This window comes from Aquabacter albus (assembly GCF_040049275.1).
Lineage (GTDB): Bacteria > Pseudomonadota > Alphaproteobacteria > Rhizobiales > Xanthobacteraceae > Aquabacter.
Genome location: NZ_JBDZDT010000002.1, coordinates 1 through 222209 on the forward strand (window position 1 = coordinate 1; position 222209 = coordinate 222209).

The 222209-nt window shown below is 68.0% G+C and carries 206 protein-coding genes, 1 tRNA gene, 1 other RNA gene, 2 pseudogenes and 1 riboswitch; of the genes and pseudogenes, 78 read left to right on the plus strand and 132 right to left on the minus strand.

What is annotated here, in order from left to right:
- The 5 genes and pseudogenes from ABLE91_RS03070 to ABLE91_RS03090 form a co-directional block, all read right to left on the minus strand.
- Positions 1-154, minus strand: a pseudogene (locus ABLE91_RS03070) (branched-chain amino acid ABC transporter permease); the annotation flags it as partial.
- A gap of 75 nt (positions 155-229) precedes the next feature.
- Positions 230-1441, minus strand: coding sequence for an ABC transporter substrate-binding protein (locus ABLE91_RS03075; protein WP_348928323.1), 1212 nt, complete (start codon positions 1439-1441; stop codon positions 230-232).
- 51 nt (positions 1442-1492) lie between these two features.
- Entirely contained in the window at positions 1493-2197 is a 705-nt protein-coding gene (locus ABLE91_RS03080) for an ABC transporter ATP-binding protein (protein WP_348928325.1), read from the minus strand.
- Positions 2190-2963, minus strand: coding sequence for an ABC transporter ATP-binding protein (locus tag ABLE91_RS03085; protein WP_348928327.1), 774 nt, complete (start codon positions 2961-2963; stop codon positions 2190-2192). The genes ABLE91_RS03080 and ABLE91_RS03085 overlap by 8 nt, the downstream gene beginning before the upstream one ends.
- A 203-nt stretch (positions 2964-3166) precedes the next feature.
- Positions 3167-3772: a peroxidase-related enzyme gene (locus ABLE91_RS03090; RefSeq protein ID WP_348928329.1), complete on the minus strand. Its 606-nt coding sequence runs from the start codon at positions 3770-3772 to the stop codon at positions 3167-3169.
- 215 nt (positions 3773-3987) lie between these two features.
- Between ABLE91_RS03090 and ABLE91_RS03095 the strand changes: the two genes are divergently transcribed.
- Together ABLE91_RS03095 and ABLE91_RS03100 are read left to right on the plus strand one after the other, a co-directional pair.
- Positions 3988-8808, plus strand: a complete 4821-nt coding sequence (locus tag ABLE91_RS03095; RefSeq protein WP_348928331.1) for an NAD-glutamate dehydrogenase — start codon at positions 3988-3990, stop codon at positions 8806-8808.
- A 409-nt stretch (positions 8809-9217) separates the two neighbouring features.
- Positions 9218-9472 carry a hypothetical protein gene (locus ABLE91_RS03100; RefSeq protein ID WP_348928333.1) on the plus strand — a complete coding sequence of 85 codons (255 nt, stop codon included), beginning with the start codon at positions 9218-9220 and terminating at the stop codon, positions 9470-9472.
- A 3-nt stretch (positions 9473-9475) separates the two neighbouring features.
- Here ABLE91_RS03100 and ABLE91_RS03105 read toward each other — a convergent pair whose 3' ends face one another.
- A complete protein-coding gene (locus ABLE91_RS03105) occupies positions 9476-9904 on the minus strand; it encodes a cupin domain-containing protein (protein WP_348928335.1) in 429 nt (142 codons plus the stop codon).
- 3 nt (positions 9905-9907) lie between these two features.
- Complete coding sequence (gloB, locus tag ABLE91_RS03110) at positions 9908-10681, minus strand: hydroxyacylglutathione hydrolase (protein ID WP_348928336.1); 774 nt, start codon at positions 10679-10681, stop codon at positions 9908-9910.
- Positions 10682-10795: 114 nt separating this feature from the next.
- Between gloB and ABLE91_RS03115 the strand changes: the two genes are divergently transcribed.
- Positions 10796-11524 (plus strand): class I SAM-dependent methyltransferase, encoded by a 729-nt coding sequence (locus tag ABLE91_RS03115; RefSeq protein ID WP_348928337.1) that lies wholly within the window; start codon positions 10796-10798, stop codon positions 11522-11524.
- Between the two features lie 99 nt (positions 11525-11623).
- Here the strand turns inward: ABLE91_RS03115 and metW are convergent, their stop codons facing one another.
- The 3 genes from metW to ABLE91_RS03130 are packed head-to-tail and all read right to left on the minus strand — an operon-like array spanning position 11624 to position 13856.
- A complete protein-coding gene (gene metW / locus ABLE91_RS03120; RefSeq protein WP_348928339.1) occupies positions 11624-12289 on the minus strand; it encodes a methionine biosynthesis protein MetW in 666 nt (221 codons plus the stop codon).
- Complete coding sequence (metX, locus tag ABLE91_RS03125; RefSeq protein WP_348928341.1) at positions 12286-13497, minus strand: homoserine O-acetyltransferase MetX; 1212 nt, start codon at positions 13495-13497, stop codon at positions 12286-12288. Before metX ends, metW begins: the two co-directional genes overlap by 4 nt.
- 56 nt (positions 13498-13553) lie before the next feature.
- Entirely contained in the window at positions 13554-13856 is a 303-nt protein-coding gene (locus tag ABLE91_RS03130; RefSeq protein WP_348928343.1) for a hypothetical protein, read from the minus strand.
- A 311-nt stretch (positions 13857-14167) separates the two neighbouring features.
- On the opposite strand from ABLE91_RS03130, the gene ABLE91_RS03135 reads away from it, so the two are divergent.
- The 3 genes from ABLE91_RS03135 (at position 14168) to fdxA (ending at position 18245) form a co-directional block, all read left to right on the plus strand.
- A complete protein-coding gene (locus ABLE91_RS03135) occupies positions 14168-17554 on the plus strand; it encodes a helicase-related protein (protein ID WP_348928344.1) in 3387 nt (1128 codons plus the stop codon).
- Positions 17555-17833, plus strand: coding sequence for a S4 domain-containing protein (locus tag ABLE91_RS03140; RefSeq protein WP_348928346.1), 279 nt, complete (start codon positions 17555-17557; stop codon positions 17831-17833).
- A 76-nt stretch (positions 17834-17909) separates the two neighbouring features.
- On the plus strand, positions 17910-18245 hold the full coding sequence (fdxA, locus tag ABLE91_RS03145; RefSeq protein ID WP_348928348.1) for a ferredoxin FdxA: 336 nt from the start codon (positions 17910-17912) through the stop codon (positions 18243-18245).
- Positions 18246-18953: 708 nt separating this feature from the next.
- On the opposite strand, the gene ABLE91_RS03150 is transcribed toward fdxA, so the two are convergent.
- A complete protein-coding gene (locus ABLE91_RS03150; protein ID WP_348928350.1) occupies positions 18954-19355 on the minus strand; it encodes a hypothetical protein in 402 nt (133 codons plus the stop codon).
- Positions 19356-19424: 69 nt separating this feature from the next.
- Here ABLE91_RS03150 and ABLE91_RS03155 point away from each other — a divergent pair, with 69 nt between their 5' ends.
- The 3 genes from ABLE91_RS03155 to ABLE91_RS03165 all read left to right on the plus strand — a co-directional run bounded on the left by ABLE91_RS03155 (position 19425) and on the right by ABLE91_RS03165 (position 22205).
- Complete coding sequence (locus ABLE91_RS03155) at positions 19425-21035, plus strand: peptide chain release factor 3 (RefSeq protein ID WP_348928351.1); 1611 nt, start codon at positions 19425-19427, stop codon at positions 21033-21035.
- Positions 21036-21101: 66 nt separating this feature from the next.
- Complete coding sequence (gene dapD, locus ABLE91_RS03160) at positions 21102-21965, plus strand: 2,3,4,5-tetrahydropyridine-2,6-dicarboxylate N-succinyltransferase (protein WP_348928353.1); 864 nt, start codon at positions 21102-21104, stop codon at positions 21963-21965.
- Positions 21966-22115: 150 nt separating this feature from the next.
- Positions 22116-22205 (plus strand) — tRNA-Ser (locus ABLE91_RS03165).
- Between the two features lie 109 nt (positions 22206-22314).
- On the opposite strand, the gene ABLE91_RS03170 is transcribed toward ABLE91_RS03165, so the two are convergent.
- The 3 genes from ABLE91_RS03170 to ABLE91_RS03180 all read right to left on the minus strand — a co-directional run bounded on the left by ABLE91_RS03170 (position 22315) and on the right by ABLE91_RS03180 (position 23888).
- The gene (locus ABLE91_RS03170) at positions 22315-22587 is read right to left on the minus strand and encodes an Atu4866 domain-containing protein (protein ID WP_348929570.1); all 273 of its coding nucleotides are present in this window, start codon (positions 22585-22587) and stop codon (positions 22315-22317) included.
- Positions 22588-22678: 91 nt separating this feature from the next.
- Positions 22679-23155 carry a carboxymuconolactone decarboxylase family protein gene (locus tag ABLE91_RS03175; protein WP_348928355.1) on the minus strand — a complete coding sequence of 159 codons (477 nt, stop codon included), beginning with the start codon at positions 23153-23155 and terminating at the stop codon, positions 22679-22681.
- 10 nt (positions 23156-23165) lie between these two features.
- On the minus strand, positions 23166-23888 hold the full coding sequence (locus ABLE91_RS03180; protein WP_348928357.1) for an SDR family oxidoreductase: 723 nt from the start codon (positions 23886-23888) through the stop codon (positions 23166-23168).
- 117 nt (positions 23889-24005) lie between these two features.
- On the opposite strand from ABLE91_RS03180, the gene ABLE91_RS03185 reads away from it, so the two are divergent.
- Positions 24006-24905, plus strand: a complete 900-nt coding sequence (locus ABLE91_RS03185; RefSeq protein ID WP_348928359.1) for a LysR substrate-binding domain-containing protein — start codon at positions 24006-24008, stop codon at positions 24903-24905.
- Between the two features lie 90 nt (positions 24906-24995).
- On the opposite strand, the gene ABLE91_RS03190 is transcribed toward ABLE91_RS03185, so the two are convergent.
- Positions 24996-26162 carry an ABC transporter substrate-binding protein gene (locus tag ABLE91_RS03190; RefSeq protein WP_348928360.1) on the minus strand — a complete coding sequence of 389 codons (1167 nt, stop codon included), beginning with the start codon at positions 26160-26162 and terminating at the stop codon, positions 24996-24998.
- A gap of 182 nt (positions 26163-26344) precedes the next feature.
- Here ABLE91_RS03190 and ABLE91_RS03195 point away from each other — a divergent pair, with 182 nt between their 5' ends.
- From ABLE91_RS03195 to ABLE91_RS03220, 6 genes are all read left to right on the plus strand, one after another.
- Positions 26345-27499, plus strand: a complete 1155-nt coding sequence (locus tag ABLE91_RS03195; protein ID WP_348928362.1) for an ABC transporter substrate-binding protein — start codon at positions 26345-26347, stop codon at positions 27497-27499.
- Positions 27500-27570: 71 nt separating this feature from the next.
- Positions 27571-28446 carry a branched-chain amino acid ABC transporter permease gene (locus tag ABLE91_RS03200; RefSeq protein WP_348928364.1) on the plus strand — a complete coding sequence of 292 codons (876 nt, stop codon included), beginning with the start codon at positions 27571-27573 and terminating at the stop codon, positions 28444-28446.
- Complete coding sequence (locus tag ABLE91_RS03205) at positions 28446-29438, plus strand: branched-chain amino acid ABC transporter permease (protein WP_348928365.1); 993 nt, start codon at positions 28446-28448, stop codon at positions 29436-29438. Before ABLE91_RS03200 ends, ABLE91_RS03205 begins: the two co-directional genes overlap by 1 nt.
- Positions 29435-30196 (plus strand): ABC transporter ATP-binding protein, encoded by a 762-nt coding sequence (locus ABLE91_RS03210; protein WP_348928367.1) that lies wholly within the window; start codon positions 29435-29437, stop codon positions 30194-30196. The genes ABLE91_RS03205 and ABLE91_RS03210 overlap by 4 nt, the downstream gene beginning before the upstream one ends.
- Positions 30189-30896: an ABC transporter ATP-binding protein gene (locus tag ABLE91_RS03215; protein WP_510181898.1), complete on the plus strand. Its 708-nt coding sequence runs from the start codon at positions 30189-30191 to the stop codon at positions 30894-30896. The genes ABLE91_RS03210 and ABLE91_RS03215 overlap by 8 nt, the downstream gene beginning before the upstream one ends.
- A 39-nt stretch (positions 30897-30935) precedes the next feature.
- Entirely contained in the window at positions 30936-31823 is an 888-nt protein-coding gene (locus tag ABLE91_RS03220; protein WP_348928370.1) for an NAD(P)-dependent oxidoreductase, read from the plus strand.
- Between the two features lie 66 nt (positions 31824-31889).
- Here the strand turns inward: ABLE91_RS03220 and ABLE91_RS03225 are convergent, their stop codons facing one another.
- From ABLE91_RS03225 to ABLE91_RS03250, 6 genes are all read right to left on the minus strand, one after another.
- Positions 31890-32684 carry an SDR family NAD(P)-dependent oxidoreductase gene (locus tag ABLE91_RS03225; RefSeq protein ID WP_348928371.1) on the minus strand — a complete coding sequence of 265 codons (795 nt, stop codon included), beginning with the start codon at positions 32682-32684 and terminating at the stop codon, positions 31890-31892.
- Between the two features lie 28 nt (positions 32685-32712).
- Positions 32713-33513, minus strand: a complete 801-nt coding sequence (locus ABLE91_RS03230) for an N-acyl homoserine lactonase family protein (RefSeq protein ID WP_348928373.1) — start codon at positions 33511-33513, stop codon at positions 32713-32715.
- Positions 33514-33523: 10 nt separating this feature from the next.
- The gene (locus ABLE91_RS03235) at positions 33524-34480 is read right to left on the minus strand and encodes a Bug family tripartite tricarboxylate transporter substrate binding protein (RefSeq protein ID WP_348928374.1); all 957 of its coding nucleotides are present in this window, start codon (positions 34478-34480) and stop codon (positions 33524-33526) included.
- A 315-nt stretch (positions 34481-34795) separates the two neighbouring features.
- Positions 34796-35707: a dihydrodipicolinate synthase family protein gene (locus ABLE91_RS03240; protein ID WP_348928376.1), complete on the minus strand. Its 912-nt coding sequence runs from the start codon at positions 35705-35707 to the stop codon at positions 34796-34798.
- 21 nt (positions 35708-35728) lie between these two features.
- The gene (gene pdxA, locus ABLE91_RS03245; RefSeq protein ID WP_348928378.1) at positions 35729-36724 is read right to left on the minus strand and encodes a 4-hydroxythreonine-4-phosphate dehydrogenase PdxA; all 996 of its coding nucleotides are present in this window, start codon (positions 36722-36724) and stop codon (positions 35729-35731) included.
- Entirely contained in the window at positions 36721-37491 is a 771-nt protein-coding gene (locus tag ABLE91_RS03250; protein WP_348928380.1) for an SDR family NAD(P)-dependent oxidoreductase, read from the minus strand. The genes pdxA and ABLE91_RS03250 overlap by 4 nt, the downstream gene beginning before the upstream one ends.
- A gap of 246 nt (positions 37492-37737) precedes the next feature.
- On the opposite strand from ABLE91_RS03250, the gene ABLE91_RS03255 reads away from it, so the two are divergent.
- From ABLE91_RS03255 to ABLE91_RS03280, 6 genes are all read left to right on the plus strand, one after another.
- The gene (locus ABLE91_RS03255; RefSeq protein ID WP_348928382.1) at positions 37738-38856 is read left to right on the plus strand and encodes a four-carbon acid sugar kinase family protein; all 1119 of its coding nucleotides are present in this window, start codon (positions 37738-37740) and stop codon (positions 38854-38856) included.
- Positions 38843-39616, plus strand: coding sequence for a FadR/GntR family transcriptional regulator (locus ABLE91_RS03260; RefSeq protein ID WP_348928384.1), 774 nt, complete (start codon positions 38843-38845; stop codon positions 39614-39616). The genes ABLE91_RS03255 and ABLE91_RS03260 overlap by 14 nt, the downstream gene beginning before the upstream one ends.
- On the plus strand, positions 39613-41079 hold the full coding sequence (locus tag ABLE91_RS03265; RefSeq protein WP_348928386.1) for an FAD-binding oxidoreductase: 1467 nt from the start codon (positions 39613-39615) through the stop codon (positions 41077-41079). Before ABLE91_RS03260 ends, ABLE91_RS03265 begins: the two co-directional genes overlap by 4 nt.
- A 33-nt stretch (positions 41080-41112) precedes the next feature.
- Positions 41113-42084, plus strand: coding sequence for a Bug family tripartite tricarboxylate transporter substrate binding protein (locus tag ABLE91_RS03270; protein WP_348928388.1), 972 nt, complete (start codon positions 41113-41115; stop codon positions 42082-42084).
- A gap of 201 nt (positions 42085-42285) precedes the next feature.
- Complete coding sequence (locus ABLE91_RS03275) at positions 42286-44643, plus strand: Orn/Lys/Arg family decarboxylase (RefSeq protein WP_348928390.1); 2358 nt, start codon at positions 42286-42288, stop codon at positions 44641-44643.
- Between the two features lie 28 nt (positions 44644-44671).
- Positions 44672-45232: a GNAT family N-acetyltransferase gene (locus tag ABLE91_RS03280; protein ID WP_348928391.1), complete on the plus strand. Its 561-nt coding sequence runs from the start codon at positions 44672-44674 to the stop codon at positions 45230-45232.
- Between the two features lie 6 nt (positions 45233-45238).
- Here ABLE91_RS03280 and ABLE91_RS03285 read toward each other — a convergent pair whose 3' ends face one another.
- From ABLE91_RS03285 to ABLE91_RS03365, 17 genes are all read right to left on the minus strand, one after another.
- Positions 45239-45958: a GntR family transcriptional regulator gene (locus tag ABLE91_RS03285; RefSeq protein ID WP_348928393.1), complete on the minus strand. Its 720-nt coding sequence runs from the start codon at positions 45956-45958 to the stop codon at positions 45239-45241.
- Positions 45951-48104, minus strand: a complete 2154-nt coding sequence (locus ABLE91_RS03290) for an acetate--CoA ligase family protein (protein ID WP_348928394.1) — start codon at positions 48102-48104, stop codon at positions 45951-45953. The genes ABLE91_RS03285 and ABLE91_RS03290 overlap by 8 nt, the downstream gene beginning before the upstream one ends.
- On the minus strand, positions 48104-48889 hold the full coding sequence (locus ABLE91_RS03295) for an enoyl-CoA hydratase/isomerase family protein (protein ID WP_348928396.1): 786 nt from the start codon (positions 48887-48889) through the stop codon (positions 48104-48106). The genes ABLE91_RS03290 and ABLE91_RS03295 overlap by 1 nt, the downstream gene beginning before the upstream one ends.
- A gap of 35 nt (positions 48890-48924) precedes the next feature.
- Positions 48925-49719: an ABC transporter permease gene (locus ABLE91_RS03300; RefSeq protein ID WP_348928398.1), complete on the minus strand. Its 795-nt coding sequence runs from the start codon at positions 49717-49719 to the stop codon at positions 48925-48927.
- A gap of 26 nt (positions 49720-49745) precedes the next feature.
- Positions 49746-50525, minus strand: coding sequence for an ABC transporter ATP-binding protein (locus ABLE91_RS03305; RefSeq protein ID WP_348928400.1), 780 nt, complete (start codon positions 50523-50525; stop codon positions 49746-49748).
- A complete protein-coding gene (locus tag ABLE91_RS03310; protein ID WP_348928402.1) occupies positions 50522-51583 on the minus strand; it encodes an ABC transporter substrate-binding protein in 1062 nt (353 codons plus the stop codon). The genes ABLE91_RS03305 and ABLE91_RS03310 overlap by 4 nt, the downstream gene beginning before the upstream one ends.
- Before the next feature lie 365 nt (positions 51584-51948).
- Entirely contained in the window at positions 51949-53769 is a 1821-nt protein-coding gene (locus tag ABLE91_RS03315; protein WP_348928404.1) for a BatD family protein, read from the minus strand.
- The gene (locus ABLE91_RS03320; RefSeq protein WP_348928406.1) at positions 53766-55772 is read right to left on the minus strand and encodes a VWA domain-containing protein; all 2007 of its coding nucleotides are present in this window, start codon (positions 55770-55772) and stop codon (positions 53766-53768) included. The genes ABLE91_RS03315 and ABLE91_RS03320 overlap by 4 nt, the downstream gene beginning before the upstream one ends.
- Positions 55769-56803, minus strand: coding sequence for a vWA domain-containing protein (locus ABLE91_RS03325; protein WP_348928408.1), 1035 nt, complete (start codon positions 56801-56803; stop codon positions 55769-55771). Before ABLE91_RS03325 ends, ABLE91_RS03320 begins: the two co-directional genes overlap by 4 nt.
- Positions 56800-57318: a DUF4381 domain-containing protein gene (locus ABLE91_RS03330; protein WP_348928410.1), complete on the minus strand. Its 519-nt coding sequence runs from the start codon at positions 57316-57318 to the stop codon at positions 56800-56802. The genes ABLE91_RS03325 and ABLE91_RS03330 overlap by 4 nt, the downstream gene beginning before the upstream one ends.
- Positions 57319-57320: 2 nt before the next feature.
- Positions 57321-58268 carry a DUF58 domain-containing protein gene (locus ABLE91_RS03335; protein ID WP_348928412.1) on the minus strand — a complete coding sequence of 316 codons (948 nt, stop codon included), beginning with the start codon at positions 58266-58268 and terminating at the stop codon, positions 57321-57323.
- A gap of 25 nt (positions 58269-58293) precedes the next feature.
- On the minus strand, positions 58294-59271 hold the full coding sequence (locus ABLE91_RS03340; RefSeq protein ID WP_348929573.1) for an AAA family ATPase: 978 nt from the start codon (positions 59269-59271) through the stop codon (positions 58294-58296).
- Positions 59272-59431: 160 nt separating this feature from the next.
- The gene (locus ABLE91_RS03345) at positions 59432-60454 is read right to left on the minus strand and encodes a diguanylate cyclase domain-containing protein (RefSeq protein WP_348928414.1); all 1023 of its coding nucleotides are present in this window, start codon (positions 60452-60454) and stop codon (positions 59432-59434) included.
- Positions 60451-61011: a chemotaxis protein CheB gene (locus ABLE91_RS03350; protein WP_348929575.1), complete on the minus strand. Its 561-nt coding sequence runs from the start codon at positions 61009-61011 to the stop codon at positions 60451-60453. Before ABLE91_RS03350 ends, ABLE91_RS03345 begins: the two co-directional genes overlap by 4 nt.
- Before the next feature lie 7 nt (positions 61012-61018).
- The gene (locus ABLE91_RS03355; RefSeq protein WP_348928416.1) at positions 61019-61861 is read right to left on the minus strand and encodes a CheR family methyltransferase; all 843 of its coding nucleotides are present in this window, start codon (positions 61859-61861) and stop codon (positions 61019-61021) included.
- On the minus strand, positions 61858-65424 hold the full coding sequence (locus ABLE91_RS03360; RefSeq protein WP_348928418.1) for a response regulator: 3567 nt from the start codon (positions 65422-65424) through the stop codon (positions 61858-61860). Before ABLE91_RS03360 ends, ABLE91_RS03355 begins: the two co-directional genes overlap by 4 nt.
- Positions 65425-65549: 125 nt before the next feature.
- Positions 65550-66251: a ribonuclease activity regulator RraA gene (locus ABLE91_RS03365; protein WP_348928420.1), complete on the minus strand. Its 702-nt coding sequence runs from the start codon at positions 66249-66251 to the stop codon at positions 65550-65552.
- 257 nt (positions 66252-66508) lie between these two features.
- On the opposite strand from ABLE91_RS03365, the gene ABLE91_RS03370 reads away from it, so the two are divergent.
- The 5 genes from ABLE91_RS03370 (at position 66509) to ABLE91_RS03390 (ending at position 71917) form a co-directional block, all read left to right on the plus strand.
- Positions 66509-67684, plus strand: a complete 1176-nt coding sequence (locus ABLE91_RS03370; protein ID WP_348928421.1) for an ABC transporter substrate-binding protein — start codon at positions 66509-66511, stop codon at positions 67682-67684.
- Between the two features lie 72 nt (positions 67685-67756).
- Entirely contained in the window at positions 67757-68716 is a 960-nt protein-coding gene (locus tag ABLE91_RS03375) for a branched-chain amino acid ABC transporter permease (RefSeq protein WP_348928423.1), read from the plus strand.
- The gene (locus ABLE91_RS03380) at positions 68716-70476 is read left to right on the plus strand and encodes a branched-chain amino acid ABC transporter ATP-binding protein/permease (protein WP_348928425.1); all 1761 of its coding nucleotides are present in this window, start codon (positions 68716-68718) and stop codon (positions 70474-70476) included. Before ABLE91_RS03375 ends, ABLE91_RS03380 begins: the two co-directional genes overlap by 1 nt.
- Positions 70460-71167, plus strand: a complete 708-nt coding sequence (locus ABLE91_RS03385) for an ABC transporter ATP-binding protein (protein WP_348928426.1) — start codon at positions 70460-70462, stop codon at positions 71165-71167. Before ABLE91_RS03380 ends, ABLE91_RS03385 begins: the two co-directional genes overlap by 17 nt.
- Before the next feature lie 12 nt (positions 71168-71179).
- Positions 71180-71917 (plus strand): cyclase family protein, encoded by a 738-nt coding sequence (locus ABLE91_RS03390; protein WP_348928428.1) that lies wholly within the window; start codon positions 71180-71182, stop codon positions 71915-71917.
- 153 nt (positions 71918-72070) lie between these two features.
- Here ABLE91_RS03390 and ABLE91_RS03395 read toward each other — a convergent pair whose 3' ends face one another.
- The 8 genes from ABLE91_RS03395 to ABLE91_RS03430 form a co-directional block, all read right to left on the minus strand.
- Entirely contained in the window at positions 72071-73141 is a 1071-nt protein-coding gene (locus ABLE91_RS03395) for an ABC transporter ATP-binding protein (protein ID WP_348928430.1), read from the minus strand.
- Entirely contained in the window at positions 73138-73968 is an 831-nt protein-coding gene (gene ugpE / locus ABLE91_RS03400; protein ID WP_348928432.1) for a sn-glycerol-3-phosphate ABC transporter permease UgpE, read from the minus strand. Before ugpE ends, ABLE91_RS03395 begins: the two co-directional genes overlap by 4 nt.
- Entirely contained in the window at positions 73965-74852 is an 888-nt protein-coding gene (ugpA, locus tag ABLE91_RS03405) for a sn-glycerol-3-phosphate ABC transporter permease UgpA (protein ID WP_348928434.1), read from the minus strand. Before ugpA ends, ugpE begins: the two co-directional genes overlap by 4 nt.
- A 20-nt stretch (positions 74853-74872) precedes the next feature.
- A complete protein-coding gene (ugpB, locus tag ABLE91_RS03410; RefSeq protein WP_348928436.1) occupies positions 74873-76213 on the minus strand; it encodes a sn-glycerol-3-phosphate ABC transporter substrate-binding protein UgpB in 1341 nt (446 codons plus the stop codon).
- 119 nt (positions 76214-76332) lie between these two features.
- On the minus strand, positions 76333-78036 hold the full coding sequence (locus tag ABLE91_RS03415; protein WP_348928438.1) for a diguanylate cyclase: 1704 nt from the start codon (positions 78034-78036) through the stop codon (positions 76333-76335).
- A 148-nt stretch (positions 78037-78184) separates the two neighbouring features.
- Positions 78185-78913 (minus strand): GntR family transcriptional regulator, encoded by a 729-nt coding sequence (locus ABLE91_RS03420; RefSeq protein WP_348928440.1) that lies wholly within the window; start codon positions 78911-78913, stop codon positions 78185-78187.
- Positions 78914-79240: 327 nt separating this feature from the next.
- Positions 79241-80245, minus strand: a complete 1005-nt coding sequence (locus ABLE91_RS03425) for a KpsF/GutQ family sugar-phosphate isomerase (protein WP_348928442.1) — start codon at positions 80243-80245, stop codon at positions 79241-79243.
- 51 nt (positions 80246-80296) lie between these two features.
- Positions 80297-81949 carry a sensor domain-containing diguanylate cyclase gene (locus ABLE91_RS03430; RefSeq protein ID WP_348928443.1) on the minus strand — a complete coding sequence of 551 codons (1653 nt, stop codon included), beginning with the start codon at positions 81947-81949 and terminating at the stop codon, positions 80297-80299.
- A 209-nt stretch (positions 81950-82158) separates the two neighbouring features.
- Here ABLE91_RS03430 and ABLE91_RS03435 point away from each other — a divergent pair, with 209 nt between their 5' ends.
- Positions 82159-82602: a MarR family winged helix-turn-helix transcriptional regulator gene (locus ABLE91_RS03435; protein WP_348928445.1), complete on the plus strand. Its 444-nt coding sequence runs from the start codon at positions 82159-82161 to the stop codon at positions 82600-82602.
- An 8-nt stretch (positions 82603-82610) separates the two neighbouring features.
- The gene (locus ABLE91_RS03440; protein WP_348928447.1) at positions 82611-83897 is read left to right on the plus strand and encodes a multidrug effflux MFS transporter; all 1287 of its coding nucleotides are present in this window, start codon (positions 82611-82613) and stop codon (positions 83895-83897) included.
- Positions 83898-83955: 58 nt separating this feature from the next.
- Here ABLE91_RS03440 and ABLE91_RS03445 read toward each other — a convergent pair whose 3' ends face one another.
- Both ABLE91_RS03445 and ABLE91_RS03450 read right to left on the minus strand, forming a co-directional pair.
- Positions 83956-85185, minus strand: a complete 1230-nt coding sequence (locus tag ABLE91_RS03445; RefSeq protein WP_348928448.1) for an argininosuccinate synthase — start codon at positions 85183-85185, stop codon at positions 83956-83958.
- A 33-nt stretch (positions 85186-85218) separates the two neighbouring features.
- A complete protein-coding gene (locus ABLE91_RS03450; RefSeq protein WP_348928450.1) occupies positions 85219-86022 on the minus strand; it encodes a phosphatase PAP2 family protein in 804 nt (267 codons plus the stop codon).
- A 103-nt stretch (positions 86023-86125) separates the two neighbouring features.
- On the opposite strand from ABLE91_RS03450, the gene ABLE91_RS03455 reads away from it, so the two are divergent.
- Entirely contained in the window at positions 86126-86743 is a 618-nt protein-coding gene (locus ABLE91_RS03455) for a 2-hydroxychromene-2-carboxylate isomerase (protein WP_348928452.1), read from the plus strand.
- 206 nt (positions 86744-86949) lie between these two features.
- Here the strand turns inward: ABLE91_RS03455 and ABLE91_RS03460 are convergent, their stop codons facing one another.
- The 4 genes from ABLE91_RS03460 to ABLE91_RS03475 all read right to left on the minus strand — a co-directional run bounded on the left by ABLE91_RS03460 (position 86950) and on the right by ABLE91_RS03475 (position 89781).
- Complete coding sequence (locus ABLE91_RS03460) at positions 86950-87438, minus strand: hypothetical protein (protein ID WP_348928454.1); 489 nt, start codon at positions 87436-87438, stop codon at positions 86950-86952.
- A gap of 3 nt (positions 87439-87441) precedes the next feature.
- Positions 87442-87825 (minus strand): VOC family protein, encoded by a 384-nt coding sequence (locus tag ABLE91_RS03465; protein ID WP_348928456.1) that lies wholly within the window; start codon positions 87823-87825, stop codon positions 87442-87444.
- 11 nt (positions 87826-87836) lie between these two features.
- Complete coding sequence (gene rlmN, locus ABLE91_RS03470) at positions 87837-89048, minus strand: dual-specificity RNA methyltransferase RlmN (protein ID WP_348928458.1); 1212 nt, start codon at positions 89046-89048, stop codon at positions 87837-87839.
- 208 nt (positions 89049-89256) lie between these two features.
- Positions 89257-89781 (minus strand): invasion associated locus B family protein, encoded by a 525-nt coding sequence (locus ABLE91_RS03475; RefSeq protein ID WP_348928460.1) that lies wholly within the window; start codon positions 89779-89781, stop codon positions 89257-89259.
- Positions 89782-89957: 176 nt separating this feature from the next.
- On the opposite strand from ABLE91_RS03475, the gene ABLE91_RS03480 reads away from it, so the two are divergent.
- On the plus strand, positions 89958-90938 hold the full coding sequence (locus ABLE91_RS03480; protein WP_348928462.1) for an NADPH:quinone oxidoreductase family protein: 981 nt from the start codon (positions 89958-89960) through the stop codon (positions 90936-90938).
- Positions 90939-91144: 206 nt separating this feature from the next.
- Here ABLE91_RS03480 and ABLE91_RS03485 read toward each other — a convergent pair whose 3' ends face one another.
- Together ABLE91_RS03485 and ABLE91_RS03490 are read right to left on the minus strand one after the other, a co-directional pair.
- Complete coding sequence (locus tag ABLE91_RS03485) at positions 91145-91543, minus strand: YkvA family protein (RefSeq protein ID WP_348928464.1); 399 nt, start codon at positions 91541-91543, stop codon at positions 91145-91147.
- Between the two features lie 45 nt (positions 91544-91588).
- Entirely contained in the window at positions 91589-92230 is a 642-nt protein-coding gene (locus ABLE91_RS03490) for an MBL fold metallo-hydrolase (protein ID WP_348928466.1), read from the minus strand.
- A 179-nt stretch (positions 92231-92409) separates the two neighbouring features.
- Here ABLE91_RS03490 and gmd point away from each other — a divergent pair, with 179 nt between their 5' ends.
- Together gmd and fcl are read left to right on the plus strand one after the other, a co-directional pair.
- On the plus strand, positions 92410-93486 hold the full coding sequence (gene gmd, locus ABLE91_RS03495; RefSeq protein ID WP_348928468.1) for a GDP-mannose 4,6-dehydratase: 1077 nt from the start codon (positions 92410-92412) through the stop codon (positions 93484-93486).
- Positions 93476-94495: a GDP-L-fucose synthase gene (gene fcl / locus ABLE91_RS03500; protein ID WP_348928470.1), complete on the plus strand. Its 1020-nt coding sequence runs from the start codon at positions 93476-93478 to the stop codon at positions 94493-94495. The genes gmd and fcl overlap by 11 nt, the downstream gene beginning before the upstream one ends.
- Before the next feature lie 13 nt (positions 94496-94508).
- On the opposite strand, the gene ABLE91_RS03505 is transcribed toward fcl, so the two are convergent.
- From ABLE91_RS03505 to ABLE91_RS03530, 6 genes are all read right to left on the minus strand, one after another.
- Positions 94509-95345 carry an alpha/beta hydrolase gene (locus tag ABLE91_RS03505; protein WP_348928472.1) on the minus strand — a complete coding sequence of 279 codons (837 nt, stop codon included), beginning with the start codon at positions 95343-95345 and terminating at the stop codon, positions 94509-94511.
- A 71-nt stretch (positions 95346-95416) separates the two neighbouring features.
- The gene (locus ABLE91_RS03510) at positions 95417-96757 is read right to left on the minus strand and encodes a DUF3422 family protein (RefSeq protein ID WP_348928474.1); all 1341 of its coding nucleotides are present in this window, start codon (positions 96755-96757) and stop codon (positions 95417-95419) included.
- Positions 96758-96831: 74 nt separating this feature from the next.
- A complete protein-coding gene (locus ABLE91_RS03515) occupies positions 96832-97452 on the minus strand; it encodes a histidine phosphatase family protein (protein WP_348928476.1) in 621 nt (206 codons plus the stop codon).
- Positions 97453-97568: 116 nt separating this feature from the next.
- Entirely contained in the window at positions 97569-97910 is a 342-nt protein-coding gene (locus ABLE91_RS03520) for a hypothetical protein (RefSeq protein WP_348928478.1), read from the minus strand.
- Positions 97911-98044: 134 nt separating this feature from the next.
- The gene (locus ABLE91_RS03525; RefSeq protein ID WP_348928480.1) at positions 98045-98518 is read right to left on the minus strand and encodes a DUF2214 domain-containing protein; all 474 of its coding nucleotides are present in this window, start codon (positions 98516-98518) and stop codon (positions 98045-98047) included.
- A 6-nt stretch (positions 98519-98524) separates the two neighbouring features.
- A complete protein-coding gene (locus tag ABLE91_RS03530; protein ID WP_348928482.1) occupies positions 98525-98914 on the minus strand; it encodes a DUF6152 family protein in 390 nt (129 codons plus the stop codon).
- A 188-nt stretch (positions 98915-99102) separates the two neighbouring features.
- On the opposite strand from ABLE91_RS03530, the gene ABLE91_RS03535 reads away from it, so the two are divergent.
- From ABLE91_RS03535 to ABLE91_RS03545, 3 genes are read left to right on the plus strand one after another with little or no spacing between them, the layout of a single operon-like run.
- Positions 99103-99834 carry a heme ABC transporter permease gene (locus tag ABLE91_RS03535; protein WP_348928484.1) on the plus strand — a complete coding sequence of 244 codons (732 nt, stop codon included), beginning with the start codon at positions 99103-99105 and terminating at the stop codon, positions 99832-99834.
- Positions 99834-99995, plus strand: a complete 162-nt coding sequence (gene ccmD, locus ABLE91_RS03540; RefSeq protein ID WP_348928486.1) for a heme exporter protein CcmD — start codon at positions 99834-99836, stop codon at positions 99993-99995. Before ABLE91_RS03535 ends, ccmD begins: the two co-directional genes overlap by 1 nt.
- Entirely contained in the window at positions 99992-100588 is a 597-nt protein-coding gene (locus tag ABLE91_RS03545) for a DsbE family thiol:disulfide interchange protein (RefSeq protein ID WP_348928488.1), read from the plus strand. The genes ccmD and ABLE91_RS03545 overlap by 4 nt, the downstream gene beginning before the upstream one ends.
- Here the strand turns inward: ABLE91_RS03545 and ABLE91_RS03550 are convergent.
- Together ABLE91_RS03550 and ABLE91_RS03555 are read right to left on the minus strand one after the other, a co-directional pair.
- Positions 100563-101168 carry a septation protein A gene (locus ABLE91_RS03550; protein ID WP_348928490.1) on the minus strand — a complete coding sequence of 202 codons (606 nt, stop codon included), beginning with the start codon at positions 101166-101168 and terminating at the stop codon, positions 100563-100565. The two genes, ABLE91_RS03545 and ABLE91_RS03550, sit on opposite strands and share 26 nt — an antisense overlap.
- Before the next feature lie 53 nt (positions 101169-101221).
- Positions 101222-101902 (minus strand): transglycosylase domain-containing protein, encoded by a 681-nt coding sequence (locus ABLE91_RS03555; RefSeq protein ID WP_348928492.1) that lies wholly within the window; start codon positions 101900-101902, stop codon positions 101222-101224.
- Between the two features lie 151 nt (positions 101903-102053).
- Between ABLE91_RS03555 and ABLE91_RS03560 the strand changes: the two genes are divergently transcribed.
- Both ABLE91_RS03560 and ABLE91_RS03565 read left to right on the plus strand, forming a co-directional pair.
- Positions 102054-102983, plus strand: coding sequence for a polyprenyl synthetase family protein (locus ABLE91_RS03560; protein WP_348928494.1), 930 nt, complete (start codon positions 102054-102056; stop codon positions 102981-102983).
- A 165-nt stretch (positions 102984-103148) separates the two neighbouring features.
- Positions 103149-104522 carry a flavin monoamine oxidase family protein gene (locus ABLE91_RS03565; RefSeq protein ID WP_348928496.1) on the plus strand — a complete coding sequence of 458 codons (1374 nt, stop codon included), beginning with the start codon at positions 103149-103151 and terminating at the stop codon, positions 104520-104522.
- Positions 104523-104611: 89 nt separating this feature from the next.
- Here ABLE91_RS03565 and ABLE91_RS03570 read toward each other — a convergent pair whose 3' ends face one another.
- Positions 104612-105952, minus strand: coding sequence for a dihydroorotase (locus tag ABLE91_RS03570; protein ID WP_348928498.1), 1341 nt, complete (start codon positions 105950-105952; stop codon positions 104612-104614).
- A gap of 72 nt (positions 105953-106024) precedes the next feature.
- Here ABLE91_RS03570 and ygfZ point away from each other — a divergent pair, with 72 nt between their 5' ends.
- Together ygfZ and ABLE91_RS03580 are read left to right on the plus strand one after the other, a co-directional pair.
- Complete coding sequence (ygfZ, locus tag ABLE91_RS03575) at positions 106025-106873, plus strand: CAF17-like 4Fe-4S cluster assembly/insertion protein YgfZ (RefSeq protein ID WP_348928500.1); 849 nt, start codon at positions 106025-106027, stop codon at positions 106871-106873.
- On the plus strand, positions 106873-107478 hold the full coding sequence (locus ABLE91_RS03580; protein ID WP_348928502.1) for a DNA-3-methyladenine glycosylase I: 606 nt from the start codon (positions 106873-106875) through the stop codon (positions 107476-107478). The genes ygfZ and ABLE91_RS03580 overlap by 1 nt, the downstream gene beginning before the upstream one ends.
- A 10-nt stretch (positions 107479-107488) precedes the next feature.
- On the opposite strand, the gene ABLE91_RS03585 is transcribed toward ABLE91_RS03580, so the two are convergent.
- Both ABLE91_RS03585 and ABLE91_RS03590 read right to left on the minus strand, forming a co-directional pair.
- A complete protein-coding gene (locus ABLE91_RS03585; RefSeq protein ID WP_348928504.1) occupies positions 107489-107911 on the minus strand; it encodes a GNAT family acetyltransferase in 423 nt (140 codons plus the stop codon).
- Between the two features lies 1 nt (position 107912).
- Positions 107913-108932, minus strand: coding sequence for an L-threonylcarbamoyladenylate synthase (locus ABLE91_RS03590; protein WP_348928506.1), 1020 nt, complete (start codon positions 108930-108932; stop codon positions 107913-107915).
- Between the two features lie 139 nt (positions 108933-109071).
- Between ABLE91_RS03590 and ABLE91_RS03595 the strand changes: the two genes are divergently transcribed.
- A complete protein-coding gene (locus ABLE91_RS03595) occupies positions 109072-110868 on the plus strand; it encodes an acyl-CoA dehydrogenase family protein (protein WP_348928508.1) in 1797 nt (598 codons plus the stop codon).
- Positions 110869-111135: 267 nt separating this feature from the next.
- Here the strand turns inward: ABLE91_RS03595 and ABLE91_RS03600 are convergent, their stop codons facing one another.
- Positions 111136-112098: an NUDIX hydrolase gene (locus ABLE91_RS03600; protein ID WP_348928510.1), complete on the minus strand. Its 963-nt coding sequence runs from the start codon at positions 112096-112098 to the stop codon at positions 111136-111138.
- Between the two features lie 94 nt (positions 112099-112192).
- Here ABLE91_RS03600 and ABLE91_RS03605 point away from each other — a divergent pair, with 94 nt between their 5' ends.
- Positions 112193-113236: a phosphotransferase enzyme family protein gene (locus tag ABLE91_RS03605; RefSeq protein ID WP_348928512.1), complete on the plus strand. Its 1044-nt coding sequence runs from the start codon at positions 112193-112195 to the stop codon at positions 113234-113236.
- 6 nt (positions 113237-113242) lie between these two features.
- Here the strand turns inward: ABLE91_RS03605 and ABLE91_RS03610 are convergent, their stop codons facing one another.
- Positions 113243-113842 carry a HupE/UreJ family protein gene (locus tag ABLE91_RS03610; protein WP_348928513.1) on the minus strand — a complete coding sequence of 200 codons (600 nt, stop codon included), beginning with the start codon at positions 113840-113842 and terminating at the stop codon, positions 113243-113245.
- A gap of 150 nt (positions 113843-113992) precedes the next feature.
- On the opposite strand from ABLE91_RS03610, the gene ABLE91_RS03615 reads away from it, so the two are divergent.
- Both ABLE91_RS03615 and ABLE91_RS03620 read left to right on the plus strand, forming a co-directional pair.
- Entirely contained in the window at positions 113993-114649 is a 657-nt protein-coding gene (locus ABLE91_RS03615) for an invasion associated locus B family protein (protein WP_348928515.1), read from the plus strand.
- A gap of 240 nt (positions 114650-114889) precedes the next feature.
- Positions 114890-115504, plus strand: coding sequence for a GNAT family N-acetyltransferase (locus tag ABLE91_RS03620; protein ID WP_348928517.1), 615 nt, complete (start codon positions 114890-114892; stop codon positions 115502-115504).
- A gap of 208 nt (positions 115505-115712) precedes the next feature.
- Here the strand turns inward: ABLE91_RS03620 and ABLE91_RS03625 are convergent, their stop codons facing one another.
- The 4 genes from ABLE91_RS03625 to ABLE91_RS03640 all read right to left on the minus strand — a co-directional run bounded on the left by ABLE91_RS03625 (position 115713) and on the right by ABLE91_RS03640 (position 122132).
- Positions 115713-116042, minus strand: a complete 330-nt coding sequence (locus ABLE91_RS03625; RefSeq protein WP_348928519.1) for a DMT family transporter — start codon at positions 116040-116042, stop codon at positions 115713-115715.
- A gap of 159 nt (positions 116043-116201) precedes the next feature.
- Complete coding sequence (locus tag ABLE91_RS03630) at positions 116202-119795, minus strand: error-prone DNA polymerase (RefSeq protein WP_348928521.1); 3594 nt, start codon at positions 119793-119795, stop codon at positions 116202-116204.
- Positions 119792-121381 (minus strand): Y-family DNA polymerase, encoded by a 1590-nt coding sequence (locus tag ABLE91_RS03635; RefSeq protein ID WP_348928523.1) that lies wholly within the window; start codon positions 121379-121381, stop codon positions 119792-119794. Before ABLE91_RS03635 ends, ABLE91_RS03630 begins: the two co-directional genes overlap by 4 nt.
- Complete coding sequence (locus ABLE91_RS03640) at positions 121278-122132, minus strand: ImuA family protein (RefSeq protein ID WP_348928525.1); 855 nt, start codon at positions 122130-122132, stop codon at positions 121278-121280. Before ABLE91_RS03640 ends, ABLE91_RS03635 begins: the two co-directional genes overlap by 104 nt.
- Before the next feature lie 162 nt (positions 122133-122294).
- Here ABLE91_RS03640 and ABLE91_RS03645 point away from each other — a divergent pair, with 162 nt between their 5' ends.
- Together ABLE91_RS03645 and ABLE91_RS03650 are read left to right on the plus strand one after the other, a co-directional pair.
- Positions 122295-122453 carry a glycine zipper domain-containing protein gene (locus ABLE91_RS03645; RefSeq protein ID WP_348928526.1) on the plus strand — a complete coding sequence of 53 codons (159 nt, stop codon included), beginning with the start codon at positions 122295-122297 and terminating at the stop codon, positions 122451-122453.
- A 52-nt stretch (positions 122454-122505) separates the two neighbouring features.
- Positions 122506-123165 carry a glutathione S-transferase family protein gene (locus ABLE91_RS03650; RefSeq protein WP_348928528.1) on the plus strand — a complete coding sequence of 220 codons (660 nt, stop codon included), beginning with the start codon at positions 122506-122508 and terminating at the stop codon, positions 123163-123165.
- Positions 123166-123187: 22 nt separating this feature from the next.
- On the opposite strand, the gene ABLE91_RS03655 is transcribed toward ABLE91_RS03650, so the two are convergent.
- A complete protein-coding gene (locus tag ABLE91_RS03655; protein ID WP_348928529.1) occupies positions 123188-123850 on the minus strand; it encodes a L,D-transpeptidase in 663 nt (220 codons plus the stop codon).
- Between the two features lie 101 nt (positions 123851-123951).
- On the opposite strand from ABLE91_RS03655, the gene ABLE91_RS03660 reads away from it, so the two are divergent.
- Complete coding sequence (locus ABLE91_RS03660) at positions 123952-124914, plus strand: LysR family transcriptional regulator (RefSeq protein ID WP_348928531.1); 963 nt, start codon at positions 123952-123954, stop codon at positions 124912-124914.
- 10 nt (positions 124915-124924) lie between these two features.
- On the opposite strand, the gene ABLE91_RS03665 is transcribed toward ABLE91_RS03660, so the two are convergent.
- The 11 genes from ABLE91_RS03665 to ABLE91_RS03715 form a co-directional block, all read right to left on the minus strand.
- On the minus strand, positions 124925-126229 hold the full coding sequence (locus ABLE91_RS03665) for an MFS transporter (protein ID WP_348928533.1): 1305 nt from the start codon (positions 126227-126229) through the stop codon (positions 124925-124927).
- A gap of 150 nt (positions 126230-126379) precedes the next feature.
- A complete protein-coding gene (locus ABLE91_RS03670; protein WP_348928535.1) occupies positions 126380-127399 on the minus strand; it encodes a peptidoglycan -binding protein in 1020 nt (339 codons plus the stop codon).
- A 3-nt stretch (positions 127400-127402) separates the two neighbouring features.
- The gene (locus tag ABLE91_RS03675; RefSeq protein ID WP_348928536.1) at positions 127403-128500 is read right to left on the minus strand and encodes an OmpH family outer membrane protein; all 1098 of its coding nucleotides are present in this window, start codon (positions 128498-128500) and stop codon (positions 127403-127405) included.
- 207 nt (positions 128501-128707) lie between these two features.
- Entirely contained in the window at positions 128708-129496 is a 789-nt protein-coding gene (locus ABLE91_RS03680; RefSeq protein ID WP_348928538.1) for an inositol monophosphatase family protein, read from the minus strand.
- 140 nt (positions 129497-129636) lie between these two features.
- Positions 129637-130674 carry a tetratricopeptide repeat protein gene (locus ABLE91_RS03685; RefSeq protein ID WP_348928540.1) on the minus strand — a complete coding sequence of 346 codons (1038 nt, stop codon included), beginning with the start codon at positions 130672-130674 and terminating at the stop codon, positions 129637-129639.
- Positions 130671-131264 carry a thiamine phosphate synthase gene (locus ABLE91_RS03690; RefSeq protein WP_348928542.1) on the minus strand — a complete coding sequence of 198 codons (594 nt, stop codon included), beginning with the start codon at positions 131262-131264 and terminating at the stop codon, positions 130671-130673. The genes ABLE91_RS03685 and ABLE91_RS03690 overlap by 4 nt, the downstream gene beginning before the upstream one ends.
- Positions 131265-131577: 313 nt before the next feature.
- Positions 131578-132606, minus strand: a complete 1029-nt coding sequence (locus tag ABLE91_RS03695; RefSeq protein ID WP_348928544.1) for a class I fructose-bisphosphate aldolase — start codon at positions 132604-132606, stop codon at positions 131578-131580.
- 69 nt (positions 132607-132675) lie between these two features.
- The gene (locus ABLE91_RS03700; RefSeq protein WP_348928546.1) at positions 132676-133866 is read right to left on the minus strand and encodes a phosphoglycerate kinase; all 1191 of its coding nucleotides are present in this window, start codon (positions 133864-133866) and stop codon (positions 132676-132678) included.
- A 23-nt stretch (positions 133867-133889) separates the two neighbouring features.
- A complete protein-coding gene (gap, locus tag ABLE91_RS03705; protein ID WP_348928547.1) occupies positions 133890-134897 on the minus strand; it encodes a type I glyceraldehyde-3-phosphate dehydrogenase in 1008 nt (335 codons plus the stop codon).
- A gap of 95 nt (positions 134898-134992) precedes the next feature.
- Entirely contained in the window at positions 134993-136984 is a 1992-nt protein-coding gene (gene tkt / locus ABLE91_RS03710; RefSeq protein ID WP_348928549.1) for a transketolase, read from the minus strand.
- 181 nt (positions 136985-137165) lie between these two features.
- Positions 137166-137678 (minus strand): DUF3828 domain-containing protein, encoded by a 513-nt coding sequence (locus ABLE91_RS03715; RefSeq protein ID WP_348928551.1) that lies wholly within the window; start codon positions 137676-137678, stop codon positions 137166-137168.
- A 159-nt stretch (positions 137679-137837) separates the two neighbouring features.
- Between ABLE91_RS03715 and ABLE91_RS03720 the strand changes: the two genes are divergently transcribed.
- From ABLE91_RS03720 to ABLE91_RS03755, 8 genes are all read left to right on the plus strand, one after another.
- Positions 137838-138140 carry a DUF4164 domain-containing protein gene (locus tag ABLE91_RS03720; RefSeq protein ID WP_510181899.1) on the plus strand — a complete coding sequence of 101 codons (303 nt, stop codon included), beginning with the start codon at positions 137838-137840 and terminating at the stop codon, positions 138138-138140.
- 31 nt (positions 138141-138171) lie between these two features.
- Positions 138172-138555: a cell division protein ZapA gene (locus ABLE91_RS03725; RefSeq protein WP_348928554.1), complete on the plus strand. Its 384-nt coding sequence runs from the start codon at positions 138172-138174 to the stop codon at positions 138553-138555.
- 62 nt (positions 138556-138617) lie between these two features.
- Positions 138618-138772, plus strand: a non-coding RNA gene (gene ssrS / locus ABLE91_RS03730) — 6S RNA.
- A gap of 41 nt (positions 138773-138813) precedes the next feature.
- Positions 138814-139407, plus strand: coding sequence for a 5-formyltetrahydrofolate cyclo-ligase (locus ABLE91_RS03735; protein ID WP_348928556.1), 594 nt, complete (start codon positions 138814-138816; stop codon positions 139405-139407).
- Between the two features lie 2 nt (positions 139408-139409).
- Positions 139410-140234, plus strand: a complete 825-nt coding sequence (locus ABLE91_RS03740) for a TIGR00282 family metallophosphoesterase (RefSeq protein WP_348928558.1) — start codon at positions 139410-139412, stop codon at positions 140232-140234.
- Between the two features lie 121 nt (positions 140235-140355).
- Positions 140356-141102: a YebC/PmpR family DNA-binding transcriptional regulator gene (locus tag ABLE91_RS03745; protein WP_348928560.1), complete on the plus strand. Its 747-nt coding sequence runs from the start codon at positions 140356-140358 to the stop codon at positions 141100-141102.
- A gap of 270 nt (positions 141103-141372) precedes the next feature.
- Positions 141373-141492 (plus strand): BrnT family toxin, encoded by a 120-nt coding sequence (locus ABLE91_RS03750; protein WP_348929578.1) that lies wholly within the window; start codon positions 141373-141375, stop codon positions 141490-141492.
- The gene (locus ABLE91_RS03755; RefSeq protein WP_348928561.1) at positions 141452-141736 is read left to right on the plus strand and encodes a BrnA antitoxin family protein; all 285 of its coding nucleotides are present in this window, start codon (positions 141452-141454) and stop codon (positions 141734-141736) included. Before ABLE91_RS03750 ends, ABLE91_RS03755 begins: the two co-directional genes overlap by 41 nt.
- Before the next feature lie 4 nt (positions 141737-141740).
- On the opposite strand, the gene ABLE91_RS03760 is transcribed toward ABLE91_RS03755, so the two are convergent.
- Positions 141741-142100 carry a tRNA-binding protein gene (locus ABLE91_RS03760; RefSeq protein ID WP_348928563.1) on the minus strand — a complete coding sequence of 120 codons (360 nt, stop codon included), beginning with the start codon at positions 142098-142100 and terminating at the stop codon, positions 141741-141743.
- Positions 142101-142102: 2 nt separating this feature from the next.
- The gene (gene moaA / locus ABLE91_RS03765) at positions 142103-143089 is read right to left on the minus strand and encodes a GTP 3',8-cyclase MoaA (RefSeq protein WP_348929580.1); all 987 of its coding nucleotides are present in this window, start codon (positions 143087-143089) and stop codon (positions 142103-142105) included.
- A gap of 245 nt (positions 143090-143334) precedes the next feature.
- Here moaA and ABLE91_RS03770 point away from each other — a divergent pair, with 245 nt between their 5' ends.
- Positions 143335-143700, plus strand: a complete 366-nt coding sequence (locus ABLE91_RS03770) for a gamma-butyrobetaine hydroxylase family protein (protein WP_348928565.1) — start codon at positions 143335-143337, stop codon at positions 143698-143700.
- A 166-nt stretch (positions 143701-143866) separates the two neighbouring features.
- On the opposite strand, the gene ABLE91_RS03775 is transcribed toward ABLE91_RS03770, so the two are convergent.
- From ABLE91_RS03775 to ABLE91_RS03815, 9 genes are all read right to left on the minus strand, one after another.
- Entirely contained in the window at positions 143867-144940 is a 1074-nt protein-coding gene (locus ABLE91_RS03775; protein ID WP_348928567.1) for an NAD(P)H-dependent flavin oxidoreductase, read from the minus strand.
- A gap of 120 nt (positions 144941-145060) precedes the next feature.
- Entirely contained in the window at positions 145061-147739 is a 2679-nt protein-coding gene (locus tag ABLE91_RS03780; protein WP_348928569.1) for a nitrate reductase, read from the minus strand.
- Between the two features lie 231 nt (positions 147740-147970).
- A complete protein-coding gene (locus ABLE91_RS03785) occupies positions 147971-149572 on the minus strand; it encodes a sulfite reductase subunit alpha (RefSeq protein ID WP_348928571.1) in 1602 nt (533 codons plus the stop codon).
- On the minus strand, positions 149569-151347 hold the full coding sequence (locus tag ABLE91_RS03790; protein WP_348928573.1) for a NirA family protein: 1779 nt from the start codon (positions 151345-151347) through the stop codon (positions 149569-149571). The genes ABLE91_RS03785 and ABLE91_RS03790 overlap by 4 nt, the downstream gene beginning before the upstream one ends.
- Before the next feature lie 12 nt (positions 151348-151359).
- Positions 151360-152565: an NAD(P)/FAD-dependent oxidoreductase gene (locus tag ABLE91_RS03795; RefSeq protein WP_348928575.1), complete on the minus strand. Its 1206-nt coding sequence runs from the start codon at positions 152563-152565 to the stop codon at positions 151360-151362.
- A gap of 219 nt (positions 152566-152784) precedes the next feature.
- A complete protein-coding gene (locus tag ABLE91_RS03800; protein ID WP_348928577.1) occupies positions 152785-153213 on the minus strand; it encodes a globin family protein in 429 nt (142 codons plus the stop codon).
- 27 nt (positions 153214-153240) lie between these two features.
- Complete coding sequence (locus ABLE91_RS03805) at positions 153241-154041, minus strand: ABC transporter ATP-binding protein (RefSeq protein WP_348928578.1); 801 nt, start codon at positions 154039-154041, stop codon at positions 153241-153243.
- An 11-nt stretch (positions 154042-154052) separates the two neighbouring features.
- Positions 154053-154943, minus strand: coding sequence for a nitrate ABC transporter permease (gene ntrB / locus ABLE91_RS03810; protein WP_348928580.1), 891 nt, complete (start codon positions 154941-154943; stop codon positions 154053-154055).
- 26 nt (positions 154944-154969) lie between these two features.
- On the minus strand, positions 154970-156307 hold the full coding sequence (locus ABLE91_RS03815; protein ID WP_348928582.1) for a CmpA/NrtA family ABC transporter substrate-binding protein: 1338 nt from the start codon (positions 156305-156307) through the stop codon (positions 154970-154972).
- 471 nt (positions 156308-156778) lie between these two features.
- On the opposite strand from ABLE91_RS03815, the gene ABLE91_RS03820 reads away from it, so the two are divergent.
- Entirely contained in the window at positions 156779-158530 is a 1752-nt protein-coding gene (locus tag ABLE91_RS03820; protein ID WP_348928584.1) for an amidohydrolase, read from the plus strand.
- 167 nt (positions 158531-158697) lie between these two features.
- On the opposite strand, the gene ABLE91_RS03825 is transcribed toward ABLE91_RS03820, so the two are convergent.
- The 6 genes from ABLE91_RS03825 to ABLE91_RS03850 form a co-directional block, all read right to left on the minus strand.
- Entirely contained in the window at positions 158698-159525 is an 828-nt protein-coding gene (locus tag ABLE91_RS03825; protein WP_348928586.1) for an ABC transporter substrate-binding protein, read from the minus strand.
- Between the two features lie 92 nt (positions 159526-159617).
- Positions 159618-160154: a ribosome maturation factor RimM gene (rimM, locus tag ABLE91_RS03830; RefSeq protein WP_348928587.1), complete on the minus strand. Its 537-nt coding sequence runs from the start codon at positions 160152-160154 to the stop codon at positions 159618-159620.
- 91 nt (positions 160155-160245) lie between these two features.
- On the minus strand, positions 160246-160635 hold the full coding sequence (gene rpsP / locus ABLE91_RS03835) for a 30S ribosomal protein S16 (RefSeq protein WP_348928589.1): 390 nt from the start codon (positions 160633-160635) through the stop codon (positions 160246-160248).
- Between the two features lie 206 nt (positions 160636-160841).
- Entirely contained in the window at positions 160842-162377 is a 1536-nt protein-coding gene (gene ffh / locus ABLE91_RS03840; RefSeq protein ID WP_348928590.1) for a signal recognition particle protein, read from the minus strand.
- Between the two features lie 358 nt (positions 162378-162735).
- Positions 162736-163545, minus strand: coding sequence for an anti-sigma factor (locus ABLE91_RS03845; protein ID WP_348928592.1), 810 nt, complete (start codon positions 163543-163545; stop codon positions 162736-162738).
- A complete protein-coding gene (locus ABLE91_RS03850; RefSeq protein WP_348928594.1) occupies positions 163542-164108 on the minus strand; it encodes a sigma-70 family RNA polymerase sigma factor in 567 nt (188 codons plus the stop codon). Before ABLE91_RS03850 ends, ABLE91_RS03845 begins: the two co-directional genes overlap by 4 nt.
- A 187-nt stretch (positions 164109-164295) precedes the next feature.
- Here ABLE91_RS03850 and ABLE91_RS03855 point away from each other — a divergent pair, with 187 nt between their 5' ends.
- A complete protein-coding gene (locus ABLE91_RS03855) occupies positions 164296-165078 on the plus strand; it encodes a DUF4394 domain-containing protein (protein ID WP_348928596.1) in 783 nt (260 codons plus the stop codon).
- A 188-nt stretch (positions 165079-165266) separates the two neighbouring features.
- On the opposite strand, the gene ABLE91_RS03860 is transcribed toward ABLE91_RS03855, so the two are convergent.
- The 4 genes from ABLE91_RS03860 to ABLE91_RS03875 all read right to left on the minus strand — a co-directional run bounded on the left by ABLE91_RS03860 (position 165267) and on the right by ABLE91_RS03875 (position 169553).
- Positions 165267-166190: a hypothetical protein gene (locus tag ABLE91_RS03860; protein WP_348928598.1), complete on the minus strand. Its 924-nt coding sequence runs from the start codon at positions 166188-166190 to the stop codon at positions 165267-165269.
- 141 nt (positions 166191-166331) lie between these two features.
- On the minus strand, positions 166332-167807 hold the full coding sequence (locus tag ABLE91_RS03865; protein ID WP_348928600.1) for an NAD-dependent succinate-semialdehyde dehydrogenase: 1476 nt from the start codon (positions 167805-167807) through the stop codon (positions 166332-166334).
- Between the two features lie 70 nt (positions 167808-167877).
- The gene (locus ABLE91_RS03870) at positions 167878-168099 is read right to left on the minus strand and encodes a hypothetical protein (RefSeq protein WP_348928602.1); all 222 of its coding nucleotides are present in this window, start codon (positions 168097-168099) and stop codon (positions 167878-167880) included.
- A 146-nt stretch (positions 168100-168245) separates the two neighbouring features.
- A complete protein-coding gene (locus tag ABLE91_RS03875) occupies positions 168246-169553 on the minus strand; it encodes a cobyrinic acid a,c-diamide synthase CobB (RefSeq protein ID WP_348928604.1) in 1308 nt (435 codons plus the stop codon).
- Positions 169554-169891: 338 nt separating this feature from the next.
- Here ABLE91_RS03875 and ABLE91_RS03880 point away from each other — a divergent pair, with 338 nt between their 5' ends.
- Positions 169892-171007 carry a cobalt-precorrin-5B (C(1))-methyltransferase gene (locus ABLE91_RS03880; RefSeq protein WP_348928606.1) on the plus strand — a complete coding sequence of 372 codons (1116 nt, stop codon included), beginning with the start codon at positions 169892-169894 and terminating at the stop codon, positions 171005-171007.
- Between the two features lie 86 nt (positions 171008-171093).
- Here ABLE91_RS03880 and cobM read toward each other — a convergent pair whose 3' ends face one another.
- The 3 genes from cobM to cbiE are packed head-to-tail and all read right to left on the minus strand — an operon-like array spanning position 171094 to position 173487.
- Positions 171094-171855 carry a precorrin-4 C(11)-methyltransferase gene (gene cobM, locus ABLE91_RS03885; protein WP_348928608.1) on the minus strand — a complete coding sequence of 254 codons (762 nt, stop codon included), beginning with the start codon at positions 171853-171855 and terminating at the stop codon, positions 171094-171096.
- Positions 171856-171868: 13 nt separating this feature from the next.
- The gene (locus tag ABLE91_RS03890) at positions 171869-172252 is read right to left on the minus strand and encodes a cobalamin biosynthesis protein (protein ID WP_348928609.1); all 384 of its coding nucleotides are present in this window, start codon (positions 172250-172252) and stop codon (positions 171869-171871) included.
- On the minus strand, positions 172249-173487 hold the full coding sequence (gene cbiE / locus ABLE91_RS03895) for a precorrin-6y C5,15-methyltransferase (decarboxylating) subunit CbiE (protein ID WP_348929583.1): 1239 nt from the start codon (positions 173485-173487) through the stop codon (positions 172249-172251). The genes ABLE91_RS03890 and cbiE overlap by 4 nt, the downstream gene beginning before the upstream one ends.
- Positions 173488-173521: 34 nt before the next feature.
- Here cbiE and ABLE91_RS03900 point away from each other — a divergent pair, with 34 nt between their 5' ends.
- A complete protein-coding gene (locus ABLE91_RS03900; protein WP_348928611.1) occupies positions 173522-174271 on the plus strand; it encodes a cobalt-precorrin-6A reductase in 750 nt (249 codons plus the stop codon).
- Positions 174272-174360: 89 nt separating this feature from the next.
- Here the strand turns inward: ABLE91_RS03900 and ABLE91_RS03905 are convergent, their stop codons facing one another.
- The 8 genes from ABLE91_RS03905 to ABLE91_RS03940 all read right to left on the minus strand — a co-directional run bounded on the left by ABLE91_RS03905 (position 174361) and on the right by ABLE91_RS03940 (position 186391).
- The gene (locus tag ABLE91_RS03905; protein WP_348928613.1) at positions 174361-175113 is read right to left on the minus strand and encodes a precorrin-3B C(17)-methyltransferase; all 753 of its coding nucleotides are present in this window, start codon (positions 175111-175113) and stop codon (positions 174361-174363) included.
- Positions 175110-175835 (minus strand): precorrin-2 C(20)-methyltransferase, encoded by a 726-nt coding sequence (locus tag ABLE91_RS03910; protein WP_348928615.1) that lies wholly within the window; start codon positions 175833-175835, stop codon positions 175110-175112. The genes ABLE91_RS03905 and ABLE91_RS03910 overlap by 4 nt, the downstream gene beginning before the upstream one ends.
- A complete protein-coding gene (locus ABLE91_RS03915; RefSeq protein WP_348928616.1) occupies positions 175832-176467 on the minus strand; it encodes a precorrin-8X methylmutase in 636 nt (211 codons plus the stop codon). The genes ABLE91_RS03910 and ABLE91_RS03915 overlap by 4 nt, the downstream gene beginning before the upstream one ends.
- Positions 176467-177909 (minus strand): precorrin-3B synthase, encoded by a 1443-nt coding sequence (gene cobG / locus ABLE91_RS03920; protein WP_348928618.1) that lies wholly within the window; start codon positions 177907-177909, stop codon positions 176467-176469. The genes ABLE91_RS03915 and cobG overlap by 1 nt, the downstream gene beginning before the upstream one ends.
- A complete protein-coding gene (cobN, locus tag ABLE91_RS03925; protein WP_348928620.1) occupies positions 177906-181418 on the minus strand; it encodes a cobaltochelatase subunit CobN in 3513 nt (1170 codons plus the stop codon). Before cobN ends, cobG begins: the two co-directional genes overlap by 4 nt.
- A 17-nt stretch (positions 181419-181435) precedes the next feature.
- The gene (cobW, locus tag ABLE91_RS03930; protein ID WP_348928622.1) at positions 181436-182482 is read right to left on the minus strand and encodes a cobalamin biosynthesis protein CobW; all 1047 of its coding nucleotides are present in this window, start codon (positions 182480-182482) and stop codon (positions 181436-181438) included.
- The gene (locus ABLE91_RS03935) at positions 182479-182835 is read right to left on the minus strand and encodes a DUF1636 domain-containing protein (protein WP_510181906.1); all 357 of its coding nucleotides are present in this window, start codon (positions 182833-182835) and stop codon (positions 182479-182481) included. The genes cobW and ABLE91_RS03935 overlap by 4 nt, the downstream gene beginning before the upstream one ends.
- 161 nt (positions 182836-182996) lie before the next feature.
- A riboswitch (cobalamin riboswitch) is annotated at positions 182997-183218 on the minus strand.
- A 149-nt stretch (positions 183219-183367) separates the two neighbouring features.
- On the minus strand, positions 183368-186391 hold the full coding sequence (locus ABLE91_RS03940; RefSeq protein WP_348928625.1) for an Rne/Rng family ribonuclease: 3024 nt from the start codon (positions 186389-186391) through the stop codon (positions 183368-183370).
- A gap of 694 nt (positions 186392-187085) precedes the next feature.
- Between ABLE91_RS03940 and ABLE91_RS03945 the strand changes: the two genes are divergently transcribed.
- From ABLE91_RS03945 to ABLE91_RS03960, 4 genes are all read left to right on the plus strand, one after another.
- The gene (locus ABLE91_RS03945; RefSeq protein WP_348928627.1) at positions 187086-188453 is read left to right on the plus strand and encodes an N-acetylmuramoyl-L-alanine amidase; all 1368 of its coding nucleotides are present in this window, start codon (positions 187086-187088) and stop codon (positions 188451-188453) included.
- Positions 188454-188721: 268 nt separating this feature from the next.
- Positions 188722-191172 (plus strand): penicillin-binding protein 1A, encoded by a 2451-nt coding sequence (locus ABLE91_RS03950; protein ID WP_348928629.1) that lies wholly within the window; start codon positions 188722-188724, stop codon positions 191170-191172.
- A gap of 221 nt (positions 191173-191393) precedes the next feature.
- On the plus strand, positions 191394-192524 hold the full coding sequence (gene prfB, locus ABLE91_RS03955; protein ID WP_348928631.1) for a peptide chain release factor 2: 1131 nt from the start codon (positions 191394-191396) through the stop codon (positions 192522-192524).
- A 211-nt stretch (positions 192525-192735) separates the two neighbouring features.
- The gene (locus tag ABLE91_RS03960) at positions 192736-194175 is read left to right on the plus strand and encodes an FAD-binding oxidoreductase (RefSeq protein WP_348928633.1); all 1440 of its coding nucleotides are present in this window, start codon (positions 192736-192738) and stop codon (positions 194173-194175) included.
- Between the two features lie 79 nt (positions 194176-194254).
- Here the strand turns inward: ABLE91_RS03960 and ABLE91_RS03965 are convergent, their stop codons facing one another.
- Both ABLE91_RS03965 and ABLE91_RS03970 read right to left on the minus strand, forming a co-directional pair.
- Positions 194255-194947 carry a fumarylacetoacetate hydrolase family protein gene (locus ABLE91_RS03965; RefSeq protein ID WP_348928635.1) on the minus strand — a complete coding sequence of 231 codons (693 nt, stop codon included), beginning with the start codon at positions 194945-194947 and terminating at the stop codon, positions 194255-194257.
- Between the two features lie 154 nt (positions 194948-195101).
- Positions 195102-195416: a hypothetical protein gene (locus ABLE91_RS03970; protein ID WP_348928636.1), complete on the minus strand. Its 315-nt coding sequence runs from the start codon at positions 195414-195416 to the stop codon at positions 195102-195104.
- A 193-nt stretch (positions 195417-195609) separates the two neighbouring features.
- Between ABLE91_RS03970 and ABLE91_RS03975 the strand changes: the two genes are divergently transcribed.
- Both ABLE91_RS03975 and ppa read left to right on the plus strand, forming a co-directional pair.
- On the plus strand, positions 195610-196119 hold the full coding sequence (locus ABLE91_RS03975) for a GNAT family N-acetyltransferase (protein ID WP_348928638.1): 510 nt from the start codon (positions 195610-195612) through the stop codon (positions 196117-196119).
- Positions 196120-196170: 51 nt separating this feature from the next.
- Positions 196171-196704: an inorganic diphosphatase gene (gene ppa, locus ABLE91_RS03980; RefSeq protein WP_348928640.1), complete on the plus strand. Its 534-nt coding sequence runs from the start codon at positions 196171-196173 to the stop codon at positions 196702-196704.
- Positions 196705-196846: 142 nt separating this feature from the next.
- On the opposite strand, the gene ABLE91_RS03985 is transcribed toward ppa, so the two are convergent.
- Positions 196847-198016, minus strand: a complete 1170-nt coding sequence (locus ABLE91_RS03985) for an acetyl-CoA acetyltransferase (RefSeq protein ID WP_348928641.1) — start codon at positions 198014-198016, stop codon at positions 196847-196849.
- 79 nt (positions 198017-198095) lie between these two features.
- A complete protein-coding gene (locus ABLE91_RS03990) occupies positions 198096-198707 on the minus strand; it encodes a TetR/AcrR family transcriptional regulator (RefSeq protein ID WP_348928643.1) in 612 nt (203 codons plus the stop codon).
- Positions 198708-198775: 68 nt separating this feature from the next.
- Here ABLE91_RS03990 and ABLE91_RS03995 point away from each other — a divergent pair, with 68 nt between their 5' ends.
- The 3 genes from ABLE91_RS03995 to ABLE91_RS04005 all read left to right on the plus strand — a co-directional run bounded on the left by ABLE91_RS03995 (position 198776) and on the right by ABLE91_RS04005 (position 201601).
- Positions 198776-200056, plus strand: coding sequence for an MFS transporter (locus ABLE91_RS03995; protein WP_348928645.1), 1281 nt, complete (start codon positions 198776-198778; stop codon positions 200054-200056).
- A 316-nt stretch (positions 200057-200372) separates the two neighbouring features.
- Positions 200373-201101 carry a hypothetical protein gene (locus tag ABLE91_RS04000; RefSeq protein WP_348928647.1) on the plus strand — a complete coding sequence of 243 codons (729 nt, stop codon included), beginning with the start codon at positions 200373-200375 and terminating at the stop codon, positions 201099-201101.
- On the plus strand, positions 201098-201601 hold the full coding sequence (locus ABLE91_RS04005; RefSeq protein ID WP_348928649.1) for a hypothetical protein: 504 nt from the start codon (positions 201098-201100) through the stop codon (positions 201599-201601). The genes ABLE91_RS04000 and ABLE91_RS04005 overlap by 4 nt, the downstream gene beginning before the upstream one ends.
- A 100-nt stretch (positions 201602-201701) precedes the next feature.
- Here the strand turns inward: ABLE91_RS04005 and ABLE91_RS04010 are convergent, their stop codons facing one another.
- Positions 201702-202559, minus strand: coding sequence for a LysR family transcriptional regulator (locus tag ABLE91_RS04010; RefSeq protein ID WP_348928651.1), 858 nt, complete (start codon positions 202557-202559; stop codon positions 201702-201704).
- 99 nt (positions 202560-202658) lie between these two features.
- Here ABLE91_RS04010 and ABLE91_RS04015 point away from each other — a divergent pair, with 99 nt between their 5' ends.
- Positions 202659-203036 carry a tautomerase family protein gene (locus ABLE91_RS04015; protein ID WP_348928653.1) on the plus strand — a complete coding sequence of 126 codons (378 nt, stop codon included), beginning with the start codon at positions 202659-202661 and terminating at the stop codon, positions 203034-203036.
- Between the two features lie 29 nt (positions 203037-203065).
- Here ABLE91_RS04015 and ABLE91_RS04020 read toward each other — a convergent pair whose 3' ends face one another.
- The 3 genes from ABLE91_RS04020 to ABLE91_RS04030 form a co-directional block, all read right to left on the minus strand.
- Positions 203066-204040 carry a helix-turn-helix transcriptional regulator gene (locus ABLE91_RS04020; protein WP_348928655.1) on the minus strand — a complete coding sequence of 325 codons (975 nt, stop codon included), beginning with the start codon at positions 204038-204040 and terminating at the stop codon, positions 203066-203068.
- Positions 204041-204174: 134 nt separating this feature from the next.
- Complete coding sequence (locus ABLE91_RS04025) at positions 204175-204456, minus strand: hypothetical protein (protein ID WP_348928657.1); 282 nt, start codon at positions 204454-204456, stop codon at positions 204175-204177.
- Positions 204457-204626: 170 nt separating this feature from the next.
- On the minus strand, positions 204627-205241 hold the full coding sequence (locus ABLE91_RS04030; protein ID WP_348928659.1) for a LysR family transcriptional regulator: 615 nt from the start codon (positions 205239-205241) through the stop codon (positions 204627-204629).
- Between the two features lie 133 nt (positions 205242-205374).
- Here ABLE91_RS04030 and ABLE91_RS04035 point away from each other — a divergent pair, with 133 nt between their 5' ends.
- Positions 205375-206640 carry an MFS transporter gene (locus ABLE91_RS04035; RefSeq protein ID WP_348929586.1) on the plus strand — a complete coding sequence of 422 codons (1266 nt, stop codon included), beginning with the start codon at positions 205375-205377 and terminating at the stop codon, positions 206638-206640.
- A 34-nt stretch (positions 206641-206674) separates the two neighbouring features.
- On the opposite strand, the gene ABLE91_RS04040 is transcribed toward ABLE91_RS04035, so the two are convergent.
- From ABLE91_RS04040 to ABLE91_RS04060, 5 genes are all read right to left on the minus strand, one after another.
- A complete protein-coding gene (locus tag ABLE91_RS04040) occupies positions 206675-208051 on the minus strand; it encodes an FAD-containing oxidoreductase (RefSeq protein ID WP_348928661.1) in 1377 nt (458 codons plus the stop codon).
- Positions 208048-208749 (minus strand): VOC family protein, encoded by a 702-nt coding sequence (locus ABLE91_RS04045; RefSeq protein ID WP_348928663.1) that lies wholly within the window; start codon positions 208747-208749, stop codon positions 208048-208050. Before ABLE91_RS04045 ends, ABLE91_RS04040 begins: the two co-directional genes overlap by 4 nt.
- A 294-nt stretch (positions 208750-209043) precedes the next feature.
- Positions 209044-210741: a formate--tetrahydrofolate ligase gene (locus ABLE91_RS04050; protein ID WP_510181900.1), complete on the minus strand. Its 1698-nt coding sequence runs from the start codon at positions 210739-210741 to the stop codon at positions 209044-209046.
- 7 nt (positions 210742-210748) lie between these two features.
- Positions 210749-212434, minus strand: coding sequence for an NAD+ synthase (locus ABLE91_RS04055; protein ID WP_348928664.1), 1686 nt, complete (start codon positions 212432-212434; stop codon positions 210749-210751).
- A 245-nt stretch (positions 212435-212679) separates the two neighbouring features.
- Positions 212680-213036: a winged helix-turn-helix transcriptional regulator gene (locus ABLE91_RS04060; protein WP_348928666.1), complete on the minus strand. Its 357-nt coding sequence runs from the start codon at positions 213034-213036 to the stop codon at positions 212680-212682.
- Positions 213037-213174: 138 nt separating this feature from the next.
- Between ABLE91_RS04060 and ABLE91_RS04065 the strand changes: the two genes are divergently transcribed.
- From ABLE91_RS04065 to ABLE91_RS28925, 3 genes and pseudogenes are all read left to right on the plus strand, one after another.
- Entirely contained in the window at positions 213175-213885 is a 711-nt protein-coding gene (locus tag ABLE91_RS04065) for an alpha/beta hydrolase (protein ID WP_348928667.1), read from the plus strand.
- Between the two features lie 106 nt (positions 213886-213991).
- The gene (locus ABLE91_RS04070; RefSeq protein ID WP_348928669.1) at positions 213992-215005 is read left to right on the plus strand and encodes a zinc-binding alcohol dehydrogenase family protein; all 1014 of its coding nucleotides are present in this window, start codon (positions 213992-213994) and stop codon (positions 215003-215005) included.
- Positions 215006-215082: 77 nt separating this feature from the next.
- A pseudogene (locus tag ABLE91_RS28925) lies at positions 215083-215151 on the plus strand (hypothetical protein); the annotation flags it as partial.
- A gap of 88 nt (positions 215152-215239) precedes the next feature.
- Here the strand turns inward: ABLE91_RS28925 and ABLE91_RS04075 are convergent.
- Complete coding sequence (locus ABLE91_RS04075) at positions 215240-216466, minus strand: coiled-coil domain-containing protein (RefSeq protein ID WP_348928671.1); 1227 nt, start codon at positions 216464-216466, stop codon at positions 215240-215242.
- A 130-nt stretch (positions 216467-216596) separates the two neighbouring features.
- Positions 216597-217211 carry a DUF1134 domain-containing protein gene (locus ABLE91_RS04080; protein ID WP_348928673.1) on the minus strand — a complete coding sequence of 205 codons (615 nt, stop codon included), beginning with the start codon at positions 217209-217211 and terminating at the stop codon, positions 216597-216599.
- Positions 217212-217423: 212 nt separating this feature from the next.
- Between ABLE91_RS04080 and chpT the strand changes: the two genes are divergently transcribed.
- The 3 genes from chpT to ABLE91_RS04095 all read left to right on the plus strand — a co-directional run bounded on the left by chpT (position 217424) and on the right by ABLE91_RS04095 (position 219904).
- Positions 217424-218077 (plus strand): histidine phosphotransferase ChpT, encoded by a 654-nt coding sequence (gene chpT, locus ABLE91_RS04085; RefSeq protein ID WP_348928675.1) that lies wholly within the window; start codon positions 217424-217426, stop codon positions 218075-218077.
- Positions 218078-218180: 103 nt separating this feature from the next.
- Positions 218181-219188 (plus strand): LLM class flavin-dependent oxidoreductase, encoded by a 1008-nt coding sequence (locus tag ABLE91_RS04090; RefSeq protein WP_348928677.1) that lies wholly within the window; start codon positions 218181-218183, stop codon positions 219186-219188.
- A 32-nt stretch (positions 219189-219220) separates the two neighbouring features.
- A complete protein-coding gene (locus tag ABLE91_RS04095) occupies positions 219221-219904 on the plus strand; it encodes a sulfite oxidase-like oxidoreductase (protein WP_348928679.1) in 684 nt (227 codons plus the stop codon).
- A 233-nt stretch (positions 219905-220137) separates the two neighbouring features.
- Here the strand turns inward: ABLE91_RS04095 and ABLE91_RS04100 are convergent, their stop codons facing one another.
- Both ABLE91_RS04100 and ABLE91_RS04105 read right to left on the minus strand, forming a co-directional pair.
- Complete coding sequence (locus ABLE91_RS04100; RefSeq protein ID WP_348928681.1) at positions 220138-220731, minus strand: Dps family protein; 594 nt, start codon at positions 220729-220731, stop codon at positions 220138-220140.
- A 107-nt stretch (positions 220732-220838) separates the two neighbouring features.
- Positions 220839-221474 (minus strand): MarC family protein, encoded by a 636-nt coding sequence (locus ABLE91_RS04105; protein WP_348928682.1) that lies wholly within the window; start codon positions 221472-221474, stop codon positions 220839-220841.
- Positions 221475-221602: 128 nt separating this feature from the next.
- On the opposite strand from ABLE91_RS04105, the gene ABLE91_RS04110 reads away from it, so the two are divergent.
- The gene (locus tag ABLE91_RS04110; RefSeq protein ID WP_348928684.1) at positions 221603-222142 is read left to right on the plus strand and encodes an NADPH-dependent FMN reductase; all 540 of its coding nucleotides are present in this window, start codon (positions 221603-221605) and stop codon (positions 222140-222142) included.
- Positions 222143-222209 lie beyond the last annotated feature (67 nt).

The window sequence follows — 222209 nt, forward strand, 5'->3', positions numbered from 1 at the left end:
TGTACTGCGCGCCGTGGGTGAAGTTGATGACGTTGAGCAGCCCGAAGATCACCGCCAACCCGAGGCTCAGCATGGCATAGAACGAGCCGTTGATGAGGCCCAGCAGAAGCTGGCCGAACAATGCCTGAGGCGCGATGCCGAGAAGCTCGAACATGGTCGGGTATCTCTGTGAGAAAGGATGCAGGCCGGCCCCGGAGATGGTGTCCCCGGAGCCGGTCCGCGTTCCGCGTCAGGTCTTCTTGACCAGCGGGCAATCACCCTGGTCGAGCGGGCGGAACGCCTCATTCGCCGGGATGGTGGCCTTCAGGGTGTAGTAGTCGTACGGGCCCTTGGACTCCGACGGCTTCTTCACCTCGAACAGGTACATGGGATGGATCTGGCGTCCGTCCGCGCGCACTTCGCCCTTGCCGAACAGCTTGTCGTCGGTGGGGAGCTTCTTCATCTCGGCCACCACCGCCGCGCCGTCCTTGCCGGCCTTCAGGGCGGCCACGGCCTTCAGGTAGTGGGTGACGCCGGAATAGACGCCCGCATGCACCATGGTGGGATACTTGCCGCCGTTGCCGGCCGAGAAGTCCTTGGCGTAGGCGCGGTTGGCGTCCGTCATGTCCCAGTACCACGCTTCCGTCATGGTCAGGCCCTGCGCCGTCTTCAGGCCCAGCGAGTGGACGTCGGACAGGAAGACCAGCAGGCCGGCGAGCTTCTGGCCGCCGGAGACGATGCCGTACTCGGCCGCCTGCTTGATGGAGTTGATGGTGTCGCCGCCCGCATTGGCGAGGCCGATGACCTTGGCCTTGGAGCCCTGGGCCTGCAGCAGGAAGGACGAGAAGTCGGAATTGTTGATCGGCACGCGCACGCTGCCGAGCACCTTGCCGCCGTTCGCCTTCACCACTTCGGATGTGTCACGCTCCAGCGCGTGGCCGAAGGCGTAGTCGGCGGTGAGGAAGAACCAGGTGTCGCCGCCATTCTTGGTGATGGCCTTGCCGGTGCCGTTGGCCAGCGCCCAGGTGTCGTAGGTCCAGTGGACCGTGTTGGGCGAGCAGGCCTTGCCGGTCAGGTCGGAGGAGGCCGCGCCGGAATTGATGAACACCTTGTTCTTCTCGCGCGTCACCGTGTTGATGGCGAGCGCAACGCCGGAGTTCGGGGTGTCGACGATCATGTCGACGCCGTCCACGTCATACCACTGGCGGGCCACGGAGGTGCCGACGTCGGCCTTGTTCTGGTGGTCGGCGAAGATCACCTCCACCTGGACGTCCTTGTTGGTGGCGTTGAAGTCCTCGACCGCCTTCTTCGCCGACCACACCGAACCGGCGCCGGCGAGGTCGGAATAGAGGCTCGACATGTCGGTAAGGACGCCGATCTTCACCTTGACCGGGGTCTGGGCTTGGGCGGCGGAGACAGCGAAGACGCTGGCGGCCGCCATGAGCATGGCTGCGAAACGCATGTGTTTCCTCCTGCCGGCATGAGCCGGCCGCGATGTCACGAAAGCCTCGGTTCAGACGCCGAGGAGAGTTTCCAGACGCGCCGCGTTTTCCGCGATCTTGTCATTGGGCACCATGTCCACCACCCGTCCGTGCTCGACCACATAATGCCGGTCGGCCACGGTTGAGGCGAAGTGGAAGTTCTGCTCCACGAGCAGCACGGTGAAGTCTTTCTTCTTCAGGGTGCGGATGATCTCGCCGATATGCTGCACGATCACCGGCGCCAAGCCTTCGGTCGGCTCGTCCAGCAGCAGGAGCTTGGCCCCGGTGCGCAGGATGCGGGCGATGGCGAGCATCTGCTGCTCGCCGCCCGAGAGCTTGGTGCCCTGGCTGTTGCGGCGCTCTTCCAGCCGCGGGAACAGCGCGTGCACCTCGTCCACCGAAAGCCCGCCGGGCTTCACCACGGGGGGCAGCAGCAAATTCTCGCGCACGTTGAGGCTGGCGAAGATGCCGCGCTCCTCCGGGCAATAGGCGATGCCGAGGCGCGCGATCTGGTTGGGAGCGAGCCCCACCGTCTCCTTGCCTTCGTAGCGGATCGAGCCGGCGCGCTTGCGCAAAAGGCCCATGATCGCCCGCATGGTGGTGGTCTTGCCCGCCCCGTTGCGGCCGAGCAGGGTGACCACCTCGCCCTTGTTGATGTCGAAGCTCATGCCGTGCAGCACATGGCTCTCGCCATAATGCCCGTGCAGGTCCTCGACCTTCAGCAACGCCTCAGCCATGGCCGTGCCCCGTTCCCATATAGGCCTCGATCACCTGCGGGTTCTTCGACACCTCGGAATAGGGCCCCTCGGTGAGGATCTCGCCGCGCGCGAGCACCGTGATACGGTCGGAGAGGTTGGCGACCACGGAGAGATTGTGCTCCACCATCAGCACCGTGCGGTTGGCGGAGACGCGCTTGATGAGGTCGGCGGTGCGGGCGATGTCCTCGCGGCCCATGCCCGAGGTGGGCTCGTCCAGGAGCAGCATCTCCGGCTCCAGCGCCAGCGTGGTGGCGATCTCCAGGGCGCGCTTGCGGCCATAGGGCAGCTCCACCGCCAGATGGTTGGCATAGGCGGTGAGGCCGACCTCCTCGATCAGCTCCATGGCGCGGTCGTTGAGCGCGTCGAGCGAGGTCTCGTTCTCCCAGAAATGGAACGAGGTGCCGAGCGGGCGCTGCAGCGCCACGCGCACATTCTCAATCACGCTCATATTGCCGAAGGTGGCGGAGATCTGGAACGAGCGGACCATGCCGAGCCGCGCCACGTCCGCCGGCTTGGTGCGCGTGATGTCGCGCCCGTTGAGCCGGATGGTGCCGCGCGTGGGCTCCAGGAACTTGGTGATGAGATTGAAACAGGTGGTCTTGCCCGCGCCATTCGGCCCGATCAGGGCGTGAATGGTGTGCCGGCGAATCCTTAGGTCGACGTTCTTGACCGCCGCAAAACCCTTGAATTCCTTCGTCAGTCCACTTGCTTCAACGATAAAGGGCACGTCCGAGACAGTGTCCATGAGCGCGCTTGAAGCCCTCGCTGTTCCGGCCGAGGGTGGCGCAGACGCACCCCCCAGCACACTCCCCGATTGCATCTATGGCTGATGCTTTTGTTCGTTATCGGAACGGTATCACGGCAAGCGTGGCCGGCGTCAATATATCCGAAGGACAAATTTGAACGCTTGATTGATTCCGCTCCGGGGCTGTGGAGGGCGGCGTCCCGCTACCGTCCCTGCGTGTGATATTCAGGGTTCGGCCGCATGTCGGTGGCGGAGGCGATGCGGTTGGACATGTTGAAGAAGCCGGTCACCGCCGCCACGTCCCAGATGTCGCGATCGGAAAGGCCGACGCGGCGCAGCGCCTCGCGGTCCGGCTCTTCCACCTCGTGCGGGCGCTCGGTGAGCTTCACCGCGAAATCCAGGATGGCGCGCTGGCGCGCGTCGAGCCGGGCGGCGCGATAGTTCATGACCATCTGCTCGCCCAGAATGGGATCGCCCGAGATCTGGCGGACTGCAGCACCATGGGCCGTGAGGCAGTAATAGCAGCGGTTCACGCTCGACACGGCCACCGCGATCATCTCCCGCTCCAGCTTGGTGAGGGCGGACGGCGCCAGCATCAGGTCGTTGTACATGGTCGCGAACGCGCCGAGCTTGGCGAGGTCGAAGCCATAGGCCTGGAGTACGTTTGGCACGAAGCCGATCTTCTCCAGGCATTTGGCGAAATAGGCCTTGGTCGCGGCATCGAGCTGGGCGGGGGGGAGGGGCAAGGCGATGACGGGGTCGTCATCCCGTCGCACTTCCGGAGTGGGCGCAACCATTACATTCGCCATGGCTGCCTTCTTGCGGGGCACGCCTTTATTTTCGGCAGTCTTCTGGACGGCTTTCTTCGGCTTGTTTGTCTTCTTTTGCGACGTCATGGTGTTGCCCTTCGTTACGTTCCCGTCATCGTTTCATCGCGCCGGTGTGCGAGACCGGCGGAGGACAAGAAGACGATCTCGAGGCCGGGCCACACCTAATAAGGTGCCGGCCAATTGGGGGAAAAGCCATGAACATTCACGGAGTTCGAGGTTCCGAGGCGGATTTCGGCGCGGGCGACCGCATCGCGGCGGCCATCTCGCTGCTGGCCGGGTCCGGCGTTCCCGAGGCTTTCTCCCTGGCCCTCCTGAACGGCGCCGCGCCCGAGGACGTGGAGACGCTGCTGCCGGAGGCGCTTGCCCGCCTGACGCAGGATGCCTTCGCCCATCTGTCCGCCCGCAAGCCCGGGCAGCACGACGTGCGCGTCTACAATCCCGAATGGCCCGGCGCGCCTGCCGTCACCGTCATCGAGGCGGCCAATGACGACATGGCCTTCCTATTCGATTCGGTGGCCGGCGAGCTGGCCGACCGGGCGCTGGAGCTGAAGCTCACCTCCCACCCCATCCTCGCGGTGAAGCGCGGCCCCTCGGGCGCGGTGGAGGAGGTGGAGGCGGACCTGCGCTCCGCCGAGGCCCGCGGCCTGCACCATGAGAGCTTGATCCACCTCCACATCCAGCTCCTGGAGACCGAGGAGGCCCGCGCCGCGCTGAAGGACGCGCTGGACAAGACGCTGGCCGACGTGCGCGCCGCCAACGAGGACTTCATCGCCATGCGCGATCAGGTCCGCGACCTCTCAAAGACCTGCCGCGTCGAGACCCTGCCCTATTCCCAGGCGGACCGGAACGAGGCGGCGGATTTCGTGGAATGGCTCGCCGGCAACAACTTCATCTTCCTCGGCGTGCGCAAGTATGCCCTCGGCGCGGACGGGCAGCTTCAGGCCGAGCCCGGCCTCGGGATCCTGCGCAATCCCGCCATCCGGGAGCTGGGAGACGAGACGCTGGGGACCGAGAGGGGCTCGGTGCTCTCCGAGGCCATCCCGCTGCTCATCACCAAGTCCAGCCTGTGGTCGCGGGTGCACCGCCGGGCCTATATGGACTTCGTGGGCATGAAGCTGCACGGGGCCGACGGGAAGCAGGTCGGCGAGCTGCGCATCATCGGCCTGTTCACCTCCAACGCCTACACCCACTCCGTGCGGCACATCCCGTATCTGCGCCTCAAGACGGAGGTCGTGGCGCAGCGCGCGGGGTTCGAGGAGGACAGCCATTCCGGCAAGGCGCTCGCCACCGTGCTGGAGACCTATCCCCGCGACGACCTGTTCCAGATCGACGCCGACACGCTGCTGCCCTACGCCCTCGACATCCTCTCGCTCTACGACCGGCCGCGCGTGCGCGTCCTGCCGCGCCCGGACCCGTTCGGCCGCTTCGTCTCGGTGCTCGTCTTCGTACCGCGCGAGCGCTATGACGGCGCGCTGCGCAACCGCATCGCGGATCGCCTCGCGGCCGCCTTCGACGGCAAGATGGCCGGCTTCACCCCCACCTTCCTCGCCGACGTGCCGCTGACGCGCGTCCATTTCATGATCAGCCGCAAGGAAGGCCGCACGCCCACCGTCAACCGCGCGGAGCTGGAGCAGGCGGTGGCGGACGACGTGCTCTCCTGGAGCGACCGCCTGCGCGATGCGCTGCGCGCGGCCCATGGAGTGCATGATGCCCACATCCTGTTCGAGCGCTATGGGCAGGCGTTCGGCGCCGGCTATTCGGCATCCTATGACGTGCAGACGGCGCTCGCTGACATCGAGCGCATGGAGCGCATGTCCGCCGAGCGGCCCATCGCGCTCGATTTCTACCGCCGCGACGCCGACCCGGCGAGCCGCATCTCCCTGCGCCTCCTCTCCTTCGGCCGGCCGCTGCCGCTCTCCGAGCGCGTGCCCATGCTGGAGAATATGGGCCTGCGCGCCATCAACGAGCGCACCTTCCGCCTCACGCCCGCATCCGCCGACGGGCAGGAGCGGCTCTCCTGGCTGCACGAGATGACGCTGGAGCGCAGCGACGGCCGCACCATCGAGGTGTCCGGCTCCGCCGAGCGCCTGGAGGACCTGCTCACCGCCGTGCTGCGCGGCGAGGCGGAGAATGACGGCTTCAACGCCCTCGTGCTCGACACGGGCCTCGCCTGGCGGGACGTGGCGCTCGCCCGGGCGCTGGCGCGCTATCTCAGGCAGGCGGGCATCGCCTACAGCCAGGACTATCTCTGGACCACTCTGGTCGGCCATGCCGACGTGGCCGCCGCCATCGTCCAGCTGTTCCACACCCGCTTCGACCCCCGCCTCGACGTCGCGCCGGAGGCGCTGGCTCTGCGCGAGGAGCCGCTGCGCAAGGAGATCGAAGCCGCGCTCGCCGAGGTCTCGTCTCTGGACGAGGACACCATCCTGCGCCGCTTCGTGAACCTCGTGGATGCTGCCATCCGCACCACCTTCTACCAGGTGGAGGCGGACGGGCGGCCCAAGGGCGCCATCTCCATCAAGTATGAGAGCGCCAAGGTGGAGGGCCTGCCCCTGCCGCGTCCGCTCTATGAGGTGTTCGTCTATTCGCCCCGCGTGGAAGGCGTGCATCTGCGCTTCGGCCATGTGGCGCGCGGCGGCCTGCGCTGGTCCGACCGGCCCCAGGATTTCCGCACGGAAGTTTTGGGCCTCGTGAAGGCTCAGCAGGTGAAGAATGCGGTGATCGTGCCCGTGGGCGCGAAGGGCGGCTTCGTGCCCAAGCGCCTGCCCGCCGGCGGCTCGCGCGATGCGGTGCAGGCCGAGGGCATCGCCGCCTACAAGGTCTTCGTGTCGAGCCTTCTCGACATCACCGACAATCTGAAGGGTGGCGCGGTGGTCTATCCGCCCAACGTGGTGCGGATCGACGGCGACGATCCCTATCTCGTGGTCGCCGCCGACAAGGGCACGGCCACCTTCTCCGATATCGCCAACGGCATCTCCCAGTCGCACGGCTTCTGGCTGGACGATGCGTTCGCCTCGGGCGGCTCGGTGGGTTACGACCACAAGGCCATGGGCATCACCGCCCGCGGCGCGTGGGAGGCGGTGAAGCGCCATTTCCGCGAGATCGACGTGGACATCCAGACCACCTCCATCCAGGTGGTGGGCGTGGGCGACATGTCGGGCGATGTGTTCGGCAACGGCATGCTGCTCTCCACGGCGCTGAAGCTGGTGGCGGCGTTCGACCACCGCCACATCTTCCTCGATCCCAATCCCGATCCCGCCCGCAGCCATGCGGAGCGCCAGCGCCTGTTCAACCTCGCCCGCTCCTCCTGGGCGGACTACGACGCCTCGCTCATCTCGCAAGGCGGCGGCATCTTCCCGCGCACCGCAAAGAGCATCCCGCTCTCGCCCGAGGTGCGCGCGGTGCTCGGCCTCGAAAAGCTGGAGGCCACCCCCAACGAGGTGATGAACGCGATCCTCAAGGCCCAGGTGGACCTGCTCTGGTTCGGCGGCATCGGCACCTATGTGCGCGCCTCCACCGAGACCGACGCCCAGGCCGGCGACCGCGCCAACGACGCCATCCGCATCACCGGCGCCGACCTCAGGGTGAAGGTGGTGGGCGAGGGCGCGAACCTCGGCATGACCCAGCGCGGCCGCATCGAGGCGGCGCGGCGGGGGGTGCGCCTCAACACCGACGCCATCGACAATTCGGCGGGCGTGAACACCTCCGACGTCGAGGTGAACATCAAGATCGCCTTGTCCCTCCCCGTGGCGGAAGGCGTGCTCTCCGCCCCCGACCGCGCGGCGCTCCTGGGCGAGATGACCGAGGAGGTCGGCCACCTCGTCCTGCGCAACAATTATCTCCAGACGCTGGCGCTCTCGCTGGCCCAGCGCAGCGGCACCGGGGACACTGCCTTCCAGCAGCGCCTCATGCAGATGCTGGAACTGCGCGGCGAGCTGGACCGGCAGGTGGAATATCTGCCGAGCGACGCCGAGATCCAGGAGCGCCGCTCGCGCGGCGAGGCCCTGACCCGGCCCGAGCTGGCGGTGCTGCTCGCCTATGCCAAGCTCTCGCTCTATGCGGAGCTGCTCACCACGGACGTGCCCGACGACGCGTATCTGGCGGACGAGCTGGTCCATTACTTCCCGCACGCCCTGCAGAGCCGCTTCCCGAACGCCATCACGGCGCACCGGCTGCGGCGCGAGATCATCGCCACAGGCCTCTCCAACGCCATCATCAACCAGGGCGGCCCGGCCACCATCGCCCGCATCGCCGACCAGACGGGGACGGACGCGGCCTCCATCGTCCGGGCCTTCGCGGTGGTGCGCGACAGCTTCGGTCTGCCGGCGATCAATGCCGCCATCGATGCGCTGGACAACAGGATTTCCGGCGACGTGCAGCTGAAGCTCTATGCCGAGGTGCAGGAGCTGATGCTGGGCCGGGCCATCTGGTTCCTGCGCAATGTCAGCCTGAATGCCGGCATCGGCGCGGTGGTGACGCAGTATCGCGGCGGCATTACCGCGCTCGCCGCGGTGATGGATGCGAGCCTGCCGGAGAGCTGGCTGGCCTGGCGCGACACGCGGGCCGAGGAACTGGCGGCCGCCAATGTGCCGGCGGACCTCGCCCGTCAGGTGGCGAGCCTTCGGGCCCTGGCGGCGGGCACGGACATCGCGCTCCTGTCCCAGACCACGGGCCGCTCGGTGGCGGATGCCGCGTCCACCTTCTTCGCGGCGGGCCGCTATTTCGCGGTGGACGAGGTGGTCGGCGCGGCGGGCTCCATCATGGCGCCCGATTATTACGACCGCCTCGCCATGGACCGGGCGCTCTCCCAGGTGGAAAACTTCGTGCGCCAGGCGAGCGTCGAGATGCTCAACACCGGCAAGAGCGGCGTCGAGGCCGTGGAAGCCTGGGTGGAGAGCCGCCGCAAGGAAGTGGAGCGCACGCGGGCGACGGTGAAGGACATCGTCGCCTCGGGGCTCACGCTTTCGAAGCTCACGCTGGCGGCGAGCCTGCTGTCGGATCTGGCGCGGGTGTGAAGCGCGGACGCCTGTCTGAGCAATCGTCATGGCCGGGCTTGTCCCGGCCATTTCTTTAAGCGCACCAGGGTTCTCCCTTCGAAGGGAGCCCCTGCAATCCCCCAAAATCGTGATCGCTGAGTTTTTCACCTCTCCCCGAGGGGGAGAGGTCGGCTGCATAGCAGCCGGGTGAGGGGGCTCCGGCGGTTCAGGACTGGGGAGGGTGGTTCCCCCTTACCCCAACCCTCTCCCCCTCGGGGAGAGGGGGCGCGGCGGTCGCATTCGGGCCGTCCGACGAGTATCGCAACGGGCTCCACGCCCGAGGGTGCGCGGCGCATCCTTGATCACATTCTCGCGCCGGCGGTGTTTTGGGCAAGATCGGGCGCCGCCGAGGGCTTAAGCTCTCCCAAGGACATTCGGAGACATGCCGATGCGTTCGATCCCGTGCGCCCTCACCCTCGCGATGCTCCTCGCGCCCGCCGTCGCGCTGGCCGACCAATCCGGTGATGCCGGCGGCAAGGTCAAGCTTGCCAAGCCTGTGGCACCAAAGCCCTTGATCGGCGTCCAGGTGCCCGATCCGCAGCCGCCGGCAGGGTCGTTCACCCCGCGCTGGAACGTGCCGTCCGTCACCATTTCAGGCCTGACCGTCTGGACCTTCAAGCCCGGCCATTTCCAGGGGCAGTGAGCCTCACGCCGGCTCCCAGCCGGGCGGGGCAAGCTCGAAGCCGGAAAAGTCGAAGGCGGGCGCCACCGTGCAGCCCACCAGGGTCCATGCGCCCAGGCTCTCCGCCGCCTGCCACGCGTGAGGCGGCACAACGGCCTGGGGCCGCTCCCCCGCCGCAAGGTCCGCCCCGAGCACATGGTCGCTGCGCGTGCCGTCGGGCATGACCATGCCGAGCTTCAGCGGCGCACCGGCATACCAATGCCAGGCCTCGCTCGCATCCACCCGGTGCCAGTGGGACCGCTCGCCCGCCGCCAGCAGGAAATAGATGGCGGTGGAGGCGCCCCGCGCGCCGTTCGTCCCGGCCTCGCGGAACGTTTCGCGGAAATGCCCGCCCTCGGGATGGGGCGCAAGGCCGAGCAAAGCGATGATCTCCGCGGCGGAAAGCCCGGTCACCGCTCAGCCCTTGAAGACGTTCTTGCGGGCGCGCAGCTCGGTGAACACCGCCGCGCTGTCCGAGGTGCCGAGCCCCATGCGCTCGGCCATTCCGGGGTCGTCGGCGCGCAGGAAGGGGTTGGTGAGCTTCTCGTCGCCCAGCAGCACCGGAATGGTGGGCTTGCCGTCCCGCCGCGCCGCTTCTGCATCCCCCAGCCGGGCGCGCAACGCGCCGTTGTCGGGATCGACGCTGACCGCGAAGCGGCCGTTGGCGACGGTATATTCATGCCCCACGAAGACCGACAGGTCGTCCGGCAGGGTCCTGAGCCGCTGGAGCGATTTCCAGAGCACCGGCGGGTCGCACTCGATGGGCCGTCCGCAGCCCATGACGAACAGCGTGTCACCGGCGAACAGCAGGCGCTCGTCCTCGAACAGATAGACCACATGGCCGGCAGTGTGGCCGGGGGTCTCCATGACGCGGCCGATGAGCGAGCCCACGGCCACCGGGTCTCCGTCCACCACCTCTACGTCGATGCCGGGAATGGTGGCGGCCTCGGCCTTGGGGCCGACCACCGTCGCCCCGAACCGGGCTTTCAGCGCCGGCACGCCGTCCACATGGTCGGCATGATGGTGGGTGACGAGAATGTGCGTGAGGTTCCAGCCCTCCCGGTCCAGCGCCGCCAGCACGGGGCCGGCTTCGGGCACGTCCACCACCGCCGTGGCCTGGGCCACGGGGTCGTGCAGAAGGATGGCATAATTGTCGCTGAGGCAGGGGATGATCCGGATTTCGATGGCCATGAACCTATCTCCTCCTGAAGCGGATATACCGGCTTTGAGTAGCACGCCGGGCTCGCGGAGCAAGCCTCATGGCGCCGCACTGGCATGCTATAAGGCGCGAGGGAAAGGGAGGCCATGTTCCTCGACGTCGTCGACCTGCGCAGCTTCTATGCCCAGCCTTTGGGCGCGGTGACGCGCCGCGTGGTGGGGCGGGCGATCCGCGCGCGCTTTCAGGACGTGGGCGGCCTCTCCGTGCTGGGGATGGGCTATGCCACGCCCTATCTCGGCGCGTTCCGCGAGGAAGCGGAGCGCTGCATCGCCCTCATGCCCGCCGCGCAGGGGGTGGTGCGCTGGCCCTCCGCCGCGCCGACGCTCGCGGCCCTGGCCGATGAGGGCGCCTTGCCGCTGCCCAATTCCTGCATCGACCGGGTGGTGGCGGTGCATCTTCTGGAAATGACGCCTGACGCCGCGGGCATGCTGCGGGAAGTCTGGCGGGTGCTGGCGCCTGGCGGGCGGCTGCTTGCGGTGGTGCCCAACCGGCGCGGCGTCTGGGCTCGGCTCGATACCACCCCGTTCGGCAATGGCCGGCCCTTCTCGCGCGGGCAGGTGGTGCGGCTGTTGCGCGAAGCGCTGTTCACGCCGGTCGGCTGGGACGAGGCGCTCTATTTCCCACCAGTCTCGTCCCGCTGGATGCTGCGCACCGCTATTGCGTGGGAGCGTGTCGGCGGCGGGCTGTCCTTGCCGTTTGCGGGGGTTCACGTGGTGGAGGCGACCAAGCAGCTCTACCGCCCCGCGCCGGTCAAGCGCCCGGCCCTGGTGCCGGCCCTGGAGCCGGTGTTCGGCCAGGGCGTGCCGGCGGGGTAGGGGCTCCATGAGCGGCCATCCCCGGACTTGGTCCGGGGACCTCCGCCTCGGGGAAGATGCCCGGGTCAAGCCCGGGCATGACTGCAAAGTTGGGGGCGCTCAGCCCTTCCGCGTCAGCAGGAACACCGCCTGCTCGCCCAGAAGGTTCCACACCCACCAGGGCATGTTGAAGCGCACGCGGTGGCCGGAGGAATCCAGCGCCACCGCCTTCTCCATGCGCGCGCCCAGCACATCCACCAGCTCCACGAAGTCGCGGACCGTGCAGAAATGGATGTTGGGCGTCTCGTACCAGGGGATGGGCATGTTGTCGGTGAGCGGCATGCGCCCGTGCAGCACCAAATCGAGGCGGGAGCGCCAATGGCCGAAATTGGGGAAGGACACCACCGCATGCCGGCCGATGCGCAGCATCTGCTCCATCACCCAGCGTGGGCGGCGGGTGGCCTGCAGCGTCTGGGAGAGGATGACATAGTCGAAGGCGTCGTCGGGATAATGGGCGAGGTCCACGTCCGCATCGCCCTGCACCACGGCAAGGCCCCGCGCGACGCCGGCATTCACGCCCTCGCGGGAGAGTTCGATGCCGCGCGCATCGCAGCCGCGCGTGGTGGCGAGCAGCTCCAGGAGCTCGCCGTCGCCGGCGCCCACGTCCAGCACCCGCGAGCCGCGGGCCACCATCTCGGCCACAACCACAAGGTCGACGCGGCCGCCCGATGAGCGCACCGCGGTTTCGTCCAAGGGCTGGCTGCGTTCGGCTGTGATTGTGCTCATCGGTCCCGTGCGGCCGGAAGCCCGGCGACCTTGGCGGCGCTGTCGAGGAAGCCGCGGGTGATATCGAACAATTCGGGCTCCTCGAGGAGGAAGGCGTCGTGGCCCTTGTCGCTTTCGATCTCGGCGAAGGAGACGCTGGCGCCCGACGCGTTCAGAGCGTGGACGATGGAGCGGGAATCCTGCGTCGGGAACAGCCAGTCGCTGGTGAAGGAGACGAGGCAGAAACGTGTCTTGCTGCCGCGGAAGGCGTTGGCGAGCACGCCGTCATAGTCGGCGGCAAGGTCGAAATAGTCCATGGCCCGCGTGACATAGAGATAGGAATTGGGGTCGAAGCGCTGCACGAACGATTCGCCCTGGTGGCGCAGATAGCTCTCCACCTGGAAGTCCGCATCGAAGCCGAAGGTGGGCAGCACCCGGTCCTGCAGCTTGCGGCCGAATTTCCGGTGCAGCGCCTGGTCGGACATATAGGTGATGTGCGCGGCCATGCGCGCCACCGCGAGCCCGCGATGGGGCGTCACCCCATGCTGGAGGTAATGGCCGCCCTGCCATTCCGGGTCGGCCATCACCGCCTGGCGGCCCACTTCGTGGAAGGCGATGTTCTGCGCCGAATGCCGCGCCGCCGTGGCGATGGGCAAGGCCGAGAGCACCCGCTCGGGATAGCTCGCCGCCCATTGCAGCACCTGCATGCCGCCCATGGAGCCGCCGGCTACACACAAAAGCCGGTCGATGCCGAGATGGTCGAGGAGCATGGCCTGCGCATTCACCATGTCGCGGATGGTGACGAGCGGCATGTCGAGGCCGTAGGCCCGGCCGGTCTGCGGATTGATGGAGGCGGGCCCGGTGGTGCCCATGCATCCGCCGAGCACATTGGCGCAGATGACGAAGAAGCGCTCGGTGTCGATGGGCTTGCCCGGCCCCACCAGCGTCTCCCACCAGCCCGGCTTGCCGGTGACGGGGTTCACGTTGGCCACATGCTGGTCGCCGGTCAGCGCGTGGCAGACCAGAATGGCGTTGGTGCGCCCCGCATTGGGCTCGCCATAGGTCTGGTAGGCGATCTGGAGATCGGTCAGCGCCACGCCGGCATCGAGGCGCAACGGCTTGTTCCGCCCGAACCGCACCACGGGCGAATGCGGCTCGTCCGCTTCACGGCGCGCCCGCGCATCTTCAGCGTCGATGGCCGGGGCCTCGACTTCGACCAAAGGATCCATGGCGCCACCAAGCGACTCCCGCCTGTCCGTGTCAAGCGGGAGACGCGGTGGCTATGTCAGCGGCCGCCCTGGCAGAGCGGGTCGATCTGGCGGCAGCCGAAGGCGTTGCGGGCCTCCGGCGATTGCGGCAGGCCCGTCGTGTCCCGGGACCTGACGCTGCCGGTGACGGTGGGGTCGGTGTCGACGGGGCCTTGGACGCTGGTGCCGGTGCGCGCGGGAGGTATCGGCACCACCGCACCGTTGGGCTGGCGGACGGTCGGATTGGTGCCCGTGCCGGCTTCGACGCCGCTCTGGGCGAAGGCCGGGCCGGCGAAGATGGCCGCAACGGCCAGGACAGGAAGAAATGTGTTCATCCGCATGGGGCGTCTCCTCTTCGCGCCGAAACTGCGACGCTTGTGTGAGGAACCCATGGCAAGACGCTGTGTTCCCCACGGACAAAGAGGGACCGGAGCCAATTCAGCGATTCGGTCCGTGTTTGGACACGTCTGTTCCCCGGGGGAGAGGCGATTGTACCGCTTTGGGACAGGAGGGAACGAAGCCGGACCCAGGCACCATCAGCGATTCGCGCACCTTTCGTTCCCGCCTCGCCCCCTTCAGAGGGTGGCGCAATGGCGTTCGCGTCCCGATATGATACACGAGCCCCCCACCGCACCGGACCTGCCTCCCGCCCATGGATGATGTGACGAAACTTGCGGTCCTGCCCCGTTCCATCAGGGCGCGGGGCGTGACGGCGGTGCTTGGCCCCACCAATACCGGCAAGACCCATCTCGCCATCGAGCGCATGCTGGGCCACGAGAGCGGCATCATCGGCCTGCCGCTGCGGCTCCTCGCGCGCGAAGTCTATCAGCGCATCGTCGAGCGCGTCGGGCCCAAGCAGGTGGCGCTCATCACCGGCGAGGAGAAGATCAAGCCGCCCAATCCGCGCTATTGGGTGGCCACCGTCGAGGCCATGCCGCGCGACCTCGACGTTTCCTTTGTCGCCATCGACGAGATCCAGCTCGCCTGCGACTTTGATCGCGGCCACGTCTTCACCAACCGGCTCTTGAACCGGCGCGGGCGCCACGAGACGCTGGTGCTGGGCGCCGCCACCATGCGCCCGCTGCTGGAAAAGCTGATGCCGGGCATCAATGTGGTGGTGCGCCCGCGCCTCTCCACGCTCTCGTTTGCCGGCGAAAAGAAGATCACCCGCCTGCCGCCGCGCTCTGCCGTGGTCGCCTTCTCGGCCGAGGAGGTCTACGCCATCGCCGAACTGATCCGCCGCCAGCGGGGCGGGGCGGCGGTGGTGATGGGGGCGCTCTCGCCCCGCACCCGCAACGCCCAGGTGGAGCTCTACCAGAGCCGCGACGTGGACTATCTCGTCGCCACCGATGCCATCGGCATGGGCCTCAATCTCGACGTGGATCACGTCGCCTTCGCCGCCGACCGCAAGTTCGACGGCTGGCAGTTCCGCCGCCTCAATCCCTCCGAGATGGCCCAGATCGCCGGCCGCGCGGGCCGTGCGACGCGCGACGGCACCTTCGGCACGACCGGCCGCTGCCCGCCCTTCGAGCCCGAATTGGTGGAGCGGCTGGAGGGTCATTCGTTCGAGACTGCCAAGGTGTTGCAGTGGCGCAACGCCGTGCCCGACTTCTCCTCGCTGAAGGCGCTCCAGGACAGCCTCGCTCTGCCGCCGCGCGAGGAAGGTCTCACCCGCGCGCCCACCGCCGATGACGTGCAAGTGCTAGAAATCATGGGCCGCGAGCCTGCCGTGGCGGACCGCGCGACCTCCCCCGATGTCATGGAGCGGCTGTGGGATGTGTGCCAGGTCCCGGACTACCGGAAGATCTCTCCGGGGGCCCATGCGGAGCTCGTGCGCACCCTTTTCGACCATGTGGGGACCGGTGGCCGCATCCCCGATGAGTGGTTCGCGCGTCAAATCGCCTTGACCGATCGCGCGGAAGGGGACATCGACACGCTGTCGAGACGGATCGCGCAGGTGAGGACCCTCACCTACGTGGCCAACCGTCCCGATTGGCTCAAGGATCCGGAACACTGGCAAGGCGTCACGAGGGGGGTCGAGGACAAGCTGTCCGACGCACTGCACGAGCGGCTGGCACAACGCTTCGTGGACCGACGGACCAGCGTGCTCATGCGGCGCCTGCGAGAGAATACGATGCTCGAAACTGAGATCAGCAAAACCGGCGACGTCACCGTGGAGGGCCACATGATCGGCCATCTCCAGGGCTTTCAGTTCGCTCCCGACCCATCCGCGGGGGGCGAAGAGGCGAAGGCGCTGCGCGCCGCCGCCCAGAAGGCGCTCGCCGGCGAGATAGAGGCCCGCGCGACGCGGCTGTCCGCCGCCGTGGACGAGGCCTTTGTCCTCACGGCCGACGGCACCATCCGCTGGGTGGGCGAGCCGGTGGCGAAGCTCATTCCCGGCGAGGAGGTGCTCGCACCCCGCTTCAAGATCATCGCCGACGAGCATCTGACCGGCCCCGCCCGCGACCAGGTGGAAGCCCGCCTCGCGCTCTGGCTGAAGGCCCATGTGGAGAAGCTGCTCGGCCCGCTGACCAAGCTCTCCGGGGCCGAGGACATTACCGGCATCGCCCGCGGCATCGCCTTCCAGATCGTGGAAAGCCTCGGCGTGCTGGAGCGCACCAAGGTGGCCGAGGAGATGAAGACCCTCGACCAGCCTTCCCGCGCCACCCTGCGCGGCTATGGCGTGCGATTCGGCGCCCACCATATCTATCTGCCAGCCTTGCTGAAGCCCGCGCCGCGCGCGCTGGCCCTGGAGCTTCATGCCCTGAAGCATGGCGGCCTTTCCCAGAAGGGCCTCGACGAGCTGCCGAGCCTTGCCGCTTCCGGCCGCACCTCCATTCCCGTGGACCATGAGATCCAGAAGGGCCTCTACCGCGCCGCCGGCTTCCGGGTCTGCGGCGAGCGGGCGGTGCGCGTGGACATATTGGAGCGTCTCGCCGACCTGATTCGCCCGGCCTTGGCCTGGCGGCCCCAGTCTCCGGGCCCGAAGCCTGCGGGCGCGGTGGACGGGCGCGGCTTTACCGTCACCGTCGGCATGACCTCGCTGGCGGGCTGCTCGGGCGAGGACTTCGCCTCCATCCTGCGCTCGCTGGGCTACCGCATGGAGCGCCGCGCTGCCCCGCCGCCGGAGGCCGACGCCCCGCCCGCGCCGGTGGTCGAGGCGGAACTGGCTCCGGCGCCGGAAGGCGCCATCGAGGCGGACCTGCTGTTCGATCCCATCGAGGCACCGGCCGAGGCCGCAGCTGAGGATTCTTCGGCCGAGGCCGTCGAAGCCGTCGCCGAGGCGACGCTGGACGAGGCGGGAGCGCCCCCGGTCGCCGAAGAGGCGGCCGAGGAGGCTTCTGCCGAAGAGGGTCCCGACGCCCCCGAGGAAGAGGTGGCGGAAGCCTCTGAGACCGAAGAGGCCACGGAAGCCCTGGCCGATCCCACGGCCGCGGAGGTTCTTGCGGAAGTCAGCGCCCCGGATCAGGCCCCCACGGACGAGGCCGCCACAGACGAAGCCCCCACGGAGTTGGGCGCCGAGCCCGCCGCCGGTAGTGAGGTGCCCGCGGCCGAGACGGCCGAGGCCGGCGCTGTCGCGGCGGATTCCTCCGAGGCTGCCGAGGCTGCGCTCATCGAGGTGTGGCGCCCCGGCCGTCCGCCGGGCGCGCCGCGTCGCGAGCGGCCGCAGCGCGAAGGCCAGGGGGGGCACCGCGAAGGACAGGGCCACCGCCAGCAGCGCGAGGGTGAAGGCGGCGGCGAACGTCGTGACGGCCGCCCGCCGCAGCGCCATCAGCACCGGCCGAACCGTCCGCACGAGCAGCGCGAAGGTGCGCCGGGCGGGGAGGGGCAAGGCGAGCGGCAGAGCCGTCCGCCGCGCCAGGACCGCCCGCCGTTCCGCGGCCCCCGCGAGGGCGATGCCCAGCGCGGCCCGCGTCCGGAGCAGCGTGCGCCGGTCCACCAGGAACGCCGCCGCGAGAAGCCCGCCGATCCCGACAGCCCCTTTGCCGCCCTTGCTGCGCTGAAGGCGCGCATGGAGGCGGAAAAGAAGGGGAGCTGAGTGACGGAGCCAACTTCCCCGGCACGTCAGCGGCTCGATCTGTGGCTCTGGTATGCCCGTGTGGTGCGCGCCCGCGCCTCCGCCGCGGGGCTCGTGCGCCAGGGCCATGTGCGGGTGGACGGCGCGCGGGTAACCAGCGCCGGCTATACCGTGCGGGTAGGGCAGGTGGTGACGGTGAGCCTGGACCATTCGGTCCGCGTGCTCAGGGTTGTCGGCTTTTCGGAGCGGCGGGAGGATGCTACATCTGCCACCGAGACTTTTGAGGAAATAACAGACTGATTAAGTCAAATGACGCTGCGGCCGGCGCTTGCGCGCCGGAAATCGAAGTTGGCCGGCCGGGCGAGAGGAACGTGTCATGACCTATGTCGTCACCGAGAACTGCATCCGCTGCAAGTATATGGATTGCGTCTCTGTGTGCCCGGTGGACTGCTTCTACGAAGGCGAGAACATGCTCGTCATCCACCCGGATGAGTGCATCGATTGCGGCGTCTGCGAACCGGAGTGCCCTGCCGAGGCCATCAAGCCCGATACCGAGGGCGGCCTTGAGAAGTGGCTCGGGTTGAACGCCGAGTACGCCAAGGTGTGGCCCAACATCACCATCAAGCGCGATGCCCCGCCCGACGCCAAGGAGTGGGACGGCAAGCCCGACAAGGAAGGCCTGTTCTCGGCGGAGCCCGGCACGGGCGACTAATCCGGCGCCGCACGGCAGCCGCGTGGCACGAGAGCCGCGCTTCTTCCAAGACCCGCCGCCATCCCCGGATCCGATCCGGGGATCTTTTTTCGTGTCCCCTTCGCGAACGCCGCCGTCATGGCTCGGCTTGTCCTAGGGGGTTGTCTTGCGCGCCACCTCTCCCCCGGCACCACCGTCATGCCCGGGCTTGTCCCGGCCATCCACGCGGCTCCGCCGGGCGGGCTCTTAAGGGAGAGACGTGGATGCCCGGGACAAGCCCGGGCATGACGGGGTCATCGGGAGGAAAGGTTTCAAGAAAATAATCCTAGGGACTATATTCCTTTCTGCGTGAACCCCTGCTATGGTCCCCTTACCTTGCACCAAGGAGGGGCGCGTCCGGAGCGGCCTGACGGGTGGTGCAGGGCAGCGGGTGTCCGACCCGGTGGGGAGTAACGCACTCCGCCGGGCGAGAAAGGAGGCCGAAGGGGTCTGCGCACCGATCCGGCGCTGGTCCGGCCGGTGGTGATGGGGAGGACTGATCACCCACGCGGCGCAGCCGACACGCCATAAATCCCCGCGCGGGAGCGGACGGAGCACCGGCTCCGACGTCACCTGTACTCCCAAGGCATGCCTGCCGGCGTGCCGGCCGCTCCCGCATCCCTCCACCCCGCCGGAAACGGCGGGGATAGGGGCGCTGGAGCGGTCTCAAAGCTTAAATCCACGCTGGATCTAGGGCAGCGCTGCCAAGGGCTCATATTGCGAGAGCATGAGCGCGCCTGCCCCGTCCAGATAAGCCCGCCCGAACGGTGCTTTCCTCAGTGCCTCCGGCGCCCGGTAGATGGTGCCGCCGATGGGCGGCCGGGTGCCGGGCTTGCTGCACGGCACGGCAACGGTCACGCTCTGCCCCTGCTTGTAGGCCGCCCCCCGCTCCACCCGCCGCACGTCTCCCGCTACCGCGCAGTCGCCGTAATCTCCCGAAGGCGGCGTCACCGCCTTGACCGCGATGACGACCACATTCTGCGCCTCGCGCCGCGCCTGCTCGTAATATTGCGGTGCCAGCAGCGCCAGCGCCGCGCCCCCCGGCAGCAGGGCCGCCACGAGCGCCGCACCCAGAAGAGCCATCCTCGCCATCACACCATCCTCTGATCGTTTCTCGCCTTCGGCGTTTCTCGCAGCGGCATTTCGCATTATATAGCCGCCATGCTTGACCAGACCGCCATGTCCGCGGCGTCCTCCGTCGCCGATCCCGATTTCGCGCGCCGCCGGACCTTCGCCATCATCTCCCATCCCGACGCGGGCAAGACCACGCTGACGGAGAAGCTTCTGCTCGCCTCCGGCGCCATCCGGCAGGCGGGGCAGGTGAAGGCGCGCGGCGAGCGCCGCCGCACCCGCTCCGACTGGATGGAAATCGAGCAGCAGCGCGGCATCTCCGTCACTTCCTCCGTGATGACGTTCGAGCGCGACGGCATCGTCTACAACCTCCTCGACACGCCGGGCCATTCGGACTTCTCCGAGGACACCTACCGCACCCTCTCGGCGGTGGACGCGGCGGTGATGGTGATCGACGCCGCCAAGGGCATCGAGAGCCAGACCCGAAAGCTGTTCGAAGTCTGCCGCATGCGCGACATCCCGTTCTTCACCTTCATCAACAAGGTGGACCGGGAAGGCCTCGACCCTATCGGCCTGATGGACGACATCTCCGCCACCCTCGCCCTCGACCTCACGCCCTTCACATGGCCCATCGGCATGGGCACGGACTTCCGCGGCCTCATCGACGTGCGCAACAAGCGCGCTCTGCTGGCCGAGGAACGCGGCGGGCCGCTCACCCGCATCGTGCCGTTCGAGACGCCGGAAGACCTGCTGGGCATCGATGGGGTGGAAGAGCGCATCGTCCTGGAGAGCGTCGAGGGCCTGACGCTGGCGCTGGGCATCCTGCCGCCCTTCGATCTGGAGAGCTTCCGGGAGGGTCATCTCTCGCCGGTCTTCTTCGGCAGCGCCATCAAGGAGGCGGGCGTCTCCGAGCTTCTGGCCGGCCTCGGCGCGTTCGGTCCGAGCCCGCTGCCGCGCACCGCCAACGGCCGCCGGGTGGAGCCCTCCGAGGACAATGTCTCGGGCTTCGTGTTCAAGGTCCAGGCCAATATGGACCCGAACCACCGCGACCGCGTCGCCTTCGTGCGCCTGTGCTCCGGCACCTTCAAGCGCGGCATGAAGCTCTACAATGCCCGCGAGAAGCGCCACATGGCCATCGCCAACCCCATCTTCTTCTTCGCCCAGGAGCGCGAGACCGTGGACGAGGCGGTGGCCGGCGACATCATCGGCATCCCCAACCACGGCATGCTGCGGGTGGGCGACACGCTCTCGGAAGGCGAGGTCATCCGCTTCGAGGGCATCCCGGACTTCGCCCCGGAAATCCTGCGCCGCGTGCTCCTCGCCGACCCCATGAAGGCGAAGCAGCTCTCCAAGGCGCTCCAGGACATGGCGGAGGAGGGGGTGGTGCAGGTGCTGCGCCCGGTTGCCGACCCCGCGCCCATCGTCGGCGTGGTGGGCACGCTGCAGCTCGACGTGCTCTCCTCGCGGCTGGAGAAGGAATATGGCGTTCCCATCCGCTACGAGGCGGTGTCCTTCGTGACCGCCCGCTGGATCCTCGGCGAGCGCACCGAGATCGACCGTTTCATCGACACCACCCGCTCCTCCATCGCGCGCGACCGCGACGAGGCGCCGGTCTTCCTCGCCCGCAGCCAATGGGTGCTGGACCGCGCCATCGAGGAGTGGCCCAAGCTGAAATTCGTGGCGGTGAAGGAGCGGGGCTGACCCCCCGCTTTCATTGACAATGCCGGCGCGGGCTACCTTATTGGCCGCGCAAATCGAGGAAGCCCCATGTCCAAGCGTGACCGCCTGAACGATACCGACCTCGCGGAGATCATCGACGCCGCCTTCGAGAAGCGCGCCGAGATCGACGCTTCCACCCGCGGCAAGGTGCGCGAGGCCGTGGAAGAGGCCCTGAAGCTGCTGGACGCCGGCAAGGCGCGCGTGGCCGAGCCCGCGGAGGATGGCAGCTGGACCGTCAACCAGTGGCTCAAGAAGGCGGTCCTCCTCTCCTTCCGCCTCAACGACATGAACGTCATCACCGGCGGCCCCGGTGGCGCGGCCTGGTGGGACAAGGTGCCGTCCAAGTTCGAGAAGTGGAACAGCGCGGATTTCCGCAAGGCCGGCTTCCGGGCCGTGCCCGGCGCCATCGTGCGCCATTCCGCCTATATCGCGCCGAACGTGGTGCTGATGCCCTCCTTCGTGAATCTCGGCGCCCATGTGGGCGAGGGGACCATGGTCGACACCTGGGCCACGGTGGGGTCCTGCGCACAGATCGGCAAGCACGTGCATCTCTCCGGCGGCGTCGGCATCGGCGGCGTGCTGGAGCCGCTGCAGGCAGGCCCCGTGGTCATCGAGGACGAGTGCTTCATCGGCGCCCGCTCGGAAGTGGTGGAAGGCGTCGTGGTGCGCCGGGGATCGGTGCTCTCCATGGGCGTCTTCATTTCGGCTTCGACGAAGATCGTGGACCGCGAGACTGGCGAGATCTTCATCGGCGAGGTGCCGCCTTATTCCGTGGTGGTGCCCGGCGCGCTCCCCGGCAAGCCCCTGAAGGACGGCAGCCCCGGCCCCTCGCTCTCTTGCGCGGTGATCGTGAAGCGGGTGGACGAGCAGACCCGCGCCAAGACCTCCATCAACGACCTTCTGCGCGACTGAAGTTTTGGCGGGAAATGGTGTCCGGGCGGGCTTGCCACCGCCCGGCGAACCGTTATATTCCGCCGCCTTGCCCCGAGGCGACGCACCAACCGGCGCCGCCCTTTCTCTTTGGAAAATCCGGGGTCCGCGTGTGCCATGCGTGCGCGTCGCGGAGAGGTGGCCGAGTGGTTGAAGGCGCACGCCTGGAACGCGTGTATACGGGAAACCGTATCGAGGGTTCGAATCCCTCTCTCTCCGCCAGTCTCTTGATAGGATTTTGATTTTCTTTGTAATTCCCGGTGCGATCCGGGCGTTCCCGCATCTGCTTTCTCGCGCGTGAAGCAGATCTCGCACCGATCCTATTAACGCATCACTCTTCCCGGTACAGCACCATGCCCCCGTGGTGAAGGATGCCGTCGATGAACACGCCGTCGGCGGTGAAGCCGGTGTCGTCCCAATAGAGGATCTCGGTCCCACGCACCTCGTAGCGCCCCCGATAGGCGCTTTCGCGGGTGCCGCGGGCTTCGTCATATCGTCCATTCGGCAGCAGCCGGTGGCGGATCTGCCGATCGGCCGTCACCCACAGGCCCACATAGGGATGGCGGGTCGGCGACATGCTCGTGGCTTGCGGATCGGTGTTCATCTCGGCGTGGCCTTTCGGGATGGGCATGACAACCGCTCCGACGAGCAGGAATGCGGCGGCAGTGGTGGGCAATGGGGGCATGGCGCGCACCTCATGGCTGTCTGGGCACAGCAGCGCGGCGCGCGGCGAGGAGTTCCGAGAGCGCCGCGGAGGCGGCGATGGCCCGGGGGAAGCCGGCCAGCACCGTCACCGTGTAGATGACTTCCTTCAGCTCCTCCTCGGGCACGCCGATATTGAGCGCATAGCCGGCATGGACCTTCATGACGGTCGTCTCGCCGAGAGCGGCGAGCACCGCGACGGCCGCCAGCTGGCGCGTCCGGGTGTCGAGGCCCGGCCGGGACCAGACATCGCCGAGCGCGTAGCCCTCGGTCGCCTCGGCGAGGAAGGGGAATTCCTGCCTCATGCGCTCCAGATTGGGCTGCGGCGCCCCGTTGTTGAGGCTGCGGATGACGGCCTCACCGCGCTTCAGGCGCTCCTGCGTCGTCTCGGCGATGGCGGCCCCGGGGGTGGTGCCGAGCACCAGTGCCGCGCCGAGGGCGGCGGAAAGGCCGTGGACATGAAAGCTCATGGGGGTCTCCTCAGGCGGCGGTGGGCCGGATGACGATCTCGTTGATGTCGACATCGTCTGGTTGTTCGATCGCGAAGCGCACCGCGCGGCCGATGGCGTCGGGTTTCAGGGCGATGGCGCGGTAGGTCTTCATCAGCTCGGCCGCGGACGGGTCGGTGATGCTGTCGGCCAGTTCGCTCTCCACCACGCCGGGGTGGATGCAGGTGACGCGAATGTCCCGGTTCTCCTGCCGCAGCCCGTCGGAGATCGCGCGCACCGCGAACTTGGTCGCGCAATAGACGGCGGCTGTCGGCGAGACGGACAGCGCGCCGATGGAGGCGATGTTGATGATGTCGCCGGAGCGGCGCGCGGTCATTTCCGGCAGCACCGCGGCGATGCCGTAAAGCACACCCTTGATGTTGACATCGATCATCCGGTCCCACTCCTCGACCTTCAGCGAGGCCATGAGGGAGAGCGGCATGACGCCGGCATTGTTGACGATCACGTCGATGGGGCCGAAGGCCTGCCGTCCAGCTTCCGCAAAGGTCGCGACATCGGCGCGATCGGTCACGTCGAGGCGCCGGGTGAGCACCTCGCCGCCGTGCGCCCTTATGTCCTGTGCCAGCTGTTCCAGCCGCTCGGTGCGGCGCGCGCCCAGCACCAGCCTCGCCCTGGCGCCGCCGAGTTCGCGCGCAATGCCGGCGCCGATGCCGCTGGAGGCGCCTGTGATGAGAACGACCTTGTCCCGGGACATGCCGGTTTCCTTCCATCCCTGTCGCACCGCGACGCTGCGGTTGCCGGGAAGATAGGGACCGGGCATTGTCGCGATAAGCGCATGATCACTTCGCACACTGGGAAGAGAATCTAACCAATGGAGATGGAGTTCGATGCCATTGCAGTGTTCGCCCTTGTGGCCGAGGAGCAGAGCTTCCGCGCCGCGGCGGACCGGCTCGGCGTCACCCGTTCGGCGGTGAGCCAGACCATCCGTCGGCTGGAGGAGCGGCTCGGCATCGCGCTGGTCCAGCGCACCACGCGCAGTGTCAGCCTCACCGAGGCGGGTGCGCGGCTCTATGACGAGGCGGCACCGGCTTTGGCGGAGATGCGGGCGGCCCTGGAGGCGACCCGGGACCTTCGCGGCTCACCGCGGGGCCAATTGCGGCTCGCCGTCTCCTCCATCGCCGAGAGCTTCCTGTCCGGTCCGCTGCTCGCGGCCTTTGCTGCGGCTCATCCGAACGTCCAGCTCGACATCATGGTGACGGACGAGGAGTTCGACATCGTCGCCGAAGGCTATGATGCCGGCGTGCGGCTCGGCGAGGTGATCGAAGAGGACATGATCGCGATCCCGGTGTCCGGCGACCAGCGCCAGCTCGCCGTCTGTTCGCCGGCCTATCTCGACCGGCATCCGGCACCGGCGCATCCGCGCGAGCTTACCGCGCATCGCTGCATCGGCTGGCGTCCCGCGCCGCGGTTGGCGCCTTATTCCTGGGAGTTCGCGGCGGACGGCAAGGAGTTCAGCGTCGCTGTCGCGCCGGAGATCACCACCAACGACATGGCACTGATGATCAAGCTCGCGCTTGCCGGCTCCGGCATCACGTGCGGACTGGAGGAGAGCTTCCGCCCCTTCCTGGACCGCGGCCAGCTGGTGCCGGTGCTGGAGGCCTTCTGCCCACCCTTCGCGGGCTTCTATCTCTATTATCCGAACCGCCGCAACATGGCGCCCAAGCTGCGCGCGCTCATCGACCATCTGCAGCGGCGCTCCACATGGTCTTAGCGGTGTTCGCGCAGCCAGCGCGTGCGGGGGAGGGGGCGCCCGGAGACCGACGATAAATGGCTCCGGGCGAAGAGGCGGCGTGACGCGGACTTACCGGCAGCTGTTCACATCGCAGGTCGCGACCTTCACGGCGACCCCGTCGCGGATCTGGCCGATATAGAAGGGCAGGTCGATCTGGTGGTCGATGCCGTAGCGCACCTTGCCGGTCCAGCTTGCCGGACCGAGGGCGGTGGGAAAGTCCTTCAGGGCGCCGAGGGCGTCGGCGATCTTGGTCGTGTCCTCGACCGTGCCGGCCTTCTGCATGGCGGCGAACAGCATCTGCAGGCCGGAATAGAAGAACGGGCTGAAGCCGTTCATGTTGGGGCCGTATTTTGCCTTGTAGCGGGCGATATAGGCGGCCGTCGCCGGCAGGGAGGTGTCGATGGGCAGGTGGACATAAGCCCCCTCCGCCGCTTCCTTGCCAGCCACCTTCACCAGCTCCGCGGTGACGTCGCCGCCCGTGACGAAGACCGGGCCCTTATAGCCCAGCTCGCGGGCCTGTTTCAGGATGAGTCCGGCCGTGGTCGGCGCCGCCCCGCCAATCTCCAGCGCGTCGGCGCTGGCGAGGATGCGCGTCAGGATGGGGACGAAGTCCACGCGCTCGCGCTCGAAATAGTCCACCTGCAGCTTCGAGCCCGCCTTGGCGTAGGCCGCCGTATTTCCGGCGCCCATCTGCTGGCCGGTCTCGTCGTTCGGCAGCAGTGACACCACGCGCTTGGCCGGCGTGTTCTTCAGAAGCCAGGCCACCTGCGGCTCGGAGAATTCGCCCGTGGTGATCACGGTCCGGAAGGCGTAGGGCGCGTCCGGTCCCAGCGCGCGCGGGGTGAAGCCCAGCGTCATGGTGATGACCTTGCCGCCGGTGGTCTGCGCCTTGGTCGCCACTGCGGCGGCAGAGCCGAGCGGGCCCACCACGAAGCGGATGCCGTCCTGGATCATCAGGCGGTCCATGGCGGTGACCGCATCCTGCGCCTTGTAGCGGTCGTCATACTGCTTGATGAGGACCTTGTAGCGGCGTCCCGCAACCTCGAGCCCGCCATCCTTGTTCACATCGTCGGCCGCGAATTCGGTCGCGGCCAGCATGCCTTCCGCGAAGGCGGCGGCGGCGCCCGAGAAGCTGGCGTGCACGCCGATGGTGAAGCTGTCCTGCGCGCGCGCGACGGCCGGAGCGGCCAGCGCCGCCGCCGCAGCCAGGGCGAGCGCCATGCTCGATCGTTTCATTTCAATCCTCCCTCCGGGTCGCATGCCCGGCAGGGGTCAACATTCAATAGAAATTCCATCGCGTAAACGACAAAATGTTGACATTAGACATGTCCCCTGTTCAATCTGCGCCCGCGCAGCCACAGAACTGCGGAAAAGGGAAAAAAACACCGGCGCCCCGCCGTCGCAACGAGGACACGCTCATGCTCCGTTTCAAGGTTCTGGCCGCGCTCGCGGCGACGCTGCTCGCCGGCGCGGCCTCGGCCGAAACCCTCACCCTCGGCGTCAACGCGACCCTCTCCGGCGCGGGCGCGGTCTTCGGCGAGGGCATGGCGTTCGCGGCCACCAACATGGCGGACCAGATCAACGCCAGCGGCGGCCTGAAGGTCGGCGACAAGACCTATACGATCGAGCTGAAGAAATACGACGACCGCTACCGCGCCCAGGACGCCGTCACCGCCATGGAGCGGCTGATCCTCGAGGACAAGGTGAAGTACGTGGTCGGCCCCATGGGCTCGGCCTCCACCCTCGCCACGCAGGCGCGGACCAATGCGGAGAAGGTGATCACCCTCACCATGGCCTTCTCGCCGAAGGCGCTCTCCCCGCAGCTTCCGTATTCCTTCCGCCCGGCCATCACCACCGCCGAATTCACAGGTCCGCAGCTGGCCTGGCTGGGCAAGAAGCTGTCCCTCAAGCGGGTGCGCGCGCTGGAGCCGAACGACGAGACCGGCCAGTCGGTCGCCGCCTCCCAGAAGGAGGCCTACAAGGCCATCGGCGTCGATCTCCAGGTGGACTTCTTCGAGCGCGAGCGCGTGGACTTCGTGCCGGTCCTCACCCGCGCGCTGATGCAGACCGACGCGCTGGAGATCGGCGGAAACTCGCCCACCACCGCCGGCCTGCTGGTGAAGCAGGCGCGTGAGCTCGGCTATACGGGGCCGATCTTCGTCACCGGCGGCGACGTCACTGCCGAGCTTGTCAAGGTGGCCGGAAAGCAGGCCGCGGAGGGGGTCTACGTCCACCTGCCCATCGACACCTCACGGCCCGAGACAGCGGCCTACATCAAGGCGTTCGAGGAGAAGTTCAAGCAACCCGCAAACGGCCACAACCTGTTCATGTATTCCGGCCTGCAGATGCTATTCGCGGCCATGCAGAAGGCGGGAACCGTAGACGACACCACCAAGGTCGCGAAGGAGCTGGAGGGCCTCTCCCACTTCCCGACAGTGCTCGGATCCGCCGGCTGGACCGGCCAGAAGCTCTACGGCACCAATCATCAGATCGATCTGCCCTTCTATGTGGGCCAGATCAAGGATGGCGCCGCCACCAAGGTGGCGACGTGCGACGTGGAGGCCTGCCGCTGAACCAGCGGCGGCCCTGAAGGGCGGGACGGTGCAGCGTCCCGCCCGCCGATCCGAACCGGAGTTCCCCATCCATGAGCATAGAAACCATTCTGGCCCAGACGGTCGTCAACGGCCTGATGGTGGGCATGATCTACATGCTGATGGCCATCGGCTTCACCATGGTCTTCGGCATCATGCGCATCGTGAACTTCGCCCATGGCGAGTTCTACATGGTCGGCGCATTCCTGTTCGCCATCCTGTACGGCACCAACGGCGTGCCGTTCGCGCCCAGCCTCGTCCTTGCCGTGGCGGCGACCGGCTTCCTCGGCCTCGTCCTGGAGCGCCTGGTCTTCAGCCGCTTCAGGGGCAGCGAGGTCAACGGCATGATCGCTTCCCTCGGCATCGCGCTCATCATGCAGAATGGTGCGCTGCTCATCTGGGGGCCTTCGCCGCGTTCCGTCCCGGCCGTGGTGTCCGGCGTAGTCTCGATGGCCGGCGTCGTGTTCCCGTGGTCGCGGCTGGTGGTGATCATCGGCGCGGTGATCGCGGTCGGCCTCCTCTACATCCTCATCGCCCATACGCAGATCGGCCGCGCCATGCGGGCGGTGGCGCAGGATTCTGAGATCGCCCTGGTCCAGGGCATCCGCGTGGAGGTGATCTTCCCCGTTGCCTTCGTGCTCGGCGTGAGCCTCGCCGCGCTGGCCGGCGCGCTCATGGCGCCCGTCCTCTCCGTGTCGCCCTTCGTTGGTCTCGCCCCGACGCTCAAGGCCTTCATCATCGTCGTCATCGGCGGGCTGGGCAGCGTGCCGGGGGCGGTGGCGGGTGGCCTCCTGATCGGCCTCATCGAAAGCTTCGGCGGCACGTTCGTGAGCGCGGCGCTCGCCGAAATCCTCCAGTTCCTGGTGGTGATTGCCGTAGTTCTGTTGCGGCCGCAGGGCCTGCTGGGCCGGAAGGAGCGGGAAGCGTGATGTCCGCGGGAACATCCTTGAACCCGGTGCGCGCGGGGGCGGTCGTCCTCTGCATCGCGCTCGCCGTGCTGCTGCCCTGGTTCGCACCGAACCAGTTCTACATCCATCTCGGCACCGTCGCCTGCCTCAACCTCATGCTGGTCCTCGGCCTTGCGGTGATCGCGCGGGCCGGCCAGCTTTCCATGGGCCATGCGGGCTTCGCGCTGGTGGGCGGCTACGTCTCCGCGCTGCTGACCATGAATGCCGGCTGGCCGCCGCTGCTCGGGATCGTGGTGGCGGGCCTCGTGGCAGCGGCGCTCGCCGCGGTGCTGGGCTGGGTCATTTTGCGCCTGCGCGGCGTCTATTTCGTGCTGGTCGCCTTCTCCTTCGGCCAGATCGCGGTGCTGCTCGCCCTCGACATGAGCGACATCACCGGCGGGGCCAACGGGCTCGTGGGCATTCCGCCTGTGTCCCTGTTCGGCCACGCGCTTCTCTCCAAGCCGGATTTCTACCCCTTCGCGCTCGCCTGCACGCTGGCGGTGCTGCTCTTCACCTGGCTACTCTACCGCTCGCCCTTCGGCGACATGATGGCTGCCACCGCCGAGAACCAGCGCCTGACCGAATCGAGCGGCGTCGACACCCATCTCACCCAGGTGATCGCCTTCACCATCGGCTCGGGCATTGCCGGTGTCGCCGGCGCGCTGTCGGCGCATTATTTCCAGTTCATCTCACCCGACAGCTTCACCTTCTGGGAATCCGTCTCCTACCTCACCATGCTGGTGGTGGGCGGGCGCGTGGGCGTGCTTGGCCCGGTCATCGGCGTGCTCGTGCTCACCCCGCTGCCGGAGATGCTGCGCGCGACGCAGGGCCTCCAGCACATCATCTATGGCGGCGTGCTGGTGCTCTGCCTGCTGTTCGTGCCCGATGGCCTGTCCAGCCTGCCTCGCGTGCTGCGTGGGCGCCGCAAGAGCACCGCCCCGCAGGCCGCCAAAGTTGTGGAGACCCGCCCATGACCATGCTCGAAGTGAGCGGCCTGAAGCGCGTGTTCGGCGGCCTCGTGGCGGTGCGCGACGTCTCCTTCCAGGTGAACGAAGGCGACCTTCTCGGCCTCATCGGCCCCAACGGCGCGGGCAAGACCACGCTGTTCAACGTGATCTCCGGTGTGCTGCGCCCGTCGGCAGGCTCGGTGCGCTTCCTCGGGCAGGACATCTCCCGCCTGCCGGCCAACCGTATCGTGCGGCGCGGCCTGTCGCGCACCTTCCAGGCGGCGACCCTCTACCCCGAGGCCAGTGTCATCGAGAACGCCGTCCGCGGCACCTTCGGCGCCAGCCGCATCGGCCTCTGGAGCGGCCTGTCTCCCGCGAAATGGCGCGCCGAGGCGGAGGAGAAAGCGCTCCATGTCCTCGACCTGTTCGGCCTGTCGCGCCGCGCCGGGCTCAAGGCGCGCGAGCTTGCCTATGGCGAGCAGCGGCGCCTCGGGGTCGCCATCGCCCTTGCCAGCGAGCCGAAGCTCCTGATGCTCGACGAGCCGGTCGCCGGGCTCAACCCGGAGGAGGCGTCGGAGCTCGCCAGCGTGCTCCGCCGGGTCAAGGCGGAGCGGGGCGTCACCATGGTTCTCGTGGAGCATCACATGCGGACCGTCATGGGGCTGTGCAACCGCATCGTCGTGCTCGACCACGGCACGCTGATAGCCCAGGGCTCGCCGGCGGAGGTGGTATCCAATCCGCGCGTGATCGAGGCCTATCTCGGCAAGGATGCGGCCCATGCTTGAAGTTCGCGGCATCAACGTCACCTATGGCGGCGTCACGGCTTTGCGCGACGTGAGCCTCACGGTCGCGGAAGGCTCCATCGTCTCGCTCATCGGCTCCAACGGCGCGGGAAAGACCACGACATTGAAGGCGGTGATCGGCCTCAAGACGATCACGCGCGGTGAGATCCATTTCAACGGCGAGCGGGTGGACGCGTTGACCGCGCCGCAGCGCGTCGCCCGCGGCATCGCGCTCTCGCCGGAAGGCCGGCGCGTGTTCCCGCAGATGAGCGTCGCCGACAACCTGCTGGTGGGCGCCTATCTGCGCCGCGACAAGCCGGACATGCAGCGCACCCTGGAGCGCATCTACCAGTATTTCCCGCGCCTCGTGGAGCGGCGCGCCCAGATGGCGGGCTCCCTCTCCGGCGGCGAGCAGCAGATGCTCGCCATCGGCCGGGCGCTCATGGCGAAGCCGCGCCTGCTGCTGCTCGACGAGCCCTCGCTGGGACTTGCCCCCATCATCGTGGACGAGATCGCCCGCATCATCACCGACATCAACCGCGACACCCGCATGTCCATCATCCTGGTGGAGCAGAACGCCAAGCTGGCGCTGAGCCTGTGCAACGAGGCCTTCGTGCTGGAGACCGGGGCCGTGGCGCTGAGCGGGCCCGGCAAGGAACTGCTCGCCAGCGACTATGTGCGGCGCGCCTATCTCGGCATCTGAGGCTTCATCACCATCCGCCGGACGGCAGGAGACGCGTTCATGACTGCGAAGACGACCCTGGGCTTCATCGGGCTCGGCGTCATGGGGGAACCCATGTGCCGGCATCTCGTGCAGAAGAGCGGAGCTCAGGTCACCATCCACGACATCAATGCCGAGCCGGTGGCGCGCCTTGAGGCGCTGGGCGCGCGCGACGGCGGCTCGGTGGCCGAGGTGGCGAAGGCGGACATCGTCTTCATCTCGCTACCCAGCGGCGCGCACCTCCAGAAAGTTTGCGAGGGTCCTGGCGGCCTCCTGGAGCACGCCCGCCCGGGGCAGACCATCGTCGATCTCTCCACCAGCCCCCTGAAGCTGACCCGGGCGCTCGCCGCCGCCTTCAACGCCAAGGGGGCGGACTATGCCGACTCCCCGGTCGCGCGCACCCGTGCCGCCGCCGAGGCGGGCACGCTCGCCATCACGGTGGGCGGGACGCCAGATGTGTTCGCCCGCATCGAGCCGCTGCTGCGCTGCTTTGCAGCCGAGGTCACCCATTGCGGCGACGTGGGCTCGGGCCAGGTGGTGAAGATCCTCAACAATATGGTGATGGTCGGCACGGTGACCGCGCTGTGCGAGGCGGCGGCCATCGCCGAGACGGCCGGCATCAAGACTGCGGCGCTGTACGAGGCCTTTTCCAAGGGCTCGGCCGACAGCTTCGCCCTGCGCAACCATGGCTTCAAGGCGGTCGCCGCGCGGCAATTCCCCGAGCGGGTCTTCTCCACCGACTACATGCTGAAGGACGTGTCCTACGCCCTGGAGATGGCCAAGGACGGAGGCATCGAGGCCCGGGAGGCCGCCCTTGGCGCGAGCCTGCTCACGGAGGCATCGCAGAAGGGCTTCGGCGCGGACTACTGGCCGGTGATCATCAAGATCATCGAGGGCTCGGCGAAGTAGGCGCGGCCCCCTTCGGAAAGCGGGCGCAGGGCATGCGCCCGCTTTTTTTATTTCCAGCAGCGCCTCTCACCCCTCCGATGTCACGGCGGGACGGACGCCGCCATAGGTATTCCAGAGGCTGCCCACCAGCCAGCCGCAATCCACCACCATGTCGATGCCGGTGATCGCCGAAGCGCGCGCCGACAGCAGGAACTCCACCGCTTCCGCCACCTCGGACGGCTCGACGCAGCGGCCGAGCGCCATCTGCTCGTCGAGGCTGCCGGCATAGCGCGCGCCGGTGCGCCGGCGCTCCACGACGCGGGGCACCAGGGTCACACCCGGCGAGACGCTGTTGACCCGCACGCCGGAGCGGCCCCATTCGCCCGCCAGCGAGGTGGTCATGTTGAGGATCGCAGCCTTGGTGGGGCCGTAGATGTTGAGCGGCGTGGAGGCCTGGCCGGTCACCGAGGCGAGGTTGACGATGCTGCCGCGCCCGCGCCCGGCCATGCGCAGCCCAAACACCCGGTTCACGTGGTGCGTGCCGGCGAAGTTGACGGAGAGGATGCGATCCAGCGCATCCTCCGGCGTCTTGTCGATGGGGACATTGTCCTGGAAGGTGCCGGAGGAGACCACGAGCCCGGCGGGCGGCCCCATCTTCGCCTCCACCTCGTCGGCCGCACGCGCCACGGCGTCGGCGTCGCGCACATCCACATGAAGCGCAAGGCCGTCCACCTCGCGCGCCACCGCCTCGGCGCCGGCACGGTCGAAATCCGCCACGGCCACCCGCCAGCCCCGCTCGCGCATCAGCCGGCAGCAGGCCGCACCGATCCCGTTGCCGCCGCCGAACACCACGCCGACGCCCGGCCCCTTGTCATCGTTCATGTGGTTTGCCTTTTTATCGCGCAATCGGTCAGGTGGGCTGGCCCAGTGGGTGCGCATCCAGGCGGACGATCCCGGCGAGCCCCGCGCGCGCCGCGGGGAACAGTGCCAGCACCTGCGGGTCGTGGCCCGGTATGATGTGGGACGGGCCATCGCTCAGCCGGTCCAGCGCCTCGAAGCCTTTCAGCATGTCGTCCAGGTCCACCAGGAGCGGATAGGCGCGGCGCTGAAGCGCGTTCTCGTAATAGTGCGCGGCGTCGGAGGCCAGCACCACGAAGCCGCGCCGGGTGCGCACGCGCACCACCTGGAGCCCCTTGGAATGCCCGCCCACCCAATGCAGCGAAATGCCGTCCGCGAACTGCGACTGCGGTTCGTGGAACGTCACCCGGCCTTCGAACGTCCGCTGCACCATGTGCATGACGTCCTCCTTGTTGTAGGCCTTGCGCAGGGTGGGCTGGCACATGCAGCGCCCGGTGCAGAAATGCATCTCGCGCTCCTGCACGTGGTAGCGCGCGTTCGGGAACAGGTCGTGGTTACCGGCGTGGTCCCAGTGCAGATGGGTGATGATGACGTCCTTGACGCTCTCCGGCGCGATGCCGAGCTGCTTCAGCCCCTCCGCCACCGGCCGCGTGAGCGGCCGTCCGCGTCCGCGGCCCGATTGCGCGTCGAAGCCGGTGTCCACCATGATGGTGCCCTGCGGCCCGACTATTGCCCAGACGAAGAAGTCCATGGGCATGGGACGGTCATGGAGGTCGCCGCCAAGAAAGTTCTCCGGCGAGCGGCGATCGTCCTGGCTGGCATAATGGACGGCGTAGATTTCGTACGCGGACATGCTGACGCCTCTACTGCCGCTCGATCCCGGCTTCCTGGGTCAAGGTGACCCACAAATCGAGGTCGTCGGACACCCGCTGGGCGAACTCCTTCGGGCCAGTCCATTTGGCCTCGAAGCCGATGCCGGCGAGGCTCTCGCGCACCGCCGGCTCGTCCATCACCTGGTGCAGGGCGTCGGAGAGCTTGGCGACGATCTCCGGCGCGGTGCCTTTCGGCGCGAAGATGCCGGTCCAGGCGGAGAGGTCGAACAGGTCGATGCCCGCCTCCTTCATGGAGGGCAGGTCCGGGAACAGGGCGCTGCGGTCCTTGGTGGTGGTGGCGAGCGCGCGGAGCTGGCCGGCCTTCACCTGCGGCAACGCGGCGGTCATGTCCACGAACATCATGGAGATGCGGCCCGCCATGAGGTCGGTCACGCCCTGGGGGCTGCTCTTGTAGGGGACGGCGAGAAGATCCGTCGCGGTGCGCTTCTTCAGCATCTCGCCGGCGAGCTGGCCGATGGCGTTGCCATAGGCGAAGGAGACCGAGCCGGGCGTCGCCTTGGCGATCTCGATCAGCTCCTTGACGCTCTTGGCGGGCACCTGGGGATGGACGATGAGGAAATAGGGGAAGACGCCGAGCTGCGAGATCGGCACGAAGTCGGCCTTCGGATCGTATTGGATCGACTTCATCAGGCTGGGGTTCGCCGCATGGGTCGAGACGCCGCCGATCATGAGCGTATAGCCGTCGGGCGTGGCGCGGGCCGCGAAGGAGGCCCCGATGGCCCCGTTCGCGCCGGCGCGGTTGTCCACGACGATGGGCGTCTTCAGAACCTCCGAGAGGCGGTGCATCACGACCCGGGCGACGGAATCCGTGCCGCTTCCGGGGCCGAATGGCACGATCAGGGTGATGGGACGGGAAGGATAGGTCTGAGCCGACGCGGCGCTGCAGAAGAACAGGGCGAAAAGCAGGGTGGGCAGCAGGCGGCGCACGCGATCCTCCGAGTGTTTATTGTCGACAGTTTACGAATGGGCCCTTCCGCGTCAAGCGCATATGTGCCGGCGGAGCGCACGCGCCGGGGGAACGTGTTCTGAAGATTGGCTTTGGCGTCGTGGGCGCGAGAGATCGTGCGGCGCGACGAGGCGTGCCCGCATTATCTCGCTTGCTGATGTCGTGGATCAAATACCGCGCATCAGACCGTGCCTGTCACACAAGGCGCAGGTTGTCCGGCGTGAGGTCGGAGAGGCGGGTGGTGTCGATCAGCACCCGGTATGTCCACGGGCGGCCATCATCGAGATCGCCGGGAGCTAAGGCACAGAGATTTCGCTGAACGCTTTCCGCACCTCTGCTTCAGCCTCACCACTCAGGGGCATCAGAGGCGGGCGGAGACGGCTCCAGCCTTCGCCGGCGGGGCGGGCGGCGAGGACTGCCTTGAGCGATGCCATCTGGGGGTGGATGGACGCGGCATTCCGCGCCTTCGCCACGCGCTCCTGGGCTGCCGCCACCTCTGCTGCCCGCGCGGGATCGGCGTGATGGCGGAAGATGAAGGCAAGATCGCCGCCTACGAGATTGGAGGTGGCGGTGATGCAGCCGGCCGCGCCTTTCGCCAACAGCGGCAGCATCAAAGGGTCGGCGCCGATGAGGACGGAGAGGCCTGGAAAGCGCTCCAGCATGGCTTCCATGTTCGCCCGGTCGCCGGAGGAATCCTTGATGGCGACGAAGACCGAGGGATAGCGCGCCCGCAGCTGCTCGATCACGTCGTGGGGGATGGGCACGCCGGACATTTGGGGGATGTGGTAGAGCACGACCTTCAGGCGGTCATCGCCCACCGCCTCCACCACCTGCGAATAGGCCGCCACGAGCCCCTCGGAGGAGACGCCCTTGTAATAGAAGGGCGGCAGCATGACGACGGTGGTGACGCCGTTCGCCAGTGCGTGGCGGGTGAGGGCGACGGTCTCCGGCAGCGCGGCGACGCCGGTGCCCGGCATGAGCTTCTCTGGCGCGATGCCGGCCGCCAGCGTCGCCTCCAGCAGCGCCTTGCGCTCATCCAGCGAAAGGGAATTGGCCTCGCCCGTGGTGCCCAGAAGCGCGATGCCGTCGCAGCCATCGGACAGCAGCGTGTGGCAATGGGCGACGAAGCGGGCGGTGTCGACGCTGAAATCCGCGTTGAACGGGGTCAGCGCGGCGCAGAATACGCCCGTGGGGTGCAAGGCGGACATGGCGTTTCCTCGAGGTTCTTTTCAGGCCGCGGCAGCGCGCGGGGATTTGGCGAGCCGGGCGCCATAGGCGAGGGCCGCGTGCATGTTGACGTGGTTGGCCTTGCCCGTGCCGGCGATGCCGAAGGCCGTGCCGTGATCCACCGAGACGCGGTCGATGGGCAGACCCAGGGAGACGTTCACCGTGGTGTCGAAGGCCACCAGCTTCATGGGGATGTGCCCCTGGTCGTGATACTGCGCCACCACCAGGTCGAACTCGCCCGCATAGGCGCGGTGGAACACCGTGTCGGCCGGGATCGGCCCTTCCACGTTCAGCCCTTCCGCCCGCGCGGCGGCCACCGCCGGAACGAGCTGCTCGGTATCTTCCGTGCCGAACAGGCCGTTCTCCCCGCAATGGGGATTGATGCCCGCCACCGCGATGCGCGGCGCCGCGACGCCGATGCGGCGGAAATGGGCGTGCCCCGCGCGGATGGTCGCCAGCACCCGCTCGGGCGAGGCACGGCCGATGGCCTCGCGCAGCGCCACATGGGTGGAGACATGGATGGCGGACAGCCGCTCGGAGGCGAGCAGCATGAAGGAGGCGCGCGAGCCGGTGAGGTGTGCCAGCATGCCGGTGTGGCCGTCATAATGATGGCCGGCGGCGTTCAGCGCTTCCTTGTTGATGGGCGCGGTGACGATGCAGGCAATCTCGCCCGCCTGCGCCAGCTTCACCGCCGCTTCGATATAGCGGAAGGCCGCCTCGCCGCCGCGCGGGTCGAGCTTGCCGAAGGGGATGGGGATGCCCTCCACCGCCACCTCATGCACCGCCACCGCACCATGGGGCGCGTCGGCGCCGTCATGGAAGGCGAGGTCGGCGCCCACGACGCGGGCCGCGCGCTCAAGCGTCGGCACGGAGCCGATGACGAGCACGCCTGCGCGCTCCTGCGCGGGCATCTCGGCCAGCGCCTTGCAGATGACTTCGGGGCCGACCCCGGCGGGATCCCCCATGGTCACGCCGAGGTGGGATTGAGCATCGTTCATGGCATCACCTGTCCGCCGTTCACCTCGATTACCTGCCCGGTGATGTAGCCGCTCATGGTGTCGTCCGCGAGGAATTCATAGGCCCCGACGCAATCCTCCGCCGTGCCGAGCCGCCCCAGGGGTATGGTGGCGCGCGCCGCTTCCAGTTGGGCATCGCTTGAGTAGCGCTCGTGGAACGGAGTGGTGATGACGCCGGGCGCCACCGCATTGGCGCGCACGCCGTGGGGCGCCAACTCCTTGGCCAGCACGCGGGTGATGGTGGAGACGAAGCCCTTCGCCGAGCCGTAAAGGCCCGTGCCCGGGCTGCCGCCGGTGCGCGCGGCGATGGAGGTGGTGTTGATGATGGCGCCCGCGCCCTGTTCCATCATGATGCGGCCGGCGAGGCGCGAGGCGAAGAAGACCGAGCCGATATTGAGGTCGAGCACATTGTCGTACTGGTCGTCGGTGGCGTCCACGACCAGGGTGCGGCCGAACATGGTGCCGGCATTGTTGACCAGCACATCGATGCGGCCGAGGGTGCGATGGGCGTCTTCCACGAGGCGCACGGTCTCGTCCCGGTCGGACACGTCGGCCTTCATGAGGTGCGCTTCGCCGCCGGCGGCGCGCACCTCTTCGGCGACGGCCCCGGCCCCGTCGGGGTTGGAATTGTAGTGCACCACCAGCCGCGCGCCACGCGCGCCGAAGCGCCGCGCCACCGCCGCGCCGATCCCCGAGCTCGCACCAACGATCACCACTGCCTTGCCCTTCAGCGCATCCGCCACCGGCATCCCTTTCGGTCCTGTTTATGGCGTGGGATAGGACATGGCGGATTACATGTTGTCAACGCCGGTGGGGGTGAGTAGCTTGAAAGCCATCTGATTAACTCGGAAAATATCATTTATTATCAATAATATAAGCGTCATGCTGGGTATGAGAATCCAGAATTACGCCTCATCTTGTTGACAAGTTGTCATGCGGCATCCAATTTCCACACCCAATAAATTCAACCAAGTGCGCGCCACTTGTGAGGGGAAATGGGCCAGGAGATCACGCCCGGTACGGACCGGTTGGCGAATGGGAGGCAGCAGCCGCTGGCTGTGGCCATCATCGCCGATGACCTCTCGGGCGCGCTCGATTCCACCGCGCCCTTCGCGGGCCGGGGTCTTTTCTGCGCCGTCGCCGTGACGGCGGGCGACATCGGGGAGGCGCTGGCCACGGGCGCGTCCGTCGTCGCGGTCAACACCGCCTCGCGTCATCTTCCCGCCCCGGAGGCCGCCGGCATCGTGACGGCCGCCGCGCGCTGTCTCCAGGCGGCTGCGCCGGAGGTGGTGTTCAAGAAGGTGGATTCGCGGCTCAAGGGAAATGTCGGCGCCGAGACCCGGGCCATGATGGCTGCGACGGGACGCACCCGCGCCGTGGCCGTGCCTGCCGTTCCCGAGCTTGGGCGGCGGGTGGAGAATGGCTGCGTCGTCGGCACGGGCGTTGCCGAGCCGCTTTCCGTGCTCGCCTGCTTCGACGGGCTCGCCGTCGAGGTGCCGGACATTGCCCATGCGGGCGAGCTTGCGGCCATTGCCCGCCTGGGGCGGGCTGCGGCGCGCGAGACGCTTCTCGTGGGCGCGCGGAGCCTCGCCGCAGCGCTGGCCTATCCCATGGGCGATGCCTCGGGCATGGCCTTTGCCTGCGAGGGCCCGGTCGCGGTGGTCGTCGGCTCGCGTGATCCCATCACGCTCATGCAGGTCGAGCGCCTGCGGCGCCGGACGCCGCATCTTCAGGTGATCGAGGCGCCGGACGGCCATGTGGGCGACACCGCGCCGACCGGCGATCTCGTTCTCTTCCAGTGTGTGCCCGGCACCGGGACTGCGAGCGAAGAGGCTGTCGCCGAACGCTTCGGTGCGGGCGTCGCCTTCCGGCTCACGCAGCACGGGGCCCGCACCGTCCTCGCCACCGGGGGAGATACCGCCATGGGGCTCATGCGCGCGCTCGGCGTGAAAGTGGTGCACCCGCGCGGCGAGGTGTTGCCCGGCATGCCGTGGTCGCGCATTGCCGTTCCGGGCCACGGGGACATGCTCCTCGTGACCAAATCGGGAGGGTTCGGCGCGGCCGATGCCCTCGCGTCCATCCTTCGTCCGGAGGCGGCCGATGCCCGGCACTGAAAACGCACCCTCATCGCTCGACGCCATCGAAACCGTGCGTGCCACCACCGGCGCGTCGATGTCGGAGAACGTCTACCACCAGCTCGTCACGCAGATTGCCGGCGGCGCATTCGGCGCCGATGGCAAGCTGCCGAGCGAGCACGACCTTGCCCGCACCTTCGGCGTCTCCCGGCCTGTGGTGCGCGAGGCGCTGGGGCGGCTGCGCAAGGAAGGGCTGATCTATTCCCGCCAGGGCGCCGGCAGCTTCGTCGCCGCGCGCACCATCGATCATGCGACGCTCGGCTTCGCGCGCATCGAGACCATTGCCGACATCCAGCGCTGCTTCGAGTTCCGCCTCACCATCGAACCGGACGCGGCCTTCTTCGCCGCCGACCGACGCTCCCCGCAGGAACTGGAGGCCATGTCCGTCGCCATCGGGGCGCTGGAAGAGGCGACCCGCAAGCTGAAGCACCGCGAGGATGTGGACTTCGTGTTCCACCACACCATCGCGCGGGCCTCGAACAACCATTATTTCGGCACCGCCCTCACGGCGCTTCAGGACCACATCGCGGTGGGCATGAAGCTGCACGGCCTCTCGCTGATGAATGCCGGGCCGAAGCTGGAGCATGTGCTGGGCGAGCACCGCGCCATCTTCGAGGCGATCCGCGCCCGCGACTGCGAGGCCGCCCGCGCCGCCATGCGCGCCCACCTCACCTCATCCCGCGACCGCCTGTTTGAAGGCCGGCTGCTGGACCTTTCCATCCGGGGGGCGGCGCGATGAGCCCGGCGGATGTGATCTCCGGGCTCGGCGCCATCGTCGGCCCGCGCTACGTGACCGGGCCGGGCGCCGACATGGAGCCCTTCGTGGTGGACTGGCGGGGCCGCTATCGCGGCGAGGCGCTGGCCGTCGTGAAGCCCGGCTCCACCGCTGAAGTGTCCGAACTGGTGCGCTGGTGCATGGGGAACGACATCGCCATCGTGCCCCAGGGCGGCAATACCGGCATGTGCGCCGGCTCCATCCCGCTGGCGCAGCGCCCCTCGGTGATCGTCCGGCTCGACCGCATGAACACGGTGCGCTGGGTGAGCCGGCTGGGCGATGCCATCGCGGTGGATGCCGGTTGCATCCTCGCCGACGTGCAGGCGGCTGCGGAGGAGCGGAATCGCCTCTTCCCCCTCAGCCTCGGCGCGGAAGGCTCCTGCCAGATCGGCGGCAACCTCTCCACCAATGCCGGCGGCACCGCCGTGCTGCGCTACGGCACCATGCGCGAATTGACCCTGGGGTTGGAGGTGGTGCTGCCCTCGGGCGAGGTCATGGACATGATGACGAGCCTGCGCAAGGACAGCACGGGATATGACCTGAAGCAGCTTTTCATCGGCGCGGAAGGCACGCTCGGCATCATCACCGGCGCGGTGCTTAAACTGTTCCCGCAGCCCCGCCGCCGCGCGGTGGCTCTCGCCAAGCTGGAGCGCATCGAGGCGGCGCTTGATCTTTTGGCCCTGGCGCGCACCCGGCTGGGCGAGCGCATCGGCAGCTTCGAGATCATGTCGCGCGGCCAGATCGAGGTGATCGCCGAGAACTTGCCGGACGTTCAGATCCCCTTCGCGCTCGACACCCCCTGGTATCTGCTCATCGAGCTTGTGGACACGCTGGAGGAGATGGACCTCGACGGGGCCATGGAAGGGCTGCTGGGTGCCGCCTTCGAGGCCGACCTCGTGTCCGACGCCATCGTCGCGGCCAGCGAGGCGCAGGCCGATGCGCTCTGGAAGATCCGCCACAGCGTCTCGGAAGGCAGCAAGAAGGCGGGCTACGTGGTCTCCCACGACAGCTCGGTGCCGCTGGAGGCGCAGGCCGAGTTCGTCAACCGCATCAGCGCGCGCATCGCCGAGGTGCGCCCCGACGCGCGGCTCGCCATCCACGGCCATGTGGGCGACGGCAATCTCCACGTGCTCGCCATCATCCCCGGCATTGCCCAGGACCGCATGGCGGAGATGAAGGACGCGGCAGAGGCCATCAACCGCGCCGTGGACGACGTCACCGCGGAGCTGAAGGGTTCGATCAGCGCCGAGCACGGCATCGGCGCCACCAACCGCGCCCGGCTCGCCCGCGTGGCGGACCCTGTGGAACTGGCCTGGATGGCGCGCGTGAAGACGTTGTTCGATCCCGCCGGCCTCATGAACCCCGGCAAGGTGCTGCCGGACGCTTCCGCGCGGGCCGAAGAAGCCCCGCTTCGCTCAACGGCCTAAGGCCGACCCATCAGACCTTCAGGAGGAAACGCCATGTTGAAGACCCTTTTGGCGGCGGCGCTCGCGCTGACGCTGCCCGTACTCCCCGCCGCAGCCCAGGCCGACTATCCCACCAAGTCCGTCTCGGTGCTCATCCCCTTCACCGCGGGTGGCACGGCGGACATCTTTGCCCGCATGGTGTCCGAGCATCTCCAGAAGACCTGGGGCCAGCCTTTCGTGCCGGAGAACATCGGCGGCAGCGGCGGCGCGCTGGCCATGGGGCGGCTCGCCCGTTCGGCGCCGGACGGCTACACCATCGCCCTTGCCTCCACCTCGAACCTTGCCGTGCATCCAACCCTTCTGGGCGACCGCATCCAGTACCAGACCCTGCGCGATCTCGCGCCCATCACCCAGGTCTCGATCGTGCCGAACCTGCTGGCGGTGAACCCCGAGCGCATCAAGGCGCGCACGGTCCCGGAGCTGATCGCCTATCTCAAGGCCAATCCCGGCAAGGTGACGTTCGGCTCCGCCGGCATCGGCACCACCCAGCATCTGGCGGGCGAGCTGTTCCAGATCATGACCGGCACGCAGATGGTGCATGTGCCCTATAAGGGTTCCAGCCAGATGGTGCCGGACCTCGTCGGCGGCCAGATCGACATCGCCTTCGACAATGCCCCGCTTCTGCTGCCCCAGGCCAAGGTCGGCAAGCTCGCGCTGCTCGCCACTGCCACGGCGGAACGCGTGCCCTTCGACCCGAACCTGCCCACCGTCGCCGAAACCGTGCCGGGCTTCGAGGCGGTGGCCTGGCATGGCTTCCTCGCGCCCATCGGGACGCCGGCGCCCGTCATCGACAAGCTGGCGAAGGCCATCAATGCCTATATGGAGCAGCCCGCCACGAAGGCCCGCTTCATCGAGCTCGGCGCCATCCCGGTCCACACCTCGCCCGAGCAGTTCAAGCAGCTGATTGCCAGCGAGACCGACCGCTGGAAGAAGGTGATCGACACCGCCAAGGTGAAGGTGGAGTGAGGCGAGCAGGGCGAGGTCGGGCACGGCGTGCCTCCCCTCGCCCAATGAAATCAAGGGTTGTGCCCGGGCCCGTTCCAGGCGCCCGCCGCGATCCCCCATTTGCCATGTGATGCGCCGGCGGCCTATGCCCTTCCGCACCGGCGGTCACCGCACTGTCATGGAACACGGTGACATCTGGCGTCGCAGACCATCGGGGCATCCATGGACTATTTCAGACGCTTCACCTTCCTGTTCGCCACGCCGTCCTTTGATGCGGAGGATCTCGAAGGCATCCGCCTGAACCAGATCGTCGGCGAGATCGAGCGTTCGGGCTTCGAGGTCGTCAAGGCGCACGACATCGAGGATGCCGAGATCGCCGTCCAGACCGATGCCGCCATCGGCTGCATGATGGTGGACTGGGGCAAGAAGGGCCTGGAAGGCAAGACCGCCGCGCTCATCAACCTGATGCGCCGCCGCGGGCTGGACTTCCCCATCATCCTCCTGATCCGCCGTAAGAGGTTCGAGGACCTGCCCGTCGAGGTGCTCGACTTCATCGATGGCTATGTCTTCCTCTCGGAGGAGACCCCGGCCTTCATCGCCAAGAACCTCATCAGCCGGCTGAAGCAATATGCCGAGACGCTGAAGACGCCGTTCTTCGGCGCTCTCGTCGATTATGCCGAGGAAGGCAACCAGCTCTGGACCTGCCCGGGCCATAATGGCGGCATGTTCTACAGCCGCAGCCCCATCGGGCGGGTGTTCATGGACCATCTGGGCGAGGCGGTGTTCCGCGACGACCTCGACAATTCCGTGCTCGACCTCGGCGACCTCCTGACCCATGAGGGCCCGGCGCTGCAGGCGCAGAAGGAAGCCGCCAAGATCTTCGGGGCGGAGAAGACCTATTTCGTGCTGAACGGCACCTCCACCTCCAACAAGGTGGCGCTGGCCGCATTGGTCACCGACGGCGATCTCGTGCTGTTCGACCGCAACAACCACAAGGCCGCCCACCATGGCGCGCTGATGATCAGCGGCGGCATCCCGGTCTATGTGCCCACCGTGCGCAATGCCTGGGGTCTGATCGGCCCCATGCGCTGGGAGGACCTGGACGAAGAGGCGCTACGCGAGCGCATCCGGACCCATCCCCTGGTCAAGGACCCGGAAGCGTGGCGCAAGCCGCGCCCGTTCCGCGTCGCCGTGGTGGAGCAGTGCACCTATGACGGCACCATCCACAACGCCGAGATGATCCTGAAGCGCATCGGCCATCTGTGCGAGTACATCCTGTTCGATGAGGCCTGGGCGGGCTTCATGAAGTTCCACCCGCTCTATGCGGGCCGCTTCGCCATGGGGCTCTCAGACCTCGGCCCCGACGCGCCGGGCATCATCGCCACCCAGTCCACCCACAAGCAACTGGCGAGCTTCTCCCAGGCGTCCCAGATCCACATGAAGGACCGCCACATCCGCGGCCAGAAGCGCCGGGTGGAGCACCGGCGCTTCAATGAAAGCTTCATGCAGCACGCCTCCACCTCGCCCTTCTACCCGCTATTCGCCTCCCTCGACGTGGGCGCGCAGATGATGAAGGGCCGCTCGGGCGAGGTTCTCTGGGACGACACGATCCGGCTCGGCATCGAGCTGCGCAAGAAGATCCGGGCGCTGCGGCGCGAGTTCGAGGAGAAGGAGGCGCGCCCCGAGCGCCGCTGGTTCTTCGAGCCCTTCGTGCCGGACCGCGTGCAGATCCCCGACGCCTCCCGCGCAGGCGCGGTGCATGACGTGGCCTGGGAGATGGTGGCCACGGACCAGCTCGCCACCGATCCGTCCTACTGGCACCTCGTGCCGGGGGCATCCTGGCACGGCTTCTCCGACATGGCGCCGGGCTTCGCCATGACCGACCCCAACAAGCTGACGTTGCTCACGCCAGGCTTCGACCGTGCCACCGGCGCCTATGCCGCGCACGGCATCCCGGCCCCGGTGGTCGCCCAGTATCTGCGCGAGAACCGCATCGTCGCAGAGAAGAACGACCTCAATTCCCTGCTCTTCCTTCTGACGCCGGGCGTCGAGGCCAGCAAGGCGGGCACGCTGATCAGCGGGCTCGTCGCCTTCAAGAAGCTGCACGACGACAACGCGCTGCTCGAAGACGCCATCCCCGAATTCTACCGGCGCAGGCCGGGGCGCTATGCCGGCGTGCGCCTGCGCGATCTCTGCGGGGACATGCACCGCTTCTTCCGCGACGCCGACGTCAGCGCCCTCCAGGCGAAGCAGTTCTCGGCCGAGCATCTGCCGGAGATCGCCCTCTCCCCCCACGACGCGACGCGCTGCCTCGTGCGCAACGATGTGGACTATCTGCCCATCGACGCCATTGCGGGGCGCATCGCCACGACGCCGTTCGTGGTCTATCCGCCCGGCATCGCCACCATCGTGCCCGGCGAACGGCTGACCGCGCGGGCGCAGCCCATGATCGACTATCTCAAGATGTTCGAGGCGAGCTTCAACACCTTCCCCGGCTTCGAGGTGGAGATCCAGGGCGTCTACCGGGAGGTGGATGCGGCGGGCAAAGTTCGGCTACATACCTACGTGGTCGCCGAATAGGGCACAGCGCAGGACGCCGAAGGCATTCATGGAGCACGAGCATCAGGTCACCATCCGGCCATCGCGGGACACGGACGTGGAGGCCATGCTGGCGATCTATCGCCGGCACATCCGCCGCGGCGTCGAGGATGGGGTGGACGATGGCGATACGCCGCAGCCGGACGATCTGCGCGAGCGGCGCAAGAACCTGCGCAGCCGCCGCTTCCCGCATATCGTGGCGACCCGCGACGGAGAGGTGGTGGGCTATGCCTACGTGGTGCTGTTCCGGAAACGGCCGGCCTATCGCTATACGGTGAAGCATTCCATCTACGTGCACCACCAGCATGTGGGCTGCGGCGTCGGGCGGCTGCTGATGCAGGGCCTCATCGACGCCTGCGCGGCGGCCGGCTTCCGGCAGATGATCGGCTATATCGACGGCGACAACACCGCCTCGCTCACGCTCCACGACAAGTTCGGCTTCACCCGAGTGGGCCTCCTGCCGGGGGTCGCTTATCGCTATGGCCGCTGGGCCGACAGCGTGATGGTGCAGCGATCCCTTGGCCCCGGCTCCACCGTCCCGCCGCCGCCTTTGCCGCTGTCCACGCGATAGTCCCGCTCAGGCAGAGCGGGCTCGCTTGCGGGCGGGTTCCTTGGCGGGCTCTTCCTTCGCGGGGGAACCGCCGGCGGGGAGGTCGCGGAACTTGGCCGTGTGCAGGATGTGGTTCCGCATGACGGCGGTGGCCCGCTCCCCATCGCGCGCTTCCAGGGCGGCGAGCAATTCCTGGATCTCGCCGAAGGCGCAGCGCTGGCGCTTGGCGGAGCCGACGCTGCCGCGCTGGATCCAGTGCACCTTGTCCAGAATGTTGAAGAGGATGCCGGAAATGAGCTGGTTGCCGCCCGCCATGTAGATGGCGCGGTGGGTCTGGAGGTCGAGCTGAAGATATTCCTCGAACCGCTCCTCGCTCACCTCGCTGCCGAAGGCGTCGAAGGCGCGCTTCAGCTTCAGCAATTCTGCCCCCGACATGCGCGTCGCCGCAAGGCCCGCCACCGCCGGCTCCAGGATGAGCCGCAGCTCGAAAACCTCGTTCATCTCCGCGTCGGTCAGGCCCTTCACATAGGTGCCGCTCTGGGGCGAGACCGCGATCCAGCCTTCCCCCTGCAGGCGGGCGAGGGCGGTGCGGATGGGCGAACGCCCCACCCCGAGCTCGGCCGCAAGGCGCACTTCGGACAGCTTCTCGCCGGGGGCGTAGCGGCGGTCCATGATGCGGGACTTGATCTCGCGATAGGAAGCCGCCGCGCGTCCAATATCCGCCGTTGCAGCACTGAAATCATTCATCGGACGTCTGGTGCCTTGCATCGGGATTGGACTGCTTCGGTATAATCACGCAATCGAGGGCGCTGCAACCCTCGCCCTCCCTGAATACAGCAAGCGGGTTGATCTCCACCTCCGAGACCTCAGACGCGAAGTCCGACAGGAAGGTTGAAAGGGCACTGATGGTCTTGGCGACCGCCTTCTTGTCTCCGGGTTGCTTGCCGCGCCAGCCATTCAACAGGCGGGAAACTTGCGTCGTCTGCAAGGCTTCGAGAGCTTGGTCTTCGCTGATGGGGGCGATGCGCACCGCCACATCCTTGTAGAGCTCCACCTCCACGCCGCCGGCCCCCACCACGATGAGCGGGCCGAAATCGGGATCGATGCGCGCGCCCACGAACAGCTCGGCAATGGGGGAGGCCTGCTCCTGCACCAGAAGGCCGAGCACGGCGCCGGTCTTCACGGCGGCGGCGCTTTCCAGCATGCGCGCGGCAGCGCTGCGGACATCCTCGTCCGTCTTCAGCCCCACCTTCACAAGGCCGGCGTCGGATTTGTGGACCAGGTTCTCCACGAGGCCCTTCATCACGACGGGATAGCCCAGCTCCTGCGCCGCGCGCACCGCCTCATCAGGGCTTGCCACGAGGCGCTCGCGCGGCCCGGCGATCCCATAGGCGCCGAGCACGTTTTTGGCCTCGCTTTCCGTGGCGAGGCGCGAGGCGGGGATCCCGCTCATGCGGGCGCGGGCCAGGGGAGCGAAAGCGGAGGCGATGCCGTCCCGGGCCGGAGAGGCGCCGGTTGCCGCCCAGCGGCCGTAGCGCGCGAGCGCCGTCATGCCCGCCCGCGTCCCGCGCAGATAGGGCACGCCCAGCGCCTTGGCGGCGGCGTTCAATTGCACATGGGGCTGGTCGGAGAGGTTGGAGAGCGCCACCAGCGGCGTGCCCGTATCCTTCGCGCCCGCCGCCACGGAGGTGAGGAGCGCCGAATAGCGCGCCGCCTGCTGCGCGCCGAGGCCGAAGGGCGCGTCCTGCACCAGGACCAGCATGCCCACATCGTCCTGCGCGGTGATGGACCGTGCGCAGCCGCGTGCCACCTCGGGATCGTAGAGGCCGGCCCAGGTGAGGTCGAGCGGGTTGGCGATATGGGCGAATTCCGGCAGCAGCGCCTTGAGGCCGGCTGCGGTGTCCGCGCTGAGCGGGGCGAATTCGAACCCCACTTCTTCCGCCATGTCGAGGGCGAGCGCGATCTCCCCGCCCGAGAGCGAGAGCGCCGCCGCCTTGCGGCCCTTGGGCATCTGCTGGAGTTCGGAGACGAGCAGCGCGGTCTCGATCAGCTCGTCCAGGGAGAAGACCTGGATGGCGCCAGCGTCCGCCAGGGCCGCATCGCACGCCTCGATGCTGCCGGCGACGGCGCCGGTATGGGCCATCACCGCCTGCTGGCCCTGCTGCGAGCGGCCGCTCTTCAGCACGATGACCGGCTTGCCCTTTTCCCGGGCGCGGCGCACGGCCGCGATAAAATGGGCGGTCTTCTTGATCTGCTCGGCGAACACCACGATGGTGGTCACCGCCGGATCGTCGAGGAAGGCCTCGATATAGTCCGCCGCTGTCGTCACCGCCTCGTTGCCGGAGGTGACCACATAGCTGAAGCCGAGGCCGCGCGCAGAGTTGAGCAGCGCGATGCCCACCGACCCGCTTTGCAGCACCGCCGCGATGCCGCCGCGCTCGATCCTGTCCGGCAGGGAGGTGCCGAACAAGGCGGTCTTGCCGGTGAAGTTGAGCAGTCCCAGGCAATTGGGGCCGCAGACCGCAAGGTCGTGCTCCTGCGCGATGCGCACCAGCTCCGCCTGCGCCGCCTTGCCTGCTTCGCCGGTCTCGCCGAAGCCGCTGGAGAGGATGACGAGGGCGCCCGCGCCCTTCGCCACCGCCTCGCGGGCGACGCCCGCCACGGCCTCGGCCCCCACCGCCACGAACACGGCATCCACCGTGCCGGGAATGTCGGCGAGGGTGGCATAGGCCTTCTGGCCGAGCAGCTCGGCCCGGCGCGGGTTCACGAGATGGACGTCGCCCTCATATCCCACATGCTGGAGGGCGTTCCAGGCGTTCAGTCCCGGCCCCACCTTGTCGGACGCACCGACAATGGCGATGGACCGCGGCCGCAGCAGACTTTCGATGCCCATCACACCCTCGCAAACACGGGGTCGCGCTTCTCTGTGAAGGCCTTCGGGCCTTCATGGGCGTCCGGGTGGGAGAAGACCTGCTGGCAGATCTCTTCCTCGAACACCGTCATGGCATCCCAGCCCTCGCGCATGTTGAAGGCGATGGCTTGGCGGGTGGCGCGGATGGCGTTGGGTGAGGCCTTGGAGATGCGCGTCGCGATGGCCTTGGCTTCCTCCATCAGCTTCTCGCGCGGCACCACCTTGGTGACGAGGCCGATCTCGTGGGCGGTCTTGGCGTCGAAATTCTCGCCGATGAGCAGGATGTCCAGCGCCCGGTTGCGCCCCACGAGGCGAGGCAGGCGGGTGAGGCCCATGCCCCAGCTCGGCACCATGCCGATATAGGCGTCGCCCGCGCGGAAGATGGCGTTGTCCGCCGCGATGCGGATGTCGCAGACCCAGCCGATGGCCGTGCCGCCGCCGATGCAATAGCCATGGATCGCGGAGACCACCGGGATGAAGAAATTCTCCAGCCGGTTGAGCGTGCGCCGGCCCAGCTCGCGGAACGTCTTGGCCGCCTCCGGCCCGCCGAAATCGCGCTCCTGGCGCAGGTCGCCGCCGGCGCTGAACGCCTTCTCGCCCGCGCCGGTGAGGATGACGCAGCGCGCCTCGCCTTCGCGCTCGATCTCGTCGAGCGCCGCGATGAGCCCTTCCAGCACTGCAGACGACAGCGCGTTCACCGGCGGATTGGCGAGGGTGATGGTGGCGACATAGCCGTCGCGCTCGATCTTCACGAGGGGGGTGCTCATGGCATTGCTCCGGGCCGGTTGAAGGGGTCTTGGGATCAGTGGTCGTTGGGCTGAAGCCCCTGGGGTTTGCCCCAGAAGACAAGCCGCACGTGGAAGAAGCGGACCATGCCGTGCAGCAGGATGCCGAGCACGGCGAGCACCACCAGCACCGCGAACATGCCGGAGACATCCATGTTGTAATTGAGCTGCATCAGCAGGTTGCCGAGGCCCCGGTCGGCGCCGATGAACTCGCCCACCAGCGCGCCGGTGATGCTGAACACGATGGCGACGTTCAGCCCCGCGAAGATGAAGGGCAGGGAGTTCGGGAACACCACCATGCGGAATTCCTGCCAGCGCGAGGCCACCAGCGAGCGCATGAGGTCGATCTTCTCCGCCTCGATGGTGGAGAAGCCGATGATCGCGTTGATGAGCACCGGGAAGAAGGAGATGATCGCCGCGATCGCGATCTTGGACTCGATGCCAATGCCCACCCACACCACGATGAGGGGGGCGAGCGCCACTTTCGGCAGCGCCTGGAAGCCCACGAGATAGGGCATCAGCGCGCGCTCGATGAGCGCCGAGCGGGTGACGAGGAAGGCGCAGAACACCGCCGCAGCCGACCCGATGAGGAAGCCGCAGAGCGCCTCGAACAGGGTGATGACGGTGGCCTCCAGCAGCAGGCCGCGCTCGGTGATGATCCAGAGCGAGCGGAGCACGGAGGAGGGCGGGGGGATGAGCAGAGCCGACACCCCGAAGATCCGAGGCAGGGCTTCCCACAGGCCGAACAGGATGATGCCGGCCACCAGAGGCGGGGCATAGCGGTTGATGAGGGAATTGAGGCGCAGTTTCATGGCGGTGTTCGTCTTTCCGGTGCTGCTCAGTGCAGGTCCGAGGCGAAGTAGTTCCGCAGCTTGTCGGCAAGCTCCACGAACAGCGGGTCGATGCGGGTGCGGCTGGTGCGTGGACGCGGCAGGGGCACGTCCACCACATCGATGATGGAGCCGGGGCGCGAGGAGAACACCGCTACCTTGTCGGAGAGCAGCAGCGCCTCCTCGATGGAATGGGTGACGAGCACCACGGTCTTCGCGCTCGCCTGCCAGATGCGCAACAGCTCCAGGTTCATCGCCTCCCGCGTCAGCGCATCGAGGGCGCCGAAGGGCTCGTCCATGAGCAAGACGTCGGGGTCGTGCATCAGCGAGCGGGCGATGGCCGCGCGCTGGCGCATACCGCCGGACAGTTCGTCCGGATAACGGTCCATGAAGTTCTCGAGGCCCACAAGCTTCAGGAGGTCCTTGGCCCGGGCCTCGGCCGCCTTGCGGTTGAGCTTGAGCACTTCCGCCGGCACGAGGACGTTCTTCAGGATGGTCCGCCAGGGCAGGAGGACCGGCGTCTGGAAGACGAGGCCGGTGTCGCGGCGCGGGCTGGTGATCTGCGCGCCGCGGATCGAGACCGAGCCGGAGGAGGCCTTCTCCAGCCCCGCAATCATGCGCAGCAGGGTGCTCTTTCCGCAGCCCGAGGGGCCGATGATGCAGACGAACTGCTTGGCTTCGATGTCGAGCGAGGTCTCCCGCAACGCTTCGACCGTCTCGTTGGACCGGGACCGGAAGGTCTTGTTGACCTTCCGGATCGCGATCTCCGGCGTGCCCGGCGCGGTCATTTGTAGTCCTTCGCCTGGGCGATGACCGCCTTCTTGTCGAAGTTGTTGTAGAAATCGAGGAACTTGTTTGTGTAATAGGTGCTCACGTCGGGCTTCGACTTGATGAGGCCCGCATTGAAGAAGAAGTCCTCCGTCTGCAGCCACTCTTCCTTGGTGAAGGCACCGAAGCGGGGGTCGGTGCGGCCGTCCAGCTTGTACTTGGCGAGGCGCGCTTCCAGCACGTGGATCGCTTCCTTCAGCGCCTGCTCTTCCGGAATATTGGTGGGCTTGGAGGAGGGGTATTTCTGCCAGTGGATGCGCACCGCCGCTTCCGGATTGGTGATGGTGAACAGCGTGCCCATGGCGATGCCGCGGCCCATCTTCTCCACCACGGTGGGGTTGGCGTTCACGTAATCCTCGTTGCCCAGCAGCATCAGGCTGAGAAGCTTGGAGGTCTCGGGCGTCTCGAAATGGCGGAAGGCGAGGCCGTAATTCTCGAGCTGGGCGTAGCTCCAGTCCCACAGCGCGAGCGCGTCGACGCGGTTGGCCTTGATGGCAGCGGCCGCCTGGGCGCCGAGGCCGATGGGCAGCCATTTCACGTCGCCCTCGGGGTCGAAGCCCACCGAGCGCAGCATGGCTTTTGCCACCGGGACCGCGCCGCTCGAGAGCGAGACAACGCCGATGGTCTTATCCTTCAGGTCTTTCAACGTCTTGATGCCGCTGTCCTTCAGAACAGCGATAGTATAGATCGGCTCACGCACGTGATTATACACGGCGATGATCTTGGCCCCATCCTGGCGACCGAAGATGAGCGCCTCGGGGCTCGCCATGGTGAATTCGGCGCTGCCGGCGATGACGAGCTGCGCTGCGGCGGTGGAGCCGCTGAAGGGCGAGACCTCCACGTCGAGACCCTGTGACTTCCAATAGCCCAGCGTTGCGGGAACGGAAGAATGCGGCGCTTCGGCCACCGTGGGCGAGGGCGAGGTGAGAAGATAACGGACTTTGGTCTGCGCGGACGCAGGTAGGCAGGACGCCACGAGCAGAAGGCCCGCAGCGATATGCTTATGGAGCGGTGACATCTTGGCTACCTCTGGAGTGCGTTCTTCGACGCTGGCCGATGTAGGAGACTAGTCATCTAGATGACTGTCAAGCCGCTTTTTTAATCTTGGATGATTACTGCGCCTGCGAATGTGCAGTGCGGCAAGCGTCTGCCGCCCAACGCGCCGACAAGTGGTGGCCGGGCGGGTAAAAGTAAATTTTAGCAATGGCTTAGAGGCGAAGGCCGTCATCCTCGGCGAGAAAGCGGCCGGACCGGCGCCTGCGCGGAAAGCTTCGTCTTATCGATAAAGGACGGAAACGGCGCGCAGTTCACCGGCGCGCTCTGTCAGGCTGCCTTCAGCCGTCGCATTTGCAGGCATGCCTGGGCAGAACTTGAGCCCGCGCGTCAGCCGGCCTCGGGATAAAGCGGCGCGAGGCGGGCGCCTGCCGGGGCTCTGCGGCCGTTCTGCCCGGCCCGCTGCTCGGCCTTGAACGCCGTTAGGAATGCGGCGCCGTTCCAGGCGTGCGGTGCCGCCCCATAAAGATGGCCGCGCAGTTCCTTCACCGCATTCTGCATCTGCGGCGTGCGCGGTCCGGCCTCGGGATGGAGGCGCGCGTGGCCTTTGGCACCGTCCAGCCGGGACCAGGCGAGATAGGCCCGGTGCGCGGCGGCCGGGTCGTTATTCCTGCAGGCCGATTTGAGGTCCCGCTCCGTGGAGCGGAGGGAGCCCCCGGATACGGCGCGCGCGCCTTGGGGGCGTACGGATTGCGTGGCACGCGGCTGTGCCTGCGACGCTGCCCGCCGGCTGCGCCACCACAGGAGCGCCGCGCCCAGCACCAGCACGAGGACGAGGGCGGCGCCCAAAGCGAAGACCTCCTGCCGCAGCCAGTCCCACCATGCCAGCCAGGGGCTCGGGGCAACGGCGGTCGCCGCCTCGGTGCTTGCCGGTGCCGCGGCGGCGGCCACGGGAACAGGCTGTGGCGTGGCGGTCGCGGTGGCTGCTCCGGGCTGAACCTTGAAGGTGACCGCCGGCAGAACGGCGTGCTCCTGCGTGTTGGTCGTCGTGTTCCACCAGGGAATGTCGATGGCCGGCAGGGTGACATCCCCGGCGCGGGTCAGCACCACCGAGATGGTCTTCGTGAGGATCGCGCCGGCTTCGCCATTGATGAGCACGTTCTCCGAACGGCTGTCCTCGTCATACTGGCGCACGCCCTCGGCCTCGGGGGCGGTGATGGGCGGAAGCTGGTTGGGGCTAGCGCCCACGGCCTCCAGCTTGATGGTGCGGGTGAGGGTGTCGCCCGCCTTCGCCTGGGAGAGAGCGGGGGACCAGGCGTCCGTCAGCATGACGCGGCGTGCCGGCAGGAACCAGCCCTTGGCATCCGCCGGCCGCGGCTTCACCTCTACCTTCACCGGGTCCGAGCGGAGCGTGACGTCGCGGCCGCTCATGGAGCCGTCCAGCCAAGGCATGGGGACATTGCCCCGGCCGAGCAGGCGGGCCATCTCGGAGGGCGCGGGGCCGTTATAGCCGGGCACGTTGGCCTGCAGGGTGACCGACTGGATCTGGATGGTCCCGCTTTTCTGCGGGAGCATCAGATAGCCCTGCTCGATGACCCGGTAGCGCGTCTTGCCGATGGTCTTCAGATAGCTTTCCTGGTCGCCCTGGGGCGTGAAGGTGGCCCCTTCCGCCGTGAGCCGGCTGATGGAGCCGCTGCGCATGCCCACGCTGTCATAGATGCGCACGAAGACCGGGATCTCGCTCTGCACGTAAGGCGAGACGTCCCCCACCTCCACTTGGATGAAGATCGGCCGGTCCTCCGCCTGGCCCGAGGACGCAGTGGGCGCGGCGGGTGCCACCGCAATGCGCACCGGCGCGGAGGTGAGCCCGACTATGCTCAGCGCCGGGATGGTCAGCGCGCCCGCCCGCTTCGGCGACAGCGTCAGGATCCACTCATTGACGGTGGAGCGCTTGCCGTCGACCGTCGCGTTCCGGCTGGTCCGCCGTCGGTCGACGATGTCGAAATCCTTGGCGATCCCGCTGAGATCCGGCGGCTGCGTGCTGTCGCCGCCGGTGAGGCTGAGGATGAGGGTGAACGTCTCGCCCACCGTCACGGAGGTGCGGTCCGTGGCGACAGTGAGCGCTGCGGCAAAGCCCGGCCGGGCGCCGAACAGCGCGCAGGCGCACAGGAGCGCGATGGCAAAGAGGGTGCGCACTCCCGTCCGGCTCACGGGCTTTCCTCCACGGTGGGAACGACGGTCCCGGAATAATGGCTGCGGATGCGGGCGCGCAGCAGTCCGGTGGGATCGTCCGGCACCATGCGCAGGACCTGCTCCCGGTTCTGGTCCTGCTCGGTCATCGGCCGCACCGCGACGGCCCCTGGAGGAGGGCCGGGCGGCGGCGGTGGAGGTTGGTTCTGCGCCTCACCGTTCGGCGCCGGCTGGGGCGGCGGCGCGTCCGCCTGCTTCTGCGGGGCGGGCGGCGGCTGTTGGGGCTGATCCTGCTTCTGGTTGCCGGCGGACGGGGCGGGCGGGTTCTGCTGCCCCGGCTTTTGCGGGTCCGGCTTCGGCTGGTCCTTCTTGGCCTCGTCCTTGCCGTCGCCCTGGGGCGGCGGAGGGGGAGACTGGCCGGCCTGCTTCTGGTCCGGCTGCTTTTGGTCCGGCTGCTTCTGCGGGTCGTCCTGCTTCTGTTGATCTTGCTTCTGCTGATCCTGCTTCTGCGGGTCCGGCTTGTTCTGGGCGCTGCCGCCGCCTTTCTTGTCGTCGGGCGACTGCTGGTTCTGCTGATTTTGGTTCTGGTTCTGCTGCTGGTCCTGCTGCTTCTTCTGCTGTTCCAGCGCCTTCAGCACGAGGTCGCGGTTGAAGGCTGCATCCGCATCGCCGGGGTTCGCGCTCAGCGCTGCATCGTAAGCCTTCACGGCGTCTTCCAGCTTGCCGGCGCGGGCGAGCGCATTGCCCTTGTTGTAGTCCGCGCCCGGAACGCCGGCGAAGGCGGAGGCCGCGCGCTCATAATCGCCACCCTTGTAGAGCGCGCTCGCCTGCCAGGCGGGGTTCTGGAAGTTCTTGGCCGCCGCCCGGTAATCCTCGCTCTGGAAGGCGCTGGCGCCCTTCTGGTCCGGCGTCTGCCACATGTCCCCCCAGGCGAGGCCCTCGGCGGGATCGCTGAAGGACTGGGCGCGCGCCTCCCACCCCGGCATGCCGCCGGCCAGCAGGACCGCGAGCGGGATGACGGCAAGCCAGCCCCTGCGGAAGGCGAGGGACGCCAGCAGTGCCACTGCGATCACGAACCAGGATCCCATATCCACCCATTGGTCGGCCGTCAGGCCGCTGCTCTGCAAGGGATTGCCGGAGGCGGCGCCCAGAGGGTTGGCGAAGATGGTGTCGAGATCGCGGCCGTCGGCGGTCAGGGACGTGAAGCGCCCATGCCCGGCGGCGGCGAGCTGCGCGAGGCTCTCCGCATCCATTCGGGTGGTCAAAGGCGCGCCATCCTTGCCGCGCACGGGGCTGCCGTCGAAGCCCGTCAGGGGGCTACCGGTGCCGGTGCCGACGCCGATGACGCTCACGGGATAGCCTGCCTGCGCGGCGGCGGTCACCGCGTTCCGCGTCAGCGTCGGCGATTCGCCGGCCCCGTCAGTGATGAGCACGATGCGGCCCGTGGGCGCGCCGGTATTCTTGAGCAGCTCCACCGCCCTTTGGACGGCAAGGTCCGGCCGGTCGTTCAGCACCGGCATGAGGTCGGTGGCGAGCTCCGGCAGCATCTGGGCGACCACGCGCCCGTCCTCGGTCAGAGGGGCGGCCACGAAGGGCGCGTCCGCATAGATGACCAGGGCCACCTGCCCCCCGCGCATGCGGCTGAGAATGTCCTCCACCTTGTGGCGTGCGGCGACGAGCCGGGACGGGTTCTGGTCCGTCGCGTTCATGGACTGGGCGAGGCTGAGCACCACCACGGTGGGATCCAGCCGGTCGAGGGCGGGCGCGGGCACCTTCTGCCAAGCGGGGCCCGCCATGGCGATGGCGGCCAGCACCCAGCCGGCGAACAGCGCCACCACAGGCCATTTGCGCCGGCCGGTCTCGTCGCGCAGCGCCAGATGCTTCAGGAGATGGGCATCCACCACGTGCCGCCAGTCGCTGCGCCCCGTGCCCATGCCGCGCCACGCCAAGCCGGCGAGGAGAAGCGCGGGCAGGATGGCGAACAGCCAGTCCGGGCGCAGGAAATGGAAGCCGGCCGGGATCATGGCCGGGCTCCATCGGCTGATGCCTCAGCACGCGCCACCCGCCCCGTCCGCCGGAACAGGAGGGGCGCCACCAGGGCGGAGGCGAGGGCGAAGCTCAGCACCAGAGCAGCGCCGAGCGGCCATTGGAACAGTGTGACGGTGGGGCTGAGATAGAGCGGTTCGCCGGCCACGGGCTCCATGCGGTCGATGTCGGCATAGATGGCGGCGAGGGCCGCCGCATCGCGGGCGCGGAAATAGCGGCCGCCGGTCATCTCGGCGATCTTGGCGAGCGCCCGCTCGTCGAGGTCGGCGGAGGGGTTGATCAGCCGCTGCCCAACCGCGAGCCGGTCGGCCCCCACGCCCACCGTGTAGATCTTCACTTGCTCCTGCTTGGCGGCTTCCGCGGCCTGCAGGGGCTCCAGCACGCCGGAATTGTTGGCGCCGTCCGTGAGGAGGACGAGGACGCGCTGCTCCGCCGGGCGGGTCTTCAGGATCTTCACCGCAAGGCCGATGGCATCGCCGATGGCCGTCTCCTGGCCCGTGAGGCCAATCGACGAGGCGCCGAGCAGTTCGCGCACCACGTTGCGGTCGAAGGTGAGCGGCGTCTGCACATAGGCCCGGCTGCTGAACAGGATGAGCCCCACCCGGTCGCCCTTGCGGCCCTTGATGAACGCGTCCGCGACCGCCTTCACCACCGTGAGGCGGTCGGTGATCTTGCCGTCATGGGAGAAATCCTGGCGTGCCATGGAGCCGGAGAGGTCCACCGCCATCATGAGGTCGCGGCCTTCCACCGGCAGCGGGATCGGCCGCCCCACATAGGCCGGCCGCGCAGCGGCGATGACGAGGAGCAGCCAGATGAGCGCGAGGGTGGCGAGCCGGAAGAGGCGGCGCCGCCGGGCGCCGTCGGTCACGATCCCCGCTTTGTGGATCTCGCCGAAAAAGGGCACCCGCAGCGCCCCGGAGCGCGTCGCCTTGGCCGCCGGCACCAGGAAGCGGACGATGAGCGGCAGGGGGAGAAGCACGAAGGCCCAGAGCCATTGAAACTGGATCATGCGTTGCCCCTGATCCAGCGTCGGACCGAGGTCACGAGGGCCTCGCGCGCGACGGCGTTCCCGCCCGGCGCGCCCGGCGGCAGGTAGGGCGCGAGCGCGATGAAGCGCCCGATCTCGGCCGGCACGCCGGCCTTGCCTTCCACGAGGAAGCGCTGCCAGCCATCTCCCGTAAGGCTTGCCGCCCCCGGGCCGCCGGCCTTGGTGAGGAGGATGCGGCGGATGAGGATGGCGGCAGCGGAGGCCACCGCACGGCTATCGGCATATCGCGCCTCGTCGCGGGCGATGGCTTTCAGCTCCTGCACGGCCCGGTAGCCGAGCGTCTGCCGGCGGCGCCATTCGAGGATGGCGCCGGTGATGAGGAGGAGCACCACCAGCCACACCACCACCCACCAGCCCGGCGCGAGAGGCCAGAAGGAGATGGCGTCCGGCAGGTGGATGTCCCTGAGGCCGGCGAGCGGGTCCGTTCCCGTTGCGCCGGGCGCCTGCTGGCCGGGAGGGGAGGCGAAATCCGGCATGGTCAGGCCGCGCTCCCCCGTGTGCGCCGCGTCCGGGCCGGATTGAGGATGTCGGCCGGGTCCTCGCCGGTCCGGAGCGGCAGGAAGGCCATGCCGCGCTGGCGCGACATCTGCTCGATGATCTCCCGGCGCTCCGCGAACCGGCGGGCATAGGCCTCGCGGGCGGCGCGGCTGTCGGCATCAAGCACGGCGACGCCCGTCCCGTCGCTGACGCGGTACAGGCCGCGCTGCGGCGTCTCCGCCTCCAGCGCGTCATGGATGAACAGGTTCGAGACCTGGCATTGCAGCGAGAGCCGGCCGAGTTCCCGCAGCGCCGGGTCGTCGAAATCATGGAAGTCGCTGATGATGAAGGCCAGCGTTCCCGGCCGCGAGACGTGGCGCAGCCGGGCGAGGGCGTCGGCAAGGCTCGGTTCGGAGGCGGGCGGCTCCGTGCCAAACCCATCCTGCGTGGCGTCCGCCATGGCTTTCACGAAGGCGAGGATGCGGCTGCGGCTGCGCTGCGGCCGGTAGGAGACGACCCCGGACGGCATGAGCACCACCCCGCCGACGCGGTCGCCCTCGTCCAGCGAGAGCCAGGTGAGCATGGCGGCGGCCCTGGCGGCCAGCACCGACTTGAAGCTGCCGCGGGTGCCGAACCGCATGAAGGTCCGCACGTCCAGCAGGATCAGAACCGGGCGTTCGCGCTCTTCCTGAAACAGCTTCGTGTGGGTCTTGCCGGTGCGGGCGGTTACCCGCCAGTCGATGGTGCGCACGTCGTCGCCCATCTGGTAGGCGCGCACCTCGTCGAATTCCATGCCCTGTCCGCGAAAGCTGGAGCGGTGGCCGCCGAGCTGCCGGCTGCGCGCGCGCGCCGAGCCGAGGCCGCGTCCCGCGCCCTTGGGGCGGGCGGCGATCAGCTCTTCCAGGCGCGCGACGACCCCTTTGAGGTCGTCTTCCGTCGCATCGCTCATGGGGCGCGGTCCCGCGGGGGCGTGTTCAGCTCACCGGGACGCGAGAGATCAGCGCCTCGATGAACTGGTCGGTGGTGATGCCGTCGGCCTGCCCCTCGAAGGTCAGCAGGATGCGGTGCCGGAGCACGGGCCTGGCAATGGCCTGCACATCCTCGGGCACCACATAGTCGCGGCCGCGCAGCCAGGCATGGGCGCGGGCGCTGCGGTCGAGGGCGATGGTGCCGCGGGGGGAGGCGCCGAAGGCGATGAGGCCGGCAAGGTCACGGCCATAGCGATCGGGCGCGCGCGTCGCGGCGACGAACTGGAGCAGATATTCCTCCACCGCCTCGGACATGTAGGTGGCGAGCGCCTCGCGGCGGGCGGCGAAGATGGTGGACTGCGACACCCGCTCCCCGAGCGCGATCACCTCGCCCTGCGCCTCGCCCCGCACCAGCCGCAGGATCTGCCGCTCCGCGTCAAGGTCGGGATAGTCGATCTTCACATGCAGCAGGAAGCGGTCGAGCTGGGCCTCGGGCAGGGGATAGGTGCCTTCCTGCTCGATGGGGTTCTGGGTGGCCATCACCAGGAACAGCTCGGGCAGGGCATAGGTCTTGCCGCCTACCGTCACCTGACGCTCGGCCATGGCCTCCAGCAAGGCCGCCTGGACCTTCGCCGGGGCGCGGTTGATCTCGTCCGCCAGGATGAAATTGTGGAATACCGGGCCGCGCTGGAAGCGGAAACTGCCATCCTCGGGCCGGTACATGTCGGTGCCGGTCAGGTCGGAGGGCAGCAGATCGGGGGTGAACTGGATGCGCTGGTCGTCGCAATGGATGGCCTTGGCCAAGGCCTTGATCGCCTTGGTCTTGGCAAGGCCCGGCGCGCCTTCCACCAGCAGGTGGCCGTCCGCCAGCACGGCGACGAGGAGCAGGTCCACGAATTCCGGCTGCCCGAGGATGCAGGCATTCATATAGGCCGCGAGGCGCTCGAAGGCGCGGCGGGGAATGTCGCGGGTCGGAGCGGTCATCGCGGCCTGCGCAAAAGCGGCGTCATGGGTCGAATTCATCACGAAGGTCATTTCCGAGCGGGCTTCCAGCCGCCCTCTATAACCCAACGGGGCACCGCGTCGCACCTTTCCAGATATGACTTTTCGGTAATCTGTCCCCGGCTTTGGATTCCGGAGAGCGTCAGACGGCCACGAGGACGCCCTGCTTTCCGTTCTGCTTGACGTTGTACATGGCCGCGTCGGCGAGGCGCATCAGCTCGGTTCCGTCCCGCGAATGGGCGGGATAAAGGGCCACGCCGATGCTCGCTCCCACAACCACATTCACTGTATCGGCGCCGACGGCGAGGGCGTAGGGCTCGCAAAGCAGGGCGCAGAGCCGTTCTGCCTGTTTTTGCGCCGTCTCCCCGTCCGTGACGGGCGCCATGATCACGGCGAACTCGTCGCCGCTGAGGCGCGCGGTGACATCCTCGTTGCGCAGGCTGCCCCGCAGGCGCTGGGCGATGGCGCAGAGCAGCTTGTCGCCAACGGCATGCCCGTGGGTGTCGTTGACCTGCTTGAAGCCGTCAATGTCGAGATAGAGCAGGGCGAAGAGGTCCCCGTGCCGGTCCGAATGGGAAACGGCGCGGGAAAGATGGTCGAGGAAGAGGATGCGGTTCCCGAGCCCCGTAAGGGAATCGTGGGTCGCCATGTGCCGGATCTGCTTTTCGATCCGGCGCCGTTCCTCGACCTCGTCCTCCAGCTGCCTGTTGCGCCGCTCCAGCTCCTCCATGGCGGCCTTCAGCCGGAGCTTGCTGATGTGCAGATCGAGGAAAACCGTGACCTTGGAGAGCAGCACCGCGTCATTGATGGGCTTGGCGATATAGTCGACCGCGCCGAAGGTGTAGCCCTTCAGCCGGTTGATGTCGTCGAGATAGGCGGCGGTGACGAAGATCACCGGGATGCCGCAGGTGGCCGGGTTCTCGCTGAGATAGGAGGCGACCTCGAACCCGTCCATGTCCGGCATCTGCACATCTAGGAGGATGAGCGCGAAATCGTGGTCGAGACAAAGGGCCAAGGCCTCATTACCGGAGCGCGCGAGATGGATCTCGGCCTTCACCGGCACGAGCAGGCGCCGCATGGCGGCAAGGTTGGCGGCGACGTCGTCCACCACGAGGACCTTCGGCAGGGGCGCGTCGTCCGTCATTTCCTGGAGCAATTGGTTCATGGTCTGTCGAGCTTATTGATGCAATCGGCAATGGCGGCGAGTGAGCCGCAGAAATCGGCGCCGGCCAGCTTCAGCGCTGCGGCGGGCATGGTCGGCGTTTCCGCTTCCTCCGGGTCCTGCACGAAGGCAAGGCCGCCTCGCTGCCGGATGGCGCGCAGGCCCTCGGCGCCGTCGGCGCTGGCGCCGGTCAGCACGACCCCCGCGAGTTCGGGGCCATAGGCTTCTGCCGCGCTACGGAAGAGCACGTCGATGGAGGGGCGCGAAAAGCCCACTTTTTCGTCAATCGAAAGGGCGAAGCGGCGGTCCCGCTCGATCAGCAGATGGTATCCGCGCGGGGCCACATGGATGACGCCGGGCAAAACCGGCGTCCGTTCGCGCGCCGTGACCACCGGCACCCGGGCCCCGTGGGCGAGCATGTCAGCGAGCATGTCCGGCCCTTCGGAACCCACATGATTGACGATGACCACAGCGGCATGGAGATCGGCGTCGAGCTGCGCGATAAGGATTTTAAGCGCCAGCGGTCCCCCGGCCGATGCCCCTATTACCACAGCCGCCATCAATCCCTCAAAGGCTCGGCTTCAGTCGATATATCTGCGCTTCGGTGTCGACAATATGAAAATGCTGCTTTGCAGCAGAGAGCTGCAGGTTCTCCCGGGTCCCGACGCACAGGAACCCCCCCCGTACCAGCGTCTGGCTGAACAGAGACAAAACGCGCTCCTGAAGCCGGTCCGTGAAATAGATCAACACGTTGCGGCAGAGGATCAGGTGGGCTTCGCAGAACACGCCGTCGGTCGCGAGATTGTGTTTCGCGAAAGTGACGTTGGAAACCAGCCGCTCGTCCATTTTCGCCCGGTCGTACCGGGCATGGTAATAATCGGACAGGCTTCCCGTCCCTCCGCTCGCGAGATAGCGGCGTGAGGCCTCCGGGATGTCCGAGGCCGGAAAGATGCCCTCGCGCGCGCTAGCCAGCGAGGCGTCGGCGATGTCGGTGGCAAAGATGCGGGTGCGCGTGTAGAGCCCCGCCTCCATGAGCAGGATGGCGAGGGAATAGACCTCCTCGCCCCGCGCGCACCCGGCCTGCCAGATGTTGATCTGGGCGTAGGAGGCAAGGGTGGGCAGAACCTTTTCCCTCAGCGCCAGGAACACATCCGGATCACGGAAGAATTCCGAGACCGGCACGGAGAGCCCGGCGATCACGTCGCCGATCCGCTCCGGCTGGTGCAACACCTTGGCTGTTAAGTCCGAGATGGAGGCCGCGCCGAACTGAAGGGCGAGATTGCGGATACGCCGGGTGATCGAAGCGCGGCCATAATCGCGGAAATCATAGCCGTGGCGCCGGTACAGCGCTTCGATGAACAGGTCGACCTCCAGGTCTTCCAGCGCGACGGCGTCGGTTTCCGGGATCATTTCGCCGGCAGCCAGGAGCGGATGAGGGACAGCAGGCGCGGCACGTCGATGGGCTTCGATAGGTAGTCGCTGGCCCCCGCGGCAAGGCACTTTTCCCGGTCGTCCTTCATGGCCTTGGCCGTCAGCGCAATGACGGGAAGCTTGGCGAGCCCCGGGCGCTTGCGGATTTCGGCCATGGCTTCATAGCCGTCCATCACCGGCATCATGATGTCCATGAGGACGATCTCCACGTCCCGCCTTTCATCCAACTGGGCAAGCGCCTTCACGCCGTCCTGCGCCAGCACCACCTCCATGCCCTTGCCGCGCAGCACCTTGGCGAGAGCGTAAATGTTGCGCATGTCGTCGTCTACAACCAGAACGATGCGTCCCTTCAGGTCGCCGTCCGGCTCCGCCGGCACCGCCTTCGATGCATGCTGCACGCTGTGCAGGAACAGGCTGACCTCGTCCAGCAGGCGGTCGGGGGAAAGCGCGCCCTTGATCACGATGCTGTCCGTGAAGCTGCGCAGGCGCAGGCTTTCCTCGCTGGTGAGGTCGCGGCCGGAATAGACCACCACCGGCGCCTGGATATCGCGCGCCGCCATGTGCTCCAGCACCTCGAAGCCGGACATGCCCGGCAGGCCGAGATCCAGCACGACACAGTCGAAGGGGGTCTGCTCCATCATGGCGACGGCATCCTCGCCGCTGCTCGCTTCCGCCACGTCTATGCCCTCGCGGGCAATCAGCTTGTGGGCCGCGAAGCGGGCCGCGGGGTCATCGTCCACCACAAGGACCCGGCGCTGGCGCTCGGAGGAAAAGTGCGTGAGCACCGCCAGGGCGCCGGACAGGTCCTCGGCGGTCACGGGCTTCGTGAGGAAGCCCACCGCGCCGAGTTCCCGGCCGCGCCGGGACTCGTCGAGGGCCGAGACGATGTGAACCGGGATATGGCGGGTGGTGGCGTCCTGCTTCAACCGCTCGATCACACCCCAGCCGTCCATGCCCGGCAGCATGACGTCCAGAAGGATGCCGGTGGGCTGATGGGTGCGCGCGAGGGCGAGCCCGCTTTCGCCGTCGCCTGCCGCAATCGCCTGATAGCCCTTCCGCCGGACGAGGCCCACGAGGGTGCGGGCGAAGATGGGGTCGTCCTCCACGATGAGGATGCGCGAGGTGCCTTCGCGGAGGTCCTCGCGGTCGTCTTCCACCTTGGGCGTCGGACGCGGCGGGCGGATCACCGGGAGCGGGACTCTGCGCACCTCCGGCTCCTCGGCCGCCACATCCGCCGGTGCGCCGACTGGGAGGACAAGGCGGAACCGCGTGCCGCGCCCCAGTTCGCTCTCCACCGTCACGTCGCCGCCGAGGAGCACCGCGAGGCTGCGGGAGATGGCGAGGCCGAGGCCGGTGCCGCCGAACTGGCGGCGCGTGCTCGCATCCACCTGCTCGAATGCCTCGAAGATGGTTTCCAGCTTGTCGGCGGGGATGCCGATGCCGGTGTCGGACACTTCGACGGCAAGCGCGTCGCCGCCGTTTGCGGCCGCGAAGGTTAGGTTCACGGAGCCGTCGGCGGTGAATTTGAAGGCGTTGCCGAGAAGGTTGTTGGTGATCTGCTCAAGCTTGCCGTCGTCGGTGGCGATGGATTTCGGCGCGTCGTCCGCGACGGTCACGCTGAAGGCCAGCCCCTTTTCCAGCGCCACGTGGCGGAAGTTGCGCTCCATCCTCTGGGCGAAGGCGGGGATGCTGACCGGCTCGATGGCGACATCCATCTTGCCCGCCTCCACCTTCGAGAGGTCCAGGATCTCGTTGATCAGCCGCAACAGGTTCGATCCGCTGCCATGGATGATGGAGGCGGCCTCCACCTGGTCCGAATTGAGGTTGCCGTCGTGATTCTCAGCAAGGTCATGGGAGAGGATGAGCAGGCTGTTGAGCGGCGTGCGCAGCTCGTGGGACATGTTGGCGAGGAACTGCGACTTGTACTGGTTCGCCCGCGCAAGATCGCTCGCCTTCGCCTCGGTCTCCTGCTGAAGGGTCTCCAGCTGGTCCTTCTGCTGGTTCAGGTGGTCGGTATTGCGCTGGAGCTCCGCGTTCGAGGCCTGAAGCTCCTGTGCCTGCACCCGCAATTCCTCTTCCGAGGCGATAAGGCGCTGCGACTGCTGCTGCAATTGCTCGTTGGTGGTGCGCAATTCCTCTTGCTGGGTGCGAAGCTCCTCCTCCGCCGCGCGCAGCTCATGCTCCTGCCGGCGGCTCTGGTCCAGGAGCCGGCTCGTTTCGAGCGCCCGGAGGAGATTGTCGAGCGACAAAGCGATGGTGGCCGTCGCCTCCTCGAGCAAATGCTGGCGCGCGCCGGAGAACGGCTCGAAGCTTGCCAGCTCCAGAACGCCCAGCAGGCTGTCCTTGTTGACGATCGGCAGGATGAAGATGGAGCGGGGCCGCGCCTCGCCCGTGCCGGACTGGATGCGGACGTAGTCATCCGGCACCGTGGAGAGCAGGATGGGCTTGCGCTCGGCGGCACACTGTCCCACGAGCCCGTCCCCCAGCCGGAGGTTCGGCTGGACGTGGTCGCGGGACTTGTAGCCGTAACTTCCCTCCAGCTCGAGTGCGCCCTTGTCCGGATCGAACACGTAGAAGAGGGCCACCCGCGCGTCGAGGCGGGGGCCGAGGTCGGACAGGAGATCATCGGCGAAGGTGTGCAGGTCGTCCGCTTCCTGGAGCTTGACCGCAAGGGTGCCGAGGCCGGTCTTGATCCAGTCGCTCTCGTGCGTCGCAACCGCCATGGTCTTGAACACGTTCAGGGCGCGGCCGATGACGCCGACCTCGTCGCGCCGTTCAAGGTGCGGGATGACGATGGAATGGTCGTGATCGGCGAGCCGCTCCATGAGGGATGCCAGCTCGCGCAGCGGCCGGGCGATGAAGCGGGCGGTGAGGAAGAAGGCGCCGATCCCCGCCAGCAACGTCGCCGCCAGCGCGACGAGATTGACCAGGTCGAGGAGATCCTCATGGCGGCGCAGATTGTCGCGCGCGGAGGTCAGCTGGGCGTTCGCCGTCGATATCAGCTGGTCCAGCACCGTGGCGATGGTCCGGCTGCCCGTCTCCCCCAGCTCGGCGTTGAGGAACACCTCCAGCCCCACATCGCGCTCCGCTTCCGCGGCCGTGCCCGCGGCGAACCGCTCGGACAGGAGCAGCATGGGCGCCGCATTGGTCTGGGCCCAACGCTCGTTCAACGCGGCGGCCCGGTCGGCAGCGGCCCGCAGCGCCGGCTCCCGCGCCGTCATCTGGCGCAGCTTGTCGAGGCTCTCCTCCACCTCTTTGACGATCGCCTGATAGGTTCCGAGATTCGCGTTGGTGCGGGAGAACAGGGTGCGGACGAGCGCGATCTGGCGGCGGCTGAGCCCGCGTACCGTGATGTTCGTCTGGTTGATGAGGGTGGTCAGTTCCTCGGCAGCGGTCTGGGCCTTGTCGGCGGCTTTCAGGGTGACGGTGTTGGCACCCAGCAGAACCAGCAGGATGCCGATCATCACCGCAAGGACGAGGGCGAACTTCCACTGGACGGACAGATCGGCCAGCCAGGACCTCTTGGAACGCCCCTCCGACATGCCCTTGCCCCCTTGCACCGCAGGAGGTGCAAGGTGGCGTTTTGACCCGAAGGCAGCAACAGGAATTTCGTCGCTGGTGCGCGGCCCTTCAACGCCCGGCCCGCCGCGGCGGGCCGGGCGGCTGGTCAGCCCTTCTTCGAGGCCTCATAGCGGGCCTTGGTCTCGGCATTCATGGGATAGAGGCCGGGCAGCGCGGCGCCGTTCATCACCTCGTTCATGATCCACGCCTCCATGCGCTCCTGCTCGGGCGCCTCGGCGAGCACCTGATCCAGCAGCGCCTGGGGGATCACCACCGCCCCGTCATTGTCCACCACGATCACATCGTCCGGGAACACCGCGACGCCGCCGCAGGCGATCGGCTCCTGCCAGGCGACGAAGGTGAGGCCAGCGACGGAGGGCGGGGCCGCCGCGCCCTGGCAGAAGATGGGAAGGCCGGTGTCGAGGCAGCCTTCGAGGTCGCGCAGCACGCCGTCGGTGACGAGCGCGGTCACCTTGCGCTGCTGCATGCGCGCGCACAGGATATCGCCGAAGATGCCGGCATCGGTGGTGCCCATGGCATCGGCCACCGCGATTGCGCCTTCCGGCATGGCCTCGATGGCCGCGCGGGTGGAGATGGGCGAGGCCCAGGAGGCCGGGGTCGCGAGGTCCTCGCGGGCCGGCACGAAGCGCAGGGTGAAGGCGGGGCCGACGAGCCGCCCCTGGCCCGGCTTCAGCGGGTGGGTGCCGCGCAGCCACACATTCCTCAAGCCCTTCTTGAGCAGGATGGTGGTGAGGGTGGCCGTCGAAATGCCGCGCAGCGTCTCAATGGCGGTCGGGTCCAGCGACATGGGTCTCTCTTCTCTCAGATGTCTGGAGGGTGGCCTACTAGCCCATCGCCGCCGGCAAGGCGAAGGGGCCAAGCGGGCTATGTGAAAAACGTATCCTGACACGCTCATTTATTATGAGATCGCATGTTCCGTTTCCCATAAGCTGCCGTCCAAGGCTTTATGTAATCAATCAAAAAAACATGGCCGGGAGGACGCAACACATGAACAGGATCGGGCGAAAGTCCCCATTATTACTTGTCTCTGCTCTTGCCTGCCTCATGGGAATGGGGGCGGCGGCACAGGCGGCGGACGACCTGAAGATCGCCCTCATCGCGCCCGTCTCCGGCCCCATGGCCCGCCAGGGCGACCTGATGCGCAAGGGCGCCGAGCTCGCCATCCAGGACATCAACGCGGCCGGCGGCATCAAGGCGCTCGGCGGCGCCAAGCTTTCCCTCCTAGTGGAGGATGCTGGCGACAAGGTGGAGACCGCGAAGAACGCCGCCCAGCGGCTCGTCGCGAACCGCCAGGGCGTGGTGGCCGGCACCGGCTCCTGGAGTTCTTCGCTGACCCTCGCCGTGACCGAGGTGACGGAGCGCGCGGCGCTCCCTTGGGTCACGCTCTCTTATGCCGACCAGATCACCGACCGCGGCTTCAAATATGTGGTGCAGACCGTGCCGGTGGCGAGCCAGCTCGCGCTGAACGCCATGCCCACGGTGCTTGAGATGGCGCAGACCGCCTCGGGCAAGAAGCCCACCAAGGTCGCCATCATCTCTGACAGCACGGCGGCGTCCCAGGCCTTCGTCCAGCCGCTGCGCGACGGCGGGTTCCAGAAGCTCGGCGTCCAGGTGGTGGCGGACGAGGTGTTCACCCCGCCGCTGAACGATGCCACCTCCATGGTGCAGAAGCTGCGCGCCACGCGCCCCGACTTCCTGCTGTTCTATTCCACCGGCTTCCCCGACGCGAAGCTGGTGCTCAACAAGATGAACGAGTTCGGCCTCGGCAAGGGCAAGCTGCCCACGGTCACCGTAGGCGTGCAGTTCGCCAGCCCGGAAATGCTGAAGGCAGTCGGTCCCGAGCTGCTTGAGGGCCTCATCCTCGTCGCCCCCAACTGGCCCTCCAAGACCCAGGAAGCGGCCCTGCCCAGCCTCACCAGCCGCAGCGGCGAGCCCTGGCTCGGCCAGGACACCATCAGCACCTATGGCGACGTGATGCTCATCAAGGACGCGCTGGAGCGCGCCGGTTCTGCGGATGGCGACAAGGTCATGCAGGCCCTGCGCACCACGGACCGCAAGGACGGCCCCGCCGACTTCTATCTCGGCGATCGCCTCGCCTTCGACGACAAGGGGCGCCGCGTCGGCGGCGCGGTGGGCCTGATCCAGTGGCAAAGCGGCCTGCCGTATCTGATCTGGCCGAAGGAAGACGCGGTCAAGACACCGCTCTGGCCGAAGTCCTGACACTCAGGTCCACGCTGCTGGCAGGCGGGGCCGCATCGGCCCCGCTTCCTTCATGAGAGGCAAGCGCACGCGATGACAGACATGCTGCCCGGCCTTGAGACCGTGCTCCAAACCCTCGCCACCGGCCTGCTGGTGGGCTGTACCTACGGCCTCATGTGCGTCGCGCTCGGCCTCATCTTCGGCATCATGCGCCTCATCAATTTCGCCCAGGGCGACTTCCTGATGCTGGGCATGTATTTCGCCCTCGCCATTCTCTCTGGTCTCGGGCTGGGCACCAGCATCGGCTCGCTGCCCGCGCTGCTGCTGGCGGCGCTCGCCTCCATCCCTGCCTTCTTCCTGCTCGGCTGGGTGCTGCATTCCCTGCTTCTGGCGCGCATCGCCCAGAGGCGCGGCGCGACCGAGGGCGAGGCGCACCAGACCCAGCTCATCATGACGCTGGGCATCTCGCTGGTGCTCTCCAACGGCGCGCTCATGGCGTTCGGCTCCACGCCGGTCTCGCTCAACACGCCGCTCGCCTCCCAGGCCTTCGTGCTCGACCCTCTGGGCGGCGGCGATGTCCTGGTCTTCCTCAATGAGGCGCGGGTGCTGGCGGCGGTCGCGGCGCTCATCGCCGCCGGCGGGCTTTATGCCCTGCTCCACCGCACCGATCTCGGCCGGCGCCTGCGCGCCTCCGCCGACAATCCGCTCGCCGCCACTTACATGGGCATCGACGTGGTGTGGTCCTATCGCGTCACCTTCGGCCTCGGCTTCGGCCTCACCGCGCTGGCCGGCGTGATGGTGGCGACCTACTACCCCTTCCAGCCCTATGTGGGGCTCGACTTCGTCATCGTCATGTATGCCGGGGTGGTTCTGGGCGGGCTCGGCTCGGTCATGGGCTCGTTCTGGGGCGGGGTGATCATCGGCCTCGTGCAGCAGCTCTCCACCCTCGTGCTGCCGCTCCAGCTCCAGGGCACGACAGTGTTCGTGGTGTTCCTGCTCATCCTGCTGATCCGGCCCCAGGGCTTGTTCGGCCGCAGCGTGGAGCGCGCCTGATGTTCAGCACGCGCCCCCGCCTCGCTTACTTCGCCGTCGCCATCATCGCGGTGCTCTATGTGGCGGCCATCTTCCTCACCACCAATTCCTACTACCAGCTCATGCTGGCGCTGGTGCCGGTCTGGGCGGTGATGGGGCTCTCCTGGAACGTCTTCTCGGGCTATTCCGGCCTCGTCTCGTTCGGGCACGCGGCCTTCTTCGGCCTCGGCGCCTACACCACGACGCTCCTGTTCGCGAAGCTCAATATCACGCCCTGGATCGGCATTCCGGCTGCGGCTTTGGTGGGGTGCCTTGCGGGCGTGCTCATCGGCGCCATCACCTTCCGCCTGCGCGGGCATTACTTCGCCCTCGCCATGCTCGCCTACCCCTTGGCCATGCTCTACGTGTTCGAGTGGGCGCGCCTTCAGGAGGTGTCCTTCCCCATGAAGCGGGAGGACGCGGCCTTCTACATGCAGTTCCACGACCAGCGCTGGAACGCCCTCATCGCGCTCGGCCTGCTGGTGATCGCGCTTCTCGTCTCGCTGAAGGTGGAGCGTTCGCGCTTCGGCATGTCGCTGCTCGCCATCAAGCAGAACGAGATCGCGGCGGAAGTGGCCGGCATCGACAGCTATCGCTGGAAGCTCAAAGCCATCGCGCTCTCCGGCGCGCTCGCGGGCGCCGCCGGCGGCTTCTATGCGGTGGTACTGCTGGTGGTGACGCCCTTCACGGTATTCGGCCTCGCCACCTCCGCCCAGGCGCTCATTGTCACCATGTTCGGCGGGGTGGGCACGCTGTGGGGGCCGGTGGTGGGCGCGGCCTTCCTGGTGCCGGTGTCGGAGATCCTGCATGCGGAGCTGGGGGGCAAATTCCCCGGCATCCAGGGCGTGGTGTTCGGCATCGCCATCATCCTCGTCATGATGAAGATGCCCCAGGGCATCGTCTGGGCCGTGCGCGACCGCTTCTTCGCCGGAAAGGGCCGCCCCGCCGGGTCCGCCGTGACCCCGGCGCACCTTGCGCCGGCCTTCATCCTGTCCGAGGCGGCGGAGACGCTGCTGGAGGTGCAAGGCGTGTCGCGGCGCTTCGGCGGCGTGAAGGCGCTCACCGACGTGACGCTCAAGGTCCGCAAGCAGGAGATCCTCGGCATCATCGGCCCGAACGGCGCCGGCAAGACGACGTTGTTCAACGTCCTCAACGGCCTTGTCACGCCCGATGCCGGCAGCATCCACCTGAAGGGCACGCAGATGGTCGGGCTTCCGGCCAACCGCATCTGCGCGAAGGGCGTGGGGCGCACCTTCCAGGTGGCCCGCGTGTTCGCCCGCATGTCGCTCATGGAGAATGTGGTGGTGGGCGCCTTCGTCGGCGCGCCAACGGACGCCGAGGCGGCGGAGCGGGCGAAGGCCGCGCTCACCCGCGTCGGCCTCGGCCATCTGGGCGAGGCGCCGGCGGATACGCTCACCAATTACGAGCTGCGCCTCATGGAGCTGGCCCGCGCGCTCGCCGGCGGGCCCGTGATCATCCTCCTGGACGAGCCATTCGCCGGTCTCGATGCCGGCGAGGTTCGCGCCTTCATGGCGCTGCTGCGGACCCTGCGGGACGAGGGCATGACCATCGCCATCATCGAGCACACCATGCAGGCCATGGTGCAGCTGGTGGACCGCTTCGTGGTGCTGGACCATGGCTGCGTCATCGCCGACGGGCCGCCGCGCGAGGTGGTGCGCGACCGCACCGTCATCACCGCCTATCTCGGCGACAAATGGGTGCCCGATGCTGTCGCTTCATAAGGTCTGCGTCCGCTACGGGGGCCTCTCCGCCCTCACCGACGTGTCGCTGGAGGTGGGGGAGGGCGAGTTCGTCACCGTCATCGGCCCCAACGGGGCGGGCAAGACCACGCTCATGAAGGCCATTTCCGGCGTGGTGCCGCTGGCCGGCGGGCGCATCATGCTGAGCGGCACGGACCTCTCCAAGGTGCCGGCGCAGAAGCGGCCCCATCTCGGCCTCGCCCATGTGCCGGAGAACCGGCAGGTGTTCGGCGGGCTCTCCGTGCTGGAGAATCTGGCGCTCGGCACCACGTCCCTGGCCGACCCGGCGCGGCGCGAGGCCAACATCGAATATGTGCTGGACCTGTTCCCCATCCTCAGGGAGCGCACCACCCAGCTCGCCGGCACGCTCTCCGGCGGGCAGCAGCAGATGCTGGCCATCGGCCGGGGGCTTGCCTCCTCGCCCAAGGTGCTGCTGCTGGACGAGCCCTCCATGGGCCTCGCGCCGAGCATCGTGGACATGATCTTCGAGCGCATCGCCCGCATCCATCGCGAGACGGGGCTCACCGTCGTACTGGTGGAGCAGCGGGCCATCGAGGCGCTGGAGCTCTGCACCCGTGCCTATGTGCTCACCACCGGCCGGGTGGTGGCGAGCGGCGCAGGGCGGGACCTCATGCGCAATGAAGAGGTCAGCCGCGCCTATCTCGGCGCCTGAGGGGAGAGCGTCATGTGCGAGGGATGCGTAACCCCCGGCTCCGGTTGGCGCGGCTTCATGGACCTGCCGAAGCCGCGTCCCCTCACCGCGACGGGCGATTGGGTGGACCTCTCCCATCCCGTGAACCCGCAAATGCCCTGCGCCTCCATCTTCCCGACGCCCAGCTTCACGAAGCTGCGCGAGGTGCCGAAGGACCCCTTTAACGTCACCGAGATCCGCCTCGTCGCCCATGCGGGCACGCATGTGGATTCCCCGCGCCATTATTACAATGACGCGCCCGGCTTCGAGGGCATTCCCCTGGAGCGGCTGTGCGGGGAGGGCGTGGTCTGGCACCTGCCGCAGACGCCCAATGCGGTAATCCCGCTGGAGCAGCTCCAGCGCGCGACGCCCGTGCTGCGCCCGGGCGACATCCTCGCCATCGACACCGGCTGGGCCGCGAAGGCCGGCACCGAGGAATACGAGCACCATCCCAGCCTCTCGGTGGAGGCGGCGGAATGGCTGGCCGCGCAGCGCATCAAGCTGTTCGCTTGCGATTTCGCGACGCCGGACCTCGTCTACCATTTGCGCCAGCCGGGCTTTAACTGGCCGGTGCATCATGCGCTGCTCGGCAACGGCGTGCTGGTCTGCGAGCACCTCACCGGCCATGCCCCGTTTGCCGGGCGGCGGATGGAGTTCGTCTTCGGCGCCCTCAACGCCACCGAATGCGACGGCGCACCGGCCCGGGTGATGGCGCGGCCTGTGGCGGATTAGGCAGGCACGCAAGCCAACGGGGCCGTCATGGCCGGGCTTGTCCCGGCCATCCACGTGGCTCCGCAAATGTTGAGCCACAGCGCTGAGCTAACGGACGGCCGTGGATGCCCGGGACAAGCCCGGGCATGACGAGTGGTAAGTGGGTCGAGCCACTCAAATCGGGTCGAGCCGCAGGTCCGTCCCCGCATCGAAGACGTGCACATGCTGGGGCGACGGGCGTACATGGACGCGTTCCTCCGCTGGCGGGGCGCCGGAGACGCGCACCGACAGCATGCGCCATTTCGCATAGCGTCCGATCACCACGCTTTCCGAGCCCAAGGGCTCGATGAGGTCCACATCCAGCTCCAGCCCGTCCGGCGCAAACTCCAGATGCTCGGGGCGGACGCCGATGGTGAGCGCGCGCCCGTCGACACCGGGCCGCTTGCCGTCGGCGAACGGCACGACGAGCCCGCCCTCCAGCGTCGCCGCCGTGCCATCGTGGGAAAGCTGGGCGGGGATGAAGTTCATGGGCGGCGCGCCGATAAAACCCGCCACGTAGACATCCGCCGGCCGGTGGAACACCTCCATGGGCGTGGCGAGCTGCACGACCCGCCCCTCATGCATGACCAGCAGGCGGTCGCCCAGGGTCATGGCCTCCACCTGGTCGTGGGTGACATAGAGGCTGGTGACGCCGAGCCGCTTCTGGAGCCGCTTGATCTCCACCCGCATGCTGAGGCGCAGCTTTGCGTCGAGGTTCGACAAGGGCTCGTCGAACAGGAACAGCTTGGGCTCGCGCACGATGGCCCGGCCCATGGCCACGCGCTGGCGCTGGCCGCCGGACAGCTGGCGGGGCTTGCGCTGCAGCAGATCCCCGAGCCCCAGCGTCCCGGCGGTGGCGGAGACCTTGGCGACGATGTCCCGCTGCGACAGGCCCCGGATGCGCAGGCCATAGGCCATGTTGTCGAACACGCTCATGTGCGGATAGAGCGCGTAGCTCTGGAACACCATGGCGATGTCGCGGGCGGCGGGATCGAGCCCCGTCACGTCGCGCCCGTCGAGGAGGATGCGGCCGGCGGTGGGCGCCTCGAGGCCCGCCACGAGGCGCAGCAAGGTGGATTTCCCGCAGCCCGAGGCACCGACGATCACCAGCAGCTCGCCTGCCGCAAGGCCGAGATCGACGCCGTGCAGAACGGGGGTGCGCCCGAAGCTCTTGCGCAGTCCTTCGAGGACCAGGGTCGCACTCATTTCTCGCCTTCCGTCAGGCCCTTGACGAACCAGCGCTGCATGGCGAGCACCACCAGAACGGGCGGCACCATGGCGAGGATGGCGGTGGCCATCACCCGGTCCCAATACGTGTTTCCTTCGGTGCCGATCATCTTCACGATGCCCACCATGATGGTGTCGAGATTGGGGTTGGTGGCCACCAGGAGCGGCCAGAGATACTGGTTCCAGCCATAGACGAAGAGGATGACGAACAAAGCCGCGATGTTCGCGGACGAGACGGGGATGAGGATGTCCTTCAGGAACCGCCACGGCCCCGCTCCATCCATGCGCGCCGCCTCCATCAGCTCGTCCGGCACGGCGAGGAAGGTCTGGCGGAAGAGGAGGGTCGCGGTGGCGGAGGCGATGAGCGGCACCACGAGCCCGCCGAACGAATTGATCATGCCGAAGCCCGCCACCACCTGGAAGGTGGGGATGATGCGCACCTCCACCGGCAGCATCAGGGTCACGAAGATGGTCCAGAAGCACAGCATGCGCAGCGGGAAGCGGAAGAAGGCCACCGCATAGGCGGAGAGGATCGAGATCACGATCTTGCCCGCGGCGATGGCGAACGCCATGGCGAAGGAGAGCGCCAGCATGCGCCAGACCGGCCCGTCCTGCGCCCCCGCGCCGGTGCCCGCGAGCACGTCGGCATAGATGGAGAGGCCCTCGAGCCGCGGGATGAGGCTCAGCTCCCCTCGATTGATGGCGCCCGCATCCTGCGTGGAGGCGGAAAAGACCAGCCAGACCGGCAGCAGGAACAGCGCGGCGCCGAGCGCGAGGATGGCGTGGGTGACAAGCCGGCCTTTCATTCCGCATCCCCCTTGCGGCGCAGGAGGCGGAACTGGAGGACGGTGAGAAGAATGACGCCCGCCATGAGCACCACCGACTGGGCGGAGGAGGAGCCGAGGTTCAGATTGACCACGCCGTCGCGATAGACCTTCACCACCAAAGTCTGCGTCGCCTGCCCTGGCCCGCCCTGGGTGAGCGCCTCGATGGTGCCGAAGGTCTCGAAGGCGGAATAGGCGATGTTGACCGTGAGCAGGAAGCCCATGGTGGGGCCGAGGAGGGGCAGGAGGATGGTGCCGAAGCGCCGCACCGGACCCGCCCCGTCCATGCGCGCCGCCTCCACCACCGCGCGGGGGATGGACTGGAGGCCGGCCAGGAAGAAGATGAAATTGTAGCTCACCTGCTTCCAGGCGGAGGCGAGGATCACCGCGATCATCGCCTGCGTCCCGTTCAGCCGGTAGTTCCAGTCGATGCCGAGGCTGCCGAGCGCGGGGGAGAGCCAGCCGATCTGCGGGTGGAGAAGGAGGATCCACACCACCGCCGCCACCGCCGGCGCCACCGCATAGGGCCAGATCAGCGCCGTGCGGTAGAAGCTGCGGCCGCGGATCTGCGTGTCCGCGCATACGGCGAGCAGCAGCGCCACCGCCATGGAGAGGAAGCTCACGGCGGCGCAGAAGACCAAAGTGCGGACCACCGCGTCCAGATAGAGCGGGTCGGCAAAGAGGTCGGTGAAGTTTTCAAACCCGACGAAGTAGGTAGACAGGCCGAACGGGTCGCCGTGCGTCATGCTCGCATAGACGGCGCCGCCCGCGGGCCACAGGAAGAAGAAGAAGGTGAGAAGGAGCTGCGGCGCCACCAGCAGGATCGGCAGCATGGTGCCGGGAAAGATGGTCCGCCGCTCGCTCATGCCTCACCCCGAAAGGCGGGTCAGCCGCGCATCGATTTCTCGAAGTCCCGCAGCACTTTGTTGCCGCGCGTGACGGCGGAATCAAGGGCCGCTTGTGCATTCTGCTTGCCCTGGAGGGCGGCTTCGAACTCTTCCTCGATGATATTGCGGATTTCCGGCAGCCGGCCGAGGCGCAGGCCCTTGGAATTGGCCGTCACCGTGCCGCGGTTGAGCTGCTGGATGGCGATGTCCGCGCCGGGATTGCGGGCATAATAGCCTTGGGCGAGCGACACGCCGGCGCCTGCCAGCGTCACCGGCACATAGCCTGTGGCCTGCGACCAGCGCGCGTCATTCTCCGGCTGGGCGATGAATTTCAGGAAGGCAGCCACCGCCTTGTATTCCGCCGGCGTGCGGCTCGGCGCCGTCATCACCCACAGGCTGGCGCCGCCGATGATGGAATTGTTGGGGGTCGGGCGCACTTCGGGGTCGTAGGGCAGGAGGGCGGTGCCGAACCGGAACTTGGCGTCGCGGGCGATGGCGGAGCGCGAGCCGGAGGAATTGAAGGAGATGGCGGTCTCGCCCGCCGGGAACAGCTGGTCGCCCGAGGCGCCGCGTCCGCCATAGGTGAAGGTGCCGTCCTTCGCCATGTCCAGCAGGCGCTGGATCTGCTTCACGTAAGGCGGCGCATTGAAGACCAGTTCCGCGTCCAGGCCCTCGAAGCCGTTGGCCTTCGTGGCGTAGGGCAGGTCGTGGATGGCGCCGTAGCATTCCATCATCACCCAGGTGGGCCATGCGGTGGTCACGGGCACCTTGGCGGCGCCCTTGGCCTTGATGGTCTGGGCGGCGGAGACCACCTCCTGCCAGGTGGCCGGGGGCTGCTCGGGGTTGAGGCCCGCCCGCTCGAAAATGTCCTTGTTGATCCACATGACAGGCGTGGAGGAATTGAAGGGCATGGACGCCATGCGCCCGTCGGCGAGGCTGTAATAGCCGCGCACCGCCGCCATATAGGCGTTAGGATCGATGGGAAGGCCGGTCTCCTGGCTGAGCTGCCAGATCTGCTTCACCGCCGGCCCCGCGCCGAGCATGGAGCCGGTGCCCACTTCAAACACCTGGAGCAGATGGGGCGCCTGCCCCGCCCGGAAGGCGGCGATGGCCGCGGTCATGGCCTCGGTATAGGAGCCCTTATAGACGGGTTCCACCGTGGCCTCGGCCTGGGAAGCGTTGAACGCATCGCAGACGCGCTTCACTTCCTCGCCGAGGGGACCGCTCATGGCGTGCCAGAAGATGAAGGGGGTGCGGTTCTGCGCCTGCGCCGGAAGGCCCATCAGGGTGGCAGAGGCGGTGAAGGCGGCAGCGCCCGCGAGTAACTCGCGACGGTTCATGCTTGGCTCCTGGCTGATCGGGCATTGAGCCCATCACGGCATCCCCGCCGCTTAGCCTCGCCTTCGGATGCTACAGCAACATAACGATTTGATGAACGGCGGCCGTACTGCCCTGCCGGTCAGTTCACCTCGCGCACCTCAATGCGGTCGCGTCCGCCATTCTTGGCGCGGTAAAGGGCCTCGTCGGCCGTGCGGAGCATTTCTGCCATGCTGAGAGTTTCGGCGCGATGCACGCAGCACAGGCCCATGCTCACGGTGATGGAGGCAAGTCCGGGGTGGACCGGGCCCCACGGTTCAAGCGCCATGGCGGTGCGGATCTTGCTCGCGATCGCCGTGGCACCGGCGCGTGGCGTGTTCGGCAGCAGCACTGCGAACTCCTCCCCGCCATAGCGGGCCACCACATCCCCTGGGCGATGCACGCTGTGCTGGATCAGGCTTGCGACGCGCCTCAGGCATTCATCGCCCACCACATGGCCATGCCGGTCGTTCACCGCCTTGAAGTGGTCGACATCGATGAGCAGCAGGCAGATCGGATGCTTGTCGCGCCCGGCCCGCCGCCATTCCTGATCGAAGGCCGTGTCAAACCGGCGCCGGTTGGCAAGGCCGGTCAGCCCGTCCGTCGAGGCGATGGATGAAAGTTCGTCATGGGCAAGCTTGAGGGCCCGTTCCGCAAGCACCCGCTCGGTGGCGTCCCTGAGGCTGCAGACAAGGGCGATGGCGCGGTCGTCCCCCGGCACCGTGGGCAGCACGCCCATGGAGGCTTCCATCCAGATCCAGCTTCCGGCCTGGTTTCGCACGCGGCAGGTGAAGGTCGCGTGGCGCTCCACGGCCATGCCTTCGGCAGGGTCCAGGGAAAAGGCGGCGTGGTCGTCTTCATGGATGAAAGTGGTGAGCGAAGCGCCCATGACCTTGTCCGTGGACCAGCCGAGCACCCGGTTCACGGCCGGGGAGACGAACTGCACCACCAGATCAGCGCTGGTCGCGATGATGACATCGTTCGAGTTCTCGGCGAGGAGGCGATAGCGATACTCCTCCTCTCTCGCGCGCCGCTCCGCGATGAGCAGTTCATGCTGCTGGCGCTTCAGCACGCTGATGTCGGAATGGCTGAAATAGCCGATGCCGTTCTCCGTCCGCCGGGCGATGACCCGCCGCCACTGGCCTCCGGGCAGTTCGATCTCGAACGGGGCGCCGGCAAACCTCATGCTGTCCAGCATGCTCCCGTCGCTCGGGGCTTTGCGTCCGGTTCCGTCCGTCGCCCAGGTGTCGCGTACGATGTCCGTGAGGGTGGCGCCTATGACGGACCGGCCGGGCGGCACATTGTAAAGGGCGCGGAACTCCTTGTTGGCGGCGATGATCTTGTCGTCCTGGTCGAGGACCATCGCGCCGTCCGCGATGTGGTCGAGCAGGTCGATGGGAAAGCTCTGCCACGCCGGAGCGGCCTCGGCGCCTCCGGAATCCGCCGCGAGATCCTGCCACAACCTGATGCGCCCGCCGTTTTTCGTCGGCAGGGACGCGACGCGCAGGCGGCGGCCGCGATGGATGAACACGAAGGGCCGTGTCTGGTTGCGGTGCCGGTCGATTCCTTCGGAGATGTAGTGGTCGATAAGCTCCCGCTCGTCGCCCTTCAGACGGTAATCGTAGAAGCGGCGGAGATTCTCGCGGTAGGGCTCGCCTTCATGGACATGCCCGTCATGCTCGGGGAAGAAGCGCAGAAACGACCGGTTCCAGAGGATGGCCCGATCCTCAGAATCAAATAAGCAAACAGCAATGTCGATCGAATCCAGAATACGCGCAAAAAACGCATACTGGTCTTTGCCGGACACTCCCCCGCTTCCCCCACTCTGCTCCTCGCACCTACAGAGACCCGTCCCAGCGCGAAATCAAGGAGAATCGTGTAGCTGTCGTAAATGACAAACCAAAAGTTGTACTCCGGCGGCGAACATAGGGTTGGGAAGGGTTTGCGCACGGGTATCAAGCGATTGCTTGATTCTCGAACCACGCCACAACGAATTCCCCCGCTTCTGTTACATGATCTATCATCGCCCGCCGTGCCTTCACCGCATCGCGCTTTTCCAGGGCGGCCAGAATGGTCGCGTGGTGTCGGAGATTGGCTTCCAGGCGCGTGATGTCCATGGCGAAGATGGAGTTGGTCATGACGGCGCCGGTATAGCCGAAGCGCATGTCCGCCAGCAGGCGCTCCAGGTTCCGGTTGTTCGACGCTGCGGCGATGATGTTGTGGAATTCCGCGTTCATCGTGGTCCAGGTCGCGTGAGCCTGCGCACGGCTTTTCTCCGCCGCCTTGCCCTTGAGCGCGCCGTTCCGACCCGCCCGCACGGTGGTCACACTGCTGATGAAGCGCTCATGCGAGGCGCGCAGGCGCGCAAGGCCGCTATCGGTGATCCAGCGGGCAGCCAGGTGCGCGGCCAGCCCCTCCATCTCCGCACGGATCTGGTACATCTCGGCGACATCGCGGGAGGAGGGGGCGCAGACGATGGCGCTGCGCCGCTGTTCCTGTGCCACCAGGCCCTGCGCTTCGAGCCGCGAGAGCGCCTCGCGGATGGGCGTGCGGCTGACCGCGAATTCCTCTGCCAGGGTTTCCTGCTTCAGGCGCTCTCCGGGCGCATATTTTCCGGAGACGATCTTCGACCGAATCCTATCCGCAATATCTTCGATCAATTTGGTCGAGCGACCCGCCGCCATGCTTTCACCGCAACGTTCAAGCCGTAGGCAACAAGCGCTACAGAAAGCGGTTGCGGGCGAAGGAAACCGTCACCCGGCGGACCCGCTTTCTGAGGGGGAGGGGCAGGGCCCGCCGGACTGGTCCGGTCCCCGTTCAGAGCTCGCGCGCACGTCAAAAGAAAACAAGTACCCGCCGGTCATAGCGAAAACTGGCCGCATCAATCAAGTACCATACACGTTCTGCGGGAAAAGCAGGCGCGACTAAACGGAGTCTTGCCACAAATGATATAATATTGGCATGGGTCGGGGCGCCCCGGAATATGCGGCGCTTCCGGGCTTTGCGGGCTCTCAGACCACGCCCGCGCGCAGAAGATCATGAATGTGGAGAATTCCAATGGGGCGGCCGTCCTCCACCACGAACAGCGAGGTGATGGCCGCTTCGTTCAGGGCCGCGAGGGCCTCCAGCGCCATCATGTCGGACGGAATGCTGCGGGGCGCCTTTGTCATGGTCTCGCGCACCGGGCGGTCGACGAACCCGTTCTGGAATGCGCGGCGCAGGTCGCCGTCCGTGACAGCGCCCACCAGATGCCCTGCGGCATCGACGACGCCCGTGATGCCGAAGCCTTTGGAGGTCATCTCGACGATGGCCTCCGACAGTCCGACGTGCTCCGGCACCAGGGGCAAAGCGTCGCCCGCGTGCATGAGGTCGGACACCCGGCGCAGTTGCGCGCCCAGCTTTCCGCCCGGGTGGAAGTCCTGGAAGGAGCGGGCCGAGAAGCCGCTCATGGAGAGCAGCGAGACCGCGAGCGCGTCGCCCAGCGCCATCTGCATGGTGGTGGAGGTGGTGGGGGCGAGCCCGTTGGGGCATGCCTCCGGCATGGGGGGCAGGACCAGCACGATGTCGGCGGCACCGGCAAGGGCGGCCTCGGCCTGGGCGGTCAGGGCGATGAGCGAGATGCGGAAGCGCCGGGTATAGGCGATGATGTTGGCGAGTTCCGCCGCCTCTCCCGACCATGACAGGGCGAGCACGACGTCGGCCGTGCCGATCATGCCCAGATCGCCGTGGCTGGCCTCGCCCGCATGCATGAAGTGCGCGGGCGTGCCGGTGGAGGCAAGGGTGGCGGCAATCTTGCGCCCCACATGGCCCGACTTGCCCACGCCGGTGACGATGACCCGGCCATTGCGGCGCAATGCCGCCTGGATGGTATGCACGGCCTGCTCAAGCTGCGCGCCGAGGCCATTTTCGAGGGAAGCGCGCAAAGCAGCCATGCCCTCGATCTCCATATCGAGGGTGCGGCGCGCGACTTCCATGGCGGCGGGGCGCAGATGCGAAACGTCGGATGCAGGCGTCATCCGCACTCCACTAGAGCAAGTTCCATGAAAGTTGAAGGCTGAAGGGCCGGGCTAAGCCGCCTGATCGAAGCTCGCAGAAAGGGCGACGCGGTTCCGGCCCCCGGTCTTCGCCTGGTAGAGGGCGAGGTCGGCCCGCTCGATCACCGCGTCCACGTCCCGGTCTCCGGCATTGGCGCGGGCCGCGCCGAAGCTCACGGTGACGCCGATCTCCCGCCCTTCGAATTCCACCGTGGTGTCGCTGATGCTGGCACGGATCCGCTCGGCGAGCGCCATCATGTCCCGTTCCGAGATGTCGAGGAGCAGCACGACGAACTCCTCCCCGCCGAAGCGCGCCACCCGGTCCTGGAGCCGCAGCGCGGCGCTGATGCAGGCGCCCACATGGCGGATGACCGCGTCTCCGGCCGGATGGCCGTAGGTGTCGTTCACGGCCTTGAAGTGGTCGATGTCGGCCATGAGGATGCCGAGGCTGTCGCTGCTGCGGGTGCCGCGCAACGCTGTTTCCGCCACACTCAGGAAGGAGCGCCGGTTCAGCAGGCCGGTGAGCGGGTCGCTGTCGGCGAGCTGCCGCAGCGCGGCGAGATCCTCCTGATATTGCTGGGCATGCTGGACGAAGCGCAGCTCCGCGCTGCCGAGGCGGCGCATCAGCGCCCGCAGGGCGCCGGAGAGCTGGATCACTTCCGCGGCCCCCCTGAGGCGCGGCAGCATGGTGACCTTCGGGTTGCGGCCGATCTCGCCAGCCGCACGGGTGAGGGTTTCGAGCGGCCTGGAAATACGCCGGGCGATCCAGACCGACACCAGGAGGGTGATCACCAGAACCGCCGCGCCGATGGAGAGGATTGTTGCCCCCACGCGGCCGGGAATCTCGAAGGCGATGGAAAAATCCTGCCGGGCCACGACGATCCAGCCGAGGCCGGGATAATCCTGCTGGCCGCGGGCCACGGCGAAGCCGGTGAGGAAATGCCGGCCGTCCCGCACATCCTCGAACGTGCCCGAGGTTTCGCGCTGCATCTCCGCAATGCGCTCCGGAGGGAAGGGTGAGCTTCCCCGGTTCGGGCCGAGCAGCATGACGCCGTCCTTGGACAGCACCCAGATGTCCTTTTCGCTTTGGCCACCGAGGGCGCCCCGGCGGAGCAGTTCCGCCCATTCGAAGGCAAGGTGGGCGCCCAGCACGCCGAGAAGGCGGTGGTCACCGGAAAAGACCGGGAAAGCCACGTCCACGAAGCGCAAGGGCTCGCCGGAGGCGGGAGCCCCAAGAAGCCCCGCCAGGCGCGTGGCCTCATGCACATCTCCCACGAAGGGCGCATTCAGGCCCGCCTGAAACCAGGGATGAGCCCCCACCGAGGCCCCTTCCAGCATGTTGCGGCTGGCTGCCGACACCACTCCATCGGGGCGGGAGAAGCCGATCCAGGCATAATAAGGCAGCGTGGCTTGAAGTTGGTTCAGCAGGGCTCGGATCGTCTCCGGCTCGGCTTCCCAATGAGGGCCAAGCGGCTGCATGGCGGCGAGCTGCTTGATGTCGCTGAAGCGCTCGAACATGTCGGCGTCGAGCTGGCGCGCCAAGGTCCGCGCGGAACTGGTGATGTCGGCGGTGATGCGCCGGACCATCTCCTGGCGGCTGAGATCGGCGGAAGACAGGGCGAGCGCTGTGATGCCGGCCAATGACACCATGGCCGTGACGAAGCTTATCTGCTGCGCTACGGACATACGATCTTGCAGCCGATGAAGGCTGTTACGTATGGCATCCAGCACGTAGCCTGCTCCCCCGACGGCTGCGTCAAACCCAATGGGCCGAAGATTGATGTATCCCAAAGCTCCGTCGATCACGCAGCAGGTGCAACTGCGCCAACTCGTCGCGTGGAGAAATGCACGTCCTTATTGATAATAAGGCTAACATATATTATGAGTGACTGGTCATGAATGAACCGCCCCTCGGCTTTCTCCTTGTGGATACTGCGCGCCTCTATCGCGCCCGCATCGACCGCGCCTTCGAGCAGGCGGGGCTCGGGCTGACGGCGGGCGAGGCCCGCACGCTCGCCCACGTGAACATAAATCCCGGCTTGCGCCAGACCGCCCTCGCGGTGCGCATGAACGTGGAGCCCATGACGCTCGTGGGTTTCCTCGACCGGCTCGAAGCCCAGGGTCTGGTGCAGCGGGAGCCGGACCCCACCGACCGCCGCGCCAAGATCGTGCGGCTCACCGAGACGGCGGCGCCGCTGCTGGAGCGGGTCACAGCCGCCGCCGCCCATGCGCGGGAAGAGGCGTTGGCCGGCCTCAACGACCATGATCGCGACGCCTTCCGCTCGGCGCTCGACCTCATCCGGGGAAATCTGTGTCAGACCATCCGGGACGATAAATGAAGCCCCTGATGTCCGAGAACCGCACCGCTGTCATCGGCGCGGTGATCATCGTTCTCGGACCCTTGAGCATGGCGCTCTACACGCCGGCCATGCCCATGCTGGTGCACGCCTTCGGCACGACGCCCTCGATCATGAAGCTGACGCTCAGCGTCTATTTCGGCGGCTTCGCCTTCTCCCAACTGGTCTGCGGGCCGCTCTCCGACGGCTTCGGGCGCCGCCCGACGGCCCTGGGCTTCTTCACCCTTTATGTGGTGGGGAGCCTCGTGGCGGCATTCGCCTCCGACATCCAGTGGCTCATCATCGGGCGTGCGCTCCAGGGCGTCGGCGTGGCGGCGGGGCCGGCCATCGCCCGCGCCATCGTGCGGGACCAGTTCACCGGCCAGTCCTCCTCCCGCATCCTCAACCTCATCGGCTCCATGCAGGCGGTCGGCCCGGCGCTTGCGCCGAGCGTCGGCGGGCTCATCCTCGGGGTCGCGGGCTGGCAGCCTATCTTCTACGTGATGGTGATCTGGGGCGCGGTGGTACTCGCGCTGCTTGGCTTCGGGGTGCCCGAAACCAATCCCAATCCCGATCCGCGCCAGGCCCACCCGCCTCAGATCATGCGCAATTACTGGGCGCTGCTGCGCGATCCGGGGTTCATGCGCGTGAGCCTTCTGATCGGCTTCGGGGTCGGCGCCATCTATACGCTCGCCTCCATCCTGCCCTTCGTGCTGATCGAGAAGGTGAAGCTCACGCCGACCCAATTCGGGCTCGGCATGGTCTGCCAGACCGGGTCATTCATCGTCGGCACCCTCGTCTCCGCCCAGCTCATGCGGCGCATGGATGCCAACCGCCTCGTCCCCATCGGAACCGGCCTGATGCTGGTGGCCTCCGCCGTGCTCGTGGCCCTGCCGTTCACGTGGGAGACCAGCTTCGTCACGGTCATGGTGCCGGTCGGGCTGTGGGCGTTCGGCATATCCATGGTGATCCCCGGCAGCACGACGACCGCCTTGTCCGGCTTCCCCGCCATGGCGGGCTCGGCGGCGGCGCTCCTGGGGTGCTTGCAGATCGGCGGGGGCTTCCTCGGCTCTGCCGTCGCCAGCCTGTTTCATGAGCCGGCCGACGCGCTCGGCGCGGTGATCCCGGCCATGGGCGTGCTTGGGGCCCTTTCCTATGCGATCCTGCGCCCGGCGAAGGCGCCTGCGGCCGCTCGGCCGGTGGACGAGGCGGATATCGAGATCGCCACGGACCCTGCCGGCATTATCGGCGCCGCCGGGGAAGAGATTCAGGCGCAGGTTTTCCGCAAATCGGCGTAGGGTTCGGACCAAGCTGGCGACGGGCCGCAAGATCTGCTTGCAGCTCGCCTTGTTGTGCTCAGCCTTCCGCCCTGCGGGCCCGCGCGCCATAGGTGCGCAGCCGGAGCGCGTTCAGCTTGATGAAGCCGGCGGCGTCGCGGTGATCGTAGGCGACTGCGCCTTCCTCGAAGGTCACGAGGTCCTGGTTGTAGAGCGAATAGGGGCTCTCGCGGCCGATCACCGAGACATTGCCCTTGTAGAGCTTCACCTTCACAGTGCCGCTCACATAGCGCTGGGAATGGTCGATGGCGGCCTGGAGCATCTCGCGCTCGGGGGCGAACCAGAAGCCGTTATAGATGAGCTCCGCATAGCGGGGCATCAGCTCGTCCTTCAGGTGCGCCGCGCCGCGGTCCAGCGTAATGCTTTCGATGCCGCGATGGGCGGCCAAAAGGATGGTGCCGCCGGGGGTCTCGTAGACGCCGCGCGACTTCATGCCCACGAAGCGGTTCTCTACGAGGTCGAGCCGGCCGATGCCGTTGGCCTTGCCCAGCTCGTTGAGGCGGGCGAGCAGCGTCGCCGGGCTCAGGATCTCGCCATCGATGGAAACCGCATCGCCCTGCTGGAAGCCGATCTCGATGATGGTGGCGCGGTCCGGCGCCTCCTCGGGCGAGATGGTGCGCTGGTAGACATATTCGGGGGCGTCGTCGGCCGGGTCTTCCAGCACCTTGCCCTCGGAGGAGGAGTGCAGGAGGTTCGCGTCCACCGAGAAGGGCGCCTCGCCGCGCTTGTCCTTGGAGATGGGGATCTGGTGGCTCTCGGCAAACTCCAGCAGACGGGTGCGGGAGGTGAGGTCCCATTCGCGCCAGGGGGCGATCACGGTGATCTCCGGCTCCAGGGCATAATAGCCCAATTCGAAGCGCACCTGGTCGTTGCCCTTGCCGGTGGCGCCGTGGGAGACCGCGTCGGCGCCCACCTTGCGGGCGATCTCGATTTGCTTCTTGGCGATGAGCGGGCGGGCGATGGAGGTGCCGAGGAGATACTGGCCCTCATAGACCGCATTGGCGCGGAACATGGGGAACACATAGTCCCGCACGAATTCCTCGCGCACATCCTCGATGAAGATGTTTTCCGGCTTGATGCCGAGCAGCAGGGCCTTTTCGCGCGCCGGTGCCAGCTCCTCGCCCTGGCCGAGGTCGGCGGTGAAGGTCACCACCTCGCAGCCATAGGTGGTCTGGAGCCATTTGAGGATCACCGAGGTGTCGAGCCCGCCGGAATAAGCAAGCACAACCTTCTTCACGTCGCGGGCCATCAGGTCTCTCGGAATTCGGAAAAGTGGCGCGGACTATAGGCCGGAGCCGCGCCGTGGCAAGTGGGCACGCAGCGCGCGCATGGTGGAGCGCGTGGCCCAGGCCATTGCCCGCCACACCGCGCGCCCGAGCGCATGGAGCGCGCGCCCGAGCTGGCCGACGCCCCGCTCCACCGCCGCATCGCTCGGCGGGTGGCGCCGGTCGAACAGAAGGAAGCGCATCACGGCGATGAGGAGGATGGTCAGGACGGCGGAGAACACCACGTCCGTGAAGAAATGCCCGCCGAAGGCGATGCGCAGCCCGCCGGCGGTGGCGCCGAACAGGGCCGCCGCGCCGATGGCGATGCCGCGATAGGGCGGCGGCACAAGGCTCGCCGGGGCGATGAGCCAGAAGCCGAGCGATCCCTCGCCGGAGACGAAGGAGCAGTTGCCGGGGCACTTTCCCTCAGTGGAATACCAGGGATTGAACACGTCCTTGCCGCCGAACGTCTCCAGATGCACCGGGCGCGGGCGGCCCCAATGCTCCTTCAGGAGCCCGTTGACGATGAGCCCCGGACCCAGCGCCATGGTGACGGCGAGCAGCACCGCCGCGCGGGCGGGCAGGAACATGGGGCGCCCCGGAAAGAGGAGCTTCAGGATGATGGCCGCGAAGGCCGGGCCGGCGAAGATCCAGGGGATGATATTGGCGGCGGAGCGGAACGCCTTGCTCCATTCGAAGCCCGAGAGCTGGAAGGTGCGGGTGCCCGCATCCCAGAACCACGCGGTGATGGCGAGGTCCCATTCCGGGAACACGGTGAAGAGGATCGCCACGGCCGTGCCGGTCACGAGAGCGAAGAACACGGCCAGCTTCAACGGGGCACCTGCCTTATGGTTTGATCCACATCCTTGCGGAAGCGCCCGCCGCCGCTTCACAATCAGGCGGATTTAGCCCGGAGAGCGCAGCATGGCCAGGGCCTGCCTCGATTTCTACTACGAGTTCGCGTCCACCTATTCCTATCTCGCGGTCTCCCGCATCGGCCCCCTGGCCGAGGCGGCGGGGGTGGAGGTGCATTGGCGGCCCTTTTTGCTCGGCCCCATCTTCGCCGCGCAGGGGCACACCACCTCGCCGTTCAACACCTACCCCGAAAAAGGGCGCCATATGTGGCGCGACCTGGAGCGGCTCGCGGCCCGCTACGGCCTGCCGCCGGTGGTGAAGCCCGAGCCCTTCCCGGCCAACGGGCTGCTGGCCGCGCGGGTGGCGGTGCTCCTCAACGATGCCTCGCGGCCGGCTTTCTCCCGCGAAATATTCCGCCGCGCCTTCGCGCTGGGCCAGGACATCGGCGAGCGGGAGATCGTCCGCCAGGTGCTCGCCGGCCTCGGCCATTTCTGCGACGACGTGATCCCCGAGGCGGAAACCCAGCTCAACAAGGACCGCCTGCGCGCCCAGACCGAGCGCGCGCGCCTCGCCGGCGTGTTCGGCGCGCCGACCTTCGTGGCGGTGGACGGCGAATTGTTCTGGGGCAATGACCGCCTGGAAATGGCCCTGGAGCATGCGCAAGAGGTGGCGGCGAAGGCGGCGTGAGTGGAGTTGTCCTGGACAAGTGAGCGCGTAGCGCGAATGCAGATCCGGGACCCAGCGCAAAAGACCGCCGAAGGCGCTTCAATCCATCTCCGGCGCCGCGCGTCGGAGATGTTTTTCACGCTGGTCGCTGATTGCCGGCTCCGCCGGAGTCTCGCGCTGGGTCCCGGATCTGCGTTCCGCCTGCGGCGTCGCTTGTCCAGGACAAATCATGCCGGAGGCGGCGGCAGCGCGGGCGCACGCGGCGGGCTCAGCACCGCTTTCCAGAAGCCCGCGCCCCAGCCGGCCACCAGCCAATAGACGAGGCCGCCGGCAAGCCCCGTCGCCAGGACATAGAAGGGATCGGCCAGTGGCGCCGGCTCGTCCATCATGACGGGATAGAGCTGGGTGCCGAGGAAGGCGGACACCGTGCCGCTTGCCACATGGAACATCCAGGAGCGCACGGCGAAGGCCTCGGAAAACAGGATGCCCACCGCGCCGATGGTCCAGATGAGGCCGAGCAGGATGGTGGTCTGGAGGCCCGCATTCAGAATGGCGGAGAATGTTCTGAGGCCGCTTGGATCATCGAGGGCGCTGCTCACTACCGCGCCGAGCTGCCATTGGCCGAACAGCACGATGATGGCCTGCACGGTGGCGGCGATGAGGATCGCAGCGGGAATGAGGATGAGCCGCAGGACAAGGCGGAAGAAGGAATCCATCAGTCAGGCCGGCTCATAGCAGACGGCTTCCACATTGTTCCCGTCCGGATCGAGAACGAAGGCGGCGTAATAGGGCTTGCCGAAATGGGGCCGCTCGCCCGGCGCGCCATTGTCCTTGGCGCCGGCCGCGAGGGCAGCGGCATAAAAGGCATCCACCGCCGCCCGGTTCGGTGCCTTGAAGGCGAAATGCACCGGCCCGCTCTCATAGTCCGCGCCCCAGATCCAGAAATCGGGAAGGTCCGAGCCGAAGCCGTGGGAGGGATAGTCGCCGGTGCGCTCCGCGTCCCAGGTCTCGATGTACCGGATGCCCAGAGGCGCCAGGATGGCCGTGTAGAAGATGCGGGAGCGTTCGAGGTCGCGCGCTGCCATGCCGAAATGATCGAACATGGCCCCCGCTCCTATTCCGCCGCCGCCGCCATGGCGCGCAAGGCGAGCCGCTCGCGGGCGGAGAGCTTTTCCGTCTCGCTCTTGAGCTGGCCGCAGGCGGCGAGGATGTCCCGGCCGCGCGGCGTGCGCACCGGGCTCGCATAGCCGGCACGGAACACGATGTCGGAGAAACGCTCGATGGTCTCCCAGTCCGAGCACTCATATTGGGTGCCCGGCCAGGGGTTGAACGGGATGAGGTTGATCTTGGCCGGAACCCCTTCCAGCAGCTTCACCAGCGCCTTGGCATCCGCCGGGCTGTCGTTCACGCCCTTCAGCATGACGTATTCGAACGTGATGCGCTTGGCGTTGGAGGCTGGCGGATAGGTGCGGCAGGCCTCGATCAATTCCTCAATGGGATATTTCTTGTTGATGGGCACGAGCACGTCGCGCAACTCGTCCCGCACCGCGTGCAGCGAGATGGCCAGCATGGGGCCGACCTCGCGGCCGAGGCGCTCGATCTCCGGCACGATGCCGGAGGTGGAGACGGTGATGCGGCGCTTGCCGAGGCCGAGCCCGTCGCCGTCGGAGAGGATCTCGATGGCCTCGGCCACCGAATCATAAGCGTAGAGCGGCTCGCCCATGCCCATGAAGACGATGTTGGTCACGAGCCGGTCGCCCTCGGTGGGCAGGCCCGGCCCCACCGCGCGCTCGCGGCCGGGATAGTCGCCCAGCCGGTCGCGGGCCACCATCACCTGCGCCACGATCTCGGCGGCGGTGAGGTTGCGCACCAGGCGCTGGGTGCCCGTGTGGCAGAAGGAGCAGTTGAGGGTGCAGCCCACCTGGCTGGAGACACAGAGCGTGCCGCGGTCCTTCTCGGGGATGTAGACGCACTCGATCTCGTGCGGCTTCTCGCCCGGTGTGTCGGCCGGCATGCGCAGCAGCCATTTGCGGGTGCCGTCCTGGGACACCTGCTCCACCACGATCTCCGGCCGAGCCAGCGAGAGCACCTCGGCGAGGCGCGTGCGCAGGTGCTTGGAGACGTTGGTCATCTCGTCGAACGAGGTGGCCCCGCGCAGGTAGATCCAGTGCCAGAGCTGGTTGACGCGCATGCGCCGCTCGCGCTCGGCAACGCCCGCCGTCTCCAGCGCACGGCCGAGCTTCTCCCGGTCGAGGCCGACGAGGCTGGGAAGCGCCGCTTCCGCCGGGGCGGAGGAGGGCGGGGTCATTTCGATTACGCGCGTCATGGAGCCACACATAGCGGTTCCGCGCCCTTGCCGCCACAGCGGGAGCGCGATCCGTCTCAATTCTGAAGGGTTGGGCGCTCACAAGCGCGAAAATTGTGGCGGGCTTCGGGCCGGCCACCTGTCATCGCCGCTATCATGCCCGGGCTTTGTCCCGGGCATGACGGTTCCAGGGGGTGTCGCGCGTGACAACCAGCCTTTCAGGCCGCCGTCACTTGCACTCCTGCACGACGCGGTCCAGCGCCTGGCCGAGACCGCCGAGGGCATACTTGTCCGTGGTGACGTTGCCGCGCACGGAGGTGGAGGCGATGGTGAGGTCCTTGCCCTTGCGCATGGCGTCCACCAGCTTGCCTTCCTCGGCGACGTTGCGCACCCAGGCGCCTTCGTCCTTGGTGTAGAGCTGGAACACCTGGGGGCCGATGGTCAGCTTTGATTCGCTGCCGTCCTTCAGCTTGAAGCCCATGGTGATGCTGACCTCGTTCACCACCTTCTCGCCCGGCCGGGTGCTCACGAAAAAGTAAGCGGGATCGCGGTTGAGCCCGCCCGGCTGGCGGTCCTTCGGCTGGGAGAGGGCGTAGCAGACCTTGGTGTTGCCGCTGCCGCCCGTATAGACGCTCCAGTCGCCGAACTGCGCCACGGGCTTGGGCTGCGCCTGCCCTTGGGAAAGGGCGGGGCCGGCAAGGATGGCGAGCAGAGCGGCGCCAAGGAGGGCGGAGCTTGCGCGGAACGGAGCCATAGCTTCTCCTACTGAATGAACGGCGCGATATCAAACTTGGCCGCGGCGTCTGCGAACGCCCCTAAAGGTGGACGCCGACGAAAAAATGGCACACAGACGGGTTGCCGTTTCCTTAACACATGTCGCGGCGCGCGCCTCAACCGTCGCTGCCCGCCCTCCACGAGAAGGGAAGTGCGATGAAGGCTGTCCTGTGTGAGCGTCACGGACCCCCCGAAGCCTTGGCCCTGCGCGAACTGCCCGATCCTGTGCCCGGCCCGGGCGAGGCGGTGGTGGACGTCGCGGCTATTGGCCTCAATTTCTTCGACACATTGATCATCCGCGACCTCTACCAGTTCAAGCCGCCTCTACCGTTTTCCCCCGGCGCGGAATTCTCCGGCCACGTGGTGGCGGTGGGGCCGGGCGTAAATGGCGTGGCGGTGGGCGACCGCGTCGCGGGCTATATGACCGCAGGCGCCGCCCGCGAGAAGGTGGTGGTGCGCGCGGACGTGCTGGCCGTGGTTCCGGACGAACTGGACCTCGTGAAGGCGGCGGGCCTCATCGTCACCTATGGCACGGCGCTCTATGCCCTGCGCGACCGCGGAGAGCTGAAGCCCGGCGAAACGCTGGCGGTGCTGGGCGCGGCGGGCGGCGTCGGCCTTGCCGCCGTGGAACTGGGCAAGATCCTGGGCGCCCGCGTCATCGCCTGCGCTTCCTCTCCCGACAAGCTTGATTTCGCGCGGGCGCACGGCGCGGACGAGGGCATCGACTACACGAAGGAAGACCTGAAAGTCCGCCTCAAGGAACTGGGCGGCGAAGGCGGGATCGACATGGTGTTCGACCCCGTGGGCGGGGAGCAGTCCGAGCAGGCGCTCCGGGCGCTTGGCTGGGGCGGGCGGCTGATGGTCATCGGCTTTGCCGCCGGCGCCATCCCGAAGTTGCCGCTCAACCTGCTGCTGCTTAAGAATTGCGATGCGCGGGGCGTCGCCTTCGGGACGCAGATGCGCAAGGACGCCGCCTGGAGCCGGGCGACGACGCAGGAACTGATCGGCTATGCCCGCGCCGGCCGTATCTCCGCGCACGTGGATTCCACCTTCCCGCTGGAGAATTGCGCGGAGGCGCTGAACGAGATCGCGGGGCGGAAGGTGAAGGGCAAGCTGGTGCTGACCACGGGGCGCTGAACCGCCGTCGTGCCCGGGCTTGTTCCGAAGTCGGATGTTTCCGACTTCGGCTTCAAAAGTGTGAAAGTCGGCAACAGCCGACTTTCATGGCATCCACGTCTCTCCCTTAAGCTGCACCCGACCGCGCCCCGTCATGGCCGGGACAAGCCCGGCCATGACGGCAGGAAAGGCGGTGCACCTGCTTATTTTTGAAAGGTCGATTGGCTCTAAGCCTCGGCCTGCGGGCTCTTCATCTGCTCGAGCGTCGTCCTGGCCGCCTCGCGATGGTGCGGCCGGATGTGGGACGACAATAGCTGCATGGCGCCGAACAGCACGGCTGCGTCATCCCCGAAGCCGATGAGGGGCAGGAAATCCGGCATGAAGTCCGCCGGCAGCAGGAAATAGGCCAGAGCGCCGAGAAGCCCCGCGCGCACCTTCAGCGGCGTCTCGCGGTCGAAGGCGGCGAAATAGGCGGCCACCGCATCCTCGGCGAAGGGCACGGCCGCGGCATGGCGCTTCAGTTTGCGCCAGAAGCCCCGCCGTACGCTCGTCTCGTCATTCTCAGCCTTCTGGCGGTCCTCGGCGTCGAGGCCGCTCCAGTCGGTCCCATCCTGTGTGTAGATCATGAAAGGACAGATGGGGTCCCACGGCGGCGCCGCAAGACGAAGCCTTCAGCGTGGCAGGAAAGGATTTCGCGCGCGCTCGTCGCCGATGCTGGTCACTGCCCCATGGCCCGGCAGGCAGACCATGTTGTCGCCGAGCGGCAGCAGCTTCTCGACAATACCGGAGATGAGCTGGTCGTGGCTGCCATAAGGGAAATCCGTGCGGCCGACGGACCCCTGGAACAGTGTGTCGCCGACGATGGCGACGCGGCTCGGCGCGTGGACGAACACCACATGGCCCGGCGTATGGCCCGGCACCTGGAGCACGTCGAGGGTCAGATCGCCCACCTTCACGGTCTCGCCATCGGAGAGATAGCGGTCCGGCGTGAAGGCGCGGGCTTCGGGAAAGCCGTACTGCTCCGCCATCGCCGGCAGGCCGTCTATGAGGAACTGGTCGTCCTGGTGCGGCCCCTCGATGCCCACTTCGAGGCTCTCCGCCAGCTCGGCGGCGGCGGCGGCGTGGTCCACATGGCCGTGGGTGAGGAGGATCTTCTCGATCGTGATGCCGGTTTCCGCCACCGCGGCGCGGATGCGGGCAATGTCACCGCCCGGATCGATCACCGCGCCCTGCATGGTGGCGGTGCACCACAGGATCGAGCAATTCTGCTGGAAGGGCGTGACGGGGACGATGGCGATCTGGAGGGGCTGCATGAATGCTCCGGCGATGGATGCGCGTCCAGAGGCAGTCATAGAGCCATTTCGAGGCCCGTGCATCCCGATCTTGTAGGAATATCTGTCGTCTAAACTCTTTAATGTAGATGCCCAAATGAATCGTCAGCCTGAAAGCAGGCTATTATGCTCGGGCGGTGTGGCGAAAGCTGCGGGGGCTTATGACAAACGCGGGGAACGGTAAGGTCGCGCTCATCACCGGCGTGACGGGCCAGGATGGTGCCTATCTGACGGAACTGCTGCTGGAGAAGGGGTATACGGTTCATGGCGTCAAGCGCCGGTCGTCGTCATTCAATACCGGCCGCATCGACCACATCTACCAGGACCCGCACGAGGCGGACCCGCGCTTCGTGCTGCATTTCGGTGATCTGACGGACTCGACCAATCTGATCCGCATCGTCCAGCAGACCCAGCCGGACGAAATCTACAACCTCGCCGCCCAGAGCCACGTCCAGGTCTCGTTCGAGACGCCGGAATACACTGGCAACTCTGACGCCATGGGCACGCTCCGCCTGCTGGAGGCGATCCGCATCCTGGGGTTGGAAAAAAAGACGCGCTTCTACCAAGCATCCACGTCCGAATTGTACGGTAAGGCGCAGGAAGTTCCGCAGTCGGAGACGACGCCCTTCTATCCCCGCAGCCCCTATGCTGTCGCCAAGCTCTATGGCTATTGGATCGTGGTGAATTACCGCGAGGCCTACGGCATGCACGCCTCGAACGGGATTTTGTTCAATCACGAAAGTCCGATACGCGGCGAGACTTTCGTGACGCGCAAGATCACGCGCGCCGTCGCCGCCATCAAGCTGGGCTATCAGGAGAAGCTGTTCCTCGGGAACATTGATGCCCGGCGCGATTGGGGCCACGCGCGCGAATATGTGCGCGGCATGTGGCTGATGTTGCAGCAGGACGAGCCGGGCGACTATGTGCTGGCCACCGGCGAGGCCACCCTCATCCGCGACTTCGTCACGGAGGCCTTCGGGCAGGTCGATATAACCTTGCGCTGGGAAGGCCAGGGCGTGGACGAAAAGGGGATCTGTGCCAGAACCGGCAAGGTCCATGTGGAGATCGACCCCCGCTATTTCCGCCCCACCGAAGTTGACACCCTTGTCGGTGATGCTTCGAAGGCGAGGGCCAAGCTGGGCTGGTCCCATCAGACCAGATGGCAGCAGCTTTGCGCCGAGATGGTCGCTGCCGACCTGATATCCGTCGCATGGGAGCAGCGGCGCAATGCGGAATGAGGCCGCCTTTGGCGTGAATGCGGAACCCGCGCGCTTCGACATCGCCCGAAAGCGCGTCTGGGTCGCCGGCCACAAGGGGATGGTCGGCTCCGCCATCGTGCGGCGCCTCGCGTCGGAAGACTGCGAAATCCTCACCGCCACGCGGTCCGAGGTCGATCTCAAGTCTCCCGATCAGGTTCGCCGCTATCTTGCCGCAACGAAACCGGATGCGATCTTCATGGCCGCGGCCAAGGTCGGCGGCATCCTGGCCAACGACACGTATCCGGCGGATTTCCTTCACGACAACCTGATGATCGCGGCGAATGTCACCGAGGCGGCTCATCGGGAGGGCGTGGGCAAGATGCTGCTCCTGGGGTCGAGCTGCATCTATCCCGGGACGGCCCCGCAGCCGATCCGGGAGGATGCCCTTCTGACCGGTCCGCTGGAGCCCACCAATGAGTGGTACGCCATCGCCAAGATCGCCGGCATCAAGCTCGGCCAGGCCTACCGGAAGCAGCATGGCTGCGACTTCATCAGCGCCATGCCGACCAACCTCTATGGCCCTGGCGACAATTTCGACCTCAGCACCAGCCATGTCCTGCCTGCGCTGATCCGCAAGGCGCACGAAGCCAAGGCCTCCGGCGCCGATCACATGACGATCTGGGGCACGGGAGCGCCCCGGCGTGAATTCCTGCACGCGGACGACTGCGCCGATGCCTGTGTGTTTCTGATGAAGCACTATTCCGGCTTCGAGCACGTCAATGTCGGCTCGGGCGAGGACATCGCCATCATCGATCTCGCACGTCTTATCTGCGACGTCGTGGGCTTCGAGGGCGAGATCCGCCTGGACACGACGAAGCCTGACGGCACGATGCGCAAGCTCATGAGCGGCGAAAAGCTGGGCGCGATGGGGTGGAAGGCCAGGATCGGCCTTCGGCATGGCATTGCCGGGGTATATGGCAGCTATTGTGCGGGCTTGCCGTCCGCGCCATTCGCGATGAGCCTTTCAGACCGGGCCCATCAGCTCTGAGTTCGCCGCATCCTCACGCCCGCGCGGCCGCCGCCCGGGCCTTGGCGACGAGCGCCGCCACCATGGCGGATTGGGGGTTCGCCATTTCCGAGACCACCGTGAAATGGTTGGTGCCTGCCACCTCGTGGGATGCGGTGGTCGCGCCCTTCTGTCCCCAGCCGGCGACGAGGTCGCGGGCCTGGCGGCGGAACTCGTCGCTTTCCTCAGCGCCCACGAAGGCCTGGAAGCTGCGGTCCGCCGGCACGTCCCAGAAGGCGGGCGACAGGCGCCGGGCCTCGTCTTCGGTGAGGCGCAGCTTCTCGTTCATGCTGGTCTTCACCAGCGGCTCCACCTCATAGACGCCGGAAATGCCGAGGCCGCCGGTGATGATGTCGTCGGGCCCGCGCGTGTCGAGCTCATGCCAGCGCGTGGCGGTCAGCGCCGCCGCCAGATGCCCCCCGGCGGAATGCCCCGCCACAGCGAGGCGCCGCCGCACGCGGTGGTAGAGGGTGACCGCCGCGCCGCGCAGCTCGTTGATGATGGTGCCGAGGGGGACGTCCGGGACAAGGTCATAGCCGGCGAGGGCCACCGCCACCCCATGGGCGAGGCAGCCCTCCGCAACGAAGGTCACGTCGCGGGGATGGGAATATTGCCAGTAGCCGCCATGGATATAGAGCACCACGGGCGCGGAGCGGCTGGTGTCCGGCCAGAGGATGTCGAGGATCTGGCGCTGGGTGGGTCCGTGGGGGATGCCGAGATCGGCGGCGGCGGCCGAGCCTCTCAAAGCCGCGGAGCGTTGGCGCCATTCTTCCGAGATCCGGGGCCATTCGGGCACCCGGGCCCGGTTGTTGTATTCGCGCTCGTGATCCAAGGGGCGTCCTCCTGGCTTTAAGCCGATGGCTTGAGGGGGGCGTGATGGTGCCGCTCTAAGGGCGCGGTTCTCTAATCATGGTCCTCATGGGCGCGGCGGATGCGGCGGACCATCCACCAGACCATGAGCACGGCCACGGGCACCGCCAAGGCGGTGACGAACCCGGCATCGAGGGTGAAGCCGAGATGGGCATCGACACCGCCCTCATGGATGCCCTCCGCCAGGAGATGGACCAGGCTCGCAACATAATAGGAGATGGCCGCCACCGACAAACCTTCCACGGTGCGCTGGAGGCGCAGCTGAAGGCGGGTGCGCTCGTTCATGGAGGCGAGCAGGTCGCGGTTCTGCTGCTCCACCTCCACGTCCACGCGGGTGCGCAGCAGGTCGGCGGCGCGGGCGAGCTTGGCGGAAATGTTGGCCTGGCGCTCCTCCACGGTCACGCAGGTGCGCATGGCGGGCGCCATGCGGCGGTCGAGGAATTGCTGCCAGGTGGGAAAGCCCGGCACCGCCTGCTCGCGGATGGTGGCGAGGCGCAGCCGCACGATTTCCTGGTAGGCCCGGCTCGCGCCGAAGCGGAACAAAGAGGCGGTGGCGTCGGCCTCAAGTTCCGCCGAGAGGGCCACCAGTTCGTCCAGCATGCGGTTGTTGGCGGCAAGGCCCTCGGACTGTCGCATGGCTCCGGTGAGCCGGGCGAGCTGCGCCTCGATGCGGGCGATCTCCGGCGCGAGGCGCTGGGCTTCCGGCAGGCCGAGCAGAGCGAGGAGCCTGTAGGTCTCGATCTCCAGCACGCGCTGCACCAGGGCGCCGGCGGCTTCCGGCCCGAGACCCCGGTCCCGCACCAGGATGCGCACGAAGCCGGCGGGGTCCGGCTTGAAATCGGTGGCGATCTCGCCCGCCCCGTCATTCACGTCGGCGCGGGCGAGGCTTGCGCGGTCGAACAAGGCGTTGAGCTGGAAGTCCTCGGCGGTGTCTGCCACGAGATGCAGATCGACGGCCACCAGGAGCAATCCCGGCTGCGGGATCTCAGCGAGCGCGCCCGTGAAGGAGGAAGCCGGCGGGTGGAAAGGCAATTCGCCCGGAGGGGTCTCGGCCGAGGGGAAGTCCCACGTATAGGTGGAGAATTCCGCGTGGCTCTCCCAGCGCAGCGTCGCCCCGCCCAGTTCCACCCGGTGGTGCTTTGCCCCCGGCACGGGAGGGGCGAGGCCGCGCGCGGCGCAGAATGCTTCGACGCCGATGCGCGCCGCCTGGGCGTTGGTGGGGTCGGTGAGGAAGGCCACGTGCAGGAAGCGGCGTGGCGTCACCGCCGGGAAGAAGGGGCGCGCATGCAGCTCCGCCAGCACCGAGGCCCGCAGCGGATGGGCCGCCAGCGCGCGGCCCTCGCCAATGCCGATATCCGCTGCCCCCAACGCCATGCCCGTGCCCTCCGTGGGACGGTGCTGGCATGGGCGGCGGCGGGTTTCAAGCCCGCCTGCCGTATGGTCGCAGGTCAGAGGCCCTGGAGATGGGACACGTCATTGAGCCGTACCAGCTTGGCCGAGGTGCCGCTCCATTCCAGGAGGCTGAGATTGCAGGGCTCCTGGGCGATGCCCCAATACATGGTGGCCGGCAGGTCCAAGAGGTAGCTCAGCAGCACGCGATTGACGCTGTCATGGCCCACCAGAACCACGCTCTCGCCTGCGTGACGATCCAGCACGAAGCGCAGCAGATCGGCGGCGCGCACGGCCACATCCTGAAGGGATTCGCCGGACGGGAAGCGCACAAGGTGCGGCGCTGAGCGCCACAGGGCGTATCGCGCCGCATCGGCCGCCTTCACATCCTCATGGGTCTTCCACTGCCAGTCGCCATAGTCGATGTCGCCCAGTTCCGGCCGTGGCTCGGCCGGCACGGCGCAGGCCTGCGATATCTGCGCGCCGGTGGCGATGCAGCGGCCGAGGGTCGAGGTGTAGATGGCCGTGGGCTTGAAGTTCGCCGCGATCGTCGCCGCGAGCGCCGCCGCCTGCTGCTCGCCTTTTTCGGAGAGCGGCACTTCCATGCGGCCGCGAAACCGTTCGGGATGGATGCCCTCCACATGGCCGTGGCGAGCAAGAATGAGCGTTGTGGTGGTCACGGCGAAGCCCCCGCTGATGCGGGGGCGACGTTATCCCGTCACGCTGCCGAACGCAGCCGGAACAAAGGCGATACCCGCATGGGAAACGTATGTTCCCATGCGGGCCTCATGATCAGTTATCGCGCCGGCGAGGGGGTATGGGCATTCCCGCCATGGGGATCGCTCGGGGACATGGTCGTCCGCGGCTGGGCCGTGCGGGTGCTGTAGACCTTGGAGGTCGTCGCGCGGGTGCTCTTGTACGACGTGCTCTGGGGGATGCCGAGCACACCCTTCACGCCGCCTGCAATACCGCCGCCGACCGCGCCAACGGCGCCACCGACCGCGCCGCCCACCGGGCCCGCTATGTTATTACCCGTAGCGGCGCCCTGCTGGGCTCCGCGCACCACGCCCTGCGCCGCGACCGGAGACGCGGAAAGAGCGGCGACGCCAAGAATGGCTGCAACAAGCTGTGCCTTCATGACAAAAACTCCTTTCGCATAGAGCAACGGAGCAGAAGGCGTAAAGGTTCCGTGGGGAGAGCTTTAAGAATAGGCACTATCAGCGGCGGGGGTTTATTCCCGCTGGCATAAGCGTTGCAATGAATTGGTCGACCTTATTGAAGGAAGCCGATCCACCGTCCGCAGATGATGGCTCCCACCCAGATGCTCAGCGAAAAAGCCGCGCCGATCTTGATGCGGGCGGGCACCGGGGCGCCTTCGAGCATCTGCCGCCAGCCGCCGCCCAGCCGGAGCAGCAGGGCGTTGAGAATGCCCAGCGCCACAAGCGCCAGCTTCGCAAGGAAAGCGGCGTTCTGCGCATAGGCCACCGGCCGGACGGAGAACAGCAGGGCGCCGGTGCAGAGGGCGAGCAGAAGCCCCGCCGCCGCGACGCGGGAGAGGGGAGGGGCGAGGCTCGCCAGCGCGGCGCCCCGGAAAGCGCCGAGCAGCCGCAAGTCCAGCGTCGCGATGGCGCCCACCAGGAGGCCGATGCCGAGGATATGGGCGGCATTCAGCAGCGCATAGGCCGCCACCCACTGGCGCAGCGCCGCCGCCACCGGCCAGTGCGAGAGGGCCTCAAGCCATGCCATTTCGCGTCAATTCTGCTTGATGCGCTCCGGATAGATGTCGAAGGTCTCTGCGCCAACTGTGATGCGCACCGCCTTCATGCGTTTCTCCTGCTTGTCCTGCGAGCGGTTGCCCAGCGCGGTGATGGCATCGCCCACCTTGGCGGAGCCTTCCACGAAGCCGGCATTGCGCGTCTGCGTGGGATTGCCCAGTTCCACCGTCCAGACGCCGTCGCTGGCGGTCTCCACCTTCAGGGTCGGGTGGGGCGGGCCGATATAGATGCTGGTGATCTTGCCCTTCAGCTCGATCTGGTCCGCCTCCGCCCAGGACCAGCCGTGGTGGGCCGTGGCCGCGGTGGCCAGGAGGATGGCTGCGGCCACACCGCCAAACGCGGCCTTGGATGAGAACAGGCCTGTCATGTTCAACCTCCGCATCGCTTCCCCCTCGCATTATCCCGGAGCAGGCGGCGGGCCGTCGAGGCCACATTCCGCAACGGCATGAAATGACACGCACCTGTGAACGCTGCGTCAGGCGGAGGCCGGGCTGCCGTGGGAGCGCGGCGCCAGTGCCTCTCCCGTCCGCCCTCCACTTGGTCTAGAACGCCTCCATGGTGTTCCTCGACCTTGCAAATCCCACGCGCTTCCTCGCCTGGTCCGGCCGCATCCTGCCGTGGCTCGCGGGCGCGGCCGTGATCGTGCTCGCCCTCGGCCTCGGCCTCGCCTTCCTGGCGCCGGCAGACTACCAGCAGGGCGAGACGGTCAAGATCATGTATATCCACGTGCCGTTCGCCTGGCTCGCCATGTTCGGCTATTCGATGATGGCGCTGTCCTCCCTCGGCATCCTGGTCTGGCGCCATCCTTTGGCGGACGTGGCGCACAAAGCGGCGGCGCCCATCGGCGCCACGTTCACCTTCCTGTGCCTCGTCACCGGCGCGCTGTGGGGGCGGCCCATGTGGGGCACCTATTGGGTGTGGGACGCCCGCCTCACTTCCGTTCTGGTGCTGCTGCTGCTCTATCTCGGCCTCATCGCCCTGCGCTCGGCGGTGGACGATCCCGGCCGGGCGGGGCGGGCGGCGGCGGTGCTCACCCTGGTGGGCGTGGTGAACCTGCCCATTGTGAAATTCTCCGTGGACTGGTGGAACACCCTGCACCAGCCGGCCTCCGTGTTCCGCATGGACGGGCCGACCATCGATCCCTCTTTGTTGCGCCCGCTTCTGGTCTGCGCGCTGGGCTTCACTTTGCTGTTCCTGGCGCTGCACATGCTCGCCATGCGCACGGAAATCCTGCGCCGGCGGGTCGAGGCGCTGGAGGCGCGGGCGGCGGCGGAGGCTCTGGCCTGATGTCCCACACGCTGTTCATCGCCGCCGCCTATGGCGTCGCCGCACTGGGCCTTGCGGCCCTCACGCTCCATCTCGTCCTGGACAATCGCGCCCAGCGCCGGGCGCTGGCGGAGCTGGAAGCGCGCGGCGTGCGGCGGCGCTCTGAAAGACGCCAGCCATGACCGCGCCCGACACCGCCCCGCGCCGCCGCCGGCCCTTGCTGCTGATCCTCCCCGCTTTGGTGTTCGCGGCGCTGGCGGGACTGTTCTTGGTGCGCCTGTTCTCGGGTGATCCCTCGCGCATCCCTTCCGCGCTCATCGGCCGTCCCGCGCCGGCGGTGGACCTTGCCCCCTTGCCGGGGTTGCTCAAGGACGGCGTCCCGGTGCCCGGCATCGCGGCGGGCGACTTCAAGGGCAAGGTCACCCTGGTGAATGTGTGGGCGTCCTGGTGCGCGCCCTGCCGGGAGGAGCATCCCCTGCTGATGGCGCTCGCCCGCGACCCGCGCCTCCAGGTGGTGGGCATCAATTACAAGGACACGCCGGAGAATGCCCGGCGCTTCCTGGGCCAGAACGGCCTGCCCTTCTCGGCCGTGGGGGTGGACCCCAATGGCCGCGCGGCCATCGACTGGGGGGTCTATGGCGTGCCGGAGACCTTCCTCGTCGGCCCGGACGGCGCCATCGCCTACAAGTTCGTCGGGCCACTCAACGAGGCTGGCATAAAGGACGTGCTGCTGCCTCTGGCGGCAAAGCTCAGCGCGGCGCCTCCGGCGCGGTGACGCCTTCCGGCTCCTTCAGCTCGTGCTTGGCCATGAGCGGGGCCTGGGCAAAGGCGAACAGGATGGTGAGCGGCAGGTAGCCGAAGGTCTTGAAGCTGACCCAGGTGTCCGTGGAGAAGTTGCGCCACACCAGCTCGTTCACCACCGCCATCACCAGGAAGAACACGCCCCAGCGCACGGTGAGGATGCGCCAGCCGGCGTCGGTGAGCTTCATCATGCCGTCGAACACATAAGGCAGGAGCGGCTTGTTGAAGGCGAGACCGCCGAGCAGCGCGAGGCCGAACAAGGCGTTCACCAGGGTCGGCTTCAGCTTGATGAAATGGTCGTCCTGGAGCACCAGGGTCAGCGTGCCGAACACCATGACCACCAGGGCCGAGATGAGCGGCATGACGGCGATGCGCCGCGCCAGCACCCACATGGCTCCCAGCGCCAGGAGGGTCGCCACCATGAAGAGGCCGGTGGCGAGATAGATGCCGCCATAGGAATTGCCCACGAAGAACAGGACCAGCGGTCCCAGCTCCAGGGCGATCTTGAGGCCCGGGCTCATCTTGCGGGCGGCGGGTGCGGCAGTGTCGGTCATGAAAATCCTCTCCCGCTCCTTCTGCCGAGCCTCGGCGGCAGGATCAAGGCGTTTCAACGGGAGAGGCCGAGGCAGGACACGATGTCCGGCCCCTCGGCGACGGTCCGCGCCTCCAGCCGGCCCGCCAGCCGCCGCACACCGGGACTGGGCCGGCCGGCATCGCGCCGGTGCGGGTTGGGCAGCATCACCGCCAGCAGCGCCGCCTGGCTGGCATTGACCTGGCTTGCATGGATGCGCAAAGCGCGCTGTGCGCCCGCCTCCACGCCGAATTCCCCGTCCGGCCCCCATTCGGCGATGTTGAGGTAGATTTCCAGCAGCCGCCTCTTGCTCAGCACCAGATCGAGCCAGAGCGCCAAAGGAAGCTCCAACCCCTTGCGGATGAAGGAGCGGCTGTTCCACAGGAACAGGTTCTTGGCGGTCTGCATGGGGATGGTGGAGGCCCCGCGCGCCTCTTCGATGTCGTCGTCCGCCCGGTCGATGGCCGCCTGGATCTCGACGAGATCCACGCCCCAGTGCAGGCAATAGCGGGCATCCTCCGACGCGATGACGGTGCGGATGAGGGCGGGGGACATCTGCGACAGGGGCGTCCAGACCCGTTCCACCCGCTGGCCGGTGGTCCAGCGCCAGAGCATCAGTGTGGAGACCGGATTAATGACGGCATAGGCTACGGAGAGCACGAACGGCACGAGCGCGATGGCGGCCAGAACCAGCACGATGATCTTGAGGCGCCTCATCCCGCGTCCGATCTCCTTTTCCACATGAACGGCCCAGCCAAAGCTAAGGTTCCCCAAGGCCAAGATCCCTTGGCCTTCCGTCCGGGAGCTTGACCGGCGCGCGCCGTTGGGGCACGCGGAGCGGACAAGCTCAATTTCCCGTGACGGCTCCGTGACTGACGCTTCTTTCACAACGCGCCTGAAGGCCGCCGCAGATCTCACGGAGGCGCGGCTGGCCCGTGCTTTGGCGGCGCCGCCGCTGGAGGGCGAACGGCTGCGGCCCGAGCGGCTCCTCGCAGCCATGCGCCACGGCAGCCTCGACGGCGGCAAGCGCTTGCGGCCGTTCCTCGTGCTGGAGAGCGCGGCTTTGTTCGGCATCGCGCCCAACGCAGCGGCCACCGCGGCTGCGGCCATCGAGTGCGTGCATTGCTATTCGCTGGTCCATGACGACCTCCCGGCCATGGACAACGACCTGCTCCGGCGCGGCCGGCCCACGGTCCATGCCGCCTATGGCGAGGCAACCGGCATTCTCGCCGGGGATGCCCTCCTCACCCTCGCCTTCGACCTTCTGGCGGGCGAGGACGCCCATCCCGATCCTGGCGTGCGCATCGAGCTGGTGCGGGTCCTGGCGCGGGCCGCGGGCCTTGGCGGCATGGCGGGCGGGCAGATGCTGGACCTGACCGCGGAGGGGCGCTTTGCGGACGGGGTGCCGCTCGCCCTCGCCTTGACGGAGATCCGCGACCTCCAGGCCATGAAGACCGGCGCCCTTCTGGCCGCCGCCGTCAATATGGGTGGCCTGCTGGGGGGGGCGGATACCGCGCAGCGAGAGGCCTTGGCCATTTATGGCCGGGCGCTGGGCGCTGCGTTCCAGATCGCCGACGACATCCTCGACCTTGAAGGGACGCAGGAGGCGGTGGGCAAGGCCGTGGGCAAGGATGCGGAGGCCGGAAAGGCGACCGTCGTCGCCGCCCTCGGCCGCGACGCGGCGGGGGAACTTCTGGCAACCCTCGTAGCGGAGGCAGAAACGGCGCTCTCGCCCTTCGGCGCCCGCGGCACGGTGCTGGCGGAAGCGGCGCGGTTCGTGGCGGAGCGCAAGAGCTGACCTCCAACAGGCCCCCTCCCAACCCTCCCCCGCAAGCGGGAGAGGGCTTTTCCCGTTGCGCCGGCCGCGCGAACTCCCTCTCCAACTTGCGGGGAAGGGGCAGTGGCGCGATCCCCTTCAAAGGGCATCCCCCTTCGCCCCCGCCCGTGATAGCCTCGCCGCGCCGTGACTGATCGACCGCACCGCTCCCTCATCAGCCGCCGCGCCTTCCTGGCCGGGGCGTCCGCTTTGCCTTTGGCATCGCTTGGTGCCGCGCGGGCGCTGGGCCAAGTGCCGGCGTCGGGTCAGGTGGATGTGGTGATCATCGGCGCGGGCGCCGCCGGCATCGCCGCCGCCCGCCGGGTGGCCGCTGCGGGGCGCACCTATGCGCTGCTGGAGGCGACCAAGCGCCCGGGCGGGCGCGCCGTGACCGACACCTCCATCTTCGGGCGGCCCTTCGATCTCGGGGCCTTCCGCCTCTACAATCCCTTGAGCAATTCGCTGGTGGAGATCGGCGACGAGACCGGCGCGGAGCTCTATTCGGCTCCGGACGCTGCCCGCCTCTATGTGAACGGGCGCGAGGCGCGGGAAAGCGATTACGAGGATTTCGTCTCCAGCGTCCGGCGCGGCGAGCGCGCCATCGGCGCGGCGGGCGATGCGGGGCGCGACCTTCCCGCCGCCCGCGTGCTGCCCGATCTTGGTCCCTGGGCCGCGAGCGCGGCCTTCATCATGGGTCCCTATACCTGCGCGAAGGAGCTGGACCAGGTATCCAGCATCGACTTCTCCCGCGCCGAGGAGCGGGATGCGGGTGCGTTCATCCGCACCGGGGTGGGCTCCTTTATGGCGGGCCTTGCCTCCCCGCTCACGGTGCGTTTCGAGACGGTGGCGAACTCCATCGATCTCGGCCCGCGCATGGCGCAGGTGTTCACCAACAAGGGCACCGTCTCGGGGCGCATGGTGATCGTCGCCGTGCCGCCCAGCATCATCAATGCCGGCAAGCTGCGCATTCCCTATCTGCCGACGCGCTATCGCGCGGCGGTGGAGCGCATCACGCTCGGCGCCTACGACCACATCGCATTCGAATGGCCCGGCAACCCGCTGCGCCTGCGGGAGGATGAGACCGTGCAGGTGAAGGCACAGGATGCCCGCACCTTCGCTTTGGTGGCGCGGCTCGGCGGTTCGAACATCCACATGCTCGAAGTGGGCGGAAAGCTCGCCCAGCAACTGGCGGACGGCCAGCCCCAGGCCGGTGCTGCCTTCCTGAAAGAGGCGCTGACGCGGGAGTTCGGCGCCTCCGCCGCGGCCAAGGTGGGCAAGGTGCACCACACGCGCTGGAGCAAGGAGCCGTTCGCGCTCGGCGCATGGTCCTGCGCCTTGCCGGGCGCGGGCAATCTGCGGCGCGCGTTCACGGAGGTGGTGAACGGCCGGCTCCTGTTCGCCGGCGAGCATGCCCACGAGACCCAATGGGGCACGCTGCACGGCGCCTGGAACTCCGGCGAGCGCGCCGCCACCCAGGCGTTACGGCAACTCGGCGTCGGCAGCGCGAATCTGGCGCAATAACCTCCCGCTTCGTCATGGCCGGGCTCGACCCCGCCATCTCCCTCCGTGGCGAGAGATCCCCGGATCAAGTCCGGGGACGACGGTCGGATCTACCCGCCCGGCTTCAGCGTCTCCAGGAAGCGCACGGGGGCGCCGTTGGACGGGCCGGTCAGCTCGCCCTCCCACATCACCTTGTGGCCGCGCACGAAGGTGCCCACGGGCCAGCCGGTGACCTCCTTGCCGTCATAGGGCGTCCATTTGGAGCGCGAAGCGATCCAGTCGGCGGTGATGGTGGCGCGGCGCTTCAGGTCCACCACGGTGAAGTCGGCGTCATAGCCCGCCATGATCCGCCCCTTGCAGGCGATGTTGAACAGCCGCGCCGGCCCAGCGCTGGAGAGGTCCACGAAGCGCTCCAGCGAGAGCCGCCCGTTCGCCACATGGTCCAGCATCAGCGGCACCAGGGTCTGCACGCCGGTCATGCCCGACGGGCTTTCGGGATAGGGCTTGGCCTTCTCCTCCAGGGTGTGCGGGGCATGGTCGGAGCCGAGCACGTCCACAACGCCGTTGGCGATGCCGGCCCAGATGGCGTCGCGGTGGCGCGCCTCGCGCACCGGCGGGTTCATCTGCGCCAGCGTGCCGAGCCGCTGGTAGCATTCGGGCGCCGTCATGGTGAGGTGGTGGGGCGTCACCTCCACCGAGGCGACGTCGCGATGGTCCGCGAGATATTCCATCTCCTCGGCGGTGGTCACATGCAGCACATGCACCCGCGCGCCCACGTCGCGCGCCAGGGTGACGAGCCGGCGGGTGGCGGTCAGCGCCGCGATCTCGTCGCGCCAGACCGGGTGGGAGGAGGCGTCGCCCGGCACGCGCAGGGGCTTGCGCTCGTTCAGGCGCGGCTCGTCCTCGCAATGGAAGGCGGCACGGCGGCGGATCACCTTCAGGATCGCGCGCACGCCGGGATCGTCCGCCACCAGCAGCGAGCCGGTGGAGGAGCCGATGAACACCTTGATGCCCGCCGCGCCCGGCAGGCGTTCCAGCTCCGGCAGGTCCGCCACATTCTCGTGGGTGCCGCCCACATAGAAGGCGAAATCGCAATGCATGCGGTTGGTGCCGCGGCGGATCTTGTCTTCCAAAGCGGCGGCGTCGGTGGTCTGGGGATTGGTGTTCGGCATCTCGAATACGGCGGTCACCCCGCCCATGACAGCCGCACGGGAGCCGGTCTCCAGATCCTCTTTCTGCTCCAGGCCCGGCTCGCGGAAATGCACCTGGGTGTCGATGACGCCGGGCAGGATGTGCAGCCCCGTGCAGTCGATCACCTCACCCGCCTGTGCGGCCGAGAGCGAGCCGATGGCGCGGATGCGGCCGTCTTTCACGCCCACGTCGCGCACGGCCGCGCCGTCCGGGGTGACGACGGTGCCGCCTTTCAGGAGGAGGTCCAAGGTGTCGGCCATGGGGCAGGGCTCTCTTGAGAGGGATCGACGGGGGCTTTAAGTCTCATAGCGAATTCTGACAAGGACCGGGCCATGCCCTTTGCTTTTCTTCCCGACCGCGCCGTGCTCCGGGTCTCAGGGCCGGAGGCGCGCCATTTCCTGCACAATGTGGTCACCTGCAACGTGGAGACGCTGGAAGAGGGCGGCTCGCGCTTCGGTGCGATCCTGACCCCCCAGGGCAAGATCATCTGCGATTTCCTCGTCCATGCGCCGGCCGGTGCGCCGGACACCTTCCTCCTCGATGCGCCCCGCGCGCTCGCAGGCGACCTCCTGAAGCGGCTCACCCTTTATCGCCTGCGCGCCAAGGTGGAGCTGGCGCTGAAGGACGGGCTGGCCGTGGCGGCGGCCTGGGGCGAGGATGTCGGGCTTCCCGAGGGAGCGGAGGCCTTTCCTGATCCGCGCCTGCCGGCGCTGGGCGCGCGCCTCATCCTGCCGCGCGAGGCGGCCGAAGCCCTGAGCGGGGATGCGGAAGCCTATGACGCGCACCGCATTGCGCTGGGCATCCCGAAGGGCGGCGCCGACTTCACCTATGGCGATGCGTTCCCGCACGAGACTGACATGGATCAGCTGGACGGCATCGATTTCAAGAAGGGTTGCTATGTGGGCCAGGAGGTGGTGAGCCGCATGCAGCACCGCGGCACCGCCCGCACCCGCTCTGTCATGGCCGTGTTCGAGAATGCGCCCGAAGCAGGCTCGGAAATTCTTGCGGGTGAAAAGACGGTGGGCCGCGTTGGTTCCTCCGCCGACGGGCATGGCATTGCGCTCGTGCGTCTGGATCGGGTGGCAGATGCCAAGGCGGCGGGGCTATCGTTCATGGCAGCCGGCATCGAGGTGACGCTAAAAAAGCCCGACTGGGCGCATTTCGAGATGGGGGACGCGTAATGGCGAGCCTGGTTCATACGGACGGCCTTCACCGCTGCCCCTGGTGTGGCACCGACCCGCTCTACATGGCCTATCACGACGAGGAATGGGGCGTGCCGGAGCGGGATTCGCGGGCGCTGTTCGAGAAGCTGCTGCTGGACGGCTTCCAGGCCGGGCTCGCCTGGATCACCATCCTGCGCAAGCGCGACAACTTCCGCCGCGCCTTCGACGGCTTCGATCCGGAGGTGATCGCCCGCTATGACGAGGCCAAGAAGGACGCGCTCATGGCGGATGCCGGCATCGTGCGCAACCGGGCCAAGATCGAGGGCGCCGTGCTCTCCGCCCGCGCCTATCTGGACCTCAGGGACAAGGGCGTCGATTTCTCCACCCTCATGTGGGAGAGCGTCGGCGGCGAGACCTTTGTGCGCCGGCCACGGACGCTGTCCGAGATTCCGGCCGAGACGCCAGAATCCAAGGCGCTGTCGAAGCGGTTGAAGGCGGCCGGCTTCAGGTTCGTCGGCCCCACCATCGTCTATGCGGCCATGCAGGCGTGCGGCCTCGTGGACGATCACATCGCCGACTGCCATCGGGCGCAGCCATCTTCAAAGCGCCGCGGCCGGGCCTGACAAAGACGGGCTATTGCCCGTCGAGCCGCTGGGAGAAGACGATGCGCGGCTCTTCCTCATAGCCGATGGCGGCATAGAAGGCCCGCACCTGATCGTTCTCGGGGCGCACCATGAGCATAAGCTTGGGCACGCCCCGGGCGCGCAGCCAGTCTTCCGCGGCGCGTGTCAGGCGCCGGCCATAGCCCTGGCGAGCCAGGTGCTGTGCCACGGCGAGATAGTAGATCCAGCCGCGATGGCCGTCATGGCCCACCATGACCGAGCCCGCGATGGCCCCCTCCGCCCGCGCCACGAGGATGGTGGAATGGGGGCCGCGGCGGGCAAGGGCGATATCGGCGCGCGGATCGTTCCACGGGCGCAGCAGGCCCGCTTCCCGCCAGAGGATGATCAGCGCTTCCACATCCGCGTCGCCCGCATGGCCGATCACCGCATCCATCTCAGTCTCCGTCCGGTATGAGGGGTCTCGGCGCGGCCGCGCGGCCGAGGCGGTCGGCGATGGCCTCGCCCAATCCCTCGCGCGGCAGCGGCACCACGGCGATGGCCGTGGCTCCAAGGTCGTCCAGCCGCCGCAGCGCGCCGTAAAGGTTTGCCGCCGCCTCCAAGAGGTCGCCGGAGGGGCTGAGGTCCAGCACGGTGCCGGCCGCCTCCGCGCCCGGCGGCAGAACGCCTCCGAACGTCAGGAGCGCCTCGCCGGGCGCCACCGCACCGGCATCGAGCCGCACTTTGGCCCGCGGTGCATAATGGGAGGCGAGCCGCCCCGGCGCGTTCGGCCGTTCGGCATCGCCCGCCGCCGCGTCCGGCAGCGCATGGCCGAGCACCCGCTCGATATCGGCGCGCGCAATGCCGCCGGGCCGCAGCAATGTGGGGCGCTCGCCTGAGCAGTCGACGATGGTGGATTCCACGCCCACGGGCGAGGGGCCGGCATCGAGGATCACGTCGATGCGCCCGTCGAGGTCCGCAGCCACATGGGCGGCGTCGGTGGGCGAGACATGGCCCGAGCGGTTGGCGCTCGGCCCCACCACCGGCCGGCCGGCCTCCTTAAGGAAAGCGAGGGCAACGGGGTGCGAGGGCACCCGCAGCGCGACGGTGTCGAGACCGGCGCGCGCGAGGTCGCACACCGCTTCCATGTCGCGGCAGGGGAGGACGAGCGTGAGCGGCCCCGGCCAGAAGGCGGCGGCCAACTGTGTGGCGGCGTCCGACAGGTCGCCCAGCGCCGCCGCCGCCGCCATGTCCGGCACGTGGGAGATGAGGGGGTTGAAGGCGGGACGGCCCTTTGCCGCATAGACCCCCGCCACCGCGCGCGCATCGCCCGCATCGGCGCCGAGGCCGTAGACCGTCTCCGTGGGGAAGGCGACGAGCCCGCCCGCGCGCAGCACCTGCGCCGCCTCGCGCGCCGCCGCGCCGTCACGCGCGGAGAGCGTGCGGGTCGCGTGGGGAAGGGGGCGGCTGTCGGTCATTCGGGCCTTCTCGGGCGGAGGGCTTGACGAAAGCGGTTCCCCGCCTCGAACTGGCGCATTCCGCCGGCGGCTTTCGCATAAGGCCCCGCGCGGCATCTGGTCAATGCGGCGCGTGAGCCGACAAAAGGGAGGCGGAGCCATGTCTTATCGTGCGCCGGTGGAGGAGGTCTCCTTCTTCCTCAAGACCTGCACCGCGCTGCCGCGCCTGATGGAGGAGGGGCTGGTGGACCTTTCCTTCGATCTGGTGGACAGCGTGCTGGAGGAGGCGGGGAAGTTCGCCGCCACCGTGATCGCGCCCCTCGACAGGGTCGGCGACACCACCGGCAACCGGCTGAAGGACGGCGTCGTCACCACCGCGCCGGGCTGGCGCGAGGCCTATGCGGCCTGGACGGCGGCCGGCTGGAACGGTGTCTCAGCGGAAGAAGCCTTCGGCGGACAGCATTTGCCCAGCGTCGTCACCTCCGCCCTCAACGAATTCTGGAACAGCGCCTCGCCCGCCTTCGGCATCGGCCCGGTGCTGACCCTGGGCGCCATCGAGGCGCTGACCCAGCACGGCTCGAAGGCGCTCCAGGACACCTATCTCTCAAAGCTCGTGAGCGGCGCCTGGACCGGCACCATGAACCTCACCGAGCCGCAGGCGGGCTCGGACCTTGCGGCGCTGCGCACGCGGGCCGAGCGGCAGGGGGACGGCACCTACCGCCTGTTCGGCACCAAGATCTTCATTTCCTACGGCGAGCACGACATTGCCGAGAACATCGTCCATCTGGTGCTTGCGCGTCTGCCGGATGCACCCGCCGGCACCCGCGGCATCTCGCTGTTCGTGGTGCCGAAATTCCTGGTGAACGCCGACGGCACCCTCGGCGCGCGCAACGACGTGGTGGCCGTGGGGCTGGAGCATAAGCTCGGCCTTCATGGCTCGCCCACCTGCACCATGATGTTCGGCGAGAAGGGCGACGGGGCGGTGGGTTATCTGGTGGGCGAGGAGAACAGGGGCCTCGCCTGCATGTTCACCATGATGAACAATGCCCGCCTCGCGGTGGGCATCCAGGGCGTGGCAGTGGCGGAGCGCGCCACCCAGCGCGCCATCGCCTTCGCCCGCGAGCGCCGGCAGGGGCGGGCGCCCGGGGCGAACGGGGCGGGGGAGATGAGCCCCATCATCGCCCACCCGGACGTGCGGCGCATGCTGCTCACCATGCGGGCGGAGACCGACGCCGCCCGCGCCTTGTGCCTGAAGACGGCGGATGCGCTGGACCGTGCGCGGCGCCTCACGGACCCGGCCTTGCGGGATGCGGCGCTGGCCGAGGCGAGCCTGCTGACCCCGGTGGCCAAGGCTTTCGCCACGGATGCGGGCATCAAGGTGGCCTCGCTCGGCGTCCAGGTGCATGGGGGCATGGGCTATATCGAGGAGACGGGCGCCGCCCAGCACCTGCGCGATGCGCGCATCTTCGCCATCTATGAGGGGACGAACGGCATCCAGGCCATCGACCTCGTCACACGGAAGCTGCCTTTGGGAGACGGGACCCTGGTGGACGGGCTGATCGCCGACTACCGCGCGGCGGCGGCCGAGGTCTCCGCTTTGAATGCGCTGGAGTTCGGCCTTGCGGGGGAGCGGTTGTCCGAGGCCGTGGACGCCCTCGGCCGGGCGACGCGCCAGATGCTGGACTGGTTGCCCGACGAGCCGGTGAAGGCATTGGCCGGCGCGACGCCTTATCTTGCTCTGTTCGCCCGTGCGGCGGGCGGCGCCTATCTCGCCCGCGTGGCCCTGGCGGCGCACGCCGCAATGGGCGCGGGCGCCGACGATCCGCGCCTTGCGGGGCGCATCGCCGTGGCGCGGTTCTTCGCGGAGAATTTGGCGGTGGACGCCGCGGGTCTCGAGCTTGCCGTCACAAAGGGCGGGGGAACGGTGATGGAAGGCGAGGTAGCGCTGCTGGGGTGAGTTTCCTCTCCTCTCACGGCAATCGTCATCCCCGGACTTGATCCGGGGATCCCCTCGTGCCCGTTCTCTCCACCAGCACCACCGTCATGGCCGGGCTTGTCCCGGCCATCCACGCGGCTCCGCTGGGTGCAGCTTAGGGGATAGGCGTGGATGCCCGGGACAAGCCCGGGCATGACTGCTGGTCTTGGGTAAAGCCGTCACCCCCCGCAACGTCGGTGGATACCACGTGGACGCGCGGCCTTGCCTTAGCGGGTTAATAACGAGGGCCTATCTCCGCCCCGCCGAAGGCCGCACACCCGGCGCCGGGCGCTCGATGAGCACTTCGGGGCGGAAGCGGACGAGGCGGGCGGGGCGGCCGCCGGTGCCGGTAATGGTCTCCCCGGTCTCCTCCACAAGCCCCTGCGTCTCCACGAGGCGCCGGAAATTCTGCTTGTGCAGAAGCACCCCGGACAGTGCCTCCACCGCCCGCTGGAGCTGAAGCAGAGTAAAGGCGGGCGGCATCAGCTCGAACACCACGGGGCGGTATTTGATCTTGCCGCGCAGGCGGCCGATGGCGGTGGCGAGGATGCGGCGATGGTCGAACGCCATGGCGCGGCCGAGCGGCGGGCTTGGCGCGCGTGTGCCATCCTCGACGCACGCCTCCTGCACGAGGCGGGCCTCGTAGAGCAGCTCGTAGCGCTCCAGCACCCGCTCGTCGTTCCAGGCCGAGCCCTCGCCGAAGGCGAGCCGATGGCGCTGGCGGCGGATTTCGGCCGATCTGGCGTCGGGCGCCGTCCTGGCCCAGGCGTCCAGCGCCTGCTCGATCAGATCGAGGATGGCCGGCCGCCCCTCCCGCCAGTCCTCCCAGGGGAAGCAGCCGTACCAGTCGAGCCAGGCCGCCTCGATCTCGCCCGCCGGCCGGGCCTCGCGCACCAGGGCCAGATAGGCCACCGACAGCGCCCGCGCCCCGGCATCCTGCCGGTCGAGATCGCCGAAGGTGTAGAGCTGCTCCACATAATTGAGCTTCTGGTTGGTCTGCCGCTCCACCCAGGCGCGCAGCCCCGCCTCCAGCGTGCGGTGGTCCGGCTCCAGGGGGCCGGAGGGCAAAGCGGGCCGCTCGCCCCCGTGCAAAGCGAGCACGCGCGGCTCCTCCTTCGTCACGGCCACCACGGCCGCCGACAGGTCGATGCTCACGCCGGGCTGGGGCCAGGCGGCGCTGGAGGAGGAAGATCGCTGTGCGGGTGCGCCCATCTGAACCGTTTTGATATCCGTGCGATCCTATGACTGGAAGCCGCATCCGCTTCAATGCGCCTGATGGAGGGGGCCGGTTGCGGAGCGTGGAAAAATGTGGAGGCTCCGCCCTCCGGATCATGGGGTGCAGGCGGTGTTTGACGGCGGATTTCTCGCGCGGCTCGAAGGGCAGGTGAAGCGCGCCCTGCCGCGCTGGGGCGTTGCCCCGGACACCCGGCTTGAGCTTCTCTCCGTCTCGGAGAACGCCAATTTCCGCGCCACCGGCACGGGCACGTGCGATATGGTGTTCCGCGTGCACCGCCCCGGCTATCACAGTCGGGATGAGATCGCCTCGGAGCTTTCTTGGCTCGAAGCGCTGCGGGGCGAAGGCGTCGTCCCGGTCCCCCGCCCCATTGGCCTGCGCGATGGCGGCCTCATCGCCGATATCGACGATGGCGGCACGCCCCGCCACGTGGTGGCGTTCGAATTCCTGCCCGGCCGGGAGCCGGAGGCGGGCGACGATCTGGTGGCGTGGTTCGGCCAGCTCGGCGCCATGACGGCGGGCCTGCACCAGCATGCCGGCGCATGGGCGCGGCCGGCGGGTTTCAGGCGGAAGGTGTGGAATTTCCACACCAGCATCGGCCGCACGCCTTTATGGGGTGACTGGCGCGCCGGGCTCGGGCTCGATGTTGCGGGGCGCAAGGTGCTGGAGCGGACCGCCGCCGTTCTGGAAGAGGAATTGAACCGCATCGGCGAAGGGCCGGACGCCTTCGGCCTCATCCATGCGGACCTGCGCCTCGCCAACCTCCTGGTGGACGGGCCGCACCTGTCCCTCATCGACTTCGACGATTGCGGCTTCTCCTGGTTCCTCTACGATTTCGCCGCCGCCATCAGCTTCATCGAGCATGAGCCCTATGTGGGCGACCTCCAGGAGGCTTGGATCGCCGGCTATCGCAGCCGCATGCCTTTGTCCGATGCGCGGGCAGCGCAACTGCCCGTCTTCATCATGCTGCGGCGCATCCTGCTCACGGCCTGGATCGCCTCCCATTCCGAGACGCCGACGGCGCAGGCCCTGGGCACGGCCTATACGGACGGCACCGTGGCGCTGGCGGAAGCCTTCCTGACCCGCCAGACGCACCACGTTTCCCTGACGGCGTGAGGTGTGTCAGACCGCACCGGCCAGAAGCATGACACCCGCTGCAGCGACAGCGACACCGGCGCCGCGGACCCAGGCCTGCCCGTGCGTCTCACCAAAGCGGCCGATGAGCATGCCAAGGCCAAGCCCCGCAAGATGCAGTACGGTGGTGGCCAGCATGAAGCCGGCGCCATAGGCGAGCCCGCTCGCATCCTCCGGCATTTCCGCGCCATGGGCGTGGCCGTGGAAGATGGCGAACAGCCCCACCACCGCCATGGCCGCCGCCAGCGGCGCCTTGACGCCAAGGGCCACCACGGCGCCCAGCACCACCACCGACAAAGCGATGCCGATCTCTACGAACGGAAGCTCGACACCGGACATGCCCAGCGCGCCGCCGGCCGCCATGAGCGCCACGAAGGTCGCGGGCACCGCCCAGACGGCCCGGCCGCCGAGCTGCCAGGCGAAGATGCCCACCGTCACCATGGCCAGCACATGGTCGAGGCCGGTGATGGGATGGCCGAAGCCGTGCGCGAAGCCATGGGCATCGCCGACGCCCGTATGGGCGAATGCGAGCGAGGGGGCGAGGGCGAGAAGGCCAGCCAGAAGGCCGGCGCGGGCGGGACGGATCATCGGCGGAATCCCCAATATATCGGGGTATGCTAAGCTGCGGCCGCTGCACTGCGCAACGTGTTGTTCTGCGTTTGGGCCTTCCATTGGTTGGCACCGGCGCGCGGTATTGATATGCAGTGCCGCGATTTCTTCTTTGAAGCGAGAATCTTGATGACCCGCGATCTCTGCGCCCCGCGCACCGGCCTTCTGGCGGGCCTGTTCATTGCGGCGGGTATTGTTTCAGCCGCGGCGCAGACAGCGGCACCGCCTGCTGCCGCCCCGGCGCAGCAGAGCCAGCCGAGGAAGCCCGCTGCACCGGCCCAGGCTCAGGCCCCAGCCCCAGCCGCGCAGAAGCCGGCTCCGGGCGCCCAGACCGACGGCGGCCCGAGCCGCACCAGTGCGACCTATGACGATTGGGTGGTGCGCTGCGAGCGCGGTGATGGCACGGGCGGCGTCAAGGTGTGCGAGGTGGCCCAGACCCTTCAGATCGGCAACCAGCAGCAGAACCTCGTGGCACAGGTGGTGTTCGGCAAGCTGAAGAGCGACACCCCGCTGCGCCTCGTGCTCCAGCTTCCCGTGGGTGTGTGGCTGCCGGCGGGCGCCACGTTCACCGCCGGGGACAATGGCAAGGCGATCCCCGCCAGCTTCAAGTTCTGCATCCAGGCCTGCATCGCGGACACCGACCTCAGCGCGCAGGATGCGGCCGCGCTGTCCACCGCTTCAGGCTCGGCGTCCCTGGTGTTCCAGGACCGCAACCAGGCGCAGATTACCCTGCCGATTTCCTTGAAGGGCCTCGCCGCCGCACTCGCTGCCCGCGACAAGCTGTGAGGGTCGGCTCCGCCGCCTGTGGCGGCGGGCATGGCCGGACGATGGGGGTGTTTGATCTCTGATGCTGCGGCGCATCAGAGATGCTCCTGGCGCATGGCAGAGTATAAAATATATTAGATTCAACGTGTTGATTCATCGATAGGGCCGTTGGTCGGCTTCCCTTTAGGTCAACCTCCTTGACCTTTGCTGCGCCGCACATAAGTTCCCCTCCGGGGGCTGGTCATGCTCAGGAGGCCGGAGATGCAAGTCGATGAAGAGGGCGCTGTCGCCCCGGTGATTCGTCGCCTTTGGCCTGCCGAGGCCCGCCTGTTCCGGGAACATCTGCTGCGCCTAGACCCCGAGAGCCGCCGCAGCCGCTTCGGTTCGGCGGTGGGGGAAGAGTTCATCGTCCATTATGCCGGCCGGGTCTTCCGCTCTGGCACCATCGTGCTTGGCGCGTTCATCGACGGCCAACTGGGGGCGGCGGCGGAGCTTTATCCCCTGTCCGAGATCCTGGCCCATGAGGCGGAGGCCGCCTTCAGCGTGGAGAGCGGGTTCCAGAACCATGGCCTCGGCACCCTTCTCATGGAGCGGGTGATCCTTGCCGCTCGCAATCGCGGCATCCGCACGCTGCAGATGAATTGCCTCGCTTATAACCGGCCCATGCAGCAGGTGGCGCGGAAGTTCGATGCGGACCTCGCCTTCGACAGCGATTCCGTGGTGGCGCAGGTGACGGCGCCCTTCCCCACCGCCCTTTCGCTGGCCGAGGAGGCGAACGCCGAGGCGCGTGGCGTGGCGGGCACCATCTTCCATGCGCAGCGGCGCGCCGCAGGCCGTGTCCTGGACCTTCTCCTGCCGCCGGCGCGGGCGGCGTAAAGCCAATCGACATCGGGAAATAAGCGGGTTCACCGCTTTTCCTACCATCATGGCCGGGCTTGTCCCGGCCATCTACGGGGCTCCGCCGGGTGCGGAATTAAAGGATAGCCGTGGATGCTCGGGACAAGCCTGGCCATGACGGCGCTTGATGCCCATGGTCCCCAAGAGTGAATGTCGATTGGCCTTGGGCGGTCCCAGGGCCACGCTCTCAGTGCGAGACGGACTTCGAGACGAGGTTCACCACGAGGACCCCGGCAATGATGAGGCCGAGCCCGATGATGGCGGCAAGGTCCAGCTTCTGCCCGTAGAGCACCGCGCCGATGCCGGCCACCAGTACGATGCCGACGCCCGACCATATGGCATAGGCGATGCCCACCGGCATGGTGCGCAAGGTGAGCGAGAGGCAATAGAAGGCGATGGCATAGCCGACCACCACGATGATGGAGGGGCCGATGCGGGTGAAGCCCTCCGCCGCCTTCAGGGCCGAGGTGGCGATGACTTCGGCGAGGATGGCGATGAAAAGCAGAAGGTAGGTCATGGCGCCATGAAGCGGTAAGCCGCTCGGGCCGTCAACGGGATTCCCAGGCGTGGCCCGGAGCGTTGGCGTCATCCCCGGACTTGATCCGGGGATCTCCACGAGGCCGCACCGAAGAGGATGACCGGGTCAGGTCCGGCCATGGCGGTTCAGCGGGGGCGCCTAATGGAAGTTTCGTCCCTTGTGCACGGCGGAGCGGGCGCTCGGGGGATGGGTGGCCTCCGTCAGGGCCGGGAGCGGAAGCCGCTTGCGGCCGCCGGGGCCTTCATCCTCCTGGTCGGGGCCGCCATGGCGCACAGCATCGGTGCGCAGGATGGGATCGATGCGCGAACCGTCCGCGCCCACATCCTCCAGAAGATGGCTCCAATCCTCGATGTGCTCGGCGACGAGGTGGATGACCTTGCTCTCGTTCTGGAGCCGGCCCGTGACGCCCACGAGGCGCGCGCCCATCACCTGGGGACGGAACGTCTCGAACACGCGGGGCCAGACGATGATGTTGGCCCAGGCGTCCTCGTCCTCGATGGTCATGAAGATGACGCCGCTCGCCGTGCCCGGCCGCTGGCGCACCAAAACGAGGCCGGAGAGCATGAGGCGCCGCCCGGTGCGCAGCTCCGGCAGGCGGTTCGCGGGCGTGACGCCGCGTTTTTCCAGGGTGTGGCGCAGGAAGGCCACGGGGTGGTCCTTCAGGGACAGCTTCAGGTGGCGGTAATCGGCGATCACCTGGGCGCCCGGCGGCAGGATCGGCAGGTCCACGTCCGGCTCGCGCGCAGATGAGGCGGCGCGGAACAAGGGCAGGTCGTCCTTGTCGCCGGAGCGCCTGAGCCCCCGCACCGCCCAGAGGGCCGCGCGTCGGTCGAGGCCGAGGGAGCGGAAGGCGTCGGCATCGGCGAGCCGCTCCAGGGAGGAGGGCGGCAGTCCCGTGCGCAGCCAGAGGTCGCGCACGCTGTCATAACCCGCGCCACGGCGCTGCGCGATGAGCTTTGCCTCATCCTCCCTGAAGCCGTCAACCTGCCGCAATCCGAGGCGCAGGGCATGGGTGGTGCGGATGTCGCCGGTCATCTCCGCATGGCGGGGATGGACGCGCGTGCGGGCGGGTGGGAAGGCACTCCCCTCGGTTTTTCCCTCCCCCCTTGAGGGGGAGGGCGGGGTGGGCGGTATCCCTCCGCTCGTGCCAGCGGCGGTGGTCCAGGCGGCGCCATACCCCCCTCCCCAACCCTCCCCCGCAAGGGGGGAGGGGGAAGGCTGGGCGGGGGAAGGGGAAGGCAGGGTCGGAGAGGGAGTAAGGGCGGTGGAGAAGTCGGGCAGCGCCGGAAGTGACGCCTCTTCCTCCTCCAGCGTGTGGTCCCAGCAGGAGGCATTCACATCCACGGGGCGCACTTCGACCCCATGCTCCTGCGCATCGCGCACCAATTGGGCCGGCTGGTAGAAGCCCATGGGCCAGGCGTTCAGCATGCCGGCCAGGAACACGTCCGGGTAATGGCATTTGATCCAGGCGGAGCAATAGACCAGCAACGCGAAGCTCTCCGCATGGGAGCGCGGGAAGCCATAGGAGCCGAAGCCTTTGATTTGCTCCCAGATTTTCTCGGCAAAGCTGCGATCATATTTCTTCGCGATCATGCCGTTGATGAGTTTGTCGCGGAATGTGCCGATTGTGCCTATGTTCTTGAAGGTCGCCATGGAGCGGCGGAGTTTGTCCGCCTCCTCCGGCGAAAAGCCCGCTGCGACGATAGCGATCTGCATCGCCTGCTCCTGGAACAGGGGCACGCCGAGCGTGCCTTCCAGCACCTCCTTCAATTCCGCCGAGGGGTAGACCACGGGCTCGATCCCCTGCTTGCGCCGCAGATAGGGATGCACCATTCCGCCCTGGATGGGGCCGGGGCGCACGATGGCCACCTCCACCACGATGTCGTCCATGCATGCGGGCCTGAGGCGCGGCAGCATGGTCTGCTGGGCGCGGCTCTCCACCTGGAACACACCGATGGAATCCGCCCGCTGGAGCATGGCGTAGATACGGTCATCCTCCTGCTCCACGTGGCTGATCTTTCCGTATTTGTCTCCGTAATGCGCCTCGAGCAGCCCGTAGCATTTCTTAATGGCGGTCAGCATGCCCAGCGCCAGCACGTCCACCTTCAGGAGGCCGACGGCTTCCAGGTCGTCCTTGTTCCATTCGATGATGGGCCGCGCATCCATGGCGGAGCGGGTGAGCGGCACGGTCTCGTCGAGGCGGTCGTGGGTCACCACCATGCCGCCCACATGCTGGGAGAGGTGGCGCGGAAATTCCATCATCGCCTTGGTGAGCGTGAGCGTCATGGCAAGGCGCTTGTCGGAAGGATCGAGCCCCAGCCGACGCGCCTCCTCCGCCTTGATGCCGCCGGATGACCAGCCCCAGACCGAGCCGGCGAGCGCGCCCACCGTGTCGTCGGAGAGGCCGAACACCTTGCCCACCTCGCGGACCGCCGAGCGGGTGCGGTAGGTGATGGTGGTGGCCGCTAACCCCGCATGGGCGGCACCGTAGCGGTCATAGACGAATTGCAGTACCTCGCCGCGCCGGCCGTGCTCGAAATCCACATCGATGTCCGGCGGCTCCTTGCGGTTCCGGGAGATGAAGCGCTCGAACAGGAGCGAGGATTTCATGGGGTTCACCTCGGTGAGGCCGAGGCAGTAGCACACGGTGGAATTTGCGGCCGAACCGCGCCCCTGGCAGAGGATTTCTTTGTCCCTGGCGAAGCGGACGATCTCGTCCACGGTGAGGAAATAGGGCGCGTAGCCCAGCTCCCCGATGATGGCGAGTTCGTGGATGAGCGCGCTGCGGATCTTGGGAGGAATGCCCTCCGGATAGCGCTCGGCGGCGCCGGCCCAGGCCTTGGCGTGGAGGGCGTCCTGTGGTGAGGCATAGCCGTCGCGGGCCTCGCGCGGATAGGTGGGCTCCAGATGGTCCAGCGAGAATTTGAGGCGGGAGAAGAAGGCCATCGTCTCCGCGACCGCCTCGGGCGCGGCGCGGAACAGGCGGGCCATCTCGGCGGCACCCTTCAGATGCCGCTCGGCATTGGCTTCGAGAAGGCGGCCCGCCTGGTCCAGGGTCACATGCGCGCGGATGCAGGTGAGGACGTCGTGTAGCGGCCGTCGGTCGGGATGGTGATAGAGCACGTCTCCCACCGCCAGCAGCGGCAGGCGGGCGCGCCGCGCCGCCTCCGCGAGGCGGGCGAGGCGGCGGCCGTCATCTCCCCCATGGGGCATGGCGGCGGCGAGCCAGAGGCGGTCTCCGGCAGCCTCTTTCAGCCGATCCAAAAGCTTGGAAAAGCCTTCCCCCAGGCGGCGCGGCGGCAGCACGGCGAGGCAGAGCCCGTCCTGCCATTCGAGGAGGTCGGGCAAGGACAGAAGGCAATCGCCTTTCTCCGCGCGCATGTTGCCGGCTGTGAGGAGGCGGCAAAGCCGGCCATAGGCGGCGCGGTCCGTGGGATAGGCTAGGATGTCCGGCGTGCCGTCGCAAAAAGCGAGCCGCGCGCCCACGGCCAGCGGAAACCCCATGGCCTTCGCCTGCTCATGGGCGCGCACCACGCCGGCCAGCGTGTTGCGGTCGGCGATGCCCACTCCCGCATGGCCCCGCGCCTGCGCCGCCAGCACATATTCGTTGGGGTGCGAGCTGCCTTTCAGGAAGGTGAAATTGGAGGTGGTGGCGAGCTCCACGTAAGGGGGCGGGGCGGGAAGGGGCGTTCCCTCCTTCTGGAAATCTCCCTGGATCAGCTCCCCGCTCATCCGAACAGTCCGTGCACATACCAGGCGGGTTGCACCACCTCCGTGCCGAACAGTCCCGCCCGGAACAGCCAGAAGCGGCGGCCGTCCGTGGTCTCCACACGGAAATAATCCCGCGTGGGGCTGAGGCCCTCCTCGCGCCACCAGGGGGCGGCGATGCGCTCCGGGCCTTCCGCACGCATCACATGATGGGTGAGGTGGCGCCAGCGGAAGCGGATGGGCGGACCGTCCGGCACCTCGGCCACCGCTTCCACAAGCTCCGGCCGCTCGAACAGGCGCGGCGGCCGGGAGGGGGCGTCCGTGTCAGCCTGGGGGAGGCGGGGATTGTCGAGGGCCGCCGGGTCGAAGGCGCGGCGCGCCTTCTGGGCCGGCACCAGCCGGCACGCCTCTTCCGGAATATGGGCGTCCTGCAGCACCGGCACCGTGATGCGCGCCCCCCCCAGCCGGGCGGCGAGGCGGTCGATCAAGGCATCGCGCGCGGCGTCCGCCTCGCGGTGGGCATCGAAGCCGTCCTGCCGGTGGGCGAGGGGCTCGGTGAGGGGGGCGGAGAGGCGCAGAAGGTCGAAGCCGAAGCCGGCATCCAGGCTTTCCAGCGCCGCCACCTTCTCCGCGAACAGCCGCCGCACGAAGGCGGGATCGCGCACCGGCCGGCCGGTGCCGACGGTGAGGCGCGTCACTTTCCCGTCCACGCGGAACAAAGCAAGGTCGAGCCGTCGTGCTCCCATGCCGTTCCGCTCCAAGGCAGCGGCCAGCGTGCCGGCGAGGTGGTGGGTGAGGCCGAGCACGTCCTCCACCCGCTCGATGGGTTCGGCGAGCGGCTTCTCGGCGCTGAAGCGGGGCGGGGGGAAGCGGTGTTCCAGGGCCGCGCGCGCCGCGCCCGTGGCGGCGTCGAGCCTTGCCAGGAGCGGTGCGCCGAACCGGGCGGCGAGGGGGGCGCGGGGCTTGTCCTGAAGGTCGCTGATACGCGCGAAGCCGAGCCGCGCCAAGGCGGCGAGGGTGCCCGCCTCCGGACGCAGCGCGGCGAGCGGCAAGGGCGCGAGCAAAGCAGAAAGGTCCGTGCCCTCCGGCGCGATGCAGCCGCGCTTGCGGGAAAAGCGCGCGAGCGCGGCGGCGGCATCGGGGGTCGCGGCGATGGCCGCGCGGGCGGAAAAGCCCGTGCCGGAGACGCGGCCGATGAGGTCGCGCAACAGGCCCTTCTCTCCGCCGAACAGATGGGCGCAGCCGGAAATGTCCAGCAGCAGCCCGTCCGGCGCATCGAGGGCGAGGAGGGGCGTATAGCGCTCGCAGGCATCGGCGAAGGCGGCGAGCGCCCGCGCGTCCGCCTCCGGCGCGTGCTCGGCCACCTCAATGCCGGGGTGGCGCGCGCGGGCATCCGCCAGCGACAGGCCTGGCGCAAGCCCGAGCGCCGCGGCGGCGGTGTTCAGGGCGGCGAGGCGCAGCGCGTTCTTCTCCAGCGCCACGGTGACCCGCGGCGCGGCGCGCGCCTCAGGCGACAATGGCCGCTCGATGCGGTCCGTGGAGAGGCGGTCGAGCCACAGGCTGAGATAGCGGCGCTCGCAGGTCTCTGGGGGCAGGATCTCCGGGCTCATGGCGCAATCCCTCGGGCGGGGCGAGGCTGAAGGCGGAGCCTTGGAGCGCGAGCGTCCATTGCCCCGGCGGCCCGTGCCGGTTGCGGGTGAGGGTGGCGGAGAGGCAGGCCGGCCCGAGGCCGCCATAGGCATCGCGCGGCCGGCTTAAGGCGTGGCCGATCACCCAGCGGGTGAGGGCGGCGCAAGGCTCGGGGTCCCGGCTCTGGCGCAGCAACAGGCCGAGCGTGCCGCCCGCGCGCGCGGCCAGCGAGAGACGGCGCGTGGCGGTGAGCGGCTCCGGCAAGGGCGCCGCCACTTCGCCGAGGACGGCGGACAATCCCGTGCATTTCAGAGCCTCCTCCATCACCAGCAAAACGTCCTGCACCTTGCGCACCCGCACGAGGACGAGGGTGCCCTCGGGCAGGCCTATTTCCTCAAGGCCTGGCCCGTAGAGGCCGCCCGCCTCGAAGGCCGCGAGTTCCTGCTGCACCACCAGCACCGGCCGCCGCCCGGCCTTCGCCGCCTGCGCCGCAAGGGCGAGGCCGAACGCCGTCAGCGCTCCCTCAGTGCCCGGAGCCTTGGCGGACGCCTCGTGGAGCGCGCCCAAAGCGAGCCCGCCCCCGAGGGGGCCGTCCACGGCGGGGATGCCGAAGGGGAGCCATCCCCCGATATCCTCGAGGGGCTCACCTGCCGTGCCTCCGCCGCTCTCGATGGCGGCGATGCGGCGCCGGAGGCCCGCAATGTCCGCCGCTGCGGCGTTCGGATGGGACATGAAGCACGCTTGCCTCGCTCTTATGTTCTCTATTTGTTCTTATAGATTCCGGAACACGGGGCGGGAGTCAAGGCGGCCGATGGGGTCATGTCTCGGTTTGAAGGGTGGCCGTGCGCCAGCCGCGCGTCTGCGCTATACCTTACGCAAGTAAGGGAGACAGAGATGAAGGCAGGCTTCATTGGTCTCGGTATCGCGCTTGGCGCCGGGATCGGCGCAGCGACCGGCAACGTCGCCGTTGGGGTTGCGTTGGGGCTGGTTTTCGGCGCGGCGATCAGTGCCGCGAAAACGAAGCGGAATGCGCCGCCGCAGATTTCAAACTGAGACACTCCGGATGGGATTGCGTGACGTAAGGTCAGGCGCATAGGGTTCGGGCATGAAACCGACCCTCTATGCCCATCCCTTCTCATCCTACTGCCAGAAGGTGCTGATCGCGCTCTATGAGAACGACACGCCTTTCGACTTCCGCATGCTCGGCCCGGACCATTCGGAGGCGGAAGCGCAGCTCGAGGCGCTCTGGCCGCTGAAGCGCATGCCGGTGCTGGTGGATGGCGGCCGCCCCATCTTTGAGGCGAGCATCATCGTCGAGCATCTGGCGCTGAACCATCCCGGCCCCGTCCGGCTGATCCCCCAGGACGGGCAGGCGGCGCTCGACGTGCGCATGCTGGACCGCGTGTTCGACAATTACATCATGACCCCCATGCAGAAGCTGGTGTTCAACCAGATCCGCCCCGAGGCCGACCGCGATTCCTATGGCGTGACCGAGGCGCGGGTGATGCTCGACACGACCTATGCCTGGCTCGACCGGCGCATGGAGGGGCGGACCTGGGTCTGCGGCAACGCCTTCACCCTCGCCGATTGCGCGGCGGCGCCCTCGCTCTTCTTCGCGGACTGGGCCCATGAAATCCCCGCCGCGCTCATGCATCTGCGCGCCTATCGCGCCCGCCTCCTCAGGCACCCGTCCTTCGCGCGGGCGGTGGACGAGGCGCGGCCCTATCGGGCGTTCTTCCCGCTGGGCGCGCCCGACCGGGATTGAGGCGCGGCGCCCGTCTCCTCCATCACCCGGTCGCGGGCAGCACGACGGCGCGCGTGCCCAGGGGGACGCGCCGGTAGAGGTCCATGATGTCCTGGTTCAGCAGCCGCACGCAGCCGGAGGACACCATGGTGCCGATGGTCCAGGGCTCTACCGTGCCGTGCAGGCGATAGAGTGTGTCCTCGCCGCCCCGGTAGAGATAGAGCGCGCGGGGACCCAAAGGATTGCCCACCCCGCCCGCCATGCCGCCGGCATATTTGGCATAGCGGGCCGGCTCGCGGCGGATCATGTCGGAGGTCGGAGTCCAGCGCGGCCATTCGGCCTTGCGGGCGATCACCGCCGCGCCCCGGAAGTTGAAGGCCTCTTCCTTTCCCACGCCGACGCCATAGCGCAGGGCCTGCCCGCCCTCCAGGACGAGATAGGCATAGCGCTCCCTGGGGTCGACGATGATGGTGCCGGGCTGTTCGCGGGTGGGATAGGACACCACTTGGCGCAGGAATCTCGGGTCCACCTCGGTGAGGTCCACGGCGGGGACGGGAAAGGGCTCCGTCGCCACGGCCGCGTACATGGCCGTGTATTTGGGATCGATGCTTGGCTCCGGTTTTGCCACATCCTGCCGCTGGTCGGTGACGCAGCCCGCGAGCGCGGCGGAGGCCCCAAGCACGAACACCCGTCTGTCCATCGTCATTCTTCATCAGGCCCGTTGCGGTTTCGGGCGGGATAGGGAGCCATGGCGGCATACGCGTCCAGATGTTATGGGGTGATTGGGGCCATAACCAGGAGGCATGAATGGATCTCGCCCTCGCCTTGCGCGCTTTCGTGCGGACCCTGGAGCGGGGCTCGGTGACGGCGGCCGCGCGGGACCTGTCGGTCTCTCAGCCCGCCGTCACCAAGCATCTGCGAAACCTGGAGCGCCATGTGGGCGCGCGGCTGCTGGAGCGCTCCTCGCGCGTCGTGCGCCCCACGGCCCAGGGGTTGGCGCTCTATGAGGCCAGCCGCTCGGCGCTCGCCACCATCGATTCCGCGCTGGAGGGCGTGCGGCGCGACATGGGCGCGGTCGAAGGGCTCCTGCGCCTGCATGCGCCCTCCTGTCTCGGCGCCAAGCGGCTTCACAGGATCGTGCTGGACTTCCAGGCGGCGCACCCGGCGGTGACGGTGGACCTGATCCTGAATGACCGGAACGTGGATCTGGTCTGCGAGAATTTCGACCTCGCCGTGAAATACGGCCGGCCGGAAGGGCAGGATCTCATCATCCGCCGCCTCGGCTTTATCAGGCGCATCCTCGTGGCCTCGCCCGCATTCCTGGCGCGGGTGGGGCCCATCGAAACCCCCGAAGATCTCTCCCGGGTGGACCTCGTCACCACGCCGGCCTTTCTGTCGCCGCGCGATACGCTGGCGCTCCAGAGGCGCGGCGAGACGGTGGATATCGCCATCCGGCCGATCCTGCGCACCAACAATGCGGAGGTCATCGCCAGCACCCTTGTGGAGGGGCACGCGGCCGGGCCGGTGCAGCATCTGCTCATTTCCGAAGAGCTGGCATCGGGAAGGCTGGTGCGCATCCTGCCCGAATATCAGGTGAAATCGACGGAGGCGTTCCTCGCCTATCCCTCGGTCCGCTTCATGCGCCCGGTGGTGCGGGCCTTCACCGATTTCGTCGTGCCGGCCCTGCGCGCCATCGAGGGGCTGGATGGGGTCGAGCAAGCCCCGGCTCTGTTGGAAGAAGCCGAAAGGCTGGAATACAGCGCCGCCTGACCCAGACGCCTTACGTCTTCGCGGCCACGGCGCCCTCGACCTCCACGGCCGCGGCTTCCTTGTGGGCATCCTCCATCCGGTCCAGCTTCCGCAGCGGCGGGCAGAGCCAGGCGCCCAAGGCGGTGACAGTGACGATGGCGAAGCAGCCGGTGACCACGGCCGGCACCACGCCGATGAGGCCGCCCATAAGCCCGGCGCGGAAGTCGCCCAATTCGTTGGAGGCGCTCACCACCACTTGGTTCACGGCATTGACGCGGCCCTGCATGGCGTCGGGGGTGGCGAGCTGGACCACTGTCGTGCGCACCACCACGCTCACCATGTCGGCGCTGCCGGCGATGGCCAAAGCGATGCAGGACATGAGGATGTTCTCCGACAGGCCGAACACCAGCGTCGCCAGCCCGTGCACCCCCACCGCAACAAGGAAGATCGGCCCCGCATAACGCTTCAGGGGGTAGCGGGCGAGGGTGACGGCCATGAGCACGGCGCCCACTGCGGGGGCGGCGCGCAGCAGGCCGAGGCCCACCGGCCCGGCATGCAGGATGTCCTTGGCATAGACCGGCAGCAGCGCCACCACCCCGCCCAGCAGCACGGCGAAGAGATCCAGCAAGATGGCGCCGAGGATCAGGGGCTTGCGCCAGACGAACTGGATGCCCTCCACCACCCGCTCCAGCATGGAGATGCCGTTGGTGCCGGCGGTGGGGGCCACCGCTGGGGGGATCTGCATGCGCCACCAGATGAAGGCGGAGAGCAGGCTCAGGAGGGCGGTCGCCCCATAGGCGGCGTCCTGGCCGAACAGCAGAAGCACGCCCGCCGCCGCCGGGCCCGCAATGATGGCGAACTGCCCCGCGCTGGAGCCCCAGGCGACGCCGCCGGCAAGGCGTTCCGGCCCAAGGATCTGCGGCAGCAGCGAGGGCAGCGCGACGCGGTTGAAGGCGGCGCCGATGCCGAACACGGCGGACAGCGCGATATAGGGCCAGACCTCGGCCACCTGCATCAGCGCCATGGCCAGGAACCCGGCCGAGGCTGCCGTGAGGATCAGGGAGGACAGGGTCATGATGAGCGAGCGGCTCACCCGGTCCGCCCAGTCGCCGATGATCAGCCCGAACAGCACCATGGGGATGAACATGGCGAGGCCCACATAGCCGAGCGCGATGGGGTCGTGGCTGAATTCGTAGATGTGCCAGCCTACCACCACCGCCTGCATGCGGGTGACCAGCTGGCTGGAGAGCCGCCCGGCGAGATAGGCGCGGAACAAGGGGTCCTTGAGAACGTCCGCGTCCTTGCCCGGGCGGGAGGGGTCTGTGGTCTGGCCCATAATGGGGGATCGATCCGGAACGGTGCGGCGGGCGCCTCCATGGGAGACGCCTCTACCTAAGCGGCGAAACCATCATATTCAAAGAGTTTAAACGGGCGTTTCAGCCGCTGGCGCGCGACGCGGGCGTTTCCCGCCTCACACAATCGCGAGCTAACGCTCCGTCAGCTTCAGCTCGATGCGGCGGTTGCGGGACAGGGAATCGTCGGATGTGCCGGTGTCGATGGGCTGATACTCGCCGAAGCCGGCGGCGATCAGATGCTGGGGCTGCACGCCTTTGCTGATGAGATATTGCACCACCGCGATGGCGCGCGCCGCCGAAAGCTCCCAGTTGGAGGGGAATTGCGGGGTGGAGATGGGCCGCGAGTCGGTGTGGCCGTCCACCCGCAGGGCCCAGGAGATGTCCGGCGGGATCTGCTTTTCAAGGTCGAGGATGGCGCCGGCGAGCTGGTCGAGGGCGGCCAGCGCCTCGGGGCGGGGGCTGGCCGAGCCCCGGTCGAAGAACACTTCCGACTGGAACACGAAGCGGTCGCCGACGATGCGCACGTCCGGCCGGTTGCCGAGGATGTCGCGCAGGCGGCCGAAGAATTCCGAGCGGAAGCGGCTCAGCTCCTGCACCCTTTGGGCGAGGGCCACGTTCAGGCGCCGGCCGAGATCAGCGATCTTGGACTGGCTCTCCTGGTCGCGCTTCTCGGAGACGTTCAGCGCCTCCTCCAGCGCCGCCATCTGGCGCCGGAGCGCCGCGATCTGCTGGTTCAGGAGCTCGATCTGGGACAAGGCGCGGGAAGCCACATCCTTCTGAGCGTCCATCTCGCGGGCCAGCGCCTGCTCGCGGGAGGGATCGGGCGCGGCGGGGGCGGCGCTGACCTGGCCGCGCAGGCGGTCGCGCTCGGCCTCCAGGGCGAACAGATTGGCACGCAGCGTGCTGATCTCGCCTTCCGCCGTCTGGCCCGTGGCGCGCTCCAGGGAGAGCAGTTCGGTGAGCTGGCGGATTTGCGATTGGAGGCGCTGGAGGACGTTGTCCTTGCCGGACATCTCCTGCGTGATGAAGAACTGGGTGATCATGAAGACGGATAGCAGGAAGATGAACACCAGCAGCAGCGTGGAAAGGGCATCCACGAAGCCCGGCCAGTAGTCGATCGTCCGCTCGCGCCCGCGCCGTCCGAGAGCCATGGGTCAGGCCCTCCGCGTGTCCTGGCCGTGGGTTTCGGCCGCAAGGCCGTCGAGGCTCTGGTCCAGCCGGTCGACGATGCGGCGCATCTCTTCCTGCTGGGCGCCCTGCACCTCGATCATCTGCTTCATCAACGCCTGTTCGGAACGCATGTGGGTGACGAGGCCCTGGAGGCTTTCGGCGAGGTGCGCCATGGCGCTGGTGACGCGCTGGGAGCCCGCCTCCGTCATGGTGCGATCCAGCTTGTTGAGGGCTTCCACCAGGGGGGCGATCTCGAACGCTTGGGGCGGCGGCAAGGCGAGGGGCACCGCCGTCGCCTCAACCACGGTCACCGGCTCCGCGAGCCGCTCCCGCACCACGGGCGGCGGCAGGGTGCCGGTCTCGCCGATGTCGCGCACCGTGGTGGAGAGCCAGTCCTCGAGGTCGGTATAGAAGCGGTTCTGGGCCTGGCCCGCCTGAAGGTCGAGGAAGCCGAGCACCAGCGAGCCGGCAAGGCCGAACAGGGAGGATGAAAACGAGATGCCCATGCCGCCCAGCGGCGCGGCGAGGCCCCTTTTGATCTCCTCGAACACCGAGCCGCTGTCCGGCCGCACTTCCAGCGCGCCGATGACCCCGCCGATGGAGGAAACGGTCTCCAGAAGGCCCCAGAAGGTGCCGAGCAGGCCGAGGAAGACGAGCAGGCCGGTGAGATAGCGTGCCGTGTCGCGCGCCTCGTCCAGGCGCGTCCCGATGGAATCGAGGATGGAGCGCATGGTGGCCTGGGAAATGGACATGCGCCCGATTCGGTCCCCCAGCAGCGCCGCCATGGGCGCGAGCAGCGTGGGAGCGCGGGACACTGCGAGGCCGGGATCGGCGAGGCGGAAGGAATTGACCCAGTCCACTTCCGGGAAAAGCCGCGCCACCTGGCGTATGGCCAGGATGATGCCGATGGCGAGCACGCCGAAGATCACCCCGTTCAGGCCGGGATTGTTCATGAAGGCTTCGAGGATCTGCTTATAGAGCACCGAGGTCAGCGCCAGGCAGAGCCCGAGGAAGACGATCATCCGGACAAGGAAGATGCGGGGGGAGGAGACCTTGATGAATGGATCGACGATGCGCGCCATGTTCGTTCCCGCAGGCCCCTTCCGTCTAACCGGACTATGGCACAGATGATCTTGGATGGCACCCGAAGGGGCGCATTAAGCAATGAAACCCACACGCTAGACAGATGTCACGGCCGGACGTGACCCGGCCATCCCCCCGGAATTCCGGGTGACCCCTCGTTAACGCCTCGGGATGACGGGACGGTGGCAGTGTCTCCCCGCGGGAGATCACGCGCCCTTCAGCAGCGCCAGCAGGTCTCGGCGGATGTCCTCATTGCCGGCGATGACCTCGCCCTTTTCCAGCACCTTGTCGCCGCCATCGAGATCGGAGACGTAGCCGCCCGCCTCGCGCACGATGATCATGCCGGCGGCCATGTCCCAGGCTTCGAGGTCGCGCTCCCAGAAGGCGTCGAAGCGGCCGGCGGCCACCCAGGCGAGGTCGAGGGAGGCCGCGCCCGTGCGCCGCAGGCCCGCCACCTTGGTCTGCACGGCGGCGAGTTCCCGGTTGAACTGGCCATGATTGCCCCGGCCGAGATGGGGCAGGCCGCAGGACACCACCGAATCGATGAGCGTGCGCCGCGCCGCAACCCGCAGGCGCCGGTCGTTCAGGAACGCGCCCTGGCCCTTTTCCGCCACGTAGAGTTCGTCGGTGACCGGGTTGAAGATCACGCCCGCATACGGAATGCCGTTGCGCACCAGCGCGACCGATATGGCGAAGAGCGGGATGCCGTGGAGGAAGTTGGTGGTGCCGTCCAGCGGGTCGACGACCCATTCGTTGGCGGAATCCGTGCCCTCGACCCGGCCGCGCTCCTCCATGAGGAAGCTGAAGCCGGGGCGGACCCGGGAGAGTTCCTGGAACAGCGTGTCCTCGGCCTTGCGGTCGGCGGCCGAGACGAAGTTGGCCGGGCCCTTGGCGGAGACCTGGAGGTTCTCCACCTCGCCGAAATCGCGGATGAGGGCGCGTCCGGCCTTGCGCACGGCCTGGACCATCACGGTGATGAGGGGGGTACGGATCATGTGTTCTTCCTGCCAAGGCGCGGGGAGGGGCCGCGGGCGGCAGCCGGAAATGGGAGCGCGCACCCTGTGCCCGGCCTGGGTGGCGCCGTCAAGGCGGGCGGCGTCAGGGCAGGGCTGCGTTTCTCAAGGCGCTGCGTTTCTTAAAGCTTGGCGTCCGCCGTGTTGACCGCCCATTTGCGCGCGGTCTCCTCGGCCTTCTTGCGGTCGGCCTCCGGCAAGGAGGCGACCACCTGGTCGAGATAGGGGTCGCCGAGCCCCCTCGCCTTGGCGAGAAGGTGCCACTTGGCGGCGGCGAGGCGGTCCTGCGGCACGCCGCGCCCCACCGAGAGGAGGCGCGCATAGCGGTTCTGGGCGATGGCGTTGCCGCCCAGCGCCGCCTTGCGGAACAATTGGGCCGCGGCCGCCTCGTCCTTGGGGACCCCGTCGCCGTTGAAGGTGGCGATGGCGAGTTCCACTTCGGCGGTCACATGGCCCTGGGTGGCGGCCTCGCGCATGAGCTTCATGGCGGCGGCCTTGTCGGGGGCGACGCCATTGCCCTCCTTCAGCAGCACCGCGAGCGCGTATTGGGCGTCCGAGACCCCGGCATTTGCCGCCTGGCGAAACCATTTGGCGGCGACGGAGAAATCGGAGGGGAAGGGGCGGCCCTGCATATAAAGGAGGGCGAGATTGTAGGCGGCGGGGCCGTGGCCCTTGTTCGCGGCCTGCTCGAACCATTTGGCCGCATCGGCGTCGCTCTGCGCCACGCCCTGGCCGGTCAGATACATCATGCCGAGCGCGAACATGGCGTTGGCGTCGCCGGCCTGGCCGGCGCGGCGGTAATATTCGGCGGCCCGCGGCGGATCGTAGGGCACACCGAAGCCGCGCGCGTAAAGCTCGCCCAGCAGCGTCATGGCGGCGGGGTCGTTGCCCGCGCGCACGCGCTTGATCGCCTCCTGGGCGGCGGTGATGTAGAGGCCGCTCTGATAGGCGCCGAAGGCGACGTCCCCGCTGGGCGGCTGGGGGGCCTCGGGCTGCGCTGCCGCCTGGGCCGGGGCGGCGGGTTTTTGCGTCGCCGCACGTGCGGGGGCAGAACGCTGCTGGGCGGGAGGCTGTGCGGTCGTGGGCGCCGCCTGCTGGGCCTGCGCAAGCGCGGGAGGGGCGGCGAGCATCACCAGGAAAGCGATGGCGGCACGGTTCAACGCTGTGTCTCCGCGGCGCGGATCAGCGCATCCACCTTGCCGATGGCGGCTTCGGTGAGCATCGGCCCATCCAAGGCGATGAAATCGGCGCCGGCGCGGGCAAGGGCCAGCGCCTCCTCCTCCGTCTGCGCGATGCCAACGCAAGGCACCTCGAACAGCTCGGCCCACCAGTCCACCGCATCGAGCGTGAGCTCGAACGGGCCATCAAGGTCGCCGAACAGCACATAATCGGCCCCCGCTTCGCCCGCCTCCATGGCGTGGTGGCGGCTGGCGAGGCCACCCACTCCGGCAATGTGGCGCGGCTTCAAGGCGGGAAGGGCGGCGCGCAGCGGAGATACGCCGGGAAGATGCGCGCCATCCGCGCCAACGGCCGCCACAAGATCGGCGCGGCCATCGAGAAGGAAGGCGGCGCCGGCCTGCTGGATCGGCGCGGCAAGCGCCGCGAGCCGCTCGCGCTCCTTCGGGCCGTCGGCCACGTGCGCGACCACCGCCGCAATGTCACCGGCCCGCACCAGCGGTCCCACCGCCGGGGCGGCGATGTCGGTGGGCAGGATCAGCATGAGGCGGGTGGCGGGCTCGGAAGCGGGCATGGGGGATCGGTCGACCAGGAAACAGGCGAAAACGGGGCGTTGCCTTGGATGGCTAGCCGGATGAGGAGGAGAAAAGCAAGGGCAGGTTGTTCGAGGTATCTTGTAACCACCGTCATCAGTCGTCATCCCCGGGCTTGACCCTGGGATCCACGGCTATCCCCCAGAGGGAAATCCGGCGGAGCGGCATGGATGTTCGGGTCAAGCCGGGGCACGGCGGCTTGATGAGATTTCTCTGTCCCTGCCGCCGAACAAGAAAAACCCGCCGCACATCCCTGTGCGGCGGGTTTTTGAACGTCGGCGTTTCAGGCGGGGCTCACGCGGCCGCCTTGCGCTCCTGCTCGGCGGACCACTGGCCCTGCGCCGCCAGCGAGTTCATGCGCGCGCGGTGGTTGAAGGCGGCTTGGGCGGCGGCAACATTCTCCGCCTTGCCGGACCACGCCTTCTGCGGCGCGGCCTGGAGGGCGCGGCCGTAGGAATAGGTGAGCTTCCAGGGCAGGTTGCCCAGCTTCACCATGGCGTCGAGATGGGCGGTGGCTTCCTCGTCCGACTGGCCGCCGGAGAGGAAGGCGATGCCGGGAACCGCGCCGGGAACGCAGTTCTTGAGCACCCGCACGGTCTTCTCGGCCACTTCCTCCACCGAGGCGCCGGAGCGGGACTTCTTGCCGGGCACGATCATGTTGGGCTTCAGCACCATGCCTTCCAGGCGGATGCGCTGGAGGAACAGCTCCTCGAACACCGCCTTCAGCACGGCCTCGGTCACTTCGTAGCAGCGCTCGATGCCGTGGTCGCCGTCCATCAGCACTTCCGGCTCGACGATGGGGACGATCTTGTTCTCCTGGCACAGGGCCGCATAGCGGGCGAGCGCATGGGCATTGGTGCGCACGGCAGTCTGGCTCGGGATGCCGGCGCCGATATCGATCACCCCGCGCCACTTCGCGAAGCGGGCGCCAAGGTCATAATATTCCTTCAGCCGGCCGCCGAGGCCGTCGAGGCCCTCGGTGATGGTCTCGCCGGGGCAGCCGGCGAGCGGCTTTGCGCCCGCATCCACCTTGATGCCGGGGATAGAGCCGGCATCCTCGATCAGCTTCACCAGCGCCGTGCCATCCTTCGCCTTCTGGCGGATGGTCTCGTCGAACAGAATGACGCCGGAGATGTAGTCCCGCATGGCGGGGGCGGTGCGGAACATCAGCTCGCGATAGTCGCGGCGATTGTCCTCGGTGTTCTGGACGCCGATGGCGTCGAAGCGCTTCTGGATGGTCCCGGTGCTCTCGTCGGCGGCGAGAATGCCCTTACCGTCGGCCACCATTTTCTGCGCGATCGTCTCGAGCTCAGCAGTGATCATCGTGTTCACCATCCCTGGATGCCGCGGTTAGCGGCTTTGATCTTCGCCTATGAGTTTAACATTACGGCTTCAGCGCCGCAGCGCCTCGACGCCGGGGAGCGCCTTGCCCTCCAGCCATTCAAGGAACGCGCCACCAGCGGTAGACACGTAGGAGAACCGCTCGGCTGCGCCGGCATGGTTCAGCGCCGCCACCGTGTCACCGCCGCCGGCCACCGAGAGCAGCTTCCCCGCCTGGGTCGCATCCGCCACCGCGCGCGCTACCGCAACGGTGGCCGCGTCGAACGGGGTGAGCTCGAACGCGCCGAACGGGCCGTTCCACACCACCGTCTTCACCTTATTCAGCTTCTCGGCCACCAGCGCCACCGTGGCGGGGCCGGCATCGAGGATCATCTCGTCCTCGGCCACCTCGGTGACCTTCACCACGCGGTGCGGGGCGTTGGCCTCGAATTTCTTCGCCACCACCACATCCACCGGCAGGACGATCTCGCAATTCACCGACTTGGCTGTGTCGAGGATCTTCAGGGCCGTGGGGGCAAGGTCGTGCTCGCACAGCGACTTGCCCACGTTGATCCCCTGGGCGGCCAGGAAGGTGTTGGCCATGCCGCCACCGATCACCAGCACATCCACCTTGGCGGTGAGGTTGCCGAGCAGCTCCAGCTTGGTGGAGACCTTGGCGCCGCCGACCACCGCGAGCACCGGGCGCTCGGGCGCCTCCAGCGCCTTGGTGAGCGCGTCGATCTCACCCTGCATGGAACGCCCCGCAAAGGCCGGCAGCTTGTGCGCGAGGCCCTCGGTGGAGGCGTGGGAGCGGTGGGCGGTGGAGAAGCTGTCGTTCACATAGACGTCGCCGAGCCTCGCGAGCGCACCCACGAATTCCGGCGTGTTCTTCTCTTCGCCGGCGTGGAAGCGGGTGTTCTCCAGCACCAGCACGCCGCCTTCGTCCAGTTCGGCGACGGCTTTCTCGGCTTCCGTGCCGATGCAGTCGTCCACGAAGCCGACCTTCGCGCCGAGGCGCTCGGCCACGGCGGGGACGAGGGGCGCCAAAGACTGGCTCTCGTCACGGCCCTTCGGGCGGCCGAAATGGGAGATGAGGATGGCCCGCCCGCCCTTCTGCGTGATGGCGCGGATGGTGGGCAGGATCGCCTGGATGCGGGTGTCGTCGGTGACGCGCCCGCCTTCCATGGGGACATTGAGGTCCACACGGACCAGCACGCGCTTGCCGGCGAGGTCCGCGTCGTCGAGGGTGCGGAAAGCAGCCATGATGTCGGCTCCCGCTTGCCCGCTCAGCCCAACTTTCCGAGCGCGACCGCCGTATCCGCCATGCGGTTCGAGAAGCCCCACTCGTTATCATACCACGACATGACGCGAACCAGCGTCCCGTCCATCACCTTGGTCTGGTCCATGTGGAAGGTGGAGGAGTGGGGGTCGTGGTTGAAGTCGATGGAGACGTTGGGCTCCAGCGTGAAATTGAGGACGCCCTTCAGCTCCTGCTCGGCGGCGCGCTTGATGGCGGCGTTGATCTCCGCGACCGTGGTCGCGCGCTTCGCTACGAACTTCAGGTCGATGACCGAGACGTTCGGGGTGGGCACGCGGATGGAGACGCCGTCCAGCTTGCCGTTCAGCTCGGGGAGCACGAGGCCCACCGCCTTGGCGGCGCCGGTGGAGGTCGGGATCATGGACAGGGCCGCCGCGCGGGCGCGGTAGAGGTCCTTGTGCACCTGGTCCAGCGAGGGCTGGTCGTTGGTGTAGGAGTGCACGGTGGTCATGAAGCCGTGCTCGATGCCCACCGCATCGTTCAGCACCTTCGCCACGGGGGCGAGGCAGTTGGTGGTGCACGAGGCGTTGGAGACCACGAGGTGGTCCTTGGTGAGCTTGTCGTGGTTCACGCCGTAGACGATCGTGATATCCGCGCCGTCGGCAGGCGCCGAGACCAGCACGCGCTTGGCGCCGGCGGTGAGGTGCGCGGAGGCCTTTTCCTTCGAGGTGAAGATGCCGGTGCATTCCAGCGCGATGTCGACGCCGAGCTCCTTGTGGGGAAGCTGGGCGGGATCGCGCACGGCGGTCACCTTGATCTTGCCCTGGCCCACGTCGATGGTGTCGCCATCCACCTTCACCTCGGCCGGGAAGCGGCCGTGCACGCTGTCGTAGCGCAGCAGGTGGGCGTTGGTCTCCACGGGGGCGAGATCGTTGATCGCCACCACCTGGATGTCGGTGCGCCCCGATTCGATGATGGCGCGCAGCACGTTGCGCCCGATGCGACCGAATCCGTTAATGGCCACCTTCACCGTCATATCATCCTCCATTCGCCGGCCCTCAGGACCAGCCGTCCAATTTCCGACCCGTTCGGCCCGCGTTCATCATGCGGGTCTTGTTGCAACCCGTTGCGTCACGCCTGCCGAAGCTGGGAAAGGGCCGCTTCCGCGACCGCCTGAGGCGTAATGCCGAAATGCTTGAAAAGTTCCTTGGCCGGCGCGCTGGCGCCGAAGCCGGTCATGCCGACGAAGGCCGCGTCCGAGCCGATGATGGCGTCCCAGCCCATGCGGATCGCCGCCTCGATGCCGACCTTGGCCGGGGCCGTGCCCACCACCTTCGCGCGTTCGGCGGGCGAACGAGCCAGGAACAGCTCGAACGACGGCACGGAGACGATGCGGGTGGGAACGCCCTGGTCTTCCAGCAACTTGCGTGCCTCGGCCGCGAGCGAGACTTCCGAGCCCGTGGCGAACAGCGACACCTGGGCCTCGCCGCTGGCGGCGATGATCTCATAGGCGCCCTCGGAGGCGCGGTTGGCGTCGTCCGCGGTGCGCAGGATGGGCAGGTTCTGGCGCGAGAGGATCAGCGCGCTCGGCCGGTCCTTGGCGTTGAGCGCGATTTCCCAGCACTCGGCGGTCTCCACCGTGTCGCAAGGACGCAGCACGAGCAGATTGGGGATGGCGCGCAGCGCCGCCAGATGCTCCACCGGCTGGTGGGTGGGGCCGTCCTCGCCGAGGCCGATGGAATCGTGTGTGAGCACATGGACCACCCGCTCGCCCATGAGGGCGGCGAGGCGGATGGCCGGGCGGGAATAGTCCGAGAACACCAGGAAGGTGCCGGAATAGGGAATGATGCCGCCATGGAGGGCGATGCCGTTCATGGCCGCGGCCATGCCGTGCTCGCGCACGCCCCAATGCACGAAGGTGCCGGAGAAGTCGTCGGGCGTGACCGCCTTCTGGCCCTTGGCGCGGGTGTTGTTGGAGCCGGTGAGGTCGGCCGAGCCGCCCAGCATTTCCGGCACCGCCAGGGTGATGGCGTCCAGCGTGATCTCGGAGGACTTGCGGGTGGCGACCGCGCCACCGTCCGCCACCGCCTTGGCCTTCACGGCCTTGACCGCTTCGGCAAGGGCCGCGGCCGGCAGGTCGCCGCGCAGGCGGCGCTCGAATTCATCGCGCTCGGCTTCCGGCAGCTTGGCGAGGCGCTCCAGCCACGCGGCGCGGGCCGGGGCGCCCTTCAGGGCGGCATCGCTCCAGCCGGAGGCGACGTCCGCGGGGATCTGGAACGCGGCGGCATCCCAGTTCAGCGCCTTGCGGGTGGCCTCGATCTCCGCGGCGCCGAGGGGCGAGCCATGCACCTTCTCGCTGCCGGCCTTGGCGGGAGAGCCGAAGCCGATGGTGGTGCGGCAGGCGATCAGGCTCGGCGTGCCGGTCTTCTGCGCCGCTTCCAGCGCCGAAAGGATGGCGGCGGGATCGTGCCCATCGATGCGCGTCACGTCCCAGCCGGACGCCTGAAAGCGCGCGAGCTGGTCGGTGGAGCCGGAGAGCGAGGTGGCGCCGTCGATGGAGATCTTGTTGTCGTCCCACATGACGATCAGCTTGGAGAGCTTCATGTGCCCGGCCAGATCGATGGCCTCCTGGCTGATGCCCTCCATGAGATCGCCGTCGGAGGCGAGCACATAGGTATAATGGTCCACCACATCGGCGCCGAACTTCGCGGCCATCAAGCGCTCGCCCATGGCGAAGCCCACGGCCGTGGAAATGCCCTGCCCGAGGGGGCCGGTGGTGGTCTCGACGCCGGTGGTGACGAAATTCTCAGGATGGCCCGGGGTCAGCGAGCCGAGCTGCCGGAAGCGCTTCAGCTCCTCGATGGTCACGCTCTCGTAGCCGAGCAGGTGCAGCAGCGAATAAACCAGCATGGAGCCGTGGCCGGCGGAGAGGACGAAGCGATCCCGGTCCGGCCACTTGGGGTCCGCCGGATCGAACTTCATCACCTTCGAGAACAGCACGGTGGCGATGTCCGCCGCACCCATGGGCAATCCGGGATGGCCCGAATTCGCGGCTTCCACGGCATCCATGGCAAGGAACCGGATGGCATTGGCCATGCGGTCATGAAGGGTGCGGCTCAGCATGCGGGGCGTATCTCCGGCGCGGGGGGCGCCTCATTCCAATCCAGGCGGGACAGGGTTCGTGCCTGCCCCGGCGGCGGCAGTGATAGCAGCGCCGCTTCGGGTGTCAAACGCAGCGGTGGCGGAACGTCAAGTCCGCCAGGGGATTCAACACCGCGCCGCATCGTCGCGCTGTGCTGTCGTTTCAGCGATCTGGCGCCGAAAGAAGCTTCCGCAGGGTATCCCGGCTCCCACCCCAGAGCACGTCTGCTATGCGCCAGCCGGCGGGCGTGCGCACGACTTTATAGGTGACGGTCTTCTTCTCGTCGAAATTCTGGAACTGGGCGCTCACCTGCGCCTCCTTCGAGGAGACGGTCTTGGTGGCGTAATCCACGGACGTGATCTCGAAATCCTGCCCGTCCACGAACGGGTCGAAGTCGAGCCGGGCCTCATCGCGCTTGCCGTCCGCCACCAGCAGCTTGGCGAGTGCGGGGTCGAAATAATCCTTGGCGACCGAGGGGTCGGTATAGTCGAAGGCCACCGCGGTATCAGGCCGGGTATCGAGATAATGCTGGTAGAGCGCGCGGACGACGGCGTCGGGGGCGGGGGCAGGCGGTTTGGCGCTTTGCGCTGCGGCCGGAACGGTCGCCAGCGCACCCACGCAGCAGGCGGCAATGAGCAGGCGCAACGCCCGCAAGAGTGAGAAAGAACCCGTCATCATCGTGCCTGCGCGCCTCGTTTCCTCATCCCGCCCCGGCTTTTGAAGCAGGGTTCGGCGCCATGGTGACGCCAGAGCTTGTCTCAGCCACGTCTTAATTGCGTTGACAAGTGGGAAGTTGGTGGTGGCTTCGGCCTCGACTCAGCTACACTTCCCAGCATGTATGCCGTGAAGCAACGCCCTTTGGAACTCAGCCCCATCGAGCTCGCCGCCCAGCGGCTCAACGCTGCGCTTGACGCACTCTCGTCGGCGGTCGACCGCCGCCGGGAAATGGACCGCCAGCACGAGGCGTTGCTGGCGCAACTCCACGCCATGGGAAATGACCGCGCGCGGCTCGCCCAGGAGCTGGATGCCGCCTGCGCCCGCGTCATGGAACTGGGCGATGTGGGGCAGGAAGTGACTCGGCGCCTGGATGTGGCCATGGGCACCATTCGCGACGTGCTCGCGACCCACGGCGGATGAACATGGCCCATAACTTGGCCCAGGTGAAATAATGGCCCAGGTGAGCGTCACCATTTCCGGCCGTCAGTACAGGATGGCCTGTGACGAGGGGCAGGAGGAGCATCTGATGCGCCTCGCCCGCGAGGTGGACGCCCGCATCGGCCAGCTGCGAACCGCCTTCGGCGAGATCGGCGATCAGCGCCTCACCGTCATGGCCGCCGTGACCATCTCCGACGAGTTGCACGAGGCGCGCATGCGCATCAAGGCCCTAGAGAGCGATCTCGACGGCCAGCGCGACGCCCGCGCATCGGCCTTGGCGCGCATCGAGGCGAGCGAGGAGGCGGTGGCCCGCACCATCGACGAGGCCGCCGAGCGCCTGGAGCGCCTTGCCCACGACATCGCCCCGCCCGCCGCGCGGGTGGTGGGCATGGGGTGATTTGGGGACGGCTCACCTTCCCACTGGCGCATCCGCCCATGACCTCCTACATTAGCTCTCAAGCGGGGCTGCGGGGCTCGTTAGGAGACATTTCCCCGGGGCCTTATCGATCCTTAAGGGAGCTGTACCTGACCTTGCCCGTGGGCTTGGACATACGGCGCCCACCTACGCTGTAGGTTTCCCGGGATCGACCTCCGACGGCTTTTGCGGCTCCGCTCCCACCTTTTTCTTGGCCGGCTATCTATCCGGCACTATCCCATGACCCTTCCCTCCAGCGACGTGCAGGAAAAAGCCCGCCTGCGGGGCGAGGCTCTTGCCCGCCGCGCCGCCATGGGCACCGCGGCACGCGTGGCGGCGTCCGCTGCGGCGGCCCAGCATGCGCCGGTTCTGCTGGAAAACGTGTCGGGGCGTGTGGTCTCACTGTTCGCACCGTTCCGGGACGAGATCGACACCGCCCCGCTGGCTGCCCTGCTCTGGGATGCCGGCGCGCAGGTGGCGCTGCCGGTGGTCATTGCCCGCGACCTGCCTCTTTTGTTCCGCATCTGGCGGCCGGGCGACGTGCTGGAGCCCGTCGGCGCCTACCGCATCCCGACGCCGCTCCCGTCTTCCCCCCAGCTTGTCCCTCAGGATTTGATCGTGCCGCTCGCGGCCTTTGACCGGCGCGGCTATCGCATCGGCTACGGGGCAGGGCATTATGATCGTACCCTTGCGCTCCTGCGTGCGCAGGTGCCGGTGCGGGCCTTCGGCTATGCCTTCGCCTGCCAGGAAGTGGACGAAGTGCCCGTCGAGCCCCATGACGAGAGGGTGGATGGGATGATAACGGAGGCCGGGGCCTTTTCCTGCGGCGGCTAGACATGCGTATTTTATTTCTCGGAGACGTGGTTGGCCGGTCCGGCCGGGAAGCGGTGGCTGCACACCTGCCCGGCCTCATCACGCGCTGGCAGCTCGACCTCGTCGTGGTCAATGGCGAGAACGCCGCCGGAGGTTTTGGCATCACCGAGACCATCTATGACGAGTTCATCGCCGCCGGCGCCGATGCGGTGACCCTCGGCAATCACGCTTTCGACCAGCGCGAGGCCCTCGTCTTCATCGAACGCGCCGACCGGCTGGTGCGTCCGGCGAATTATCCGCCCGGCACCCCGGGACGCGGGACCGCCTTGGTGGAGGCCAAGAACGGGGCGCGGGTGCTGGTGACCAACATCATGGGCCGCACCTTCATGGACCCGCTGGACGATCCCTTCGCGGCCCTGGACAAGACCCTCGACGGGGTGGAGATGGGCGCCCACATGGATGCCGTCATCATCGACTTCCACGCCGAGACCACCAGCGAGAAGCAGGCCTTCGGCCATTATTGCGATGGCCGGGCAACCCTTGTGGTGGGCACCCACACCCATGTGCCCACCGCCGACCACCGCATTCTTTCCGGCGGCACCGCCTTCATGACCGATGTGGGCATGTGCGGCTGCTATGACGGCGTGATCGGCATGGACAAGGACGAGCCCCTGCGACGCTTCACCCGCAAGATCGGCTCCGGGCGGTTCGAGCCGGCAGCGGGGCCGGCGACGCTTTCGGGCCTTGCGGTGGAGAGCTGCGACAAGACCGGGCACGCCCTGAAGGTCGCCCCCGTGCGCCTCGGCGGCTCGCTGGCGGAGGCGCGGCCGGATTTTTGGGACGCTTAGCCGCCCTTTCTTGCCCTCGGGCGGTTTGCCGACCTATAAGGCCGCATCAGAACACCAATCACTGGTCCGGGCGGCGCCGCACCTGCGGCGCGCGGGGCCAGGCAAGAAACTGGAGGCGTCCATGGCCGGACATTCACAATTCAAGAACATCATGCACCGCAAGGGACGGCAGGACGCCATGCGCTCCAAGCTGTTCTCCAAGCTGGCGCGCGAAATCACCGTCTCCGCCAAGATGGGCCTGCCCGATCCCAACATGAATGCCCGCCTGCGCGCCGCGATCCTCGCCGCCCGTGCGGAAAACATGCCCAAGGACAATATCGAGCGCGCGATCAAGAAGGCGTCGGGGGCGGACGGCGAGAATTACGACGAGATCCGCTATGAGGGCTACGGGCCCGGCGGCGTCGCCGTGATTGTCGAGGCGCTCACCGACAACCGCAACCGCACGGCGGGCGAGGTGCGCTCCTACTTCACCAAGTCCGGCGGCAATCTTGCGGAAACCGGCGCCGTCTCCTTCATGTTCGACCGGGTCGGCGTGATCGAGTTCGATGTCAAGAAGGCCGATGCTGACGCCATGATGGAAGCTGCCATCGAGGCCGGCGCGGACGATGTCTCCTCCGACGAAGACGGCCACGAGGTGGTGTGCCCCGGCGACGCGCTCGCCGAGGTGCAGCGCCAGCTGGAAGCGAAGTTCGGCGAGCCCCGCAAGGCCGGCCTCGTCTGGCGGCCCCAGAACACCATCGCGGTGGACGACGAGACCGCCGAGAAGCTGATCCGCCTCATCGAGACGCTGGAAGACAATGACGACGTGCAGAACGTCACGGCTAATTTCGAGCTGTCCGAGGCCATGGTTGCCAAGATGAGTGCGTGAGGCTTTTGAAAGCGGCGTCATCCCCGGACTTGATCCGGGGATCTTTGGCCGTCCCTAGCTGCCTTGATTGCCTTATTTTTAGTGCTACATTAATTTCCGCAGATTATGTTCTGCGCACATGAAGATCACCTGCGATCCTGCCAAGCGCGACTGGACCCTGGAGCATCGCGGCATCGACTTCATGGACGCGGCCGAGGTGTTGCGGGTGTCACGCTGACGCTTGAGGACGATCGCCGGGACTACGGAGAGAGCCGCTACCAGACCTATGGGCTGCTGGCGGGCCGCGTCGTCATGGTGGTCTGGACGCCCCGGGACGCGGCGCGGCACATCATATCGATGAGGCATTGCCATGAACGCGAGGCACGCAAAGTCCGATCCTACCTCGATTGATCCGGACGACGGCCCGGAATGGACAGACGACCAGCTTTCACGGGCTGAACTCTCGGTCGGCGGCAAAGTGGTGAGGAAGGCGGCGGGCACGCTCATGCGGCCGCGCGGCCGGCCGAAGGCGGACCATCCAAAGCAGCACGTGTCTGTGCGTCTCGACGCGGATGTCCTTGAAGCCTTGCGCAATTCCGGCCCCGGCTGGCAGGCGCGCATGAACGCGGCGCTCCGCAAGGCTATGGGTCTTTAGCGGCTCAGAACAGCCGCCCGCCGTCCGGCACCTTCAGGCTCGGGCTGATCAGCACAACGGCGCCGGTCTCATCCGGAAAGCCCAGTGTCAGCACTTCGGACATGAAGGGGCCGATCTGGCGCGGCGGGAAATTCACCACCGCCGCCACCTGACGGCCCACCAGTTCGTCCGCCGAATAATGGACGGTAATCTGGGCGGAGGACTTCTTCACCCCGATCTCCGGCCCGAAATCGATGCGCAGCTTGAAGGCAGGCTTGCGCGCTTCCGGGAACGGCTCGACCGCAAGGATGGTGCCGACCCGCACGTCCACCTTCAGGAAATCGTCGAATGCGATCGGGGCGGCCGCCCCGTTGCCCTCTGCCATCCTCAGCCGCCGGTCATGCTCATGTGGCGGGACACGGCGGGGATGTGGGTCTTGCGGTCGATGACGAAGTCGTGGCCCTTGGGCTTGCGGAAGATGGCGGCGTCGATGGCCGCCTGGAGCACGCCATCATCGGGCGAGGCGCGCAAAGGCGTGCGCAAATCGGCGGCGTCTTCCTGGCCGAGGCACATGAAGAGCGTGCCGGTGCAGGTGACGCGCACGCGGTTGCAGCCCTCGCAGAAATTATGGGTCAGCGGCGTGATGAAGCCGAGCCTGCCGCCGGTCTCCTTCACTTCCACATAGCGGGCCGGACCGCCGGTGCGGTAGGGGATGTCGGTGAGCGTATAGCGCTCCTCCAGTTTCGCGCGCACCTCGGAGAGGGGCAGGTACTGGTCTACGCGCTCGGCGCCCACCTCGCCCAGAGGCATCACCTCGATGAGGGACAGATCATGCCCCTCGCCATGCGCCCATTCCATGAGCGAAGAAATCTCGCTTTCGTTCACGTCCCGCAGCGCCACCGCGTTCAATTTCACCCGGATACCGGCGGCTTTCGCGGCGCCGATGCCTTCCATCACCTTGCCGAGGTCGCCCCAGCGGGTGACGGTCCGGAACTTGTCCGGGTCCAGCGTGTCCACGGACACATTGATGCGCTTCACCCCGCAGGCCGCGAGATCCGCCGCGTAGCGGGCGAGCTGGGAGCCGTTGGTGGTGACGGTCAGCTCCTCCAGCCGGCCGGTCTCCAGATGCCGGGAGAGGGCGCGGAACAGGGTCATCACATCCCGGCGCACCAGGGGCTCGCCGCCGGTGAGGCGCAGCTTCTTCACCCCGCGCGCCACGAAAGCGGTGCACAGCCGGTCCAGCTCCTCAAGCGTGAGCAGGTCCTGCTTGGGCAGGAAGGTCATGTGCTCGGACATGCAATAGACGCAGCGGAAGTCGCAGCGGTCCGTCACCGAGACACGCAAATAGGTGACGTGCCGGCCGAACGTATCCATCAGCGGCCCGAGCGGTGAAGCCGCGCCGATGCTGCGATCGCTGAGGTCTCGGAGTACCGGACGCACCCTGGCGGCTCCCATCGTGGCAAAGCGAGGCGGTCTCAAGCCGTCCTTGGACAGGCTCTATATATCGTATGCCTGGGGGAAATTGGTAGGGCCGATGCCTTGAGCCTGCAAGGGTATCGCGGGTAAGTGAGCGCGGGCCGGTCTTCTGATGCCGAAAAGTGCCCATAGGGAGTGCCGCCATGTCTAACCCGTCCGATCCCTGGCCCACCGAGCTGCGCCTCGTTCAGGACCGGCATGCGCTGGTGATCACCTTCGAGGACGGTCCGAGCTTTACTTTGCCGGCAGAATATCTGCGGGTGGAAAGCCCGTCGGCCGAGGTTCAGGGCCACGCGCCGCATGAGAAGCAAACGGTTCCCGGCAAACGCGCGGTGCGCATCGTCGAGGTGGATCCTGTGGGCGCCTATGCCGTGCGGCTCGTCTTCGACGACGGCCACCAGACCGGCCTTTATGCATGGCCCTATCTGCGGACCCTTGGGGAGGAGCAGGAGGAGCGCTTCGGACGGTATCTGGAGTCGCTAAAAGAGCAGGGGCTCAGCAGGGGGTGAGTGCCTGTGCGGGAGTGCGACGCGCCCCCTCTCCCGCTTGCGGGGGAGGGCTGGGGAGGGGGAAAGGGTGCTCCCTCTGAGATATCCCAGCTTAGCTCTGCTTGAGGTGCCCCCTCCCTAACCCTCCCCCGCAAGCGGGAGAGGGAATGACGCGGCGCTCGGGCCATCACCCCTTCAGCCGCCCCATCACCTCCAGCGCGTCCTTCGCCAGCGTCCGCGTCAGCTCCCCGGCGCCGATCTCCCGCGCCAGCCGCCCGGCCTGGCCGGACCAGAGCGCCGAGAAATCGCCGGAGCCCTTCGCCTCCGCTGCCGCCTTCAGGGGCCCCAGCGGCGGGGCCGCGGTGGGGAAGGCCGGGGCGTCGGCCTTGATGGGGCCGTGCTCGCGCATGAGGCGGTTGAGGATGCCGCGCGCAGGTCGGCCGGTGAACACGTTGGTCAGCGTGGTGGCATCGTCGGGCGCCCCCTTCAGCGCCGCGCGATGGACGGCGGAGATCCCGGCTTCGGGGGTGAGCAGATAGGCGGTGCCGATCTGCACCGCGTCGGCACCGAGCGCAAAGGCGGCGGCGATGCCGCGCCCGTCCGCCACCGCGCCCGCGGCGATCACCGGCACGGAGACCGCGTCCGCCACCTGGGGCACAAGGGCGAAGGTGCCCACTTGGAAAGCCGGGTCGAGGTTCAGGAACATGCCGCGATGGCCGCCGGCCTCGGAGCCTTGGGCAATGATCGCGTCCGCTCCGTTCTCCTCCAGCCAGCGCGCCTCTGCGACGGAGGTGGCGGACGCGAGCACCACCGCGCCCGCCGCCTTCACGCGCGCCATCAGCTCCGGCGCCGGCAAGCCGAAATGGAAGCTCACCACCTTGGGGCGCACCTCCTCCACCACCGCGCACATGGCGGCGTCGAACGGCGCCCGGTTGGTCACGGCGATGAGCGCCTCCGGGTTGAGGCCGAGTTCCGCATAATAGGGCTTCAGCTCCTCCCGCCATGCGGCGTCGCGGGCGGGATCGGCCGGCGCGGGGCGGTGGACGAAGAAATTGAGGTTGAACGGCTTGTCCGTGAAGGCGCGGAGCGCCGCGACCTCGGCGCGCACCTGGTCGGGCGTCATGGAGGCGCAGCCGAGCGAGCCAAGGCCGCCCGCCGCGCTCACATGGCGCGCCAGTTCCGGCTTCGGGCCGATCATGGGGGATTGGACGATGGGATATTCGATGCCGACGAGGTCGGTGAAGCGGGAAGACGGCCACATGGGGATGCGTTTCCGTGCTGCATCCCGGCGCTTGCTGCGCCGGTTCAGGGCCGCAGCTTAGTGCAGCAGGCTCCGCGCCGTCCCATGTCAATTCGGCAAGCCGGGGTGTTCATTTGCGCATCACGCCGGCGCAAGGACGTCCGCGATGATCTGCCGGATTTCCGGCAGGCAGGAGCCGCAATTGGTGCCCGCTTTGAGTTTTTCGCCCACGGCGGCGGCGGTGCAGGCGCCGCCCTTTATGGCGCCCGCGATGGACCCGCGCGGAACGCCAAAGCACGCGCAGACCAGAGGGCCGGCATCCGCATCGAGCCCCGCGAGGCGGCCGGAGAGGATGAGCCGGCGGTCGGCGGCGGAGACGGCGCCGGCGGTCAGGAGGCTCTTGAGCGCATCCCAGGATGGAGCAGTGCCGGCCGGCCCGATAATGATGGCAAACGCGAGGTGCCCGTCCGCATCGAAGGCGGCGGCGCGGTAATGGCCGCCGGCCCGGTCGACGAGGTCGGCCACGTCATGGTCGCCCATCTGGGCCGCGGCCCAATCCTGCCAGGTCTCTGGGCTCTCTTGTGCCGCGACGCGCCAGGCATAGCCGCCCTCCAGCGGCAGACGCGCCCACCATGCGCCGGGGGGCGGGGACAGCAGCGTGCGGGAGAGAACGAAGCCGTGGAATGGTGCGTCGAAGGCAGTGATGGCGGCTGGCGTCGCCTTGGAATCCGGCTGTCCGGAGACGGGGTCGGTGATGTCGTGCACCAGCGCGCCCACGCGACCGCCGGAGGAATTCATCCCGCTCCAATGGATGGGGGTGAACAGCGTGCCGCGCTTCTGGCCTTCATCGAGGCGCACCTCCAGCACGACGCTGCCATGGGCGCTTGCCACCTGCGCCAGGGCGCCTGCCCCCAGCTTGAGCGGCACGGCGTCCTCGGGATGGATGCACACGAAAGGCGCAGGCAAATGGGCCGAAAGGCGCGGGGAAAGCCCGGTGCGGGTCATGGTGTGCCACTGGTCGCGGATGCGGCCGGTATTGAGCAGGAAGGGATACTCCGCCGTGGCAGTCGCCGCCGGAACGGCTTGCGGAGCGATGAAGCGGGCGCGCCGGTCGGGCGTGAAGAAGCCGCCTTCAGCGAAGAAGCGCGCCTGCCCGGTCCCGCCTGCCTGCACCGGCCACTGCACCGGCTCGAGGGTCTCGTAGCCTGCGTCCGAGAGGTCCGCGAGGCCGGAAATATCGAAGTCGCGCGCGCCGTCATTCTCGAAGCCGGACAGCGCCGCATGCTCGCGGAAGATGTCGGCGGGCGAGGTCCAGGCGAAAGCCGCGTTATGGCCGAGCCGGCGCGCGACGCCGGAGAGCGCCCACCAGTCTGGCTTCACCTCGCCGGGCAGCGACAAAAACGGGCGCTGGCGGGAGATGCGGCGCTCGGAATTGGTGACGGTGCCGTCCTTCTCGCCCCAGGCGGCGGCGGGCAGCAGCACATGGGGCGAACACCCGGACGTGTCGTTGCTGCGCACGTTCTCCGACAGCACGAACAGGTCGAGCTTTGAGAGCGCGGCGCGCACATCGTCGGCGCGGGGCAGGCTGACGGCGGGGTTGGTGCCCATCACCCACAGCGCCTTGATCTCGCCGCGGTCGATGGCGGCGAACATGTCCACCGCCTTCAGCCCTTCCTTCGTCGCCATGGCCGGCGCGTCCCAGAAGCGGCGCACAAGATCCACCTCCTCCGGCGCAAAGCCCATATGGGCGGCGAGCTGGTTGGCGAGCCCGCCCACTTCGCGCCCGCCCATGGCGTTGGGCTGGCCGGTCAACGAGAACGGTCCCATGCCCTCGCGGCCGATGCGGCCGGTGGCGAGGTGGCAATTGAGGATGGCGTTGACCTTGTCGGTGCCGTGGGCCGACTGGTTCACGCCCTGGGAATAGCAGGTGACGGTGCGCTCGGTGTCACGGAACAAAGCGAAGAAGCGGGCGACGTCTTCCTTTGCCAGCCCCGTGGCGCGGGCGGTGGCGGCAAGGCTCGGGGCGATCTCGCGGGCACGGGCGAGCGCTTCGGGAAGGCCGCTCGTATGCACCTCGATGAAGGCGCCGTCGAAGCCGCTCGTCTCGGCGAGATGCACGAGGAGGCCGCAGAAGAGAGCGGTGTCGGTGCCGTGGGCGAGCGGCAGGAACAGGTCCACATCGTCGGCGGTGGCGGTGCGGCGCGGGTCGATCACCACGATCTTCGTGCCGCGCGCGGCGCGGGCCGCCACCATGCGACGGAACAATATGGGGTGGCACCAGGCGGTGTTGGAGCCCACCAGGACGATGAGGTCCGCGCGCTCCAGATCCTCATAGCTGCCCGGCACCGTGTCCGAGCCGAAGGCGCGCTTGTGGCCGGCCACTGAGGAGGCCATGCAGAGGCGCGAATTGGTGTCCACGTTCGCCGTGCCGAGGAAGCCCTTGGCGAGCTTGTTGGCGGCGTAATAATCCTCCGTGAGGAGCTGGCCGGAGAGATAGAGCGCCACCGCCTGCGGGCCGTGCCGGTCGGTGGTCTCGCGGATGCCGGCGGCGATGCGGTCGAGGGCGGCGTCCCAGCTGGTCTGTTCGAGAGGGGTGTCGCCCGTGCGCATCATGGGATGCAGCAGGCGGGTTTCGAGCCCGATGGTCTCCCCCAGTGCCGCGCCCTTGGAGCACAGCCGTCCGAAATTGGCCGGGTGGGCCTCGTCTCCGGCGATGAGCGCACCACCCGAGGCGTCGGGCGTCGCCTTCACCCCGCAGCCGACGCCGCAATAAGGGCAGGTGGTGCGGACGGCGGGCGTGGTGGCGAGGGGGGCGTTCATGGCGTTTTTCCCCCCGGCCGCATTTCACTCCCTCCCCCCTTGCGGGGGAGGGTTGGGGAGGGGGGTGAAACGGCCTGCGCGTGACGCCCGCTGTCAGAACTGGCGAAGACATACCCCCCTCCCCAACCCTCCCCCGCAAGGGGGGAGGGGGAGTAGCGGGAGGGGTAGTGAAAGATCATGCCTCGTCCGCTGAGCGGTGCCGTGGCGCGTGCTCGCCCCATCACATCCCCCTCAGTACACGTCGGCTTGATAGCGGCCGGCTTTCTTCAGCTCCGCGAGGAAGGCGGCGGCTTGCTCCTTGGAATGACCACCATGGGACGCCGCCACATCCATCACCGCCGCCTCCACGTCCTTGGCCATGCGCTTGGCATCGCCGCAGATGTAGAAATGCGCGCCCTCCGACAGCCACGCCCATAGCTCCGGCCCCGCCTCGCGGATGCGGTCCTGCACGTAGACCTTGGCGGCGCCGTCGCGGGACCAGGCGGTGTCGAGCCGTGTCAGGCAGCCGCTCGCCTGCATGCCGGAAAGCTCATCCTCGTAGAAGAAGTCTGTCTCGCGCTTCTGGTGGCCGAAGAACAGCCAGTTCTTCCCCGGCGCCTTGGCCGCCATGCGCTCGTGCAGGAAGGCGCGGAACGGGGCGATGCCGGTGCCCGGCCCCACCATGATGACGCCCTTGGAGGCATCCTCCGGCAGGCCGAAGCCGTGGGCCTTCTGGATATAGGCCTTCAGCCGGGTGCCCTCCGGCACGCGCCCGCCGAGGAAGGTGGAGCAGACGCCCAGCCGCCCGCGGCCGGCCATCTCGTAGCGCACCGCGTCCACCGTCAAGTGCAGGCGGCCGGGGGTGGCGAGGGGGCTGGAGGAGATGGAATAGAGGCGCGGCTGGAGCGGCTCCAGGCACTCGATGACCGCTTCCGGGTCCGGCCGCGCGCCGGCGAATTTTTCCAGCGCGCTGAGCACGTCGAGGGTCGCGGCGTCACCGTCCGGGTCTTCGCCGGATGCCAGCGCGCGGGCCTTGGCCTTGCGGGCCCCGCCGGTGAGATAGGAGAATAGGGTAAAGAGGTCATCGGGCGCCGACTTCAGGCAGACATCGTGCGTGAGCACGTCGCCCAGCGCCTTGTCGCCCACGGGATAGTCGGCGGGCGCGCCGAGCGCCTCCAGCGTCGCCTCCACCAGCCCCGGATCGTTCACCGGGAACAGGCCGAAACTGTCGCCCACCTTGTAGGTAAGGCCCGAGCCTTCGAGATCGAACTCGATGTGCCAGGTTTCCTTCTCGGAGCCTTGCCTGTTGAGGCGGGTGCGGCCGAGGAAGGTGACCTCGCCGGGGTTTTCCCGCGTGCCGAGCGGCGCGCCGGTGGGCGCCGCGGCGGCCGCGGGTGCTGCTGTGGGGGCAGGGGCGCTGCCGTCCATCTCGGCGGCCAACGTCTTCAGCATGCGCATGGTTTCCTTGCCGCCGGGGGCGCACAGGTTCAGCGCTTTCTCGGTGCCGTCCGCGATGGCCTTGGAATAGCTCTCGCAGAGATAGCCGCACTGGCCGCAATCCTGCTGCGCCATGGCCGCCATCATGCGGCGGGGCAGCGGCTTGCCCTCGGCCAGCTTCATGCGCTCATCGAGGGGCATGGCGGCGTCGTGCCAGGGCGCGCCGTCATCTTCGACGGGCGCGGCGCCGGGCATCAGGGCTGCCGAGGCTTCGGCGGAGAGGGGGGTGGCGCCGGGTGCCGCGTCGGCGGAGAAGAGGCCGGCGAAGAAGCCGTTCAGCCAGGAGCGCTGCTCCGGCGTGAAGGGGGCGCTTTCGGGCAGATAGGGCACCACGGGGGGCGGGGACTGGAGGGTCATTCCGCAGGCTCCGCATCGACCAGGGATTTCAGGGTGTCCGCCGGCACGCGGCGGGTGAATTTCGCGAAGGGCTCGCCCGCCTCGCGATTGGTGAGCCACGCCTTCAGGAGCCGCTCCACCAGAACGGGGGCGTCCTCGGCTTTCACGTCGCGATAAAGCTCGTCGGCGATGGCGGCGTCCGAGCCGAAGCCGCCGCCCGCGAGCAGATGATAGCCGTCCACCGTATCGCCCTCGTCATTGATGGCGACGCGCGCGCCGATGAGGCCGATATCGCCGATATAATGTTGGGCGCAGGAATGGTGGCAGCCGGTGACATGGATGTTCACGGGCGCATCGAGCGCGAGGCGCGGCCCGCAATGGTCGCCGATGGCGCGCGCGGTGCCCTTGGTGTCGGCATTGCCGAACCGGCAGCCCTTCGCGCCCGTGCAGGCGACGAGGCCCGCTTGCAGCACGCTGGGCTCGGCGGTGAGGCCGAGGCCGGCGACCACTTCCTTCACCGCCTTCACGTGTGCGTCCGGGATGCCGGAGAGGATCACGTTCTGCCAGACGGTAAGGCGCAGGTCGCCGTCGCCCATGCCGTGGGCGATGTCGGCGAGGCCGCGCATCTGCGCAACCGTCATGCGGCCCACGGGCAGGCCGATGCCCACCCAGTTGAGGCCCGGCTGCTTCTGCGGGTGGACGCCCAGATGGGCCATGCGGTCCTGCTCGGGGCGCGGCGCCACGGCCTCCGCCGGGCAGCGCAGCAGGGGCGCGCCGAGCTTCTCTTCCACGGCGGCGAGGAACGTCTCGAAGCCCCAGGCATCGAGCACGTATTTCAGCCGCGCCTTCTTGCGGTCCGTGCGGTCGCCGCTCTCGATGAAGACGCGGACGATGGCGGCGGACACCTTGGTGGCCTCCTCGGGCTTGAGGATCACGCCGGTGTCGCGGGCGAAATCCCGGTGGCCGGTGATGCCGCCCAGCGCGAGGCGGAACCATACGCCAGGCGCGATGCCGAAGCCGTCCTTCACCTCGATGGCCTGGAAGCCGATATCGTTGGTGTCCTCCAGCGCGCCGATGCGGCCCGCGCCGTCGAAGGCCACGTTGAACTTGCGCGGCAGGCCGTACATGTCGCGATTGTTCAGGATGTAATGGTGCCAGTCCTTGGCGAAGGGCCGGGTGTCCAGCAATTCCTGCGGGTCGATGCCGGCAGTGGGGGTGCCGGTCACGTTGCGGATATTGTCGGAGCCGGAGCCGCGCGCGGTGAGGCCGAGATCCACCAGCTTCTCCAGCAGGATCACGCCGTCGGTGGCGGGGATGTCGCGCACCTGGAGGTTCGCGCGGGTGGTCACGTCGGTGTAGCCACCGCCATGGGCCTCGGCGATGTCGGCGATGCCGCGGAACTGCCAGTGGGTGGCGATGCCGTTGGGCATGCGCAGGCGGCACATGAAGCTGTCCTGCGCCGGGGCTACGTAGAACAGGCCGTGATACTTCCAGCGCATCACGTCCGGGCCCTTGGGGAATGCCCCCTCCACGGCCGCGTCCTTCATGCGGGCATAGCTGTCGAGGCCCATCTCCTCGCGCTTGGCCTTCTCCTCGGGGGTGAGCTTCTTGCCCTCCGCCTCGGTGCGGGCCATGGCCTTGTGGCTGGCCGCGTCCGGGCCGGTGGGCTCGGGCGCAGGAGCCGGCGCGCCGCCCATGCCCCGTCCTGCGCGGGCCACCTGGGCGCCGGCTATTTGGGCACCGGAGACGAAGCCTTCGAGATAGCGCTTCTGGTCGATGGTGAAATCGCCGCTCATGGTTCTTAGCCTTCAGGCCGCCACAGGGAGCGCGGACCGGCCGAAGGCCAGGTCCGCGCGCATGGCGGCGATGGGGGTGCGGTTCGTGATGAGGTCGAGATAGAAGGGGCCATCCGTGGTGTCGCCATAGAGCACCGCGCCGGCGAGCCGCCCGTCCTTGATGATCAGGCGGCGGTAGAGGCCGAGGCCCCGGTCGGCGAGGACGATCTCCTCGCCTTCGGCGTCGATCTCTCCTGCGGAGAAGACGAACACGCCGGAGACTTTCAAATTGGTGGAGACGGTGCTGCCCGCATAGTGCGCGTCCCGCCCGGCGAGCCGCTGGGCGAGCACGGCCGCTTGCTCGTAGGCCGGCGCCACGAGGCCGTAGCAGGCGCCGCGATGCTCGGCGCACTCGCCGATGGCGAAGATGGCGGCATCGTCGGTGGCAAGGCCGTCATCCACGAGGACGCCGCGATTGCAGGCGAGCCCGGCCGCGCGGGCAAGATCGGCGTTCGGCCGCACGCCGCAGGCCATGACGATGATGTCGGCCGGCAGCAGGCGCCCGTCCTTCAGGCGCAGACCCTCGGCACGCTCCGTGCCCTCGATGGCGGTGGAGGAAGCGTTGAGTTCCACCGTGATGCCCTGCGCCTCCACGGCCTGCCGCAGCAGGCCGGCGGCGCGGGTGTCGAGCTGGCGCTCCATGAGGCGGTCCATGAGATGGACGAGGGTGGTCTGCGCCCCCGCGCGGGCAAGGCCGCTCGCCGCTTCAAGGCCGAGAAGGCCGCCGCCGATGACCACCGCCCGCGTGCCGGGCTTGCCGGCGGCCATGAGGGCGGAGACATCCGCGAGGTCACGGAAGGTGGTGACGCCGGGAAGATCCGCCCCCGGCAAGGGCAGGCGGATGGGGTGGGAGCCGGTGGTGAGCACGAGGCGCGAGAAGGGCAGGCGGCGGCCGTCCGCCAGAACCAGCGCGTGGGCGTCGCGGTCGATGGATGCGGCGGGGGTGCCGTAGATCAGCGTCACGCCCCGCGCGCGCCACCAGTCCGCCGTGCGCAGCTGCGTGTCGCCCGCCGTGGTCTTGCCGGCGAGCACGTCGGAGAGCAGCACGCGGTTATAGGCGAGGTGCGGCTCCGCCCCCACCACGGCGATGGAATAGCGCCCGAGCGCCCGTTTGGTCAGCTCCTCGCAGAGCTTGGCGGCGGCCATGCCGTTTCCGACGATGATGAGGGGCTCAGCCATGGATGCCTCCGCTCGCGCGACGGGCACCCTCTCCCGCTTGCGGGGGAGGGTGGGGGAGGGGGGCGAGCGAAGCGAGGGCGCGCGACCTCTCCTTGTTCCCGGCGTTTTCCGCCCAGCGGCCGGCCCCCTCCCTAGCCCTCCCCCGCAAGCGGGAGAGGGAATGGGGGTGTGCGCGGGAGGAACGGTCCACAATGCTGAAGCCAGGCGCGCCCATTCCTCTCACTCCGCCGCGCTGGGCGGCGCTTCCGCGGCCGCCGCGATCATCACGGAGGAGAGGAGGCCGTAAGCCTCCGTCCAGGCGTCCTTCACCTCGGGCGTGAAGTCCGGGCCGAGGCCCTGTTCCAGGGTCCAGAGCAGGGCCGCGCCCACAGGAACGTAGTGCGCGTCCTTAACCCCATAGGCCACGTGGCGCTTCGCCAGCACTTGCGCGGCGGGCACTACGGCATCGAGGTTGGACAGGCCCCTCACCACCACGGCGAGGGTGCTCATGAGCTTGCGGCCCTGCTCGGTCATGTCGCCCTTGAACATGGGCTTCACTTCGGGTGCGATCTCGAACAGGCGGCCGTAGAACAGCGTCGCCGCCGTCTCCGAGATGGGCGCCACCTTGGCAAACGAGGATTGGATCAGGTCCACTTGGCTGGGAAGCATGGAACGCTCCTTGGCTCGTGAATGCGATCAAGCGGCTTCCACGAAGCGATGGCGCTCGTGGAGGAACTTCAGAACCGCCTCGCGTGCCCTAAGGTAAATGGGGTTCGCCACCAGCTCGAGACGCCGACGGGGACGGGACAATGTCACTTCGAGTACTTCGCCGATGCGCGCCGAGGGGCCGTTGGTCATCATCACGATGCGGTCGGAGAGCAGCACTGCCTCGTCCACGTCGTGGGTGATCATGAGGATGGTGTTGCCCAGTGTGGCGTGGATCTGCATCACGCTGTCCTGGAGGTGGGCGCGGGTGAGCGCGTCCAGCGCCCCGAAGGGCTCGTCCAAAAGCAGTACTTTCGGCTCCATGGCGAGCGCGCGGGCGATGCCGACGCGCTGCTTCATGCCGCCGGAAATCTCGGCGGGCCGCTTGTCCTTGGCGTGGACCATCTGCACCAGTTCGAGATTGTGCAGGGTCCAGTCGTTGCGCTCGGCGCGGGAGCGGGTGCCCGAGAACACCTTGTCCACCGCGAGGCGCACATTGTCGTAGACGGTGAGCCAGGGCAGTAGGGAATGGTTCTGGAACACGACCGCCCGGTCGGGGCCGGGGCTGTTGACCTCGCGGCCCTCCAGCAGCACGCCGCCGGTGGTGGCCTCGGTCAGCCCCGCCACGATGTTGAGCAGGGTGGACTTGCCGCAGCCGGAATGGCCGATGATGGAGATGTACTCGCCCTTGGCGATATCGAGCGAGATGTCCTTCAGCACCTCGGTGGTCGCGGCGCCGCGGGTGAAGGTCTTGCCGATCTGGCTGAACTGGAGATAGGGGGCGTTGGTCATTGTGGGCCTCCTCAAGACGCCGCGGTGCCGCGCGTGACGATGGCGGAAATGCCGGCCACAAGGCGGTCGAGGACGAAGCCCACGACGCCGATATAGACCAGGGCGACGATGATGTCGGGCAGGCGGGAGGAGTTCCACGCATCCCAGATGAAGAAGCCGATGCCGACGCCGCCGGTGAGCATCTCCGCCGCCACGATGGCGAGCCAGGACAGGCCCACGCCGATGCGAAGACCGGTGAAAATGTAGGGCGCCGCCGAGGGCAGCATGATCTTCCAGAAGAATTCCAGCGGGTTCAGCCGCAACACTTGCGCCACGTTCCGGTAGTCCTGCGGGATGTTCCGGATGCCCACCGCCGTGTTGATGATGATGGGCCAGATGGCCGTGATGAAGATCACGAAGATGGCCGAGGGGTTGCTGTCGCGGAACGCGGCGAGCGCCAGCGGCAGCCAGGCGAGCGGGGGCACGGTGCGCAGCATCTGGAAGAGGGGGTCGAGGCCGCGCATGGCCCACACCGACTGGCCGATGATGGCGCCCATCAGCACCCCGACCACGGCGGCGAGGCCGAAGCCCACCGCCACGCGCTGGAGCGAGACCAGCACGCGCAGCCCGAGGCCGATATCCTGCGGGCCGGCGACGAAGAACGGATCGAGGATGAGGTCCTTGGATTCCGTCCAGATGCGGCTCGGCGGCGGCAGCGTCGCCGTCGGGCCCGCGCAGAGCAGCTCCCAGAGCAGGAGCAGCAGGACCGTCACCACCAGCGGGGGAATGACGTTCGCGGCGAACCACCTCAGCGCGGACATGAGGCGCGAAGAGGCGGGTGGACGCGCCGGGGCGAGGCGGACCACCTCGGCGCTGGCGCGCCGTGTCGGCTGCGGCGTTTCCTTCAGGGCGGTGACGGACATGCGTGTGGCTCCCGAGCTTCCGACGGTCAGACTTCGACGCGCTTGATGGTGAGGGTTTTGAGATAGGCGGCCGGATCGGCGGGATCGAAGACCTTGCCGTCGAAGAAGGTCTCCTTGCCGCGCGAGGTGGAGGCCGGGATGTCCGCCGCGGCGACCGACAGGTCCTTGGCGGCCTCGCGCCACAGGTCCTCGCGGTTCACCTTGGAGATGAGCGCCTTCACGTCGAGCGTCGGCTCGAACTTGCCCCAGCGGATGTCCTCGGTGAGGAACCAGGTGTCATGGCTCTGGAAGGGATAGGACGCATGGTCCATCCAGAACTTCATGTACTGGTCGGAGCCCTTCACCACCCGGCCGTTGCCGTAATTGATGTCGCCCTTCAGGCGGCCGATGATGTCGGCGACGGGGACGTTGAACCACTGGCGCTTGCCGACAATCTCGGCGAGCTCCTGCTTGTTCTCCATCTTGTCGCACCATTGCTGGGCTTCCATCACCGCCTTCAGAATGGCCTTGGTGGTGTTGGGGTTCTTGTCCACAAAGTCGGCGCGCAGGGTCAGCGCCTTCTCGGGGTGGTTCTTCCAGATCTCGCCGGTGGTGCAGGCGGTAAATCCAATGCCCTGGTTGACGAGCTGCTCGTTCCACGGCTCGCCCACACAGAAGGCGTCCATGTTGCCCACCTTCATGTTCGCCACCATCTGGGGCGGCGGCACGACGATGGTGGAGACGTCCTTGTCTGGGTCGATGCCGGCGGCGGCAAGCCAGTAGCGGATCCAGAGGTCGTGGGTCCCGCCCGGGAAGGTCATGGCGACCTTCACTTCCTTGCCGTCCGTCCTCTTCTTGGCGAAGGCGGCTTTCAGGGCGGAGGCGTCGGTGGTGACCTTCAGGTCCTTGTATTCGTTGGAGACCGAGACCGCCTGCGCGTCGAGGTTCAGGCGCGCCAGCAGATAAAGGGGAACGGGCGTGTTGTTCTGCGTCACCTTGCCGGTGGAGATGAGGTAGGGCATGGGCGAGAGGATGTGCGCCCCATCGATGCCGTTGGCCGCGCCGCCGAGCACGAGATTGTCGCGGGTCGCGCCCCAGGAGGCCTGCTTCACCACCTCCACGTCGGGCACGCCATGCTTGGCGAACAGCCCTTTCTCCTTGGCGATCACCAAAGGAGACGCATCCATCAGCGCGATATAGCCGAGCACCGCCTTAGTGGTTTCCGGCGCTGCCGCATGAGCGGAGGGCACGCCGCCGGGGAAGATCAGGCGCGCGGCGTCGAACAGGGCGGCCGTGCCGAGGGCGGCGGCGCTGCCCTTCAGGAGCGAGCGGCGGGACAGCGGGGCCACGGCCGGGCCGGGCTTTTGGTCGGAAGCGTCGGTCATTCTGTTCCCCTGTTGGTCGCCTTACGACGGCCCGAAACGAAAAAAGCCGCGGACTCACGACGGCGCCTTGGCCATCGGGTGTCAGCGGCTTTGCTGCGGGTCCCGCCATTGGGACAATTGGATCGGCGCGATCTTCGTCGATGCGCTCGGTATTCCTTATTCAAGAGGCGTGCCAATTGGTGTGCGGTGCACCAATGAATTGGAATTGTTATGGAAAGCGCCGATGCTCAAGATGTGAGCAGGTGCGAAATTATCCTTTCGCATGCGCAAAAAAATGGCAGGTGATGCCGGATGCAGCACCGGCAGAGGTCACGGTGCCGCGGGAGTCTTGCGGCGGGGTCCGCCCCCGGTCCAACATGCCGGCGGCCCGGCGGGGGCCGCGAGCGGGAGCGGAACATGTGCATCAATTGCAGCCTGAATGAAGCCTTGGGCGGTTTCGCAGCGGACGCCGTGACGGAGCCCCGCTTCAGGATGAGCCGCCGGCGTTTCATGGGCGGCACCATCGCCTGCACCGCGGTGGCAACCACGGCAGCGGTGTCTTCCGCGCCCTTTGCAGCCCTGGCGCAGACCGCGCCCGCCGGCACCGACATCATCTTCCGGGGTGGCAAGGTCTACACCCAGAACCCGGCGCAGCCCTGGGCCGAGGCGCTGGCCGTGAGCGGCAAGACCATCTCGGCGGTGGGCTCCAATGCTGACATCGACAAGCTGAAGGGGGCGGGCACCAAGGTGGTGGAGCTGAACGGCCGCCTCGTCATGCCCGGCTTCGTGGAAGGGCACATCCATCCCTTCCTCGGCTCCTTCCTCACCGCCGGCGTGGACCTCCAGGTGCCGACCCGCGAGGAGGCACTTGCCGCGATCGCGCGCTTCGCCAAGGAGAACCCCAAGGGGACCATCCGCGGCTTCGGCTGGCGGGTGGACATGTTCCCGCCCGAGGGGCCCACCCGGCAGGACCTCGACAAGATCATCCCGGACCGGCCGGCCTTCTTCATCGCCATTGACGGCCACAGCCTGTGGGCCAACAGCAAGGCGCTGGAAATGGCCAAGGTGGACAAGGACACGCCGGATCCCATCCCGCGCTTCTCCTATTATGTGCGCGACGAGAAGGGCTATCCCACCGGCTATGTGCTGGAGGTGAACGCGGTGCTCGCCGTGGTGAACGCCATCGAGCCCATCTCGCTCACGGCCCTCGGCGGCCTCATGGAGGCGTGGCTGCCCAAGGCGGCGGCGGCGGGCATCACTTCTATCTTCGATGCGGGCGTGCCGCCCATCGGCAGCGACCAGGCGACCATCCTCAACGTCTATGTGGACGCCGAGAAGCGCGGCCGCCTGCCGTTCCGCGTGGTCGGCTCCTGTATCGTGAAGTCGCCGCCCATCGACGATGCGGTCCAGCAGATCCAGGACATCCGCAAGAAGGTGTCGTCCGAGCTGGTGCAGGTCAATTTCGTGAAGATCATCGGCGACGGCACGCAGGAGGGCTACACGGCCTGGCTGGTGGAACCCTATTCCGACAAGCCCGATTTCTCCGGCGCCTCGCCCTTCTCAGAAGAAGAGTGGGCGAAGCTGGTGGGCATGACGGACGCCGCCGGCTTCGATGTCCATATCCATGCCTGCGGCGACCGCACCGCGCGTGTGGCGCTCGACGCCATCGAGAAGGCTATCAAGGCCAATCCGCCACGCGAGCGTCGGCACTCCATCGCCCACCTCGTCTATGTGACCGACCAGGACATTCCGCGCTTCGCCAAGCTGGGGGTGAACTCCCAGTTTTCCGCCAACTGGTTCTCGGCGGACCCAGACACGTCCGAGATCCTGAAGGACCGCTATGGTGAGCGGCAGAAGAAGCTCTACCGCGTCGCGTCCACGCTGAAGTCCGGCGGGCGCGTCTCGTTCGGCACCGACTGGCCGGCGGCGGGCTATTTTTCCACTTACAAGCCGCTGGATTCCATCCAGATCGCGGTGACGCGCCAGCTCATCGGCAAGGCGACGAACCCGGTGCTCGGCCCCGAGGAGGAGCGCCTTACGCTGGTCCAGGCGGTGCACGCCAGCACCATGGGCGGCGCCCACCAGATCCGCATGGAAGACAAGATCGGCTCGCTGGAGGCGGGCAAGCTGGCCGACCTCGTCGTGCTGGAGAAGAACATCTTCGAGGGCAGCGTCCACGACATCGCCCATACGAAGATCGACCTGACGCTGATGAACGGGAAGGTCACACACGGCAGTGTGTGATGATGGGTACGGGCAGTTCTGCCAAGCATCGGCCGTGCCCAAGTGCCGGCTGTCATGGCCGGGCTTGTCCCGGTCATCCACGAGGCTCCGCTGGGTGCCTGCTTAGGGGCGAGACGTGGATACCCGGGACAAGCCCGGGCATGACGGTTCGTCCAGGTGAAGAGCCCTCAGCGGAACGCGGCGCTCAGCATCTCCGGCGGGAACAGCGTGTCCGCGCCGGCGATGCTTGCCGTGCCCGCTTTTAGCCATTTGGCGATCAGGCGGTCCAGCGTCCCGTCCTGGGCGAAGCCCGCCTGGATGCGGTTGATATCGTCCCGCAGCGGATCGCCCTTGCGCACGCTGATGGCGAGGAATTCGCAGGTGATGGCGGTCTGGACGATCCTGAGGTCGGGATAGGACCGCAGCAGATACTGCATCACCGGCGCGAGCTTCATGACGGCATCGCAGCGGCCCGCTGAGACATCGCCGAGGGCTGTCTCGATCTGGTCATAGGCATAGACCTTCACCGCCGCGGCGCGGCCTTCCGCCACCAGCTTGTCCGCCACCGGCTGGCTGGTATTGCCGGCCTGGACGCCGATGGTGAGGCCCTTCAAGTCATCGATGGATTTGACCTTCGGCAGGCGCTTCGCATTCACCACCAGCGACTGGCCAGAAACCGCATAAGGCGCGCAGAAATCCACGATCTGCGCACGCCCGCGCGTCGCCGTGGTGCCGGAGGCGATGCAGTCATAAGTGCCGGCGCCGAGGCCGGCGAAGATGTCGTTGAAGTTGGCCCCCTCATAGGGGACGAGGCGCCAGGGGCGGCCAAGCGCCTTCGCGATGAGCCGGGTCAGGTCCATGTCGAAGCCGATGGGGCCTTTATCGGTCATCAGCTCGAAGGGCGGGTCGGGGAGGGCGGAGCCGACGCGGTAGTCGGGAGCTGCGGCAGAGCCGGGCCGTTCGGTGGCAGCGAGCGCCGTGGCTCCAAGGCCGGCAATGAGATGGCGGCGCCTCATGCTTCCTCTCCCAGCGGCCTTCAGGCACCCATCAGACCCGGGACGTCCTGGTTTCGCAACGTCTCCTTAGGGAGGAAACCCGCGCGCCGCCGTCAATCCGGCTTGTCCTCTTCCGCTTCTTCCTCGCCTTCCGTTTCCGCGGGCTCCACCACCACCACACGGCGGCCGGGGATATCGATCACCGGCACCGCTTCCTTGGTGAAGGGGATAAGCCGCGTCTTGCCGCCACCTTCGGGGGCGTATTCCAGGATGTCGCCCGCGCCGAAATCGAACATGGCGGTGACGGTGCCGAGCCGCATCCCCGCCGGGTCTTCCACGGCAAGGCCGATCAGGTCGGCATGGTAGAAGGTGTCCTCGTCATCGGCCGGAGGCAGGGCGTCGCGGGAGACGTAGAGATCGGTATTGGTGAGGGCCTCGGCCGCGTTGCGGTCGTCGACGCCCTTCAGCCGGGCGACGAAGTGGTCCTTGGCGGCGCGCATCGTCGCGATGTGGAAGGCGCGCTTCCCGCCCGCATCCGTGAGGTCATAGTGCTTCAGAGCGAGCGGGTCGTCGCCGAAGGCGAACAGCCGCACCTCGCCCCGCACACCGTGCGGCGCGCCGATCCGGGCGATGAGGACACGGTCGGTCATTGGATGGGCGAACCCTATAACGGAACCCTAACCCTGTAAGCGGCCATGGCCGGGTCAAGCCCGGCCATGGCATGCCGTCAGGCGAAAAGCCTCACTCGGCGGAGGCGGCTTCCTCGGCCGGGGCAGCAGCCGCGGCGGCAGCAGCCTCTTCCTTCTTGGCGCGCTCGGCGGTCCGCTCCTGGGCCTTCTTGCCGGGCTCGGCCTTCTTCGGGTTGTTGCGGGCGTCACGCTTCAGCAGGCCGTGGGCGTCCAGGAAGCGGGCGACGCGGTCGGTGGGCTGGGCGCCCTTTTCGAGCCAGGCCTTGGCCTTCTCCACGTCGAGCACCACGCGGTTCTCCGCGTCCTTGGCCAGCAGCGGGCTGAAGGTGCCGATGCGGTCGATGAAACGGCCGTCGCGGGGCGAGCGGGCGTCGGCGATGACGATACGGTAGTAAGGACGCTTCTTGGCGCCGCCACGGGCGAGCCGGATCTTCAGGGACATGGTCTTCTTCCTTTCAAGTCTTCGGGTTCTGCGTTTTCGTCGTTTTCACATTCGTCATCCCCGGACTTGATCCGGGGATCCCCCGGTGGTCGCGGAGATGCCCGGGAAGTCGGCTGTTGCCGACTTCCCTCTTGGGGAGCTGAAGTCGGAAACATCCGACTTCAGGTCAAGCCCGGGCATGACGGCTGTTCATGGGGAGCCGGAGCTCACTTCTTCTTCGAGCCTCCCAGTCCAGGAAGGCCGCGCGGCAGGCCGCCGCCCAGGCCCGGCAGATTGCCGGGGAAGGTGGGGGGCAGGCCCTTGCCGAGGCCGGGCATGGTGGGCGGCAGCCCGCCGGCGCCGCCCGGCAGCTTCTCTGCCATCTGCTGGAGCGCCTCGGGCGAGGGCGCGCCGCCGCCCATGCCGAACATGCTGGCGAGCCCGGCCATGGGGCCGCGCTTTCCGGCCGAGCCCATGGCCTTCATCATGTCCGCCATCTGGCGGTGCATCTTCAGGAGGCGATTGATCTCCTCCACCTTGGTGCCGGAGCCGGCGGCCACGCGGCGCTTGCGGGAGGCGTCGAGCACCTTCGGGTTGCGCCGCTCGTGCCGCGTCATGGAATTGATGATGGCGGTCTGGCGCTTGAACACCTTGTCGTCGATGTTCGCCGAGGCGATCTGGTTCTTCATCTTGGCGACGCCGGGCAGCATGCCCATGAGGCCCGACATGCCGCCGAGCTTCTGCATCTGGGCCAGCTGGTCCCGCAGGTCCTCCAGATCGAATGCGCCCTTGCGCATCTTCTCGGCGGTGGCCTTGGCCTTCTCGATGTCGATATTCTCGACGGCCTTCTCGACCAGGGCCACCACGTCGCCCATGCCGAGGATGCGGCCCGCGACGCGCTTGGGATCGAAATCCTCCAGCGCGTCCATCTTTTCGCCGGTGCCCATGAGCTTGATGGGCTTGCCGGTGACGGCGCGCATGGAGAGCGCCGCGCCGCCGCGGCCATCGCCGTCGGCGCGGGTGAGGATGATGCCGGTGAGGCCGACGCGCCCGTCGAACGCCTTCGCGGTGTTCACCGCGTCCTGGCCGGTGAGGCTGTCGGCCACCAGCAGCACTTCATGCGGGCTCGTGGCGGCCTTCACCTCGGCCACTTCGGCCATCAGCGCTTCATCGAGCGTGACGCGGCCGGCGGTGTCCAGCATCACCACGTCGTAATTGCCGAAGCGCCCCGCCTCCATGGCGCGCTTGGCGATCTGCACGGCGGATTGGCCGGGAACGATGGGCAGCGTCGCCACGCCCACCTGTGTGCCCAGCGTCGCCAGCTGCTCCATGGCGGCCGGGCGGCGGGTGTCGAGGGAGGCCATCAGCACGCGCTTCTTGCCCTTCTCGGACAGGCGCTTGGCGATCTTGGCGGTGGACGTCGTCTTGCCCGAACCCTGGAGGCCGACCATGAGGATCGGCACGGGGGCGGGGGCGTTGAGGTCGATGGGATCCGCGTCCGAGCCCAGTACGGCGACCAGCTCGTCATGGACGATCTTCACCACCAGCTGGCCGGGGGTCACCGACTTGACCACCTCGACGCCGACGGCCCGCGCGCGCACCTTCTCGATGAACTCGCGCACCACATCGAGGGCGACGTCCGCCTCGATCAAAGCGCGGCGCACCTCGCGCATGGCTTCTCCGACGTCCGCCTCGCTGAGCGCGCCGCGTCGCTTGAGCTTGTCGAGTATGCCGCCGAGGCGGTCGGAAAGGCTGTCGAACATGGGTCCGTCCGGTGATCTCCGGTCTTGCGACCGAAGGTGTTTCGCGAGAATGCGCCCAACGCCGAACGCGCCCGAGGGCGCAACGCGCTGTCGGGCGGTGGCCTCCGGGATCAGGTCCCGGTCGGCTGGATCGGCGTGGCCGTCCTCTTGAAGGGCGCGTTCTTAGCACCGGAAGGCGGGCGAGACAATGGCGGCGCTGTCTCTTCCGGCCTTCCCCCTCCCCAGCCCTCCCCCGCAAGCGGGAGAGGGGGCGCATCGGCGCGGTTGGAGATGATGTCCGGCCCCTCCGATTTCACCCTCTCCCGCTTGCGGGGGAGGGCAGGGAGGGGGAAGGCGAGGCGCAAGCCTCGCCCGGTCCTCACAAAGCCACGCTGGTGGTTCCCTTCATCAGCACCGGCCCCGTGGGCCGTCCGACGGGCGAGCCGCCTTGAGGCTCAAGGGTGATCTCGAACAGCTGGTTCGGCGCGGTGCGCGGCAGGTCTCTCAAATTCAGCCGGATGGTGCGGGCCTCGCCAGTGAGACCGATGGAGACCGGGCCGCGGGCCGGGTCCCACAGGGTCCACACTTCCAGGGTCCGCCCCTCCGGCACGGGGATGGTCCGCAGCGGGATCAGCTCCGCCGTGCCGTCGGCGAAAGCGTTCACCACCGCCGCCGGCTCGCCCTGGGGGCTCATGAGCACCGCCACGAAGGCCGGTGCCGGCCCCCGGCCGAGCGGGCCGATAATGACCCCGAGAGCCAGCAGCACGGTCGCCGCCGCGCCGGCGAAGCTCGCGAAGCGCCAGAAGCCGAGATTGCGCCACAGGGCCGAGAAGGCGCCGGCCGGGCTCGGCACAAGCGGGGGCAAGGTGGCCGGCCGGGCGGCCGTGCCGGCGGGCGTCTCCACGGATCGCAGGCGTGCGCGCTCCACTTCGGCTTCCGGCGCCGCGGCTGGCGTCGCATCCAGGGTGGCGGATATGCGCGCCAGCAAAGCGTCCGGCGCCTCAAGGGGCAAAGCGGTGGCATCCAGCTCAGCGAAACGCGCGCGCCAGTCCTCGACCGCCGCGCGGAAGGCGGGATCGTCCTTTACGAGGGCAGCGGCCCGGACCTCTTCGTCCGCATCCAGCAGGCCGAGCACATGCTCGGCGGCGAGGCGGTCGAAGTCTTCGGGGGTGAGATCCTGCGCGCTCATGCCATGCACTCCCGCAGGGTGAGCAATGCGCGGCGGATCCAGGATTTCATGGTGCCCAGCGGCACGCCGAACCGCCCCGCCAGCTCGCCATGGGTGAGGCCGTTGGCATAAGCGAGCACGATGGCGGTGCGCTTCAGGGGCTCCAGGCGCTCCAGGCAGCTCTTGAGCCGGCCGGTCTCGGACAGGCGGAGCATGGCGCCCTCCGGGCTCTCCTCCTCGCTCGTAAGGCCCAGCGGCTCGTAATCCTCGATCAGCTCGGTGCGCTTCTCGCCGCGCAGGATGTTCAGGGAGCGGTTGCGCAGGATGGCGTAGATCCAGGTGCGCCCGCCGCCCCGCGCCTGATCGAACGTCGCCGCCTGCCGCCAGACGAGGACGAAGGTGTCGTGAACCGCCTCCTCCGCCAGCGCCTGCCGACGCAGCATCCGCCGGGCGACGCCCAGCATCTGCGCGGCCTCGCGCTGATAGATGGCGTGCAAGGCGGCGCGCTCACCGCGCGCGCAGGCGATGATGGAGGCTTCCATATCGAAGCCCCCCTCCGCTGCGCTCCCGGATGCCGCTTTCATGTGCCGTCCTTCGCTCCCGTTGGGAGAGCCTACACGCGGGGAGGGCAAACGGATGCAGGGGGCAGCGATTTTGCGGCTGAATTTTTAGCGAGGATTTTTTTTTGAGGTGGCCCGCATCCGCCCCCGCTCCTGCCGTGTAGCCCCTTCGACCGGCTGATCGGGCCGGCTTTCAACGGGAGACACGAACATGCTGAGACAGACCCTCCTCGCCTCGCTGCTCGCCACCGTGGCCATTGCGGGCGCCAAGGCCGAGACCGTCGCCGCTTTGGTGGGCGACGACACCATCGCCATGGTCGATACCAAGGCCAAGAAGGTGGACAAGAGCTGGAAGATCTCCGGCATCTCCGGAAAAGTGCTGGGCATCGACGTGCGCCCCGCCGACGGCATGCTCTATGCCGTGATTGATGACGGCTCCGTGGTCACGGTGGACACCGCCACCGGCAAGGCCACGCAGAAATCCAAGCTGGAAAGCATGCTTCCGGCCGGCGTCGTGGCGACCGTCGATTTCAACCCCGTCGCTGACCGCCTGCGCATCATCGGCTCGGACGGCACGAACCTTCGGGTGAATGTGGATGACGGCAAGGTCACCCGCGATGGCAATCTCAACTTCGCCGGCTCGGACCCCATGAAGGAGATAAAGCCCAGCGTGGTGGCGGGCGCCTACACCAATTCCATGAAGGGCACCAAGGAGACCGCTCTCTACGACATCGACGCCACCGGCGCGGTGCTGAAGCAGGCCCCGCCCAATGACGGCGTGCTCAACACCGTGGGCAAGCTCGGCATGTCCGGCAAGGGCGCGGCCTTCGACATCGTCACCGACGGCACTGGCGGGAATGCCGCCTGGCTCATGTCCGGCGACACGCTCTATGTGGTGGATCTTGTCACTGGCAAGGGCACGGCCGCGGCGAAGATCGACGGCGTCAAGGGCACGGTGCGCGACATCGCCGCCTTGCCGGCGAAAGCGATGTGAGGCGGGAGTAGGGTTCGACCTCTCCCCGGCGACGGCTGCCTCGCTCCCTCTCCCGCTTGCGGGGGAGGGCTGGGGAGGGGGCCCTCAATAGAACGGCGCTTGCAAGCTTTAGGAGCCGACACTTCCCCCTCCCTAATCCTCCCCCGCAAGCGGGAGAGGGAATTGCGTTGTGCTTCTGGGAAAAGCGCTCAGTCCCCGAACGGCCCGAACACCATGTCCGGCGCGCTGGTATTGTGCCGCGAGGGCGTGGTGCGCCCGGCCCACAGCTCCAGCGCCGGCCCGCCCGGAAAGTCCATGATGGGGCTCTCGCGCCAGCCGCGCGCCTCGGGCGGCTTCCAGGCCACCGCCGCCGCATCATTGTTGAAGGCCGTCACATACATGGAGCGGAGCGCGGCGAAGGGGCGGCCGTCGATAGTGCCGTCCAGCGTCACGTCGAGGGCGAGGCGCTCCCGGTCGAGGGCGGCAAGGCGCATGCGGGCGCTGCCGCCGGCAACAAAGGCGAGGGTGAAGGTGGCGGTATCAGGATCGAACGCCACCTCCTTCAGCTTCACCAGCGGCCGCACGTCGGTCTCCACCGGGCCTACCAGGAAGGACGAGCCATAGGCGGCGATGGGCAGGTGGGCGGGCGGCAAGGGGCGGGCGCGCCAATAGCCGTCCGGCGGATAGAAGACCAGCGCTTCATAGAAACCGCGCGGCGTCGGCACGAAGAGCTGCACCATGTGCAGGCCCTCGAACGTGCGCCCGGCGATATTCACCGGCACGGTCGGCGCCCGCCAGAAGGAAGCGTACGTGAAGCCCACGAGCCGGAATTTTGCCGAGCGGTAGAGCACCTGCGTGCGCGGCTTTGCCGGCACGCGCGGGTCGCCGGACATGTCGCACTGGGTCCAGTCGGCAGCGGTGCGATCCGCGCTGATGGTCCCGATATAGGCCGGATGCATGGCCTCGATGCGGAAGCGCCGGGCCTTCGATGAGGTCAAAGTGAGAGCGACATTGTCCTTCTCGGCGCAGAGGACAGGCTCGCTGTCATTGCGCACATCGACGGCGATGGGGCCGGCGAGAGAGGGGGAGAGAAGCGCGAGGAGGAGGGCGAAGGCGGTGAGATGCACTCTCATCAGGAGCTTTCCGGCCCTTCGTCGTCATGGCCGGGCTTGACCCGGCCATCCACGTGGCGCCGCAAGGTGGAGCTAACGGGGGAGGGTCATCCCCGGATCAAGTCCGGGGATGACGATTGTCTTGGGAAGGGGGAAGAAGCCTCAGATCCCGCCCATGCAGACGTACTTGATGTTCAGATAGTCGTCGCAGCCATATTTCGAGCCTTCGCGGCCGATGCCGCTCTCCTTCACGCCGCCGAACGGCGCCACCTCGGTGGTGATGACGCCGGCATTGACGCCCACCTGCCCGTATTCCAGCCCCTCGGAGACCCTGAAGGCCCGGCCGAGGTCTTTCGTGAAGAAATAGCAGGCGAGGCCGTATTCCGTGTCATTGGCGAGGCGGATGGCGTCCGCCTCGGTCTCGAACTTGAAGACCGGCGCCATGGGGCCGAAGATTTCCTCGCGGGCGAAGGCCATGTCCGGCGTCGCATTGGCGATGACGGTGGGCTCGAAGAAGGTGCCGCCCAGCGCATGGCGGTGGCCGCCGGTGACCACCTTGCCGCCCTTGTCCAAAGCATCCTTGAGCAGCCGCTCGACCTTGCCCACGGCGCGCTCCTCGATGAGCGGACCCTGCACCACGCCCTCTTCCAGGCCGTTCCCCACCTTCAGCGCCTTGGACGCCTCGGCGAACTTGGCGACGAAAGCGTCATAGATGCCCGCCTGCACGTAGAAGCGGTTGGCGCACACGCAGGTCTGGCCGGCATTGCGGTATTTGGAGGCGATGGCGCCCTCCACCGCCTTGTCGAGGTCGGCATCGTCGAACACCAGGAAGGGCGCGTTGCCGCCCAGTTCCAGGGAGATCTTCTTCATGGTGTCGGCGGACTGCTTCATGAGCAGCTTGCCCACGGGGGTGGAGCCGGTGAACGTCACCTTCTTCACCAGCGGGTTGGAGGTCATCTCCCCGCCGATGGCCTTGGCATCGCCGGTCACGATGTTGATGACGCCCGCCGGGATCCCCGCCTTCTCCGCCAGCACGCCCCAGGCGAGGCCGGAATAAGGGGTCAGTTCGGACGGCTTGCACACAACCGTGCAGCCCGCCGCCAGCGCCGCGCCGATCTTGCGCGAGAGCATGGAGGAGGGGAAGTTCCACGGGGTGATGGCGGCCACCACGCCCACCGGCTCCTTGGTGACGAGGATGCGGCGGTCCGGCCAGGGGGAGGGGATGGTGTCGCCATAGAGCCGGCGCGCCTCTTCGGCGAACCAGCGCACATAGGCGGCGGAGGATCCCACCTCGCCCTTGGCCTCGGCCAGCGGCTTGCCCTGCTCGGTGGTGAGGATGAGGCCCAGCTCCTCCACGTTCTCGATCAGAAGGTCGGCAAGCTTGTGCAGCAGAGCCGAGCGCTCGGCGGCGGTCTTCGCGCGCCAGGCGGGGAAGGCGGCGGAGGCGGCCTCGATGGCGCGGCGCGTCTCGGCCGCGCCGGCATTCGGAATGGTGCCCATGAGGGTGCCGGTGGCGGGGTTCATGACCGTCACCGTGGAGCCGCCATCGGCATCGACCCATTGGCCGCCGATCAGCATCTTCTCGCGCATCAGGGGAAACTCGGGGGCATCACCGGGAATGGGCGCGTGGACGGTCATGGGGAACCTCTGGGCGAATGAAAGGCCCCCGCCTCTCGGCAGGGCGGCGACGTGACGTGCCGCAGAAGGACTAGCGCACGCAGGTGATGGAATGGAAGGGGACGATCTGCTCCTTGTGATGGTCGCCGCCGGAGATGTGGCAGCGCAGATAGTCTCGGCCGACGCTCAAGGGCGCATAGCCGGTGATGGTCGTGCCGCCGACCACCTGGATGATGATAGCCTGTCCGTCCTTCGCGCCGACAATCTCAAGGATGGCTTCCCGGAAATCGTCGTCCTTCATCTGGCACCGCATTTAAGGCCCTCCGATTCTGCACGTTTCCTCGACACGGCCGTTCCGGCTCGTTGACGCATAGTATAGCGCGGTTTGCCCCGCCGAGACATGCCGTAAATGCAAGTCTTCGGCTGAAATTCTGCAGCTTTCGGGAGCTTGCCGTTGGGTCAGGCAGGGGCGATGGCGTGAAAGAAGCTGCCGGTGACATGCGCACGCCGGCTGCCCTCTGTGCCGAGAGCAACGCCTTGCGCATCCGACAACTCGGCGAGTGGCGCGTCGGTTCCGCGTGCGGTGACAGTGGCATAGTGGAATTCGTGCCCGCGCACACGCGCGCGCGCCGGCCCGAGCGGGCAGGGGGCGAGGAGGTGAGCTTCGCGATAGCCCAGCGTCATCTTTCGCTTGGCGAAGCTGGTTTCAAGATCGAGAAGGCCGAGCATGGGGTGGGCGGTGCCGGAGGCGTCCACCAAGGCAGTGCCGAGGGCCATGTAGCCCCCGCATTCGCCATGCACCGGCCGTGTCTGGGCGAACCGGGTCATGGCCGCCTTGAAGTGCCCGGCGGAGGAAAGCCGGCCGGCATGAAGCTCGGGATAGCCGCCCGGCAACCAGCAGGCATCGCAGCTCTCGTCCGGCCCATTGTCCGCAAGGGGGGAGAAGGGGATGATCTCCGCGCCCTGCCGGCGCCACGCGGCGAGCAGGTGGCCGTAGACGAAGGAGAAGGCATCGTCCTTGGCAAGGGCGATACGCCGGCCGGGCGGAGGCAGGTGCGGTGCATCGGCCTGCGGCGTCTCCATTGGTGCGGCGAGGGCGATGATGGCGTCAAGGTCGAGATGGCGCTCGGCCATGTCGGCGAGGGCCGAAAGCCGGGCGGACAGGTCGCCGTGCTCGTCGGCCTGGACAAGGCCGAGATGGCGTTCGGGGAGCACCAATGCCTCGGTGCGTGGGATGGCGCCGACCACGGGCAGACCAAGGGGGGCCATGGCCTCGCGAATAAGCCGCTCGTGCCGCGTGCTGCCGAGCCGGTTCAGCACCAGCCCGCCGATGCGCACGGCGGGATCGTGCACCATGAAGCCCCGCGCCACGGCGGCGGCGGTCTGGGATTGTCCGGAGACGTCCAGCACCAGCAGAACGGGCAGGCCGAGGCGGGCGGAAACGTCAGCCCCCGCGCCCGAGCGGCCGGGGGTGCCGGGCACGCCGTCGAACAGGCCCATGGCCCCTTCCACCACCAGCATCTCCCCGCCTGCCGCCGCATCGGCGACGATGGCGCCGAGCAAATCGGGCGACATGGCCCAAGAGTCGAGATTAAGTCCCGGCTGCCCGGTGGCGGCGGCGTGGAAGGCGGGGTCGATATAATCCGGCCCGGATTTCGCCGCCCGCACCGCCACCCCGCGCCGGCGCAGCGCGGAGAGGAGCCCGAGGGTGACGGTGGTCTTGCCTGAGCCGGAGCGCGGCGCAGCGATCATGAGGCCGCGGGTCATGGCTTTCCCCCTGTGGGGCAGTCTCCCTCCCCCCGAGGGGGATCGTTACGATATTCATCGGACAGTTCGAGGGTGAGCGCCGTGCCCCCTCTCCCCGAGGGGGAGAGGGGTGGGGTGAGGGGGCGCCACCCTCTCCAGTCCTGAAACGCCGGAGCCCCCTCACCCGCCGCCTGCGGCGTCGACCTCTCCCCCTCGGGGAGAGGTGGAAAACCCAACCCATTCACGTCCTTAGGCGAATATCGCATCGTTGCCCTTGAGGGAGAGGGGAAAACCGGCGGGGAGTTTTCATTCTTGCAGGCGAGAGGGCGAATGAAGCGCGCTGCGCTATAAGGGGCCGCATGGACGAAGACATCGCCCTCGACCCCCCGCCCGACCGGCCACTCAAGCGCGGCTGGACCACGGGCACCTGCGCGGCGGGCGCGGCCAAGGCGGCCTTCGCAGCCCTGGTGACGGGCGATTTTCCTGATCCCGTCGAAGTGGCCCTGCCCGGCGGCGGGCGCCCGGCCTTCGCTCTGGCCGTCACCGGCCGGGAGGCGGACACCGCCATGGCCGGCATCGTCAAGGATGCGGGCGACGATCCGGACGTGACCCATGGCGCCCTGGTTCAGGCGCGGGTGCGGCGCGGCGCGCCGGGTGCGGGCGTGACCTTCCGCGCGGGAGACGGCGTGGGCACCATCACCCGGCCGGGCCTGCCTCTGCCGCCGGGCGAGCCGGCCATCAATCCCGTGCCCCGGCGCATGATCGCGGAGGGCATCGCCGAGGTGGCGGCTTCTGCGGGCGTGCCGGCGGACGCGGAGGTGGAGATCTCCATCCTCGACGGCGCGGCGCTGGCGCAGAAGACCCTCAACCCGCGCCTCGGCATCCTCGGCGGGCTCTCCGTGCTGGGCACTACGGGCATCGTGATCCCGTTCTCCTGCTCGGCCTGGATCCACTCCATCCATCGCGGCATCGATGTGGCCCGCGCCATGGGCCTCACGCACCTCGCAGGCGCCACCGGCTCCGCCTCCGAGGCGGCGGTGCAGAAGCTCCACGGCCTGCCGGAAGAGGCGCTCATCGATATGGGCGACTTCGTCGGCGGCATGCTGAAATATCTCGGCAGCCATCCCGTCCCGCGCATCACAATTGCCGGCGGGGTGGCGAAGATGACCAAGCTGGCGCAGGGTCTTCTCGACCTCCATTCCAAGCGCGGCGCCGCCGATCTCGATGCGCTTGCGGCGCTGGCCCTCGGCGCCGGCGCTTCTGCGGAACTGGCGGCGCGCATCTCCGCCGCCAACACGGTCGCCCACGCCTTCCAACTCGCCGCCGCCGAGGGGGTGGCGCTGGGCGATGTGGTGGCGCAGCGCGCCTGGGCCGCCGCCGCCGGTGTGATTTCCGGCAAGGGCATGGAACTGGAAATCGTGGTGTTCGACCGCGAGGGCGCGCAGGTGGGCCGGGCAGAGTTCGCACGGGCCTGAGGGCGGAGCCTCGCCGTTAGCAACCCTCCCCCTCTTGAGGGGGAGGGGGAACGAGGGGAGATGCCGCGCCGAAAAATGGAGAGCGCTCATTCCCCGTTCCCCCGGAACCGGCGCACATAGTCAACGTCGTAGAGCGCACTCTCGCGAAAACCCTCCGCGCCCAGAGCCGGCCCCACCAGGATGAGCGCCATGCGCGCCATGGGCTCCGCCGCCAGCAGCTTTTCGATGGTCCCGAGCGTGCCGCGCGCGATGCGCTCGTCCGGCCATGTGGCCCTCGCCACCACCGCCACGGGGCAATCCGGCCCATAGAAGGGGATCAACTCCTTCACCACCCGGTCAAGGGCATGGACGGCGAGATGGATGGCGAGCGTCGCCCCCGTCGCCGCGAACGCCGGGAGCGTCTCGCGCTCCGGCATGGCGGAGGCGCGGCCGGAAATGCGGGTGAGGACGAGGCTCTGCGCCACCTCGGGCACGGTCAGCTCCCGCCCCAGCGCCGCCGCGGCCGCCGCAAAAGCGGGCACGCCGGGAGTGAGCGTATAGGGGATGCCGCGCCGCTCCAGCCGCCGGACCTGCTCGGCGAGCGCGCTGAAGACCGAGAGGTCGCCGGAATGCAGCCGCGCCACGTCGAGGCCCTTGGCGTGGGCGTCCGCATATTCCGCCTCGATGCGGTCGAGGTCGAGGGGCGCGGTGTCCACCAGCCGCGCGCCGGGCGGGCAGTGGCTCAGCAGTTCGGGCGCCACCGTCGCCCCCGCATAGAGGCACACCGGGCAGCGGGCGAGCAGGTCGCGCCCGCGCACCGTGATGAGGTCCGCCGCGCCGGGGCCGGCGCCAATGAAATGGACGGTCACGCGGCTGCTCCCCTCATGCCTCTCCCCCTGTGGCAAGGGCGCAGGTGACGGGGCCGAGCGCGAGGCGCGGCCCCAGCAATCGCGCCTCGCGGCCGGCGGCGGCGAGGGCGGCGGTCTCGGCGGCGGACGGCACGCGCAGCAGCGCGATGACGCGCTCGGAGCGGGTCTGCGCCCGCTCGGCTGCCGCCTCCAGCTGGGTCTGCGGCACCAGAACCAAAGGCAGGCGCAAGGCGGCTGCGGCTGCGGCGATGCCGGGCTCCCCGCCCTTCACCGCCGGCGTTGCGATGGCGCCCAGCGCCCCGCGCCCGAGGTCCGCGCGGGCGAGGGCCGCGTCCACGGCGGCCAGCACGTCTTCCGTGCTCACCCCGCGCTTGCTGCCGATGCCGGCGACGATCATTCCGCGGCCTCCAGCGGCTTTCCCCACACCCATTGGGTGACCGGCATGGCGGGGCGCCACGCGGTCATGCCCTTCACCGGCGCGGCGCGGGTGACGGCGAGGCGCAAGAGATCGCCGCCGAGCCGCGCCTGGAGGCCAAGAAGCAGGGCTTCGGTCTCCAGCGTCACCGCATTGGCGATGAGGCGTCCGCCGGGCTTGAGGTCGAAGATGGCGGCGTCCAGCACGCCCTCCTCGCTCGCCCCGCCGCCGATGAAGACCACATCCGGCGGGGGAAGACCCAGAAGGGCCGAAGGTGCTGCACCTTCCACCACCCGCAGGTGCGGCACGCCGAGGGTGGCCGCATTGCGCGCGATGCACGCGGCGCGCGCGGCATTCTCCTCGATGGCGATGGCGCGCAGCGAGGGATCGCACAGCAGCCATTCGATGGCGATGGAGCCGGCGCCCGCGCCGATGTCCCAGAGCAGTTCGCCCCGGCGGGGGGCGAGGGCAGAGAGGGTTACGGCGCGGATCTCGCGCTTGGTGATCTGCCCGTCATGCTCGAACAGATCGTCCGGCAGGCCCCGCCCGAAATGAATGACGGGCGCCGCGCCCTCCACGATGATGGCGAGGAGGTTCAGCGGGTCGATCCCGGCCAGGGAGAAATCCTGCGCGCGCGTCTCCCTCATCCGCTCGCGCGGGCCACCGAGGGCTTCCAGCACGATGATGCGCGAGGCGCCGAAGCCGAGCGCCGCCAGGAGCGCGGCGACGGCCGCCGGGCCGTTTTCATCCGAGGTCAAGGCGAGGATGCGGCTGCCAGGATGGAGATGGGGCCGGATGCGGCCGATCTCCTTTCCGTGCAGCGACACGCAGGCCACATCCTGCAACGCCCAGCCCAGCCGGGCGGCCGCGAGGCTGAAGGCGGAAGGAGCGGAAATGACGTGCATCTCGGCCGCCGGCACATGCCGCGCCAACGTGGCGCCGACGCCGTGCAGGAAAGGATCGCCCGAGGCGAGGACGCACACGGTCCGCCCCCGCGCCGCGATCACCTGGGCGATGCCCTCGCTGAAGGGGCCCGGCCAGGCCCGCGCTTCGCCTTTCACCAGATCGCCGGCCAGAGCGAGGTGGCGCGCGCCGCCGAACACCAGATCGGCCCCTGAGATGAGCGCGCAGGCGGCGGGGGAAAGACCGGCGGCGCCATCCTCGCCAATGCCGACGATGGACAGCCAGGGGCGTGCCGGGGCAGTCTCCGGCCCCATGCCTGCTTCCGCCTCCATCCCGCGCGCATCACCCATGCCGCTGCTCCTCCTGGGCGGCACGGCGGAAGCGCGCCGCCTCGCCGGCCGCCTCGCCGGGCGCGATGATCTTAAGCTGACCCTTTCGCTTGCGGGACGCACGGAAAATCCCGTTCCCCAGCCCGTTCCGGTGCGCACCGGCGGGTTCGGCGGGGTGGAAGGGCTGGCGCAGTTTCTGCGGGATCACGCCATCGGGGCGGTCATCGACGCCACCCATCCTTATGCCGCCGTGATCTCGCGCAATGCCGCTACGGCCTGCGCGGCAGTGGGCGTGCCGCTGCTCGCCCTGCGCCGGGCGCCCTGGGCGCGGCAGGCGGGCGATCTGTGGCGCGATGTGGCGGACGTTCCGGCGGCGGTGGAAGCTTTGGGGGAGGCTCCGCGCCGGGTGTTCCTCGCCCTCGGCCGCAATGAGGTGCGCGCCTTTGCGGCGGCACCACAGCATTCCTATGTCATCCGCAGCGTCGATCCGGTGGTGCCGCCTCTGGCGGTGCCGGATGCGGCCTATGTGGTGGCGCGCGGGCCGTTTGCGGAAGACGATGAGCGGGCGCTGCTCGGCGGCCATGGCATCGAGATCATCGTGGCCAAGAACAGCGGCGGCGCGGCCACCTACGCCAAGATGGCGGCCGCCCGCGCGCTCGGTATCGAAGTGCTGCTGCTGCGCCGGCCGGACATGCCGGAGGTGGAGGCGGTGGAGAGCCTGGACGAGGCCGTGGCGTGGGTGGAGCGGGTGATGGCGGAGAGATCCTGAGCTTCTGACAGCGCTGCCCCCCTGTACGGCGCGCACCCTCCTCCGCAAGGGGGGAGGGAGAGACGAGGTGGGGGAGAAGGCACGCGCCTTCATTCTGCGCTCCGCGGCGAATATATCAGCGGTGCGAGCCCCGGCCGCTCCACCACCCGCGTCGCCGCCGAGCCGATGATCACGCACGTCGCCATGTCCGCCATACCCCCGTCGGCTTCCGCCAGAGGCACGATAGTGATGCGCTCGTCCGCCCGCCCGGCGGCGCGGCCGAACACCACCGGCACCGTGCCCGGCAGTACCCCGCGCAGAAGATCGAACGCCGCGCCGAGCTGCCAGGGGCGGGCACGGCTGACGGGGTTGTAGAGCGCCACTACGAAGCCGGCCTCCGCCGCCGCCGTCAGGCGCCGTTCCAGCAGTTCCCAGGGCTTCAGATTATTGGAGAGGTTGATGGCGCAGAAATCATGGCCCAAAGGCGCACCCACCCGCGCGGCCACCGCCAGCATGGCCGTGACGCCGGGCACCACCTGCATCTCCACCCGGCGCCAGTCCTCCGGCCCCGCCTCGATGGCCTCGCATACCGCCGCCGCCATGGCGAACACGCCGGGATCGCCGCCGGAGACCATGGCCACCTTCGCCCCCGCCGCCGCCCGGGCCAGGGCGGCGCCGGCGCGGGACAGCTCCTCACGATTGTCCGAGGCGTGGCGGACCTGGCCTTCGCGCAGGACCACCCGGTCGAGATAGGGGCCGTAGCCGAACAATTCGTCCGCCGCATCGAGGGCCGCGACCGCCTCCGGCGTCATCTGCTCCGGCGCGCCGGGGCCGAGGCCGACGACGCAGAGATGGCCGCTCATTCCGGCCGCTCCCAGCCGGGCACCAGCACCATGGCGAAATAGGGCGCGGGCGTATCGGGCCGCTCAGCGAGGGGGACAGTGGCGCAGCCCGTCATGGTGCCGCGTTCCACATAATGCGCGCGGCCGAGGCGCCCGGCGGCGGCGAGCGCCCGGCGGATCTTCGGCAAATTGCGGCCCACCTTCATGATCACCGCCGCGTCCGCCTCCCGAAGGCGCCGCGCCAGCTCGGCCTCCTCCAGCGTGCCGGGCAGCACCATGAGCACGTCGTCGCCCTGTGCGATGGGCACGCCCACCATGGACCAGCAGCCGGACATGCCCGTCACCCCGGCGATCACCTCCGCCGGAAAGCGCTGGGACAGGCGCACATGCAGATGCATGTAGGAGCCATAGAAAAGCGGGTCGCCCTCGCTCAGCACCGCCACCGTTTTACCGGCCTCCAAACGCGCGGCCACCGTCATGGCGGAGGCTTCGTAGAAGGCGGCGATGGCCTCGCGATAGGCGGGATCGTGGCGGTGGATCTCGGTGGTGACGGGATAGAGCAGGGGCAGTTCCTGCACGCCCTCAGTGAAGTGCTGCGCGGCGATGGCGCGCGCGTGGCTGCCGTTCCCCGCCTTGGCGAAATAGGCCACCACATCCGCCTCGCGGATGGCCCGCGCTGCCTTGAAGGTCATCAGTTCCGGATCGCCCGGCCCGACGCCCACCCCGATCAGCCGCCCGCTCATACGCCTGCCCTCGCCAGAGCGTTGAGCGCCGCCGCCGTGATGGCGCTGCCGCCGAGCCGCCCGCGCACGATGGCAAAGGGCACGCCACCCGAATCCTGCGCCAGCGAATCCTTGGATTCCGCCGCCCCCACGAAGCCCACGGGCATGCCGAGAATGGCGGCGGGGCGGGGCGCGCCGGCATCCAGCATTTCAAGAAGGTGGAAGAGGGCGGTGGGCGCATTGCCGATGGCCACCACAGCGCCCTCCAAGCGCTCGCGCCACAGCTCCAGCGCCGCCGCCGAGCGGGTGGTGCCGAGCTTTTCCGCCAGCGCCGGCACGGTGGGATCCCGCAGAGTACAGATCACCTCGTTATGGGCGGGCAGGCGGGCGCGGGTGACGCCGTGCGCCACCATCTGCGCATCGCACAGGATGGGCGCGCCGGCTTTGAGCGCGGCGCGGGCGGCGGCGACGAAGCCGGGGCCGAACACGAAGTCCCGCGCCGCCTCCACGAGCCCGCAGGCATGCACCATGCGCACGGCCACGTCCGCCTCGTCCTCCGAGAAGCGCGAGAGGTCGGCTTCCGCGCGGATGATGGCGAAGGAGCGCTCATAGATGGCGGTGCCGTCGCGGACATAATCAAACGTGGCACCCATCAGGACGAAGGCTCCAGAACCGCCGCGAGATCGAGGCGTGAGAGAAGGTCGGCGCCGCTTTCCCCCGCCTTCCGCTCCGCCTGCGCGAGGCAGGCGAGGGCGGGGAGGAGGCCGCGTTCGGCAAGGACGCGTTCGGGCGGGGACGCGACTGTGCCGTGTCGCATAAGGGCGGCGGCGGAGTCCATGGGTCCTTCGTCGCGCCCCACGATGACGAGGGTCGCGGGGGCCGGGTGCGCGCACCCCTTGGCGCAGCCGGAGACATGGATTGTGACCGAGCCATCCAGCAGCGGGGCGAGGGCGGTGGCGATCTGCGGCGCCATGGCCCGCGCGGCGATCCGCCCGGAGGCGCAGGCGGGCGCGCCGGGGCAGGCGATGACGGCGCGGCGCGGATCTGCGGGATCGAGGATGAAGCCGAGGCGTTCGGCGTCCCGGGCGAGGGCGGCGGCACTGTTCCGGGAGAGGCCGACGGCAAGGAGGGTGCGCGATGGTGCGGGGCGCAGGTCGCGGGCCTCGTGACGGGCGGCGGCGCGGGCGAGGGCGGCCATCATCTCCGCATCGGCCACGCCGAAGGGGAGGGCGATGGCGAGGGCGAAGGTGGCATCGGTGAGAGCGATGGGCGCACCAGTCCGGAGGCCGCGCCTTTCCCCCTCCCCAACCCTCCCCCGCAAGCGGGAGAGGGGGCGCGATGGAGTGGGGCGGGGATGGGCTTCGAAGTTGGATGAGAATTGATCTGCGGCCGGGCGCAGCCGGACTCCCTCTCCCGCTTGCGGGGGAGGGTTGGGGAGGGGGAACGCGGCATCGAAAAGGGAGGTATCCCCGGCTGCCACCACATCCGCCATCCGCCCGGTCGGCCCGAGCGCCGCGATCTTTTCCAGCAGGGTGCCGACGACGTCTGCCGTCTCCACCGCATCAACAACGCCCAGAAAAACCGCTCCCTCCGCATCCCCCGCCAGCGCCACATCCCAGGCGCCATCCTCCCGCGCCTTCAGCCGGACATCGGCCTTCAGCGCATCGAGGGACACCACCCCGCCGCCATCGATCACCACGGAGACCTTCGGCCCGAGCCGCGCCGCAATCCCGGCGACACCCGCGCGCACGGCCTCCGCCAAAGGCCGCGCATCGGCGATCTCGGTGGCATCCAGTCCCGCCAGAGGGGAGATGTCGATCGAGAGCCCCTCCCGCGCGCGGATGCCCAATGCGTTCACGGCGGCGTTGAGCGGCCCCGTCGTCTCCGCCCGCAGGCCGCGCAATTGCAGGCTGCCGCGCGCGGTCACCTCCAGGATGCCGTTGCCGAAATCCCGCGCCGCTGCGGCAAGCCTGGCCAAGGCGGCGGGCGAGAGGGTGCCGTCCTGCGGCATCAGCCGCACCAGAAGCCCGTCGCCCGTCTCCATGGGGGCGCTCAAGGCGGGGCAGGCGCCGCGGCGGCGGGCGTGGGCGTTCATTCGACAGCCTCCGCGCGCAAGGCGGCGAGGTCGCCGTCGAGGTCGTTGCGGCGAGGGTGCCAGAGGCCGCGCCGGCGGGCATCCTCGAAGCGCGCCGCCATGGCGCGGGCCGCCTGGGGGTTCTCGCGCAGCAGGAAGGCGCGCACCTCGGCGTTCGCCAGATAGGCGGCGTGGAGCTGGTCCAGCAATTCGCCAGGCACCTGGTGGGTGGTCTCGGCGAAGGCGACGAGGCGGTCCACGGTTTCCGCCAGCTCCGCCGCGCCGCGCGGGCCGTGGCGCATCTGGCCGGCGATGAAGCGGGCGGAGACGCGGCCATGGACGATCCGCGCGAGCGCATCCTTCAGGCGGCGCGCGCGGGGGCGGTGCGGGTCGCTTGTATCCAGAACCACGAGGTCGGCGGCGCGCCCGAGCAAAGCGGCGGCGGAGGCGAAGCCGCCCATGAAGGCCGCGTCCTCGCCGCCGTCCAGCAGGTCGCGGCCGGGATCGTCAGCGCCGTGGATCAAGGCATCGGCCGTGGCGATGCGCCCGGCGAAAGCCTCGCTCGGGCGCGCCGTGCCCTCGGGGCCGCCATAGGCAAAGCCCGTGGCATCGAGATAGGCGCGGCCCAGCTCGGTGCGCTCGGAAAAGCGCCCAGTGGCGAGGCGGTCCTCGATGCCCGCGCCATAGCTGCCCGGCGCGGAGCCGAAGATGCGGGCGCCATCGCCCCCGGCTCGGATGGCAGCGGCGAGCGGGTTGTCGTCCGCCTCGTCCTCACGTGCCGCCACAGCGCGGGCGGCGGCATCGAGCAGCGCGAGCTGGGCGGGGAAGACATCGCGGAACAGGCCGGAGATGCGCCAAGTCACGTCCACGCGCGGGCGGCCGAGGACCGCAGGCGGCAGCACCTCGATGCCGGTGACACGGCCGCTGTCGCCGTCCCAGACCGGGCGGCAGCCCATGAGGTGGAGCCCCTGGGCGATCTCCTCGCCGCCGGTGCGCAATGTGGCGCTGCCCCAAAGGTCGATCACCACCGCGCGGGGATATTCGCCATGCTCCTGGAGATAGGCGCGCACCACCTCGTCTGCCGCGAGGCGGCCGAGATCCATGGCGGTGGCGGTGGGCAGATGGCGCGGATCGGCGGTGAAGAGGTTGCGGCCCGTGGGCAGCACGTCCCGCCGCCCGCGCGCCGGAGCGCCGGAAGGGCCGGGGGCAACATGGCGGCCGTCCAACGCGGTGAGGAGCGCGGCCCGCTCCGCCGCTCCGCTGGCGTCACGCTCCGGATCGCCGGAGGCGGCACCAAAGATATGAAGGCCGTCTTTGACGGCGAGATCCTTCAGGTCGCACAGCCAGGCATCGATGCGCTTCAGCGCCTCGTCGGGGTCGGTCTCCGCCGCGACGCCGGCCTGCCGGGCGAGGCCCGTCTCGCCGGCCGCTTCCACGATGAGGCGCGCGAGCCTGTCCCGACGGCGGGTGTCGAGGCCGTCGGCGCCGGCATATTCGTCCACCAGCCGCTCCAGCCGGCGCTCGGCCTCCGTGAGCTCCGCTCCCGCAAGGGGCGGCGGCAGGTGGCCGAGGGTGACGCCGGCAATGCGGCGCTTGGCCTGGGCGGCCTCGCCCGGATTGCTGACGATGAAGGGATAGATGACCGGCAGCGCGCCCAGCACCGCGCGGGGAAAGCAGGCGGGCGTAAGCGCCGCCGCCTTGCCGGGCAGCCATTCCAGGGTGCCGTGGGCGCCCATATGAATGAGCGCATCGAAGTGCTGCTGAAGCCACAGGCCGAAGGCGAGCAAGGCATGGCGCGGCGGCAAAGCGGGGTCGTGATAATCCGCCCGCCGGTCCAGCGAGGTGCCCCGGTCCGGCGCGAGGGCGACCAGCGCCTTGCCGAAGCGGGCGGCGCGGAATTGGAAGGCGGCGCCCTTCACGTCCGGGTCATCCTCGGGCGCGCCCCAGGCGACCGTCATCTGCGCCTGGAGCGTGTCGGGGAGGATGGAGAGGTGCACGCGATAGTCCGCGAGGGGGAAGGCGCCGGATGGGGCGATGCCGTCCAGAAGCGCGCGGGCCGTTGCGGGCGCGGCGGGCACATCATAGCCCTCGGCGGCAAGGGTGCGGAGCAGGAGCCGCACGCTTTCCGGCACGTCGAGGCCCACTGCATAGCCGGTGCGCCCCGGCGCGCCGGGATAATCAGGCATGAGGATGGCGAGCCGCCGCTTCACGCGCGGCGTGCAGGCGAGCCGCGCCAACGCCGCCGCGCGGCCCGCCACATGGGCGACGCCCTCCGGCTCGGCGCGGTTGAGGGCGGCGGAGAAGGCGAGGTCGTCGTCGCGGGCGGCCGTGTCCTTGAAGGAGAGGGCGCCCGCCAGCACGCGCCCGTCCAGTTCCGGCAGCACCACATGCATGGCGAGGTCGGCGGCGGCGAGGCCGCGCGGGCTTGCCGCCCAGGCGGAGCGGGCGGTGGTGGCGGGAATGGCCTGGAGCACCGGCGGGCCGCCGGCAGGGAAGAGGTCGTCCGCGTCTCCGGCGGCGAAGGCGGTGGCGGTGATGATGACGTGCGGTGCGTGCGCGGCAATGGCGCTGCGGGCGAAGGCGCGGGCGGCGGGATCCTTCAGGGAGGAGACGAAGAGGGGGATCGGCACCATGCCGCGCGCGGCGAGGGCGCCGCAGAGGGCGTCGATGGGGGCGGCGTCCCCGGCGAGCCACATGGAGCGGTAGAAGAGGATGAGGGCGCGGGGTGTGTCTTCCCGCGCGACGCCAGTGCCTTCCCTCCCGCGCTGGGAACCCTCCCCCCTTGAGGGGGAGGGCAGGGTGGGGGGTATCTCTCCGCTTGTGCCGGCGGGGGTGGTGCTGGCGGCGCCATACCCCCCACCCCGACCCTCCCCCTCAAGGGGGGAGGGGGACACCCCCACGACGTCATCCCCGGGCTTGACCCGGGGATCTCTTGGGGATCCGGCCGCACCCGGTTCTGCGGGAGATGGCCGGATCAAGTCCGGCCATGACGGAGAACGAGAAGAATAAAATGCCGCCGCCGGCACATCCCGCGGTGGCAGGACCTCCGCCTGCCCCGCCATCAGCCGCAGCAAGGCGCGCATATTGTCCGGGCCGCCGGCGCGGAAATAAGCGAGCCACAAGGCCCACTCCTCCCGCTCCAAAGTCGAAAGGGCCGCGAGGCGGTGGTCGTCCTGGTCTTCCCCCGGCAGCAGCGCCAGCTTGATCCCTTGCGCCCAGGCCAGAGCTGACAGCCGCTCCGCCCCGTAGCGCCACCAGTCGAGCCCACCCAGAACCCGCGCCACGATCACCTTGGCGTGGCGCGCGGAGCGCTCCAGCCAGAGGTCCACGGACATGGGGTGGCGCAGATCCTTCAGGCGCGCGAGGCGCAGGCTCGGCAGCGTCGCCCGCTCCGCCCGCCATGCGGCGCCGAGCGCCAGCAGGTCGCTGTCGGTGAAGGAGAGCGCGAGCAGGTCGGCCGGGGGCTGGCGGAGGTCGATGGGCTCCGCCAGATCCTCGATGGTGGCCGATGTGCTCGAAAGAAGATGCATCAGCCCACTCTAAACCTTCAGGCGGCGGGCGTAACCGCCAGCACCGCCTCTTCCACGGCGTTCCGGTCGAAGCCCTTCAGCCCGATCACCACCAGCGCGCCCCTGCGGGCCTCGTTCGGCCCCCAGGCGCGGTCGAACTGGTGCGAGACGCGGGTGCCCACCCCCTGCACGAGGAGGCGCATGGGCTTGCCGGAGACGCTGGCAAACCCCTTCACCCGCAGCACGCCGGGCAGAGCGGCGGCTTCCGAGACGCGCGCAGCCAGCGCCGCCGGCTCGGCGATCTCGGGAATGGGAAGGACGAAGCTATCGAAATCGTCGTGGTCGTGGTCCAGCTCGTCGTCATGATGGGTCTTGCGGTTCTCGATCTCGTCCTCGGTGCCTACGCCGAGGCCGAGCAGGATGGCCGGGTCCACCTTTCCGCCTGCCGCACGCACCACGGACACCGCGCGGGGCAGTACCGCCGCCACGCGGGCGGCTGCGATTTCCGCGCCGGCCGCGTCCAGAAGGTCGGACTTGGCGATGATGACGAGGTCGGCGCAGGCGATCTGGTCCTCGAACACCTCTTCCACGGGATCGTCATGGTCGAGCGTGTCGTCCGCCGCGCGCTGGGCGGCGAGGGCGGAGAGATCATCGGCGACACGGCCTTCGGCAAGCGCGGGGCCATCCACCACCGCCACCACGCCATCCACGGTCACGCGGCTCTTGATGGCCGGCCAATGAAACGCCTGCACCAGCGGCTTGGGCAGAGCGAGGCCGGAGGTCTCGATGAGGATGTGGTCGATGCCGGGGCGGGCGAGAATCTTGTCCAGGGCCGGCACGAAATCATCCGCCACGGTGCAGCACAGGCAGCCATTGGAGAGTTCGACGATATTCTCCTCCGGGCAGCTCTCGATGCCGCAGCCCTTCAGGATCTCGCCGTCTATGCCCACGTCGCCGAATTCATTGACGATCACAGCGAGCTTCCGCCCCCCGGCATTCTCGAGGATGTGGCGGATGAGGGTCGTCTTCCCGGCGCCGAGGAAGCCGGTGACGATGGTGCAGGGGACGCGGGCGAGGCTGGTCATCGGGGTTCCTCGGTGAAGAAGAGGGGCGGCACGCGGGCGATCATGCCGCGCTTGAGGCAGTCGGGCCGGCCGCGCCACGGCATGAGGCCGTCGGTGGAGCCGGCGAAGAGGGTAGCGCCCGCGAGAAGGTCGGGCGCGGACGCAGGGGTGAGATCGCCGAACACGTAGGACCAGCCGCCGGCCCGGACCATGGCGGCGGAAAGGCCGCGCTTGCAGTTGGAGAGGCAGCGCACCGGCTTCACCTCCACATCAGGGTCATGGGCGGCGGCGCGCACAGCCTCCGCGAGGCGGGCGCCCTGGGGCGCATCCTCGGGCGGCGTGCCGGGCGTGCGGCAGGTCTGGCAGACGAACAGGGTGACGGCGGGCGCCGCATCGCGCGGGCCTGCGGAGGCCGTGTCATCGGGCCGGTCGTCGGGCGTCTCGGTGGGCGCGGGTCGCTCCAAAGCGGGTCCTGCGGGTGCGGAAAGCGCGCCAAAGCCGACGCAAAACCGCCTTGCCAGGGCACCCCGCCCGGCGCGCGATTGTGTCGAGGGCAGGTCTCCTGGCTCGCGGGTCACCGTCTCGGGCCGCCTTCCCGGAGGGGCCGGCGCGGCCGGTCTCCAGTGGCTTTTCGGTCGAGACTCTCCGCTTACAGTTGCGGGGGCAGCCGCGGCATTGGCGCTTCCTCGCGCCGCACCGCATTCCCTCTTCACCGATCCGACTCTGCCGGACCGGAACCTTCGACCGGGCCACTAAAGGGTGGGCGGGGAGGGAAGTCAATCTCAGGGCAGGTTGCCCGGGAAGCCGTAACCTCCCAGCCGTCATGGCCGGGCTTGACCCGGCCATCTCCCGTCATTCCTGGAGATCCCCGGGTCAAGCCCGGGGATGACCGCTGTTCCTAGAGGCTCACTCGCCGAACAGCTTGCGCTGCCACCAGCCGGAGCGGCGCTTTTCGGGCGGCAGGTCCTGGGCCGGAGCAGAGGTTTCCTGAACCGGTGCGGCGACGATGTCCGCATCGGCGACGGGGACCGAGGCGGTCTCCACGCCGGAGGTCTCTTCGCCGGCAGTCTCGGCGACGGGCGCGGGCTCGGGCACCAGGCTGCCGACCACCGGCGCCTTCTCGCGCACCGTGGACCGGCGGCGGGTCGGCTTGGGCTCTTCGGCGGCGGGAAGCTCCGGGGCCGTGGGGGCCGGGGCGGGCGGTGCCGGCTCCGGGGTGGGAGCGCTGATCTCGGCCACGGATTCCGGCGCGCCGGCCAGCGGCTCGATGGAGACGTGGATCACGGCATCGTCTTCGGCGCCGCCGTCATCCTCTCCGGCCTCGCCTTCACTGCCTTCGCCATCGGCCTGGAGCGGGGCATCCTCGCCCTCGCGCCGGTTGCGACGGCCGCCACGACGGCCGCGCCGACGGCGCCGGCGATCGGCCTCCGTCCCGCGGCCTTCGCCGCGCTCGTCCTCGTCGCCCTCTTCGGCCTCGCCTTCGCCGGCGGGCTCATCGCCCTCCTCGGCGGCTTCGCCCTCGGGCCGCGCCTCGCGGGGCTCGCCCTCGCGCTCGCCGCCACGACGGCGCCGGCGGCGGCGCTTGCGGCGGTTGTTGGCCTCCTCGGTGGTCTCGCCGCGCTCCTCGGGCTCATCGCCTTCGGGTTCGGCGCCGGAGACCTCCTCCAGATTCTCCTCGTCTTCCTCCTCGAACTCCTCGTCCGGAAGGATGGAATCAGGCTGCACCACCTTGCCGGGGCGCGGCGCGGCGGGGGCAGGAACGGCCTGGTCGCCCTTCTCGATGATGAAGGGCTGGTGGCCGGTGACGCGTTCGTCGGCGCTGATGGTGAGCGTGACGGAGAAGCGCTCCTCCAGCTCGCGCAGGTGCGAGCGCTTCTGGTTCAGCACATAGAGCGCCACTTCGGAGCGGGTGCGGGCGATGAGGTTGTGGGTCGCGCTGCGCAGCAGCTGCTCTTCGAACGCGCGCAGCAGCTGGAGCGCCACCGAGGCGGCGGAGCGCACATGGCCCGTGCCGCCGCAGGTGGGGCACACCTCGATGGAGCTTTCCAGAACGCCGGTGCGGATACGCTGGCGGGACATCTCCATGAGGCCGAAATGGGAGATGCGGCCGACCTGGATGCGCGCCCGGTCGTTCTTCAGGCAATCCTTGAGCTTGCGCTCCACCGCCCGGTTGTTGCGCTTCTCCTCCATATCGATGAAGTCGATGACGATGAGCCCGGCGAGGTCGCGCAGGCGAAGCTGCCGGGCGATCTCCTCGGCGGCTTCCACGTTCGTCTTGAGCGCGGTGTCCTCGATGTGATGCTCGCGCGTGGCGCGGCCGGAATTCACGTCGATGGAGACCAGGGCTTCGGTGGGGTTGATGACGATGTAGCCGCCGCTCTTCAGCTGCACCACCGGCGAGAACATGGCGTCGAGCTGATGCTCCACCCCATACTTCGCGAAGATGGGCTGGGGCTCGCGATAGGCGATGACGTTCTTGGTGTGGGTCGGCATCAGCATGCGCATGAAGTCGCGCGCTTCGCGATAGCCGTCCTCGCCGGCGACGTGGATGTCGTCGATGTCCTTGTTGTAGAGGTCGCGGATGGCGCGCTTGATGAGCGAGCCTTCCTCATAGACGAGGTTCGGCGCGGAGGAGGAGAGGGTGAGCTCGCGCACCGTCTCCCACAGCCGCAGCAGATATTCGAAGTCGCGCTTGATCTCGACCTTGGTGCGGTTGGCGCCGGCGGTGCGCAGGATGATGCCCATTCCCTCGGGCACCTCCAGGTCCTGCACCACTTCCTTCAGGCGCTTGCGGTCCACCGCATTGGTGATCTTGCGGGAGATGCCACCGCCGCGCGCGGTGTTGGGCATCAGCACGGAATAGCGGCCGGCCAAGGAGAGATAGGTGGTGAGCGCCGCGCCCTTGTTGCCGCGCTCCTCCTTCACCACCTGCACCAGCATCACCTGCCGGCGGCGGATCACTTCCTGGATCTTGTAGGAGCGGGCGCGGCGCTGCTGGGAGCGCACGGGCACCTCTTCCATGGCGTCGGCGGAGCCCATCTGCTCCACCTCGTCCTCTTCATGCTCCTCGTCGTCTTCGTCGTCGTCCTCATCCTCGCCGTCATCGGTGCGGCGGGCCTCTTCGGAGGTATCAGTCTCGGCGCCGGCCTCGGCCTCGGGTGCCGCTTCGGCATCGCCGGCGGGCGCCATCACGGGCTCCGCCTGAAGCGCCGGGGCTTCCTCGCGCTCGGCCTCGGGGGCCTCTGCGGCGATTGCGGTTTCGTCGGTCGCGGCCTGCTCCTGCGGAGCGGGCAGCGCCTCGACGGTCACCGTCTCTTCGACGTGCGCGAACATCTCCTCGGCGATGTGCGGCCGGGCTTCCGCCTCAGTGCGGGCCTCGGCCTCCTCGCGGTCGTCCGCCTCCGCGTGGTCGTCCGTATCGTCGTGGTCGTCGTCCTCGTCGTCGTCCCGGTCGCCGCCGGAGATCTGGCCGTCCTCGATGGTCTCGACCACGTCGGAATCGTCGATCTCCTCCACATTGCCGGAGCCGCTGTCCTGGTCCTCGTCCTCCGCGGTCTCGGAGACCGTCTCGTCCCGGCGCGAGCGGCGGGGGCGCGAGCGGCGGCGGTCGCGGCGCTCCTCCTCCTCATCGGCGAGGCGGGCGGCGCGCTCCTCCTCTTCGATCAAAGCGAGGCGGTCGGCGACGGGGATCTGGTAATAATCGGGATGGATTTCGCTGAAGGCGAGGAAGCCGTGGCGGTTGCCACCATATTCCACAAACGCCGCCTGGAGCGAGGGCTCCACCCGCGTCACCTTCGCAAGATAGATGTTGCCCCGCAGCTGCTTGCGGGACGCGGCCTCATAGTCGAATTCTTCGACCCGGTTGCCGCGCACGACCACCACCCGGGTCTCCTCCGGGTGGGTGGCATCGATAAGCATCTTGTTTGCCATGGAATTCTCTCTGGGCGGCGCCGGGGGCAAGGCCCCGCGACGGTCGGCGCGGCAAAGCCTGCGAACCGCCGATACGCCGGAAATAGGATAGGGAGGGAAGTGGGGGACGCAGGCACGAAGGCAACGTCTCGACGCCCTCGGCGTCGGGGCACGCGGTGGCACGCTGGGCGCGCCTGTCGTGCATTTGAACGTCCATGCCTTCGGCTACTCGTCCCTCAGCGAACTTTGGACCGGACGGAGCGTCCGACCCGGCATACGGCAGCTCGATCCCCCTTCGGATCGGGCTTTTCGGTAGATCGAGGCGACGCGGGCGTCCGTCCAAGCGCATGGTGAGATGCGCTCGCCGCGTCGGCCCCCACGCATGATCGTTGAGCAGCCTGCGACGGAAGATGCCGGCCAGCCCGGAAGTCCGGGTGTAGGTGGCATCAGGCGGAAGCCGCGACACCGGGGCCGAACAGCCAATTCCGGAACGCGAACCGTATGCCCGTCTTTCTTAGACGTGCACATCCTGCTTTGGCAAGGTTCATGCCTTTTTCGTCGGCAATAATCTGCCGACCCGCTGTTGCGGCGGAGCCACGAGACGGAGAGAACTGTGGGCAGCCGTGAACCTCCGGTTAACGCCGATTGGCCTATCCGGTACAGATCGCTTCGGGAAGAAGCGTCGCAGGACGGGGGTTCGGGAGGTCGGGAGCCGATGTCGGCGCGCGCGCTTCGAGCCGGGGCCGGTCTGTCCGGTCCACGGAATGACAGGCTCGCCGGCCTTGTGCCCGGCGCGGCGTTCTGTCGCGTCTCCCTGGCGGCCCTTGCCTTTCTCTTCACTGTCGGCACGGCCGCGGCCCAGCAGGCCGACCAGCCGGTGCGCATCGCCGCCCGACCCGAGGCCGTTGCGGCCGAAACCGGCCCCGTGCGCGCCCTGGACGCCCGGCTTGCCGGCGACGAGCAGCGCACCCGCCTCGTCATCGATCTCAGCCGCAAGGTGGAGTTCCGGGCCTTCACCCTCACCAACCCCTATCGCGTGATCGTCGACCTCTCCGACGTGACCTTCACGTTCGAGCCCGCCAAGGTCCAGACGAAGCGGGGCCTGGTCTCCACCTACCGCTACGGCGTGTTCGCGCCGGGCAAGGCGCGCATGGTGCTGGACGTGGCCGAGCCGGTGGCCATCGACAAGGCGTTCGTGCTCGATCCGGCGGAGGACCAGCCCGCGCGTCTGGTTCTCGATCTTGTGAAGACCGATGCCGCAAGCTTCGCCAGCAACGTGGCCACCGCCGCCGAGGCGCGGGGCGCGCCCACCACCACGGTCGCCGCGCTGCACGGCGCTGTGCCCGATACCGATGCGCGGCCGGTCATCGTGCTCGACCCGGGGCATGGCGGCGTCGATTCGGGCACCACAGGCGCCAGCGCCTATGCCGAGAAGAATATCGTGCTCGACGTGGCCCTGGCGCTGCGCACCAAGCTGGAGCAAGGCGGGCGCTATCGCGTGCTGCTCACCCGCTCCACGGACACCTTCGTCGCGCTCGGCGAGCGGGTGAAGATCGCCCGCACCAATCGCGCGGCCCTTTTCGTCTCCATCCATGCCGACGCCCTCGCCAGCAATGACGGGCAGGCGCGCGGCGCGAGCGTCTACACCTTGTCCGAGACCGCCTCGGATTCGGAAGCCGCGCGCCTCGCCGAGGTGGAGAACAAGGCGGACCTCATCGCCGGCGTCGATCTGTCCGAGGAAAGCGACGAGGTGGCGGGCATCCTGTTCGACCTCGCCCAGCGCGAGACCAAGAATTTCTCCGCCACGTTTGCCCGCACTCTGGTGGGGGCCATGAAGGCGACGGGCAAGATCCATAAATCGCCGCTGAAGTCGGCCGGCTTCCGCGTGCTCAAGGCCCATGACGTTCCGTCAGTCCTGGTGGAGCTCGGCTACATGTCGAGCCGCGAGGACCTGAAGCTCATGACCTCCGACGCCTGGCGCGACAAGGTCACCGGTGCCATGTCTGACGCCATCGACAATTTCTTCGCCACCCGCACCGCCGGCATCACCGGCTCCATTCCGGCGGCTCCGGCCGGGAAGTGAATGCCGTCTTGAGTCCCCCGACCCGCAAGCGGGGGAGTAGCGGAGCGACTGGCGGCGGGCGTGCTTTCCGGGCATCATCTGCGCGCGATCGCCTCGCAGGTGTGGACCGTGGCCGTGAAGCGGCCACTTTTGGCCAACATAGCGGGACCATTGCCGGCTGCGTGCGTTACACACGCGCCAGAGGACGCCGCCGAGCTGGATCGGCGGAACATGCGGAACAGGTTGCAGCGGGGCCCGTGAGCGGGTCTTGCGCGGGAGGAGCCGGCGAATGCGGCTGCTGTTGAGATTCTTCGGCTTTCTGTTCGCCCTGGGCACGGTCGTGCTCATGGTCGGGGCGGGCGTGGCTACCTATTTCGTGTGGAAATATTCCCAGGACCTGCCTGACTATTCGCAGCTCCAGAATTATGAGCCGCCGGTGATGACGCGCGTCCATGCGGACGATGGCGCCCTGGTGGCGGAATGGGCGCGCCAGCGCCGGCTCTATATCCCCATCCAGTCCGTGCCCAAGCTGGTGATCGAGGCGTTCCTGGCCGCCGAGGACAAGAATTTCTACGAGCATGGCGGCATCGACCCATCGGGCATCTTCCGCGCGGGCCTGGTCTACCTTCAGAATTACGGCACCAACCGCCGGCCGCAGGGCGCCTCCACCATCACCCAGCAGGTGGCGAAGAACTTCCTGCTCACCAACGAAGTCTCCATCGACCGCAAGATCAAGGAAGCGCTCCTGGCGCTGCGCATCGAGCGCGCCTATTCCAAGGACCGCATCCTCGAGTTGTATCTGAACGAAATCTATCTCGGCATGGGCGCCTACGGCATCGCCGCGGCGGCCCTGGTCTATTTCGACAAGTCCGTGGACGAGCTGACGCCGGCCGAGGCCGCCTATCTTGCGGCCCTGCCCAAGGCGCCGTCCTCCTACAACCCCTTCCGCGACCGCGACCGCGCCATCGAACGGCGCAACTGGGTCATCGATCGCATGGCCGAGAACGGCTACATCTCCAACGAGCAGGCGGAGGTGGCCCGCAAGTCGCCGCTCAACGTGACCCCGCGCCCCTCCGGCGCGCAGATCTTCGCGGCGGAATATTATGCCGAGGAAGTGCGCCGGCAGATCTATGAGCGCTATGGCGAGACCAAGCTCTATGAGGGCGGGCTCTCGGTGCGCACGGCGCTCAACCCTAAGCTCCAGGTGATCGCCAAGAAGACCCTGTCCGACGGCCTCATCCGCTTCGACGAACAGCGCGGCTGGCGCGGCCCCTATAAGACCATCGACATTTCCGGCGATTGGGGCGCCAAGCTCGCCGAGGTGAAGGCGTTCTACGACATTCCCTGGAAGCTCGCCGTCGTGCTTTCCGCCGACAAGGATTCGGCGCGCATCGGCTTCCAGCCGGCGCGCGAGAAGGGCGGCGGCGTCTCCTCCCAGCGCGATATCGGCCTTCTCACGCTGGACGGCGTGAAATGGGCGCGCTGGACCCGCGGGCCGGACGCCGGCAGGGCGGTGTCCTCGGTGGCTCAGGTGGTGAAGCCGGGCGACGTCGTCTATGTGGAGCCGCTCGCCGGCAAGGACGGCCAGTACCGCTTGCACCAGATCCCCGAGGTGGAAGGCGCCATGGTGGTGATGGAGCCTCTGACGGGGCGCGTGCTCGCGCTCTCCGGCGGCTTCTCCTATGACGAGAGCCAGTTCAACCGCGCCACCCAGGCGCTGCGCCAGCCCGGCTCCTCCTTCAAGCCCTTCGTCTATTCCGCCGCGCTCGACAATGGCTACACGCCCTCCACCGTGGTGCTCGACGCGCCCATCGAGATCGACCAGGGCCCGGGCATGCCGGTCTGGGCGCCGGAGAACTACGCCAAGAAGTTCTACGGCCCGCAGACCCTGCGCTTCGGCCTGGAGCAGTCGCGCAACGTCATGACCGTGCGCCTCGCGCAGGACGTGGGCATGCCCATCGTCGCCGAATACGCGAAGAAGTTCGGCATCTATGACGACATGCTGCCGGTGCTCTCCATGGCGCTGGGCGCGGGCGAGACCACGCTCATGCGCATGACCGGCGCCTACGCCATGATCGCGAACGGCGGGAAGAAGGTGACGCCTTCGCTCATCGATCGCATCCAGGACCGCTACGGCCACACCATCTACCGCCATGACGAGCGCGAGTGCCGGGGCTGCGATGCCACGAGCTGGAAGAACCAGCCCGAGCCGACCCTCATCGACCGTCGCCCGGTGGTGCTCGACCCCATGACCTCCTACCAGATCACCGAGATGATGGAGGGCGTGATCCAGCGCGGCACCGGCACGGCGCTGAAGGAAGTGGGCAAGCCGGTGGCCGGCAAGAGCGGCACCACCAACGACGAGAAGGACGCCTGGTTCGTCGCCTTCACGCCGGAAGTCGTGGTGGGCGTCTATCTCGGCTATGACAAGCCCAAGCCCATGGGCAAGGGCGCCACCGGCGGCGTGCTCTCGGCGCCCATCGTGCGCGACTTCATGAAGACCGCGCTGGCGGACCGTCCGGCCATTCCGTTCCGCGTGCCCCCCGGCATCAAGCTGGTGCGCATCAACCCCAAGAGCGGCCTGCGCGCGGGAACCGGCGAGAACGCCATCCTCGAAGCCTTCAAGCCCGGCACGGCGCCGCCCGACAGCTATTCCGTCATCGGCTCCTCCGATTCGTCCCTGGGCGTGACGCCGGAAGCCGACCGGGCCGTGCGCTCGGGCACCGGCGGGCTGTATTGAGGACTTCGAGCCGTTAAAACCGTCGTCATGCCCGGGCTTGTCCCGGGCATCCACGTCTTTCCCTTAGCCCGTACCCGGCGGAGCCCCGTGGATGGCCGGGACAAGCCCGGCCATGACGGCGGCTCTTAAGAGCGGGTTTTCAACCTTTAGCCGGCCGCCCGTTTACACGTCCCACCCCCGTCGCTATTTTCCGCGGCCCTTAACCGAAAGACAGGTTTGCCATGCGCGCGGAACTCGCCGCGAAGGTCGAGGAGATCAACGCATCCGTTGATCTGCTGCGCCAGCATCTCAATGTGGACCGTTCGCGCCGGCGCCTCGCCGAGCTGAACGCCATCGCCGAGGACCCGAACCTCTGGAACGAGCCCGAACGTGCGCAGAAGATCATGCAGGAGCGGACCACCCTTGAGGATGCGCTTGGCGCCATCGACCGGGTCAATCGCGACCTTGCAGACAATGTCGAGCTGATCGAGCTGGGCGAGGCCGAAGGCGATGAGGGCGTCATCTCCGAGGCGTCCGCCGCCCTCGACGGCCTCAAGGCCGAGCTGGCGCGCCGCGAACTGGAAGCGCTGCTCTCGGGCGAAGCGGATTCCAACGACACCTATCTGGAAGTCCATGCCGGCGCCGGCGGCACCGACAGCCAGGACTGGGCCGAGATGCTGCTGCGCATGTACCGGCGCTGGTGCGAACGCCATGGCTTCAAGGTGGAACTGGTGGACGAATCCGCCGGCGAGCAGGCGGGCCTCAAGTCCGCGACCATCATGGTGAAGGGCCATAATGCCTATGGCTGGCTGAAGACGGAATCGGGCGTGCACCGCCTCGTGCGCATCTCGCCGTTCGATTCGAACGCGCGCCGGCAAACCTCGTTCGCCTCCGTCGACGTCTATCCCGTGATCGACGACCGCATCGTAGTGGAGATCAACGAGAGCGAGGTGCGGATCGACACCATGCGCTCCGGCGGTGCCGGCGGCCAGCATGTGAACAAGACCGAATCGGCGGTGCGCCTCACCCATATCCCCACGGGCATCGCGGTGGTGTCGCAGGGCGACCGCTCCCAGCACAAGAACAAGGCCACCGCCTGGAACATGCTGCGCGCCAAGCTCTACGAGATGGAGCTGAAGAAGCGCGAGGAGCAGGCCGCTGCCGAGCAGGCGGCCCGCACCGATATCGGCTGGGGCCACCAGATCCGCTCCTACGTGCTCCAGCCCTATCAGCTGGTGAAGGACCTGCGCACGGGCGTGCAGTCCGGCACCCCGCAAGAGGTGCTGGACGGCGACCTCGACCCGTTCATGGAAGCCGCTCTTGCCCAGCGCGCCTATGGCGGCGGGCCGGCGCAGGTGGAGGACGTGGAATAAGCGGGGACCTCCCCCTTTCGGAGAGGACCACCCTCCATCCGGGGGATGCCGATGCTGGCGGCGGCACCGGATGGTGGCCCCGTGCCCCTAAGGCGCGAGGGCGAGGGCGGCGCACTGTCGCTTGAGCGACGGCATGCGTGCGCGCACAATCATGGCCCGGCTGTGACATCCTGGGGCTGAGAGTTCGTTTCCGGTGACGGGAGGAACAATCATGCAAGCCCAGAGCCTGACCACATTGGTATCAGGGAAAACCACTATTCCCGCAGCCGCCCTCGAAGCGCTCGCCGCGGGACTGCGTGGTAGCCTGATCGGCGAGGGTGACGGGGCGTATGACGACGCGCGCACCATCTGGAACGGAATGGTGGACCGCAGGCCCGGCCTCATCCTGCGCTGCGCGGGCGCGGCGGATGTGATCGCCGCCGTCAATCTCGCGCGTGACAATGGCCTGCTCGTCGCCGTGCGCGGCGGGGGACACGGCATTGCCGGCAACGCCGTCTGCGATGGCGGCCTGATGATCGACCTGTCGCCGATGAGGTCGGTGCGCGTCGACGTAGCCTCGCAGCGGGCCTGGGTGGAGCCCGGGGCGACCCTTGCCGACGTGGACAAGGAAACGCAGGCGTTCGGGCTGGCGGTGCCGACCGGCATCAATTCGACCACCGGCATTGCGGGCCTCACGCTGGGCGGCGGGTTTGGCTGGCTCACGCGGAAGTTCGGCCTGACGCTGGACAATCTGCTGTCCGTGGACGTGGTGACGGCCGATGGCGAGCTGAGGCGCGCCAGTCAATCGGAAAACCCGGATCTGTTCTGGGCGCTGCGCGGCGGGGGCGGAAATCTCGGCGTGGTGACGGCGTTCGAGTTCCAGCTTCACAGGGTCGGCCCGGAGGTCCTGTCCGGCCTCGTGGTGCATCCGTTCGATGATGCCGAGAGGGTTCTGCGGGCCTATCGGCGGGAACTGGAAGCGGCACCCGACGAAATGACATGCTGGGCGGTGCTGCGGCAGGCGCCGCCTTTGCCGTTCCTTCCCGAGGAGTGGCACGGCCGGGAAATCGTCGTCCTCGCCATGTGCTATTGCGGGGACATGCAGGCGGGGGAAAAAGCCGCTGCAGGCCTGCGCGCCATCGGCACGCCCATCGCTGACGTGGTCGGCCCCCATCCTTTTACCGGGTGGCAGCAGGCCTTTGACCCGCTGCTCGCGCCGGGCGCGCGCAACTACTGGAAAAGCCACGACCTCGTCGAGCTGTCCGACGCGGCGATCGACATCCTGCTGAATGCGATCCGCAATCTTCCCGGCCCGGAATGCGAGATCTTCATCGGCCATGTGGGCGGGGCGGCCGGCCGTGTCGCTCCGGAAGCGACGGCCTTCCCGCAGCGGAGCTCCCACTTCGTCATAAATGTCCATGCGCGGTGGCGTACGCCCGACATGGACCAAGCCTGCATCGGATGGGCCCGCGCCCTGTTCGAGGCCATGAAGCCCCATGCGGTGGGGACGGCCTATATCAACTTCATGCCCGCCGACGAACCCGACCGCGTGCAGGCGGCTTATGGCGGCAACTATCGTCGCCTTGCAGAGCTGAAGCAGCTCTACGATCCCATGAACCTGTTTCGCATGAACCAGAACGTGACGCCCGCGGCGACCTCGCACGCCGCCTGAGGCGTGCCGGGGGCGAAACCCTGATGCATCCGGGTTTCGCCCCTGGGGCCTGCGACGAACGAGATCGCAGGCGTCCGTCTCAGCCGATGGTTACCTTCAGCGCGCCCACGCCCTCGACGCCGCCTTCCAGCACGTCGCCGGCCTTGCACGGCCCGACCCCGGCCGGCGTGCCGGCGAAGATCAGGTCGCCAGGGGCGAGGCGGAACAGGGTGGACAGCTCGGCGATCATCTCCGGCACCTTCCAGATCATCTGGTTGAGGTCGCCCTCCTGCTTCACCGTGCCGTTCACCGACAGCCAGATGCGCCCGGAGGCGGGGTGGCCGATCTGCGCGGCCGGCACCAGGGCGGTGGCGGGGGCGGACTGCTCGAACGCCTTGCCCACTTCCCACGGCCGCCCGAGCTTCTTCGCCTCGCCCTGGAGGTCGCGGCGGGTCAGATCGATACCGACGCCGTAGCCGTAGACATGGTCGAGCGCCTTTTCGAGCGGGATGTTCTCGCCGCCCTCCCTCAGCGCCACCACCAGCTCGATCTCGTAATGCACGTCCGAGGTGCGCTTGGGGTAGGGGATGGTGGCGCCGCTCAGGACCAGATTGTCGGGGTTCTTCTGGAAGAAGAAGGGCGGCTCCCGGCTCGGGTCATGGCCCATCTCGATGGCATGGTCGGCGAAGTTGCGGCCGACGCAATAGATGCGGTGGACCGGGAACAGCGCCTCGGTGCCCTCCACGGGAAGGGTGGGGACCTGGGGGGCGGGGATGACGAAGGCGCTGGCCATGGAGGGTCCTCTGGAACGGCCGGGGACCAGGGCCCCGGCGCAAGGTGCGGCGCGGCATAAAAGGCGCTAATCGCGCCGGGATCAATGCTTCAGGGATGCGGGCAAAGGAAAAGCGGCGGGAGGTGCCTCCTGCGGCCCGATGCCTTGGAGCGGCTCACCCCACCTCGTAGCGCGAGCGCCGGCGCACCCGGCCGATGGCGAGCAGAAGGAAGCCCACCACCGCCAGCACCGCGAACAGCGGCAGGCCGAGCACCGGCGCGGCAAGGTCGGCCCAGGCCCAGGGGGCAAGGCCCGATACCTGTTCCTGCGCCTGGGCGAGGGTGGCCGGCGAGACCGCATTCCAGGCATCGCGCGCGGAGGTGAAGACGAGCCGCGAGCCCGCAATGGAGCGCGTGCCGTCCACCACCAGGGCCACGAAGCCGCCGGCCAGGATCCAGAAACCGAAGAAACGAAACAGGAAACGGATCATCTACGCCTGTGCCATGCCAGCCGCGTCCCCGCGCGGCGTCGTCCTTTTATCATGACACGGGTTTCGGGGAAGACGCGAAGCGTGTTCGCCCTCAAGGGCTTAGAGCGTGGCCGTAAGGGAAGGCAGCGACGTGGCCGTGGGCGGCGCCCCCAAAACACTTGATGAGCGGCTGCTTGTTTGCTTCCATTCCCCCATGAGCACTGGCCTCATAGAGATCCGACGCGCAAGGCTGCAGGACGCCCCTGCGGTGGCGGAGGTTCACGACGCCGCGTGGCGCACCGCCTATCGCGGGCTCATTCCCGGCCTCGAACTGGAGCGCATGGTGGAGCGGCGCGGCCCCCTCTGGTGGGAGCAGGCCATCCGCCGCGGCAGCCGGGTCTCCCTGCTTATCGCCGGGGAAGAGGTGGTGGGCTACGCCAATTACGGCGGCAACCGCGCCAAGACCCTGCCCTATGGCGGGGAGATTTACGAGATCTACCTGAAGCCGGTCTATCAGGGGCTGGGCTTCGGCCAGCGGCTGTTCTCCGCGGCGCGCCGCGACTTGGCCCTCGCCCGGCTCAACGGCTTGGTGGTGTGGGCGCTGAAGGACAATACGGGGGCGGTGGGCTTCTACGAGGCCCTGGGCGGGCAACGGGTCGCAGCCTCAACGGAGCGCTTCGGGACAAAAACCCTGGACAAGATCGCCTTCGCTTGGCAGCGGTAGCCGTGCTGCATCGCAGCGTGAAGGAACCGAGGCTTTCAAGTGAGTGGCGACATGCGCATTGACGCGATCAAGATCGGCAAGAATCCCCCCCACGAAGTGAACGTCGTGATCGAGGTGCCGATCGGTGGCGAGCCCATCAAGTATGAGCTCGACAAGGAAGCCGGCACGCTCTTCGTGGACCGCTTCCTCTACACGCCCATGCGTTATCCCGGGAATTACGGCTTCATTCCCCACACCCTTTCGGGCGATGGCGACCCCTGTGACGTGCTGATCGCCAACACCCGCCCCATCATCCCCGGCGCGGTGATCGCGGCGCGGCCGGTGGGCGTGCTGCTGATGGAGGACGAGGCCGGCGAGGACGAGAAGATCATCGCCGTGCCCGCGCCGAAGCTCACCAAGCGCTACGACAAGGTGCAGACCTATTCCGACCTGCCGGAGATCACGCTCCAGCAGATCGAGCACTTCTTCTCGCACTACAAGGATCTGGAGCCCAACAAGTGGGTGAAGATCGTCCGCTGGGGCAATGCCGAGGAGGCGTTCCGGCTGATCAATGAGGGGATCGAGCGGGCGAAGGCCAAGGGCTGATTCTTCTGAGTTTACGTCATGCCCGGGCTTGTCCCGGGCATCCACGCGGTGCGGCTGGGCTCGACTTCAGAGGTCTTTGCGAGCGGACGGACGTGGATGGCCGGGACAAGCCCGGCCATGACGCTTCAACCGTCGAGCCCGCTCACTTCACCCGTTCGAGCACGCTCACATAATTGGCCACCGCCGCGCCGCCCATGTTGAAGATGCCGGCGAGCTTGGCCCCTTCGATCTGCATGTCGCCCGCCTCGCCCATGAGCTGCATGGAGCAGAGCACGTGCATGGAGACGCCGGTGGCGCCGATGGGGTGGCCCTTGGCCTTCAGGCCGCCCGAGGGATTGATGGGCAGCCGGCCACCCTTCTGGGCGATGCCCTCGCGCACCACCTTGTAGCCCTCGCCGGGCTTCGCGAGGCCCATGGCCTCATATTCCAGAAGCTCGGCCACGGTGAAGCAGTCGTGGGTCTCCACGAGGTCGAGGTCGTCGAGGGTGATGTTGCCCATCTCCAGCGCTTTCACCCAGGCGCGGCGGGCGCCCTCAAAGGTGGTGGGGTCGCGCCGCGACATGGGCATGATGTCGTTGGCATGGGTGCGGGCGCGGAAGGCGATGCCCCGCGCAAGACCCTCGGCCACCTCGGGTGCCGCGATCACGAGGGCGGCAGCGCCGTCTGAGACCAGCGAGCAGTCGGTGCGGCGCAGGGGGCCCGCCACATAGGGGTTCTTCTCCGACACGGTATTGCAGAAGTCGAAGCCGAAATCCCGGCGCATCTGCGCATAGGGATTGGAGACGCCGTTCTTGTGGTTCTTGGCGGCGATATGCGCCAGCTCCTCGGAGCGATCGCCATAGCGCTGGAAATAGGACTGGGCGATGCGGCCGAACACGCCGGCAAACCCGCCCTGGATGTCTGCCTCCTCCTTGCGGTAGCAGGCGTTGAGCAGGATATCGCCCACTTCGGGCGTGGGCTTGGCGGTCATCTTCTCCGCAGCCACCACGAGGGCCACCTTGCCGCGCCCGCTCTCGATGAAGTCCAGTGCCGAATGGATGGCGGCGGAACCCGTCGCGCAGGCATTCTCAACGCGTGTCGCCGGCGTATAGGCCAGCTCCGGCACGGAGAGCGCGGGCATGGCGCCCTGGAAATCCTGCTTCTGGAAGCCCGAATTGAAGACACCCACGAAGATGCCGTCCACCTGGCCCGGCTCGATGCCGGCATGCTCCATGGCGGCGCCGGAGACGCGGCCCATGAGCGCCTCGGTATCGGCATCCTCCAGCTTGCCGAAGGGGGAGTGGGACCAGCCCACGATGGCAGCTTTGGTCATGTGATCCTCCTGTGCGCGCTCTTCGCGCATGTCTTTGTTCCGAGCCGGATGCGCACCCAAGCGCGCCCGAGGGCGAAGGTCAATCGGCCGTCTCAGCGGGCTTGAGGCTGGCTTCGATCAGCCGGTCCGCCATCTCCGCCGCCACCACCGCCGGCCCGCCCTTGCCGAAAAGCTGGCTGGTGACGAAGGCGCCTTCCATGATCAGCATCAGCCCGTCGCCCAGCGCCTCGGGGTCGCGAGCGCCCATCTCCATCGCCATCTGGCGCAGGCGGGTGCGCAGAGCTGTCTTCGCCTCCTCCGCCACCTTGCGGGCGGGGTGGTCGGCATCGGGATACTCCACAGCAGCATTGGTCAGTGCGCAGCCGCGATAGAGGTTGTTGTTCACGCGGGAGCGGTGGCGGGCGAAAAAGGCGCGGATCTGCCCGCGTGGATCGCCCGGCGCTTCCGCCGCCGCCTCCTCGAAGCGCTGCCAGAAGCCCTCGTCATAGGTGCGCAGATAATCCGCCGCGAGCGCGTCCTTGGACGGGAAGGCGCGGTAGAGGCTGGGCTTGGTGACGCCCGCCTTGGTGACGATCTGGTCTACCCCCACCGCGCGGATGCCCTGCGCATAGAACAGCTCGCGCGCGCTTTCGCGGATGCGGTCCGCTGCGCGCTTGGGGGCTTGGGGAGGGAGTGTCGGGTGGTCCGCCATTTTCGGCCTTGCAATGTTACTGACCGGTACGTATGTTCCGGCCTCCAATATACGTACCGGTCAGTCACATGACAATATCCGTCTCCCGTTCCCTCGGCCAGAAGTACGCATTCGTGGTGGTGGGGGTGATCTTCCTCGCCCTCCTGGTCTCGGCCGGCCGCGCCTCGGCGCCGGGCGTGCTGCTGCTGCCTTTGGAAAACACCTTCGGCTGGAGCCGGGGCGTCATTTCCTTCTCGGCGGGCCTCGGCATCTTTCTCTACGGCCTCACCGGGCCATTCGCCGCCGCCTCCATGCAGACCTTCGGCATCCGCCGCACGGTGATGGGCGCCCTGGCACTGATGGCGCTCGCGACCTTCACCAGCGGCTTCATGAGCGAGCCATGGCACCTCATTGTCACCTGGGGCATTGTGGCCGGCATTGCCGGCGGCGGGCTCGCCATCGTGCTGGCGGGCACCATCGCCAACCGCTGGTTCACCACCCATCGCGGCCTCGTCATGGGGCTGCTCACGGCGAGCACCGCCACGGGCACGCTGCTGTTCCTGCCGGGTCTCGCCGCGCTCGCCGAATATGCCGGCTGGCGCTCCGTGGTGTGGACCGTGGCGGGCGCTTCCGCGCTTCTGATTCCGCTGGTGTGGCTGCTCGTCCCCGAGCGGCCCGAGAGCATCGGCATCCTGCCCTATGGCGCGACCGAGGCGGCCCCGCCCGCGCCGCCGCGCGGCAATCCTATCGTGGCCGCCTTCAAGGGCCTCGCCATGGCGGTGCGCTCGAGGGATTTCTGGCTGCTGTTCGCCACCTTCTTCATCTGCGGCTTCACCACCAATGGGCTGGTGGGCACGCACATGATCGCTTTGTGCTCGGACAACGGCATCCCGGAAGTGAAGGCGGCCGGCCTCCTCGCGCTCATGGGCTTCTTCGACCTGTTCGGCACCACGGCGTCCGGCTGGCTCACCGACCGCTATGACGCCCGCAAGCTGCTGTTCGCCTATTACGCCCTGCGCGGGCTTTCGCTCATCTACCTGCCATTCTCGGACTTCTCCTTCTACGGCCTGTCCTTGTTCGCGGTCTTCTACGGCCTCGACTGGATCGCCACCGTTCCGCCCACGCTGAAGCTCACCACCCAGGCCTTCGGCGATCGCGACGCCCCGGTCGTGTTCGGCTGGATCGTCGCCGGCCACCAACTGGGCGCGGCCAGCGCGGCTGTGTTCGCCGGGGTGATGCGCGAGGCGAACGGATCCTATCTGGAGGCGTTCGTCATCGCCGGCGCGACGGGCGCGGTGGCGGCGGTGCTGTCGCTCTTGATCGGAAGGTCGCGGGCGGGAGCCGTGCAGCTGAAGGCGCAGGCGGCGTAAGGGGAGGCGGCAGAGAGCCCTGGGTCCATTCCGGGATCGGGATATGAGGTCGCGTGACAAGGGTTTCCCGGAGTGGAAAATGGCCCTGCCGCCCGGGCCTTCCTGACGGGATTCTATGCTGTTACAGTCGCTGGTCGGCCGAGTTGCACTCTCCCTGGAAGTCTGCTTCGGTAGTCGCGCGGGACCTTGAGCGTGGCTGCCGGAAAGATCGCCTGATGCCCTATCACACGCTACCGATGGCACCTGACGCGCTGCCCACGGCCGACAAGCGCGTGGTGCTTTGCAGCAACAAAACCGGGACCGTGGTTGGCTCGAATTGACCAACACGGACTGGATAACCGGCGGGCACGACCAGAAGTTCGTGACGGCGCTGATCGGCGCTGTGGAAACCAGCTCCGGGTGGCATGCGATAAACTCCGCGATCGCCAATCAATACCGACATCAAACGTATGATTTCGGCGACACGATCCGCAAGGTGGATCATTTCCAACGCGCCATATGCACCGCCTGGAGGGGCTTCACCAGCGCCACCGCCGAACGCTTTGCCAAGGGCCTGACGTTCTCCACGGACATGTCCAGTCCGAGCTTCGTGATGAAGGCGCTGAAGACCGGTTTCGACGCCGTCGGTATCTCGGTTTCAACATACGCCACCATTCGGATGAGCAGCTTCACCTTGGCGGATGTGATTCAATATCTTCGCGCGCGGGAAGTGGCCGCCACGCCGCCGCCCACCGATGCGGCATTGGTGAATGATTTTTCCGAATTCGCCCCCGATCCGTCTGGAACGCTCACCGAGGACAAGCCGATAGTGACATCGAATCCCAATTTGCCTGGGGATCGGCGCCACATCCCGCACATCTTCAGCCAAATAGAACACAGGCATAACGGACAGTTCGCGTATGCGGCCGAGACCGCGCATATCAACCTGCCCCGGGTCATCGCTTACGGCTTCCGTGGCGATTCCCGTCCGCCGAGCGAAATCAAAGAGTTCGGTGGCTTCCTCGTGAACTACACTACACGCGTCCCGGGCACATCAAGGCTGTGAGAAAAAATAACAAGAAAGTCGCAAAAGATATTCAAACTTTGGGATCTTCCGAAGATAAGCCTATTCCGGACGATCAAGCTCTGAATCTTCCCAGATTCATCAATAACCAGTTCTATGGCGGTTATTGCTCGGTCTCTAAATCTTATGGTGTGGCAAAGGCCTTCGCCACGAACGCGAACGGAACGGTGGTCGACGGCGGGCCACGCAACGCCGGCTGGGTTTATGTCTGCCTCGTGGAAGGCGGATTTGTCATTCCAGCCAAAGGGACGGTGGTCACGGTCGGAAGTGACACCGGCGCGATCCCTTACAACGAGCAGGAAATCTCCATGCCCGGCATCCTGGAGTGGGATGACGTGGTGGCCTGCCGGAAAGTGCACCGCACGGGCGCGTTCGAAGGCCGCATCTACATCAAGCAGTCGTTGATAATGCATGACATCTATGCGGCGCGAGAGATCTTCTTTCTGCTGAGCGGCCTCTCGCAAGGCAAGCAGCCGTCTTAGCGCTGGGTGTTAAGCGGGCGTGATGCGCGCGGCGAACGCGCCCGTAAGGGGAAGCCGTCAAAGAAGGCCGGCGGCAAACCCATGACGCAGGGCACCTCGGTTAGCCACGCACGGTGCTCCTGAAGGCGGCTGAAAGCGCGGCCAGCGCATCGCGCGGCCGGCCGCCCTTGACCCGGGTGTGAAGCAGGACCGGCAAGCGCGGCAGATCGGGTAGCCCGAGCTTGCGGCCAACATCGACGGCGCCGAAGGGCAGCATGCGCGGCGCCAATGCCGCAACGCCGAGCCCAGCCATGACGGCCGCAGCGACCGCCGCAACGCCGCCGCCCACGAAAATCTCCGTCCAGGGCACGCCCGCCGCATCGAGAAGCTGGCCGGCCATGGCGCGCACCCCGCAGGGCTCGGCCATGGTGGCAAGGGGCAGGGGCTCGCCCGCGCGATGCTGCCAGCTCGGCGCAGCGAACCAGCCAAATTTTTCTTCAGTGAGAACTTCCCCGTCGCTCCGGCCCACATGCAGGCGGACGATCACCGTGTCGAGTTCCCGCCGGTCGAAGCTTTGAAGCAGGTCGCCCGACGACCCGATCCGGATTTCGATCAAAAGCTGCGGGTCTTGCGCGTTCATGCGCGCGATCAGTGCGGGGAGTTCCGGCCCGGCCACATGGTCGCTGATGCCGATGGTGAGCCGCTGCCGGGCGCCGGCAAACACCGAAAGCGCGCGATCGTGCACCTCCAGCAGGTCGCGGGCGTGTTCGAGGAAGGCTTCGCCCTGCGCCGAGAGCTGCACGTAGCGGGGCGTCCGCTCTATCAGCCGGCTGCCGAGCCGCTCTTCAAGCCGCTTCAGCTTCAGGCTGACCGCGGCCTGCGTCGTCCGCATGGCTTCAGCCGCGCGCGTGAAGCTCCCAAGCTCGGCGATGCGCACGAAAGCCTGCACGGCATCCAGATCGAGGGGGCGCTTCATCATTTCCAATCGTTATCACTGATATCAGCATCCATATCATACCAAAATAATCAGACGGCATCTAACGTCGAGCCAGGGCAAAAAATGGAAAGGGTCCCGGCAATGCCAATCAGTCACATCTCCCTGCGTGCCGGAAAGCCGGAGGCCTACCGGCAAGCCATCTTCGACAGCCTCTATCGTGCCCTGCGCGACGCGCTCGACGTGCCGGAAGACGACCAGTTCATGACCATCAGCGAGCAAGACGCCGCGAACTTCCGCTATGGCGCCGCATTTGGCATCGCCCGGAGCGATGATCTCGTGTTCATCCAGATCACCGTCTTCAACACCCGCACCGCGGAGCAGAAGAGGGCGCTGTTCGCGCGGATCGCGGAGCTGCTCGGCGAAAGTCCCGGCATCCGGCCGGAGGATGTGTTCGTGACCATTCTCGAAGCCGCTAAGGAGAACTGGTCCGTGGGCCACGGCCTCGCGCAATTTGCGTGAGGCCTGCCATGGTCAGTCCCACCTCATCGTTACCTTCGCGCCCGGCCGGGGGAGGCTCCGCCCTCCCTCCGCTGCTCGCGGGGCGTCATGTCATAGGCTTTCTGGAAGGCGCGATAGAAGGCGGAAAGACTGTCGAAGCCGCAGGAATAGGCGATGTCGGCGATGGATGTCTGCGGCTCGGCTTGCAGCAGCCGGGCAGCTTCCTTGATCCGCGCCGCCGTCAGCGTGCGCGTGAAGGAAAGGCCGGTCGGCTCGAACAGGACATGCACCTGCCGGACCGAGATGGCGAGCTCCCCCGCAACCGTCTCCGGCGAGAGGTCTGGCCGGCGCAGGTCGCGGATCATGATCTCCCGGGCGGCCTCGAGAAAACCCGCACGAAGCGCCGCCCGCCCTTCGGGTGAGCCCGCCCCCAGGCGTCCGCGGGCAAGAAGGGCCAGATGCGCCGCATGGGCGATGTGGGCGGCAGGATCCGACATGTGCGCGCCGGACCGCGTCAGGGCGCGGAACAGCGCCGCAAGAGGTCGCGCGGACGGGGCACTGTGCGGGAGCAGGGCAGCATGAAGATCATCCGCCGTCGCACCCAGCAGGATGTCGCCGGACAGCGGGATCTTCAGCATACGAAATTCAAAGCCATCCGACCGCTGCGGTGTGCCGTGATAAGGCAGGTCGGAATGGCTGATGACGAGTTGGCCTTCGCCGACATACTGATGGGGCCGGCGCCCCACATCCAGCCAGCCGGGCCCGCGCACCTGCAGGCTGATGCACAAGCTGTTTCCTGCGCGGTGGGCAATGTCCGCCGTGGTCCGGCTGATGCGGTAGGAAGAGGCATGCATCTCGGAGGCGACGGCATTGCCAACCTGCCACGCCGAGAACGCGCCGCGAAAGTCGGCTCGGCGCTCACGCTCCAGCTCGATGGTGACACCGAACAGATTCTTGCCCCGAACCTCGCACCAATGATCAAAGCGGTCCTGGGGGCGAAGATCGTCCGTGCTGAAGCTGAGCATGGTCACAGCGGCCAAAGATGAGCGCGTGACTCTTATGCCGGTTTTGGGCCGGAGAACAGTGGGATGTTACGAAGGGGAAAACGCGCCGCCCGCGGCCCTCTCGGCCGCGGGCGGCGCGTTCCGGTTATCCCGGCTTACTTGCCCTTCCAGCCAGCCTCGGCGCTGCAGGCTTCCTGCGTGCGCGGATTGGCCTTCTCCCATTGGCTGACGGAGCGCGTCTCGCCGGAGGACATCTTGTTGGTCATGCAGGTGCAATAAGCCAGGACCACCGGAGCCGACTGGCCCTCGTCCTTATTGTCGGTCACGCACTGGGCGATCCATTTGGCATCGTCCGCGGTTTGCTGCGCATAGGCGGCGCCGGCGCCGGCCGAAGTCACAGCTGCGATGATGAGAAGCGATCTGGCAATGGACGTCATCATGTGGCCCCCTGAGCGGTCACACCGCTCTCCAGTGGCTCGGGCTTCTGCCCGAACGGGGCGCACCGTGTCGAAGGTCTTTGCGAACGTCTTCTCTCTGCGCGCAGGCGGGTCGCATTTCCAACGCGGGAGCAATTTGTCACGCATTGCTGGAAATGACCTCCACCCCGCTACGCGGTAAGGCGCAATCGCGCTGTTCGGCGCGACGCCGTCGATGGCGGACCGGCCGCGAGGAGGCAGGACCGCAGGGTTTCGATCTCCGGACAATCGGCCGTGCCGAGCGGGGCGATCAGAAAACCGTTCTCCAGAGGGTCGCAGCGGGTGCCCGGATGGCGCCGCGGGCTGCCCTCGATCAGCACATCGACCTTGCCCTCAAGCAATTCGTGAAGGCCCGTCGGCTGGCTGACGCGAACCGCGACTTGCGGTTGGCCCCGGCGGAACTGCGCGAGCCGCTTTCGCAAATCGTCCATGTCGACACCGCCATGGACCCCGATATGCAACAGGTCCGTGATGCCCTCGGGCTTGAGGTCGGCGGTCGCCTCGGCGATGCGGCCGAACGCCTGACGGATTGGCGCCAGATAGGCTTCCCCGGCGGGGGTGAGGACCACCTGCCGTGTCAGCCGCTCGAACAGTTGCACGCCCAGCCGCTCCTCCAGCAGGCGAACCTGCTGGCTGACCGCGCCGGCCGTGACGTGCAGCTCGTGCGCAGCCTGCTTGAAGCTGAGGTGGCGCGCCGCCGCCTCGAAGGCGCGCAGGGCATTGAGGGGCGGCAGCAGGTACGTCATGGCTGGCTCCGGGCGTGCGGGCCGCGAGCATGCATGAGGCCCGCGCGTGCGACAAAGGAGAAATCCTGCTTTGTCGGAGGCGACGCCAGTCCGTACGGATGGGCAGCTTTCGCACCCGCCAAGGGATTCAGCCGTGCCGACCCAAACGCCCTCCATCGAGACCTCGTATTCCTGGGTCCGCCTCCTCGCCTCGATTGCTCTCAGCACATTGGGCTGCGTTGGCCTGTGGTCTTTGGCCGTCGCGCTGCCGGCGGTGCAGGCGGATTTCGGCGTGCAGCGGGCCGAGGCTTCCCTGCCATACACGCTCACCATGATCGGCTTCATGATCGGCGGCATCACGGTCGGCCGGTTTGCGGACCGCTTCGGCATCCTGCCGCCGTTTGCCGGCGGCACGATCCTCATGGGCCTCGGCTACATCCTGACGGCTTCTGCCCCGACCCTGCCCGTATTCGCTGTGGTCTCCGGTCTGACCATCGGCCTTGGCAGCGCGGCGAGTTTCGCGCCGCTGGTGGCCGACGCCTCACTTTGGTTTGACAGGCACCGCGGCCTCGCCATCTCCCTGGCCACCATCGGCAGCTCTCTGTCCGGCGTGGTCTGGCCGCCGGTCATCCAGCATTTCATCTCAGAGGTCGGCTGGCGCCAGACCCATATCGGCATCGGCATCTTCTGCCTGGCCACGATGCTGCCCTTGGCTCTCGTTCTGCGGCGACGGCCCGTCTTCGACAAGCCTGCCATTGAAGCTGCAAGCACCGGCAATGCCAGCCGGGTCATCGACTTGCCGCCCAATGTCATACATGCGCTGCTGACCTTCGCCGGCCTGTGCTGCTGCGTCGCCATGGCGATGCCGCAGGTGCATCTGGTCGCCTATTGCGGCGACCTCGGTTTCGGTCCCGCCCGCGGCGCCGAGATGCTGGCTGTCATGCTCGGCTTTGGCGTGGTGAGCCGGCTGATCTTCGGCTGGGTGCTGAACCGCATCGGCGGCCTGCCGACGCTGCTGTTGGGCTCGGCCATGCAAACGCTCGCTCTGGCGCTCTATTTGCCTTTCGACGGGCTCGTTTCGCTCTACGTCGTCTCCGCCATTTTCGGCCTGGCGCAGGGTGGCCTCGTTCCCAGTTATGCGGTGATTATCCGTGAGCTGTTCCCGGCCCGGGAGGCCGGTTTTCGTGTCAGCCTCGCCATCTCGACCACGCTCGCCGGCATGGCGTTGGGCGGCTGGCTGGCCGGCGCCATCTACGACTGGACGGGCTCGTACGCCGCGGCGATCGTCAATGGCATTGCCTGGAATATGGCGAACATGGCCATCGCCTTCTGGCTGCTGCGGCAGATGCGCGGGCGCCCTGCAGGCGTCGGCGCCGCGTCACCGCCGTCGATCGGCCGAACGCGCGCGCCCACCGGCTGATGCAGCGCTGGGGGAGCGCCGGCACGGCGGCAGCTCAAGCGATGGGCTTCAGGCCGCCCAGCAGCGTCGGGATCAGTTCCGAAACGGTCGGGTGGATGGGCACCGCCCATTGCAGCACCGGATACGGCGTCTTTGTACTCATGGTGTCGATGATCCCGTGGATCGCTTCGTCGCCGCCCACGCCCAGAATGGCCGCCCCCAGGATTTCCTTGGTCTCTGCATCGGCGACCACTTTCATGAAGCCCTTGGTCTCGCCTTTCTCGACCGCCCGCCCGACCCGCGTCATCGGCCGCTTGGACACGAGCAGCTTGCGGCCCGTGCGCGTCGCCTCCGCCTCCGACATCCCGACGCGCCCCAGCGGCGGATCGGTGTAGAGCGCATAGGCGGGGATCCGGTCACTCACCCGGCGATTGGCGCCATCGAGGAGATTGGCGGCGACGATCTCGTAATCGTTGTAGGAGGTGTGGGTGAAGGCGCCCCGCCCGTTGCAATCGCCCAGGGCCCAGATGCCAGGAACGTTGGTGGAAAGGCCGTCGTCCACCGTGATATAGCCCCGGGCATCCACCACAACTCCGGCCTTGTCGAGCCCGAGATCGTCCGTGTTGGGCCGGCGCCCCACGGCGAGCAGCACATGCGAGCCGTCCACCACAGGCGCCCCTGCCGTGCAATCGACCTTGACCGCGATGCCGTCCGCCCGGGCCTCGAACGCGATGCAGGTGGCGTTGGTCCGCACCGCGACCCCTTCATCGGTGAGGATGTTCCGGACCGCTTCCGACACGTCCTCATCCTCGCGGGCGATGAGCCGCGGCGCCATCTCGACCACCGTGACCTCGGCGCCGAAGCGCCGGTACATCTGGGCGAACTCGAGCCCGATATAGCTCCCGCCGACCACGACCAGATGCCGGGGGACGGTGTCGAGCTTCAGGATCGACACGTTGGTAAGATAGTCGATGGTGCCGACACCCGGCATGTCGGGCACGTTCGCCCGCCCGCCCACATTGATGAAGATGCGCGGCGCCTTCAGCAGGTCGTCGCCGACGCGAACGGTGTCCGGCCCCTCGAAGCGGGCATGGCCTTCGAGGACGGTCAGGCCGTCCATGCCGCGCAGCCATCCCTCGACCCCGTTGCGGGCATTGGTGGAGACTGTCTCGGCGCGGGCCTGGACCCGTTTCATGTCGATCTTGACGGGGCCCTCGATGGCGACCCCATAATCGGCGCCCCGCCGGGCAAGGTGCGCCGCGTAGGCGCTGGCCACCAGCGCCTTGGTGGGCATGCAGCCGGTGTTGACGCAGGTTCCGCCGAACAGCTTGCGCTCGATGATCGCCACCTTCATCCCGGCGGCGGTCAGGCGTTCGGCCAAGGACGGTCCTGCCTGTCCGGCCCCGATGACGATGGCATCGTAGCTGTTCATGACGGCAGCGGCCTGCCGGCCTGTTCCCGGACCATGTGCTCGGCATACCAATCCGGCCAGTCCTCATCGCGCTGCCCGGTTCGCTTCTCGTGTTCGCCATGTGCCGCCGACGCACGCTTGAGCGCAGCCGCAAGTTCCGCTGAGGAGGTGAATGTGGTCACGTCCGCATCCACCCGTCCGGGCAAGCGCGCGGTAATCTCCTGGAACAGCCAGCCATTGCCATCGGGGTCGCTGAACGAGGCGAACGAGCGGTAGCTGCGATGCTCGGCGTCCGGGCCATTCACCCGCTGGCGCCCGAACAGATAGGGCTCGTCTTTGCCCGCATACACGCCGCCGGCATCGTGGAACACCTCGCCGATCTTGACGCCGCGACCCAGCAGGTCCGCGCGGGCCGCTTCGATGTCGGAGACGATCAGGTACAGCCCCTGGGCGGAGCCGGGTGCCGCCGCGGTGACGTTCTTGCCGAAGATGACCGAGCAGCCGGAGCCGGGCGGCGTGAACTGGATCACGCGGAAGTCGTCTCCATCGGCGAAGTCGGCATCGAGCCGCCAACCGAGATCGCCATAGAAGTTTTTGGCGCGATCGACGTCCGAAACGGGAATGACGACGATCTCGAGCTTCATGTCGGTCATTCGCGTTTTCGTCGGCTCGACGGCGCGCGCAGCGATGGCCTCGCTCTGCATTTGCGTGTTGCTCATGCTTGGCTCCTTAGGTTGCGGTACCTAGAGAGTGGCGGAGCCGGGCCGACATGGGCCGCGGGCCGTCGCCAGTGATCAGCGGCCGACCGCGGATGGAGCTGCTGACTTTTCCGCGCGGTGGCATTTAACGAGCTACGTTGAGCGGCTTCGGCGGTCTCGGCGCGCAAGCGAGCCGGAGACAAGCTGAATTTATCACACGAGCTGAGGGTTGGCGTGCTTCAAAAGGGCGTAGCGGGAGCCACCTCCAACGCCCGGTTTGAGAAGCCGAAAGATGCCGGAGACCGAAAGCGCCCCCTAAGACAATCCCCCGATCACCCCCTCCGCATCCACGAAAATCCCTTCCGCCGCCGGCACAGACGGCAGGCCTGGCATGGTCATCACATCCCCCGTCAGCGCCACCACGAAGCCGGCGCCGGCAGACAGGCGCACCTCGCGCACCGGGATCACATGGCCGGTGGGCGCGCCGCGCAAGGCGGGGTCGGCGGAGAAGGAATACTGCGTCTTCGCCATGCAGACCGGCAGGCGGCCGTAGCCGGCGGCCTCCATCTCGTCCAGCCGCGCGGAGGCGGCGGGGCTGAAGTTCACGCCGTCGGCGCGGTAGATCTCCCGCGCGATGGTCTCGATCTTGGCCTTCAGCGGCAGCGCGTCGGGATAGAGCGTGTGGAAGCCCCCGGGCTGGTCGGCGAGCGCGACCACGTCCCGCGCCAGCGCCTCGGCACCGGCGCTGCCTTCCGCCCAATGGCTGCACACATGCACCGCGACGCCGAGCGGGGCCAGCGTGCGCGTCACCATCTCGATCTCGGCCGGCGTGTCGGAGAGGAAGCGGTTCAGCGCCACCACCACCGGCAGGCCGAATTTGCGCATGTTCTCCACGTGCCGCACGAGATTGGCGGTGCCGATGCGCACCGCCTCCACATCCTCCGCGCCGAGCTGCTTCACCGGGACGCCGCCATGCATCTTCAGCGCGCGCACGGTGGCCACCACCACGGCGGCGGAGGGCGCGAGGCCCGCCTGCCGGCACTTGATGTTGAGGAACTTCTCCGCCCCGAGGTCGGCGCCGAAGCCCGCTTCCGTCACCACATAATCCGCCAGCGCCAAAGCCGAACGGGTGGCGATGACCGAGTTGCAGCCATGGGCGATATTGGCGAACGGCCCGCCATGCACGAAGGCGGGGGTGTGCTCCATGGTCTGCACGATGTTGGGCTGGAAGGCATCGCGCAGCAGCGCCAGCATGGCGCCGATGCCGTTCAGCGCACCGGCCTCCACCATGCGCTTGGCCCGCGTTTGGCCGACCACCATGCGGGACAGGCGCTCCTCGAATTCTTTGAGGGTCTTGGCGAGGCAGAAGATGGCCATCACCTCGCTCGCCACCGTGATGTCGAAGCCGTCTTCCCGGGGAAAGCCGTTGGCCGGGCCACCCAGGCCCACATTCACCTGCCGCAGCGCCCGGTCGTTGAGGTCGAGGACGCGCCGCCAGGAGATGCGGCGGGCGTCGAGGTCGAGCCCGTTGCCCCAATAGATGTGGTTGTCGATGAGCGCGGCGAGGAGGTTGTGGGCGGCGGAGATGGCGTGGAGGTCGCCGGTGAAGTGCAGGTTGATGTCCTGCATGGGGATGATCTGCGCCCGCCCGCCGCCGGTGGCCCCGCCCTTGGCGCCGAACACCGGGCCGAGGGAGGGCTCGCGCAGGCAGATGGCGGCCTTCTTGCCGAGCCGCGCCAGCGCATCGCCGAGGCCGATGGTGGTGGTGGTCTTGCCCTCGCCGGCGGGCGTCGGGCTGATGGCGGTGACCAGGATCAGCTTGCCCGGCGCGCGGGTTTCCAGCGTGTGGATGTAATCCAGCGCGAGCTTCGCCTTGTAGGGCCCGTAGCGATAGATGCCGGCGGCAGGGATGCCGAGCCGCGACGCCACCTCCTCGATGGGCAAAGGCGTGATGCTGCCGGCGATGGCCGCATCGCTTTGAGGATCGAGCTGGCGCGCGGTCATCTGGTGCATGGGCCTGTCAGCCTTCGTCCGTGAAGCGGTTGGTGATGGGATAGCGGCGGTCCCGGCCGAAATTGCGGAGCGTGACCTTCACGCCGGGCGCGGCCTGCCGGCGCTTGTACTCGGCGCGGGTGAGCAGGCGCTCCACATGGGCTGCGGTTTCGGCATCTATGCCGTCCGCGGCGATCTCCTGAACCGAGGCATCGCCCTCCACCAGCCGGGCGAGGATGGCGTCCAGCTCGGGGTAGGGCGGCAGGCTGTCCTCATCGCTCTGGTTCTCGCGCAGTTCGGCGGTGGGCGGTTTGTCGATGAGCCGCTCAGGGATCACCTCGCCGTCCGGGCCTTTCGCGCCGAGGGGCTTCCAGCGGTTGCGCAGGCGGGCGAGGCGCAGCACCTCGGTCTTGTAGAGATCCTTGATGGGATTGAAGCCGCCATTCATATCGCCATAGAGCGTCGCATAGCCGGTGGACATTTCCGACTTGTTGCCCGTGGTCAGCACCAAAGCGCCGAACTTGTTGGACACCGACATGAGGATGGTGCCGCGAATGCGCGACTGGAGGTTCTCCTCCGTCACGTCCCGCTGAGCGCCGTCGAAGGCGGGGGCGAGCACGCCTTCCAGCGCTTCCACGGCGGGGGCGATGGGCAGCGCGTCGTACCGCACACCCAGCTTTTCGGCCACGGCCGCCGCGTCGGAGAGGCTCTCATTGGACGTGTAGCGGTAGGGCAGCATGATGCAGTGGACTTTTTCGGCCCCCAGCGCATCCACCGCCAGCGCCGCCACCAGCGCGCTGTCGATGCCGCCGGAGAGGCCGAGCACCACGCCGGGAAAGCCGTTCTTCTTCACATAATCCTTCAGGCCGAGCACGCAGGCAGCATAGTCCGCTTCCTCGCCCTCGATGCGCTCGGCGAGAGGCGCCTCCATGCAGCGCCAGCCATTCTCGAAGCGTTGCCACACGGTCATCCGCACCCGTTCCTGGAAGGTCGGATATTGCATGGCGAGGCTGCGGTCGGCGTTCAGCGCGAAGGAGCCGCCATCGAACACCAGCTCGTCCTGGCCGCCCACCTGGTTCACATAGAGCAGCGGCAAATCGGTCTCCACCACGCGGGCGACGGCGGTGGAAGCGCGCTCGTCATAGACCGTGCGGCGATAGGGCGAGGCGTTGGGCACGATGAGGATTTCGGCCCCGGTCTCCATCAGGCATTCGGCGACGTCCGAGCCCCAAATGTCCTCGCAGACTGGCACGCCGAGCCGCACGCCCTTGAACGGGATGGGGCCGGGGAGGGGGCCGGGGGTGAACACGCGCTTCTCGTCGAACACGCCGTAATTGGGCAGGTCCACCTTGTAGCGGACGGCTGAGATGGCGCCGCCTTCCAGCAGCAGCACGGCATTGTAGAGCTGCCCGCTTTCCACCCAGGGTGTACCGATGAGGAGCGCCGGGCCTTCCGCGCTTTCCGCCGCGAGCGCCTCGGCCGCCGCGCGGCAGGCGCGCTGGAAGGCGGGCTTCAGCACCAGATCCTCCGGCGGATAGCCGGACAGGAACAATTCGGAGAACACCACGAGGTCGGCGCCCTGGCGGGCAGCATCGTCGCGGGTGCGGCGGATGAGGTCAGCATTGCCGGCAACATCGCCCACAACCGGGTTCAGTTGCGCCACTGCGATGCGCAGGGTTTCTGCGGGGGCAGCGGAGAAAGAGGTGTCGGTCATAGCAGAGCGGCGCCCTCTCCGGTTTCACCCTTCCCCCTTACGGCAGCGTGTTCGCGCCAGACTCCCTCTCCCGCTTGCAGGGGAGGGCGGAGGAGGGGTGAAGCCGACAAGGAGCTCGCGACATCAGACATCATGGCCTGAGGTTTAGAGAAAGCCGCAGGCAGGGGGAAGAGGCGGGGGCCGCCCGTTTCCGCCGAAACGGGCCTTCCGCGGGGCTGTCCCCATGCAAAGCGCGCGGGAAAAGCCTACTCCGCCGCCGTTGCGAACGGCTCTTCTCTCTGCAGATGGTCGCCGCCCCAGGCGCGCAGGGCCAGCACGGCACCGCGCAACAATTCGCCCCTGGGGGTGAGCTTGTAGCCTACCTGCGGCGGCAAAGCGGGATAGACCGTGCGCACGACGATGCCGTCCGCTTCCAATTCCTTCAGCGCCTTGGAGAGGATGCGCTGGGAGACGCTGGGCATCTGCCGGCGCAGTTCCGAGAAGCGCTTCTCGCCGGACAGGAGGTGGTAGATCGTCCCGCCCTTCCACTTGGCGCCGATGATCTCCAGGGCCGCCTCCACCGGGCAGCCGGCATATTGATAGCCTTCGTGGCGCTTTGCCATCATCCACGTCCTTCAATCCCGCGGTGAGGATAAGCCAACGCGCCTTCCCCCGCCACTGCCCCCCATTGCCGCCGCAGCGCTTTGCCAGCGCAGGCCGGGCTCGATATACCGTATGCAGGTTCGCATATCGGGGGCGTCATGCTTGATCCTTTCCTCGCCGGCCACCTGACCTTCCAGCCGGCGGCCGTGGCGCCGACCAAGCCGCCCCTGGCGTCGGGCCGCAACGCGCTCGGCCTGTTCGAGCCGCGCGATGCCATGCTGGTGGTGCCGGAAGGCATCGACCCCTCCGTCCCGACGCCCCTCATGGTGCTGTTCCACGGCGGTGGCGGGCATGCGGAGAAGATCCTGCCCATGATGGAGCAGCATGCGCTCTCTCGCGGCTTCCTGCTGCTGGTGCCGCAATCCCAGTTCCCCACCTGGGACATCGTGATCGTCGGCAACGGGCCGGACCGGGAGCGGCTCGACACGGCGCTGAAGGAGGTGGCGGCCCATTACACGCTGGACCCCACCCACATCTGCTTCGCCGGCCATTCGGACGGCGGCTCCTATGCCATGTCGCTGGGCCTCACCAACGGGCAGTTCGTGACGCACATCATCGTGTCCTCGGCGGGCTTCATGTCGGTACAACACCAGGAGGGGGCGCCGCGCATCTTCATGTCCCACGGCATCGGCGACGAGCAGATCCCCATCGAGCGCAGCGGGCGCACCCATTCCGCGCTGCTGAAGCAGGCGGGATACGACATCACCTATATGGAATATAACGGCCCCCATGCCTACCAGCCGCCGGTGATGGCGCTGGCGGCGGACTTCTTCATGGGCGACGTGGCCGAGCGGCGCGCGGTGGGCTGAGCCGGCGTATCATTTCCGATACCACGTGACGGAAACGTGCCGTCTTGCGCAAGGCCCAAGGTTTCCGACATGGATGGCACAAAGACCATCCTGTCTGGAGTTCATCATGAAAGCCATTGGTTACACGGCCTCCCTCCCCATTGCGGAGGCGCGCTCTTTGTTCGATTTCGACGCCCCCACCCCGGAAGTCGGCCCGCGCGACCTGCTGGTCCGGGTAAAGGCCATTTCGGTGAACCCCGTGGACACCAAGGTCCGCATGCGCCGCCAGGGCACGGACGCGGCCCCAGTCATCCTCGGCTGGGACGCGGCGGGCGTGGTGGAGGCGGTGGGCGCGGATGTCACCCTCTTCAAGGTGGGTGACGAGGTGTTCTATGCGGGCAGCCTGCCGCGCGCCGGCACCAATGCCGAGCTGCACGCGGTGGACGAGCGCATCGTGGCGCTGAAGCCGAAGACTCTGAGCTTCGCGGAAGCCGCAGCGCTGCCGCTCACCGCCATCACCGCCTGGGAGGGCCTGTTCGACCGCCTCCGCCTGAAGGTGGGGAAGGGCGGGGATGGCGGCGCCCTCCTGATCATCGGCGCGGCGGGCGGCGTGGGCTCCATCGCCACCCAGCTGGCGCGGCGCCTCACCCCCTATACGGTGATCGGCACCGCCTCGCGGCCCGAGAGCACCAAATGGGTGAAGGAGCTGGGCGCGCACCACGTCATCGACCACCGCAAGCCCTTGTCCGAGGAGCTGAAGGCCATCGGTATTCCTGAGGTGGACGCGGTGTTCGCGCTCACCCAGACCGACAAGCACTGGAAAGAGATCGCCGCCGCGCTGAAGCCCCAGGGCGCGGTCTGCGTGATCGACGATCCCGGCGCGCTGGACATCGGCCTGTTGAAGCAGAAGGCGGCGACCTTCGTGTGGGAATTCATGTTCGCCCGCCCGCTGTTCGGAACCCCCGACATGGCGGCCCAGCACCGGCTGCTGACGGAAGTGGCGGGCCTCGTGGACGAGGGCCTTCTGCGCACCACGCTGGGCGCGAACTTCGGGACCATCAATGCGGAGAACCTGAAGCGCGCCCATGCCGCGCTGGAGAGCGGTGCCAGCATCGGCAAGGTGGTGCTGGAGGGGTGGTAAGGCGGCTCACGCTTGCTGCTTGTCCTGGACAAGTGAGCGCGTAGCGCGAACGCAGATCCGGGACCCAGCGCAAGAGTCCGGCGAAGCCGTCAATCCGCGACCAGCGTAAAGAGCATCTCCGCCGCGCGGCGGCGGAGATGGGGTGAAGCGCCTTCGGCGATCTCTTGCGCTGGGTCCCGGATCTGCGCTCAAGCTTCGCTTTCGCTTGTCCAGGACAACACCGCGCGAGGGAATTCAGCGCTTGGCCGAACGCCGCGTGGCGGAGACCTTTTCGGGGGCCGGCGCTGCCGCCTGCTCCTGACGAACCGCGCGGATGCGGTCGGCGAGGTTGGCCGGCGCCTCCGCCACCTCTGTGGGGGGAGGCTCGGCACCGCCATCGACCTGCCCGAGCACCCGGGCCGCCACATCGCTCAGCGTCTCGCGCAGCACGGCGAGGTCCGCCTCGCGCGCCGAAAGTGCGTCGCGCTCCTCGCGAGCCTTTGTGAGCGCGGCTTCCATCATGGAATGGTCGGCGCGCACCATCTCCAGCTGGTCGCGCAGCCGGCGCGCCTCGGTCTCGGCGGCGGCGAATTCTCCCGCGCGTTGCGCCTCGGTGGCACGGGCCACCGACTGGGTGGCGGAAAGGTCCACCCGCGCGGCATCGAGCGAGGCTGAAAGCTCGCGCATTTCCCCTTCCAGCCGGGCGATGACGCCGGCACGCTCGTCGGATGTGGTGAGCGCCTTCGCCAGCGCTGCGCGCTCGGTGGCGAGCTCGGCCTCCAGGCGGGTGCGTTCGGCATCGGTGTTCGTGCGCAGGGTCCCATGGGCCTCGCGCTCGGCGGCGAGCGCGGTTTCCAGCTCGGCGATCCTGGCGCGGGCGGCGGTGAGGTCGGCACTCAGGCCCGCGACTTCCGTCTTCAGCTGGTCGATGGTGCCGGCCTGCTCGGAAATGGTCGCCTCGCGGACGGCGAGGGTGGCGTCGAGCTTGTCGCCGCGCGCGGTCTGGGCGGCGAGGTCGGCGCGGGTGCGCTCCAGGGTTGCGCGGGTCTCCGCCAGCTCGGCCGTGCGGGTGGCCAGCTCGGCTTCCCGTGCGGCAAGGGTGGTGGCGGTGAGGGCGAGGGTCTCGGTGCGCTCCTTCAGCGCGGCCTCCTCGGCCGCGAAGCGCACCGCGAGGGCGTCGTGCTCGGCGGTCTTCGCCGCAAGGTCGCGCTCAAGATCGAGGATGCGCAGGCGGTGCCGCTCCAGCACGCGCGCCTCGGAGCTCACGGTTTCCCTAAGGGCATCGATCTGCAACTCAAGCCGGCGCTGGTTGAGCGCGAACAGCGCCCGCTGCTGGTCCTTGGCCGCCTGGATCTCGAAGATGGAGACGGGCACTGCCGCCTCGATGCGCCGCGTGGTGAGGCGCACGGCGCGATTCCACACCGCAGGCAGCACCATGAGGGCCACGAGCGTCGCCGCCAGGACGCCGAGGACAAAGATCATGATCTGTTCGATCACGCGGAACCTGCGCTTTCACCGCTGTGGGACACCATACATACGATGCCGCGCGCCCGCGTGCCAGCGCCCCGCCGTGGCGTTGCACAAAATGGCAAATGCCAGAACGGTTTCCGGATCAGAATGGGTTCCAGGTCGCTTGGGGAGTGAACTTCAGGTAGCCGAGATTGGCACCGAGCCGGACGCCGACGCCGGAGCGGATGGGCACCACCACGATATTGTCGGCCGTGAGCGCCGTCATGCCGAAGCCCGCAACCAGATAGGCGGAGCCGGAAATCCCGCCGAAACGGCGGAAAATGTCGTCCACCGTGCGCAAATTGTAGACCAGGATCATGGTGCGCGCGCCGTCGCCGCCGAAATCCCAGCCCACCGAGGGCCCCTGCCAGAACACCTTCAGGTCGCCGGCATTGCGGGTGTAGAGCACGCCCTCGCCATAGCGCAGGCCGCCCACGAACGCGCCGCCGCCTTCCTGGCCGAGAATGTAGCCGTTGGGCTGGCCCCTGTCGCCCACCGCCTTCTCGATGGAAAGCGCGAGGCCCTTCGACACGCTGCCGAAGAAGGAATGGCCCTTGCTCACCAGTTCGTTGGTGGAATAGGGCGCCGGCTGGCCGGGCGGGGGGGCCTGCTGAACCCTCGGCTGCTGGGCCGAGGCCGCGCCTGCAAACGCGGTGAGGAACAGGGCCAGCGCGGCGAAGCGAGCGAGGGCGGGGCGCGAAGCGGCTTTGGCGGTCATGGGCGTCTCGCAATGAGCGTCATGGACAGGGCGCCGCGAATCGGCGCGAAACTTTCGCGAACGACTGTGACGCAGAAAAGGCCGTCCGCAAGGGCCATGGAATCCTGCGCCGGCTTGTGGCCCGGCGGAGGCCAGTATATCAGACCCTTCCTTCTTTCTTCCGCGGGAATCGCCGGGCCGCTCCGGTGGCCCCGCTGCCACGCGGAACCGCCATGTCCGAAGCTTCCGTGAAAGTCGCCATCTCGGCCCTCGACCTTGCGGCGCTCCTGTGCTCGCGCGTCTGCCATGACGTGATCAGCCCGGTGGGCGCCATCGTCAACGGCCTGGAAGTTCTGGAGGACGAGGACGCCGCCGACATGCGCGAGGTGGCCCTCGACCTCATCGCCAAGAGCGCCCGGCAGGCCTCCGCCCGGCTCCAGTTCACGCGCCTTGCCTTCGGCGCGGCCGGGTCCGCCGGCGCCACCATCGACCTCGGCGATGCCGAAATGGTGGTGCGCGGCATGATGGAAGACAGCCGCACCAAGATCGAATGGACGCTGCCGCGGGAATTGCAGCCCAAGAACCGGGTGAAGCTGCTGCTGAACCTGACCTTGCTGGCGGGCACCACCATTCCGCGCGGCGGCGTGATCACCGTTTCGGCGGCTCCTGGTGGCCCGTCTGAGGGGTTCGTGCTCTCCAGCGGCGGCGCCAGCGCCCGCATCCCGGCCTCGGTCTCCGCGCTTCTGGGCGGGACGGTGCCGGAGGATGGCCTCGATGCCCACGCCATCCAGCCCTACTACGCCGGCATGCTCGCCCGCGAGTGCGGCCTCGCCGTCGCCTTCGCGCAGGATGGGGACACGGTGACGCTCTCCGCGCTCCCCGGCTGAGGCACACGCCCGGCTGACCTTGCGAACAGACGGGCGCGCCCCAATCTGAAGGGCGCCGGCGGGGGCGCGTATCTGCCGGCCTGCCTCAGGAGCCGTCCGCCTCATGCCCCCGTTTTCCATTCTCGACCTCGCCCACGTGCCCCACGGCGGCACGCCCGCTGACGCGCTGCGCAACTCACTCGATCTGGCGCGCAATGCGGAGCGGCTCGGCTACCAGCGCTTCTGGCTCGCCGAGCACCACAACATGATCGGCATCGCCTCGGCCGCCACCTCGGTGGTCATCGGCCACGTGGCGGCGGGCACGAAGACCATCCGGGTCGGGGCAGGGGGCATCATGCTGCCCAACCACTCGCCCATGGTGATCGCCGAGCAGTTCGGCACACTGGCGACCCTTTTCCCCGGCCGCATCGATCTCGGCCTCGGCCGCGCGCCGGGCACGGACCAGCGCACCATGCGGGCGCTGCGCCGCGATCCGCAGGCGGCGGACACCTTCCCGCAGGACGTGCTGGAGCTTCAGGCCCTGCTCGGTCCCCTCCAGGAGGGCCAGAAGGTGCAGGCGGTGCCGGGCACCAGCACCAACGTCCCGCTCTGGATCCTCGGCTCCAGCCTGTTCGGCGCGCAGCTCGCGGCCATGCTGGGCCTGCCCTACGCTTTCGCCTCCCATTTCGCCCCGGACGCGCTGATGCAGGCGCTTGCCGTCTATCGTGAGCGCTTCGAGCCGTCCGCCCAGCTCGCCAAGCCCCACGCCATGGTGGGCGTGAACATCATCGCCGCCGATGCGGACGCGCAGGCGCGCCGCCTGTTCACCTCGGCGCAGCAGGCCTTCACCAACATGGTGCGCGGCACCCGCGGCCTTCTGCCGGAGCCCATCGACGATATCGAGACCTATTGGTCGCCCATGGAGAAGGCCCACGCCTCCGGCATGCTGGCCTGCTCCTTCGTCGGGTCGCGGGAGACGCTGCGGACTTCGCTGCGCGCCTTCCTCGAGAAGACCGGCGCGGACGAATTGATGGTGGCGTCCGCCATCCACGACCCCGCTGCCCGCGTGCGCTCCTACGAAATCCTCGCGGACGTGCACGCCGACCTTTCGGCGGAGCCGGCTCTGTCCTAGCCTCGGTCGATCTGCTCCGCACGGAGGCACCCATGACCGAGGACGACGATACGCCGGTGTCCGGCGTCCATGCCCCGCCGACCAAGCTCACCACCACCAAGCAGCGCTGGGCGCAGGAACACAAATTCCTCACTGGCCGCATCGCCCGTCCGGAGGCCGAGCGCCTGCCGCCCAGCCAGCACCTAGTGAAGGACTGGCCGGTGCTGGATCTGGGCATCCAGCCGCATCTGCCCCCGTTCCGCTGGTCGCTGGACGTGGACGGGCTCGTGGACAAGCCCATGCACTGGACCTGGGACGCGTTCAGCGCGCTGCCCCAGACCCGCGAGGTGACTGATATCCACTGCGTCACCACCTGGTCGCGCTACGACAACAGGTGGGACGGCGTCTCCACCCGCGACCTGCTGGCCATCGTCGAGCCGCGCGAGGACGCGCATTTCGTGGTGCTGCATTCCTTCGACGGCTACACCACCAATCTGCCGCTCATGGATTTCGCCGCCCCCGACGCCATCCTCGCCCATAGCTGGGAAGGCGCGCCGCTCACCCGCGAGCATGGCGGGCCGCTGCGCCTCGTGGTGCCGCATCTGTATTTCTGGAAGAGCGCCAAGTGGCTGAAGCGCATTCAGTTCGTGGCGAGCGACGAACTCGGCTTCTGGGAGGTGCGCGGCTATCACGAGCGCGGCGACCCCTGGAAGGAGGAGCGCTATTCGGGGGATTGAGCTTTTGTCCTGGACAAGCGAAGCCGCAGGCTGAGCGCAGATCCGGGATCCAGCGCAAGACTTCGGCGAAGCCGTCAACCCGCGACCAGCGTTAAAACACGCCTCCGCCGCGTGGCGGCGGAGGCTCATTGAAGCGCCTTCGGCGGTCCCTTGCGCTGGGTCCCGGGTCGCATTCCGCTCACGCTGCATGCGCCCAGGACAACAAAATTGCGCTCACGAAAAAGCGCCCGCCCTCACACCGCGCGGCGGGTGGTCTCGAAGAGGAACCAGATGCGCCGCTGGGTCTCGTCGGTCCAGTTCTCCAGCAGCGAGGCGGTGGCGATGTCCTCGTGCTCGTCAGCGAGGTTGTGCGCCTCCTTCATGGCGGCGACGAGCTGGATGTTGTCCTCGCGCAGCTCGGCCAGCATGTCCTCGGGGGTCACGTAGTCCGCGTCATTGTCCTTGAGGCGCTGGAGCCGCGCCACATGGCCGATGGAACGCAGCGTGGTGCCGCCAATCTTGCGCACGCGCTCGGCGATGTCGTCGGTCATGGCGAAGATCTGGTCGGCCTGCTCGTCCAGCATCAGGTGGTAGTCGCGGAAGTGCGGGCCCGAGACGTGCCAGTGGAAATTCTTGGTCTTCAGGTAGAGCGCGAACACGTCCGCGAGCAGGGCGGTGAGCGCGCCGGCCAGATCCTTCACGGCGTTCGAGCCCACAAGGTTGGACGGGGTCTGGAGCGCAGCGGTCTGCCGGGCCTTCGCGGCGGAAGGCGCCTTGGCGGCGGGCTTCGGGGCGACCGTCTTCGCGGTGGCAGTCTTGGCGGGGGTGCGAGGGGTCCTGGCCGGCATGTCACTCTCCTGGATTGAGCCGGTTGCTATGCCGGCCTTGCTTATAGCGATCCCGTGACGGTTATGTTCCAGCTTGCACGTGGCCCATTGCGGTGTCTCACCGCATCTCAGATGGGCGGCAGGCTGAGCCAACGGGAGAGCGCGGTGAGCACAATGTCCACCGAGAGGGCCGCCAGCACCAGCCCCATGATGCGGCGGATGAGGTTTGCGCCCGACGTGCCGATGACCTTGATTACGTAGTCGCCCAGCCAGAACAGCACCATGAGGATGAGCATGAGCATCGCCACCACCGCGATGGTCACCGCCTGATGGGACAGGACGTGCCGGTTGTTGTCCGAGAGGATCACCACGGAGAGGATCGCGCCCGGCCCGGCGATGATGGGGATGGCGAGCGGATAGACCGCGAGCGAGGCGACGTGCTTGTCCGAGCTCACTTCCAGAGCGGGCGGGGTGTGCGGCTCCGAGAAGATCATGCTGGTGGCGTACATGAACAGGACAAGCCCGCCGGCGATCTGGAACGAGAGCACGGAGATGCCCATGGCATCCAGCAGCGCCCGCCCCGCAATGATGAAGAAGGTGAGGATCAGGAAGGCGAATGCGCAGCACAGCACCGCCACCTTGTGGCGCTGCTTCGGGGTCATGTCGGAGGTGGTGGCGAGGAAGAGGGAGAGGTGGCTGATGGGCTCCAGCACGGCCCACAGGGTGACGAACTGCGTCACCAGCAGATTGAGGTCTTCCAGCATTGGCCCCCGCCCGGTTTCCGATCGCCGCACAAGATGCGATGTTTCCAGGCCATGTGCCATGCGGCGGAAGCGTCGTCGTGCCGTGATCCACTGGCGCTAACAACGCGCATCGTATGGGGGAGCCAGCAATGAAATGGGTGGTCTGGGTCGGAAGCGTCCGCAAGGGCTCCTACAACGCCGCCGTCGCACGGGCCTTGGGCGGCCTGGCGCCGGAAGGGGTCGAGATCGAGCGCCTGCCGTCCGTGGCCGAACTGCCGATCTATGACGGGGATATCGAGGCCGAGGGCCTGCCGCAGACCGTGGTCGCGCTGGGCGAGGCCATCCGCGCGGCCGACGCGCTGGTGATCGTGACGCCGGAATACAATTATTCCGTCCCCGGCGGCCTGAAGAATGCCATCGACTGGACTTCGCGCGTGAAGCCCCAGCCGCTGAAGGGCAAGCCGCTCCTGATCCTCTCGGCCTCTCAGGGCGTCTTCGGCGGCGCCCGCGCCCAGTATCACCTGCGCCAGATCCTCGTGGGCCTGGACGCCCGCGTGATGAACGTGCCGGAAGTGATGGTGAGCACGGCCCACAAGAAGGTGAGCGAGGCGGGGGAGCTGAACGACCAGCCGACCCTGGATTTCATTGGCAAGCAGCTGGCGGCGTTCAAGGGTTTCGTCGGGGGGTAGGCAGCTTGTCCTGGACAAGTGAGCGCGTAGCGCGAATGCAGATCCGGGACCCAGCGCAAGACTTCGG

Bases quoted from the DNA above. Each gene is read 5' to 3' on its own strand.
- ABLE91_RS03075 (WP_348928323.1), bottom strand. From the start codon at position 1,441: ATGCGTTTCGCAGCCATGCTCATGGCGGCCGCCAGCGTCTTCGCTGTC.
- ABLE91_RS03080 (WP_348928325.1), bottom strand. From the start codon at position 2,197: ATGGCTGAGGCGTTGCTGAAGGTCGAGGACCTGCACGGGCATTATGGC.
- ABLE91_RS03085 (WP_348928327.1), bottom strand. From the start codon at position 2,963: ATGGACACTGTCTCGGACGTGCCCTTTATCGTTGAAGCAAGTGGACTG.
- ABLE91_RS03090 (WP_348928329.1), bottom strand. From the start codon at position 3,772: ATGGCGAATGTAATGGTTGCGCCCACTCCGGAAGTGCGACGGGATGAC.
- ABLE91_RS03095 (WP_348928331.1), top strand. From the start codon at position 3,988: ATGAACATTCACGGAGTTCGAGGTTCCGAGGCGGATTTCGGCGCGGGC.
- ABLE91_RS03100 (WP_348928333.1), top strand. From the start codon at position 9,218: ATGCGTTCGATCCCGTGCGCCCTCACCCTCGCGATGCTCCTCGCGCCC.
- gloB (WP_348928336.1), bottom strand. From the start codon at position 10,681: ATGGCCATCGAAATCCGGATCATCCCCTGCCTCAGCGACAATTATGCC.
- ABLE91_RS03115 (WP_348928337.1), top strand. From the start codon at position 10,796: ATGTTCCTCGACGTCGTCGACCTGCGCAGCTTCTATGCCCAGCCTTTG.
- metW (WP_348928339.1), bottom strand. From the start codon at position 12,289: ATGAGCACAATCACAGCCGAACGCAGCCAGCCCTTGGACGAAACCGCG.
- metX (WP_348928341.1), bottom strand. From the start codon at position 13,497: ATGGATCCTTTGGTCGAAGTCGAGGCCCCGGCCATCGACGCTGAAGAT.
- ABLE91_RS03130 (WP_348928343.1), bottom strand. From the start codon at position 13,856: ATGCGGATGAACACATTTCTTCCTGTCCTGGCCGTTGCGGCCATCTTC.
- ABLE91_RS03135 (WP_348928344.1), top strand. From the start codon at position 14,168: ATGGATGATGTGACGAAACTTGCGGTCCTGCCCCGTTCCATCAGGGCG.
- fdxA (WP_348928348.1), top strand. From the start codon at position 17,910: ATGACCTATGTCGTCACCGAGAACTGCATCCGCTGCAAGTATATGGAT.
- ABLE91_RS03150 (WP_348928350.1), bottom strand. From the start codon at position 19,355: ATGGCGAGGATGGCTCTTCTGGGTGCGGCGCTCGTGGCGGCCCTGCTG.
- ABLE91_RS03155 (WP_348928351.1), top strand. From the start codon at position 19,425: ATGCTTGACCAGACCGCCATGTCCGCGGCGTCCTCCGTCGCCGATCCC.
- dapD (WP_348928353.1), top strand. From the start codon at position 21,102: ATGTCCAAGCGTGACCGCCTGAACGATACCGACCTCGCGGAGATCATC.
- ABLE91_RS03170 (WP_348929570.1), bottom strand. From the start codon at position 22,587: ATGAACACCGATCCGCAAGCCACGAGCATGTCGCCGACCCGCCATCCC.
- ABLE91_RS03175 (WP_348928355.1), bottom strand. From the start codon at position 23,155: ATGAGCTTTCATGTCCACGGCCTTTCCGCCGCCCTCGGCGCGGCACTG.
- ABLE91_RS03180 (WP_348928357.1), bottom strand. From the start codon at position 23,888: ATGTCCCGGGACAAGGTCGTTCTCATCACAGGCGCCTCCAGCGGCATC.
- ABLE91_RS03185 (WP_348928359.1), top strand. From the start codon at position 24,006: ATGGAGATGGAGTTCGATGCCATTGCAGTGTTCGCCCTTGTGGCCGAG.
- ABLE91_RS03190 (WP_348928360.1), bottom strand. From the start codon at position 26,162: ATGAAACGATCGAGCATGGCGCTCGCCCTGGCTGCGGCGGCGGCGCTG.
- ABLE91_RS03195 (WP_348928362.1), top strand. From the start codon at position 26,345: ATGCTCCGTTTCAAGGTTCTGGCCGCGCTCGCGGCGACGCTGCTCGCC.
- ABLE91_RS03200 (WP_348928364.1), top strand. From the start codon at position 27,571: ATGAGCATAGAAACCATTCTGGCCCAGACGGTCGTCAACGGCCTGATG.
- ABLE91_RS03205 (WP_348928365.1), top strand. From the start codon at position 28,446: ATGTCCGCGGGAACATCCTTGAACCCGGTGCGCGCGGGGGCGGTCGTC.
- ABLE91_RS03210 (WP_348928367.1), top strand. From the start codon at position 29,435: ATGACCATGCTCGAAGTGAGCGGCCTGAAGCGCGTGTTCGGCGGCCTC.
- ABLE91_RS03215 (WP_510181898.1), top strand. From the start codon at position 30,189: ATGCTTGAAGTTCGCGGCATCAACGTCACCTATGGCGGCGTCACGGCT.
- ABLE91_RS03220 (WP_348928370.1), top strand. From the start codon at position 30,936: ATGACTGCGAAGACGACCCTGGGCTTCATCGGGCTCGGCGTCATGGGG.
- ABLE91_RS03225 (WP_348928371.1), bottom strand. From the start codon at position 32,684: ATGAACGATGACAAGGGGCCGGGCGTCGGCGTGGTGTTCGGCGGCGGC.
- ABLE91_RS03230 (WP_348928373.1), bottom strand. From the start codon at position 33,513: ATGTCCGCGTACGAAATCTACGCCGTCCATTATGCCAGCCAGGACGAT.
- ABLE91_RS03240 (WP_348928376.1), bottom strand. From the start codon at position 35,707: ATGTCCGCCTTGCACCCCACGGGCGTATTCTGCGCCGCGCTGACCCCG.
- pdxA (WP_348928378.1), bottom strand. From the start codon at position 36,724: ATGAACGATGCTCAATCCCACCTCGGCGTGACCATGGGGGATCCCGCC.
- ABLE91_RS03250 (WP_348928380.1), bottom strand. From the start codon at position 37,491: ATGCCGGTGGCGGATGCGCTGAAGGGCAAGGCAGTGGTGATCGTTGGT.
- ABLE91_RS03255 (WP_348928382.1), top strand. From the start codon at position 37,738: ATGGGCCAGGAGATCACGCCCGGTACGGACCGGTTGGCGAATGGGAGG.
- ABLE91_RS03260 (WP_348928384.1), top strand. From the start codon at position 38,843: ATGCCCGGCACTGAAAACGCACCCTCATCGCTCGACGCCATCGAAACC.
- ABLE91_RS03265 (WP_348928386.1), top strand. From the start codon at position 39,613: ATGAGCCCGGCGGATGTGATCTCCGGGCTCGGCGCCATCGTCGGCCCG.
- ABLE91_RS03270 (WP_348928388.1), top strand. From the start codon at position 41,113: ATGTTGAAGACCCTTTTGGCGGCGGCGCTCGCGCTGACGCTGCCCGTA.
- ABLE91_RS03275 (WP_348928390.1), top strand. From the start codon at position 42,286: ATGGACTATTTCAGACGCTTCACCTTCCTGTTCGCCACGCCGTCCTTT.
- ABLE91_RS03280 (WP_348928391.1), top strand. From the start codon at position 44,672: ATGGAGCACGAGCATCAGGTCACCATCCGGCCATCGCGGGACACGGAC.
- ABLE91_RS03285 (WP_348928393.1), bottom strand. From the start codon at position 45,958: ATGAATGATTTCAGTGCTGCAACGGCGGATATTGGACGCGCGGCGGCT.
- ABLE91_RS03290 (WP_348928394.1), bottom strand. From the start codon at position 48,104: ATGGGCATCGAAAGTCTGCTGCGGCCGCGGTCCATCGCCATTGTCGGT.
- ABLE91_RS03295 (WP_348928396.1), bottom strand. From the start codon at position 48,889: ATGAGCACCCCCCTCGTGAAGATCGAGCGCGACGGCTATGTCGCCACC.
- ABLE91_RS03300 (WP_348928398.1), bottom strand. From the start codon at position 49,719: ATGAAACTGCGCCTCAATTCCCTCATCAACCGCTATGCCCCGCCTCTG.
- ABLE91_RS03305 (WP_348928400.1), bottom strand. From the start codon at position 50,525: ATGACCGCGCCGGGCACGCCGGAGATCGCGATCCGGAAGGTCAACAAG.
- ABLE91_RS03310 (WP_348928402.1), bottom strand. From the start codon at position 51,583: ATGTCACCGCTCCATAAGCATATCGCTGCGGGCCTTCTGCTCGTGGCG.
- ABLE91_RS03320 (WP_348928406.1), bottom strand. From the start codon at position 55,772: ATGATCCCGGCCGGCTTCCATTTCCTGCGCCCGGACTGGCTGTTCGCC.
- ABLE91_RS03325 (WP_348928408.1), bottom strand. From the start codon at position 56,803: ATGATCCAGTTTCAATGGCTCTGGGCCTTCGTGCTTCTCCCCCTGCCG.
- ABLE91_RS03330 (WP_348928410.1), bottom strand. From the start codon at position 57,318: ATGCCGGATTTCGCCTCCCCTCCCGGCCAGCAGGCGCCCGGCGCAACG.
- ABLE91_RS03335 (WP_348928412.1), bottom strand. From the start codon at position 58,268: ATGAGCGATGCGACGGAAGACGACCTCAAAGGGGTCGTCGCGCGCCTG.
- ABLE91_RS03340 (WP_348929573.1), bottom strand. From the start codon at position 59,271: ATGACCGCTCCGACCCGCGACATTCCCCGCCGCGCCTTCGAGCGCCTC.
- ABLE91_RS03345 (WP_348928414.1), bottom strand. From the start codon at position 60,454: ATGAACCAATTGCTCCAGGAAATGACGGACGACGCGCCCCTGCCGAAG.
- ABLE91_RS03350 (WP_348929575.1), bottom strand. From the start codon at position 61,011: ATGGCGGCTGTGGTAATAGGGGCATCGGCCGGGGGACCGCTGGCGCTT.
- ABLE91_RS03355 (WP_348928416.1), bottom strand. From the start codon at position 61,861: ATGATCCCGGAAACCGACGCCGTCGCGCTGGAAGACCTGGAGGTCGAC.
- ABLE91_RS03360 (WP_348928418.1), bottom strand. From the start codon at position 65,424: ATGTCGGAGGGGCGTTCCAAGAGGTCCTGGCTGGCCGATCTGTCCGTC.
- ABLE91_RS03365 (WP_348928420.1), bottom strand. From the start codon at position 66,251: ATGTCGCTGGACCCGACCGCCATTGAGACGCTGCGCGGCATTTCGACG.
- ABLE91_RS03370 (WP_348928421.1), top strand. From the start codon at position 66,509: ATGGGAATGGGGGCGGCGGCACAGGCGGCGGACGACCTGAAGATCGCC.
- ABLE91_RS03375 (WP_348928423.1), top strand. From the start codon at position 67,757: ATGACAGACATGCTGCCCGGCCTTGAGACCGTGCTCCAAACCCTCGCC.
- ABLE91_RS03380 (WP_348928425.1), top strand. From the start codon at position 68,716: ATGTTCAGCACGCGCCCCCGCCTCGCTTACTTCGCCGTCGCCATCATC.
- ABLE91_RS03385 (WP_348928426.1), top strand. From the start codon at position 70,460: ATGCTGTCGCTTCATAAGGTCTGCGTCCGCTACGGGGGCCTCTCCGCC.
- ABLE91_RS03390 (WP_348928428.1), top strand. From the start codon at position 71,180: ATGTGCGAGGGATGCGTAACCCCCGGCTCCGGTTGGCGCGGCTTCATG.
- ABLE91_RS03395 (WP_348928430.1), bottom strand. From the start codon at position 73,141: ATGAGTGCGACCCTGGTCCTCGAAGGACTGCGCAAGAGCTTCGGGCGC.
- ugpE (WP_348928432.1), bottom strand. From the start codon at position 73,968: ATGAAAGGCCGGCTTGTCACCCACGCCATCCTCGCGCTCGGCGCCGCG.
- ugpA (WP_348928434.1), bottom strand. From the start codon at position 74,852: ATGAGCGAGCGGCGGACCATCTTTCCCGGCACCATGCTGCCGATCCTG.
- ugpB (WP_348928436.1), bottom strand. From the start codon at position 76,213: ATGAACCGTCGCGAGTTACTCGCGGGCGCTGCCGCCTTCACCGCCTCT.
- ABLE91_RS03420 (WP_348928440.1), bottom strand. From the start codon at position 78,913: ATGGCGGCGGGTCGCTCGACCAAATTGATCGAAGATATTGCGGATAGG.
- ABLE91_RS03425 (WP_348928442.1), bottom strand. From the start codon at position 80,245: ATGACGCCTGCATCCGACGTTTCGCATCTGCGCCCCGCCGCCATGGAA.
- ABLE91_RS03430 (WP_348928443.1), bottom strand. From the start codon at position 81,949: ATGTCCGTAGCGCAGCAGATAAGCTTCGTCACGGCCATGGTGTCATTG.
- ABLE91_RS03435 (WP_348928445.1), top strand. From the start codon at position 82,159: ATGAATGAACCGCCCCTCGGCTTTCTCCTTGTGGATACTGCGCGCCTC.
- ABLE91_RS03440 (WP_348928447.1), top strand. From the start codon at position 82,611: ATGTCCGAGAACCGCACCGCTGTCATCGGCGCGGTGATCATCGTTCTC.
- ABLE91_RS03445 (WP_348928448.1), bottom strand. From the start codon at position 85,185: ATGGCCCGCGACGTGAAGAAGGTTGTGCTTGCTTATTCCGGCGGGCTC.
- ABLE91_RS03455 (WP_348928452.1), top strand. From the start codon at position 86,126: ATGGCCAGGGCCTGCCTCGATTTCTACTACGAGTTCGCGTCCACCTAT.
- ABLE91_RS03460 (WP_348928454.1), bottom strand. From the start codon at position 87,438: ATGGATTCCTTCTTCCGCCTTGTCCTGCGGCTCATCCTCATTCCCGCT.
- ABLE91_RS03465 (WP_348928456.1), bottom strand. From the start codon at position 87,825: ATGTTCGATCATTTCGGCATGGCAGCGCGCGACCTCGAACGCTCCCGC.
- rlmN (WP_348928458.1), bottom strand. From the start codon at position 89,048: ATGACGCGCGTAATCGAAATGACCCCGCCCTCCTCCGCCCCGGCGGAA.
- ABLE91_RS03475 (WP_348928460.1), bottom strand. From the start codon at position 89,781: ATGGCTCCGTTCCGCGCAAGCTCCGCCCTCCTTGGCGCCGCTCTGCTC.
- ABLE91_RS03480 (WP_348928462.1), top strand. From the start codon at position 89,958: ATGAAGGCTGTCCTGTGTGAGCGTCACGGACCCCCCGAAGCCTTGGCC.
- ABLE91_RS03485 (WP_348928464.1), bottom strand. From the start codon at position 91,543: ATGATCTACACACAGGATGGGACCGACTGGAGCGGCCTCGACGCCGAG.
- ABLE91_RS03490 (WP_348928466.1), bottom strand. From the start codon at position 92,230: ATGCAGCCCCTCCAGATCGCCATCGTCCCCGTCACGCCCTTCCAGCAG.
- gmd (WP_348928468.1), top strand. From the start codon at position 92,410: ATGACAAACGCGGGGAACGGTAAGGTCGCGCTCATCACCGGCGTGACG.
- fcl (WP_348928470.1), top strand. From the start codon at position 93,476: ATGCGGAATGAGGCCGCCTTTGGCGTGAATGCGGAACCCGCGCGCTTC.
- ABLE91_RS03510 (WP_348928474.1), bottom strand. From the start codon at position 96,757: ATGGCGTTGGGGGCAGCGGATATCGGCATTGGCGAGGGCCGCGCGCTG.
- ABLE91_RS03520 (WP_348928478.1), bottom strand. From the start codon at position 97,910: ATGAAGGCACAGCTTGTTGCAGCCATTCTTGGCGTCGCCGCTCTTTCC.
- ABLE91_RS03525 (WP_348928480.1), bottom strand. From the start codon at position 98,518: ATGGCATGGCTTGAGGCCCTCTCGCACTGGCCGGTGGCGGCGGCGCTG.
- ABLE91_RS03530 (WP_348928482.1), bottom strand. From the start codon at position 98,914: ATGACAGGCCTGTTCTCATCCAAGGCCGCGTTTGGCGGTGTGGCCGCA.
- ABLE91_RS03535 (WP_348928484.1), top strand. From the start codon at position 99,103: ATGGTGTTCCTCGACCTTGCAAATCCCACGCGCTTCCTCGCCTGGTCC.
- ccmD (WP_348928486.1), top strand. From the start codon at position 99,834: ATGTCCCACACGCTGTTCATCGCCGCCGCCTATGGCGTCGCCGCACTG.
- ABLE91_RS03545 (WP_348928488.1), top strand. From the start codon at position 99,992: ATGACCGCGCCCGACACCGCCCCGCGCCGCCGCCGGCCCTTGCTGCTG.
- ABLE91_RS03550 (WP_348928490.1), bottom strand. From the start codon at position 101,168: ATGACCGACACTGCCGCACCCGCCGCCCGCAAGATGAGCCCGGGCCTC.
- ABLE91_RS03555 (WP_348928492.1), bottom strand. From the start codon at position 101,902: ATGAGGCGCCTCAAGATCATCGTGCTGGTTCTGGCCGCCATCGCGCTC.
- ABLE91_RS03570 (WP_348928498.1), bottom strand. From the start codon at position 105,952: ATGGCCGACACCTTGGACCTCCTCCTGAAAGGCGGCACCGTCGTCACC.
- ygfZ (WP_348928500.1), top strand. From the start codon at position 106,025: ATGCCCTTTGCTTTTCTTCCCGACCGCGCCGTGCTCCGGGTCTCAGGG.
- ABLE91_RS03580 (WP_348928502.1), top strand. From the start codon at position 106,873: ATGGCGAGCCTGGTTCATACGGACGGCCTTCACCGCTGCCCCTGGTGT.
- ABLE91_RS03585 (WP_348928504.1), bottom strand. From the start codon at position 107,911: ATGGATGCGGTGATCGGCCATGCGGGCGACGCGGATGTGGAAGCGCTG.
- ABLE91_RS03590 (WP_348928506.1), bottom strand. From the start codon at position 108,932: ATGACCGACAGCCGCCCCCTTCCCCACGCGACCCGCACGCTCTCCGCG.
- ABLE91_RS03595 (WP_348928508.1), top strand. From the start codon at position 109,072: ATGTCTTATCGTGCGCCGGTGGAGGAGGTCTCCTTCTTCCTCAAGACC.
- ABLE91_RS03600 (WP_348928510.1), bottom strand. From the start codon at position 112,098: ATGGGCGCACCCGCACAGCGATCTTCCTCCTCCAGCGCCGCCTGGCCC.
- ABLE91_RS03605 (WP_348928512.1), top strand. From the start codon at position 112,193: ATGTGGAGGCTCCGCCCTCCGGATCATGGGGTGCAGGCGGTGTTTGAC.
- ABLE91_RS03610 (WP_348928513.1), bottom strand. From the start codon at position 113,842: ATGATCCGTCCCGCCCGCGCCGGCCTTCTGGCTGGCCTTCTCGCCCTC.
- ABLE91_RS03615 (WP_348928515.1), top strand. From the start codon at position 113,993: ATGACCCGCGATCTCTGCGCCCCGCGCACCGGCCTTCTGGCGGGCCTG.
- ABLE91_RS03620 (WP_348928517.1), top strand. From the start codon at position 114,890: ATGCAAGTCGATGAAGAGGGCGCTGTCGCCCCGGTGATTCGTCGCCTT.
- ABLE91_RS03625 (WP_348928519.1), bottom strand. From the start codon at position 116,042: ATGACCTACCTTCTGCTTTTCATCGCCATCCTCGCCGAAGTCATCGCC.
- ABLE91_RS03630 (WP_348928521.1), bottom strand. From the start codon at position 119,795: ATGAGCGGGGAGCTGATCCAGGGAGATTTCCAGAAGGAGGGAACGCCC.
- ABLE91_RS03635 (WP_348928523.1), bottom strand. From the start codon at position 121,381: ATGAGCCCGGAGATCCTGCCCCCAGAGACCTGCGAGCGCCGCTATCTC.
- ABLE91_RS03640 (WP_348928525.1), bottom strand. From the start codon at position 122,132: ATGTCCCATCCGAACGCCGCAGCGGCGGACATTGCGGGCCTCCGGCGC.
- ABLE91_RS03645 (WP_348928526.1), top strand. From the start codon at position 122,295: ATGAAGGCAGGCTTCATTGGTCTCGGTATCGCGCTTGGCGCCGGGATC.
- ABLE91_RS03650 (WP_348928528.1), top strand. From the start codon at position 122,506: ATGAAACCGACCCTCTATGCCCATCCCTTCTCATCCTACTGCCAGAAG.
- ABLE91_RS03655 (WP_348928529.1), bottom strand. From the start codon at position 123,850: ATGACGATGGACAGACGGGTGTTCGTGCTTGGGGCCTCCGCCGCGCTC.
- ABLE91_RS03660 (WP_348928531.1), top strand. From the start codon at position 123,952: ATGGATCTCGCCCTCGCCTTGCGCGCTTTCGTGCGGACCCTGGAGCGG.
- ABLE91_RS03665 (WP_348928533.1), bottom strand. From the start codon at position 126,229: ATGGGCCAGACCACAGACCCCTCCCGCCCGGGCAAGGACGCGGACGTT.
- ABLE91_RS03670 (WP_348928535.1), bottom strand. From the start codon at position 127,399: ATGGCTCTCGGACGGCGCGGGCGCGAGCGGACGATCGACTACTGGCCG.
- ABLE91_RS03675 (WP_348928536.1), bottom strand. From the start codon at position 128,500: ATGGCGCGCATCGTCGATCCATTCATCAAGGTCTCCTCCCCCCGCATC.
- ABLE91_RS03680 (WP_348928538.1), bottom strand. From the start codon at position 129,496: ATGATCCGTACCCCCCTCATCACCGTGATGGTCCAGGCCGTGCGCAAG.
- ABLE91_RS03690 (WP_348928542.1), bottom strand. From the start codon at position 131,264: ATGCCCGCTTCCGAGCCCGCCACCCGCCTCATGCTGATCCTGCCCACC.
- ABLE91_RS03695 (WP_348928544.1), bottom strand. From the start codon at position 132,606: ATGATCACTGCTGAGCTCGAGACGATCGCGCAGAAAATGGTGGCCGAC.
- ABLE91_RS03700 (WP_348928546.1), bottom strand. From the start codon at position 133,866: ATGGCTGCTTTCCGCACCCTCGACGACGCGGACCTCGCCGGCAAGCGC.
- gap (WP_348928547.1), bottom strand. From the start codon at position 134,897: ATGACGGTGAAGGTGGCCATTAACGGATTCGGTCGCATCGGGCGCAAC.
- tkt (WP_348928549.1), bottom strand. From the start codon at position 136,984: ATGCTGAGCCGCACCCTTCATGACCGCATGGCCAATGCCATCCGGTTC.
- ABLE91_RS03715 (WP_348928551.1), bottom strand. From the start codon at position 137,678: ATGACGGGTTCTTTCTCACTCTTGCGGGCGTTGCGCCTGCTCATTGCC.
- ABLE91_RS03720 (WP_510181899.1), top strand. From the start codon at position 137,838: ATGTATGCCGTGAAGCAACGCCCTTTGGAACTCAGCCCCATCGAGCTC.
- ABLE91_RS03725 (WP_348928554.1), top strand. From the start codon at position 138,172: ATGGCCCAGGTGAGCGTCACCATTTCCGGCCGTCAGTACAGGATGGCC.
- ABLE91_RS03735 (WP_348928556.1), top strand. From the start codon at position 138,814: ATGACCCTTCCCTCCAGCGACGTGCAGGAAAAAGCCCGCCTGCGGGGC.
- ABLE91_RS03740 (WP_348928558.1), top strand. From the start codon at position 139,410: ATGCGTATTTTATTTCTCGGAGACGTGGTTGGCCGGTCCGGCCGGGAA.
- ABLE91_RS03745 (WP_348928560.1), top strand. From the start codon at position 140,356: ATGGCCGGACATTCACAATTCAAGAACATCATGCACCGCAAGGGACGG.
- ABLE91_RS03755 (WP_348928561.1), top strand. From the start codon at position 141,452: ATGAACGCGAGGCACGCAAAGTCCGATCCTACCTCGATTGATCCGGAC.
- ABLE91_RS03760 (WP_348928563.1), bottom strand. From the start codon at position 142,100: ATGGCAGAGGGCAACGGGGCGGCCGCCCCGATCGCATTCGACGATTTC.
- moaA (WP_348929580.1), bottom strand. From the start codon at position 143,089: ATGGATACGTTCGGCCGGCACGTCACCTATTTGCGTGTCTCGGTGACG.
- ABLE91_RS03770 (WP_348928565.1), top strand. From the start codon at position 143,335: ATGTCTAACCCGTCCGATCCCTGGCCCACCGAGCTGCGCCTCGTTCAG.
- ABLE91_RS03775 (WP_348928567.1), bottom strand. From the start codon at position 144,940: ATGTGGCCGTCTTCCCGCTTCACCGACCTCGTCGGCATCGAATATCCC.
- ABLE91_RS03780 (WP_348928569.1), bottom strand. From the start codon at position 147,739: ATGAACGCCCCCCTCGCCACCACGCCCGCCGTCCGCACCACCTGCCCT.
- ABLE91_RS03785 (WP_348928571.1), bottom strand. From the start codon at position 149,572: ATGACCCTCCAGTCCCCGCCCCCCGTGGTGCCCTATCTGCCCGAAAGC.
- ABLE91_RS03790 (WP_348928573.1), bottom strand. From the start codon at position 151,347: ATGAGCGGCGATTTCACCATCGACCAGAAGCGCTATCTCGAAGGCTTC.
- ABLE91_RS03795 (WP_348928575.1), bottom strand. From the start codon at position 152,565: ATGGCTGAGCCCCTCATCATCGTCGGAAACGGCATGGCCGCCGCCAAG.
- ABLE91_RS03800 (WP_348928577.1), bottom strand. From the start codon at position 153,213: ATGCTTCCCAGCCAAGTGGACCTGATCCAATCCTCGTTTGCCAAGGTG.
- ABLE91_RS03805 (WP_348928578.1), bottom strand. From the start codon at position 154,041: ATGACCAACGCCCCCTATCTCCAGTTCAGCCAGATCGGCAAGACCTTC.
- ntrB (WP_348928580.1), bottom strand. From the start codon at position 154,943: ATGTCCGTCACCGCCCTGAAGGAAACGCCGCAGCCGACACGGCGCGCC.
- ABLE91_RS03815 (WP_348928582.1), bottom strand. From the start codon at position 156,307: ATGACCGACGCTTCCGACCAAAAGCCCGGCCCGGCCGTGGCCCCGCTG.
- ABLE91_RS03820 (WP_348928584.1), top strand. From the start codon at position 156,779: ATGAGCCGCCGGCGTTTCATGGGCGGCACCATCGCCTGCACCGCGGTG.
- ABLE91_RS03825 (WP_348928586.1), bottom strand. From the start codon at position 159,525: ATGAGGCGCCGCCATCTCATTGCCGGCCTTGGAGCCACGGCGCTCGCT.
- rimM (WP_348928587.1), bottom strand. From the start codon at position 160,154: ATGACCGACCGTGTCCTCATCGCCCGGATCGGCGCGCCGCACGGTGTG.
- rpsP (WP_348928589.1), bottom strand. From the start codon at position 160,635: ATGTCCCTGAAGATCCGGCTCGCCCGTGGCGGCGCCAAGAAGCGTCCT.
- ffh (WP_348928590.1), bottom strand. From the start codon at position 162,377: ATGTTCGACAGCCTTTCCGACCGCCTCGGCGGCATACTCGACAAGCTC.
- ABLE91_RS03845 (WP_348928592.1), bottom strand. From the start codon at position 163,545: ATGAGCGCGCAGGATCTCACCCCCGAAGACTTCGACCGCCTCGCCGCC.
- ABLE91_RS03850 (WP_348928594.1), bottom strand. From the start codon at position 164,108: ATGAAAGCGGCATCCGGGAGCGCAGCGGAGGGGGGCTTCGATATGGAA.
- ABLE91_RS03855 (WP_348928596.1), top strand. From the start codon at position 164,296: ATGCTGAGACAGACCCTCCTCGCCTCGCTGCTCGCCACCGTGGCCATT.
- ABLE91_RS03860 (WP_348928598.1), bottom strand. From the start codon at position 166,190: ATGAGAGTGCATCTCACCGCCTTCGCCCTCCTCCTCGCGCTTCTCTCC.
- ABLE91_RS03865 (WP_348928600.1), bottom strand. From the start codon at position 167,807: ATGACCGTCCACGCGCCCATTCCCGGTGATGCCCCCGAGTTTCCCCTG.
- ABLE91_RS03870 (WP_348928602.1), bottom strand. From the start codon at position 168,099: ATGCGGTGCCAGATGAAGGACGACGATTTCCGGGAAGCCATCCTTGAG.
- ABLE91_RS03875 (WP_348928604.1), bottom strand. From the start codon at position 169,553: ATGACCCGCGGCCTCATGATCGCTGCGCCGCGCTCCGGCTCAGGCAAG.
- ABLE91_RS03880 (WP_348928606.1), top strand. From the start codon at position 169,892: ATGGACGAAGACATCGCCCTCGACCCCCCGCCCGACCGGCCACTCAAG.
- ABLE91_RS03890 (WP_348928609.1), bottom strand. From the start codon at position 172,252: ATGATCGTCGCCGGCATCGGCAGCAAGCGCGGGGTGAGCACGGAAGAC.
- cbiE (WP_348929583.1), bottom strand. From the start codon at position 173,487: ATGGGGCCGGAGACTGCCCCGGCACGCCCCTGGCTGTCCATCGTCGGC.
- ABLE91_RS03900 (WP_348928611.1), top strand. From the start codon at position 173,522: ATGCCGCTGCTCCTCCTGGGCGGCACGGCGGAAGCGCGCCGCCTCGCC.
- ABLE91_RS03905 (WP_348928613.1), bottom strand. From the start codon at position 175,113: ATGAGCGGCCATCTCTGCGTCGTCGGCCTCGGCCCCGGCGCGCCGGAG.
- ABLE91_RS03910 (WP_348928615.1), bottom strand. From the start codon at position 175,835: ATGAGCGGGCGGCTGATCGGGGTGGGCGTCGGGCCGGGCGATCCGGAA.
- ABLE91_RS03915 (WP_348928616.1), bottom strand. From the start codon at position 176,467: ATGGGTGCCACGTTTGATTATGTCCGCGACGGCACCGCCATCTATGAG.
- cobG (WP_348928618.1), bottom strand. From the start codon at position 177,909: ATGAACGCCCACGCCCGCCGCCGCGGCGCCTGCCCCGCCTTGAGCGCC.
- cobN (WP_348928620.1), bottom strand. From the start codon at position 181,418: ATGCATCTTCTTTCGAGCACATCGGCCACCATCGAGGATCTGGCGGAG.
- cobW (WP_348928622.1), bottom strand. From the start codon at position 182,482: ATGACCAGCCTCGCCCGCGTCCCCTGCACCATCGTCACCGGCTTCCTC.
- ABLE91_RS03940 (WP_348928625.1), bottom strand. From the start codon at position 186,391: ATGGCAAACAAGATGCTTATCGATGCCACCCACCCGGAGGAGACCCGG.
- ABLE91_RS03945 (WP_348928627.1), top strand. From the start codon at position 187,086: ATGTCGGCGCGCGCGCTTCGAGCCGGGGCCGGTCTGTCCGGTCCACGG.
- ABLE91_RS03950 (WP_348928629.1), top strand. From the start codon at position 188,722: ATGCGGCTGCTGTTGAGATTCTTCGGCTTTCTGTTCGCCCTGGGCACG.
- prfB (WP_348928631.1), top strand. From the start codon at position 191,394: ATGCGCGCGGAACTCGCCGCGAAGGTCGAGGAGATCAACGCATCCGTT.
- ABLE91_RS03960 (WP_348928633.1), top strand. From the start codon at position 192,736: ATGCAAGCCCAGAGCCTGACCACATTGGTATCAGGGAAAACCACTATT.
- ABLE91_RS03965 (WP_348928635.1), bottom strand. From the start codon at position 194,947: ATGGCCAGCGCCTTCGTCATCCCCGCCCCCCAGGTCCCCACCCTTCCC.
- ABLE91_RS03970 (WP_348928636.1), bottom strand. From the start codon at position 195,416: ATGATCCGTTTCCTGTTTCGTTTCTTCGGTTTCTGGATCCTGGCCGGC.
- ABLE91_RS03975 (WP_348928638.1), top strand. From the start codon at position 195,610: ATGAGCACTGGCCTCATAGAGATCCGACGCGCAAGGCTGCAGGACGCC.
- ppa (WP_348928640.1), top strand. From the start codon at position 196,171: ATGCGCATTGACGCGATCAAGATCGGCAAGAATCCCCCCCACGAAGTG.
- ABLE91_RS03985 (WP_348928641.1), bottom strand. From the start codon at position 198,016: ATGACCAAAGCTGCCATCGTGGGCTGGTCCCACTCCCCCTTCGGCAAG.
- ABLE91_RS03990 (WP_348928643.1), bottom strand. From the start codon at position 198,707: ATGGCGGACCACCCGACACTCCCTCCCCAAGCCCCCAAGCGCGCAGCG.
- ABLE91_RS03995 (WP_348928645.1), top strand. From the start codon at position 198,776: ATGACAATATCCGTCTCCCGTTCCCTCGGCCAGAAGTACGCATTCGTG.
- ABLE91_RS04010 (WP_348928651.1), bottom strand. From the start codon at position 202,559: ATGATGAAGCGCCCCCTCGATCTGGATGCCGTGCAGGCTTTCGTGCGC.
- ABLE91_RS04015 (WP_348928653.1), top strand. From the start codon at position 202,659: ATGCCAATCAGTCACATCTCCCTGCGTGCCGGAAAGCCGGAGGCCTAC.
- ABLE91_RS04020 (WP_348928655.1), bottom strand. From the start codon at position 204,040: ATGCTCAGCTTCAGCACGGACGATCTTCGCCCCCAGGACCGCTTTGAT.
- ABLE91_RS04025 (WP_348928657.1), bottom strand. From the start codon at position 204,456: ATGACGTCCATTGCCAGATCGCTTCTCATCATCGCAGCTGTGACTTCG.
- ABLE91_RS04030 (WP_348928659.1), bottom strand. From the start codon at position 205,241: ATGACGTACCTGCTGCCGCCCCTCAATGCCCTGCGCGCCTTCGAGGCG.
- ABLE91_RS04040 (WP_348928661.1), bottom strand. From the start codon at position 208,051: ATGAACAGCTACGATGCCATCGTCATCGGGGCCGGACAGGCAGGACCG.
- ABLE91_RS04045 (WP_348928663.1), bottom strand. From the start codon at position 208,749: ATGAGCAACACGCAAATGCAGAGCGAGGCCATCGCTGCGCGCGCCGTC.
- ABLE91_RS04050 (WP_510181900.1), bottom strand. From the start codon at position 210,741: ATGCACCAGATGACCGCGCGCCAGCTCGATCCTCAAAGCGATGCGGCC.
- ABLE91_RS04055 (WP_348928664.1), bottom strand. From the start codon at position 212,434: ATGACCGACACCTCTTTCTCCGCTGCCCCCGCAGAAACCCTGCGCATC.
- ABLE91_RS04060 (WP_348928666.1), bottom strand. From the start codon at position 213,036: ATGGCAAAGCGCCACGAAGGCTATCAATATGCCGGCTGCCCGGTGGAG.
- ABLE91_RS04065 (WP_348928667.1), top strand. From the start codon at position 213,175: ATGCTTGATCCTTTCCTCGCCGGCCACCTGACCTTCCAGCCGGCGGCC.
- ABLE91_RS04070 (WP_348928669.1), top strand. From the start codon at position 213,992: ATGAAAGCCATTGGTTACACGGCCTCCCTCCCCATTGCGGAGGCGCGC.
- ABLE91_RS04075 (WP_348928671.1), bottom strand. From the start codon at position 216,466: ATGATCTTTGTCCTCGGCGTCCTGGCGGCGACGCTCGTGGCCCTCATG.
- ABLE91_RS04080 (WP_348928673.1), bottom strand. From the start codon at position 217,211: ATGACCGCCAAAGCCGCTTCGCGCCCCGCCCTCGCTCGCTTCGCCGCG.
- chpT (WP_348928675.1), top strand. From the start codon at position 217,424: ATGTCCGAAGCTTCCGTGAAAGTCGCCATCTCGGCCCTCGACCTTGCG.
- ABLE91_RS04090 (WP_348928677.1), top strand. From the start codon at position 218,181: ATGCCCCCGTTTTCCATTCTCGACCTCGCCCACGTGCCCCACGGCGGC.
- ABLE91_RS04095 (WP_348928679.1), top strand. From the start codon at position 219,221: ATGACCGAGGACGACGATACGCCGGTGTCCGGCGTCCATGCCCCGCCG.
- ABLE91_RS04100 (WP_348928681.1), bottom strand. From the start codon at position 220,731: ATGCCGGCCAGGACCCCTCGCACCCCCGCCAAGACTGCCACCGCGAAG.
- ABLE91_RS04105 (WP_348928682.1), bottom strand. From the start codon at position 221,474: ATGCTGGAAGACCTCAATCTGCTGGTGACGCAGTTCGTCACCCTGTGG.
- ABLE91_RS04110 (WP_348928684.1), top strand. From the start codon at position 221,603: ATGAAATGGGTGGTCTGGGTCGGAAGCGTCCGCAAGGGCTCCTACAAC.